We start from the raw sequence: 222,916 nt of genomic DNA, 5'->3' as shown, positions 1-222,916 counted from the left end.
TCGTCCACGCTCATCTTGCGGTCGCGGGCCAGGTTGGCCTCGATCTGGCGCAGTTCCTCGTCGCCCACGGTCATGCCGCTGTTGCGGGCGGAGAAGGTGGCGGCCTTCTGCAGGATCTCGTCATTCAGGGCGCGGCGCAGCAGGGTGGCACGGTCGGGCACCGCCACCTTGTTGGCGCGCAATTGCTGGGCCAGCATGCCGGCGCGGCGGTTGACTTCGTGGTTGGTGACCGGCTCGCTGTTGACGATGGCGACAATGTAGTCGCCGCTGCGGCTGGAGCTGGCCGGCGCATTCTGTGTGGCTGCAGCCTTGGCGGCGCGGGCCTTCTTGCCAGCCGTCTGGGCCTGTGCAGGCAGCGCGGCGGCCGACAGGCCGAGCAGCAGGGCGAGAGCCAGAGAGCCGGAGCGGGATTGCTTCAGGGTGGATTTCATCGTGCCATCACCTTTCAGTTGTATTCGGTAAAGCGGCTGCGCTCCAGCGTGCGGTCGCGCAGCAGCATGTAATTGGGAACATTCTCGCGGAAAGTGCGGATCGGGCTGGAGCCGATGCGCGACAGGCCGACGAATTCGAGCTGGAACATGATCTTGTTGTCCATCTTGACCACCGGCGTTGCCTGTGTCTGCTGGCGGCGCAGGGCGATGCGGCCGATCCAGCAGCAGGCATCGTATTCGAGGCCGAGAATCGAGTCCACCACGCGCCTGTCGGGCAGCGAGTAGTAGACGCGGCCGACCGAGTACCAGCGGCCAGGACCCTGGCCCAGGCCGGGGCCGCGGTCTTCGCCCTTGTCACCCCACAGGTCGTTCAGCGGCCATTGCCAGCCCACATCCACCTGCTCGGATACGCCGCGCTGCAGGCGATAGTTGGCCGAGATGGTGCGGTACGGACCGGGCGAATAGCTGGCACCGACCACGCTGCGGATGCTGCGCCGGCTTTCCGGGTCCCACTGCACGCTGGCGCGCGCATTCCACCTGGGGTTCCACTGGATGTTGCCGTCGAACAGCAGGTTGCTGAAGGAGAATTCGTTCGGCTGGTCCGCCGCGTTGAGCGTGACCTGGCGTGTCTTGAACTGCTTGCGTCCGGCCACCGTGAAGCGGGCCAGTTCGGCGCCGTTGTCGGCGTCGTACAGGCGGCTGGTCAGGCCGGCCGTGACCGCCTGCGCATCGGCGATGCGGTCGTCGCCCGAGAACGGGTTGGCGCTGAAGATGCTGGCGAGGTTGAAATCCTTGAGCGAGCTGTCGTACACCGGCAGGAAACCCTGGTCCTTGTACGGCGTATAGGCATAGAACAGGCGCGGTTCCAGCGTCTGCTGCACCTTGCGGTCGAACAGCGTGGTGTTGCGTTCGAAGGTCAGGCCGCTGTCCACCGTGAAGGTCGGCAGCACGCGGCTCGCACTGGTGGCGCTGTTGGCCATGGGGGCGTCGGTGTTGTACTGTGTGGCGTGCAGCTGCAGCGTGGGTGTCACGTAGCCCCAGGGGCGGATCCAGGGGTAGCTCAGCTGGCCAACGGCATAGCTGCGCGTGCCGTTGGGAAAGCCGGTCAACTCCGGGCGCGACTTGAAGCGCGTCACATCCAGATCCAGCGCCAGATCGAAGCCGTTCAGGTCGCTGCGGGCATAGCGCGCATGCGCCTGCGGCAGCTTGTCGAAGGGCGGCACGATGGTATCGGGCTGCTGCAGCGTCTGCCAGCGCTGGTGCGTGACGTAGGCCGACCAGTTGCCCAGGCCCCAGCTGAGCGTGGCGGTACTGGGCAGCACCCGCTCCGTCAGGTCGGTATAGCTGCTGGTCATGTCGCGGAAATCGCGCCAGTAGTTGTCGTCGCTGACGCGGCGCATGTTCAGGTTCAGGTTGAAATTCCCCCAGTTGGTGGTGGGAATCGCCTGGGTGTGCGCCAGCTGGTAGCGCCAGCGGGCGCTGTCCTCGCGCAGGCGGTCCTTCGGCATGTAGCTGGCATCGATCTGGCCGCTGTAGCTGTTCTCGAGGTAGCGGAACTGGCCGTACAGGTCGATGCCGCGCTTGCTGATGATGGTGGGCGTCAGCGTGGCGTCGCGGTTGGGCGCGATGTCTACGTAATACGGCTGCGCGTACTCCACGCCGCTGGTGCTGCTGAAGGAGAGCGTGGGCGGCAGCAGGCCGGAGCGTCGCTTGTCCGATAGCGGAAAGCCGACGCCGCCCGGTAAGGGCAGGATGGGGACGTTGTAGAACACCAGCGCGCCGTTTTCCACGTAGCCTTCGTCCTGTTCGGCATTGATGATCAGGCGCTTGCCGCGCACGTACCAGGCCGGGTTGGACTTGCCATCCTTGCGCGGCTCGGCGCGGCAGGTGGTGTAGATGCCGTCGTGCGCCACGCTGTGCTTGTCGTCGAGAAACTCGATCTTGCTGGCCGTGCCGGTACCGCCGGTCTGGAGGATGGAGTAACTGACGTTGTCGAAGCTGCCCTGGAACGAGTCCATCTGCAACTGCAGCCGGTCGCCGCGGTAGATGTTGCCTTCTCGGTTGATATAGACCTTGCCGGTGACCGTGACGGTATCGCTGGGCTGGTGGTAGTGCAGCGTGTCGCTGCGGATCACGCTGCCGGGCTGGCGCAGTTCGGCATCTCCGGTAGCGGTGAGTTCGAGATCCACCTGGCCGTCGATGCGGTCGGCATGGATGATGGAGATGTTTTGTCCGGCCGCTGCCGCAGGCACTTTTTCATCGAGCCAGGGGCTGGATTGCAGGGCCAGCGGGGCGCTCTGCGTGCCGGGCAGGGCGGCGTCGGGCTGGGCCTGCACCGGGGCCGCGGCCAGACTGGCACACAGCAGCACGGCGCCGGCAGCCACGGGCGTGAGGGTGCGCCGGCCGCCGGCCGGGCGCGCTGCCAGGCTGCGGCCGCGGGCCGGGAGAACCATGCCGGAAGGCTGGGACGAGTGCTGAAGCAAAACCACGCGTTTCCTGTAGTGACGGGGAAGGCTGCGCGGCCATGCTGGCGCCTCAGCCTGCCAGGGCCGGATTGCTCCGGACTCCTGCAAATCCTGCCATTTTGCCAGTCAAACCCGGAGATTGCAGCGAATGGCCTTGCCGAAATGTTGCAGAGTACTGGCTTGTAACGCCGCACAAGCGCTGCAAAACCCCGCGCAGGCGGCATCGCTGCATACAATGGCAGTTTCAGGCCATGCCCGGCCGGGTTGGCGTGGCCGTTTCCTTTCCTGCCTGTCGCTCCATGTCCCTCGCGTCTTCTCCCTCGCCCGTCACCTGGGCGGATCCCGTCCGTGCTTCCCTTTTCGATGCCTGGCTGGCGCAGGTCGCACCGCGCCACGGCCTGCAGCCGCAGACGCTGCAGATCGCCAGTGCCGATGCCAGCTTCCGCCGCTACCTGCGCATTCTCGGCGCCGCGGGACAGCCGGCGCGCATCATCATGGATGCCCCGCCGGAGAAGGAAAACTGCCATCCTTTCGTGCATGTGGCGCGCCTGATGGAGGCGGCCGGCCTGCACGCCCCGCGCGTGCTGGAGTGGGACGAAGCCAACGGCTTCATGCTGCTGACCGATCTGGGCGATGCCACCATGATGAGCGCGCTGGATCCGGCCCGCCCCGAGGCGGCGCAGCCGCTCTATCTGCGTGCGCTGGACGTGCTGCTGCCCTGGCAGCAGGCCTCGCGCCCCGCGGTGCTGCCGCCCTATGACGAGGCGCTGCTGCGCCGCGAGCTGCAGCTGTTCCCGGACTGGTACATCGCGCAGCACCGCCAGCACCCGCTCACGCCGGAGCAGCAGCAGGTGCTGCAATCCGCCTTCGACCTGATCGTGCAGCGCAACCTGGCTGCGCCGCAGGTCTATGTGCACCGCGACTTCATGCCGCGCAATCTGATGCTGGGGGATGCACCCGGTGCGCCCCTGGGCGTGCTCGACTTCCAGGATGCGGTCTACGGCCCCGTTACCTACGACATCGCCAGCCTGATGCGCGATGCCTTCATCAGCTGGGAAGAAGACCTGGTGCTGGACGTGACCATCCGCTACTGGGAGCGCGCGCGCAAGGCCGGCCTGATGGATTTCGAGGACTGGCATGCCGACTTCGGTGCCTTCTACCGCGCCGTGGAATGGATGGCGCTGCAGCGCCACCTGAAAGTGGCCGGCATCTTCGCGCGTCTGACGCTGCGCGACGGCAAGGACAAATACCTGGCCGACGCGCCGCGCTTTATCCACTACATCCGCAGCACCGCGCGCCGCTACCGCGAGCTGGCGCCGCTGCTCAAGCTGGTGGACGATGTCGAGGGCACGCAGGATGTGACGGGCTATGCCTTTGGCCGCATGTGATGCGCCTGCTCCAGGAAAACTGCTGACCATGCCGCGCTTCCACTGTCCTGTCCCGCTGGCCGAAGGCGATACGCTCAGCCTGCCCGCGGGTGCGGCGCGCCATGTGCAGGTGCTGCGCATGCAGCCGGGTGATGCGCTGACGCTGTTCCATGGGGGCCTGGCGGCCCAGTTGCCGCCGGGGCAAGCGCGTCCGGACTATGCAGATGGCAGCTTCGAGGCCGTCATCACGCGCATGGGGCGCAGCGAAGTGGAAGTCCGCGTCGGTGCCCGGCAGGTGGAGCAGGCAGATGCGGGCCCACGCGTGCACCTGCTCAGCGGCGTGCCGGCCAACGAACGCATGGACTGGCTGGTGGAAAAGGCTGCCGAACTGGGCGTGGCCAGCATCCGTCCGCTGATGACCGAGCGCAGCGTGCTGCGCCTCAAGGGCGAGCGTGCCGAAAAGAAGCAGGCACACTGGCAGGCGGTGGCCGTGGCGGCCTGCGAGCAATCGGGGCGCAATCGTGTGCCCGAGCTGCACCCCGTCAGCACGCTGGCCGAGGCCGTGCAGGGCGCGGACAGCAAGGCAGCACGCTGGATACTGTCCCTGAGCGAAGGCAGCCAGCCGCTGGCGGTGCTGATGCAGGAAGCCCTGCCGGACGACATCTACCTGCTGTCCGGTCCCGAAGGCGGCCTGAGTGCGGGGGAAGAAGCGCTGGCGCTGGCCCGGGGTTTCCGGCCGCTGTCGCTGGGGCGTCATGTGCTGCGTGCCGAAACCGCACCGCTGGCCGCGCTGGCCTGCCTGACGCTGCGCCAGGGCTGAAAACAGCAATGCCCGCACGGGGCGGGCATGGAACGGGGGTAGGTCAGGCTCAGGCCTTGCCGTCTGCCTTGCGCAGGATCTGGTAGAGCTCGTCCTTGATCATCAGCTTCTGCTTCTTCAGAACCTCGATTTCTTCGTGGGTCGCGTGCTCGATGTGCGCTTCCATGTTCTTGATGCGGTGGTCCAGCTCGTTGTGCTTTTCGAACAGACGTTCGAAGTGGGCGTCTTCACTCTTGAGCTGGGAAATCAGGTCGCGGTATTCGGGAAACATGGGATGGTCCTCTTGGAGTGGGTATGGGCACTGATCCGGCCGGACCCTGCTGCCTTCGTGTTACGGCAGGTAACCGGCCTTCATGCCTCCAGTATAAGCGAGCCAGCCCCGTGCGGCGAGCACCCGGGCCGCCAGAACCATCCGTTCAATGCTGCACTCAGTTGCGCAGTTTCGGGGTGTCCTTGGCGTGTGCGGCCTCGTCGCGTGCCACGTTCTTGCGGACGAAGAAGAACAGCCAGGCAGCCATCACCACGATGAAGCCGATGGTGAAAATGGTCAGCAAGCCGATGTCGGTGGCAAACAGTTCGCGCATGAGCACATCCATGGAACTCTCCCATTCAGTTTACAAACATGGGCCATTGGGCCTGATCTGCGGCTTGGAACGTTTGACGTATGTCAATCACCCCCAGGATAGGTCAGCCAACCGTCATTTATGCCACGATTTGATGACTTCGACATGACGCTGCAGCCAGTCGGGCAGGGGGCAACTCGGGAATGGGCGGCATGCAGGGCTTGCTTCAGAGAGTGAAGATGCGCCGGTTTCCTACAAGAAAAGCGCACGCAGGCCATGCACAATTGGTTGCATGATAGCTGCAGCACGCTCCGAAACCCGCCTCGGCAAGGCCTTGCGCCACTTTTCCCGGCCCCATGCCATGTTCTGGGCCATGCTGGTGGTGGCTCTGGTGCTGCTGCTGAACGAGTTCGGCTACATGAACTCGCGTGACCATCTCGACCAGGTGGACCGTCTGGAGCAGCAACGGGTCGCGCTGAACAATCTGCGCACCGCCGTGATCGATGCCGAGACCCTGCAGCGCGGCTACCTGATTTCGGGCGACAAGCGCTATCTCGGCCCCTACCAGTTGGCGGTCTCGCGCATCGATCCGGCGCTGGACAAGGCACGCAGCTTCTACGTCGATTCACAGCAGCAGTTGAACGAGTTTGCCGGCATTTCCAGGCCCATCTCGCGCCGCATCGCCGAGATGGAGGTGACCGTGCGCATGCGCCAGAGTGCCAGCGGCGACGTGGACTGGCTCACCGCCTTCAACACCGATGCCGGACAAACCTACATGGATACCGCCCGTACCGGCATCGAGCGCCTGCGCCAGGCCAATGACCGCGCCCTGGCGGAAAGCAGGCTGGCCCTGCAGCGCAACCTGCTGGCGGCCCGTCTGGTGGTGCTGGCGGTGATCCTGCTGGGTGCGGCCGCGTTCTACCTGCTGGTGCGCCAGTCGCGCCGCATCGACCATATCCAGGAAGAGCGTCGCCAGGCCATCCAGCAGGAGCGCGACCAGCTCGACACCGAAGTGCGCGAGCGCACGCACCAGCTGTCCGAACTGACCACGCATGTGATGAAGGTGCAGGAGGCCGAGCGCGGCCGCATGGCGCAGGAGCTGCACGACGAGATGGGCGCGCTGCTCACGGCGGCCAAGCTCGATACGGCGCGCATCAAGTCGCGTCTGGGGCAGCTTGGCGTGGACGACGAGAAGATCGCCCAGCGCCTGCAGCATCTGGTGGAGTCGCTCAACGCCGGCGTGGCCTTCAAGCGCCAGTTGATCGAGGAGCTGCAGCCGTCCTCGCTGGCGCACCTGGGCCTGCGTGCCACGCTGGAAAACTACGCGCGCGAATTTTCCGATCGCACCGAGATCAGCGTGGAAACCGACATCGAGCCGGTGGAGCTGGCGCCCGAGGCGCAGCTGGTGGTGTTCCGCGTGATGCAGGAGGCGCTCACCAACATCAGCAAGTACGCACGCGCCAGCCATGTGCGCGTGATGCTGCACGACAAGAAGGACTACGCGCTGCTGCAGGTGCTGGATGACGGCATCGGCTTCGACGTGAACGAGAAGGCCAATGCCAGCTACGGCCTGTCCGGCATGCGGCACCGGCTGGAGGCCATGCAGGGCAGCCTGCGCATTGTTTCGGCGGCCGGACGCGGCACGCGCATCGAGGGGTCGCTGCCGCAGCGGCGCCATCAGCCCGCACCGCGCCCCGCCGCCGCGCCATCCCGTCCCGATGCGGGTGCCCCGGCACTGATCGTGGATACGTCCGGAGGCGAAACGCGGGAGGTGGTTTCGCCGGCTACACTCGGATGATTCCCGAGGACCCCCGCATGCAGACCACTCCCACCCAATACGCCGGCGACATCGAACCCGAACAGGCCTACACCTGGCAGCAGCAGGGGCAGGGCGTGCTGGTGGACGTGCGCACCGACGCCGAGCGCGACTGGGTCGGCATGGTGCCAGGAGCGGTGCCCCTGTGCTGGCGCATCTATCCCGGCATGGTGCCCAATCCCGATTTTGATGCCCAGGTACTGGCGATTGCGCAGCAGCATCCCGGACAGCGCCTGCTGTTCATCTGCCGCAGCGGTGTCCGCTCCGTCGGAGCCGCGCAGCGCGCTACCGAGCTGGGGCTGGGGGGCTGCTACAACGTGCTCGAAGGTTTCGAGGGCGATCTGGATGGTGCGCAACAGCGCGGCCATCGGGGTGGCTGGCGTTTTCGTGGTCTGCCCTGGATCCAGAAGTAAAAGCCGGTCTGCTGCGCACAGTGCCCGCGCGCCAGCCTGTGCGGGGTGTCTCCGTTACTCGCGCAGGAACTCGGCCACCGGGTGCAGCGCATCCACGCGGGCCGCAATCACCTTGATCACCACCACCAGCGGAATGGCGATCAGCAGCCCCAGCGCCCCCCACAGCCAGCCAAAGAACAGCAGCGCGATGAACTGCGCGGAGTGGTTGATGTTGGCAATGCGTCCCAGGATCCAGGCATAGGCCACCGATCCGACCAGTGCGGCCACCACCAGCGTGGAGCCCGCCGCCAGCGCGGCCGGCACGATGGCCCCCCATTGCTGCACGCCGGCAATGAACACGCCGATGGCGGTCAGCAGGGGGCCGACGTAGGGAATCACGTGCAGGATGCCGGCCAGCGTGGCCCAGATCTCGGCATTGCGAAAGCCCTGGGCCAGCAGCGTCACGTAGGTCAGCAGGCCCAGCAGCAGGTTGACCATCACCAGCGAGCCGAGGTATTGCTGCACCGAGGAGTGGATGTCATCCAGCAGCTCCACCGTCACCCGCTTGTGCTGCCAGCGCTTGCTGACCACGCGCACGGTCTTGCGCCGGAAGCTGTCGCCGGCAGTGAGCAGGAAATAGGCCAGCAGCAGCACAGAACCCAGCGTACCCATGCCGCCAACCACGCGCAACGCGCGCTGCATCAGCAACGAGGAGACGCGCTCCGGCGCCGGCGCGGCCTGCGCCGCGGCCGACTGCGAGCCGCGCGGGGCAGGCGATGCGCTCTTGAGTGCGTTGTCCACCGCCTGCGCCGCCTGGTTCAGCTTGGAGAGCGAGCTGCTGCGGTCGACTTGCACCTGGCGCACGCTGCGCGTGACCCGGTTGATCGATTCGGGCATGGACTCGGCCAGGTCGATCGCCTGCCACCAAACGGCATAGCCGATTCCGCCGATCACGCCCATGAAGGCCAGAATGGCCACCGCACTGCCCAGCGCACGCGGCAGGCGCAGGCGCAACTGCAGGAAGTCGACGATGGGACCGAGCGTGTACGAGAGGAAGATGCCCGCCACCAGAGGCATGAAGAAGGCATCGGCCCACTTCAGCAGGAAGATCACCAGCGTGACGTTGAGCAGAATCAGCGTCCAGATCAGCAGGCGGCGTCTCGATGCGCCGCCGACCGTGTCCGCATCAAGCGAGTCTGCCGGATCGGGTTTTGCCGGGACGGGAGGCGCCGCCGGTGCTGCGGAGAGGGGAGGAGGCTGGTCGGGCATGATGCGGAAAAAAGTGCTCTCACAGTATGCCGTGAAGCCATGCCCGGCGGTAGCGGGCGAGCCGGCAGCGCGGCATGAAAAAAATGACGCCACCCTGTTGCCAGAGGTGGCGCCGGCCGCCTTGTCAGGACGGGCTGGGGTCGCGCCGGGTGATCAGCGCACGCTGCCGCGACGCACCAGATTCACGATCGCCAGCAGGATGATGGCGCCGATCAGCGACACCACGATGGCGCCGATGCTCAAGGGGCTCTCATTGATGGTGCCCACACCGAGCAGCGGCGAAATCAGCCACCCGCCCAGCAGGGCGCCCACGATGCCGACCACGATGTTCAGGAACAGACCCTGCTGCGCATCGGTACGCATCACCAAGCTGGCCAGCCAGCCCACCACACCACCTACGATGATCCAGATCAGAAATCCCATGATGTTTCTCCTTGAAAAGCTTGCAGTTGATACCGGCCCGCTCTGCCGGCGGCCACTGCGGCTTTCGGCTGGGGTTGACTGCATTGTTTTTCAAACAGGGGCAACCGGCTGTGGGCAGCCGGGCCGAACCCGTGTAGGAGTGCGCCGCCACGCGCTCCGAGCCTGCGGCCATGGCCGCACCCTACTGACGGCATAGGCATTTGCAATCATGCTGTTGTTGAGAATCGTTATCATTGATAAATCGAAAACGACTCGGGAGAAATATCCATGGCACATATCAGGCAGTGGCTGCGCCCGCACCAACGCACGCTTTACAAGACCATGAGCTACTACGTGATCCACGTCCTGGTGGCGGCAGGCGTGGCCTATGCCGTGACCGGCAACCTGATTGCCGCACTCACGCTCAGTCTGCTGGAGCCGACGGTGCAGGCTTTTGCCTTCTTCCTGCACGAAAAGGCCTGGCAGCGACGGGACAAGGCAGCGGCTGCAGCTGCATCCACCCCTTCGGCAACCCTGGCGCCGCTCTGAAGGCCTGCTGTGCTGCGATGCGTGGCAATCTGGATTGCAGCAGCAGGTTTGAACCGGCCGGGCCAGCGCCTGAAAGCCCTGGCTCAGCCGCGCGTCACCTTATACACCGCCGTGCTGGCGCGCAGATTGGGCAGGCTGCGGATGATCTGCCCCTCGTGCAGGCCGAAGCGGTCCTGCACGCGCAGCCCGCAGCGGGCCGCCAGCACACCGAAATCGGCATAGGTGCCGACGCGGATGTTGGGCGTGTTGTACCACTCGTAAGGCAGGCGCTTGTTCACCGGCATGCGGCCGCGCAGGATGGACAGGCGGTTCGGCCAGTGGGCGAAATTGGGGAAGGCGACAATGCCCATGCGGCCCACGCGCACGGTCTCGCGCAGCATGGTTTCGGCGTTGCGCAAGTGCTGCAGCGTGTCGATCTGCAGCACCACGTCGAAGCTGTTGTCGGCAAAGATGCTCAGGCCCTCGTCGAGGTTGAGTTGCAGCACGTCCACGCCGCGGCGGGCGCAGGCCAGCAGGTTGGCATCGTTGATCTCCACCCCGTAACCGGTGCAGCCCCGGTGCTGCTGCAGCCAGGCCAGCAGGGCGCCATCCCCGCAGCCCAGGTCCAGTACATGCGCGCCTTGTGGTACCAGTTGCGCAATGGCTTCAATGGCGACTTGTCCTCCGCTCATGCTGCCACCTTGTTGTCGAAGTAGGCGCGTACCAGGTTCAGGTAGCGCGGGTCATCCAGCAGGAAGGCGTCGTGCCCGTGCGGGGCGTCGATCTCCGCATAGCTCACGTGGCGCCGGTTGTCGAGCAGGGCTTTGACGATCTCGCGGCTGCGTGCCGGCGAGAAGCGCCAGTCGGTGCTGAAGCTCACGACCAGAAAATCGGCCCTGGCCTGCGCCATGGTGCGCGACAGGTCGCCGCCGAACTGCTGCGCCGGATCGAAATAGTCGAGCGCACGCGTGATCAGCAGGTAGGTGTTGGCATCGAAGTAGGTGCTGAACTTGTCGCCCTGGTAGCGCAGGTAGCTCTCGATCTGGAACTCTACATCCTGCGTTGAATACTTGTAGCCGGTGCTGTTGTGGGTGACGGCCTCGCGCAGTTCGCGGCCGAACTTGCTGTTCATCACGTCATCACTCAGGTAGGTGATGTGGCCGATCATGCGCGCGATGCGCAGGCCGCGCGCGGGCACCACGCCGTGCTCGTAGAAATGGCCGTCGTGGAATTCGGGGTCGGTCACGATGGCGCGGCGCGCCACTTCGTTGAAGGCGATGTTCTCGGCGGAGAGATTCGGTGCGCTGGCGATCACCACGGCATGGCGCACACGCTCGGGGTATTGCAGCGTCCAGCTCAGTGTCTGCATGCCGCCCAGGCTGCCGCCCATCACCGCGGCCAGTTGCGTGATGCCGAGCTGGTCGAGCAGGCGCGCCTGCGCGTTGACCCAGTCTTCGACCGTGACGACCGGGAAGTCGGCGCCGTACTGCTTGCGGCGGCTGTCGGCCGGGGCATCGGGATTGGCGTCGCGCGGGCCGGTGCTGCCGAAGCAGGAGCCGATGTTGTTGATGCCGATGACGAAGAAGCGATTCGTGTCCACCGGCTTGCCCGGGCCGATCATGTTGTCCCACCAGCCGACATTGCCCGGCTCGTCGGCGTAATGGCCGGCCACGTGGTGCGAGGCATTGAGCGCGTGGCAGATCAGCACGGCGTTGGACTTGTCGGCATTGAGCGTGCCGTAGGTTTCGTAGGCCAGCGTGTAGCCGCGCAGGCTGGCGCCGCTTTGCAGCGCCAGCGGCTCTGCAAAGTACATGGATTGGGGGGTGGCGATGAACGACATGGAAAAAGCAAACCCGGTACCGCAAAGGACGGAAACCGGGTGTCTGGCTCCGTTTTAGCGGCATTTGTTACGCGCCCGCAAGCTGGAAGCAAATCGGCGCAATAAGGTCAGTATAGCGCGGCCGTGTGAACACTGTCACGCGCAGGGTTGTTTGACTACCAGAGCAGCGCCGCTACCGCCAGACCGACGAAGATCACGGCGCAGATACGGTGCACCCAGTGCAGCGGCACCAGCCGTGTGATGCGCTCGCCCAGGAACACCACCGGCACGTTGGCGATCATCATGCCCAGCGTGGTGCCGGCCACCACAGAGGCCAGCTCCTGGTAGCGCGCCGCCAGCGCCACGGTGGCGATCTGCGTCTTGTCGCCCATCTCGGCCAGGAAGAACAGCACCACGGTGGTGGCAAACACGCCGTATTTCGGGGATTTGGGCTGCTCGTCCTCGTCCAGCTTGTCCGGAATCAGCATCCACACCGCCATGGCCAGGAAGGACGCGGCCAGCACCCAGCGCAGCACCTCGGGCGAGAGCAGGGTGGTGATGAAACTGCCGACGGCACCGGCCATGGCATGGTTGACCAGCGTGGCCACCAGAATGCCCCAGACGATGGGCCAGGGCTTGCGGAAACGGGCGGCGAGCACGAGCGACAGCAGCTGGGTCTTGTCGCCCATTTCGGCCAGGGCGACCAGGCCGGTTGATACGAGGAAGGCTTCCATGGAAATGCGGGAGGGAAGGTGGGGAATGCCGCAGGCCGCAGCGGCCGCGATTATCGCAGGAAGCTGTGCAATGTCTGCGCTGCATCAATCTTGCAGTATTTCAGGGTAAATACCGGGAGTGTCGGTATTTGCTGACACCAAAAATACACATAACTGCCCCATAATGCTCCGGGTATCCCGTTGCGGCGTGTCAGTGCCGCGCAGGGTGCATGTTTGCGGTGATTGCTTTGCGTGAATGAGGTTGATGATTTCCCTTTCGTCTGCCCAAAACGGACATCGCTTGTATTTTTTGTTTTTCTGAAAGAGTCCGTTCATGGGCAATAAACTTTATGTGGGCAACCTGCCCTACGCTGTGCGCGACAACGACCTGCAGCAGCAATTCGGCCAGTACGGCGCCGTGACCAGCGCCAAGGTCATGATGGAGCGCGACACCGGTCGTTCCAAAGGCTTTGGTTTCGTCGAAATGGGCAGCGATGCCGAAGCCCAGGCGGCCATCAACGGCCTGCATGGCAAGGACATGGGCGGCCGCGCCCTGGTGGTGAACGAGGCCCGTCCGATGGAGCCTCGTCCCCCGCGCAGCTTCGGTGGCGGCGGTGGCTACGGTGGTGGCCGTCGTGAAGGCGGTTACGGCGGTGGCCGCGAGGGCGGTTACGGTGGCGGCCGTGAAGGTGGCTACGGTGGTGGTCGCGAAGGCGGCGGCGGTTACGGCGGTGGCCGTGACTTCGGCGGCGGCAACAGCGACGGTTTCCGCAGCCCCTACGGCGGTGGCCGTCGTGACGGCGGTCGTCGCAACAACTACGACGACAACAACAACTATTGATCGCATGCAGGGCTGATCCAGCCCTGTCTGCCTCCCGAACCCTGCTGCGGGCACTGCCCGGGGCAGGGTTTTGTCATTTGGGCGCGGGCCAGCCGAAGACCTCGGGGGCGAACCACTCCGTGACCAGGATGCGTGCACCACCGATGTCGAACACCGAGCTGCGGCGCCAGATGCCCTGCCGGGGCAGCATGGCGGCATGCCCGGGCGCATGCCGCTGCCACAGCTGCAGCACATGGCGTGCGGCCGGGCCGTGGGCAGCATCGTGACGCCAGCGCAGCGGGCTGCGGTGGATATGGGGCGTATCGAACAGGAGCTGGGCCAGCGGTTTGTCGCCCAGGCCGCGCAGGCCGCGCCAGCGCAGGCGCGATTGCGGCGCCAGCACGGCCGATCGCGCCAGCACGGCGGGGCGCTCCGCCCCGGGAGGGCCGCACCACAGCAGCACGGTGCGCACGTGGCTGCTGCCGGCCTGCTGGAAGGGCTGGCGCTGCAAGGCGGCGATTTCTTCCGGCCAGAGCGCGTCACTGCCCTGCTGCAGTACCTGCACCCGTACCCGGCCGCTGGCGCGCGTGAGATGGCGTGTGAGCGAGCCTTCGGCCTGCAGCCAGCGGCGCATGCCGGCGGGCACCGGGCGGCGCCGCTGGCTGCGGAGCTGCAGCGGATTGGGGGTCGGGAGGGCGGAATCGGCGCTCATGCGGAGGGAGGTGGCGTCGGGTCGGACGTTGCGGAGGCGTGCCTGGACGCCGGCGGGCAGGATGATCGGGCGTTTACAGCAGGTGCAGCAGGTGCAGCCGCCGCGGCTGCTGCCAGCCGAGGCTTGCGCGGCCGGCCGGCGAACAGGCGGTCGAAGACGGGATTGGGCAGAAGGCGCAGCAGCCGGGCAGCAACCCCCATCTGCCACGGAATCACGCGGTAGCTGCTTCCGGCGGCAATGGCCCGCTGGGCGCGCCGGGCAAACTCCTCGGCGCCAAGCAGAAAGGGCAGGCTGAAATGGTCGCCGGCCGTCATCGGCGTGGCGATATAGCCCGGCAGCAGGGTCAGTACCTGCACGCCGCTGCCGCGCAGATCGCCACGCAGGCTCTCGCAATAGGTGATGGCGGCCGCCTTGCTGGCGCTGTACGCGCCATGCCCGGGCAGGCCGCGGATGCCGGCCACGCTGGCGATGCCCACCAGACGCCCGCTGCCGCGGGCACGCATCGGGGCAATGAACGGATGGAAGGTGGCCGCCATGCCCTGCACGTTGGTGGCGAAAATCTGCTGCATCACATCCAGGTCGGCGCGCTCGGCGCTGTCCATGCCGTGGCTGATGCCGGCGTTGGCAATCACCACATCCGGCAGGCCCTGCTGCGCCACACAGGCACGTGCGGCACCGATGATGCTGTCGGGCTCGCGCACGTCGGCTCCGTAGACCGCGACGCGCGTGCTGTCCAGCTGCTGTGCGCGCACCCAGTCCGCCAGCGCCTCGCTGCGGCGTGCCACCAGCGCCAGCCGCCAGCCATCGGCGTAATAGCGCTGTGCCAGTGCCTGGCCAATACCGCTGGAGGCGCCGGTGATGAAGACGAGCGAAGCCCCGGAAGCAGTCACGGCGTACCGGCCCCTGCTTACGGCCGTGCCGGCGCGGGCTGGATCTGCGCCCGCACGCGGCCATCGATGCGCAGCACCTTGCTTTCGGCGGTGTATTCCAGGCCGTTGCCGTTGATCACGTCATTGCCCTGCGTGATGCGCACCGGGCGATCGGTGCGGATGGACTCCTGCTGGTTGATCACGTGCAGGTAGTCGCTCTCGAGAATGGTGGGCACCCGGGGTTGCCCGTCCTTGTCGGGACGCGGATCGGTGCGCACGACCTTGACGTTGTCGTAGAGCTGGATGTCCTTGCCCTTGCTGTCGGACACGGAGCGGTCGGCCGTCGCGCGCGTTTCCACGCCGCTGGCGTCCAGGCTGTAGCTGCGCAGCTGCTGGGTGCGGATGGTGTCGTTGCCCGGCAGGTGGTCGCCGAAGGCGCCCTGGATCTCGGTCTGCAGCACGCCTTGCGGATTGAAGTTGCGCAGGCGGAAATCCTTCATGTAGTAGTCGGGCTCGTTCGGCGGCGGGGCCGGCTTGGGCTCTTCGGCTGCAGGCATGCTGCGCACCAGCCAGGCGGTGGCCAGCACCAGCAGCAGCACCAGGATCGCCGGCATGAAGTCGACCGCGCGGCGCCAGATCCGGTCGGGCAGGCGCTCGGGCGTGGAGCTGCCGGCGGCGGGCAGCGGACGCAGGGCACCGGCCAGTTGCAGGCCCGATTCGGTGGAAGAAGGCTGGGGCGTGCTCATGCCGGATCTTTCGCGCCGGGCAGGTAGGGCGCCAGCAGGTCGGCGTAACGGCCCTGTGCCTGCAGCAGCAGGTCGCACAGCTCGCGCACGGCGCCGGCGCCGCCGCTGGCGCGCGTCACATAGCGTGCGCGGGCGCTGACTTCGGGGTGGGCGTTGGCCGGGGCGGCGGCAAAGGCGGCACGGATGAGCATGGGCAGGTCGGGCCAGTCATCGCCGATGGCTGCGGCCTGCGACCAGTCCAGGCCCAGTCCGGCAAGCAGGCGCTCGGCCGCGGGCAGCTTGTCTTCGGTCCCGTACACGGCATGCTGCACGCCGAGGGCCTGCAGGCGGGTGCGCAGAGGGGCGGAGTCGCGCCCGGTGATGATGGCCGGGGTGATGCCGCCTTTCTGCAGCAGCTTCAGGCCGTGGCCATCAAGCGTGTTGAAGCGCTTGATGGTTTCGCCGCTCTCGGTGTAGAGCAGGCCGCCATCGGTCAGCACGCCGTCCACGTCGAAGAACACCACGCGGATGCCTTGCGCGGCCAGCAGCAGTTCGGGATCGAAGGTCAGGGCCGGGGCTTGCATGTCAGATCACCTTGGCCAGCATCAGGTCGTGCGTGTTCAGGGCGCCGACGAGGTGGCCTTCGGCATCGGTGACGGGCAGGCTGTTGATGCGGTACTGCTCCATCAGGTGGGCGGCGTCGGCAGCGAGGGCATCGGGGCGGATGCTGCGCGGCCTGGCGTGCATCAGCTGCTCGGCGCGCAGCTGGCGCAGGTCGGTGCCGCTTTCGAGCAGGCGGCGCAGGTCGCCATCGGTGAAGATGCCGACCACGCGCGCATCGCCATCGACCACCAGCGTGGCGCCCAGGCCCTTGGCGCTCATCTCGCGCATGACGCGGCTGAAATCGGCATCCATAGGCACGGAGGGTGCCGCGTCGCCGGCGCGCATCACGTCGGCCACCGTGGTGAGCAGGCGGCGGCCCAGCGCGCCGCCGGGGTGCGAACGGGCAAAGTCCTCCGCGCGGAAACCACGCGCATCGAGCAGGGCCACGGCCAGCGCATCGCCCAGCGCCATCTGCACAGTGGTGCTGGCGGTAGGGGCGAGGTTGAGCGGGCAAGCCTCCTTTTCGACGCCGCTGTCGAGCACGATGTCGGCATGGCGGGCCAGGCTGGATTGCGGCTTGCCGGTCATGGCGATCAGCGGCACGCCCTGGCGTTTGAGTACGGGCAGGATGCGGGAAAGTTCCTCGCTTTCGCCGCTGTTGCTGATGGCCAGCACCACGTCGACCTCGCGCACCATGCCCAGGTCGCCGTGGCTGGCTTCGCCCGGATGCACGAACAGGGCGGCGGTGCCGGTGGAGGCCAGGGTGGCTGCGATCTTGCGGCCCACATGGCCGCTCTTGCCCATGCCCATCACCACCACGCGGCCGCGGGCCGCCAGGATGGTGGAAACCGCGCGGGCGAAGTCGGCGCCGGTGCCGGGTTGCTGCTGCAGGCGCAGCGCGCATTGCTGCAGTGCCTGCGCCTCGGTGGCGAGGGCCTGCTGGGCCAGTTGCAGCGCGCGGGCGCTGTCGAACGAGGATGCGGAGGTCGGGTCTTGATCCATGATCACGCGATTGTACGGGGGGCGGGTGGACCCTGCACGTGACGGGATGCAGCAAGCCAGGCGAAAAAGCAGGCGGGTGTGGGGTGACAGGCAGAGCGGGCACGGTGCGGATTGCGGAAGCCCGCTGCACCGACGTTTCACCTTGGCCCGGTATGATGGGCGCTCGCCTGTTGTTGTGGAGAGTGAGCCCATGAAGTTGTCCCCTGCCCATCGCCTGCCCCGGCGTTCTTCCGCACATCGCGGCATGGCCGACCTGCTGGGAGCCGGCGCCTGGCTGCTGGCTGCCCTGCCGGTGGCCGCACAGACGCCGCCCCCGGTGCTGAGTACGGCCGAATTCCAGGCCTGCCTGGCCCGTCTGCAGGGCACGTCCGATTTCCGCGGCATCGACCCCGCCATCTATGCACAGCACACACGCGGCCTGGAGCCCGACGCCACGGTGCTGCCCCTGCTCAACCGCCAGCCCGAATTCACCATGCCGGTATGGGACTACATCGCGGTGCTGGTGGATGCCGAGCGCGTGGCCGATGGCCGCGCCGCCTACCGCCAGTGGCTGCCCACGCTGCGCCAGATCGAGCAGCAGTATGGCGTGGAGCCGGCCATGGTGATGGGCGTGTGGGGCGTGGAGAGCAACTTCGGCCAGATCATGGGCGGCCGGCCGCTGGTGCAGTCGCTGTCCACGCTGTCCTGCTTTGGCCGCCGCCAGCCCTATTTCCGCACCGAATTTGCCAATGTGCTGCGCATCCTGCAGGGGGGCCATGTGCCGGCCGAGAAGCTGACGGGCTCCTGGGCCGGCGCCTTTGGCCAGACCCAGTTCATGCCGAGCACCTTTTTGCGCACCGCGGTCGATTTTGACGGCGATGGCCGTCGCGACATCGTCAGCAGCGTGCCCGATGCCCTGGCTTCCACCGCCAACTTTCTGCGCAAGGCCGGCTACCGCACGGGCGAGCCCTGGGGCTACGAGGTGAAGCTGCCTGCGGGATTCGACACCAGCCAGGCGGGGCGCCGCAACAAGCGGGCCCTGGCGCACTGGCAGGCGCAAGGCGTGCGCCTGGCCGACGGTGCGCCCCTGCCGCAAACGCTGCCGCAGGCAGGCCTGCTGCTGCCGGCCGGCGCCAACGGCCCGGCCTTCCTGGTCGGCAGGAATTTCGACACCCTGTACACCTACAACGCCAGCGAGAACTACGCGCTGGCGATTGCCCAGCTCTCCACGCTGGTGACGGGCGAGAAAAGCCGGACCGGCTTCGTCACGCCCTGGCCCACCGACGACCCCGGCCTGAGCCGTGCCGAAAACCGCGAACTGCAGACGCTGCTGCTCGCGCGCGGGCACGACATCGGCACGCCGGACGGCCTGATCGGCGAGAAGACGCGCGCCGCCATCCGCGCCGAGCAGGGGCGCCTGGGCATGCAGGCCAGCGGCCGGGCCGGGCAGAAGCTGCTGGCCGCCCTGCGCGCCGCACGCTGAAGGCGGGGGGCTGTTGTACGGGTAGGTACGGATGTTGCGTTGCCTTTACAGCACCCCCTCGGGCACCAGATAATTATGTATTATTTCACGTAGAAAAAACCATGCCTCTCAGGGAGGCAGGCCGTCGCGTTGTCGGGCGCGGCAGTCAGGCACACCGACGACAGGAACCACCATGAGCACTGAAAGCACGATTTCCACCTCCCAGGCCGCCCTGCGCGAAGCGGCACGCGACTACCACCGCCAGCCGGTGCGCGGCAAGATTTCCGTCACCCCCACCAAGCCGCTGGTGAACCAGCGTGACCTGTCGCTCGCCTACTCTCCCGGCGTGGCCTATCCCTGCCTGGACATCCAGGCCGATCCCTCGCTGGCAGCCGAATACACCGCACGCGGCAACCTGGTCGGCGTGATCACCAACGGCACCGCCGTGCTGGGCCTGGGCGATATCGGCCCGCTGGCCGGCAAGCCGGTGATGGAAGGCAAGGGCTGCCTGTTCAAGAAGTTCGCCGGCATCGACGTGTTCGACATCGAACTGGACGAGCGCGATCCCGACAAGCTGGTCGACATGATCGCGGCGCTCGAGCCCACGCTTGGCGGCGTCAACCTCGAGGACATCAAGGCGCCCGAGTGCTTCTACATCGAGCAGAAGCTGCGCGAGCGCATGAAGATCCCGGTCTTCCACGACGACCAGCACGGCACGGCCATCATTTCCTCTTCCGCCCTGATCAACGGCCTGGAACTGGTGGGCAAGGATATCGGCAGCATCAAGCTGGCGGCTTCCGGCGCCGGTGCGGCGGCCATCGCCTGCCTGGACCTGATGGTGGCGCTGGGCGTGAAGCGCGAGAACGTGTTCGTGTGCGACTCCAAGGGCCTGATCTATGACGGCCGCCCGGGCGGCCTGGATGCTTCCAAGCAGCGCTACGCGCAGAAGGACAACGGCGACCGCACGCTGGCCGACGTGGTGCGCGATGCCGACGTGTTCCTGGGTTGCTCCACCTCCAACGTGCTGACGCCCGAAATGGTCAAGACCATGGGCACGCAGCCCATCATCCTGGCACTGGCCAACCCCGATCCCGAGATCAAGCCCGAACTGGCCAAGGCCGCGCGCCCGGACTGCATCATCGCCACCGGCCGTTCGGACTATCCGAACCAGGTCAACAACGTGCTGTGCTTCCCCTACATCTTCCGCGGTGCGCTCGATTGCGGCGCCACCACCATCACCGAGGAGATGAAGGTTGCCTGCGTGCACGAGATCGCCGCGCTGGCCAAGATGGAGATCAGCGACGAGGTGGCGGCTGCCTACGTGGGCCAGGACCTGAAGTTCGGTCCCGAATACATCATTCCCAAGCCCTTCGATTCCCGCCTGATCCTGCGTATTGCGCCGGCGGTGGCGCGTGCCGCGGCGGCCTCCGGCGTGGCCACGCGACCGATTGAGGACATGACGGCTTACGTGGACAGCCTGGGCACCTTCGTGTCGCATACCGGCCTGTTCATGCGTCCGGTGTTTGCGCTGGCGCGCGAGGTGCCGGCCGGCCGCAAGCGCGTGGTCTACACCGAGGGCGAGGACGAGCGCGTGCTGCGCGCCGCCCAGCAGGCCTACGACGACGGCATTGCCGAGCCGATCCTGGTGGGCCGTCCCGATATCATCGAGGCGCGTATCCAGAAGCTGGGCCTGCACGTGCACGTCGATGGCGGCTTCGAGGTGATCGATCCCGAGAACGATCCGCGTTTCCGCGCCTACTGGGAAACCTACCACCAGTGCATGGCGCGCGACGGTATTTCGCCCGATGCAGCCAAGATCGCCGTGCGCCGCAGCAACACCATCATCGGCGCCCTGGCCGTCAGGCTGGGCGACGCCGATGCCATGATCTGCGGCCTGATCGGCAACTACGACAAGCACCTCGAGGCGGTGCACAACGTCATCGGCACGCAGCCCGGCCAGAAGTTTGCCGCGCTCAACGCGCTCATGCTCGAGAAGCAGACGCTGTTCATCGCCGACACCTATGTCAACGAAGATCCCACGGCCGAGGAGCTGGCGCAGATTGCGCTGCTGGCCGCGCAGGAAGTGAAGCGCTTCGGCATCACGCCGCACGTGGCCTTCCTGTCGCATTCCAACTTCGGCACCAGCAAGCGCGCCAGCGCTGTCAAGATGCGCCACGCCTACGAGCTGTTCCGCGAGCTGGCACCCGAGATCCAGGCCGAGGGCGAGATGCAGGGCGATTGCGCCATGAATCCCGAGCTGCGACGCCACATGCTGCCCGGCAACGCCATGGAGGGCGCGGCCAACCTGCTGATCTGCCCGAACCTGGATGCGGCCAACATCCTGTTCAACGTGCTCAAGATCACCGGCGGCAACGGCCTGACAATCGGCCCGATGCTGCTCGGCGCTGCGGCCAGCGCGCACATCCTGACGCCGTCCTCCACCATGCGCCGCGTGCTGAACCAGACCGCGCTGGCCGTGGTCAACGCCCAGGCCCGCCGCAAGTGACGGGCGGGGCGACGCACCGCCTGCCGCACGCGCTCTGGCATGCAGCCAGCGAGCGCTACCGGCCTGCGGGGCGCTTCGCCTGGCATTTCGCGCGCGGCAAGCTGCGCCATGATCCGGCCTTTGCCACGGTGCTGGCGCGGGGCTGGATCCGGCCCGGTTCGCGCGTGCTCGATCTGGGCTGCGGGCAGGGCCTGCTGGCCAGCCTGCTGCTGGCGGTGGACGGGCTTGCGCACGCACCGCACTGGCCGGCGCACTGGGCGCCGCCCCCGCAGGGTTGCCGGGTGCACGGGCTGGAACTGATGCCGCGCGACGTGGAGCGCGCGCAGGCGGCGCTGGCCGGCCATGAGTTGCGCGCCCGCGTCGACCAGGGCGACATCGCACAGGCCGCCTTCGGTGCGGCCGACGTCGTGGTGCTGCTGGACGTGCTGCACTATCTGCCGCATGCAGGGCAGGAGGCGGTGCTGCGGCGCGTGCATGATTGCCTGGCGCCGGGCGGGCAGCTGGTGCTGCGCATTGGTGATCACGCGGCCGGCCTGCCCTTTCGCCTCAGCCAGCTGGTCGACCGCATCATCTTCCGAGCACGCGGACATGCCGACAGTTCGTTATACTGCCGCACCGCCGACGACTGGGCCGGATTGCTGGGCCGGCACGGGCTGGAGGTGCTGCCGGGGCGCGTGGTGAGCGGATCGCTGTTTGCCAACACGCTGATGCTGGCGCGCAAGCCCGGCGGCGCCTGACGCGTCGGCGCCAGAACCACATTCCACGGCACAAGCAGACACGAGGATTTCGACATGGACATGAAACTGTGGTTCGCCTTCATGGTGGCGTGCTGGCTGATTGCGCTTTCGCCGGGATCGGGTGCCATCCTGTCCATCAGCCATGGCAGCGTCTATGGCGTGCGTCGCACCAGCGCCACCATTGCAGGCCTGCAGACCGGCCTGCTGGTGATCCTGCTGGTGGCGGGGCTGGGTGTGGGCTCGGTGCTGCTGGCCTCCGCCACGGCCTTCACCGTGCTGAAGGTGCTCGGCGCGCTGTACCTGATGTACCTCGGCATCAAGCAGTGGCGCAACACGCACGGCATGCTCGAAGGCGACGTGGTGCAGCAGGCCGTGGCCGAGGGGCAGGGCAATTGGAAGAAGCGCTTCATGACCGGCATGCTCACCAACGCGACCAATCCCAAGGGCATCGTGTTCATGGTGGCGGTGCTGCCGCAGTTTCTGGACGCCCACCGGCCCATCGGGCAGCAGCTGGCCATCATGGCGCTGACCATGTGCAGCATCGACATCGTGGTGATGCACGGCTATGCGCTGAGCGGACGTCTGCTGCGCCGCGTGCTGACCACGCCGCGCGCGGTGCGCTGGCAGAACCATGTGTTCGGCGGTGTGTTCGTGGCGCTGGGCGTGGCCTTGCTGTTCACGCAGCGCACGCGTCCGGCCTGACGCTGTAACCGGTCAAGCCAGCGCCAGCGCCCCCAGGAAGACGACGAATCCGACCCAGTGGTTCTGCCGGAAGGCCAGGAAGCACGGGCCGCGCTCACGCGTGCGGATCAGCAGGTAGTGCCAGCCCACCTGCGCCAGTGCCAGCAGCAGCGTGAGCAGCCAGGCGGCGTGGCGCCAGCCGGGCGTGGCCAGCGTGGCGCCCAGATCGGCGTGCTGCCAGAAGATGGTCCACCAGATCGCCTTGTGCGCCAGGTAGAAGGCCATGATGGCCGCCACGTCGAAGCGGCCGAAGGTAATGGCCGAGGTCTTGATGCCGATTTTCAGGTCATCATCGCGGTCGACCATGGCGTATTCGGTGTCGTAGGCCAGCACCCAGCACAGGTTGGCCAGCAGCATCCACCACACCACCGGCGGAATCTGGTTCTGCACGGCGGCATAGGCCATGGGCAGGCCCATGCTGAAGGCCATACCCAGCACCGCCTGCGGAATGGAGAAGAAGCGCTTGGTATAGGGATACAGGATGGTGACGGCCAGCGCGGGAATGGACCACAGCACGGTCAGCCAATTGGTGGTCAGCACCAGCAGGAAGGACACCAGCGCCAGCACGCCACCCACGCCCAGTGCCTCGCGCACGCTGATGTGGCCGCTGGTGATGGGACGGTTGGCAGTGCGCTTGACGTGACGGTCGAATTCGCGGTCGGCCACGTCGTTGATGCAGCAGCCGGCGCTGCGCATCAGGATGGTGCCCAGGGTGAAGACGATGATCAGGTGCCAGCCCGGAAAGCCGCGGGCCGCCAGCCACAGGGCGGCCAGGGTGGGCCAGAGCAGCAGCAGCCAGCCGGCGGGGCGATCCCAGCGGATCAGGTCGAGATAAAGACGGAGACGTTCTTGCATGACCCCGCGATTGTAAAAGCCGGCTGTGACAGGCTAGCGCGGCACCAGGAACAGCAGAGAAGAGCGCTCGGAAGCTGCCGTACCATCTGCCGGCCGTCGAAGGAGATGCCCGGCGGTCCGTGGCAGATGTCCACAGAACCCTTCAGGACAGCCGCTGCACGCCCGGCAGCGCGCAGGCATAGACCGCGTTGCGCAGGGCGGCAATGGCCTCGTAGCGCGTGAAGCTGCGTCGCCAGGCCAGCACCACGCGGCGTGTCGGCACGTCATCAGGCTCGAACGGGATGTAGCGCACGAAGGGCGCATCGCTGTGCGGGCTGAACAGGGCGTCGGGCCGTGCGTGGCGGGCCGCGGGCGCCATCTTGCCACGGGGTGCGGCAGCGGCCGGCTGCAGCACCTCGGGCGGCACGCTCAGCGCCGGCACCAGCGTCACGCCCATGCCGGCGGCCACCATGTGCTTGATGGTTTCCAGCGAAGAGCCCTCGAAGCTCTTCTGGATGCCATCGGCATGGCTGGAGAAGCGCGCGAACTCGGGGCAGACCTCGAGCACATGGTCGCGGAAGCAATGGCCGGTACCGAGCAGCAGCAGGTTTTCCTTGCGCAGAGCCTCCGCACTGACGCTGGATTGCGCGGCCAGCGGATGGGTGGATGGTACCGCGGCCCAGAAGGGTTCGTCATAGAGCGCGGCCTGCGCCAGGCCGGAATCGGGAAACGGCTCGGCCAGGATGGCGCAGTCGATCTCGCCCGAGCGCAGCATCTCCAGCAGCTTGCTGGTGAAGTTTTCCTGCAGCATCAGCGGCATCTGCGGCGTGAGCTGCATGTTCTGCCGCACCAGGTCGGGCAGCAGGTAGGGGCCGATGGTGTAGATGATGCCCAGGCGCAACGGCCCGGCGAGCGGATCCTTGCCGCGCTTGGCGATGTCGCGGATCAGGTTGGACTGTTCCAGCACCACCTGGGCCTGACGCACCACTTCCTCGCCCAGCGGCGTGAGGGTGACTTCGCTGGCGCTGCGCTCGAACAGCTTCACGTCGAGTTCTTCCTCCAGCTTCTTGACGGCCACCGACAGCGTCGGCTGGGCCACGAAGCAGGCTTCGGCGGCACGGCCGAAATGGCGCTCGCGCGCAACGGCAACGATGTACTTGAGTTCGGTGAGCGTCATGGCAGCAATGGAAGAAAGGGTGCCGGCATGGTATCAAACCCGTGGCGCCGGCCTGCATCCCGCAGATGCGGTATGGGTGCCACAGATCACCCTAGGAAAAACCCCTGATCTGCCATGCTATGACACATGATTGTTTCAGGTAAGCTGATAGTAAGATATAACTCCACACCGAACGATCGTGCTATTCGGTACGGTCAAACAGATAATAGCCACACGCTGCCGCAGTCAGCCAGCGGGGCACGAGGAAGACATTGCATGAGCGAATTTATCGACAGCCGCCCCTGGCTGGCTGAATATCCCCCCGGCGTTGCCGTGGACATCGACATGGGCGGCTACGAGTCGCTGGTGGAGTTGCTGGAGCAGACCTTCACACAGTTCCGCGATCGCACCTCCTTCACCATGATGGGCCGCGACATGAGCTACGGCGAGCTGGATCAGGCCAGCAAGTCGATCGCGGTGTATCTGCAGAAGATCGGGCTGCAGCGCGGCGACCGCGTGGCGGTGATGATGCCCAACATCCTGCAGTACCCGATCGCGGCCATGGCCATTATCCGCGCCGGTATGGTGCTGGTGAACGTCAATCCCCTCTATACGGCGCGCGAGCTGGAGCACCAGCTCAAGGACTCCGGTGCCAAGGCCATCTTCATCGTCGAGAACTTTGCCCATACGCTGGAGGCCTGCGTGGCGCGCACCGACGTCAAGCACGTGGTGGTGGCGGCCATGGGCGACCGCATGGGAATGGTGAAGGGCCTGGTGATGAACTACGTGGTGCGCCACGTGAAGAAGCTGGTGCCGGCCTACAACCTGCCCGGCTCGGTGCGCTTCAACGAGGCTCTGAACAAGTATCCGGCCAAGCAGTACCAGCCGGTACAACTGGGCCTGAATGATATTGCCGTGCTGCAGTACACCGGCGGCACCACGGGCGTGGCCAAGGGCGCGGTGCTGCTGCACCGCAACATCGTGGCCAACGTGCTGCAGTGCGAGGCCTGGTACCAGCCTGGCCTGTCGCAGCGCCCGGCGCACCACCAGCTGGGATTTGTCTGCGCGCTGCCGCTCTACCATATCTTCGCCTTCACGGTGAACATGCTGCTGTGCTCCAAGCTGGGCGGCAAGAACATCCTGCTGCCCAACCCGCGTGACCTGGGCTCGGTGATCAAGGAACTGAAGCAGCACATCTTCCACAGCTTCCCGGGTGTGAATACGCTGTTCAACGGGCTGGCGCACCACCCCGATTTCGACCAGGTGGACTGGAAGCACCTGCGCATCACCGTGGGTGGCGGCATGTCGGTGCAGGGCGCCGTCGCCAAGCTCTGGCTGGAAAAGACCGGCTGCCCGATCTGCGAAGGCTACGGCCTGTCCGAAACCAGCCCCGTGGCCAGCTGCAACCCGGTGACCAACACGGCATTTACCGGCTCCATCGGCGTGCCGGTGCCAAGCACCATGATGAAGCTGGTGGACGACAACGGCAACGAGGTGTTCGACCTGGGCGACCGCGGCGAGATCGCCATCAAGGGGCCGCAGGTGATGGCCGGCTACTGGCGCCGCCCGGACGAAACCGCCAAGTCCCTCACGCCCGACGGCTACTTCAAGACCGGCGACATCGCCGTGATGGACAAGCGAGGCTACTTCACCATCGTCGACCGCAAGAAGGACATGATTCTGGTGAGCGGTTTCAACGTCTACCCGAACGAGGTGGAAGATGTGGTGGCCTCGGTGCCGGGCGTGCTGGAATGCGCGGCCGTGGGTTTGCCGGACGAGAATTCCGGTGAATCGGTCAAGCTGTATGTGGTGCGCAAGCCGGGCAGCAATGTCAGCGAGGAGGACATCCGCGAGCACTGCCGCGAGGACCTCACCGGCTACAAGCGGCCCAAGACCATCGAGTTCCGCGAAACGCTGCCCAAGACGCCGATCGGCAAGATCCTGCGCCGCGAGCTGCGCGACGAGGAAATGAAGAAGATGCAGACCGAGGCCCAGGCGGCCTGACATCGCCGCGCCACGATTCCCTGTTATGCTGATCCCATGGTCAAGATGATTGTGAAATGGCTGCTCTACGCAGCCGCCCTGATGCTGGTGGCCAATCTGGTCGGCGGCATTTCCGTGAGCAGCTTCGGCTCGGCCCTGCTGGCCGCCGTGGTGATCGGCTTGCTCAACCTGCTGGTGCGTCCCGTGCTCGTGGTGCTGACGCTGCCGGTCACGGTGATCACGCTGGGCCTGTTCCTGCTGGTGATCAACGCGCTGCTGTTCTGGTTTGCCGGCAGCGTGCTGGCGGGCTTCAGCGTGGCGGGCTTCTGGGTGGCCGTGCTGGGGGCGATCGTCTATTCACTGATCGGCCTGGTGATTGATGCGGTGGTGGAACGGGTGCTCTGACCCGTTCTGAGTTCAGCCCTTTTTCACCAGCTGGCCGCCGGCATCCACCACCGGCTCGCCGTCTTCCTTGCTGAAGGCGCCGCGCTGGGGCTGGTCCAGAATCTCCAGCACTTTCTCCGAGGGGCGGCACAGGGCGGCACCCTTGGGCGTGACGACGACCGGGCGCTGCAGCAGGATCGGGTGCTGCACGATGAAGTCGATCAGTTCTTCCTCGCTCCACTTCGGGTTGCCCAGATCGAGTTCGGCATAGGGCGTGCCCTTTTCGCGCAGGATGGCGCGCGCGGGCAGTTGCAGTTGCTGCAGCAGGGCGCGCAGGGCGGCATGATCCGGCGGGGTCTTGAGGTATTCGATCACGGTGGGCTCGATGCCGGCATTGCGGATCAGGCCCAGCACGTTGCGCGAAGTGCCGCACTTGGGATTGTGGTAGATGGTGGTGCTCATGCGGGGGCTCCGGAAAATCTCGGTTGGGATGCGCGGGATTGTGGCATGGAGCGGGCCAAGCCGCGTGGGCAGGAGTGCAAGACCGGATGCGGCAGCGGCCCTTGGCTGCAGTGGCCCGCCGACATCCTTATGCGGGCGCCTTATTGCTCCCAGTATCCCGGATCGCCGTACCGGCCTTTGAGATAGTCGATCCACAGGCGCAGGCGCAGCGGCAGGTGCTTGCGCTGCGCGAAGACGGCGTAGATGCCGTTGGGCGGGGCGGCAAACTCGTCCAGCAGCGAAACCAGCCGCCCGCTGGCGATGTCGTTGGCCACTTCCCAGGTGCTGCGCCAGGCAATGCCGTGTCCGCCCAGGCACCAGGCGTGCAGCACCTGGCCGTCACTGCAGTCGAGCGGGCCGCCGGGCTTGATGTGGAGCAGTTCGTCGTTTTCCAGAAAGGCCCAGCCGCGTGTCTGCGAGGCTTCGCTGCTGAGTGTCAGGCACTGGTAGCGTTCGCTGTCCAGCAGCTCGCGCGGGTGGCGCGGTGTGCCGTGGCGGCGCAGATACCCGGGCGTGGCCACGCACAGGCGGCGGTTGTCGGCCAGGCGCGTGCTGACCAGCGAGGAGTCGGGCAGGTCGCCCACGCGCACGCCGCAGTCGAAGCCTTCGGCAGCCAGGTCGACCACGCGGTCGCTCAGGTTGAGCGAGATGCGCACATCGGGGTGCAGCTCGTGAAACAGCGGCACCAGCGGTGCCACGTGGCGGCGGCCGAAGCCGGCGGGCGCGGTGATGCGCAACTGGCCGCTGGCGCGCACGCTGCCGGCGCTGACGGCGGCTTCCATGTTGGCCACGTCGGCCAGAATGCGGATGCTTTCCTCCAGAAAGGCCGTGCCCTCATGCGTAAGGGAGAGGCGGCGCGTGGTGCGCACTAGCAGCTTCACGCGCAGGCGCGCCTCCAGCGCATCCAGGCGGCGGCCGATCATGGCCGGTGCCACGCCCTCGGCCTGGGCCGCTGCCGTCAGGCTGCCGCGCTGGGCCACGGAGACGAAGGTTTCGATCTGCTTGAACTTGTCCACGATGAACGATCATAGCGGGACAGGCCGGCCAAGAGCCGCCTCAGCCCAGATCGAGCGCTTTCTCCATCTGCAGGAATTGCTGCATGCAGGTGTCTGCGGAATGCTCCTGCAACTGCTCGAAGGGATCGTCTTCGCTCACGGTGGCGTAGCCCAGGCGGAAATCGGCGAAGCGGCGCTCCGGCAGCTCGCGCTGCAGCAGCATGATGATGTCGCAGTGACGCTCGTCCTTTTCGATCGAGCGCATGATGGCCAGCACCTGTTCGCGCGGCCCTTCGAGCTGCTGGCAGAAGCGCGCGCCGTTGAAGACCAGCAGGCCGGTCACGTCCTGCTGCTGGTTGCGCTCGCGCGCCACCTTGAGGATGGGGGCCACCACGGATGCCGTGTGTCCCGGCGCCAGGGTGCTGACGTAGAGGATTTCAAACAGGGGCATGGTGCCGGCAGGGTGAAAATTGGGGGAAGCGCCATTATCGGCAAATCCCCGGACAACGCCAATCGGGATCAGCCTGTGTTTGATCTGGCTCAGAGTGGGAAATAACCGACGCCGGCCGGTTTTCCGTGTGGACAGGCTGCTGCGCCGGAGGTTCTGCGCCGGCTCTGCCAGTACACTTTCAAGATGACGTCGCTTGAACTCACTCTTTTCTTCCTGCTGGCGGCGGTCCTCGGTGTGGTGATCTTCCGCAGCTTCAAGCTGCCCCCCATGCTGGGCTACCTGGCGGTGGGTGCGGTGATCGGCCCGCACATGCTGGGCATGGTGCAGCGCAGCGAGCGCATCCAGCATCTGGCCGAGTTCGGCGTGGTGTTCCTGATGTTCGTGATCGGGCTGGAGTTCAGCCTGCCCAAGCTGCGCACCATGAAGCGCCACGTGTTCGGTCTGGGCCTGTTGCAGGTGCTGGCCACCATGCTGCTGAGCACGCTGATCATTCTGGGCATCCGCTGGATCATGCCCGAGCTGTGGCGCCTGTCCTGGCAGGGTGCGGTGGCGCTGTCGGGCGTGCTGGCCATGAGCAGCACCGCCATCGTGGTAAAGCTGATGGCCGAGCGGCTGGAGCTCGACACCGAATACGGCAAGCGCGTGATGGGCGTGCTGCTGTTCCAGGATCTGGCCGTGGTGCCGCTGCTGGTGCTGATTCCGGCGCTGGCCGCCAATGACGACGATCTGGGCATGGAACTGCTGTTTGCGCTGCTGAAGGCGGTGGCGCTGATTACGCTGCTGCTCACCGGCGGCCAGCACGTAATGAAGCCCTGGTTGTTCACCGTGGCGCGGCGCAAGAGCAGCGAGCTGTTCATGCTCAACATCCTGCTGATCACGCTGGGCCTGGCCTGGCTGACCGAGCAGGCCGGTCTCAGCCTGGCGCTGGGTGCCTTCATCGCAGGCATGCTGATTTCCGAAACGCCCTACAAGTACCAGGTGGAGTCGGACATCAAGCCCTTCCACGACCTGCTGCTGGGCCTGTTCTTCATCACCATCGGCATGATGCTGGACTGGCACGAGATCGTGCGCCACTGGGAATGGGTGCTGGTGCTGATCACGGTGCCGGTGCTGTTCAAGCTGCTTGTGGTGTGGGGGCTGGCCTATGTGCTGGGAGCCAGCAATGGCGTGGCCTTGCGCACCGGCCTGTATCTGGCGCAGGCGGGTGAGTTCGGTTTCGTGCTGCTGAACCTGTCGCTGCACAACAAGCTGCTGCCGGCGCCGCTGTTCAATGCCATCCTGGCCAGCATGGTGCTGTCGATGATCGCCACGCCCTTCATCATCATGTACAGCAAGGACATCGTGCTGCGGCTGGCGGCGAGCGAATGGATGAGCGAGTCGCTGCAGATGACCTCGATCGCACGCCAGAGCATGGGCCAGAAGGGCCATGTGATCATCTGCGGCTATGGCCGTACCGGGCAGAGCCTGGCGCGCATGCTGGACAAGGAGGCGATTCCGCATATCGCGCTGGATCTGGACCCGGACCGTGTGCGCAAGGCCAGTGCGGCCGGCGAGGCGGTGGTGTATGGCGATGCCTCGCGCGCGCAGGCGCTGACGGCGGCGGGTCTGTCGCGTGCCAGCGCCGTGGTGCTGACCTTTCTGGATGTGCCGCTGGCGCTGCATGTGCTGGACCAGCTGCGCAAGCTGGCGCCGCAGGTGCCGGTGGTGGTGCGCACGCAGGATGACCGCAATCTGGATGCGCTGCGTGCGGCCGGCGCGACCGAGGTGGTGCCCGAGGCCATCGAGGGCAGCCTGATGCTGGCCGGCCATGCGCTGGCGCTGGTGGGCATCCCGATGCGGCGTGTACTGCGCACGGTGCAGCAGCAGCGCGAGCAGCGCTATCGCCTGCTGCGCGGCTACTTCCGCGGCGCGAACGAGGAGCTGCAGGAAGACGACAGCGAATACGAGAAGCTGGAAACCCTGGTGCTGCCGGAAGGGCTGCAATGCCTGGGCCAGACCGTGGACGACCTGCGCCCCTTGCTGGACAGGTTCAACGTGCATCTGGTGAGCGTGCGCCGCTCCACCGGCACCTCGCTGTCACCGCGCGGCGACCTGATCCTGGAGCCGGGCGACACGCTGGTGCTCAGTGGCAAGCAGGTGGACCTGGCCGAGGTGGAGGATGCACTGAGCCACTGAGCGGGAGCGGCAATGGCTCCGCAGATGCCACATCGTCAGCAAAGCCGGTTCAGGCAGGGTTCAGCGCCAGAGCCGGTAGGGGTTCAGGTAGGCACCGCGCCACCAGTTGCGTTCCGGACCCAGCTTGAAGGCGGCAAAGTGCAGGTGCGGGGCTGCCGGGTTGGCGTTGCCGCTGCTGCCCACGTAGCCGATCACGTCGCCACGCCGCACTTGCTGGCCTTCCTGCAGGCCTTCGGCATAGCCCTGCAGGTGGGCATAGTAGTAGCCGAAGCGGCCGGACGGATCGAACTGGTAGAGGGTGAGTCCGCCGGCCTCGCTCGTGAACAGCTTGACGATGCGGCCGTCCTCCACGGCGCGCACCGGAGTGCCGGCGGGTGCCATGATGTCGATGGCCTCATGCAGGCGGCCGCTGCCACGTGACTGGGTGTAGGTGTCGGTCAGTTGCGACGGCCTGATGCCATCCACCGGCAGCAGCAGCTTGCGTGCAGCCAGCTCGGCGATCTCGGACTCGGTGACCGGGGAGACGGACGGGGCGCCCGCTGCCGAGGCTGGTACGTAGTTGACGCCGTCGACACCGCCGGGTGACTCAGGGGTGCCGGCGGAAGCGGCCGGCATGGCCGCGGCGGGGGAACTGGCAGGTGGTGCTGCGCTGTCCATGCCGGGGGTGGCCGCGCTGGCGTGCGGGACTGCCGCAGTCGCCATCGCATCGGAGGCGGCGCTGGCGGTTGCCGCCGGCAGCGGTGCTGACGAAGCGGCAGAAGCCGGCATCACGACCGCCGAAGCTGCCGACGCCGGCGTTGCGGCCGGATCGGGCTGGCCGCCACGCTTGAGCCACCACATCTGGGCCGCATACAGCAGCACGCCCAGCAGGATCAGCCAGAACAGCGTGCGCCGCAGCGTGACGAGCAGCCAGCTGCGGCGCGGAGGCTGCCGGGACGGGGCGCCGGCAGCATGGTCGGAGTCGGTCGGAGGGGAGGTCGGTCGTTGCTCTGCCATACCCCATTATGTCTCAGGCCCGTACAACGACCTTGAAGCCCGGCTCGGCCAGCTGCGCCACGCGCGCCACGTCCCAGTTGGTCATGCGCACGCAGCCATTGCTTTCCGTATGGCCGATCTTGCCCGGCTCCGGAGTGCCGTGGATGCCCCAGTGCGGCTTGCTCAGGCCCAGCCACAGGTTGCCCACCGGGCTGTTGGGGCCGGGGGCGATGCGCGCCTTTTCGTCGTTCTGGTTGGCCTTCTTGAGCAGCTTGGGGTTGTACATGTAGTCGGGGTTTTTCACCTCGTTGCGGATGTCCATGGTGCCGACCGGCAGCGGATCGCTGGTGCCGCCGATGGTGACCGGGAAGGCGGCCACGATGCTGCTGCCGTCCTCTCCGGTGAGGAACAGGGTGTAGGCCGACTTGTCGATGCGGATCGAGCCGGCCTTGGCGGGTGCGGGCGTGTCCAGCACATTCGGCACCACGATCTCGGTGCCGGCCTTGAACGCCTTGCCGGGATTGAGGGCGGCCAGGAAGCGCGGGTTGGCTTGGAATTTTTCGCCAAGGGCTTCTTCGAGCGACTGGTAATTGAGCGCCTTGAGCCTGGCCTTGTCCGACATCCTGCGTGGAATGCGTGTGAAGGGGCCGGCCGCATCCTGCGCAGTAATGGTGTAGCGCGTGAGCGGGGCCGCGCTGTCCGTGCGCAGCGCCTTCCAGGTCTCGGCATCGATCTGGCCGCTCACCTTCAGGCGGCGTGCCTGCTGGAAAGCGCTCACGATGCGGTGCATGTTGCGCCCGAAATGACCGTCGGTCTCGCCGGTGGAGAACCAGGCGCGATCCAGCAGGATCTGCGCGCGCGCCACGGCCGCCCCCTTGCTGCCCTGTTTGAGCAGCGGAGTATCGGTGGCGGCATTGAAGGCATCGAAGGCCAGCGAATCGGCGCTCTTGCCTGTGGTGGCGGCTGCACTGGCGGCACTGGCGGGTGGCGTGGCCGGTTTGGCTGCAGCGGTGGCGGCCCAGGCGGGAAGCGTGGTGGCGGCCAGCGTAGCGGGCACGGCAGCTCCATGCAGCAGGAAGCGGCGGCGGCTGGAAGCGGGGGTGGCATTCGGCATGAAAACTCCTTCTTGTCGGTTCCCGGAACTGGCACCGCGCGCAGGGCAGCAGCGCCATCGATGCTCCTGATTGTGCAAACCTCCCGGCGGCACATCCTGTAGGAACCGGCCGCACCTCCGGGGCAGCGCATCGCCCCTTGTGCAGGACATCCTGCGTGCTTGCCGACCTCCATCATTCGGTGGACAGGCGTGCAGCAGGCCGGAAAACCGCCCCGCAGCTGTCTCCGGCCGTGCCGAGCCGGTACACTGTGCGCATGCGGCCCGAGCATGCCGAAACAAGGGGAGTGATGACCATGCCAATGAGCAGCTACAACGTGCAGGACTATCTGCGCAGCCATATCCGTACCGTACCCAACTGGCCGGCGCCGGGCGTGCAGTTCCGCGATATCACGCCGTTGCTGCAGAACCCCAAGGTATTCCGTGTGCTGATCGATGCCTTCGTGCACCGCTACATGGATCCGGGTATGCGTCCCGATGTGGTGGCGGGGCTGGATGCGCGTGGCTTCATCCTCGGCTCGGTGGTGGCTTATGAGCTCAACGTCGGCTTTATCCCGGTGCGCAAGAAGGGCAAGCTGCCTTTCACCACGGTGGAGGAAACCTACGAACTGGAATATGGCAGTGCCACGGTCGAACTGCACACCGACGCGGTCAAGCAGGGTGACCGCGTGCTGCTCGTGGACGACCTGATCGCCACCGGCGGCACCATGCTGGCCGGCAAGCGCCTGCTGGAGAAGCTGGGTGCCACGGTGATGGAGGGCGCGGCCATTGTCGACCTGCCCGAACTGGGGGGCAGCCAGCGCCTGCGGGAGTCGGGACTGAAGCTGTTCACGCTGGTGGAGTTCAACGGACACTGAGCGCGGGCGGAACGGACGCCTGATCGCGCTGCCTTTCCATGCAGAATGCCCCGGAGCTGGTAGCCAGCGGCCGGGGCATTTTTTCTTGTGACGTGCGGGGCGTTGATGCGCCCCGCGCCGCATTCAGCAGTGCGATCAGTGCGCCGTACTGCGGATCAGGTGATCGAACGCGCTCAGCGACGCCTTGGCACCCTCGCCCATGGCGATGATGATCTGCTTGTACGGCACCGTGGTGCAGTCACCGGCGGCAAATACGCCCGGCACACTGGTGGCGCCTCGGGCATCCACCACGATCTCGCCCATGCGGTTGAGTTCGATCGTGCCCTTGAGGAAGTCGGTGTTGGGCAGCAGGCCGATCTGCACGAAGATGCCGGCCAGTTCCAGCTCGTGCGCTTCCTCGGTGGCGCGGTCCTTGTAGCGCAGCGCAGTCACTTTCTGGCCATCACCCACCACTTCGGTGGTCTGCACGTTCTTCAGCACCGTCACGTTGGGCAGGCTGTAGAGCTTCTTCTGCAGCACGGCATCGGCCTTGAGTTCGGGCATGAATTCGAACAGCGTCACGTGCTCGACCACGCCCGCCAGGTCGATGGCCGCCTCGACGCCGGAGTTGCCGCCGCCGATCACCGCCACCTTCTTGCCCTTGAACAGCGGGCCGTCGCAGTGCGGGCAGAAGGCCACGCCCTTGGTCTTGTACTCGGTTTCGCCGGGGATGTTCATCTCGCGCCAGCGGGCGCCGGTGGCCAGAATCACCGATTTGGCCTTGAGCACGGCGCCATTCTCCAGCGTGACTTCGGCCAGACTGCCTTCGGTTGCGGGCTTGAGGGCACTGGCGCGCTGCAGCGCCATGATGTCCACGTCATAGTCCTTCACGTGCTCTTCCAGCGCGGCACCGAGTTTGGGGCCGTCGGTGGCTTTCACGGAGATGAAGTTCTCGATCGCCAGTGTATCCATCACCTGGCCGCCGAAGCGCTCGGCCACCACGCCGGTGCGGATGCCCTTGCGCGCCGCATAAATGGCGGCTGCGGCGCCGGCCGGGCCGCCGCCTACTACCAACACGTCGAAGGCCTCTTTCGCATTGAGCTTTTCGGCATCGCGCGCGGCAGCGCCGCTGTCCACCTTGGCCAGCAGCTCCTCCACTGTCATGCGGCCATTGGCCAGCATCTCGCCGTTGAGGTAGACCGTGGGCACGCCCATCACCTGACGCTCTTCCACTTCCTTCTGGTAGAGCGCGCCGTCGATGATGGTGACCTTGATGTTGGGGTTCTGGATGGCCATCAGGCTGAGCGACTGCACCGTCTCCGGGCAGCTGTGGCAGCTCAGGCTCATGTAGCACTCGAAATCGTACTGGCCGGGCAGGGCGCGGATCTGCTGCAGCGTGTCTTCTTCGACCTTGGGCGGATGGCCGCCGGTCCACAGCAGGGCCAGCACCAGCGAGGTGAATTCGTGGCCGAGCGGAATGGCGGCAAAGCGCAGTTGCGTGCTGGTGCCCACACGTTGCAGCGTGAACGAGGGCTTGCGCGCATCGCTGCCGTCGGTGCGCAGCGTGATCTTGTCGCTCATGCCCTGGATCTGCTCCAGCAGGCCGCGCAGTTCGGCGGAGGACTGGCTGTCATCCAGCGAAGCCACCAGCTCGAACGGCTGCGTGACGCGTTCCAGATAGGCTTTCAGTTGGGTGGCGAGTTCCTGGTCGAGCATGATGTTCTCCTCTCCTTGGGCAAAAAACTGGTGTCAAGAATGTCGGGCCTTGTGGTCAGACATTGTTCAAAGCAGTCTTCGTGGGCACGTTTCGGGTAAAAAAAGGCCAGACGGCGCAGCAAGCCGGGCTGCGTCGCCGTCTGGCGGCTGGGGATGGCCCGCAGCGAGCCATCATCCTGGGGCAGATTAGATCTTGCCGACCAGGTCCAGAGAGGGCTTCAGCGTCTCGGCGCCTTCGTTCCACTTGGCGGGGCAGACTTCGCCCGGGTGCTCGGCCACGTACTTGGCAGCCTTGGCCTTGCGCAGCATTTCGCCGGCGTCGCGGCCGATGCCGTTGTCATGGATTTCGCACAGCTTGATCTGGCCTTCGGGGTTGATCAGGAAGGAACCGCGCAGCGCCAGGCCTTCTTCCTCGATCATCACGCCGAAGTTGCGGGTGATGGTGCCGGTCGGGTCGCCGATCATCGGGTACTTGACCTTCTTGATGGCGTCGGAGGTGTCGGCCCAGGCCTTGTGGGAGAAGTGCGTGTCGGTGGACACGGCATAGACTTCCACGCCCAGCTGCTTGAACTCTTCGTACTTGTCGGCCAGGTCTTCCAGCTCGGTCGGGCACACGAAGGTGAAGTCGGCCGGGTAGAACACGACCAGAGACCACTTGCCCTTCAGGTCTTCGTTGGAAACCTGGAAGAAGCCCTTGCCGGCCTGGAAGGCCTGGGCTTTGAACGGCAGCACGGTGGTGTTGATCAGGGACATCGCTTATCTCCTTGGATGGATTGCAGGTGGAAATGGAACGGAAGCGGCAGCAGCCGGCTTCATGGTGCACCGGCCGGGAGGCAGGTGTGTGACAGAGAGGCAGTTGCCGTTTCCGAACACAGGGTTATGGTAACGCAGGGTGGGCGATTTGGGGTTTGGATTGTTCTAACAACTCAATAGCTACAGACTATTATGATGGTGGTGCTTGTTTATTGCGAAGAGCAGCTTCTCCTGGCGGCTCAAGTTCTGGGTGTCGAGTGCATCTGAGTGAGATGGGCGGATTCAAGCCACCAACGCCTCCAGCCGAAACGAGCGCGCCACGGGCCGCACTTCTTTCATGCGCCCATGCCCCGGCAAAGTCTTCGTTTCCACAATCACCAGTCCGGCGCTCTCCAACTGGTCCACATCCCGCTTGACGGCGCTCCGATCACGCTGCAGCCGGGCAGCGATGATGGTGATGGAGGCGGGAGCCTCCTTGACGCTGCGCAGTAGCTCCAGCTTGGCGGGCGTCAGCAGGCTGAGCATGTCGGCAGGGTCTTCAAAGCTCACCACATGCTGTGCAGGCAAGGGCTGACCAGCATCGGCAAGTTTGCTCAGCCGTTTGCCGCGGCGGAAAAATTCGCTTTCGCCTGCTGTCTTGATGGTGACTTCACTCATGCTGTACTCCTCAAGGCCAGCCAGTCGGCCTTGAACCGTTCTTCGGTATCCTCGAAACTGACAAATTCCACCGGCGTGACCTGGCCGAAGTAATGGCGGTGGTGGTAACCGTGCTGGTTGTCATAACCCACAACGCGCCCATTGTCTCCCGCATGCAAGGCCTGATTGATGTAGGCGAGGTTGTAGCGGGTGATTTTGCCTTGCTGGTCTATCCACACCTCGCGGCGTAACTGGCCGTTGCCACGCTTGCGGGAGATGTAATGAACATCGTCAATCACCTTTTGATCAGCCATGATCTATATTATCATGGCTGAATCTGGCGGGCAACACGTTGCCTGAGGTCCACGTAGAACATGACTGTACAAGGAGGTCATCGTGCCAACCAGCCGCACCGAACACGACTCCATGGGTCCCGTTGAAGTCCCTGTCGATCGCTACTGGGGCGCCCAGACCCAGCGCTCGCTGGAGCATTTCCCCATCGGCACCGACCGTTTCCGCTGGACGCGCCCGATGGTGCGCGCTCTGGGCATCCTCAAGCAGGCCGCCGCGCGCGCCAATGCCGAACTGGGCGAACTGCCAGCCGATTTGGCCCAGGCCATTGATGCCGCCGCACAGGAGGTCATGGATGGCACCCTCGACGCCCATTTCCCCTTGGTCGTCTTCCAGACCGGCTCCGGCACACAATCCAACATGAATGCCAACGAGGTGATCGCCAATCGCGCCATCGAGCAGCTGGGAGGCGAGCTGGGCAGCAAAACGCCGGTGCATCCCAACGACCATGTCAACCGCGGACAGTCGTCCAACGACACCTTTCCCACCGCCATGCATATCGCCGTGGTGGAGCAAGTGCAGCAGCGCCTGCTGCCTGTCGTGCGCACGCTTAACGCGACGCTGCAGCAGCGTGCCCAAATGTTTGACGATGTGGTCAAGACCGGCCGCACGCACCTGCAGGACGCCACCCCGATCACGCTGGGACAGGAGATCGGGAGCTGGGTGGCGCAAATCGAACAGGCGCTGGCGGGCGTGGAGCGTTCGCTGGGCGGCTTGCACGCGCTGGCGATCGGCGGCACGGCGGTGGGCACGGGTTTGAACGCGCATCCGCGCTTTGGCGAAACCTGCGCCGCGCATATTGCGAGCATCACCGGCCAGCCCTTCCATGCGGCCGACAACAAGTTTGCCGCGCTGTCCGCGCACGATGCGCTGGTGGACTGCTCCGCCAGCCTGCGCACGCTGGCAGGAGCGTTGTTCAAGATGGCCAACGACGTGCGCTGGCTCGCCAGCGGCCCGCGCTGCGGCATCGGCGAGTTGCGCATTCCCGAGAACGAGCCAGGCTCGTCCATCATGCCGGGCAAGGTCAATCCCACGCAGTGCGAGGCGCTGACCATGGTGTGCGCGCAGGTATTCGGCAACGATGCGGCGGTGGCCTTCGCCGGCACGCAGGGCAATTTCCAGCTCAATGTGTACAAGCCGGTGATGGTGCACAACGTGCTGGAGAGCATTGCGTTGCTGGCTGATGCCAGCTTGGCCTTCGAGCGCTACTGCGCCGCCGGCATCGAGCCGGACCGGGCGCGCATCCGGGAGCATCTGGAGCGCAACCTGATGCTGGTGACTGCTCTGAACCCGCACATCGGCTATGACGCCGCGGCACGCATTGCCAAGCATGCGCTGGCTCGGGGCATGACCCTGCGGGCAGCGGCGCTGGAGCTGGGGCTGGTCACGCCGGAGCAGTTCGATGCGTGGATGGATCCGATGGCGATGGCAAAGCCGCACCAGGATCGGCCGACACTTCGAGGCGTTTCGCCGGGGTAACTGCGGCGACGGTGCTTGCTGCTCTGTTGGTCAACCAAGGGGCGGTGTCCATCACGTTGACCATGGCAGCGACGGACCGCTGCAACTTTGGCAGGCAAGGTCACCGATTCCGCATCCCCCTGCGCACCAGCTTGCGCAACTCCCCATGCCACAGCACCGTACTCGCCATGGCCGCGCACAGCGCCCAATGCTCCGGCGTCAGCGGCGCCGTGCCAAACGCGGTATTCAGCCACGACACATGCACCACCGCCACCTGCAGCAACACCGAGAGCAGCACCGCGCCCCACACCCACGGATTGCTGCCCAGCCCGCGGAAGGCGCTGGTGTCTTCCGAGCGCACGTTGAAGCAATTGAACAGCTGCGCCAGCACCAGCACGGTAAATCCGGCCGTGCGCGCCGTGGTCAGGTCGTGCTCGCCGGGCAGCAGGCCGCCCGGCAGGAACAGGTCGATGGTCAGCAGCGTGGCCAGCGCCATCACCAGCCCGGTCTGGATCACGCCCGACCACATGGCGCCATCGATCACGCGATCGCCCAACTTGCGCGGCGGCCGGTGCATGGTGTTGGCGCTCGGCGGGTCCATGCCCAGCGCCAGCGCCGGCGCCGAATCGGTGATCAGGTTGATCCACAGGATCTGCGTGGCCAGCAGCGGCAGCACCAGCGCGCCCGCCGGGCCATGGCCATCGGCAGCCGTCAGCCCGATCACGCCGGCCCCCACCACGCCCAGAAACACCGTCAGCACCTCGCCCATGTTGGACGACAGCAGGTAGCGCAGAAACTTGCGGATATTGCTGAAAATCCCCCGCCCCTCGCGTACCGCCTGCACGATGGTGGCGAAGTTGTCGTCGGCCAGGATCATGCGCGCCGCTTCCTTGGTCACCTCGGTGCCGGTCACGCCCATGGCCACGCCGATATCGGCCGACTTGAGCGCGGGCGCATCGTTCACGCCGTCCCCCGTCATGGCCACGATATGGCCGTCGGCCTGCAGCGCCTGCACGATGCGCAGCTTGTGTTCCGGCGCCACGCGCGCATAGACGGAGGTGCTGCGCACCGCCTTGGCAATTGCTGCATCGCCGAGCGACAGCAGCTCGTCCAGCGCATCGCCGGTCAGCACCGTCTCGCCTGCCTCGATGATGCCCAGATCGGTGGCAATGCGCTGCGCGGTGCGCGGATGGTCGCCGGTGATCATGATCACGCGCACGCCGGCGGCGCGCGCCTCGGCAATGGCCTGCGCCGCCTCGGGGCGCGGCGGGTCGATGATACCGACCATGCCGGCCAGCACCAGGTCCTGCTCCAGTTCGGGTGAGGGCTGTGCCGCGGCATCGCCCGGCAGCACACGGTAGCCCACCGCCAGCGTGCGCAGCGCATCGCCCGACATCGCTTCTATATCGCGCTGGGCTTGCTCCACGGCGCCGTCGTCCAGCGGCTGCACCTCGTTGCCTACGCGCTGGTGCGTGCAGCGCTGCAACAGCACATCGGGCGCGCCCTTGGTCACCAGCAGGATGTGGTCGTGCTGCTTGTCGCGCACGATCACCGACATCAGCTTGCGTTCGGAGTCGAACGGAATCTCGGCCACGCGCTCGAAGCGCCCGCTGCGCGCACCCTCCACGCCCAGCTTGCGCTCGGCCACCAGCAGCGCCGCTTCGGTCGGATCCCCCTGGATCTCCCAGATGCCCTCGCCGCAGTCACGCAGCGTGGCATTGCTGGCGAGCGACCCGCCGGTCAGCACCGCGCGATGTTCGGAATGCAACGGCCCCTGCTCCAGCACAGCGCCTGCATGCTGTATTTGTCCGTCCGGCGTATAGCCCACGCCCGTCACATGGCTTTCTCCGGATGCGCTGATCACGCGCTCCACCGTCATTTCGGACTTGGTCAGCGTGCCGGTCTTGTCCGTGCAGATCACCGAGGCCGAGCCCAGCGTCTCCACCGAAGACAGCTTCTTCACGATTGCCTTGTGCTCCGCCATGCGCTGCACGCCCAGCGCCAGCACCAGCGAGAGGATGGCGGGCAACCCCTCGGGCACCGCCGCCACCGCCAGCGAAACGCCAAACAGCAGCGCCGTCACCACGCCCTGCAGCGAGTCCACATGGCCCACCCACAACAGCGTGCCGATCACCGCAACGGCAATCACGATCACGGCTATGCCCAGCATGCGGCCGATATAGCGCACCTCTTTCTGCAAGGGGGTGTCGTCTTCCTTCCCGGTGGCGAGCATATGGGCGATGGCACCCATTTCGGTGTCCATGCCGGTGGCGGTGACCACGGCCAGACCGGTACCGCCCGCCACTGCCGTGCCCTTGTAGACCATGTTCAGCCGGTCGCCCAGCGAGGTCGGCGCCTGCAGCACCGCCGCATCCTTCAGCACCGCCTCGCTTTCCCCGGTGAGCGAGGCCTCCTGCACGCGCAGCGCATTGGCCTGCAGCAGGCGCGCGTCGGCGCCCACGGCATCGCCTTCGGCCAGCACCAGGATGTCGCCCTTCACCAGTTGCTGGCTGGGCACGCGCGTTACAGCGCCGTCGCGCAGCACGCCTGCCGTCACCTCGGTCATGCGCGCCAGCGCTGCCGCCGCGTTCTCGGCCTTGGCCTCCTGCACATAGCCGATCAGCGCATTCACCAGCACCACGGCAGCAATCACCACCGCATCCACCGGCCAGCCCTGGTAGCCCTCGATGGCCCAGGCCCCCAGCGTGATCAGGATGGCTGCGAGCAGCAGGTAGATCAGCGGATCATGGAACTGCTGCAGGAACCTGCGCCAGCCCGGAACCGGCGCCACCGTGGCCAGTGCGTTGGGGCCATCCTGCTCCAGCCGGCGCGCCGCTTCGGCGCTGTCAAGACCGCGCTCGCAGTCGGTGCCGGCGTGCTGCAGTACGGCATCGGCAGGCAGCAGGCTCGGGTCGTCCTGCCGCAAGGGCGGATCGGCGGGGGCGGGCGTCTGCGCGTCGGTCGGCATCGGTCAGGGCACTCCTTGGTTTTTGCGGGGGAGCTGCCAGCCGGCTTGCAGGCCATGACGCAAGCCCGGCATGTCAGCCCAGCTCCTCGAGCATGGGATCGGTGGCTTCCAGCTCGTAACTGGCCGCCAGCATCGCCAGCCGCGCCACCACGCCGTACATGTAGAAGCGGTTGGGTGCGCTGGCACCGGGTTTCTTGCCCGGCTCCGGCAGCAGGTTGCTGTCGTCGAACGCCAGCGGCACGTAGCGTGCGCCGGGCGCGTTCAGGTTCTCGTCGATGCCGCGGTGCGCATGCACGCGGTAGAAGCCGCCCACCACGTAGCGGTCCAGCATGTACACCACCGGCTCGGCCACGGCATCGTTGATGCGCTCGTGCGTCAGGATGCCTTCCTGGATGATCACGTTGCTGATCGGCTGGCCGCCCTGGCGCAGCGGCACCGTCTTGCGCACGCGCTCTTCCAGCACATCCAGGTCGTGCATGTCGCGCACCGTGGTGATGCCCAGGCCGGAGGTGCCGTTGTCGGCCTTCACCACCACGAAGGGCTTTTCCTGGATGCCGTATTCCTTGTACTTGCGCCGGATGCGGCCCAGCAGCGCATCGGCATTGTTGCGCAGGCAGTCCAGCCCGGTGCTGCTGGCAAAATCCACCTCGCCGCACTGGTTGTACATGGGATTGATCAGCCAGGGGTCGATGCCCAGCATCTTGCTGAAGCGCTTGGTCACTTCCTCGTAGCTGGCAAAATGCCGGCTCTTCAGGCGCACATGCCAGCCGGCGTGCAGCGGCGGCAGCAGGTACTGCTCGTGCAGGTCTTCGAGGATGCCCGGGGCACCGCTGCTCAGGTCGTTGTTGACCAGAATGGTGCAGGGGTCGAAGCCCTTCAGCCCCAGCCGGCGCTCGCTGCGGATCACCGGCTCGAGCAGCACGCTGCCGCCGTTGGGCAGGGCAATCTCGGTCGGCTCCTTGATGTCCGGGTCGATAGAGCCCACGCGCACGTTCAGCCCAGCCATGCGGAAAATCCGCACCAGCTGCTCGATGTTGCACAGATAGAAGGTGTTGTTCTGGCGGTGGTTCTCCGGAATCAGCAGCAGGTTGCGCGCTTCGGGGCAGATCTTCTCGATCGCCGCCATGGCCGCCTGCACGGCCAGCGGCAGCATCGGCTCGCTCAGGTTGTTCCAGCCGTCGGGGTACAGATTGGTGTCCACCGGCGCCAGCTTGAAGCCGGCATTGCGGATATCCACCGAACAGTAGAACGGCGGGGTATGCTCCATCCACTCCAGGCGGAACCAGCGCTCGGTGGCCGGCATGGAGTCGATGATGCGTTGCTCTAGCTCGTTGATGGGGCCGGTCAGGGCAGTCACGAGGTGGGGAACCATGGGGGATCCTGTTCAGTGGGAAGGGTCATCTTACCGCGAACCGGTGTCATGAAAGCCGGTTGGGTCCGGGCAGATGCCATGTCGCGCGCGAGCCTGCCAGATGGGGGCGGCAGGCCCGGAATCCAAGATACCGCCCATAAGGGGGAGGCTGAAGGAAATTCAGCGCTTCCAGTAGGAGGGCAGCAGCAGCGCGAAGAAGCTCAGCAGCTCCAGCCGCCCCAGGATCATGCCGGCGCTGCAGACCCAGATCTGGAAGTCGGTCAGCGCCGCGTAGTTGGAGGTCGGCCCCACCTTGGCCAGTCCCAGCCCGGTACAGTTGATGCTCGCCAGCGTGGCGGCAAAGGCCGACACCAGATCCAGTTCGCTGGCCAGCATCAGCAGCGTCATGACCAGCACCGTGGCCACGTACAGCACGGTGTAGGCCACCACGGCGCGCACGATATGGTCGGGAATGCGGTTCTGCCCGATGCGCGGCGGCTGCACCAGACGCGGGTGCACCATGCGCTTCAACTCGTGCCGCGCCTGCTGGAACAGCACCAGCACACGCAGCGTCTTGATGCCGCCTCCGGTCGATCCGGCGCTGGTGGCGAAGCTCGACAGCAGCAGCATGAACATCGGCGCAAACGGCGGCCACAGCTCGAAGTTGGTGGTGCCATAGCCGGTGGTGGTGGCGATCGACACGGTGTGGAACATGCCGTAGCGCAGCGCCTTGAGCGGCTCGTAATGCCCCTCCAGCCAGATCACGAAGGACACCAGCAGGCCGCCGCCGACCAGGCAGATCAGCGTGATGCGCAGCTCGGGGTTCTTCCAGATGATGTCGCTGCGCTTCTTGCTGATGGAGGAGAAATACAGCGCAAAGTTGGCGCTGCACACCAGCATGGTGATGATGGCCACGGTCTCGATCGCGGCCGAGTCGAAGTAGGCAAAGCTCGCATCATGCGGCGTCAGCCCGCCCAGACTCACGGTGGTGAACATGTGCAGCACCGCATCCACCGGTGTCATGCCTGCCAGCCAGTAGCCGAAGGCGCACAGCACCGAGATGGTGGCATACACCAGCCACAGGCCCTTGGCCGTTTCGGCGATGCGCGGCGTGAGCTTGGTTTCCTTCATCGGCCCGGGCGACTCGGCGCGGAACAGCTGGCTGCCGCCCATGCCCAGGAAGGGCAGCACCGCCACCACCAGAATCAGGATGCCCATGCCGCCCAGCCACTGCAGGAAGCAACGCCACAGGTTGATGGAAACGGGCAGCTTGTCCACCCCCGACATCACCGTGCCGCCGGTGGTGGTCAGCCCCGACGTGGCTTCGTAGAACGCATGCGTGAACGACATGGGCTGGCCCAGCGCCTGCATGCCGAGCAGCAGCGGCAGCGTGGCGAACAGCGGCAGCATGCTCCAGGTCAGCACCACCAGCAGCACGCCGTGGCGCGGCTGCAGTTCGTCGCTGGCCGAGCGCGTCGCCAGCCAGAGAGCGCCCCCCGACAGCCAGGTCAGACTGACCGCCTGCATGTGCACCCACAGCAATCCGTCGTCGAACAGGGCAGAGGCACCCACGGGCAGCAGCATGGCGCCCGAGAAGAACATGATCAGCATGCCAAGCAGCCGCAGGACAGGAAGTACATCGCGCATGGCAGCCTCAGAAGAAGGTCGGCTTCACCCGGAACAGCTTTTCCACGGCGGGCACCAGACGGCGGTGCGGCACGAACAGCAGCACATGGTCGCCGGGCTGGATCACGGTGTCATCCGTCACGGACAGCACGAAGGGCGCGTATGCGCTGTCCGGGTCGTTCACGGCGGAGGCATCGTCGTCCGGCCGGCCGGTGTGCAGGTCGGGCAGGCCGCGCACGATCAGGCCGATGCGTACATCCTCCGGCATGGGGATCTGGCCCACGGTGCGGCCCACCACGCGCGAGGTGCGACGGTCGCCATGGGCCGCCAGCTCGATCGCCTCGGCATTGCCGCGGCGCGCGCTGTGCACGGCATACACATCGCCCTGGCGGATATGGGTCAGCAGTTCGCCCATCATGGCCTGCGCCGGCGCCAGGGCAATGTCGATCTGCGTGCCGTGTACCAGGTCGGCGTAGCTGCGCCGGTTCACCAGCGAGAGCACGCGCGTGGCGCCCAGCTGCTTGGCCAGCAGGCCGCCCATGATGTTGTTCTCGTCGTCGTTGGTCGAGGCCACGAAGAAATCCACCTCGTGGATGTTCTCGTCGCTCAGCAGGTCCTCGTCGGTGCTGTCGCCGTGCAGGATCAGTACCGATTCGTCCAGCTGCGTGGCCAGGTATTCGCAGCGCGCGCGGTTGCTGTCGATCAGCTTGAGGTGCACGTGCTTCTGCAGCACGCGCGCCAGGTGCAGGCCCACGTTGCCGCCGCCGGCAATCACCACGCGGCGCACCGGCGGGCTGGTGCTGTGGACCGACTTGAGCACGGCGCGGATGTCGTCGCGCGCCACGAAGAAGAACACCTCGTCCCCCGGCAGGATCACGCTGTCGGGCCTGCAGGGCACGAAGCGGTCGGGCTCGTTGGCAAAGCGGCGGTAGATCGCCATCACGTGCATGCTGGCGTCGGGCAGCAGCTCGGAAAAACGGCGGATGGGCTGGCCCACCATGGGCGCCCCTGCGGTGGCGCGCACCGACACCATGGAGGCCATGCCATGCGCAAAATCGCGCACCTGCATCGCCTCGGGATATTCCACCAGCTTCTGGATATAGCGCGTCACCGAGGCTTCGGGGCAGATCACGTTGCTCACGGCAAAGCCGTCTTCGCCCAGCAGTTCCATGTGCTTGGACCACTCGGTCGAGCGCAGCCGCGCGATGCGGTGCGGCGTATGAAAGCGCATGAAGGCGGTCTTGCACACCGTCAGGTTGACGGCATCGTCGGCCGCACAGGCCAGCAGCAGGTCGGCATCGTCGGCGCCGGCATCGGCCAGCACCGAGGGCTGCGAACCGTCGCCCAGAATGCCGCGCAGGTCGAAGCGCTCCTGCAGCTTGCCCAGCAGTTCCGGATCGTTGTCGATCACGGTGATGTCGTTGCGTTCCGAGACCAGGTGTTCGGCCACGCTCTCGCCGACGCGCCCGGCGCCGAGAATGATGATTTTCATGGGAACAAGTCCGGCTGTGAATCAGGCCCCTTCACGGGCGGTGCGGTAGGCGGCTGCCGCTGCTTCGCCGTGGGCGGCTCGGGGCTGGCCGGATGCCGGGGGTCGTCCCCTGCTGCTTCGAGTGTAGTGCGCAACGGGGGATTGGTGGCGGTTTCGGGCGTGGCTGCTTCGGCCTGATGTGCTGCGGCCACACTGGCCGCGCGGTCCGGAGCGGGATCCGTGGTGCCGGTGGCCTTCGGTACAGGGGCCGCTGCGGCCGGCGACTGCAGTGCCCCGTACATGGCACTGGCCAGCGCCGGATACAGCGGCCGGCTGATGCTGCGCGACACGATGCTGGCCACCATGGCTGAGGCCATCAGGCTCAGTACCATGGCGCCGCCGTCCACCATTTCCATCACGATGATGAAGGCGGTGAGCGGCGCCTGCGTCACCGCGGCGAGGAAGGCCGTCATGCCCATGGCCACCAGCGGTGCCATCAGCGGCATGTTGCCGCTGTATTGGGCCACGTCATAGCCGACGCCGGCACCCACGGCCAGGCTGGGCGCAAAGATGCCGCCCGGCACCCCGGACCAGGCCGTGAGCCAGGTGGACAGGAACTTGAACGGCACGAACAGCGGCGACGGCTCCTGCTGCTGCGCCAGCAGTTCGCGCACCGACTCGGCACCGCCGCCGAAGGTCTGCCCGTTGGTGGCCAGACCCAGGATCGCGATGATCAGCCCCAGCACCCCGGCAAAACGCAGCGGATGCCGCTTGCGCCAGCGGTTCAGCGACCAGCCGGTGCCCGTCAGCGCCAGCGTCATCAGGCGCGCAAACAGCCCGCCCAGCAGCCCGCACACCAGCGTCACCATCAGCCCCGGCAGCAGGATGGACAGACCCAGCGGCGGCACCTTGATAGTGCCGAGAAAATGGTTGTTGCCGAAGAAGGTGATGCCGACCAGACCGGCCAGCACGATCACCGCAATGATCAGACCGCTGCTGCGCGCCGGCATCTTTCGGCCCAACTCTTCCAGCGCGAACACCACGCCGGCCAGCGGCGCATTGAAGGTGGCGGCTAGACCCCCGGCGCCGCCGGCCACCAGCAGCGCATGCACGCCCAGATCGGTATCGTTGCGCAGCCAGCGCCGCGCATGCAGCATCACGCCGGCCGCCACCTGCACCGAAGGGCCTTCACGCCCGACGGACAGGCCCGCCATCACCCCGGCCGAGGCCAGCACGATCTTGGCAATGGAGAGCTTGAGCGAAACGAAGATGCTGCGCTGCGTGGCCGGCAGGGCCGGCTCCAGCGCCACCATCACCTGCGGAATGCCCGAGCCTGCCGCCTTGGCAAACCAGCGCTGCGTGACCCAGACAATGCCCATGATGCACAGCGGCGTCCAGATCAGCACTGTCCACCAGGCACCGTGGTACATGCCGAGAAACCAGGCAAAGCCGATATCCGTCAGCCAGGTGAACACCACCACGCTGAGGCCCGCCAGCGCCGCGTACGAGAGCACGATGGCCCGGTCCACCCACAGCCGCCCATGCGACAGCTCGCGGCGCATGTTCTGCCAGATATCGGGTTCGATGGGGTGCTGCGGATCGGACATGGCAAGAAAAAGCGGGCGCCCGTGACACAACGAGACGCCAGCCTCAAGCATAGCGCCGTCGGCGCCGCTGACGCAGGCTTACAGCCCCAGCATCAGCTGCAGATTCTGCACCGCCGCGCCGCTGGCGCCCTTGCCCAGGTTGTCCAGACGTGCCACGGCCACCGCCTGCTGCGCGCCATCGTTGCCATAGACCCGGATTTCCAGGTTGTTGGTGTCTTTCAGGGCCACGGCATCGAGCTTGTTGTCGGACGTTGGATCCGGCGCCGTCACGTACTGGCTGCCGTCATAGTGGCGGCGGTACACGGCGTGCAGATGCTCCACCGTCTGCTCACCCTTGAGCAGATCGAAGTGCAGCGGGAGTTGCACCAGCATGCCCTGGTCGAAATCGCCCACGCTGGGCACGAAGATCGGCTTGCGCGTGAGGCCGCTGTAGGCCATGATTTCCGGAATGTGCTTGTGCGACAGGCCCAGCGCGTACAGCTCGTACGGCGGCGCGCCGCCGGCCTCGTAGGCCTCGATCATCTGGCGGCCGCCACCGCTGTAGCCGCTCACCGAGGGCAGCGCCACCGGATAGTCGGTCGGCAGCACGCCGGCATCCACCAGCGGGCGCAGCAGGGCGATGGCGCCGGTGGCATAGCAGCCCGGGTTGGCCACGCGCTCTGCCTTGCGAATCGCCTCGGCCTGCTCGGCGTTCAGCTCCGGAAAACCGTACACCCAGTTCGGATCCACGCGATGCGCGGTGGACGCATCGATGATGCGCGGCTTGCGGCCGGGCAGGGCGTCGATCAGCGCCACCGACTCCCGTGCCGCATCGTCGTGCAGGCACAGGATCACCACATCCACTTCGCCCATCAGCTTCTGCTTGGCGGTCGGGTCCTTGCGCAGCGCCGGATCGATACTGACGACCTCGATGCCGGGCATGTTCGCCAGGCGTTCGCGAATCTGCAGACCGGTGGTTCCGGCCTCGCCATCGATGAAAATTTTGTGCACGGTCATTAGGGTTTTCCTCTAGAAAGCTGCTAGGCTGAATAAGCTGGCTGTAAGTAGTACATGATACATTTGTCGCCGGATTTTTTCCGTCCCGTACAGTCGCCTACAGGCCGGTTCACGGGCTCATTTTCCACTCACAAGAGAGATACCGCATGAAGATTCATGAGTACCAAGGCAAGGAGATCTTGCGTCAGTTCGGAGTGCCCGTACCGCGCGGCATTCCCGCATTTACCGTTCAGGAAGCCGTTGAAGCGGCCCAGAAGCTGGGTGGCCCGGTGTGGGTGGTGAAGGCTCAGATCCATGCGGGCGGCCGTGGCAAGGGCGGCGGCGTGAAGGTTGCCAAGTCCATCGACGACGTCAAGGCCCTGGCCGGCGACATCCTGGGCATGCAGCTCAAGACGCACCAGACCGGCCCCGAAGGCCAGAAGGTCCGTCGCCTGTACATTGAAGAAGGCGCCGACATCCAGAAGGAATACTACCTGTCCTGCGTGACCGACCGCGGCACCCAGAAGGTGGCCTTCATCGCTTCCAGCGAAGGCGGCATGGACATCGAGGAAGTGGCCCACTCCACCCCCGAGAAGATCATCAAGGTGTTCGTCGATCCCGCTACCGGCCTGACCGCCGAGCAGGGCGAGGAGCTGGCCAAGGGCGTGGGCATGCCCGAAGACTCCAAGGCGCAGTTCATCGACGTCTGCCAGAAGCTGTACAAGTGCTACATGGACACCGACGCGTCCCTGGTCGAGATCAACCCGCTGAACCGTGACAGCAAGGGCAACATCATCGCCCTGGACGCCAAGTTCAACTTCGACAGCAACGCCCTGTTCCGTCATCCCGAGATCGTCGCCTACCGCGATCTGGACGAAGAGGACCCGGCTGAAGTCGAGGCTTCCAAGTTCGACCTGGCCTACATCAGCCTGGACGGCAACATCGGCTGCCTGGTGAACGGCGCCGGCCTGGCCATGTCCACCATGGACACCATCAAGCTGTACGGCGGCGAGCCGGCCAACTTCCTCGACGTGGGCGGCGGTGCCACCACCGAGAAGGTGACCGAAGCCTTCAAGATCATGCTGAAGAACAAGAACGTGAAGGCCATCCTGGTCAACATCTTCGGCGGCATCATGAAGTGCGACACCATTGCCGAAGGCGTGGTGGCTGCTTCCAAGGCGGTCGGCCTGTCCGTGCCGCTGGTGGTCCGCATGAAGGGCACCAACGAAGACGCCGGCAAGAAGATCCTGGCCGAATCCGGTCTGCCGATCATCACCGCCAACACCATGGCCGAAGCCGCCGAGAAGGTCGTGGCCGAAGTCAACAAGGCCTGAGCCTTCCCGAAACCCATTCCGGAGCCCCATTCATGAGCATCCTGATCAACAAAGACACCAAGGTCATTACCCAGGGCATCACTGGCAAGACCGGCCAGTTCCACACCCGCATGTGCCGCGACTACGCAAACGGCAAGAACTGCTTCGTGGCTGGCGTCAACCCCAAGAAGGCCGGCGAAGACTTCGAAGGCATCCCGATCTACGCCAACGTGAGCGAAGCTGCCAAGCAGACCGGCGCTACCGTTTCCGTGATCTACGTGCCGCCGGCAGGCGCTGCCGCCGCCATCTGGGAAGCCGTTGAAGCCGACCTGGACCTGGCCATCTGCATCACCGAAGGCATCCCGATCCGCGACATGCTGGAAGTGCGCAACAAGATGAAGGCCAAGGAAGCCGCCGGCGGCAAGCGCACGCTGCTGCTGGGCCCCAACTGCCCCGGCACCATCACGCCCGATGAAATCAAGATCGGCATCATGCCCGGCCACATCCACAAGAAAGGCCGCGTGGGCGTGGTGAGCCGTTCCGGCACGCTGACCTATGAAGCCGTGGCACAGCTGTCCGAACTGGGCATCGGCCAGTCCAGCGCCGTCGGTATCGGTGGCGACCCGATCAACGGCCTCAAGCACATCGACGTGATGCGCATGTTCAACGAAGACCCCGACACCGATGCCGTGATCATGATCGGCGAAATCGGTGGCCCGGACGAGGCCGAAGCCGCCTACTGGTGCAAGGAAAACATGAAGAAGCCGGTGGTCGGCTTCATCGCGGGCGTGACTGCGCCTCCCGGCAAGCGCATGGGCCATGCCGGTGCGCTGATCTCCGGCGGTGCCGACACGGCCGAAGCCAAGCTCGCCATCATGGAAGAGTGCGGTTTCACCATCACGCGCAACCCGTCCGAGATGGGCAAGCTGCTCAAGGGCCTGCTCTGATCTGACGCAGCCGGCCGGTCTGCGGCGCCTGTACGGGCGCGCGGGCCGGATGCCTGCTGGCGCACCCAACCGCTGCTCCTCACGGCGCAGCGGTTTTTTTGTGCGCGCCGCAACGGTGCGCACGGGAATGGCCGCTGCATTCCGGTACATTCGAAGGGGAAAGAGTCAGCAACAGGGGCAGCGTCGGGTGGTACATCAGGCATCTTCCGGAACCGGACAGTCGCAGGGCAGGCGCTGGGCCATGCGCAGCCTCGAGTTCTGGCGGGCGGGTGCCTGGCGGCGCGTGCTGCTGGGCCTTCTGCCCTTGCTGGTGATGCTGCCGCACGCCATCGGCATCGTGCAGTACGGGATGGTGACGCGGCTGGAGCAGCAGGTGAATGACGTGCTGCTCATGCATGGCCGGGCACCGGCCACGCTGGATGAACGCATCGTCATCGTCGACATCGACGAACGCAGCCTGCTGCAGTATGGGCGCTGGCCCTGGTCGCGCAGCGTGCTGGCCACACTGAGCGAAGAATTGCTGCACCGCCAGCAGGTGGCGGTGGTGGGCTACGACGTGCTGTTTGCCGAGCCCGAGCGTGACGATACCATTGCACGCCTCGGCACCTGGCTGCGGGAGCAGCGCCTGTCAGGCCCCGTGCTCGAGGAGCATGTGAAGGAGCTGGAAGCGCGGCTGGACCGGGACGGCCTTCTGGTGAAAGCGCTGGCCGGCCAGCCCGTGGCGCTGGGATACTACTATTCGGACCGTCCGCCGGTAATGGAAACCGGGAGCCTGCCGCGGCCCCTGGTCGTCGAGCAGTTGCCGGGCGAGCCGGTCGAATTCACACGGGTGCCGCTGATGCAGGGCTATGCGGGCAACCTGCCGGAACTGGTGCGTGCCGTCGGTCACGGCGGCTTCATCAACGCAGAGATCGACAGTGACGGTGTGCTTCGCAGCATTCCGCTGCTGGCCCGCCGTGTGGAAAACAGGGTGACGGCCTACTATCCCGCGCTGGCGCTGGAGATGCTGATGATGGCCATGCAGGTGGACAGTGCCCGCATCGTGCCCCTGCAGCAGGAGGGGAAGGGGTCGCGAGCGCGCATGATCGGCCTGCAGCTGCAGCAGGATGGACGCAGCCTGACGCTGCCGACGGCAGTGGGGGGGCGTTTCCTGGTGCCGTTCCGCAAGGGCAGCGGGGTGCCCGGTGCACGCTACCGTTATGTGTCGGCCGGTGACGTGCTCGAAGGCAGGCTGGCGGAAGGCGAGTTGCGCCACAAGCTGGTTCTTGTGGGAACCACGGCACCCGGCCTGCGCGACCTGCGCGCCACGCCGGTCTCCACCTCGTATCCGGGGGTGGAGGTGCATGCCAGCGTGCTGTCTGCCATGCTCGATGGCGACTTTCTGCAGACGCCCGACTACAGTCGCGGCTATGCGACGGTGGCCATGGTCGTCGCCGTCGGCCTGCTGTTGCTGGTCATGGCGCGTGTCGGCATGGTGGGGGCGCTGCTCTGGAGCCTGGGTGTGGCGGCCGTGTTCGTGGCTTTCCACCTGCAACTCTTCCAGCGACAGGGCTTGATGCTGCCGCTGGCCTCGATTCTGCTGACCATCCTGCTCACCTACGTGCTGCATACCAGCGTGGGGTACTTTGTGGAGCGGCGCACCAAGCGCCAGCTGGTGGAACTGTTCGGGCACTACGTGCCTTCGGAGCTGGTCGCGCGCATGGCCAGCCAGCCCGAGCAGTACACCACGCAGGCCATCTCGCGCGAGCTGACGGTGATGTTCTGTGACCTGGAACAGTTCACGCCGCTGTCCGAATCCATGGACCCGCAGGCACTGCAGGCGCTGCTGAACGACATCTTCAACCGCATGGCAGACGTGATCGGGCCGAATCAGGGCACCATCGACAAGTACATGGGCGATTGCGTGATGGTGTTCTGGGGCGCACCCGTGGCGGATCCCGACCACGCATGGCATGCGGTCAAGACGGGCATCGAACTGGGCGTGATGCTGCAGCGCTTCAACTCCGAACGCGAAGCGGCCGGCCTGGCCCCCCTTGGGGCCAGCATCGGCATCAACACAGGCATGATGAGTGTGGGCGACATGGGTTCGGAAATGCGGCGCAGCTATACGGTGATCGGCGATGCGGTCAACCTTGCCGCACGGCTGGAGCCGCTGGCGGGGATCTATGGCGTGCCGATGGTGGTGGGTGAGCAGACGGTGCAGCAGGTGGCGCAATGCCACTGGCAGTGGCTGGATTGCATCCGGGTCAGCGGCAAGGCGCAGGCGGCGAACATCTATGCGCCTTTTACCGAAGATGCGCAGCTCGATGCCGATCAGCAACGCGAACTGGGTCTGTGGCACCAGTTCCGCGAGGCCTACCGCATGCAGGACTGGCCGCGCTGCAGCACCCTGCTCGCAAAGCTGCAGGGCCTGGCGCCGGGGCGTGTGCTGTACGGTGTGTACCGCGAACGCATCGACGCCTTCCTGAAGCAGCCGCCGGCACCGGACTGGGATGGCGTGACCCTGCAGCAGGACCTCAAGAGGCCGGCAGATGTGCGATATCTCACGGATCGGGCAGGATGACAGGACGGCGGAACAGCCGCACGGGCGTGGCCTCACGGACAATGCAGAAATGACCGTCTGACTCCTGCTGCGCTACCGTCGGCAGCAGGGCGGTGGATTATGCAATGCATGGGGCCATGAAATGCAGATTACGGTGCTGGGATGCGCTGGCGGCATGGATGTCCGGGCGCGGACGACCTGCTTCCTGATTGATGACGACACGCTGATCGATGCCGGCACCGGCCTGTTCGATTTGCCCCTGTCGGTGCAGCAGCGCATCGACCATGTCTTCATCACCCATGCGCACCTGGACCATATCGCCGCGCTGCCGCTGCTCGCCGATACGGCGGTGCGTCAGCGCATGCAGCAGGGACGCGGGCCGATCCGCGTGTACGCGCTGCCCGAAGTATTGAAGGCCATGCACGAACACCTGTTCAACCAGCAGATCTGGCCCGACTTCACCGTGCTGCCGACGCCCGCGCAACCCGCCATCACCCTGGTGCCGGTACGCACGGGCGAGCGGCTGGAGTGGAGCCAGGGGCGGGTGATCGAGGTGCTGCCGGCCTTGCATTCGGTGCCTGCCGTGGGCTATGCGGTCTCGCATGGCGGAGCGCACTGGGCCTTTACCGGGGATACCGGACGCAACCCCGCACTGTGGCAGCGCCTCAACGCCTTGCGTGCGGCAGGCACGCCGGTGCGCTGGCTGGTGACGGAAACCACGTTTTCCAATGCCGACCAGTCCTTTGCCGATCTGAGCGGGCACCTGACGGCGGCAGCGCTGGCCGAGGATCTGGAGGCGCTCGATGCAGGGGCGCTGGAACTGTTCCTGAGCCATATCAAGCCCGGCGACCAGAACGCCATCCTGCGCGAGCTGGAGCCGCTGCGCGAAGTTGCAGGGCGCAAGCAGTGCCGTCTGCACCTGCTGCAGCAAGGACAGACTTTCCGTTTCAACGGAGTGCCTGCATCCGGCATAGATAATGATATAGTACTAAATATCTAGTTTTCCGGAAGAAGCGTGGCAGCAGACGGCGGCCGGCGGGCTTCCGGCAGGAGCCTGTGCATGCACGCAAAGAATCGCCAACGCGGATTTACCTTGATCGAACTGATGGTGGTGGTTGCCATCGTGGGCATTGCCGCCACGCTGGCGCTGTCGTCCTACCAGGACCATGTGAGCCGCACCCGCATCACCGAAGGGCTGGCTCTGGCCGAGGCGGCCAAGCAGCGCATTGCGTCCGAGGGCGCCAGTTCGCAGGACGACCTGACGCGCGTGAGCAACAGCTGGAACCAGCAGGCTGGCGAAACCGGTGCCAATGCCAAGTATGTGGAGCGTGTCTGCATCGGCAATGCCGACTGCGCGCAGCTCGACGGTGCCAGCAGCGGCATCATCACCGTGGTCTACCGCGAGGCCGCAGGGGTTGGCAGCAACAACCGCGTGCAGCTGGTGCCGCTGGTGCGTGCAGGAGCCGAGGCCGGTGCGGCAACGCCCCTGGCCACCGCGCTGGCCGATGGCAGCAGCGGCGCCATCGACTGGGCCTGCGTGGGCCAGACCAACACCGTGGCCAGCGGCATGGCGGCGGCCGACCAGGTGTCCCCGCCGGACAACGCCGTGCGCGCGGAACTGCTGCCGGCGCAGTGCCGCTGAACAGGCCATGGGCAAACCGGAGCGCGCGCGGCATAATGCGGACTGCTCCGAACTAGTCCGTGGCCCGCATGTCTACCGTTTCTGAACGCTCCCTTTCCCGGCCGGTCCCGGAGACCAGCAACGCCGCCTTTCATGCGGCGTTTTTCTTGATCTGTGCCAGCATTCCCTGGCTCAATCCGGTCGCCGGCGGTGCCATGACGCCCGCCATCCCGCTGCTGACCGGATGGATGTGCATCAGCCTGCTGTTCCTCGCCTTCCCCGCATGGCGTGGCAATGCCATGGCGGTGTATGCCAGCGCCTTCGTGCTGGTGGCCGCCCTGGGAGGCCTGCTGTTCGACCGGGCCTGGCAGTTGCTGGCCCTTGGCGTGCTCATGATCGGCGCCGCCGCTGCGGTGGGCGCGCGCATGGCACAGGATGACCACGCCGCAGCTTCAGAAGGCCGTGCCCTGCCGCTGGCCGGTGGCGTGCGCCTGATCGCCTGGGCCTGGCTGCTGGCCGGACTGCTCAATGCCGGCATCGGCCTGCTGCAGTATTTCCAGCACACCGCCTGGCTGGGAGAGCTGGTCAACCACGCGACCGTGGGGCAGGTCTATGGCAACCTGCGCCAGCGCAACCAGTACGCCACCCTGATGAATATCGCGCTCTGGTCGCTCTGGTACCTGTGGCAGTGCGGCGCGCTGCAGCAGCTGGCCGGGCGCTGGCTGGGGCGCCATGCGGGCACGCTGCTGGCCTGGCTGCTGATGCTGCCGCTGGCGATCTGCATGGCGCTGACACTGTCGCGCACCGGGCTGGTGCAACTGGCCGTGCTGCTGGTGCTGCTGGCCTGGTGGGACTTGCGCCGTCCGCCCGCCGCGCGCCATGCCGGGCAGCCTTCGCGCACTGCCGTGCTGCTGTGGCTGGTGGCGCTGGTGCTGTGCTATCTGGCGGCGGGCTACGTAATGCCGCATCTGGCCGGCATGACCGACATCCTGCTGCGGCTGGAGGGCAAGGACAGTCGCGCCTGCATCAGCCGCACCGTGCTCTGGGGCAACGTGCTGCAGCTGATCGCGCAGAAGCCGCTCACCGGCTGGGGCTGGGGCGAGCTGGATTACGCCCATTACCAGGCCAGCTATCCCGGCATGCGCTTTTGCGACATGCTGGACAACGCCCACAACCTGCCGCTGCACCTGGCGGTGGAACTGGGGGTGCCGGTGGCCGTGCTGTTCTGCGCGGTGGTGCTGTTCTGGGCCCTGCGTGCACGTCCCTGGGCCGAAAACTCGCCTGCACGCCAGCTGGCGTGGGGCGTGCTGGCGGCCATCGCCGTGCACAGCCTGCTCGAATACCCGCTCTGGTATGCGCCGTTCCAGCTGGCCTGCGGGCTGGCGCTGGGGGTGTTGTGGGCCGGCGCCGGCACTGGCTCCGCAAGACAGGCGGAGGAGCAGACGCGCTACTGGCTCAGGGGGCAACATCTGGTGGCCGTGCTGATGCTGCTGGGCCTGTTCTATGCCAGCTTCGACTTCGTGCGCGTGACCCAGCTCTACACTGCGCCCGAGGAGCGCGTCTGGCCGTTTGCCAGCAACACGCACGCGCAGGCCAGCCGCACGCCGCTGTACCAGAACGCGGTGCGCTTTGCCGGCATCAGCACCATCCCGCTCACCGAACAGAATGCCGAGGTCCAGCTGGCGGAAGCGCGGCGGCTGATGCACTTCAGCCCGGAGGCGCGCGTGGTCCAGCGCATCATCGAGGCGCTGCGCCTGCTCGGGCGCGATGCCGAGGCCGACGAGGCGCAGGCCCACTTCCGCGAGGTCTATCCGCTCGAATACCGGCAGTGGGAGCATGAGCAGCGCTAGCGGCTTTCCATGCGCGTGTGCGGCGCACCAATTACAATAGTTCGTTGACCCAGGACGCGGTCGGGGCGCAGCCTGTGCCGCCACCGTGCCAATTCACCCCCTAACAGGAGTCCAATCCGTGTTCATTTCCAATGCCTACGCCCAGGCCGCCGGCGGCGCCTCCGGCGATCCGATGTCGTCCATCATGTCCTTCCTGCCGATGATCGCGATGTTCGCCGTGCTGTACTTCGTGATGATCCGTCCGCAGATGAAGAAGCAGAAGGAACATCGCGCCATGGTCGAAGCCCTGGCAGCCGGCGACGAAGTCGTGACGGCCGGCGGCATTCTCGGCAAGGTCACGCGCGTGCGCGAAGGCAATGTCGACGTGCAGGTGGCCAACGGCGTCGAAGTGCAGCTGCAGAAGTCTGCCGTGGTGCAGGTCCTGCCCAAGGGCACCATCAAGTAATTTCCCGCGAATGGCGCCGGGTCGTGTGGCCGGGCGCTCCCGGCAGGTGCGGACCGCGGTGTCCGGCCTGCCGTTTGTTGAAAGACGCAAGCCATGAACCGTTACCCGGTCTGGAAATACGCCATCATGCTGGTGGCCCTGCTGGTGGGGTTGATCTACACCCTGCCCAACTTTTTCGGCGAGGCGCCGGCCGTGCAGGTGTCGCCCGCCAAGTCGGTCGCCAAGGTCGATGCCAATGTGCAGCAGCAGGTAACCGCTGCCCTGGCCGCCGCCCAGCTCACGCCCGACCTGAACGCGCTCGAGCAGAATTCGCTCAAGGTGCGCTTCAACAGCACCGACACGCAGATCAAGGCGCGTGACGTGGTCGAGAAAGCGCTCAATCCCGATCCGGCCAACCCCTCCTACACCGTGGCGCTGAACCTGGTGTCGCGCTCGCCCGAGTGGCTGACAGCGCTGCATGCCGCCCCCATGTACCTGGGTCTGGACCTGCGCGGCGGCGTGCACTTCATGCTGCAGGTCGACATGAAGACGGCCGTGACCAAGCGTCTGGATGCCATCGCCGGCGACGTGCGCACGCTGATGCGCGAGAAGACGCTGCGCTACGAGGACATCGCCCGCGTGGGTGACACGGTCGAAACAACCTTTGCCGATGCGGCCACTGCCGAGAAGGCGCGCTACGCCATCCAGGACACCATGCCCGAGATGGATGTGGTGCAGACCGACACGAAACTGGTCACCAGCTACAAGCCGCCGTCCCTGGTCAAGTTCCAGGAGCAGGCACTCAAGCAGAACATCCTGACGCTGCACAACCGCATCAACGAGCTGGGCGTGGCCGAGCCGGTGATCCAGCAGCAGGGCCTGGACCGCGTGGTGGTGCAGCTGCCCGGCGTGCAGGACACGGCCAAGGCCAAGGAAATCCTGGGCCGCACGGCCACGCTGGAAGTGCGCATGGTCGATGACAGCACCGAGGCGGCCGCTGCCGCTGCGGGCAACGGCCCTGTCCCCTTCGGCGCCGAGAAATTCCCGGATCGCGAAGGCCGCACCGAGATCGTCAAGAAGCAGGTCATCCTGACCGGCGAGAACCTGACCGATGCCCAGCCCGGCTTCGACAGCCAGACGCAGGAGCCCACGGTCAACCTGACGCTGGACGGCAAGGGCTCGACCATCTTCAAGAACATCACGCGCGACAACGTCGGCAAGCGCATGGCCATCCTGCTGTTCGAAAAGGGCAAGGGCGAGGTCGTGACGGCGCCGGTGATCCGCAGCGAGATCGGCGGCGGCCGCGTGCAGATCAGCGGCCGCATGACCACGCAGGAAGCGGCCGATACCGCGCTGCTGCTGCGCGCCGGCTCGCTGGCGGCGCCGATGGAAATCGTGGAAGAGCGCACCATCGGCCCTAGCCTGGGTGCCGAGAACATCGCCAAGGGCTTCAAGAGCGTGACCTGGGGCTTCCTGGGCGTGGTGCTGTTCATGATTCTGTACTACCACCTGTTCGGCGTGTTCTCCGCGCTGGCGCTGGGCCTTAACTTGCTGCTGCTGGTGGCGGTGCTGTCCATGCTGCAGGCCACGCTGACGCTTCCGGGCATGGCGGCCATGGCGCTGGCACTGGGCATGGCGATCGACTCGAACGTGCTGATCAACGAGCGCGTGCGCGAGGAGCTGCGCAACGGGGTGTCGCCGCAGGCGGCCATTCATGCCGGCTACGACCACGCCTGGGCCACGATTCTGGACTCCAACGTCACCTCGCTGATCGCCGGCCTGGCGCTGCTGGCCTGGGGTACCGGCCCGGTGCGCGGTTTTGCCGTGGTGCACTGCCTGGGCATCGTCACCTCGATGTTCTCCTCGGTGTTCTTCTCGCGCGGGCTGGTCAACCTCTGGTATGGCCGCCAGCGCAAGCTCAAGAGCGTGTCGATCGGCACGGTGTGGAAAGCCGGTGCCACCGGCCCGACGGCCTCGCTGGCTTCGGTGATGGACAAGCGCGTGGGCAAGGAGTAAGCGGCCATGGAATTCTTCCGCATCAAAAAAGACATCCCCTTCATGCGCCATGCGCTGGTGTTCAACATCATCTCCGTGGTGACGTTTGCGCTGGCGGTGTTCTTCCTGGTTACGCGCGGCCTGCACCTGTCGGTAGAGTTCACCGGCGGTACCGTGATGGAAGTGGCCTACAGCCAGCCGGCGCAGATCGAGAAAGTGCGTGCCTCGGTGTCCAAGCTCGGCTACCAGGACGTGCTGGTGCAGAACTTCGGCTCCTCGCGCGACGTGATGATCCGCCTGCCGCTCAAGCAGGGCGTGACCTCGGCCGAACAGAGCGAGAAGGTGATGGCCGAACTCAAGGCGGCCAGCCCGGACGTGGCGCTGCGCCGCGTGGAATTCGTCGGCCCGCAGGTGGGGCAGGAGCTGGTGACCAACGGCCTGAAGGCGCTGGCCTTCGTGATCGGCGGCATCATCCTCTACCTGGCGATCCGCTTCGAGTGGAAGTACGCGGTCTCGGCCATCATCGCCAACCTGCACGACGTGATCATCATTCTCGGCTTCTTCGCCTTCTTCCAGTGGGAATTCTCGCTGGCGGTGCTGGCGGCGGTGCTGGCGGTGCTGGGCTATTCGGTGAACGAGTCGGTGATCATTTTCGACCGGATCCGTGAAACCTTCCGCCGCTACCGCAAGCTGAACACGCAGGAGGTGATCAACCACGCCATCACCAGCACCATCAGCCGGACCATCATCACGCACGGCTCGACGCAGCTGATGGTGCTGTCCATGCTGATCTTCGGGGGCGAGACGCTGCACTACTTTGCCGTGGCGCTGACCATCGGCATTTTGTTCGGCATTTACTCCTCGGTGTTCGTGGCAGCAGCCATTGCGATGTGGCTCGGCATCAAGCGCGAGGACCTGATCAAGGGCCCGACGCGCAAGGAAAACGACCCGACCGACGAAAACGCCGGCGCCGTGGTCTGACCATGGCCTGCCTCACAGCCCCGTTCGCGGGGCTGTTTCTGTTTCTGCTGAGTGAAGGCCGCTGATGGATTGGTTCATCGTCATAACCGCCTCGCTGTTTGCCGGCTGCGTGGATGCCATCGTGGGCGGCGGCGGGCTGATCCTGCTGCCGGCCCTGTTTGCCACCTTTCCCAACGCCGTGCCGGCCACGCTGCTGGGCACCAACAAGTCGGCCTCGGTATGGGGCACCAGCTTTGCCACCTGGCGTTTTGCCCGGCGCGTGACCATGCCCTGGCAGGCGATGCTGCCGGCTGCTGCTGCGGGCTTTGCCGGCTCGTGGGTGGGGGCCTGGGCGGTGACCATGGTGTCGCCCGAGCTGCTGCGCAAGGCGCTGCCGCTGGTGCTGGTGGCCATCCTGTTCTACACGCTGGCGCGCAAGGACCTGGGCACCCGGCATCAGCCGCGTTGGGGCGGCAGGCATGAAATCCTGGCTGCCAGCCTGATCGGACTGGGGCTAGGGATCTACGATGGCTTCTTCGGGCCGGGCACGGGCAGCTTCCTGGTGTTCCTGCTGGTGCGCGTGCTGGGCTACGACTTCCTGCATGCCTCGGCCGGGGCCAAGCTGATCAACGTGAGCACGAACATCGCTGCCATTGCGCTGTTTGCCAGCAAGGGCCATGTCTGGTGGCAGCTGGGGCTGGCGATGGCGGTCGCCAATGTGGCAGGGAGTTTTCTAGGTTCGTGGCTGGCGCTGCGCCATGGCGCGGGCTTTGTGCGCAAGGCCTTCATCGTGGTGGTGCTGGCGCTGGTTCTCAAGACGGGGTACGACGCCTTTCTGGTCTGAAAGCAGGTCGGCATCGTGTAATATCCCGGGTTTTGTAAATCAAATTCTGACAAGCGGCAGATTCTCGCAATCTTTCCTGCTTTTCATTCCCCGTGGAAGGGTTTGAAAGGGGAAGCGGATCGCTGCTTGCGCATTGCATTCTCCACGCCCATCCATCTACCCGGGTGGTTGCGTGATCCCGTGATCATGAGCATCTACGCCCTCAAGCCCAAGTTCCAGAACCTGCTGCGCCCCATGGTGCGCGGCCTGCATGCGGCCGGCATCACGGCCAATCAGGTCACGTTGCTGGCCTGCGCGCTGTCCATGCTGCTGGGGCTGGCCCTGTACCTGTTTACGGAACGGGCGGCGCTGTTTTATCTGCTTCCCTTGTGGTTCTTCCTGCGCATGGCGCTCAATGCCATTGACGGCATGCTGGCGCGTGAGTTCGGCCAGCAATCGCGGCTGGGCGGCTATCTGAACGAGGTGACCGACATCGTGGCCGACGCCATGCTGTATCTGCCGTTTGCCCTGCTGGTGCCGCAGGGCGCACTGGCGGTGGGGGTGGTGATCTTTCTGGCCGCGCTGACGGAAACCGTGGGCATCCTGGGTCAGGTGCACGGCAACGGCAGGCGCTATGACGGACCGGTGGGCAAGAGCGATCGCGCGTTCGTGTTTGGCGCGCTGGGGCTGTGGTATGCCGTGACAGGCAGCCTGGGTGCCTGGAGTCTGCCCTTCATGTGGGTGCTGGCGGCGCTGCTGGCCTTCACCTGCTGGCGACGCCTGCAACGCGGACTGGCCTGAGACAGCATCCCGATTTTTCACGGAAAGGCAGTCGCCATGGAGCTCCTGCAAAACCTGCTGGTACGGATCATCGATACCGTTCTGATCTTCTTCGCTTCGCTGGTGACGGGCGTGACGCCCAAGCGCCCGCACGAACTGGCGTTTTCGCCGCGCGGCAAGGTGTACTACGCCAACCACAACAGCCACGGCGATTTCGTGCTGGTGTGGGCGGCCCTGCCCAAGCGCTGGCGCCTGAAGGTGCGCCCGGTGGCAGGGGCCGACTACTGGGGCAAGGGAGCGCTGCGGCGCTTTCTGATGCACAAGGTGTTCAACGGCCTGCTGATCGACCGGCAAGGACACGATCCGCGCGCGGCCATCGACGCCATGGGCGAGGCGCTGATGCGCGGCGAGTCGCTGATCATCTTTCCCGAAGGCACGCGCAAGATGGATGACGACATCGTGATGCAGCCGTTCAAGAGCGGCATTTACCACCTGGCGCTCAACCATCCGGGCACGGAATTCATTCCGGTCTGGCTGGAGAACATCAACCGGGTGCTGCCCAAGGGCAAGCTGATTCCGGTGCCCTTGCTGTGCCATGTGAATATCGGTCAGCCGGTGGCTTTGCAGGAAGGGGAGGGCAAGGCCTCGTTCCTCAAGCGCACCAGCGATGCCTTGCTGGCCCTGGCGGTCCTGCATGCACCTGAACGGCAGGCCGCCCCCACCACATCCAGCGGAGAAAAAGCATGAGCCTGTTCGATACCTCGCGCCAGGTTGCAGACGGTGTGGCGCAGCATGCGCAGCGTTTCCAGGCCGAGGCCGGCCACGTGTTCATGGTGCTGTTCGCCGTGCTGCTGGTGGCCAGCCTCGTGGGCCGCACGCTCAAGTACCGCCTGCACGGCCAGCCCAGCGCCACCATCGACAACCTCAATGCGCGCATCGATGCCTGGTGGATCATGTCGCTGGTGCTGTTGCTGGCCTTCCTGTTCGGGCGCGTGGGCACCATCGTGCTGTTCTTCCTGGTGTCCTTCGTGGCCTTGCGCGAGTTTCTGGCGCTGGTCTACAGCCGGCGCAGCGACTACGGCGTGCTGGTGGCCTGCTTCTACCTGCTGCTGCCGCTGCAGTACTGGTTCGTGCTGACCGACTGGTACGGCATGTTCTCGATCTTCATTCCGGTCTACGGCTTTCTGTTGCTGCCGATCCTGGCCAGCCTGGGAGGCGAGACGGCGCGCTTCCTGGAACGCACCTCCAAGATCCAGTGGGCGGTGATGATCAGCGTGTTCTGCCTGTCGCACGTGCCGGCGCTGATGAACCTGCGCATCGAGGGCTATTCCACCAACATCCTGCTGCTGGTGTTCCTGATCGGCGTGGTGCAGGCCAGCGACGTGCTGCAGTACATCTGGGGCAAGCTGCTGGGCAAGCGCAAGATTCTGCCGGCGCTGTCACCGTCCAAGACGGTGGTGGGCACCGTGGGCGGCATCGCCAGTGCCAGCCTGCTGGCCGTGGCACTCTATCCACTGACGCCGTTCACGCCCTGGCAGGCCGGCCTGATCGGGCTGCTGATCTGCACCATGGGCTTTCTGGGCGGACTGGTGATGTCCGCCATCAAGCGCGACCGCGGCGTGAAGGACTGGGGCAACCTGATCCAGGGCCATGGCGGCATGCTGGACCGGGTGGATTCGATCTGCTTTGCGGCACCGGTGTTTTTCCACGTGGTGCGCTATTTTTGGAAGGCCTGATCGGCTGCAGCCGGGCACATTCAGCGCCGGGAGGCGCTGAGAGCGAGATCCTGTGGGGGCTCAGCGGAGGCAGCGAACTCAGCGCACGCCGTAGCGCTCGCGATAGGCCAGCACTTGCGCATGGTGCTCGGCCATGCTGGTGCCGCCTTGCGGCAGGTGCGCCAGATAGCCCAGCAGGTCGTCCAGCGTGGCAATCGCGCAGACCTGCATGCCGAGCTGCTCGCGCACATATTGCACGGCGCTGTAGGGCACGTCCTGGCCGTTTTCGGTGGCCATTTCCTGGCGATCCAGCGCCACGGCCACGGCAGCCGGGATGGCGCCGGCAGCCTGGATCAGCGCAATCGACTCGCGCACTGCGGTGCCGGCCGACATCACATCGTCCACGATCAGCACGCGGCCCTGCAGCGGCGCGCCCACCAGACTGCCGCCTTCGCCATGGTCCTTGGCTTCCTTGCGGTTGTAGGCAAAGGGCTTGTTGTGGCCCAGGCGAGCCAGTTCGACCGCCACCGCGGCCACCAGCGGGATGCCCTTGTAGGCCGGGCCGAACAGCATGTCGTATTGGATGCCGCTGGACAGGATGCGCTGCGCATAGAATTGGGCCAGCCGGCCCAGCATGGCGCCGTCGTTGAACAGCCCTGCGTTGAAGAAGTAGGGCGACTGGCGGCCGGCCTTGGTGATGAAGCTGCCAAAGCGCAGCACGCCGCTGTCCACCGCAAAGGCAACGAAATCTTCGGCCAGATGGTCGATCGGGGCGGGAGTGGGGGCGGCTTGGCTCATGGTTGGGCAGACAGAAAATCAGTGAATCGAGGGAGTAGCGCGCAGTGTTCCGTTTGACCAGTTTGAATCTCAATGGCATCCGTTCGGCCACCACCAAGGGCCTGGAGCCCTGGCTGGCTGCGCATGCTCCTGATTGTATGTGTGTTCAGGAAGTGAAGGCACAGCAGGCCGATATCGTGGGCCGCTTCGAAGTGCTGGCCGAACTGCAGGGCTATTTCCATTTTGCCGAGAAGAAGGGCTATTCGGGCGTGGGCATCTACACGCGCCACGCGCCCAGCGATGTGCGCGTGGGCTTCGGCTCGGCCGAGTTCGATGCCGAGGGCCGCTACATCGAACTGCGCTTCGATACGCCGGCGCGCAAGCTGTCCATCATCAGCTGCTATTTCCCGAGTGGTTCCTCGGGCGAGGAGCGCCAGGCGGCCAAGTACCGCTTCCTGGACGAGATGTTCCCCTACCTGCTCGAACTCAAGCGCGACCGGGAGTTCATCCTGTGCGGCGACGTGAACATCGCGCACAACGAGATCGACCTGAAGAACTGGAAGGGCAACCGCAAGAACAGCGGTTTCCTGCCCGAGGAACGCGCCTGGATGACGCGCCTGCTGGGCGAGGCGGGCATCGTCGATGTCTATCGCCAGCTCAAGCCCGAGGCCACGGACGAGTGCTACACCTGGTGGAGCAACCGCGGCCAGGCCTATGCCAAGAACGTGGGCTGGCGTCTGGATTACCATCTGGCTACGCCGGCGCTGGCCGCGCATGCACAGGTCGAGTCCATCTACAAGGGCGAGAAGTTCTCCGACCATGCACCGATCACGATCGACTACGATTTCACACTCTGACCATGCTGCACTACCACACCATTCCCGTCACGCCGTTCCAGCAGAACTGCTCCATCCTCTGGTGCGACCAGACCATGGAAGGAGCGGTGGTCGATCCGGGCGGCGACCTGCCGCGCCTGCTGGCCTTTGCCCAAAAGCAGGGCATCACGCTCAGGCAGATCCTGCTGACGCACTGCCATGTGGACCATTGCGCAGGCACGGCCGAACTGTCCGGCAAGCTGGATCTGCCCATCATCGGCCCGCACGAGGGTGACCAGTACTGGATTGATGCGCTGCCGGCCACCGCAGTGAACTATGGCTTTCCTCCGGCCGCCACCTTCACCCCGACGCGCTGGCTGCACGATGGCGATACGGTGCAGGTGGGCAACAGCACGCTGCAGGTGCGCCACTGCCCGGGGCACACGCCGGGGCATGTGGTGTTCTACTCGCCCGAGGCCAATCGCGCCTTTGTGGGCGACGTGCTGTTTGCCGGGTCGATTGGCCGCACGGATTTTCCGGGCGGTGACTACGACACCCTGATCGCCAGTATCACGCAGCGCCTGTGGCCGATGGGGAACGACACGGTGTTCATCCCCGGCCACGGCCCGGAGAGCAGCTTCGGGCGCGAGCGGGTGAGCAATCCGTTTGTCGCCGGAACCTGATCAGGCTTCGCAGCTTCCCATGCCAGCCGCCTGACCACAAGTGGCCAGAGCGGGACAGCAGCCGTGCTTCAGCCCTTGCCGCCCGCCTGACGGTACAGGTTCTCTACCTTGGGGATCGTCGCCTGCAGCTGCCGGATGCGGTCCGGCCCGCTGGGATGCGAGGACAGGAAGGCCATGTTGCCGCGTCCGTTGGCGGCAATCATCTTGTTCCACAGGGACACACCGGCACGCGGATTGAAGGCGCCGCGTGCCGACAGCTCCAGCCCGACCACATCAGCCTCGGTTTCGTCGCTGCGGCTGTAGCGCAGCGCCAGCAGTTCGGTGCCGATATTGGCCGCCGCCTGCCCCAGATCGCCCAGGCCGAACAGCTGCGAGGCAATCGACAGACCCATGTTGGTGGCGCTGGTCTTGGCCAGGCGCTCGCGCGCATGTTCGCGCAGGGCATGCGCCATTTCGTGGCCCATGATCACGGCGGCTTCGTCCGACGAGAGCTTGAGCCGGTCCAGAATGCCGGTGAAGAAGGCGATCTTGCCGCCGGGCATGCAGAAGGCGTTCAGGTCCGGGCTGTCGATCAGGCTGATTTCCCACTTCCAGTCGCGGGCGCGCTCGTTCCAGCGCGGCGCGTGCGGAATGATGCGCTCGGCGATCTTCTGCAGTTGCTGCAGCTGCGGATCGCTGGCCGGACGCAGCACCCGCTTGCTGCGCGCCTGCGAGCGCATCTGGTTGTATTGCGAGGTGGCTGCCTGCTCGATCTGGTCCGCAGGAATCAGCTGGCGCCAGGCCGAGGATTTGCCCACGTCCACCTGCGCCTGTGCCGGCACGGCGGCAGCCAGCCCGGCAGCGGCGGCCGCAGCCGAACCGCCGCGCAGGAACAGGCGGCGTTGCGGGGAAGAGGGGCTGGAGCCCTGGCTCCAGGCGGAATGGCGCGAGATGCAGAACAGGCACATAGTGCGCGGATAATAGCGCGAGCCCGCCGAAATTGCAGGCAGTTTGCAAACCCTTGCAGCTGTGACGACAGCGGTACAGAAAGAACCCGATGGCCGATTCCCCTTCCGTTACGTCTTCTCCCAAGCTCACCTGGGCCCAGTCGCTGCGCGTCTATCTCGAACCGGCCAGCCTGCGCATGCTGGCGTTGGGCTTTTCCGCCGGCCTGCCGCTGCTGCTGGTGCTGGGCACGCTGAGCTTTCGCCTGCGCGAAGCGGGCATCGACCGCGCCACCATCAGCTTCCTCGGCTGGGTGGCGCTGGCCTACGGCTTCAAGTGGGTGTGGGCGCCGCTGGTAGACCGGTTGCCGATTCCGCTGCTGACGCGCTGGCTGGGACGGCGCCGCAGCTGGCTGCTGGTGGCGCAGCTCACCATCATGGGCGGCCTGGTCGGCATGGCACTGTACAACCCGGCCGAGCAGGGCGTGGAAACGCTGGCCAAGCTGGCGCTGCTGGTGGCCTTCGCCTCGGCCACGCAGGACATTGCGCTCGATGCCTTCCGCATCGAATCGGCGACTATTGAAAGGCAGGCCGTGCTGGCCGCCAACTACCAGACCGGCTACCGGCTGGCCATGATCTGTGCCGGAGCCGGTGTGCTGAGCCTGGCCGCCTGGGCCGAGCGCACCTATGCGCCGGCTGGCCCCGGCTACAACAACCAGGGCTGGACGGTGGGCTACCTGTCCATGGCCGCGGCCATGCTGGTGGGGGTGATCACCGTGCTGTTCTCGTCCGAACCGGCGGAGCGCAACCGGGATGCCGACGGCAAGGCCCATGATCCGGTGTACGAGCGTGCCCTGCAGCAGGTGGCCGGGCAGGGTGTGGCGCTGACGGGCATTGCGGCCTTTCTGGGCTGGGTGGCGTTTGTGGTGGTGTCGGTGGCGCAGGCGGCCAAGGCAGAGTGGATCAAGCCCTTGCAGGCGGCCACCGGCGGCCATCTGCTGACGCTGGTGGTGCTTCTGGCAGCGGCGCTCACGGCAGTGACCTTTGCCGGCAAGAGTCCGCGCCTGCGTCCGGCTGCCGGCAGCAGCGCGCAACGCGGGCTGGCGCGCGTGCAGGCCTCGTTCGTCGCGCCCTTCGTGGACTTCTTCCAGCGCTACCGCTGGCATGCGCTGCTGATCCTGGCGCTGATCAGCATCTACCGCATCAGCGACGTGGTGATGGGCATCATGGCCAACCCCTTCTATGTGGACATGCAGTTCAGCAAGGAACAGGTGGCACTGGTCAGCGGCGTGTTCGGCATCTTCTTCACGCTGCTGGGCACCTTCATCGGCGGCGTGCTGGCGCTGCGTATCGGCGTGATGCGCGTGCTGATGCTGGGTGCGGTGCTGTCGGCGCTGAGCAACCTGCTGTTTGCCTGGCTGAGCACCATGCCCGGGGTGGCGCAGGACGTGTGGCAGTTCAGCGTGTTCGGCTACGCGTTTGAGATTCCTCGTGCGCTGACGCTGGTGATTACGGCGGACAATCTGGCGGGCGGCATCGCTTCGGCCGCCTTCATTGCCTACCTGTCAGGCCTGACCAGCATCAGCTACTCGGCAACGCAGTACGCGCTGTTCAGCTCCATCATGCTGTTGCTGCCCAAGTTCATTGCGGGCTTCTCGGGCACCTTCGTCAACCACTATGGGTATGACACTTTCTTCGTGACGACGGCTTTGCTGGGCTTGCCGGTAGTGGTGCTGGTATGGCTGGCCAGCCGGGTGTTGCCGGTGCAGGCGAAAGAGGCCTGAAGGCTGGCAGATCTTGCGGGCGCAGGGGAGGGGCGCGCATTGGGCGCCGTCCGTTCTTCGCGCGCATCAGTGGACCCAAGGGTGCCTCCAAGGGAGATGCAAGCCCGTACAGGCATGGCGGCGTTTCAACGATGCCGTGCGGTGCACGGCAAGCGCTGGCCAGCTTGACGGTCTGTTTGCTGCCTTAGGTGCCCCTGGCGTGCTGTTTGCGTTGCAGTTCCAGCAGCTTGGCCTCACTCAGATAAGCATAGCCTGCCTGCAGGCCGGCATACACCAGCCCGGGCAGCCCTTCCTTCCAGAAGTGCCGCACCAGCATGTAGCGCGTGAAGTATCCCAGCGGGGACAGCAGCATTTTCGCGACCGAGCCGCGCTTGCCGGCATTGAGCTTCTGCTGCGCCTTCAGGCTGGAATAGCTGTTGATCTTGCCCAGCGCCTTGGATACGGTGTCGTTGCCGTAGTGGATCATGTGCGGCCCGATGCGGCCGGTGGGCTGCTGCACCTCCACATGCTCGTGCACCAGCCGCACCAGATCCCATTCGGCCTTGTCCTTGCGGTACAGGCGCATCATCTGGTCGGGCCGGCTGCTGGTCATGGGCCTGCCCATAAAGACTTCGTGGCGCGGGATGGTGAAGCCGTTCATCGGCGTGCTGGCGATGAGGGTACGGATATGGTCGATGGCCCCAGGCTGCAGCACCTCGTCACCATCCATGGACAGCACCCACTCACCCTGGCACAGGCTCATGGCATGGGCCTTCTGTCTGGCGAAGCCGAGCCAGTCCTGGTGCACCACGCGCGCACCGAAGCGGCGCGCAATGTCCTGCGTGCCGTCGGTGGAGCCGGAGTCCACCACCACGATCTCGTCCACGCCCTGCAGGCGTTCCAGCACTTCGGCCAGGTGTTCGGACTCGTTCAGCGTGATCAGGTAGGCGGACAGCAGCATGCAGCAGGGAACAGTATCAGTGGCCGTGCGCCACGACTTCGCCTTCCTTCAGGCGATACACGGTGCCGCAATACGGGCACTTGGCTTCGCCATGCTGCGCGGCCACGTTCAGGTAGACCTTGGGATGGCTGTTCCAGAGTTTCATGTCGGCCAGGGGGTTGGGGCAGAATACGCCGCCCTGCGGGTTGAGGTCGCTGGCCTTGAGTTCGACGATGGCTGTCATGGGAGTGGTTCCTGGGCTTGAAGCATTAAACGAGGGTGAGCCAGTGGGCGTACTTGGGGTTGCGTCCGTTCACGATGTCGAAGAACGCAGTCTGGATCTTTTCGGTGACCGGGCCGCGGCGACCTTCGCCGATCTGCACGCGGTCCAGTTCGCGGATGGGCGTGACTTCGGCGGCAGTGCCGGTGAAGAACATCTCATCGGCAATGTAGCACTCGTCGCGCGTGATGCGCTTTTGCACCAGTTCGACGCCCAGGTCCTTGCAGATGTGGGTGATGGTGTTGCGTGTGATGCCGTTGAGGGCGCCGGCGGACAGGTCGGGGGTGTAGACCACGCCGTCCTTCACCAGGAACACGTTCTCGCCCGAGCCTTCGCTCACGAAACCGGCGCTGTCCAGCAGCAGGGCTTCGTCGTAGCCGTCGTCGGTGGCTTCCATATTGGCCAGGATGGAGTTGGTGTAGTTGCTGACCGTCTTGGCCTGCGTCATGGTGATGTTGACGTGGTGGCGCGTGAAGCTGCTGGTCTTGACGCGGATGCCGATGGCCATGCCGTCTTCGCCCAGGTAGGCGCCCCAGGGCCAGGCGGCGACCATCACGTGGGTTTTGGCGCCCTTGGGCGAAACGCCCAGCTTCTCGGAGCCCAGCCACACCAGCGGGCGCAGGTAGCCGCTGTCCAGATTGTTCTCGCGCACCACGGCACGTTGTGCCTCGTTCACTTCTTCCTGCGAGAAGGGCATGGGGATGCGCAGGATCTTGGCGCTGTTGAACAGGCGCTGGGTGTGCTCCTGCAGGCGGAAGATGGCCGGGCCTTTGTCCGTCTTGTAGGCACGCACGCCTTCGAAGGCGCCGCAGCCGTAGTGCAGGGTGTGCGTCAGCACGTGGACCTTGGCATCGCGCCACTCGACCATCTGGCCGTCCATCCAGATTTTTCCGTCGCGGTCGGACAGTGCGGTGGGTGCGCTCATGCAGATCTCCTCTTCGATTGGCAGCAGAAAGCGGCAGATCCCCCTTGAGCTGCCGCTTGCAATTATTCATACAAACAGGAAGTTTACGCCTATTTTCGGCTGGTTGCAGCCTGTGCGCGGAGCGAGGGCTGCCTCATGGGTGTTTGCCGAGCCTGGCTGCGCTTGCCGCATGGCGCTGCGGAGCAGCGGTCGACGCCTGGCAAAGGCGCCGCCGCGCGGCAGCAATCATCAGCGTTTGCCAGCAGCGCGCGCCTCGGCGATCCAGCCATCGAACAGGCGCTGGTGCGCCTTGATCCAGCCGGCCACATGCTTGTCGATGTCGGCCTGCTTGTTGGCGCCATCGTTCATGGCCTTGTTCTGGGCGTTGATCGCGGCAATCGGCAGCTTCATCACGCTGAACAGCTTGGCCGCCGCGGGGTTCTGCTCGATGAACTGGCGGTTGGCCATGATGCGCTGGTTGTTCACGATGAAGCCGTAGTCCTTGCCGTTGGGCAGGGCGGTGCTGTCGGCGCCGACATCTTGGCTGGTGGGCACCTGCAGCCACACCACGTCCTTGCCCGGCTTGAGCACATTGCTCACCCAGTAGGGCGTCCAGGTGTAATAGAAGATGGGCTTGCCCTGCTGGTAGCGCGTGATGGTGTCGGCGATCAGCGCGGAGTAGTTGCCCTGCACGTGCTGGATGTGGCCGCGCAGCTGGAATTTGTCCAGGTGCTTCTCGATGGCTTTTTCGCAGCCCCAGCCGGGGTTGCAGCCGGTCAGGTTGGCCTTGCCGTCGCCGTCGGTGTCGAACAGCTTGGCAATGGCGGGGTCCTTCATCTGCTCGATGTTGGTGATCTTGTGCTGCTCGGCGGTCTTGCGGTCGACCAGGTAGCCCTGCAGGGCGCCGGCGGAATAGGTGTTGTCGCGCCAGAGCTTGCTGTCGCCACCTGCGTTCTGGTAGAAGTCTTCGTGCAGGCGGTCCCAGTGGTCGGCCATGAAGGTGGCGTCGCCGTTGGCGATGGCCAGGTGGGCGGCGGTGTAGTCCACTTCCTTGATGGGCTGGACCTGGTAGCCGAGCTTCTCCAGCGCCTTCACCACCAGCTGGGTCTGGAAGGTTTCTTCGGCGATCGGGCTTTGCAGCGGCTGGATGCGGATGCCCTTGCCGGGTTGTTCGTCGCTGGCGTGGGCGTTGAAGGCGGCCAGGCCGATCAGGCTGGCGCAGAGCAGGGCGCGGGGAAAACGGAGGGCGGAGGGAAGCAGGGTCATGGGGTTCCTTTCGGAGAATCGACAGGGCCGGGTGACGCGGCGCGTCACCGGGGCGGGAGTGGAGGTCAGACAGCGACGTGAGACAGCGGCTGAACAGCGGCCGGGGCACCCTTGGCCTGGGCGCGCGGCTGCAGCAGGCGGCGCAGCAGCCCGACCGGGCCGCGCTGGTACCAGCGCAGGCTCTTGCGGTCGCTCTGGCCCATGGCCTGCGTGATGCGGTCCAGCAGAATGGCCAGAATCACGATGCCCAAGCCACCCACGGTGGCCAGGCCCATGTCCAGGCGGCCGATGCCGCGCAGCACCATCAGGCCCAGGCCGCCCACGGCGATCATGGAGGCGATCACCACCATCGACAGGCTCAGCATCAGCGACTGGTTGATGCCGGCCATGATGGACGGCATGGCCAGCGGCATCTGCACCTTGGTCAGCATCTGCCAGGGCGAGGCGCCGTAGGCACGGGCCGCCTCGACCAGATCCGGGCGCACCTGGCGGATGCCGAGCGAAGTCAGGCGCACCAGTGGAGCCAGGGCAAAGATGATGGTGACGATCACGCCGGGCACGTTGCCGATGCCGAACAGCATCACCACCGGCACCAGATAGACGAAGGCGGGGGTGGTCTGCATGGCGTCCAGCACCGGGCGCACGAAGCGCTCGGCCCGGTCGCTGTTGGCGAGCCAGATGCCCAGCGGCAGGCCGATCACGATGCAGAAGAACAGCGAGGTCAGCACCAGCGACAGCGTGACCATGGTCTCGGGCCAGATGCCGAGCACGGCAAGCACCAGCAGCGAGACCAGCGTGCCGATGGCGAGGCGCGCGCCGGCCAGCTGCCAGGCGAGCAGCGACAGCAGGGCGATCATCACGGGGGTGGAAGGGTACAGCAGGGCGGCTTCCACGCCGCTCAGGATGCCGTCCACCGGGCCGCGCAGGGCCTGGAAAGCAGGGCGGAAATGCGCCACGAACCAGTCCAGTCCCTGGTTGATCCAGTCCTGCACCGGCAGGCTGCCGTCGAACAGCTGGTTGAAGGACAGGCCTTCGCTGCCGGCAGTGTCGAGCGCGGCGACACCGGTATCGGCGCCGGCGGCAGTGGCATCTCCCAATGCTTCATTGGTGACCACCGCATCGGGGCCGTTCAGCCAGTTGTCGTTGCTGTCGCTGGCGCCGCTCAGGGCGTAGGGGTCGCCGGCATCGGCCGCGTCGGTGACGGGGGCCTGCAAGGCTTCGTTGGCCGTGACGGCATCGGGGCCGTTGAGCCAGTTGTCATTGCTGCTGGCGGCGGTGGTTTCATAGGGATTGTCCGTGCCGGCGCCGGAATCGGCCGGGCGCGAAAGGTCCTGCGTGGACTCTGTGCTCATGGAATTGCTCCTGATCGGTCAGCGGCGGCGCGCAAGGGGCGCTGCCGCAGAAAGCATGCGGGAAAAGGGCAGGGTGCGCGGCGGGGCCTCAGGCTTGATGTTGACGCTGCAGCGCATCCTGAAAAACGAACGGGTTCAGGCCGCGGGGGTGGCTGCGGGGCGAGGGGCCTCGGCAGCCAATGCCAGGGCCGGCAGCTGATCCGGCGCCGCAGCTTCGGCGGTTTCGCCTTGCGGCAGCGGATTGCCCGCGATATCGGTCTCCGGATCGAGAAAACGCAGCAGCGTGTTCTTGCTGATGCTGCCCACGTAGCGGCCACGCTCGTCCACCACCGGCAACGGGCTGGGCGTTTCCAGCATGCGGCCGTACAGCTCGCGCACCGGGAAGCTGCTGTCCACCGGCGTGATGCCCGGTACCAGCGCATGCTGCAAGCCGAGCGGGCCTTCGTGCCCGTGCAGCGCCGCGCGCAGCGAGTCGGCCGATATCATGCCTTGGTACTTATAGGAGGGATCGACCACGCAGGCCCAGTCGCGGTCGTGCTCGGACATGCGCTGCAGCGCCGGCCGGCAGCCGCGCAGGGGGCTCACAGCCACTTCCACCTGCAGCTTGCGTGCGATGTCGCCGGCCTTGAACACCGCCGACGCATCCACGCCGCTGATGAAGCTGCGCACATAGTCGTTGGCCGGATTGCGCAGAATGTCTTCCGGGCTGCCCACCTGCACCACCATGCCGTCCTTCATGATGGCAATGCGGTCGCCGATGCGCATGGCCTCGTCCAGATCGTGCGAGATGAACACGATGGTGCGCTGCTTCTCCTGCTGCAGGCGCAGCAGCTCGCCCTGCATCTCGCTGCGGATGATCGGATCCAGCGCGGAAAAAGCCTCGTCCATCAGCAGAATCGACGGATCGGCCGCCAGCGCCCGGGCCAGACCGACGCGCTGTTGCATGCCGCCGGACAGTTCGTCCGGATAGCTGTTGGCCCACACGTCCAGCCCCACCTGCGCCAGCGCGAGGCGTGCCTGTTCGTTGCGCGCTGCCTTGTCCACCCCGGCCAGCTCCAGACCGAAAGCGGTGTTCTCCAGCACCGTCAGGTGCGGCAGCAGCGCGAAGGACTGGAACACCATGCTGATGTCCTTACGGCGGAAGGCGCGCAACTGCGGTTCGTTGTAGGCACCGATATCCTCGCCATCGACCAGAATACGGCCGGAAGTGGGCTCGATCAGGCGGTTGAGCATGCGCACCAGCGTGGACTTGCCCGAACCGGACAATCCCATGATGACGAAGATTTCACCGGCCTCGATGGTGAAGCTGGCGTCGAACACGCCGATGGAGGCACCGGTCTGCTCGACGATCTGCTGCTTGGTCAGACCCTGGCGCACCAGCTCCAGCGCCTTGGCGGGGTCGTCGCCAAAGACCTTGAACAGATGCTCGATCTCGATTTTTCTTGCCATGCTTTCCTCTCTGCAGAGGCAGGCGGCGGGCACTGTTGTGAATGAAATGAAGACGCCTGGGACGCCGACAACAGGCCGGACAAAGCCGACTGCCTGGTTGTAGGGATGGGGTTGTACGCCACTGCACGAATGGCGAACCCCGGGCGGGCGATGTGGGAGGCGCGATGCTCCCAGCAAGTCCTTGCCGTCACGGCACAGGCGGTGCGGACGGCCAACGAGGGATGTATTTTCGCAAACAGGCACTACCGGCGGCAGCGCCAAAAACGGAAAGGCGGCAGTCTAACGGCATTTCCGGAGAAATGCAAATCTGACGAAATGCTGTCGGATCAATGAAGTTGTCGGTTAATTGACGGACGATGGTGAAAATTCGTCCGGGCGACCGGGTTTGCGCCCCGTCATCTCCCTTGGCAACGCCACTTACTGTAACTGCTGCACCAGCTCCATCGCCTGCTCCACCCGCTCTACGGCGTGGATGGTCAGCCCTTCGAACTCCTTGCCCGGCTTTTTCGGCATGTTGGCCTTGGGCACGATGGCCACCGAGAAGCCCAGCTTGGCTGCTTCCTTCAATCGCTCCTGCCCCCGCGGCGCCGGCCGCACCTCGCCTGCCAGACCCACCTCGCCAAACGCAAAGAACCCCTTCGGCAGCGCCTTGCCGCGCAGGCTGCTGGTAATCGCCAGCAGTACGGCAAGATCGGCGGCCGGCTCGCTGATGCGCACGCCGCCCACGGCGTTCACGAACACGTCCTGATCACCACTGGCCACGCCTCCGTGCCGGTGCAGCACCGCCAGCAGCATGGCCAGACGATCGCGCTCCAGACCCACGCTCAGCCGGCGCGGACTCGGTCCCGCGCCATCCACCAGCGCCTGGATTTCCACCAGCAGCGGCCTGCTGCCTTCCAGCGTCACAAGCACGCAGCTGCCCGGCACCGGCTCGCCATGCGTGCTCAGGAAAATCGCGCTCGGATTGCTCACGCCCTTGAGTCCCTTTTCCGTCATGGCGAATACGCCCATTTCGTTGACGGCGCCAAAACGGTTCTTGAAGGCGCGGATCAGGCGGTAGGCGCTGTGCGTATCGCCCTCGAAGTAGAGCACGGTATCGACGATATGCTCCAGCACACGCGGCCCGGCCAGTTGCCCGTCCTTGGTCACATGGCCCACCAGCACCACCGCCGTGCCGCTGGCCTTGGCAAAGCGCGTCAGGTGCGCCGCACACTCGCGCACCTGCGCCACGCTGCCCGGCGCGCTGCTCAGTGCATCGCTGTACACGGTCTGGATCGAGTCGATCACGGCCACCTGCGGCTGCTCGGCCTGCAGCGTGGCCAGGATTTTCTCCAGCTGGATCTCGGCCAGCACGCGCACCTGCGAGCCTTCCAGCCCGAGCCGGCGCGAACGCAGGGCCACCTGGGCCGCGCTTTCCTCGCCCGTGACATACAGCGTCTGCAGCCCCTGCAACTGCAGCGCATCGAGCGCCTGCAGCAGCAGCGTCGATTTGCCAATGCCCGGATCACCGCCGATCAGCGTTACCCCGCCGTCCACCACACCCCCGCCCAGCACGCGATCCAGCTCGCCGATGCCGGTCGGCGTGCGCGCCACGTCTTCCGCCTTGATGTCGGCCAGTGTGGCCACTTCGCTGGCACCGGCCAGCGCCTGGTGCTGGCCGCTCAGCCGGTTCTTGCCGACGATGCCCTGGGCCGGATTGAGCACGGTCTCTTCCAGGCTGTTCCAGGCGCCACAGGCGGGACATTTGCCCAGCCAGCGCGGACTGGCCGCGCCGCAGGCATTGCAGGTAAATTGGGATTTGGGGGCTGCCATGGCGGCATTGTAGGGGGCAGGATCGGCACCCTCAGCCGGCCGGCCGGGGCCGCGGCGGCAGCCAGGCCAGGGTTGCCGCCAGATCGGTGCTGGCCAGCGGCAGCTCCACCAGCTTGCAGCGGCTGCGCTGCGCCTGCACTTCCACGCTCCATTCGCGCAGCCCCGTACGCACGCACTTCTCGGCCGCCTCGATGCGCGTCCACAGCCGTGCGCAATCCAGCGGATCCGGTGGCGCCGCAATGCCGCCATACAGTTGCAGCACCGCATCCCAGCCCGCCAGGTCCAGCAGGTGCCCCGCGCTCAGGTCGATCCCGACAGGAAACGGCGCAATCGCCAGCAAAGCCAGCGCCTGTGGCGCCGCCGGCTGCAGATAGCTCCATGACAGCCACAGCGCCGGCTCCGACTGCAGGCGCTGCGGCTCCGAAATCGGCGTCGGCACATTCGGCGGCCAGTGCGCATGCTGCCAGGACGCCACCGGATAGTGCCGCATCAGCAGTTCCTGCGCCTCGGCGCGCACATGCTGGCGCTGGCGTGCGCGGCTCAGGTCGGCGGGCAGCAACAGGCGCCAAAGCGCAATCTCGCCGAACGGCGTAGCCACATGGCCGGCGCTACTGCTGTACGGGCTGCTCATGCCTGCTTGCCCGCGATGGCCTCGGCATACAGCGCATTGCGCGCCTCGCCGGTGATCTCCGCCGCCAGGCGCACCGCGCTTCTGGTCGGCAGCTCCGCCAGCAGCAGGGCCAGCACGCGCCGTGCCTCCGGACTGATGGCGTCCTCATCCGCTGCAGCGGCCGGCGCCGCATGCACCACCAGCACAAATTCGCCCTTGCTGCGTTCGGGCGCCTCGTCCAGCCAGCCCGCCAGCGCCTGTGCCGGCAGTGTGGTGATCGATTCATACTGCTTGGTCAACTCGCGCGCCAGCGTCACCGGCCGCTCGCCCAGCAGCGCCAGCGCGCTGGCCAGTGCGCCAATGCGATGCGGGGCTTCCAGCAGCACCACCGGACGCGTCTCCTGCTGCAGCGCCTGCAGCGCCTGCTGGCGCTCCTGCCCCTTGGGTGGCAGAAAACCCGCAAACACCCAGCCTCCCTGCAGCCCGGCCACGCCATTGCTGTGCTGCGCGCCTTCCACGCCCGCCGCACACAATGCCGTGATGATGCTGCTGGCTCCGGGTAGCGGCATCACGCGCAGGCCAGCGGCCTGCACCGCCTGTACCAGCACGGCGCCAGGATCGCTGATCGCCGGCGTCCCCGCATCGCTCACATAGGCCACGCGCTGCCCTTGCTGCAGGCGCTCCACCACCTGCCGCGCCGCTTGCTGCTCATTGTGCTGGTGCAGCGCCAGCAGGCGCGATGCGGGTGCCGCAATCCCGTAGGCACGCAGCAGCAGCGCCGTATGGCGCGTATCCTCGCAGGCGATGGCATCGGCCAGCTGCAGCACATGCAGCGCACGCAGCGTGATGTCGGCCAGATTGCCGATCGGCGTGGCCACCAGATAAAGCGTGCCGGCGGGATATGATTGGCGGCCTGCAGCCGCCGTGGCAGCCTGCAGCGCAGGCCCGAAATCGGCCGCCAGCGATCCCGCTGGCCCGACGGGGGCAGAAGTGGCAGACACTCGCAATTCCTTCCTTATGAGCGCCCCAGCCCTGCCGGACACAGCATCCGGCCCTACACGCAAGCAACTCGGCGATGCCGCCGAAGCCAGCGCCATCGCCTGGCTGCAGCAGCGCGGCCTGGTCCTGCTGGAGCGCAATTACCGCACGCCGGGTCGCGGCGGCGGCGAGATTGACGCCATTATGCGGGACACGGATGGCACCCTGGTGTTCGTCGAGGTGCGCCAGCGTTCCGGTGCGGAGCACGGCGGTGCGGCCGCCAGCATCGGCGCCACCAAGCGCCGCCGCATCATCCGCGCCGCCCAGCACTACCTGCTGCGCTGGCGCTCCTGGCCGCCCTGCCGCTTCGACGTCATGGCCTGCGATGGCGAAATCCACTATGGGCAGGGTGCCTGGATCTGGCTGCCCGGCGCCTTCGACGCCTCCTGATTCCAGTCGTGCGCGTTGCAGAACGCCGGACTGCGCGGCTTCGTCTGCACGCGTCACTGATCCAGCGCATGCGGGCGTTATCATCCCTGACATGCAATCCCCGGACGCCCCCGACCAGCCCGATCCCCATGCCGCCCTGATGCGGCATTTCGCCGAAAACGCCGAAGCCTGCATGCAGACGGCGCAGGAAGGCCTGTTCCAGCTCGACCTGGCGGCCCAGTTGCTGGCCGACACCGTCTCGCGCGGCGGCAAGATCCTGCTCTGCGGCGCCGCCGAAACCGCCTTCCTGCCCCCCTATCTGGCCTCGCGCCTTGGTGGCCTGCTGGAGCGCGAACGCCCGCCGCTGCCGGCGCTGGCGCTGCTGGGTGACATCGGCTGGCCCGTTGCCAACCCCAGCGCCACCGCGCAGGCCCTGCCGCCGGACATGCTGGAGCAGCTGCAACAAGGTGTTGCACAAAGCCTGGTGTCGCAACTGCAGCAATTCGGGCAGATGGAGGATACTCTGTGGCTCTACAGCATGGACGCGCAGCAGCCCTACGCGCTGCAGGCTCTGGCCGCAGCGCATGCGCGCGATCTGCCCGTGCTGTGGATGCATGGCGGCGAGCCGTCCGATGCGCTGGGAGAACTGGACGTGGAAGTCCTGCTGGCCCAGCCGCGCGGCCTGCGCCTGCTCGAACAATGCCTGCTCGCCTCGCACGTGGTGTGCGACGCGCTCGACCGCATTCTGCTTGGTGATGAAGAGGAGAACGATTGATGACACCGACCCCCATGTCCCGCCGCACCGGCCGCCTCGGCCGCACCCTGGTTCTGGCCGGAGTCCTGGCCGCCACGCTGAGCGCCTGTGTGCCGCTGGTGGTGGGCACCGCCGTGGGCGGCGCCTGGCTGGCGCTGGATCGCCGCACCTCCGGCGCCCAGCTGGAGGATGAGGGCATCGAGGCCCGCGGCAGCAACCGCATCCAGGAAGTCATCAAGGACCGTGGCCGCGTCAGCGTCACCAGCTACAACCGCGTCATGCTGCTCACCGGCCAGGTTACCACCGATGCCGACCGCCAGCTGGCCGAGAACATCGCCCGCACCGTGCCCAACGTGCGCCGCGTCGTCAACGACATCCTGATCAACCCGCCGGCTACGCTGAGCCAGCGCTCCACCGATGCGCTCACCAGCACGCGCGTCAAGGCGGCGCTGGTCGGCTCCAACCAGATCAACTCCAATGCCGTCAAGGTCACGACCGAACTCGGCACCGTCTACCTGATGGGCATCGTCACCCAGCGTGAATCGGATGCCGCGGCCGAAGCGGCGCGCAACGTCGGCGGTGTGCTCAAGGTGGTCAAGGTGTTCGAAATCGTTCCGGAAAGTGCCCTGAGCAGTACCACCACGGTGCCGGCGCCGGTGCAGAGCACGGCCCCGGCCGCGGGCAGCGCCACCACCACGCCCTGACCGTTCACAGCCAGCGCCGCACGCGCCGGCTGTACGCCTCATACGCCGCGCCGAAGTGTGCACGCAGCACGCGCTCTTCCGGCCGGATCTGGAAGCGCTGCAGATAGGCCAGCGCCAGCGGAATGCAGGCAAAGGCCAGCGGGTGCGCCAGCCAGCAGGCCCAGCCCAGCAGCACCAGCGCCATGCCCAGGTACATGGGATTGCGCGTGAAGCGGTAGACGCCTTGCTCGACAAGCGCGGACGCGCGCTCCGGGTGCAGCGGGTTGAAGGTGGTGTGCACGCGCTGGAACGCCCACAGGCCGCCCAGCGCGATCAGTCCCCCGGCCAGTGACAGCCCCGCCAGCAGCCCCCAGCGCCAGAGTCCATCCCATTGCCACTGCAGGGTTGGCGTGGCGCGTGCCACCAGCCACATCAGCAGCGCGCACGCCGCATCGACCACCGGTGGCGGTACCCGGTATTCCAGTGGATGCTGGCGCTGCACCTCCATGGCCGGTCAGCCGCCGAACTGCTCGGCCAGTTCGCGCCCGCGTGCCGCGCAGGCATGCATGGCCGCCACGATGGCCTGTTCCACGCCATGCTGCTGCATGGTGGTGATGGCTTCGTGCGTGGTGCCGCCCTTGCTGGTCACGCGCTGGCGCAGCACTTCGGGCGCGTCCGGCGAGGCCTGCACCAGCGCCGCCGCCCCGGCAAAGGTCTGAGCGGCCAGCGTCTTGCTCTGCTCGGCCGTCAACCCCAGCTCCACGCCGCCGCGCACCAGCGCCTCGATGAAATAGAACACATAGGCCGGCCCGGAGCCGGAAATCGCCATCAGGCTGTCGATCAGGGCTTCCTGCTCCAGCCACATGCGCTGGCCGGTCGGTGCCAGCAGCGCGTCGATCACGGCGCGGTCCTGGGCGCTGGCGCCGGCGCCGGCAAACAGCCCGGTCATGCCCTGGCCGACCAGCGCCGGCGTGTTGGGCATGGCGCGCACCAGCCGCTCGGTACCCAGCCAGCGCGTCAGGGCCGAGGCCGGAATGCCGGCGGCCACACTCAGGTGCAGGGCCTGTCGCACATGCCCGGCCACCGGGCGCGTGGCTTCCTCGAACTGCTGCGGCTTCACGGCCCAGACCACCACGTCGGCCTCGGCCAGGCTGGCGTCGGCTGCTTCCAGCACCTGCACGCCGAATTCCTGCTGCAGGCGCGCGCGCGTCTCGGCGAAGGGCTCGACCACGCGGATGCGGTCCGGAGCCATGCCCTGGCGCACCAGTCCGCCGAGAATGGCGCTGGCCATGTTGCCGCCTCCGATGAAGGCAATCTGCAGGTGTTCCGGAATGGGGCTGGTAGTCATGGTGGCAGTCGGGAAAGAGTGGGAAGGAGGGGCTTGTCGGTCAGGGTCCGGACAATTGCCGCGTGAAGGGCATTATCCGATAGCATGGCGCGTCGAAGGTATTTCCCCGGCCCGAAGCCCCTGTCCGAAGCGTCCCTGCGCCGCGGGGGCGCGGCACGGGCACACGCGCCCGGTGCCCGCCGCACCAGCCGCAAGCGCTAACTCCTTGTGCCTGATGCAAAAAAAGCACAGGCAGGTGTTGACGAATGCATCCTGATCAACGACAATACAAGGCTTCGCATCATTTCGGGTGCGATATGTCTGCCCAACTGCAGCGCTGTGAGAGTCCTTTTGCGGCGTGAATGACGGGCCCAAGACTGGCTTTGGAGCGTATTCGCATGCGGGTACGCAACCAGGTACAAGTTGGGAATTACAAATGATCCAAACAGAATCTCGTCTAGAGGTTGCCGACAATACGGGCGCCAAGTCTGTCCTGTGCATCAAGGTGCTGGGCGGTTCCAAGCGTCGCTACGCCAGTGTCGGCGACATTATCAAGGTCAGCGTGAAAGAAGCTGCTCCGCGTGGTCGCGTCAAGAAAGGCGAGATCTACAGCGCGGTGGTGGTCCGTACTGCCAAGGGCATTCGCCGTGGCGACGGTTCCCTGATCAAGTTTGATGGCAACGCAGCCGTGTTGCTGAACAACAAGATGGAGCCCATTGGCACCCGCATCTTCGGCCCCGTGACGCGTGAACTGCGTACCGAGCGCTTCATGAAGATCGTGTCCCTGGCTCCCGAAGTGCTGTAAGAGGAGTGACGGCATGAACAAGATTCGCAAAGGCGATGAGGTGATTGTCATCACCGGCCGTGACAAGGGCAAGCGTGGCACCGTCGCGCTGCGCAAGGACGACTCGTACCTGCTGGTCGATGGCGTCAACATGGTCAAGAAGCACGTCAAGCCCAACCCCATGAAGGGCGAGGCTGGCGGCATCGTGGAAAAGGCCATGCCTATCCACCAGTCCAACGTGGCCATTTTCAATGCGGCTACCGGCAAGGCCGACCGCGTCGGTATCAAGACCCTGGAAGACGGCAGCAAGGTGCGCGTGTTCAAGTCCAGCGGTGCAGAAATCAAGGTGGCATGATCATGGCACGTTTGCAAGACCAATTCCGCGAGAAAGTCGCTCCCGCGCTGACCGAGAAGTTCGGCTACAAGTCCCCGATGCAGGTTCCGCGCATCACCAAGATCACCCTGAACATGGGTGTGGGTGAAGCCGTTGCCGACAAGAAGGTGATGGACAACGCCGTGGCCGACCTGACCAAGATCGCCGGCCAGAAGCCCGTCGTGACCAAGGCCAAGAAGGCCATCGCCGGCTTCAAGATCCGTGAAGGCCAGCCCCTGGGTTGCATGGTGACCCTGCGCGGCGTGCAGATGTACGAATTCCTGGATCGCTTCATCAACATCGCGCTGCCCCGCGTGCGTGACTTCCGTGGTATCTCCGGCCGTTCCTTCGATGGCCGCGGCAACTACAACATCGGTGTGAAAGAGCAGATCATTTTCCCCGAGATCGAATACGACAAGGTGGATGCGCTGCGTGGCCTGAACATCAGCATCACCACCACGGCCAAGACCGACGAAGAGTGCAAGGCACTGCTCGCCGGCTTCCGTTTCCCGTTCAAGAACTGAGGTGAACTGTGGCTAAAGTTGCACTTATCCAACGCGAACTCAAGCGCGCCAAGCTGGTTGCCAAGTTTGCCAAGAAGCATGCCGAGCTGAAGGCTGTTGCCAACGACGTGAGCAAGAGCGACGAAGAGCGCGATGCCGCCCGTCTGGCTCTGCAGAAGCTGCCCCGCAATGCCAACCCGACCCGTCAGCGCAACCGTTGCGAACTGACCGGCCGTCCCCGTGGTACCTTCCGCCAGTTTGGCCTGGGCCGCGCCAAGATCCGTGAAATCGCCTTCGCCGGTGGCATCCCCGGTGTCACCAAGGCCAGCTGGTAATCGGCAGGAGAATCAAGAATGAGCATGAGTGATCCCATCGCCGATCTGCTGACTCGCATCCGCAATGCACAGATGGTCAACAAGGCCGTCGTGAACGTGCCGGCTTCCAAGGTGAAGACCGCCATCGTCAAGGTGCTGCAGGACGAGGGTTATATCGACGGCTTCCAAGTCAAGACCGAAGACGGCAAGTCCGTCCTCGAGATCGCCCTGAAATATTACGCCGGCCGTCCGGTGATCGAGCGCATCGAGCGCGTCAGCCGTCCCGGCCTGCGCGTCTACAAGGGTTCCAAGACCCTGCCGCAGGTCATGAACGGTCTGGGTGTGGCCATCGTCACCACTCCGCAAGGCGTGATGACCGATCGCAAGGCGCGCGCAGCCGGTGTCGGCGGCGAAGTGCTGTGCTACGTGGCGTAATCGAAGCGAGGAGAAATACAAGATGTCCCGTGTAGGTAAAATGCCCGTCGCCATCCCCCAGGGTGTGGATGTTGCGATCAATGCAGAAACCATCGACGTCAAGGGCGCTGGCGGCAAGCTGTCCGCTGCGGCCAGCCGTCTGGTCAAGGTCGAGCTGAACGACGGCAAGCTGTCCTTCGTGCCGGCTGACGAATCCCGTGAAGCCAACGCCATGTCCGGCACCCTGCGCCAGCTGGTGAACAACATGGTGGTCGGCGTGAGCAAGGGCTTCGAGAAGAAGCTGAACCTGATCGGCGTGGGCTACAAGGCCTCCGTCCAGGGCAACAAGCTCAACCTGAACGTCGGCTACTCGCATCCGGTGATCCTGGAAATGCCCGAGGGCATTACCGCGGCCACCCCGACGCCGACCGAAGTCGTCATCAAAGGTGCTGACCGCCAGGTCGTTGGCCAGATTGCCGCCGAAGTGCGCGCAACGCGTCCGCCCGAGCCCTACAAGGGCAAGGGTGTGCGCTACTCCGACGAGCGCGTCATCATCAAAGAGACCAAGAAGAAATAAGGAACGGCATCATGTTGAACAAGAAAGCCCAACGTATTCGCCGTGCACGCCTGACGCGTATCCGCATCGCCGCCCAAGGCGTGCCGCGTCTGACCGTGAACCGTACCAACATGCATATGTATGCATCGCTGATTTCCGGTTGCGGCACCAAGGTGCTGGCTACCGTGTCCACTGCCGAAGCCGATATCCGCAAGGAACTGGGCGCTGCCGGCAAGGGTGGCAACGTGGCGGCTGCCGCCATGATCGGCAAGCGCATCGCCGAGAAGGCGAAGGCTGCTGGCGTCGAGAAGGTTGCCTTTGACCGTGCAGGCTTCGCCTACCACGGCCGCGTCAAGGCTCTGGCCGACGCTGCCCGCGAAGCCGGCCTGCAGTTCTAAGGATTGGAATCGAAAATGGCAAAAATTCAAGCTAAACCGCAAGACGACGCTCGCGACGACGGCCTGCGCGAAAAGATGATCGCGGTCAACCGCGTGACCAAGGTTGTCAAGGGTGGTCGTATCCTGGGCTTCGCAGCCCTGACCGTGGTCGGCGACGGCGACGGTGGTGTCGGCATGGGCAAGGGCAAGTCCAAGGAAGTGCCCGTGGCCGTGCAGAAGGCCATGGAAGAAGCGCGCCGCGGCATGCTGAAGGTGTCCCTGAAGAACGGCACCATCCACCACACCGTGATGGGTCACCACGGCGCTTCCCGCGTCATGATGACGCCGGCTCCCAAGGGTACCGGTATCATCGCCGGCGGCCCGATGCGCGCCGTGTTCGAAGTGATGGGCATCACCGACATCGTGGCCAAGAGCCATGGTTCGTCCAACCCGTACAACCTGGTGCGTGCCACGTTTGATGCACTGCGCAACTCCACGACTCCGGCCGAAGTGGCCGCCAAGCGTGGCAAGAGCGTGGAAGACATCTTCGCCGCCTGATGGAGAGAAACATGTCTGACAAGCAAACCGTCAAAGTGCAGCTGGTGCGCAGCCCGATCGGCACCAAGCAGTCCCATCGCGACACCATTCGCGGTCTGGGCCTGCGCAAGCTCAACAGCGTCAGCGAACTGGAGGATACTCCTGCAGTGCGCGGCATGATCAACAAAGTCGCCTATCTGGTGAAAGTTCTGTAAGGTCTGAAGATGGAACTCAACAACCTCAAGCCTGCCGAAGGCGCCAAGCACGCAGCGCGTCGCGTGGGTCGCGGCATCGGCTCCGGTCTGGGCAAGACTGCAGGCCGTGGCCACAAGGGCCAGAAATCCCGCTCCGGTGGCTACCACAAGGTCGGCTTCGAAGGCGGCCAGATGCCCCTGCAGCGTCGTCTGCCCAAGCGCGGCTTCAAGTCCCACCTGCTGAAGTACAACGCCGAGATCAACCTGTCCGAGCTGGATCAGCTGGGCCTGGATGAAGTCGACATGCTGGCCCTGAAAGAGGCCGGTCTGGTCGGCCAGATGATCAAGGTCGTCAAGGTCATCAAGAGCGGCGAGCTGACCCGTGCGGTCAAGCTGACCGGCATTGGTGCCACGGCTGGTGCCAAGGCCGCCATCGAGGCAGCCGGCGGCAGCCTGGCCTGATTGACCCAAGCACACAAGGGCGTGTAACGTGGCTACTAGTCTGGCAAACAAGGCAAGTGCTCCCAAGTATGGCGACCTGCGTCGCCGTCTGGTGTTCTTGCTGCTGGCCCTGGTGGTGTACCGGATCGGGGCGCATATCCCCGTTCCGGGCATCGACCCTGACCAGTTGCACCAGCTGTTCCAGGGGCAGCAAGGCGGCATCCTGAACCTGTTCAACATGTTCTCGGGTGGCGCCCTGTCGCGCTTTACGGTGTTCGCACTCGGGATCATGCCGTACATCTCTGCATCGATCATCATGCAGCTGATGACCTACGTGGTTCCCACGTTCGAGCAGCTCAAGAAAGAGGGCCAGGCCGGACAGCGCAAGATCACGCAGTACACCCGCTACGGCACGCTGGCCCTGGCGCTGTTCCAGTCCTACGGCATTGCCATGGCGCTGGAATCGCAGCCCGGTCTGGTGATGGACCCCGGCTTCATGTTCCGCATGACCGCCGTCGTCAGCCTGAGCGCCGGTACGCTGTTCCTGATGTGGCTGGGCGAGCAGATCACCGAGCGTGGCCTGGGCAACGGCATCTCGATCCTGATCTTTGCAGGTATCGCTGCCGGTCTGCCGAGCGCGATTGCCGGCCTGATGGAACTGGTCCGCACCAATGCGATGAGCATCATCGTGGCGCTGATCATCCTGGCACTGGTGGTGCTGGTGACCTACTTCGTGGTGTTCGTGGAACGCGGACAGCGCAAGATCCTGGTCAACTACGCGCGTCGCCAGGTGGGCAACAAGGTCTACGGTGGCCAGGCTTCGCACCTGCCGCTGAAGCTGAACATGGCCGGTGTGATTCCGCCGATCTTCGCATCGTCGATCATCCTGCTGCCCGCCACGGTGGTGAACTGGTTCAGCAGTGCCGAGAGCATGCGCTGGCTGCGTGATATCGCATCCTCGCTCACTCCCGGTCAGCCGATCTACATCGCCCTGTATGCTGCTGCGATCATTTTCTTCTGCTTTTTCTACACCGGCCTCGTGTTCAACAGCCGGGAAACTGCCGACAACCTGAAAAAGAGCGGTGCTTTCGTGCCCGGTATCCGTCCCGGTGACAATACCGCACGCTACATCGACAAGATCCTGCTCCGGTTGACGTTCGTCGGCGCAATCTACATCACCCTGGTGTGCTTGCTGCCGGAATTCCTGATTTTGAAATACAACGTGCCGTTCTACTTTGGCGGAACATCCTTGCTGATCATCGTTGTCGTCACCATGGACTTCATGGCCCAGGTGCAGAACTACCTGATGACGCAGCAATACGATGCCCTGTTGAAAAAGGCCAACTTCAAAGCTCGTTAACTCATCATGGCTAAAGATGATGTGATCCAGATGCAGGGTGAGGTTGTCGAAAACCTCCCGAATGCGACATTTCGCGTCAAGCTGGAAAACGGACATGTGGTGTTGGGCCATATCTCCGGCAAGATGCGGATGCACTACATCCGCATCCTGCCAGGCGACAAGGTAACGGTCGAGTTGACCCCGTACGATTTATCCAAAGCGCGCATCGTGTTCCGCGCCAAGTAAAGAACAAAGGAGAGAGAAATGAAAGTCTCAGCTTCGGTAAAGAAAATTTGCCGCAATTGCAAGGTTATCCGCCGCAAAGGCGTGGTGCGCATCATCTGCACCGATCCCCGTCACAAGCAGCGTCAAGGCTGATAGAAACATCTAGAGGAATCACATGGCACGTATTGCTGGTATCAACATTCCGCCGCACCAACACGCTGAAATCGGCCTGACGGCGATCTATGGCATCGGCCGCACCCGCGCCCGCCTGATCTGCGAAGCCTGCGGTATCGAGTACTCCAAGAAGATCAAGGAACTGACTGACGGCGACCTGGAGAAAATCCGTGACGCCCTGGCCCAGTTCACGCTGGAAGGTGACCTGCGCCGCGAAACCACGATGAACATCAAGCGCCTGATGGACATCGGCTGCTACCGTGGTTTCCGTCATCGCCGTGGCCTGCCGATGCGTGGTCAGCGTACCCGCACCAATGCCCGCACCCGCAAGGGCCCGCGCAAGGCAGCCCAGTCCCTGAAGAAATAATTGAGAGCGAAGAGTAACCATGGCTAAACCGTCCAACGCTGCATCCCGCGTCCGCAAGAAGGTCCGCAAGAACATTGCCGATGGCATTGCGCACGTGCACGCCTCGTTCAACAACACCATCATCACCATCACTGACCGCCAGGGCAACGCCCTGTCCTGGGCTTCTTCCGGCGGTCAGGGTTTCAAGGGTTCGCGCAAGTCCACCCCGTTCGCTGCACAGGTCGCTTCCGAAGTGGCCGGCCGCGCTGCCGTGGAACAGGGCATCAAGAACCTGGAAGTCGAAATCAAGGGTCCCGGCCCGGGTCGCGAGTCTTCCGTGCGCGCACTGGCTGCACTTGGTATTAAAATCACGTCCATCTCCGACGTGACGCCGGTGCCGCACAACGGCTGCCGCCCGCAAAAGCGCCGTCGCATCTGATTTTTTTTCAACCCAAGCCCACTGCCGCCAGCTGCATTGCGTTGGCGGCTCCTGCGCTTTTGTGAGCGCAGCAGCAACAATCAAAGGAAAATACTGTGGCACGTTATCTTGGCCCCAAGGCAAAACTCGCCCGCCGTGAAGGCACCGACCTGTTCCTGAAGAGCGCCCGCCGCTCCATCAGCGACAAGTGCAAATTCGAAGCCAAGCCCGGCCAGCATGGCCGCACCTCCGGCCAGCGCACCTCCGACTTCGGTCTGCAGCTGCGCGAGAAGCAGAAGGTCAAGCGCATGTACGGTGTGCTGGAGCGCCAGTTCCGCCGCTACTTTGCCGAAGCCGAGCGTCGCCGTGGCAACACCGGTGCCAACCTGCTGAGCCTGCTGGAAGCCCGTCTGGACAACGTGGTGTTCCGCATGGGTTTCGGTTCCACCCGCGCTGAAGCCCGTCAGCTGGTGTCGCACAAGGCGATCCTGGTGAACGGCCAGCAGGTGAACATCCCCTCCTACATGGTCAAGGCCGGTGACGTGATCTCCGTGCGCGAGAAGTCTGCCAAGCAGGCCCGCGTGATCGAGGCGCTGCAGCTGGCAGGCCAGGTGGGCTACCCGGCATGGGTGGAAGTGAACGCCGACAAGGCCGAAGGCACGTTCAAGAAGTCTCCGGACCGCGACGAGTTCGGCGCCGACATCAACGAATCGCTGATCGTCGAACTTTACTCCCGCTAATCCTCATGGAGATACGGCTTCGGCCGTATTTTCCATGGACGGCGCTGCCGCGCCCGTCACTCTGGTTCCTGGTGCACCTTGCATGAAGCACCAGGGGCTTCGCCAGCCTTACCGGTGTAACGAGCCGGGGGTATTGAGAGGAAGTCAGAATGCAAACCAATCTGTTGAAACCCAAAAACATTCACGTCGAGCAGCTGAGCGCGAACCGTGCCAAGGTGACGCTGGAGCCGTTCGAGCGCGGCTATGGTCACACCCTGGGCAACGCCCTGCGCCGTGTCCTGTTGTCGTCCATGGTCGGCTACGCGCCCACCGAGGTGACGATTGCCGGCGTGCTGCACGAGTACTCGTCCATCGACGGCGTGCAGGAAGACGTGGTCGGCATCCTGCTGAACCTGAAGGGTGTGGTGTTCAAGCTGCACAACCGCGACGAAGTGACCCTGAGCCTGCGCAAGGACACCGAAGGCGTCGTGACCGCCGCCGACATCCAGGTTCCGCATGACGTAGAGATCATCAACCCCGATCACGTGATCTGCACCCTGTCCCAGGGCGGCAAGATCGACATGCAGCTGAAGGTGGAAAAGGGCCGCGGTTATGTGCCCGGCAACCTGCGTCGCCACAACGACGAAGCCTTCAAGTTCATCGGCCGCATCGTGCTGGACGCGTCCTTCTCCCCTGTCAAACGCGTGAGCTACGCCGTGGAAAGCGCCCGTGTCGAGCAGCGTACCGACCTGGACAAGCTGGTGATCGAGATCGAGACCAACGGTGCCATCTCCGCTGAAGACGCCGTGCGTTCTTCCGCCAAGATCCTGGTGGAACAGCTGGCCGTGTTCGCACAGCTGGAAGGCGGCGCGCTGGACGCGTTCGACCAGCCGGCATCGCGCAGCGCTGCCCAGTTCGATCCGGTGCTGCTGCGCCCGGTCGATGAGCTGGAACTGACGGTGCGTTCGGCCAACTGCCTGAAGGCCGAGAACATTTACTACATCGGCGACCTGATCCAGCGTACCGAGAACGAGCTGCTGAAGACCCCGAACCTGGGCCGCAAGTCGCTCAACGAGATCAAGGAAGTGCTGGCCTCCCGTGGCCTGACGCTGGGCATGAAGCTGGAAAGCTGGCCGCCCGCAGGTCTGGAAAAGCGCTGATCATTTTTTCGCCACGTTGCCGGCTGGTCCGGCGCGTGGCCCAACCCGGGGCCTTGCCCCAATGTGTGCCCGGGCAGTACCTGATACGGCTGTCCGCTAATAATCGAAAGGAAGCACCATGCGTCACGGACTGAAACTCCGCAAACTGAACCGTACATCGGCCCATCGCCAGGCGATGCTGCGCAACATGATGAACTCCCTCATCGCGCACGAAGCCATCAAGACCACCCTGCCCAAGGCCAAGGAACTGCGCAAGGTCATCGAGCCGATGATCACGCTGGCCAAGAAGGACACCGTGGCCAACAAGCGCCTGGCGTTCGACCGCCTGCGCGACCGCGACAGCGTCGTCAAGCTGTTCAACGACCTGGGTCCCCGTTTCGCCAACCGTCCGGGTGGCTACACGCGTATCCTGAAAATGGGCTTCCGCGTGGGTGACAACGCCCCCATGGCCTATGTCGAACTGGTGGATCGTCCCGAAGTGGAAGAAAATTCTTCCGAAGAGGCTTCCAAAGCCGAATAATCGGTGATACAATAAATGTCTTGCCGCGCGATGGAGCAGTCTGGTAGCTCGTTGGGCTCATAACCCAAAGGTCGGAGGTTCAAATCCTTCTCGCGCAACCAATACATACGAGGAGCCCGCAAACCGAAAGGTCTGCGGGTTTTTTGTTTGTGCGCGTGGTGATGGAGCGGGTATTGGCGGCAGGAGTCCGCCTGTCGGCGGGCGGGGGAGCGCGGGCTGCGCGCCACGCGCTCCCTGGCCTGCACACCCGTTACGCCAGCATGGAAATCACTTGCCAAACAGTTTCCGCATGAATATAGTGAGTGAACTATTACTTTGTGGGATGGGCTGCCCTTCATTGGCATGGAGCAGACATCCGAAAGGAGCGGGACATGGCACGGCAGACAGAAAGCAGGGGTTGGGGATTGCGCGTTCTGGCCCTGGTGGCTGTGGCGTTCGGCTTGCTGACGCTGAAGGAGGGCGGCGCGGTGCTGTTCGTGGATGGCGCAGGGCGGCAGGCGGCGGGGCAGTACGTGCCCTTTGTGCTCTGGTTCAACTTTCTGGCGGGCTTTGCCTATGTGCTTGCAGGCATCGGACTGTGGCTGCACCGGCCATGGGCGGCACGGCTGGCGGTGGCGATCGCGCTGGCTTCGGTGCTGGTGCTGATTGCTTTCCTGTTCCTGGTAATGGGCGGCGGAGCCCATGAAAAACGCACGCTGGTGGCTATGCCGCTGCGGGCGCTGATCTGGAGCGGCATCGGCTGGTGGTCGTGGCGGCAGCTGGTTTCCTCGCCGAGGGGCTGACGATGACGGAGCAGGATGACAGCTTGTCGGCTATTGCCGGGGCGGATGCGGCTGCTGAAGAGGCCCGCGCGCGCCGCGGTCGTTATCTGCCCAGCGAAGAACGGCGCAATCAGGCGATCGATGCCGTGATTGCGCTGGCGGGACAGGAGAATCCGGCCGAGATCAGTACGGGCGACGTGGCACGCCGCATGCAGCTGACGCAGGGCGCGCTGTTCCGCCACTTTCCCAGCAAGGATGCGCTGTGGGAGGCGGTGATGGAGCGCGTGAGCGGACTGCTGCTGGCGCGGATTGCGCGCTCTGCCATGCAGCAGGAAACGCCGCTGGCCAAGCTGCGCGCGATGTTCATGGCGCATGCCGATTTTGCCGGCGAGTATCCCGGCGTGCCGCGCATGCTGTTCGGCGAAATGCAGCGCGCGCAGGATACACCGGCCAAGCGCATCGCCAAGGCGCTGCTGGTGCGCTATGCGGGCCATCTGCAAGAGTTGCTGGAGCAGGGCAAGCGCGAGGGGGAGTTGCCGGCGACGCTGGATGCCGAGGCGGCGGCGCTGCTGTTCATCGGCACCTTGCAGGGTCTGGTGATGCAGTCGTTTCTGGTGGGGGATGTGCAGCGCATTGCGCGCTATGCCCCGCGCGTGTATGCGATTTATGAGCGGGGGTTGCAATGCAGTTGAAGTTGCCGGTGCGGGGACGCACGCTGGGTTTAGCACTGGTGGTGCTGGTGCTGGTTGCGGTGTTTGCCTGGGTCGGGCTGCGTTCCGGGCCGCTGGCGCCGGTGCCGGCCACGGTGGCCAGGGTGGAGTCGCGGGCGATCACGCCGGGGCTGTACGGCATCGGCACGGTGCAGGCGCGCTATACCTACAAGATCGGGCCGACGTATGCGGGCCGTCTCAAGCGCGTGGAGGTGCATGCGGGCGATGCGGTGCAGGCAGGACAGTTGCTGGGCGAGATGGATCCGGTGGATCTGGACCAGCGCATCCAGGCGCAGGAGGCGGCCTTGCGCCGCGCCGAGGCGGCGCAGCGTGAGGCGCAGGCGCGTCAGAGCTTTGCGCGCGGGCAGGCCAAGCGCTATCGCGATCTGTATATGGCCGAGGCGAGCAGCCGCGAACTGGCGGAGTCCAAGCAGCAGGAGTTGCAGGTGGCCGATGCGGCGGTCAGCAGCAGTGGCAGCGAGATTGCCCGTCTGCGGGCCGAGCGTGCCGCCTTGCAGGCGCAGCGCGGCAATCTGCGGCTGGTGGCGCCGGTGGCCGGGCTGGTGGCGGCGCGCAGTGCCGATCCGGGGACCACGGTGGTGGCCGGGCAGGCGGTGCTGGAGCTGATCGATCCGGCGAGCCTGTGGATCAATACCCGTTTTGACCAGGTGCATGCCGGCGGGCTGGCTGCGCAGTTGCCGGCGCGCATCGTGCTGCGTTCGCGCAGCGGGCAGCCGGTGCAGGGCGCGGTGCAGCTGGTGGAGCCGCTGGCCGACCAGGTGACGGAGGAGACGCTGGCCAAGATCGTGTTCAGCCAGCCGCTTGCGGTGCTGCCGCCGATTGGCGAGCTGGCCGAGGTGACGGTGCTGTTGCCGCAGCAACCGGCGCAGCCGGTGATTCCGAACGCAGCGGTGCGCAAGCTGAATGCGCAGACCGGCGTATGGGTGCCGGATGGCAGTGGCGTGCGCTTTGTGCCGGTGCGGCTGGGCGCTTCCGATCTGGATGGCCGGGTGCAGGTGCTGGAGGGCCTCAAAGCCGGTGACGAAGTGGTGGTGTACAGCGAGCGTGCGCTGAGCGAGCGCAGCCGCATCAAGCGTGTCGAACGCATTCCGGGAGTGAAGGCATGATCAGCCTGGCCGGGCGTGACATTCTGCACGCCTGGGGCAAGTTCCTGTTCACCGGCATCGGGCTGGGGCTGCTGATCGGCGTGACGCTGATCATGGCGGGTGTGTACCGCGGCATGGTGGACGATGGCAAGGTGCTGCTGGACAACAGCGGCGCCGATATCTGGGTGGTGCAGAAGGATACGCTGGGGCCGTATGCGGAGTCGTCCAGCATTCCGGATGATGCGTGGCGTGCGATTGCCACCATGCCCGGGGTGCGCACGGTGGCGAACGTGACCTACCTGACCACGCAGGTGCGGCACGAGGGCGGCGACGTGCGTGCCATGGTGGTGGGGATAGCGCCAGGATCGGTGGGCACGCCGGGCTGGCCGTCGTTCCTGATTGCGGGGCGGCAGATCACGCGCGGGCACTATGAGGCGGTGGCGGACCGGGCCTCGGGCTTCCGGCTCGGGCAGCGCATCCAGATCCGGCGCAACCACTACACGGTGGTGGGGCTGACGCGACGTATGGTGTCGTCCAGCGGCGATCCGATGGTGTTCATTCCGCTCAAGGATGCGCAGGAGGCGCAGTTCCTGAAGGACAACGATGCGATCCTGCAGAGCCGGCGCCGCACCGAGGCGAATCCGGCCTTCAACCGCCCGGGCGTGCCGGGGCTGCTGGAGGCGGTGCAGGGCTCGCAGAGCGCCAACAATTCGGTCAACGCGGTGCTGGTGACGCTGCAGCCGGGCGCGGATGCCGATGCCACGGCGCAGGCGGTGCGGCGCTGGAAGCGGCTCAATGCCTATACGCGGGCCGAGATGGAGGAGATCCTGATCGGCAAGCTGATTGCGACCTCGTCACGCCAGATCGGCATGTTCCTGGTGATCCTGGCGATCGTGAGCGCAGCCATCGTGGCCTTCATCATCTACACGCTGACCATGGACAAGATCCGCGAGATTGCGGTGCTGAAACTGATCGGCACGCGCAACCGCACGATTGCCATGATGATCATGCAGCAGGCGCTGGCGTTGGGGCTGATCGGCTTTGTAGTGGGGCGAATCAGCGCCACGTTTGCGGCACCGGCCTTTCCGAAGTACGTGCTGCTGATGCCGAAGGATACGCTGATCGGCTTCGTGGCGGTGATGGTGATTTGTGCGCTGGCGAGCCTGGTGTCGATCCGGCTGGCGCTGAAGATCGATCCGGCCGAGGCGATTGGAGGCTGACGATGGCAGGTTTCGGTATCCGCATCGAGGGCCTGCGCAAGCGCTACGGGCAGGGCGACACGGCGGTGGATGCGCTCAAGCGTGTGGACATGCAGGTGGCGCCGGGCGAGGTGGTGGGGCTGATCGGGCCTTCGGGCTCGGGCAAGAGCACGCTGCTCAAATGTCTGGGGGCCATCATCGACCCGACCGAGGGGCGCATGACGCTGGGTGACGAGGTGATCTACGACAACGGCTGGAAGGTGAAGGACTTGCGTGCGCTGCGGCGCGACAAGATCGGCTTCGTGTTTCAGGCGCCGTACCTGATTCCGTTTCTGGACGTGACGGACAACGTGGCGCTGCTGCCGATGCTGGCGGGGGTGGCCAATGGCGAGGCGCGCGAGCGGGCGCTGGAACTGCTGACGGCGCTGGATGTGCAGCACCGGGCCAAGGCCATGCCCTCGCAGCTTTCGGGCGGCGAGCAGCAGCGCGTGGCGATTGCGCGCGGGCTGGTGAACCGGCCGCCGGTGATCCTGGCGGACGAGCCGACGGCGCCGCTGGACAGCGAGCGGGCGCTGGCGGTGATCCGCATCCTGAACAGCATGGCCCAACAGTTCCAGACCGCCATCATCGTGGTGACGCATGACGAGAAGATCATCCCGACCTTCAAGCGGATCTACCACATCCGGGACGGGGTGACGCATGAGGAGGCGGGGGAAGGGCGCTCGCTGGAGTAGGCGCGAGCGAGGAGTCCATAATCGGGGCGCTGTTTCGCAGCCTGCTGGAAAATGCTCCGCATGACGACCATCCCTATCGCCGTGAACGCACAGGCCATGTCAGACACGGCGCTGGAACGCCTGCTGGAGGAGGTGCGCGCGTGCCGGGCGTGCGCGGATCATTTGCCGCATGAGCCGCGGCCGGTGCTGCAGGCGGGTGCGGATGCGCGCATCTTGATCGTGGGACAGGCACCGGGAGCCAAGGTACATACCAGCGGTATTCCCTGGAGTGATGCCAGTGGCAGACGCCTGAGGGAATGGATGGGCATCGACGAGGCGGTGTTCTACGATGCCGGGCAAGTGGCCATTATGCCGATGGGGTTCTGCTTTCCGGGCCGGGGAGCGAGTGGTGACCGGCCGCCGCAAAAGGCCTGTGCGCCGCTGTGGCACGAGCGGCTGCTGGCGTTGATGCCGCAGATCCGGCTGACCTTGCTGGTGGGCGGCTACGCGCAGCAGCATTTTCTTGAGCGCCATGGGCACACGTCCGTCACCGATACCCTGCGCAACTGGCAGGGGCTCGGGCCGGATATGCTGCCCTTGCCGCATCCCTCACCGCGCAATGTGGCGTGGTTCAAGGCCAATCCGTGGTTCGAGGGTGAGGTGCTGCCCGCGCTGCGCGAGCGGGTGCGCGCAGCGCTTGCTCAGGGCACCGAAACGGGCGGCAGCAGCCGGTCGTATTCGCGCCGCACTACCGCATAGCATTCGCAGCAACGTGCTTCCAGACCGGGGCGGTCCAGCACGGTGATGTGCCCGCGGCGCCGCCCGATCAGGCCGGCGCGCTGCAACTGGCCGGCGGCCTCGGTCACGCCTTCGCGGCGCACGCCGAGCAGCTGCGCGATGTTTTCGTGGGTGACGGGCAGCTCGTTGCTGTGCATGCGGTCCAGGTTGAGCAGCAGCCAGCGGCACAGGTGCTGCTCGATGCTGTGGTGGCGGTGGCAGACGGCGTTCTGCGCCATCTGCGTGATCAGCGCCTGCATGTAGCGCAGCAGCATGTGCATCACGGCGGGCTGGGTGGTGAACTCCTGCTCCAGAAAGTCGGCAGGCAGCCGCATGGCCTGGCCGGAGTACTGCACCACGGCGCGGCTGGGGGTGTTTTCGCCGCCGCGCAGGCGCGAGACACCCACCATGCCGGGGCGGCCGATGATGGCGATTTCGGTGGCGCGGCCATCCTGCAGCAGGTATTGCAGCGAGACGATGGCGGTGGTGGGAAACACCACGTGCGAGATCGGGTCGCCGCCGTCGTACAGCACGTCGCCGCGGTTCAGATCCACCACTTCCAGAAAGGGCTGCCAGCGTTCCCAGGCATCGGCAGGCAGGCCGGCGAGCAGCAGGTTGCCGCAGGCTTCTTCGCGGGTCGGGGCGCGGTCGCTGGTGGAGTTGCCGGGCAGAGAGGGGGAGCGCATGGAGGCAGCATGCCAGCAATTTCCCTGGCCTTGCCCCAGACGCGCGGGAAACCCGTGCGCGCGTGGTGGTATGGGCCCCGTGTTCTGTGCGCTACCGCACAGACGAAAGCCCTGGCGGCTGTCACGCTTACGGCTTGCAGGGAGAGCAGTTGTTGGCATGGCCGGACCGGGCATGCGGCCCTCCCTGCATCAAGGATGTTGTATGAGTACCGCTTATCTTCTGCTGTCGGCCTTCGTGATTTCGTTCGTGGCGCTGATGCTGTTCATCTGGTCGCAGCGATCGGGCCTGTTCGACCGCACCAGCCAGGGGGCCGAGGTGATTTTCGCGCCCGGCGAGATCGGCCGCGTGGACGATCCTGCAGCCACTCCCACCGAGCGTGCGGAACTGCAAGGCACGGTGAACGCGGCGCGTGATGCCGCTCCCTGCCCGCCGGATGCGCAGGAACTGGCCGATCGGGCCCAGGCCGATGCCTCCACCGCCCGGCTGGTGCTCGTGCTGTTCTGCTGCGCGGTGTTCTGGCTGCTGCTGGCCTCGACGGCGGGGCTGACAGCCTCGATCAAGCTGCATGAACCGGACTGGCTGACGCAGCAGGCCTGGCTGACTTTTGGCCGCATCCGCACCCTGCACCTGAACGGCGTGGCCTACGGATGGGCGCCGATGGCAGGGCTCGGCATTGCCATGTTCATCCTGCCGCGTGTGCTCAAGACGCCGCTGGTGGGGGCCAACTGGGCGCTGGTGGGCGTGGCGCTGTGGAACATCGCCGTGATGGCGGGGCTGACCAGCATTGCCATCGGCATCAACGATGGGCTGGAGTGGCTGGAAATTCCCTGGCAGATCGACATTGTGCTGCTGCTTGGTGGTGCGCTGATGGCCTTGCCGCTGCTGTTCACGCTGGTGCGCCGGCGGGTGAAGCACCTGTATGTGTCGGTCTGGTACATGGGTGCGGCGCTGTTCTGGCTGCCGGTGATGCTGGTGGTGGCGAAGTTTCCGGGCCTGCACAGCGGCGTGCAGCAGGCCACGACGAACTGGTGGTATGCGCACAATGTGCTGGGCTACTTCTTCACGCCGCTGGCGATTGCGGCGGTGTATTACTTCCTACCCAAGGTGATCGGGCGGCCGGTGCAGTCGTACAACCTGTCGCTGCTGGGCTTCTGGGGGCTGGCCTTCTTCTACGGGCAGGTAGGCGGGCACCACCTGATCGGCGGGCCGGTGCCGGCCTGGGTGGTGACGCTGTCCATCGTGCAGAGCATGATGATGATCATCCCTGTGGTGGCCTTTACCGTGAACCAGTGGCAGACCATGCATGGCCGCTGGGCCACCATGCGGCATTCGCCCACGCTGCGCTTCGTGGTGGCGGGAGCGGCCATGTACACGCTGAGCTCGCTGCAGGGTTCGTTCGGCGCGTTGCGTGAACTGAACGTGGTGACGCATTTCACGCACTACACCGTGGGCCATGCGCATCTGGGCATGTATGGCTTCGTGAGCTTTGTGTTCTTCGGCGCCATGTATTTCGTGATGCCGCGCATCATGGGCCGCGAATGGCCGTATGCGGGCTGGATCACGGCGCATTTCTGGCTGGTGTTTGCCGGCTTCATGGTCTATTTCTGGGCGCTGACCATTGGCGGCTGGCTGCAGGGCACGGCGATGCTGGATGCGGCGCGCAGCTTCATGGACTCGGTGGCGGTGACGCTGCCCTATCTGAAGGCGCGCAGCGTGGGTGGCAGCCTGATGCTGGCCGGGCATCTGGTGTTCATCGCCCATTTCGTGATGCTGGTGATGGGCTGGGGGCCGCAACGCGAAACGCCGACGCTGTTCCGTGCGGCCAAGGTGGAAGGGGTGTACGCATGAAAAGCGAAGCCAGGCTGATTTCGGGTGCCATGGTGATGCTGGCGTTCTCGGCGGCGGCGCTGGTGGTGCTGCCGTACCTGCAGGTGCACAAGGCGGTGCCCACGCCGGGGCTCAAGCCCTATGACGATGCGCAGTTGCGCGGGCGCGAGGTGTATATCGCCAACGGCTGCGTCTACTGCCATACGCAGCAGCCGCGGCCCAAGGGCTTTGCGCCTGACTTTGACCGGGGCTGGGGCCGTGCCACCGTGGCGGGCGACTATGCCTACGACAAGCCGCACCTGCTCGGCACCATGCGCACCGGGCCGGACCTGATGAACATCGGTGCGCGCCAGCCGAGCGAGCAGTGGCATCTGGGCCATCTGTACCAGCCGCGGGCCTATGTGCCGGGCAGCATCATGCCGTCCTATCCCTATCTGTTCGAGCTCAAGCCCAAGGCGCAGGAGGGCGATGTGGTGGTGCAGCTGCCGCCCGAGCACGCGCCCAAGGGCCAGGTGGTGGTGGCGTTGCCGGACGCGGTGGAGCTGGTCAGGTACCTGCAATCGCTGGACCGCACCGGTCCGGCCGTGGCGAGCCCGGCGGCTGCGCCGGCATCGCGCCCGTGAAGGAGGTGGAGATGCAGGCAACAGGCAACAATCAGGGCATGCAGTGCAATCTGCAGCAGCAGCGCGAATATGGCGAGCCGCACGAGGGCAATGGCGCAGTGCCGTGGTTCGTGAGTTCCATCGTGGCGGGTTTGCTGGTGTTTGGCGTGGTGTACATCGTGCGCGCTCCCATCAACAGCATGCCGCCGGCGCGGGGCGATGCCCGCGTGCTGGCCGAATTGCAGACGCCGCCCAAGGTGGCCGGTGCGGCGGTGGACGGGGCTGCGGTCTATACGGCGCGCTGTGCTTCCTGCCACCAGGCGACCGGTGCAGGCGTGCCGGGGGTGTTTCCGCCGCTGGCCGGATCGGAATGGGTGCAGGGCAAGGAGGCCACGCTGGCGTCCATCGTGCTGCATGGTGTGAACGGGCCGCTGACGGTGAAGGGTGTGACCTACAACGGTGCCATGCCGGCCTTTGGCGGCCAGCTGCAGGATGCCGAACTGGCGGCGGTGCTGACGCATATCCGCAGCCAGTGGGGCAATGCCGGCCCGCCCGTGAAAGGGGATGTGGTGGCAGAAATCCGCAAATCGAGCGCGGCCCGCAAGGAGCCCTTCAAGGGCGATGCGGAGCTGGCGCCGATGAAGTGACCGGGACGTGGACATGGACGCCCTACCCGCATCCGTGGCACGCAGCGCGCGCGGCCTGAGCGGGGCGCTGAGCGCTCTGCTGGCAGGGGGGCTGCTGGTCTGGCTGACGTGGTACACGCAGGGTTTCGAGGTGTGGACCTTCGAGGCGCGACGTCAGGTGGCAGCGCGCACTGGGGGCATGCAGGCGGCGGTGGTGCCGGTGCGGCTGGCGGCTGGGGCTGACGCTGGAGCTGACCATACCGGGGAGAGAGGGGTGCCCGCCATGGCGAATGGAGTGCTGCCCTGGGCGCACCCGGATGCGGGCGGAAAGGCCTACCTGGTCGATTTCATCTACACCCGCTGCCCGACGGTCTGCCTGGCGCTGGGTTCGGAGTTCCAGCAGGCGCAACGCACAATCGCGCAGGATCCGGCCTATGCCGGCGTGCGGCTGCTATCGGTGTCCTTCGATGTGAAGAACGATAGCCCGGCTGCGCTGGCCAGCTACGCGGGCAGCCTGCGTGCCGATCCGGACTGGTGGACCTTTGCCGTGCCCGGCAGCGTGGCTGGTGCCGAAGCGCTGCTGCGCTCGCTGGGTGTGGTGGTGATTCCGGATGGCATGGGCGGCTTCGTGCATAACGGTTCCATCCATCTGCTTGATGGCCAGGGACGGCTGCGCGGGCTGTATGGCTACGACGGCTGGTCGCAGGCGCTGGCCGATGCCCGCCGGCTGAGCGAGGAGGCAGCGCCATGAGCGCCAAGTACACCCCCTGGATTGACGGCATCGCGGCCCTGGTGGCGCGCACCCGCGCGGCGCCCCGCTTGTCCGTGCTGCTGGCCATGGCGCCGCTGCTGCTGTTCTGGCCGGATCTGCGCCACTTTGTGGAAAGCCGCATGGCGTTGCACATGCTGCTGGAGTTTCCCCTGCTGATGGCCTCGGGCTGGTGCCTGCGGCGCTGGTGGCAGCGCCGGCGCCCCATGCAGGGCGGAGCCGGCCGGTTGGAACAACTGCTGGATTGGCGCGGCTGGACGGGGGCTACCTTCGTCACCGTGGTGACGGTGGTGTGGATGGTGCCATCCATGCTGGATGCGGCCTTGCTGGCGCTGCCGGTGGCGGCGTTCAAGTACGTCAGCTGGTGGCTGGCCGGCTGGCTGCTGGCGTCGAGCTGGTACCGCATGGATGCCGAGGTGCTGCTGTTTTTTGCCGGCAACCTGGCGTGGATGACGGCGACGGCCGGCCTGCTGTATCTGGAGGCGCCGTCGCAGTTGTGTGTGAGCTATCTGCAGGATGACCAGCAGCACGCCGGCCTGGGCCTGGTGGTGCTGGCCGTGGCGGCGGGCGGGCTGGCGCTGCGGCAGATGATGCGCAGCGGGGAGGCGGTGCAGGGCGTGACTGGCCATTGAGCGTGGCCAGACCCCCCGTGCGGTCGCGCGAACACTCGGGCCACAGGAGCTCAGGCGCTCGACATCTTCATCAGCACCAGTCCCCCCACGATCAACGAGGCCGCCACCAGGCGCATGGCGGTAACCGGCTCACCCAGGAACAGGATGCCGACCACGAACGCCCCCACGGCACCGATGCCGGTCCAAACCGTGTAGGCCGTGCCCAGCGGCAAGGTCTTCATCGCCAGGCCCAGCAGCAGCACGCTGCCGACCATGGCGACCAGGGTGAGAACGGACGGCCACAGGCGCGTGAAGCCCTCCGATTGTTTCATGGCAACCGCCCACACGATTTCAAGCAGGCCGGCGAAAGCGAGCCAGATCCAGGCCATGGAATACTCCTTCATTCCGGGCCGTCCCGCATGGTTGCCCACAATGGCGTGGGGGAGGTCGTCCTCCATGAAAAAAATAATGCCACAGGCCCGGATGCCACCGGGCCTGGAGCAGGAAGCCTGTGCTGCAGGCCGTAATCAGACCGGTTCAGCCGCGCGCAGCCTGCAGCAGCGGCTCGATCTCCGCCGGCGTCAGCACCTTGCCGACCGAGACGACCTTGTCGTCGATGGCCAGGCCGGGCGTGGACATGACGCCGTGGGCGGCGATATCGGCATAGTCGGTGACCTTGACGATATCCGCCTGCAGGCCCAGGTTGGCGAGTGCAGCGGCCACATTGTCGCCCAGGGTGATGCAGCGCTTGCAACCGGATCCGAGTACCTTGATGATCATTGGGTGGTTTCCTTGCAACGGTGAGGCTCAGAGGAGCAGGTGGGAAAAGGCGTTGAACACGTAGCCGATCAGCATGATGCCGCCGGTCACGATCACGAAGAACAGGGCCAGCAGCGGCGGCTCGACCACCTTGCGCAGCATGATCAGCGAAGGCAGCGAGAGCGCGGTGACGGCCATCATGAAGGCCAGCACGGTGCCCAGGCCGACGCCCTTGCCGACCAGCGCTTCGGCGATCGGCAGCGTGCCGAAGATGTCGGCATACATGGGCACACCAATCAGCGTGGCGACGATCACCGACCACCACTTGTCCTGCCCCAACAGCGCCGTGACGAAACTTTGCGGAATCCAGTTGTGGATGAAGGCGCCGATGCCGACCCCGATCAGCACATAGAGCCAGACGCGGCCGACGATTTCCTGGACCTGTTCGCGGGCGAAGGCGAGGCGGTCCTTCAGGGTGAGTTGTTCCAGCGCCACCTCGCCCACGCGCTGCTGGAGCACGAATTCGGCCACGTAGCGCTCCATGCCGGCCCGGCCGATCAGCGTGCCTCCGATCACCGCCAGCACCAGCCCGACCACCACGTAGGCGATGGCGATCGGCCAGTTGAAGATGCTGGCCAGCAGGATCACCGAGGCCAGGTCGACCAGCGGCGAGGAAATGAGGAAGGAAAAGGTAACGGCGAGCGGCAGCCCGGCACCGGTGAAGCCGATAAATAGCGGGATCGACGAGCAGGAACAGAACGGCGTCACCGTGCCGAGCAGGGCCGCCATGGTGTTGGCGCGCACCCCCTGCATGTTGCCCAGGATGCTGCGCGTGCGTTCGGGCGGAAAGTAGCTCTGCACCCAGGAGATGCCGAAAATCAGCACCGACAGCAGGATGAAGATCTTGATGACGTCGTAGATGAAGAAATGCAGGCTGCCGCCGATGCGGCTGCCCATGCTCAGGCCGAAGCCGTCTTCCACCAGCAGGCGGACCAGATCATGCAGCCACTGCATGCGCAGCAATTGGTCATTGAGCCACTGGAAGATGTGCATGATCGGCTTCTCTTGTTGTTACGGTGCGCAGCGCACACGCATTTTCATCATAGCGAGTACGGGGTGATTGTGGGAGCCGGAAGCGCGCCCTGCCTCAGGCGCCCCGCTCGTACCACCCCTTGCTCGCATTCACCACCCGCACCACGAGCAGCATCACCGGCACCTCGATCAGCACGCCCACCACGGTGGCCAGCGCTGCGCCCGATTCGAAGCCGAACAGGCTGATGGCGGCCGCCACGGCCAGTTCGAAGAAGTTGGAGGCGCCGATCAGTGCCGACGGGCAGGCCACGTTGTGCTTCTCGCCGACGGCGCGGTTGAGCCAGTAGGCCAGCGCCGAGTTGAACAGCACCTGGATCAGGATCGGCACCGCCAGCAGCGCGATCACCAGCGGCTGCTTCAGGATCGCTTCGCCCTGGAAGGCGAACAGCAGCACCAGCGTGGCCAGCAACGCCGCCATGGACCAGGGCCCGATGCGCGCCATGGCGGCATCGAACGCCGCCTGGCCGCGGCGCAGCAGCGCCTTGCGCCAGAGCTGGGCGATGATCACCGGAATCACGATGTACAGCACCACCGAGGTTAGCAGCGTGTCCCACGGCACGTGGATGGAGGCGATGCCCAGCAGCAGGCCCACCAGTGGCGCAAACGCCAGCACCATGATGGTGTCGTTCAGCGCCACCTGCGACAGCGTGAACAGCGGATGGCCGTTGGTCAGCCGGCTCCAGACGAACACCATGGCGGTGCACGGTGCGGCGGCCAGCAGGATCAGGCCGGCGATGTAGCTGTCGATCTGGTCCGGCGGCAGCATGGGCGCAAACAGGTTGCGGATGAACAGCCAGCCCAGAAAGGCCATGCTGAAGGGCTTGACCAGCCAGTTCACGAACAGCGTCACGCCGATGCCCTTGACGTGCTGGCGCATTTCGCCCAGCGCGCCAAAGTCGACCTTGACCAGCATCGGGATGATCATCACCCAGATCAGCAGCCCGACCGGCAGGTTGACCCGGGCCACTTCCATGCGGCCGATGGCCTGGAACGGGCCGGGAAACAGCTGGCCCAGCGCAATGCCGGCGATGATGCACAGAAACACCCAGAGCGTCAGGTAGCGCTCGAACAGGTTCATGCTCTGCGCCGGAGGCGGCGGGCAGGCGGCAACGGTGGTAGGGGCGTTCATGCGCTGCGCTCCGTGGTGTCGATCGGCTCGCTGCCGATGCGGTCCATCTCGCGCTTGATGGCGAGCGCGTCCAGCGCTTCCAGCGGCAGGCTGGCGAACTGGCGGATGCGGTTGCTCAGGCCGTGCAGCACTTCGTTGTAGGCATAGCGCTGGTGCGCTTCATCCCCGCTGGCGGCGGCAGGATCGGGGAAGCCCCAGTGTGCGCTGACGGGCGTACCCGGCCAGAGCGGGCAGACTTCGCCGTGGGCACGGTCGCAGACCGTGATGATGAAATCCATGTGCGGCGCATCGGGTCGGGCGAATTCATCCCAATTCTTGCTGCGCAGGCCTTCGGTCGGCATGCCGACCGATTCCAGCAATTCCAGCGCCATCGGCTGGACAAAGCCGGTGGGGTGGCTGCCAGCGCTGTAAGCCTGGAACTTGCCCTGGCCGATGCGATTGAAAAGAGCTTCTGCCAGGATGCTGCGGGCGGAGTTGCCGGTGCACAGGACGAGGACGTTGAAGGGGCGGGAAGGGGCGTTCATGGAAAACTCCGGGGCAATGGGAGAGGCGTGTTGTCGACGCGTTTCAGCAGGCCGAGCCGGTGCGCTCCGTAGACAGGGGCGGCAGCAGTTCGGGCGCACAGCTGGATGCCTTGCGCATGCCGGCGCACTCTTCGGGATGGCCAGCACAGCACTCTTCGGTGAGGTAGCCGATCAGATCGAGCATGAGCGGGATGCTGGCGCGGTAGCGCTGGTAGCGGCCCTCCTGCTCCACGCTGAGCAGGCCGGCCTGCGTCAGCGTTTTGGCGTGGAAGGACAGGTTGGTGGGCGGCAGGCCGAGGGCCGCCGCCAGTTCGCCCGCAACCAAGCCCTGCGGGCCGGTGCGGACCAGCAGGCGGAAGATTTCCAGTCGCGGGCCGGAGGCCAGGGCGTCGAGCAGGGTGGCAGCTTGTTCGGTGTGCATGGTTTGACTATACAACAATTATTGAAATATCAAAATGAAGATTTCGTGACAGTCTGCCGAAGGGTTCGGAGAGGGATGGACAGTCGGACGCCATGTTCGCTTTTCCGTCTGGATCGCTGCTGGTTCTGGGCGGACGGGCGCTGACGATGTCGCGGCGGTGGCGGCACGGGCCGCATGTCATCGACTTGTGGCGGGAACGTGCTACATTGGGCCTAGAATGTCTGCATCAGACCGACAACCCGTGAGAGGAGAAAACCATGCTGTACAAGTTCAAATCCCAGGCAGCTGCCGACGTCATCATGATGCAACCCCATGGCGACAAGGTCCTCGCGGCGCTCGGCCGTGAGCCGTCCGAGCGCGGCGTGATCCAGGTCGCCGCCATGCAGGACGCCATCGACGCCCTGCAGCAGGCCATGAAGGCTTCGCACGAGAAGCAGCAGGCCCCCAAGGATGAAGACAGCAACGAGGATGATGACGAAAACTACGACGACATCCCCTTCCACGTGCGCGCGGAACCCTTCCTGAACCTGCTCAAGCTGAGCCTGGCCGAAGGCAAGGACGTGGTCTGGGGCGTGTAAGTTCGCTCATGCAGCGCTGCGGCCCATGATGCAGCGACGCAGCGCTGACTGAACGTGAACAGAGGCTTGCCAGTGATGGCAGGCCTTTGCTGTTTTTGTAGCACCGGCAACACGCCAGCCCGCAAGAACGACCCCGCCTAATCCTTTCGGCGGAGCAATCCCCCGCCATCCGCAGGGACTTCTCCGCCTGTGCGGTGGATGGAAGCAAAGGGCGCGGACGCCTATCGTGGAAGCTGTTCCATCCACGAGGTATCCACCATGGCTTCCCAAACCACCAAGCAGTACGCGGTGCTTACATCCAGCACGGTCGCGTTCACTGTCTGCTTCATGATCTGGATGATGTTCGCCGTGCTCGGCATTCCGATCAAGCAGAAGCTCGGTCTGAACGAGACCGAGTTCGGCATTCTGGCGGCAACGCCGGTGCTTTCGGGCTCGCTGATCCGCGTGCCGCTGGGCATCTGGACCGACCGTTTCGGCGGCCGCATCGTGCTGTTCCTGCTGATGCTGGCCTGCGTGGTGCCGATCTTCGTCATGCAGTACGCCACCGAATACTGGCACTTCCTGGTGATCGGCCTGTTCGTCGGCCTGGCCGGTGGTTCCTTCTCGGTCGGCACGCCTTACGTGGCGCGCTGGTTCCGCAAGGACCAGCAAGGCATGGCCATGGGCGTGTTCGGCGCCGGTAACGCCGGTTCCTCGCTGACCAAGCTGATCGCCCCCTCCATCATCGCCGCCTGGGGCTGGCAGATGGTGCCGACGGTGTATGCCGCCATCATGCTGGTCACGGCCATCCTGTTCTGGTTCTTCTCGTACAGCGATCCCAAGCACCTGGTGTCTTCCAAGGTCACGCTGGGCGAACAGCTGGCGCTGATGAAAGACCCCGCCGTGCTGCGCTACTGCCAGTACTACTCCGTGGTGTTCGGCGGCTATGTGGCGCTGGCGCTGTGGATGACCAAGTACTACGTCGGTGAATACGGCTTTGACCTGAAGCACGCCGCCTTCCTGGCTGCTGCCTTCTCCCTGCCCGGTGGCGTGCTGCGCGCCGTGGGCGGCTGGCTGAGCGACAAGTTCGGTGCCTACAAGGTGACCTGGGCCGTGATGTGGATCTGCTGGGTGGCCTTCTTCATCCTGTCCTATCCGCAGACCGATTTCGTGATCCAGACCACCAAGGGTCCGCAGACCTTCCACATCGGCCTGAGCGCCACCATGTTCACCGTGCTGCTGTTCGGCGTTGGTGTGGCCATGGCCGTGGGCAAGGCCTCCGTCTTCAAGTTCATCGCGGATGAATTCCCCACCAATATCGGCGCCGTCTCCGGCGTGGTGGGTCTGGCCGGTGGCCTGGGCGGTTTCCTGCTGCCCATCATGTTCGGCGCGCTGCTGGACATCACCGGCGTGCGCACCAGCGCCTTCATGCTGCTCTACGGCTGCGTGTGCGTGAGCCTGGTGTGGATGCACTTCTCCTTCAAGCCGCTGGCGCGCCAGCAGCAGGCACTGCCTGCCGCTGCCTGATTCCTTCCATCCCTTTCTTCACCTGATGGGCCGCCGCGTGCGGCCTGGGAGACAACACCATGAGTGCACATGTTCTGACCCGCTGGGAGCCGGAGAATTCCGCCTTCTGGCAACAGGAGGGCCGCGCCGTTGCGCGCCGCAACCTCTGGATCTCGATCCCCGCCTTGCTGCTCGCGTTTGCCATCTGGCAGGTGTGGAGCGTGGCGGTGGTCAATCTGCCGAACATCGGCTTCAAGTACACGCCCAACCAGCTGTTCTGGCTGGCCGCGGTGCCGGCGCTGTCGGGCGCGACGCTGCGCATTTTCTATTCCTTCATGGTGCCGATCTTTGGCGGCCGGCTCTGGACCACTCTGACCACGGCCAGCCTGCTGATTCCGGCCATCGGGCTGGGTCTGGCGGTGCAGAACCCCAACACCAGCTATGTGACCATGATGGTGCTGGCGCTGCTGTGCGGTTTCGGCGGCGGCAATTTCAGCTCCAGCATGGCCAACATCAGCTTCTTCTTCCCCAAGGCGGAGAAAGGCACGGCGCTGGGCCTGAATGCCGGCCTGGGCAATCTGGGGGTGTCGGTGGTGCAGTTCGTGGTGCCGCTGATCATCACCATGGGCGTGTTCGGCGCCATAGGCGGCGAATCGCAGATCTGGGTCAAGGGCGACCAGACCAAGCAGATCTGGCTGCAGAACGCCGGTTTCGTCTGGGTGCCGTTCATTATCGTGTCTTCGCTGGCCGCCTGGTTCGGCATGAATGACATCGCTTCGGCCAAGGCCTCCTTTGCCGACCAGGCCGTGATCTTCTCGCGCAAGCACAACTGGCTGATGTGCTGGCTGTATCTGGGTACCTTCGGCTCCTTCCTGGGCTTTGCCGCCGGCTTCCCGCTGCTGATCAAGAGCCAGTTTGCCGGCGTCAATCCCACACAGTACGCTTTTCTGGGTGCGCTGGTCGGCGGCCTTGCACGCCCCTTCGGCGGCTGGCTGAGCGACAAGATCGGCGGCGCGAAGGTTACGCAGTTCGTGTTTATCGGAATGATCGCCGGCGTGATGGGCGTGCTGGCCTTCCTGCCGCACGGCGGCCAGGGTGGCAACTTCTGGGGCTTCTTTGCCTGCTTCCTGGCGCTGTTCGCGCTGACCGGCATCGGCAACGGCTCCACCTTCATGCAGGTGCCGGCCATCTTCTCCCAACTGCACCAGCGTCTGGCCGCCGGCAAGGGCGCCGAAGCGCAGCAGCAGGCCGTGGCCAGCGCCAACAAGGAAGCTGCTGCCGTGCTGGGCTTCTCGGCCGCACTGGCTGCCTACGGTGGCTTCTTCATTCCCAAGAGCTATGGCACCTCGATCGAGCTGACCGGTGGCGTGGAAGCGGCGCTGTACGCCTTCATCGTGTTTTACGTGAGCTGCGTGCTGATCAACTGGTGGTACTACGCGCGCAAGAACGCCGAGGTGCCGTGCTGATCCCCCTCCCCCGAAAGGCGTAGGCGGCATCCGCCTTACGCCGCCCCCGCCAGCCCCCACTGGCGAATACCTCGAAACCCCCCGGATTTCTAGACTTGTATGCATGGACCAGGCAGGCGGCGCGGTGCCGCACCTGGGCGCAAACGGAGGCACCATGAGCCATTTTCTCGACCGACTGAAATTCATGAGCAAGGTGAAAGCCACCTTCTCCAACGGCCACGGCGCGGTGGTGAAAGAAGACCGCCAGTGGGAAGACGCGTACCGCCAGCGCTGGCAGCATGACAAGGTCGTGCGCAGCACGCATGGCGTGAACTGCACCGGCTCCTGCAGCTGGAAGGTGTACGTGAAAAACGGCCTGATCACCTGGGAAACCCAGCAGACCGACTACCCCCGCACCCGCCCCGACCTGCCCAACCACGAGCCGCGCGGCTGCCCGCGTGGTGCTTCCTACAGCTGGTACGTGTACTCGGCCCAGCGCGTGAAATACCCTATGGTGCGCGGCAAGCTGATGCAGATGTGGCGCGAGGCGCGCAAGAGCCTGGGCGCCATCGACGCCTGGGAAAGCATCAGCCAGAACCCCGAGAAGGCCAGAGAATACAAGTCCCGCCGCGGCCAGGGCGGCTTTGTGCGCGCCAGCTGGGATGAAGTGAACGAGATGGTGGCCGCGGCCAACGCCTACACCATCAAGAACTACGGCCCGGACCGCGTGATCGGCTTCTCGCCGATTCCCGCCATGTCGATGGTGAGCTATGCCGCCGGCAGCCGCTACCTGAGCCTGATCGGCGGTGTGCCGCTGTCGTTTTACGACTGGTACTGCGACCTGCCGCCGGCCAGCCCGCAGATCTGGGGCGAGCAGACCGACGTGGCCGAATCGGCCGACTGGTACAACTCCACCTACCTGATGGTATGGGGCTCCAACGTGCCGATGACGCGCACGCCCGACGCCCACTTCTACACCGAGGTGCGCTACAAGGGCACCAAGACCGTGGCCGTGTCCAGCGACTTTGGCGAGATGGCCAAGTTCGGCGACATCTGGCTGGCGCCCAAGCAGGGCACCGATGCAGCGCTGGCCATGGCCATGGGCCACGTCATCTTCAAGGAATTCCACCTTGAAAAGCCCAGCGAATATTTCACCGACTACATCCGCCGCCTGACCGACATGCCGATGCTGGTGCGTCTGGTCGAAAAGGACGGCCGCTACGTGCCGGAATACTTCCTGCGCGCCAGCCAGCTCGCCAACAACCTGGGCGAGGACAACAACCCCGACTGGAAAACGCTGCAGATCGACGAGCTGACCGGCGACATCGTGGCGCCCAACGGTTCCATCGGCTTCCGCTGGGGCCAGCCCGAGGGCAAGACCGGCAAGTGGAATCTGGAGCACCGCGACGGCGGCAGCGGCCGCGAGGTGAAGGCACAACTCACCCTGCTGGGCAAGCAGGATGAAGTGGTCGGCGTCGGCTTCCCGTATTTCGGCGCCGAGCACGACGAGCTGCTCACGCGCAACGTGCCGGCCAAGCGCATCACGCTGGCCGATGGCAGCAGCGCACTGGTCGCCACCGTGTTCGACCTGATGGCCGCCAACTACGGCATCGACCGCGGCCTGGGCGGCGGCAACGTGGCCACGAGCTACATGGATGACGTGCCCTACACCCCGGCCTGGCAGCAGAAGCACACCGGCGTGAAGCCCGAAATGGTGATCCAGGTGGCGCGCGAGTTTGCGCAGAACGCCGACCAGACCCAGGGCAAGAGCATGGTCATCGTCGGTGCCGGCCTGAACCACTGGTACCACATGGACATGACCTATCGCGGCATCATCAACATGCTGATGCTGTGCGGTGCCATCGGCCAGAGCGGCGGTGGCTGGTGCCACTACGTGGGCCAGGAAAAGCTGCGCCCGCAAAGCGGCTGGGCCCCGTTGGCCTTCGGCGCCGACTGGAACCGCCCGGCACGCCAGATGAACGGCACCAGCTTCTTCTACGCCCACACCAGCCAGTGGCGCCACGAAAAGCTTGGCGTGAACGAGATCCTCTGCCCGACGGCCGACGGCTCCATGGCCAGCCTGTCGCTGATCGACTACAACGCCAAGGCCGAGCGCATGGGCTGGCTGCCGTCGGCGCCGCAACTCACCACCAACCCGCTCGACATCACGCGCCAGGCGGCCGACGCCGGCCAGGACCCGGTGGCCTACACGGTGGAAGGCCTGAAGAACGGCTCCATCGACATGGCCTGCAACGACCCGGACAACCCGAAGAACTTCCCGCGCAACCTGTTCGTGTGGCGTTCCAACATCCTGGGTTCTTCCGGCAAGGGCCACGAGTACTTCCTGAAGTACCTGCTGGGCACGCAGAACGCCGTCATGAGTGACGAGGCGCACTGCATCACCCCGAGCGAAATCACCGTGCGCCCTGCCGCCGAAGGCAAGCTGGACCTGCTGGTGGTGCTGGACTTCCGCATGAGCACCACCTGTCTGTATGGCGACATCGTGCTGCCCACGGCCACCTGGTACGAGAAGGACGACCTGAACACGTCCGACATGCACCCCTTCATCCACCCGCTGAGCGAGGCCGTGCAGCCGCTGTGGCAGAGCAAGACCGACTGGGAGATCTACAAGGGCTTTGCCAAGGCGATCAGCGAAGTCGGCGGCGACTACCTGGGCGTGCAGAAGGACCTGGTGCTCACCCCGCTGATGCACGACTCCCCGCAGGAACTGGGCCAGCCGTTCGACCCGCGCGACTGGAAGAAGGGCGAATGCGAGCCCATCCCCGGCAAGACCATGCCGGCGATGACGGTGGTCGAGCGCGACTACCACCAGATCTACCAGAAGTTCACCTCCATCGGACCGCTGATGGAAAAAGTGGGCAACGGCGGCAAGGGCATGGCCTGGAAGACCGGCCACGAGATCGAGAAGCTGCGCGGCATGAACAAGGTGGTGCAGGACGGCGTGGCCAAGGGCCAGCCGAAGCTCGATACCGCCATCGACGCCGCCGAGATGATTCTGACGCTGGCTCCGGAAACCAACGGCCACGTTGCCGTCAAGGCCTGGGAGGCGCTGAGCAAGATCACCGGGCGCGACCACACGCACTTGGCGATTCCGCGCGAGCATGACCACATCACCTTCCGCGACATCCAGGCGCAGCCGCGCAAGATCATTTCCTCGCCGATCTGGTCCGGCCTGGAAAGCGAAGAGGTAAGCTACAACGCCGGCTACACCAACGTGCACGAGCTGATCCCGTGGCGCACCCTGACCGGTCGCCAGCAGTTCTACCAGGACCACCAGTGGATGCGCGCCTTCGGCGAAAGCCTGTGTCTGTACAAGCCCCCGGTCGACCTGAAGACCACGGCGGCGGTACACAAGCACAAGCCCAACGGCAACACCGAAATCCTGCTGAACTTCCTGACGCCGCACCAGAAGTGGGGCATCCACAGCACCTACAGCGACAACCTGCGCATGCTCACGCTCTCGCGCGGCGGCCCGCACGTGTGGATCAGCGAGAAGGACGCACAGGCGGCCGGCATCGTCGACAACGACTGGATCGAGGTGTTCAACGTGAACGGCACGCTCACGGCCCGCGCCGTGGTCAGCCAGCGCATCCCGCAGGGCATGACGCTGATGTACCACGCGCAGGAAAAGATCGTGAACGTGCCCGGCGCCGAGATGAGCGGCAAGCGCGGCGGCATCCACAACTCGGTGACGCGCGCCGTGACCAAGCCCACCCACATGATCGGCGGCTATGCCCAGTACAGCTACGGCTTCAACTACTACGGCACCGTGGGCGCCAACCGCGACGAATTCGTGGTGGTGCGCAAGATGAAGCACGTGGACTGGATGGACCAGCCCAAGTAAGGCACCCGCGGGCGGCACGATCCGCCCGCTGCCCACAGCAAGAATTCTGGAGAAATCTGCCATGAAAATCAGAGCGCAAATCGGCATGGTGCTCAACCTGGACAAGTGCATCGGTTGCCACACCTGCTCGGTCACCTGCAAGAACGTCTGGACCAGCCGCGACGGCGTGGAATACGCCTGGTTCAACAACGTGGAAACCAAGCCCGGCATCGGCTTTCCGAAGAACTGGGAAGACCAGGAGCAATGGAAAGGCGGCTGGGTGCTGGACGAGGCCGGCAAGCTGCAGCCCAGGCAGGGCGGCAAGGCCAAAATCCTGTCCAACATCTTCGCCAACCCCAATCTGCCGCAGATCGACGAGTACTACGAGCCGTTCACCTACGACTACGAGCACCTGCAGAACGCCCCCGAGATGAAGACGCCGCCCACGGCGCGTCCGGTGTCGGTGCTGACCGGCAAGAAGATGGACAAGATCGAGTGGGGCCCGAACTGGGAAGATGACCTGGGCGGCGAGTTCCACAAGCGCGCCAAGGATGCGCTGTTCGAAGGCATCCAGAAGGACATGTACTCGGCCTTCGAGAACACCTTCATGATGTATCTGCCGCGCCTGTGCGAGCACTGCCTCAACCCCACCTGCGTGGCCTCCTGCCCGAGTGGCTCGATCTACAAGCGCGAGGACGACGGCATCGTGCTGATCGACCAGGACAAGTGCCGCGGTTGGCGCATGTGCATCAGCGGCTGTCCGTACAAGAAGATCTACTACAACTGGACCAGCGGCAAGGCCGAGAAATGCATCTTCTGCTATCCGCGCATCGAGGCTGGCCAGCCCACCGTGTGCTCCGAAACCTGCGTGGGCCGCATCCGCTACCTGGGCGTGCTGCTGTATGACGCCGACAAGATCGAGGCCGCTGCCAGCATGCAAGACGAACAGGACCTGTACCAGGCCCAGCTCGACCTGTTCCTGAACCCGCACGACCCCGCCATCATCGAGGAAGCGCGCAAGCAAGGCATCCCCGAAGCTTGGCTGGACGCCGCGAAGAAATCGCCCGTCTACAAGATGGCGATGGAATGGAAGGTGGCCTTCCCGCTGCACCCGGAATACCGCACGCTGCCGATGGTGTGGTACATCCCGCCGCTGTCTCCGATCCAGAGCGCCATGGAAAACGGCCTGATTGGCGAGAACGGCATCATCCCCGACGTGAAGGACCTGCGCATCCCGATCCAGTACCTGGCCAACCTGCTCACGGCCGGCAAGGAAGAACCGGTGATCCAGGCGCTGGAAACCATGGTCGCCATGCGCCGCTACATGCGCAAGAAGAGCGTGGAGAAGGTCACCGACGAGAGCACGCTGGCCGGCACGCACCTGAGCGGCCCGCAGGTGGAAGAGATGTACCAGATCATGGCCATCGCCAACTACGAGGACCGCTTCGTCATCCCTTCTTCCCACAAGGAAGTGGTGGAAAACACCTTCGACGAGAAGGCCGCCTGCGGCTTCACCTTCGGCAACGGTTGCTCCACCGGCACCAGCCAGGAAAGCCTGTTCGGCCGCAAGAAGGCGTCGCCCATCGTGTTCCACGACATGCGCAAGCAGCTCAAGGCCAACCGTGAGAAATAAGGAGAGGGTGATGACATCGTTGCATTACCAGGCATGCTCGGCACTGCTCTGTTATCCCGAACAGGAACTGATTGATGCATTGCCTGAGATCAAAAATGCGCTGTCTGCCCGGCCGGCGCTGCTGGCTGCGGTCGAGCCGCTGCTGGCGCGGCTGCAGGACACCGAGCTGATCGCGCTGCAGGAGGCCTATGTGGCCACCTTCGACCGTAACCCTTCGCACTCCCTGCACCTGTTCGAGCACATCCATGGCGAGGACCGCGCCCGCGGCCAGGCCATGGTGGACCTGATGGAAGAGTACAAGGCGCACGGCTTCGAGCCGGTGTGCGAAGAGCTGCCGGACTATGTGCCGCTGTTCCTCGAATTCCTCGCCCAGTGCGAGCCGGACGAGGCCACGCGCCTGCTGGGCGATGCAGTGCACGTGCTGCACTACGTGGCCGGCAAGCTGCAGGGCAACGGCTCCGAGTACGCGGGCGTGCTGGAGGCGGTGGTCAGCCTCTCGCCCGTGGCGCCACTGCCGCTCACCGTGCCGCCCGTGCGCGACATGGATGAGGCCATGGAAACCTTTGGCCCCGGCGTGGATGGCGTCGAGCCGCTGCTCAAGCCGGGCCTGCCTGCCGTGGCACCGATCAACTTTTACACGCAGCGGCCCGCCCCGGCGGCCGCCTGCTGAGAGCCGGGAGAATCCTCATGAGCTATCTGCACCAATTCGTTTTCGGAATCTATCCGTACATCGCGCTGACCATCTTCCTGCTGGGCAGCCTGATCCGCTTCGACCGCGAGCAGTATTCGTGGAAGTCGGAATCCAGCCAGGTGCTGTACAGCGGCAACCTGCGCATGGCCAACATCCTGTTCCACGTCGGCATCCTGGGTCTGTTCTTCGGCCATCTGGTCGGCCTGCTGACGCCGGTGATTGTGTGGGACACGCTGGGCATCACCCATGGCCAGAAGCAGGTCTTTGCCATGGCCATGGGCGGCATTTTTGGCGTGATGTGCCTGATCGGGGTGTTGATGCTGCTGGCGCGCCGTTTCGGCAACGAGCGTCTGGCCGCCAACACCACCTGGCGTGACAAGCTGGTCATGATCTGGATTCTGGTCACGCTGCTGCTGGGCCTGTCGACCATTGCCGTGTCTGCCGGGCACCTCGATGGCCACCAGATGGTGTTGCTGATGAGTTGGGCGCAGCATGTCGTTACCTTCCAGGGGGATGCCGCCAGCTTCATCGCCGATGCTTCCTGGGTGTTCAAGCTGCACCTGTTCATGGGCATGACGCTGTTCGTGATCTTCCCGTTCACCCGTCTGGTGCACGTGTGGAGCGGCTTTGCCAGCGTGGGCTATCTGGGCCGTGCCTGGCAGCTGGTGCGCCCGCGCCGCGTGTGATTGCAGTGCATAACTAGACTTCGGTTCACCTCTTGGCCGCCTGTTGGGCGGCCTTTTTTTGTCTGCGCGGTTTGCCATTACCGGCGACGCAGTTTCTGCCGACGCGCTAAGCTCGGTGCATTGCCATGCAGTTCCCCAGCACGACCCAGATCCTTTGTGCGGCGCCTCTGTGTCCCTCTGCGTTCGCGCAGGGCCTGTGCGCCGCCTGCGCCGGCGCTCCCTGAATCTCCCCGTTTTTCAATCCGCCGGGTCCGGATGCCTTTGGCGTGTCTTGTCACGTCCGCCAACCGGCCCCGGCGCCATCCAGCAAGCCAAGGAAGTCCCCCGATGATCCGCAAGAACCCCCGCGGCGATCTGCCGCAGATCCACCCCAGTGCCTTTGTCGATCCCACCGCCATCCTGTGCGGCAAAGTGATCGTGGAAGAGAACGTGTTCATCGGCCCCTACGCCGTGATCCGCGCCGACGAGATGAACGCCAGCGGCGAGATCGAACCGCTGGTGATCGGCGCCCATTCCAACATCCAGGATGGCGTGGTCATCCACTCGAAATCGGGCGCCGCAGTGACCATCGGCCAGCGCACCTCCATCGCCCACCGCGCCATCGTGCACGGCCCCTGCACGGTGGGCAATGGCGTGTTCATCGGTTTCAACAGCGTGCTGTTCAACTGCACCGTCGATGACGGCTGCGTGGTGCGCTACAACGCGGTGGTGGATGGCGTGCACCTGCCGCCGGGCTTCTATGTGCACTCCACCGAGCGCATCGGTCCGGATACCGACCTGGCCTCGCTGCCGCAGGTGCCGGCGGACGCCAGCGAGTTTTCCGAGGACGTGGCGCGTACCAATAATGCGCTGGTGCAGGGCTACAAGGCGATCCAGAACGAATTCTGATCATCCCTAAGCACTTCGACGGATAAGCGCATCGGGGCATGCGTGATATAGTCGCCTACATAACGAAATCCCCTTTCCACACAGAGAGCCTCGCATGACCCCTTTCCGTCCTGTTTTCCGCGCAGTGGCCATCGTGGCCCTGCTGGGCGCCGGTGCCGCCGCACACGCCGCCGACATCACCGTCTCCGCCGCAGCCAGCCTGACCAACGCCTTCAAGGACATCGGCCAGGCCTACGAAAAGCAGTACCCTGATGCCAAGGTGCGCTTCAACTTCGCGGCCTCGGGTCCGCTGCTGCAGCAGATCGCCAAGGGCGCGCCGGTGGACGTGTTCGCCTCGGCCGATCAGGAGACGATGGACAAGGCCCAGCAGCAAAACCTGCTGCAACCCGGCACCCGCCAGGACTTTGCCCGCAACACCCTGGTGCTGATCGTGCCGGCCGACAGCAAGCTGCCGCTGCGCACGCTGGCCGACCTGCGCCGTGCCGAGGTCAAGCGCATCGCAGTGGGTAATCCGGACAGCGTGCCGGTCGGCCGCTACAGCAAGCAGGCACTGGAAACCGCCGGCCAGTGGACGCCGCTGCAGCCCAAGGTGATCAACACGCAAAGCGTGCGCCAGTCGCTCGACTATGTGGCGCGCGGCGAGGTCGAGGCCGGCTTCGTCTACGCCACCGATGCAGCCATCATGCCGCAGAAGGTACGCACCGTATTCACCGTGCCCACCAGCAAGCCGGTGAGCTACCCGATCGCCACCATCGGCAGTAGCCAGCAGCAGGTCGAGGCCAAGCGCTTTGCCCGCTACGTGCTATCGCCGCAGGGACAGGCCATTCTGCAGCGCTACGGCTTCAGCAAGCCCTGAACAGCGTCACAGGCTGCAGCCCCCATGGATCAGGTCGCCTCCGCGCTCACGCTCTCGCTCAAGGTAGCGGGGCTGGCCACGCTGCTTGATCTGGTGCTGGGTGTGGCGGTGGGCTACCTGCTGGCGCGCAAGCGCTTTCCGGGGCGCGAGCTGCTCGATACCGTGCTCACGCTGCCCATGGTGATGCCGCCCACGGTGCTGGGCTACTACCTGCTGGTGCTGCTCGGCCGCAAGGGCTGGCTCGGTGGCTGGCTGCAGGACACTTTCGGCATCCACCTGATCTTTACCTGGCAGGGCGCGGTGATTGCGGCCAGCGTGGTGGCATTCCCGCTGGTATTCAAGCCGGCGCGCGCCGCCTTCGAGGCGGTGGATGGCCGGCTGGAGCAGGCTGCGCGCGTGCTCGGCGTGAGCGAGTGGGGCGTGCTCTGGCGCGTGACGCTGCCGCTGGCCTGGCGCGGCATTCTGGCCGGCGTGCTGCTGGCCTTTGCCCGTGCCATGGGCGAGTTCGGCGCCACGCTGATGGTCGCGGGCAGCATTCCCGGCCAGACGCAGACCCTGTCCATCGCCGTGTACGAAGCGGTGCAGGCCGGGCAGGACGATGTGGCCAACCTGCTGGTGCTGATCATTTCCGTCACCTGCGTGGCCATCCTGTTGGCCGCCGGCAAGTTGGCGCCCGGGCGCATTGCTTCGCGGGAGGGGTGAGCGCATGTTCGATATCGCGATTGACAAGGTGCTGCATTCCGGCGAGCGGCGCTTCCATTTGCAGCTGCAGTGGCGCTCCGAACATCGCCGCGTGGTGCTGCTGGGCAACTCGGGTGCGGGCAAGACGCTCGCGCTCAAGGCCATTGCCGGCCTGCTGCAACCCGATGCCGGCCATGTGCGCGTGGCGGGGCGCACCTTGTTTGATGCGGCGCAGGGCATCAACCTGACGCCGCAGCAGCGCCACGTGGGTTATGTGTTCCAGGACTACGCGCTGTTCCCGCATCTGACGGTGCGCCAGAACATCGGCTTCGGCCTGCAGCGCGGCTGGCGCAATCCGCGCCCGCGTGCGCGCCAGCCCGAGGTGGACCAGTGGCTGGAGGCGCTGCACATCGACCCGCTGGCCGAGCAGATGCCGCACCAGCTTTCCGGTGGCCAGCGCCAGCGCGTGGCCCTGGCGCGCGCACTGGCGGCGCAACCCGGTGCGCTGCTGCTGGACGAGCCGTTTTCCGCGCTCGACCCGGCGCTGCGCCAGACCCTGCGCGACGAACTGAACGGTTTGCAGCAACGCCTGCAACTGCCCATGGTGCTGATCACGCACGACCCAGAGGATGCGCGCCAGCTGGGCGATCACATCATCCATCTGCAGGACGGCCGGGTGTTGCGCGAGGAATTCGCCCACGCGCCGGCAGGAGCGCAACGCACGGAGCACCGGGACCCGGTGCCGGAGGAGGTGGCACATGGCGGCATGCGTCTCGCCCCTGTTGCTGCGGCCTGACGGCCAGCGCTTTACCCTGGCCGACCAGCTGGCGCAGGAGCGCCAGGAGCCGGCGGAGCGCGTGGTGATGCACGTGATGCGCGCCGCACAGCAGGGCGACCTGCCGCTGTATGCGTGGACGCTGGGCCTGCCACAGGCCGAGCTGCTCGCCATGCTGCACACCCTGTTCCCCGAATTGTCCCCACTGCAGGCCTTGCCCGAACCACACTACCGCCTGCTGCAGGCCCAGGTGCCGCCGCGCAAGCACCGGCTGGCCCGGTGCCTGCAGGCCTGTGCCGCGCCGGATGCCGATCCCGTGCACAGCGAAGCGCTGGCCCGCGCATTGGCCATGGTCAGCGCCGGCGAGAGTGAACTCTGGCAAGATGCAGGTATTGCCAGTCCGCAGGCCTTGCTGGCGCTGTTGCAGGCACACTTCCCCGGCCTGCCTCTTGCCGGACAGCTGCCCGACAAGGCCTGGCTATGGCGCTGGCTGGACCAGCCGGCCTGAGCGGAACCCTCTGCGCGGAGCATTCAGCATGTCTCAGACCCCCCCCACCAGTCCCCCGATCGACCTGCAAGGCCAGCTCAGCATGACCGTGCAGGGCGAGTTGCTCGGCGGCACCCGCCAGGTGGCGCTGCTCGAAGCGATCGCCAGCACCGGCTCCATCACCCAGGCCGCCAAGGCCATCGGCGTGAGCTACAAGGGCGCCTGGGACACCATCGATCACATGAACCAGCTCGCCGGCGAGCCCCTGCTCGAACGCAGCAGCGGCGGCAAGGGCGGCGGCGGCACGCGCCTCACGCAGCGTGGCCTCCAGCTGGTGGACAACTTTCGCCAGATCGAGGCAGAACACCAGAAGTTTCTCGCCTTGCTCTCCCGCCAGGCCGCCGGCATGGCGGACGACTATTTGCTCATGAGGAAAATGGCCATGAAAACCAGCGCACGCAACCAGTTCACCGGCACGGTCCACAGCATCCACACCGGTGCCGTCAACGACGAGGTGGTCATCGACATCGGCGGCGGCCACCAGATCGTCGCCGTGGTCACGCACGACAGCGTGGTCAGCCTGGGCCTGCAGACGGGTGGCCCGGCCATTGCACTGGTCAAGTCCTCCTCCGTGCTGCTGGCCACCGAAGTGGAGGATGTGCGCTTTTCCGCGCGCAACCGTCTGACGGGCAGCATCAGCCGCGTGCATCCCGGGGCCGTCAATACCGAGGTGGTGCTGGATCTGGGCGAGGGCCGCTCCATCGCCGCCATCATCACCCAGGGCAGCGCCGATGCACTGGAGCTGGCCGAAGGGCAGCGTGCCACGGCGTTGTTCAAGGCGTCCAGCGTGATTCTGGCAGTGCCGGTGTAAGCGTCCTGCTGCCTTGTTTTGGATCCTGCTGGCTGCACTGGACAGGGGTGCCGGAATGCACGGCGGGCGCAGCGTCAGGCTGGCGTGGGTGCGTTCAACTCGCCTCAGCCACCCCGATCCGTCTTGTCGAAGCCATGCTCGACGGCATACACCGCCGCCTGCACCCGGCTCTGCAGGCCCAGCTTGCGCAAAATGTTCTGCACGTGCACCTTGATGGTGCTTTCGGCCACATCCAGCGTGCGCGCGATCTGCTTGTTGCTGGCGCCTTGTGCCAGCCAGGCCAGCGTCTCGCGCTCGCGCGGGGTGAGAGATTCGTACTCGGACGGCTGCTGCACGGGCGCCGGCGCACGCAGGCGCTGCACCAGCTTGGCCGTCATCTCGGGCGAGAGCACGCTGTCGCCTTCCACCGCACGGCGGATGCTGCCCAGCAGAAAATCGGCATGGATGTTCTTGAGCAGGTAGCCACGCGCGCCCAGACGCATGCATTCGGCCAGATCCTCGCCATCTTCCGAGACGGTCAGCATCAGCACCGCCAGTTCCGGCTGCGAACTGAGAATCTGCGCCAGCGCATCGCGCCCGTGCATGATGGGCATGTCCAGGTCGAGCAGCACGGCATCGGGTTTGAGCTGTTCGGCGAGCTTCACGCCTTCCAACCCGTCGCCAGCCTCGCCCACAACCTCGAAATCGCCCTGGCGCTGCAGCAGGGCCTTGAGTCCGCTGCGGAACAGGGTATGGTCGTCCACCAGCAGAATGCGCAGCGGCGGGGTGTCTGCGGGCATGATCATGTCGCTATCCGTTCTTTCTGGGGCAGCAGCAGCGACACCAGGGTGCCGCCTGCTGCCTGCCGGGTAATGGTAACGCTGGCGTGGATGCGGCGGGCACGCTCCTGCATGATGGACAGGCCCACGTGGCGCTCGCGGCGCGCCTCCATCTCGTCCGCATCGATGCCGCGGCCATTGTCGGCGATGCTCATGACGAAATCGTCGTCGTTACGGATGGTAACGGCCACGCTGTCGGCCTGTGCATGCTTGCGCACGTTCGACAGCGCCTCCTGCAGGATGAAGATCACCTGCAACTGCTGCTGCGGATCCAGCGGCAATCCGTCGCCGCCCATGTCGAGCGAGGTGTGCACCCCGGTCTGCGCCTCGAAGCGCGACAGCAGGGTCTGCACCGCCTCCGGCAATTCCTCCTTGCTGATGCGCACGCGGAAGTTGAGCAGCAGTTCGCGCACGTCGTCGTAGCTTTCCTGCACGCCGGCGCGGATGAAGGCGAGGTTCTCCCGCGCCTGCTCCTGCTCGCCGGCGGCCACCGCCGCTTCCAGCATCTGCACCTGCAGGTTGAGGAAGGAGAGCGACTGCGCAATGCTGTCGTGCAGGCCCTGGGCCATCAGGTTGCGCTCTTCCATCACGGCGAGTTGTCGGTCGCGGGCGGCCAGGCGCGTATTGGCGATGGCTACGCCCAGATGGCTGCCCAATGCTTCCAGCAGCTGCCGGGCTTCCTCGCCCGGCTGCTCGCCATCGCGGAAGAACAGCGTGAAGATGCCCAGATCCTGCTGGCTGGCACGGATCTGGAACACCGAGACCGCGTCAAACCCCGCATTCTGGCAGGGCAGGCTGGGAAGCAGCGGCACCGTGTGCTCCATGCGGTCGATACGGCGCAGCACGGTTTCGCCGGTCTGCACGCTCTGGCCGCAGTAGCAGGCATTCACGCGCGAGCATTCCTGTTGCGTGAGCAGGGTGTCGGGCAGGCCGATCTGCACCACCGCGTCGATCTTGCCGCGTTCGCTGTCGAGCAGGCGCACGGCGCCGGCGCTGGCGCCGGTCAGCTGCATCACCTGCTGCAGAAAGCCCTCGCAGGTCTGCTCCAGATCCTGCGACTGGTGCAGGAATGCCGTCACCTGGTACAGCGCCGTGAGCTGCCGGTTGTTCGATTCCAGTTCCCGTGTCTTGTCGCGTACCTGCTGCTCCATGGTCTGCACCAGCCCCTGCAGGCGGTCCGCCATCTGGTTGAAGCCGTCCGACAGCGCGCCGAATTCGTCCTGCCGGTCCAGATCCACGCGGCTGCCCAGGTCGCCCTGGCTCAGGCGCTGCATGCCCTGGTGCAACTGGTTCACCGGCAGGATCACCAGGATGTAGAGCAGGTACATCATGCTCAGCGCGCCCACCGTGGCCATGCCGATCAGCACCAGCTGGAATACGCGCAGCATGGAGGTGTTGCGCGCATTGTCGATCTCGATCAGCCGCACCAGACGATCGATGCCGTCGACGAAGGCATCGGCCTCGCGGTCCAGCAGCTGGGCGCCGTTGCTTTGCAGCTGTCCGGGCTGCAACAAGGGCACCATGCGCAGTTGCCAGTGCTCGCGGATCCAGGCGGCCTGCGCATGCACCTCGGGCGTGTCGGGCAGGAACAGCGGCCGTGCCGGGTCGCCGGCGATCAGGCGGTCGAGCGTGGTCTGGAACAGGCGACGCTGCTCCTCCACCACCGCGGGAGATTCGTTCTGGCTCAGCAGCATCACGGTGCGGTAGGTGCGCATGCGCAGGCTGCCGGCATCGTTGATGGCGGCGGCGCCCCCTTCCAGCTTCCACGACAGCAGCAGCGTGAAGCCGATGGACACCATGGCGACCACCAGCCACAGCACCGAGAGCACCAGCAGTTTGGTGCTCAGGCTGTGGCGGCTGGGGAGCTGGTCGAGGTTCATGCTGCGATCATAGTGCGCCGCTGTGCTTCACGGGCGCGCTCCAGCGGGCAGACCAGCGGCAGGAACTGGCGCGCATCGGTGTCATAGCCCCAGAGCGAGCCGCTGTGCATGTCGAAATACCAGCCGTGCAGCGTGAGCGTGCACTGCTGCACGCGCTCGGCCACCCAGGGGTAAGAGAGCAGGTTTTCCAGCGATACCAGCACGGCAGCGCGTTCGGCCAGCGCCAGTTGCTTCTCCTGCGAGACGCCCGCGTGGTGCGTGCACACAAAGCGCCGCGCCGGCTCGGCAATGCGCAGCCAGCGCCCGAGCGCGCTGTCCGGCAGGGTGCTGCGCTGCATCAGCGCGCGGATGCCGCCGCAACTCGAATGGCCCAGCACGATCACGTGCTGCACCTCCAGGCTGAGCACGGCAAACTCCAGCGCCGCCGCCACGCTGGCATGCGGGTTGTCCGGCTCGTTGGGCGGCACCAGATTGGCCACATTGCGCACGGTAAACACATCGCCCGGCGCGGAATCCATCAGCATCGGTGGATGCACGCGCGAATCGCAGCAGCCGATTACCAGCGTGCTGGGGTGCTGGCCGTCGCGCAGGGTGTCGAAAATGCCGCCATCGTCGCCGAAATGCTGGTGCTGGAAGCGCTTGAAGCCTTCGAGCAGATGGTCGATCGAGTGTTTCATCTCAGCCTCCGGTCATGGACATGAAGCGCACGATCTTTTCCGGCCGCGCCAGAAAGTCGTGTCGCTCGGGCTTGAGCGTGATGGCCTGGCGGATGGCATGCTCCAGCTCGGCATCGCTGCAGCCGGCGCGCAGCAGCGGGCGCAGTTCGAACTTGTCCTCCTGCCCCAGGCAGAGATACAGCGTGCCGTCTACCGACAGGCGCACGCGGTTGCAGGTTTCGCAGAAGTGCTGCGACAGCGGCGTGATCAGGCCGAGCGTGAAGCCGGTGCCGGGGCTGGTCCAGTAGCGGGCCGGGCCGCCGCCCAGGGGCATGGTGCAGCGTACCAGGCCGAAGCGCTGCTGCAGATCCTCCAGCAGCGGCCCCAGCGGCACGCCTTGCGTCTGCCGCCCCTGTTCACCTACCGGCATCGCCTCGATCAGGCGCAGCACGAAGCCGTGCTCCATGCAGAAGGCCACCATCGGCTCGATATCGTGCTCGTTCACGCCTGCAATCGGCACCATGTTGATCTTGATGCGTTCAAAGCCGGCACGCTGGGCGGCGCGCAGGCCGTCCAGCACATGGTCCAGGCAGTCGTTGCCGGTGATGTGCTGCACGCACTCGTGGCGCAGCGAATCCAGGCTCACGTTCAGGCGCTGCACGCCGGCCGAGCGCAGCAGCAGGGCCTGGCGGCCGAGCTGCGTGCCATTGGTGGTGAGCGACAGGTCCTCGATGCCCGACAGGGCGGCGATGTTGGCCGCCAGCTCCGGCAGCCCCTTGCGCAGCAGCGGCTCGCCGCCGGTCAGGCGCACGCGGCGCGTGCCCATGCGGCTGAAGGCGGCTACCACGCGCGTGATCTCTTCCAGCGTCAGCCAGTGCCCGGGCTGCTCGAAACCGCGAAAGCGCCGCGGCATGCAGTAGGTGCAGCGCAGGTCGCAGCGGTCGGTGACCGACACGCGCAGGTAGTCCACGGTGCGGCCGAAGGGGTCAGACAGGACGGGAGAGGCGGGGGCGGAAACTTCCATGCCCTGTTTATAGAAAAACCGGGCCGGTTTGCCACTTGGCGGGTGGGGGGAGGGGGCTAGTTATTTTGGTGGATCAGCCGCGCTTCTTTGCCTGCTTGCGGGCCTTGTCGAACGCCTCGCGCTGGCTGTCATGCGCCTCCCAGCGCTGCGCCACCTGGTTGCACACCAGATCGCACAGGGCGAAGACGGAAGAATCGGCCACGCTGTAGAACACGCTGTTGCCCCGGCTCTCGCGCGTGACCAGGCCCTGCTGCGCCAGCAGCAGCAGGTGGCGCGAGACATTGGCCGGGCTGGATTCGACTTTTTCGGCAATTTCTCCCACACTGCAGGGGCCACTGCGCAGCACATTGAGAATGCGCAGGCGGGTGGTTTCTGACAGGGTGCGGAAGTAGCTGGCGATGTGTTCCAGCGCTTGCGCGGGCAGATGCTGAAGCAATCCGTCGGAAGTCATGCGGGCAGGAAATGCGGTTGGAGAGTTGGCAGTGTACAACTATTCAATTGATTGCGCAATTAAGAATTTGCGTATTCACACAAATACGTATAATGTAAATTGTCTGCGCGGCCTTGCCGTGCTGCTGCGTGGTGTTCGCCTTCGGGCCGCCATGTCGCCCCACTCGAACAAGATAGGTGTGTTTGCCATGAAGCCTCAATCCATTCTGCGCCGCGTTGGCGGCTGGCTGGCCGTCGCGGCCCTGGGTGCCGGTGTCGGTCCTGTTGCGCTGGCGGCGCCCCTGCCCAGCGTGGCCGTTTCCAGCGCTGCCAACGGCAGCATGAGCAGCTACGAAGGCACGGTCGAGTCGCTGCGCCAGACCACGCTGGCGGCCCAGGTGCCCGGTGCCGTGGTCGAGCTGCCGGTGCGTGCCGGCCAGCGCGTGGCTGCCGGCCAGTTGCTGCTGCGCATCGACGCCCGCGCCGCCAACCAGGCTGCCACCGCGAGCCAGGCGCAGATCGGCGCCGCCCGCGCCCAGCTCGATGTGGCTGCCAAGGATCTGGAACGCAAGCGCCAGCTCGCCGCCAAGAACTACATCAGCAAGGCCGCGCTGGAGCAGGCCGAGGCCGGCTACCGTGCCGCCGCCGCCCAGGTCAACGCGCTGACGGCCGCCGCCGCTGCCGCCACCACGCAATCCGGCTTCTACGTCGTCAAGGCGCCCTATGCCGGCATCATCTCGCAACTCTCCATCGAACTGGGCGACATGGCCATGCCGGGCCGCCCGCTGCTCACCATCTACGATCCGGCCTCCCTGCGCGTGACGGCTTCGGTGCCGTCCTCCGTCATCGGCAAGGTCGATCAGGCCAAGGCCCAGGTCGAATTGCCCGATGCCGGCGGCAGCATGATTGCGCCCACGCGCGTCGAGGTGCTGCCCGCGGTCGATCCGCGCTCGCTCACGCAGGCGCTGCGCGCCAACCTGCCGGCCGGGCTGGACCGCGCCGTGCCGGGCATGTTCGCCCGCGTCTGGCTGCCGGTGCCGGCCGCTGCCGCAGCCGCACAAGGTGGCTCGGCGCCTGCATCCGGCTCCGCTCTGCTGGGCCAGAACATCCGCGTGCCGCTCAAGTCCATCGTGCGCCGCGGCGAAATGACCGGCCTGTACGTGCTCGACGCCAAAAACCGTCCGCTGCTGCGCCAGGTGCGCCTGGGCCGCACCACGGGCGACCAGGTCGAGATCCTGTCCGGCCTGCAGGCCGGCGAGCGTGTGGTGACCGAGCCGCAGGCTGCGGCCCGCGTGCAGTAAGCGTGGCAGAGAGGCAGGCATGAGCGAACAACACACCACGCCCCCGCCCACCACGGCGCGCATGGGCATTTCCGGACGCATCGCCGCGTTCTTCCAGTCGGCGCAGATCACGCCGCTGCTGGCACTGGTGGCCTTCCTGCTCGGCGTGTTTGCCGTGCTGGTCACCCCGCGCGAGGAAGAGCCGCAGATCGACGTCACCATGGCCAACGTGATCGTGCCCTTCCCCGGCGCGGCCGTGAAGGACGTGGAATCGCTGGTGGCCACTCCGGCCGAGCAGGTGCTGTCGCAGATGACCGGCGTGGAGCACGTGATGAGCGTGTCGCGCCCCGGCGTGGCGGTGCTCACGGTGCAGTTCAAGGTGGGCGTCAAGCGCAACGATGCGCTGGTGCGCCTGTATGACACGGTTGGCGCCAATGCCGACTGGCTGCCGCCGGGCCTGGGCGTGCTCTCGCCCATCATCAAGCCCAAGGGCATCGATGACGTGCCCATCGTGGCCCTCACGCTCTACACCAAGCGCACCGACAGCGACACCTTCGATCTGGAGCGCGTGGCGCACAGCATCGAGGCAGACATCAAGCGCGTGCCGGGCACGCGCGAGGTCACGACCATCGGCGGCCCCGGTCATGCCATCATGATCGAAGTCGACCCGGCCCGCCTGTCCGCGGCCGGCCTCACCGTGCACGATCTGCGCAATGCGCTGCAATCCGCCAACTTCGGCCTGCCGCTGGGCGACCTGATCAGCGGCAACCAGGCCGTGGCGATCGAATCCGGCCCCTACCTGCGCAATGCGGACGACGTCTCCGACCTGCTGGTGGGCGCCCCGGGCGGCAAGCCGGTGTTCCTGAAAGACGTGGCCAATATCCGCGACGGCGCACCGCCGCCGGCGCGCTATGTCTGGTATGGCGAGCCGCTGCAGCAGGGGGACAGGGCCGTTGACAGCGCCAAGGCTGCCCCCGCAGCAGCGCAAGCCTCCGGCGCAGCCCCGGCAGCCGCAGCCGGGCAGGGCGCCAGCGCCCGCAGCGGTGCCGAATACCCCGCCGTCACCATCGCCGTCACCAAGAAGCCGGGCGAGAACGCCATCGACGTGGCCAACGCCGTGATGACGCGCGTCGACCAGCTCAAGAACACCGTGATTCCGGCCGATGTCTACGTCGAGGAAACGCGCAATTACGGCGAAACCGCCAACGACAAGGCCACCAAGCTGATCCAGAAGCTGCTGTTCGCCACGCTGTCGGTGGTGGCGCTGGTGTTCATCGCGCTGGGCCGCCGCGAGGCAGCCATCGTCGGCACCGCGGTGGTGCTGACGCTGACCGTGACGCTGTTTGCCTCCTGGGCCTGGGGCTTCACGCTCAACCGGGTGTCGCTGTTCGCGCTGATCTTCTCCATCGGCATTCTGGTGGACGATGCCATCGTGGTGGTGGAAAACATCCACCGCCACCAGCAGCTCTACCCGGGCAAGTCCCTGCGCGAGATCATTCCCGGTGCCGTGGACGAAGTGGGCGGCCCCACCATCCTGGCCACCTTCACCGTGATCGCCGCGCTGCTGCCCATGGCCTTCGTGTCCGGCCTGATGGGTCCCTACATGAGCCCGATCCCGATCAACGCCAGCATGGGCATGCTCCTGTCGTTGGCCATTGCCTTCATGGTCACCCCTTGGCTGGCGCGTCTGTGGATGAAGGCCACGCATGGCGATGACCATGGCAAGGCCGCCGGCCATGGCCTGGCCGGCAAGCTCGATCCGCTGTTCCGCAAGGTGTTCAATCCGCTGCTGCACCCGCAGTCCGGCAAGCGCAACCGCCGCCTGCTGGGGCTGGGCGTGGCCGGCCTGATCGCGCTGTCGGTGCTGCTGCCGGTGTTCGGCCTGGTGGTGCTGAAGATGCTGCCCTTCGACAACAAGAGCGAATTCCAGGTGGTGGTCGACATGCCTGCCGGCACGCCGCTGGAGAAGACCGCTGCCGTCATGCACGAACTGGGCGCGCATCTGGCCACCATCCCCGAGGTGAAGAACTACCAGGCCTATGCCGGCACTGCTTCGCCGATCAACTTCAACGGCCTGGTGCGCCAGTACTATCTGCGCACCGCCAGCGAAATGGGCGATATCCAGGTCAACCTGGTCGACGCCAAGCACCGCAAGGACCAGAGCCACGCCATTGCCACGCGTGTGCGGCCCGGCCTGCAGGAAATCGGCAAGCGCCACGGCGCCAACGTGAAAGTGGTGGAAGTGCCGCCCGGCCCGCCGGTGATGTCGCCCATCGTGGCCGAGGTCTATGGCCCCGAGGCCGAAGGCCGCCAGCAGGTGGCGAACGCGCTGCGCAAGGTGTTCGAGAACACCGCCAACGTGGTTGACGTGGACACTACCAACACGGCAGCCGCTCCCAAGGTCGAGCTGATCGTCGATCGCCGCAAGGCGGCCCAGCTCGGCGTGCCGCAGCAGGCCATCGTGGCCACGCTGCGTACCGGCCTGTCGGGCGACGCCGCCACCTTCCTGCACGACCAGAGCCGCTATGCCGTGCCGACGCAGATCCAGTTGCCGGCCGAGGCCATGGGCAGCCTGGACGCGCTGCTGCAGCTGTCCGTGCGCACCGGCGCCGGCACGCTGGTGCCGATCCGCGAACTGGTGACCGTGAGCGACAGCGTGCGCGAGCAGCCTTCCATCCACAAGGACCTGCTGCCGGTCAGCTTCGTCATGGGTGACATGGCCGGCGAGGTGGACAGCCCGCTCTACGGCATGTTCAAGATGCGCGGCGAGCTCGACAAGATCCAGGCGCCCAACGGTGGCAAGCTGGATGAATACTTCATCAAGCAGCCGCAGGACCCGTACCGCAACTACGCCGTCAAGTGGGACGGCGAGTGGCAGATCACCTACGAAACCTTCCGCGACATGGGCGCCGCCTATGCCGTCGGCCTGATCCTGATCTACCTGCTGGTGGTGGCGCAGTTCGGCTCCTACCTGGTGCCGCTGATCATCATGGCGCCGATCCCGCTGACCATCATCGGCGTGATGCCGGGCCACGCGCTGCTCGGCGCGCAGTACACGGCCACCAGCATGATCGGCATGATCGCGCTGGCCGGCATCATCGTGCGCAACTCCATCCTGCTGGTGGACTTCATCAACCTGCAGCTGAAGGAGGGCGTGCCCTTCGAGGAAGCCATCGTCAAGTCGGCCATCACGCGCGCCCCGCCCATCATGCTGACCGGCCTGGCCGCCATGATCGGCGCCTTCTTCATCCTGGATGACCCGATCTTCAACGGCCTGGCCATCTCCCTGATCTTCGGCATCTTCGTCTCCACCATTCTGACGCTGGTGGTGATTCCGATGCTGTACTACATGGCCTACCGCAAGCAGTACGGACAGCCCGGCAACGGGCTGGACAACGGCGGGCCGGTCCCCGCGAGCAATGGCCCGACAGAGGCTGTGCCGCATTAACTGCAGAGGCTACTGAGGAGACAAACCATGGCCCACATCGTCATCATGGGCGCCGGCATCGGCGGCATGCCCGCCGCCTACGACCTGCGTGCGGCATTGCCGGCGCAACACAAGGTCACCGTCATCAGCGCGGTCGACTACTTCCACTTCGTGCCGTCCAACCCCTGGGTGGCGGTGGGCTGGCGCAAACGCGAGGACATCATTCTGGAGATCGCGCCCCTGCTCAAGCGCAAGGGCATCGATTTCATTGCCAGCCCGGTCACGGCGATCGACGCCCCCGGCAACAAGCTGACGCTGGAAAACGGCCAGACGGTGGATTACGACTACCTGGTCATCACCACCGGCCCGCGCCTGGCCTTCGAGGAAGTGCCCGGCTCCGGCCCCAACGGCGGCTACACGCATTCCATCTGCACGGTGAACCACGCCGAGCAGTTCTGGGCCGATTACGAAAAATTCCTGCAGAACCCGGGCCCGGTCGTGATCGGCGCCATGCCCGGCGCCAGCTGCTTCGGCCCGGCCTACGAGTTTGCCTTCATCGTGGCGGCCGATCTGCGCAAGCGCAAGCTGCGCCACAAGGTGCCGATCACCTATGTCACCAGCGAGCCCTACATCGGCCACCTCGGCCTGGGCGGCGTGGGCGACAGCAAGAGCATGCTCGAGAGCGAACTGCGCAGCCAGGACATCAAGTGGATCACCAACGCCAAGACCACGCGTGTGGAAGAAGGCAAGCTGTTCGTGGACCAGCTCGACGACAACGGTGCGCTGGTGAAGCAGCATGAGGTGCCGTTCAAGCTGTCCATGATGCTGCCGGCCTTCAAGGGCGTGGATGCCGTGGCCGCCGTGCCCGAGCTGTGCAACCCGCGCGGTTTCGTGCTGATCGACGAGCACCAGCGCAGCAAGAAATACCCCAATATCTTCTCGGCTGGCGTCTGCGTGGCGATTCCGCCGGTGGAAGTGACGCCGGTTGCCACCGGCGCACCCAAGACCGGCTACATGATCGAGACCATGATCAGCGCCATCACCGAGAACATCGCCGCCGACCTGAAAGGCGAGAAGGCCGAGGCCACCGCCACCTGGAACGCCATCTGCCTGGCCGACATGGGCGACACCGGCGCCGCCTTCGTGGCGTTGCCGCAGATCCCGCCGCGCAACGTCAACTGGTTCAAGAAAGGCAAGTGGGTGCACCTGGGCAAGATCGCCTTCGAAAAGTACTTCATCAGCAAGATGAAATCGGGCAACACCGAGCCCATCTACGAAAAATACGTGCTGAAGATCCTGGGCATCGTGCGGCTGAACAAGCCCTCCGGTCCGGTCTGAGGCCTTCCGGTTTTCTTACTATCCATCCTCAAGGAGAACTCATCATGACATCCTGGCAACTCGTCCGTATGATCGGCGGTACCTTCATCCTGCTGTCCCTGGCACTGGGCGTGCAGGGCAGCCCGATCTTCCACAGCACCAACTGGCTGTGGTTCACCGCCTTCGTCGGCGCCAACCTGCTGCAGAGCGGCTTCACCAAGTGGTGCATGCTGGAAACCATTCTGCGCAAGCTGGGTGCCCGCCCTGGCAACTGAGAGCGCTTTTTCCGCAAAGGAGTCCATCATGCAAATCGTCTGTGCAGCCTGCGGCGCGAAGAACCGCGTCGCCGAAACCGATCTGGACAAGGAAGTCAACTGCGGCCGCTGCAAGGCGGAGCTGTTGCCGCGCCATCCGGTGGCGCTCACCGACGCCAATTTCCAGGCCTTCGTGTCTGGCACCGAAATGCCGGTGGTGGTGGATTTCTGGGCGCCATGGTGCGGCCCCTGCCGCATGATGGCACCGCAGTTTGAACAGGCCGCGGCACGCATGCCGCGCGTGCGTTTCGCCAAGCTCGATACCGAGGCCAACCAGCACACCGGTGCGGTCCTCGGCATCCGCAGCATTCCCACGCTCGCCCTCTATGTGGGCGGCCGGGAGGTGGAGCGCAAGAGCGGCGCCATGAGCGCGGCCGACCTGCAGCGCTGGATCGAGGGATCGCTGGCGCGGCACAAGGGATAAATTCATGCGTAGACAGACTTTGCTGGCCCTGATGCTGGCAGCCCTGGCCGGTGGCGCCCAGGCCACCACGGTCGACCTGCTCGAAGCCTGGAACGGCGTGCAGGGCCATGACCGCGAACTGGCCAGCGCGCGCCTGAACCATGCCGCCAGCCAGACCAAGCGCGACCAGGCCTCGGCGCTGTGGAAGCCCAACGTCATGCTCAGCGGCACGGCAGGCGCTGCCACCAGCGAAACCGAGATGAATGGTGCGGCGTTTTCCATGCCGGGCCAGCCCCAGATGACGGGGGTGAACTTTGCCACCTCGGTCACCGGCGGCAAGATGACACGCTGGGGCGTGCAGGCGCAGCAGCCGCTGTACAACCGCGGCCGCTCGGCCGGCAGCGCCCAGCTCAAGCTGCAGGCCGATCTGGGTGACAGCGGCTGGCAGGCGGCGCAGATGGACCTGATGCTGCGCACCGCCCAGCGCTACTTCGACGTGGCGCTGGCGCAGGAACGCCAGCGCATCCTGGCGCACCAGCTGCAGGCGGTGCAGCGCTCGGCCGACGAGGCACACGAGCGCTTCCGCCTGGGCGACGTGGCCGTCACCGACAGCCACGAGGCCGATGCCGCGCTGGCCGGCCTGAAGGCACAGAAGGTCGCGGCCGACCTCGATCTGGACAACAAGCGCCGGATCCTGGCCGACAGCACCGGCGTGGCCCATCCTACGGCCATGCTGCCCACGCGCGTGCCCACGCTGGTGAGCGACAAGGCGCTGGAGCAATGGCTGCAGTCGGTGCAGGGCGACAACCCGCAGTTGCGCATGCAGCAGATCGCCGCCGAAATCGCGCGACAGGAAGTACGCAAGCACGATGCGCTGTCTTCCGTGACAGTCGATCTGGTGGCGCAGGCCGGCAAGGACCGTGTCTGGGGCAGTGGCGACTTCGGCCAGGCCAGCAACCGCAACACCAACTATATGGTGGGCGTGCAGGTCAACATCCCGCTCTACACCGGCGGCATGCGCAGTGCCAGGGAACGCGAGGCGATCGCCCTGGCCGACAAGGCCGAGGCGGATCTGCAACAGGCCCAGACCACCGTCGGCCAGCAGGCGCGCCTGCTGTGGAGCGCGCGCGAGGCCGATGCCGCCCGCGTGCGCGCACTGGAAGAGGCGCTCAAGGCGTCGGCTTTGCGCCTGGATGCAACCTATCTGGGCCGTGCCGTGGGCGACCGCACCACGCTCAACGTCCTGAATGCGCAGACCGATCACGCCAACACCGCACAATCGCTGGCCGAGGCCCGCGTTTCGGCCGTGATGAACCAGTTGCGTCTGGCCGCCATGACCAGCCAGCTCGACGAAGGCGAGTTGCGCCGCGTCAATGCCACGCTCAAGCCGGTGACGGCGCCGTAAGGGTCGCCGCATTCGCGCCTGGCGCGACCGGGCAGAGGGGACTCGTGCAGAGTCCCCTTGCATTTCCGGGCCCACTGGCAGGCGCCAGGCGTATCATTCGGGAGATGACTTCCCTGGCAGTGCCGGGCGGCAGCGCATTCCCATTCCAACGGCACCCCGTGTGACTTCCACTCCCATTCCCGAATTCTCCCCTCTGCCGGTCGCCATCATCGGCGCCGGTCCGGCCGGCCTGATGGCGGCCGAGCGCCTGTCCGCGGCCGGCGTGCCGGTGCATGTGTTCGATGCCATGCCCTCGGCCGGACGCAAATTCCTGCTGGCCGGCAAGGGCGGCCTCAACCTGACCCATTCCGAACCCTTTGCCGCCTTTGCCGCGCGTTACGGCCGGCGCCAGCCGCAGGTCGAGCCGCTGCTGCGTGCCTTCGATGCCGAAGCGGTACGCGCCTGGGCCGGGGGGCTGGGCGTGGAGACCTTTGTCGGCACCTCCGGGCGCGTGTTCCCCAAGGAGATGAAGGCCGCGCCGCTGCTGCGTGCCTGGATGCAGCGCCTGCGCCATCCGGCCTCCGGCGTGCCGGTGCAATTTCATATGCGGCACCGCTGGCTGGGCTTTGCCCGGCCGCCGCAGCCCGGCGAGGCGCTGGCGCTGTGCTTCCAGACCGCCGATGGCGAGCGCAGCGTACCGGCCGGGCGTGTGTTGCTGGCGCTGGGTGGGGCCAGCTGGCCGCGTCTCGGTTCGGACGGCCGCTGGGTGAAGCTGCTGCAGGAGCGGGACATCGCCGTGGCGCCGCTGTTGCCCGCCAATTGCGGCTTTGATGTGGCGCCGACCACGGCCCGCCAGGCGGAGCAGGGCACGGCACCCGCCGATGCCGCTCCCGGCGGCTGGTCGCGCCATTTTCGCGAACGCTTTGCCGGCCAGCCTTTCAAGGCGGTCGCCATCGACTGCGACGACGGTCAGGGCGGCCGCTTCCACCGCCGCGGCGAATTCGTCGCCACCGAAACCGGCATCGAGGGCAGCGTGGTCTACGCAGCCAGCCACCTGTTGCGCGATGCCATCCTGCGCAGCAGCCAGCCGGCCGAACTGCGCATCGACCTGCTGCCCGACCACAGCCTGGAGCAGGTACTGGCCGCCGTGCGCCATCCGCGCGGCAGCAAGAGCCTGTCCGGCCATCTCAAGAGCCGGCTGGGCCTGCAGGGCATCAAGGCGGCGCTGCTGTACGAGCTGCTGGACAAGGCCGCCATGCACGATCCCGAGCGGCTGGCGCAGGCCATCAAGGCCCTGCCGCTGCCCTTGGCGGCGGCGCGTCCGGTGGAGGAGGCCATCAGCAGCGCCGGCGGCGTCTGCTTCGAGGCGCTGGACGCGCAACTGCGCGTGCGTGCCCTGCCGCAACTGGCCTGCGCTGGCGAAATGCTCGATTGGGAGGCGCCCACGGGCGGCTATCTGCTCACGGCCTGCCTGGCCAGCGGCGTGGTGGCGGCCCAGGGCCTGCTGGAGCGGGAGGCTGCCTGAAATCAAACAACCCGTGCTCCGGCTCTGGCAAAAGCCGCGGTAGCCGGCAACCGCCACAAAATTCCGCGACAATCACTGACCCGTTTCGCTGCGAGCCGTTCCCGGCCCGGCCAAACCAGGCGCTCCGCAGTGGCGCGGCAGACGGAACAACCCGGTCCGGCAGGAGCGGACACAGGCGGTGCAGGCGCGGCCGCGAAACATAGGAATCTACATGGGTGCACTCGAACAACGGTTGAACACGATCACGGCGGACCGCCTGGCCGGCATGCTGCGCGGCGTGGAAAAGGAAAGCCTGCGCACGCATCCCGACGGCAAGCTGGCGCTCACGCCTCATCCGCAGGAGCTGGGATCGCCGCTCACCCACCCCAATATCACCACCGACTTCAGCGAATCGCAGCTGGAGCTTGTCACCGGCGTGCACGGCAGTGCCGAAGCCTGCCTGGACGAACTCGTGCGCATCCACCAGGAGGTGTACCGCGTGCTGGCGCGCCGCGGCGACGAAATGCTGTGGGTGGCCAGCATGCCCTGCGGCCTGCCCACCGACGAAACCATTCCGCTGGGCCGCTACGGCAATTCCAACGTGGGCCGTGCCAAGAGCGTGTACCGCATGGGCCTGGGCCACCGCTATGGCCGCCGCATGCAGATGATTTCGGGCATCCACTACAACTGGTCGCTGCCCGGCCTGGACAATGCCGGCTACTTCGGCCTGATCCGCAATTTCCGCCGCAACGCCTTCCTGCTGCTGTACCTGTTCGGCGCCTCGCCCTCGGTGTGCTCCAGCTTCGTCGACGGGCGCCAGCATCAGCTGGAAGTGCTGGCCGGCAAGACCATGTACCGCCCCCATGCCACTTCGCTGCGCATGGGCCGTCTGGGCTACCAGAGCGATGCCCAGTCCTCGCTGGCGGTCAGCTACAACGGGCTGGAAGGCTACGCTGCCTCGCTGCACGAGGCGCTCACCAAGCCCTATCCGCCCTACGAGGCGATTGGCCTGCGCAATCTGGGCGGTGACTACAACCAGCTCGACACCAGCCTGCTGCAGATCGAGAACGAGTTCTACGGCACCATCCGTCCCAAGCGCGTGATCGCCGCCGGCGAGCGCCCGCTGCATGCACTGCGCGAGCGTGGCGTGCAGTACGTGGAAGTGCGCCTGATGGACCTGAACCCCTTCCTGGATGTGGGCATCGACGCCGAAACCATGCGTTTCCTCGACCTGTTCCTGCTGCATGCGCTGCTCAGCGACAGTCCGCCCGACACGCCGGAAGAGATCGCCGCGCTCAAGCACAACCAGCACCTGACAGCCGAACGCGGCCGCGAGCCCGGCCTGCGGCTGGAGCGCAACGGCGCCGAGGTGCTGCTGGTGGACTGGGCCGCCGAAGTGATGGCGGAACTGGTGCCGGTGGCACGGCATCTGGATGCCATCAAGGGAGGTACGCGCTATGCCGAGGCGCTGGCCATGGCGCAGGCGCGCATGGACGATCCTTCCAGCCTGCCTTCCGCGCGCGTGCTGCAGGGCATCGCGGCCGGGGAGGGCAAGTCTTTCGTGGGCTTCGTGCGCCAGCGTTCGGCAGCCGCACGCGAGGCGCTGATGGCGCTGCCCTATCCGGTGGCCGAGCAGGCACGATTTGCCGCGCTGGCGGCAGAATCCACCGAGGCACAGAAGGAAATCGAAGCCATGGACGAAATGCCGTTCGAGCAGTACCGCGCCCATTATGTCTCGCCCGACCGGCTCACACCCGGCTCGGCGGCGGGCGCCTGACGAACCGGTCGGCGCAGGTGGCACAGCCCTTGCGGCCCGAATCGTCTCAGGGCGCGTCAGCAGGCGGATTTTTCGGCACCAGCGGCGGCGGCATGGCCGAATCGGCCTGCTGGCGCCGCCGGAACATGGCAGCGCGCGCCAGCAGCACGGTGGTGATGGGCACGGTGATGGACAGCACCACCACGATGATCCAGCTGCGCAGCGACAGGCCTTCCTGCACGATGCTGAAATAGATCGCCGAGGCCAGCGCCGCACTCCAGGAGGCGGCGGTATAGCCCAGCGCCGGCGGGTGCATGCGCTGGAAGAAATCCTTCAGCCGCAGCACGCCCCAGGCAGCCAGTAATGCCGAGATGCCGCTGATGACCAGCAGCACGGCCAGCGTCCACTCGGCCCACAGCGGCAGCGTGACGCTCATTCGATCACCTCGCCGCGCAGCAGGAACTTGGCCATGGCGGCCGAGCTGACGAAGCCCGTGAGCGCAATCAGCAGCGCCGCCTCGAAATACATGGCGCTGGTGTTGCGGATGCCGAGCACCAGCACGGCCAGGATGGCGATGCAGTACAGGTAGTCCAGCGCCAGCACGCGGTCCTGCGCCGAGGGGCCGACGAGCAGGCGCCACAGCGTGAGCACGGCGGCGATGCCGAAACAGGCCAGCGCAAAAATCAGGGCGATGTGCAGCACGGGGCTCATTGGTAGATCTCCAGCAGGGGCGCCTCGTAGGTGCTCTTGTAGTGGGCGATGAAGGCGGCTTCGTCCTGCACGTCCCATACATGCAGGCGCACGGCGCTGGCGTCGCGCGCCAGCTCGCACCAGACGGTGCCGGGCACCACGGTGGTGATCATGGCCAGCGCCGCGAGGGCGGTGGGGTCGCACAGTTCCAGCGGAATGGTGACGAAGGCGCTCTGCGGCTGGCGCCGGCGCAGGCGCAGCACGCCGCAGCCGACCTGCAGGTTGGACAGCAGCACGTCACGCCCCACCACCAGGATCAGCTGCAGCACCCGCAGCGGGCGGCGGATGCGCGGGCGCTGCGGCCGCAGCGAGGCAAACAGCGGCGGCAGCAGCAGGCCGAACAGCAGCGCCAGCACGGTGTGCCCGATGGACAGCGGCTCGTTCAGCAGCAGCCACAGCACGACCAGGGCGGCCGACAGCAGGGGAGCGGGAAACAGGCGGCGCATCATGGCAGGCTCCTCCCGGCCGCAGCCGGGGCCGGCGCGGGAGCATGAGGCCGGGCCGGTGTCTGCAGCGCAGCCGCGGCGGGTGCCGGTACGGCCAAGGAGGACGGCGGCGGCTTGAGCGGCCCGGGCGCCGGACGCACCGTGGCCGCCATCACGGCATCGACATAGCCATCCGGCTGGTGCAGCCCATGCGCGGTGCGGTGGGTATAGCCCAGCACCGGCTCGGCGCGCACCACCAGCAGCAGGCAGAGCAGCAGCAGGAAGGAGATCGGCAGCGACTCGATCACGCGCAGGCGCGGGGCCGGCCGGTCCTGCGGCGCCCAGAAGAAACGGATGCCGGCGCGGCTGAACGCAATCAGCGCCAGCAGGCCGGACAGCACCAGCAGGATCAACAGCGCCCAGCCGGCCGGGCGGATGCTGGCCACGCTTTCAGTCAGGCCATAGGGGTTGAACAGGGCGGTCAGCATGGCGACCTTGCCGATGAAGCCGGACAGCGGCGGCAGCCCGGCGATCAGCAGTGCGCAGGCGATGAAGGCCGCGCCCAGAAAGGCCATCGCGGCCGGAATGGCGCGGCCGATCAGCGCGTCTTCCTGCTCGTCCAGGTTGGTGTCCTGCTCGTGCAGCAGCATGTCGATCGGGAAGGGCAGCGGCTCGTCGTCCAGATCGGCCGGCGGCAGCGGCTCATCCGCCTCGCGCGAGCGCTCGACCAGATCGGTGATCAGGAACAGCGCGCACAGCGCCAGCGTGGAACTCATCAGGTAGTACAGTGCCGCGCCGGTGAGCGTGGAATGGCCGAAGCCGAAGGCCGCCAGCAGCGTGCCCGAGGACACCAGCACCGAAAAACCGGCCAGCCGGCCGATCTGCTGCGAGGCCAGCATGCCGATGGCGCCGAAACCCAGCGTGAGCAGGCCGCCCCACACCAGCACCTCGCTGCCGAACATGGCCGAGCCTTCCGCGGTGGGCGGGAACAGCAGCGTCCACAGCCGCAGCAGCGCGTACAGGCCGACCTTGGTCATCAGCGCAAACAGCGCAGCCACCGGCGGGCTGGCAGCGGCATAGGCCGGGGTGAGCCAGAAGTTGAGCGGCCAGACGGCGGCCTTGGTCAGAAAGGCCACGGCCAGGATGGCGGCGCCGGCATGCAGCAGGCCGCGATCGGCCGGCGGAATCTGTGGGATCTTTGTTGCCATGTCGGCCAGGTTGAGCGTGCCGGTGATGCCGTACAGCAGCGCCGCGCCCAGCAGGAACATCAGCGAGGCCATCAGGTTCAGCGCCACGTAGTGCAGGCCCGAGCGCACGCGCGGCCAGCCGGTGCCATGCAGCAGCAGGCCGTAGGAGGCCGTCAGCATGATCTCGAAGAACACGAACAGGTTGAACAGGTCGGCCGTGAGGAAGGCACCGTTCAGGCCCATCAGCTGCAACTGGAACAGCGGGTGGAAATGCACGCCCGCCTTGTCCCAGCCTGCGGTCGAGAACAGCAGCGAGGCCGAGGCCACGATGGCGGTGATCAGCAGCATCATGGCGGTGAGCCGGTCGGCCGCCAGCACGATGCCGAAGGGCACCGGCCAGTTGCCCGGCAGGTAGACACCGACGGCGCCGGTGCCGCCGCTCTCCTTCACCCAAGCCAGCAGCACGATGGCCACGCCCAGGCCGAGCGCGGTGGAGAGCACGCCCAGCAGGCGCTGGCTCTGCGGCATGCGGCGTGCCAGCATCAGCATCAGCGTGGCCGTGAGCATGGGCAGCAGGATGGGCGCGGCGACCAGATGCGGCATCAGGGTATCGATCCAGCCGTTCATGCCTCGTCCTCCTCGCCGTCGACGTGGTCGGTATCGGACAGGCCGCGCGCAGCCAGCAGCAGCACCAGGAACAGCGCGGTGGTGGCAAAGCCGATCACGATGGCGGTCAGCACCAGCGCCTGCGGCATGGGATCGGTGTAGTTCTCGAGCGTGGGCTGCAGCCAGGACAGCACGATGGGCTCGCGCGCGATCGACAGGCTGCCCGACACGAAGATGAACAGGTTCACCGCATACGACAGCAGCGACAGGCCGATGATGACCTGGAAGGTCCGCGGGCGCAGCACCAGCCAGGTGCCGGAGCCGGCCAGGATGCCGATCACGATGGCCATCAGGATTTCCATCAGCGGCCCTCCTCGCGTGCTGCGGCGCGCACGGCGTCGTCCACTGATTCGGAGGTGGCGCCCGGATCGCGTACCGGCTTGCGCTGGCGACGGATCGACTGGTGGGCCAGTGCCGTCAGGATCAGCAGCGTGGCGCCCAGCACCACCGAGAACACGCCAAGGTCGAAGAACAGCGCGCTCGGCAGGTGCATGGCGCCGAGCAGCGGCAGCTCGAAGTGCGCGGTGTGCGTGGTCAGGAAGGGGTAGCCGAACAGCAGCGAACCCAGTCCGGTGAGCAGCACCAGCGACAGGCCGACGGCGATCCAGCGGCGCAATTGCAGGTTGAAGCGGGCCTCGACCCAATGCGTGCCGGCCATCATGTACTGCGTGATGAAGCCGATCGCCATGACCAGACCGGCGACGAAGCCGCCACCCGGCTCGTTGTGCCCGCGCATGAACAGGTGCACGGCCAGCATGGCCGTGACCGGCAGCAGCAGGCGCGAGAGCACGGCTGGCACCAGCAGGTAACCCACGGCCGTGTCATGCGCTTTGCGCGGGTTGACCAGGTCGGTCTGCAGATCGAGCGGGGTGGCGCGCTGCTGGGCGGGCGCCTGCAGGCTTTCCAGCGGCGGGCGGAAGCGCCGCAGCAAGGCATAGACGGTGAGCGCCACGATGCCCAGCACCACGATCTCGCCCATGGTATCGAAGGCACGGAAATCGACCAGCATCACGTTCACCACGTTGGTGCCGCCGCCTTCGGGCAGTGCGCGTTCCAGGAAGAAAGGCGAAATGCTGTAGGGGGCGGGGCGTGTCATCAGCGCATAGGCCAGGCCGGCAAGTCCCAGTCCGGCCAGTACCGACAGCACCAGGTCGCGGCCACGGCGCAGGCGGGCGCGCAGCGGAGTGCGGTCGCCCAGCGGCTGGCGCTTGGGCATCCAGCGCAGGCCGAGCAGGAACAGGATGGTGGTGACGACCTCGACTGCCAGCTGCGTCAGCGCCAGATCCGGTGCCGAGAACCAGACAAAGGTCAGGCTGGTGGCCAGGCCGGCACCGCCCAGCATCAGCAGCGCGGCCAGCCGGTGGAACTTTGCCTGCGTCGCCGCGCCGATGGCGCAGGCCGCGCCCACCACCCAGATCAGCACAAAATCCCAGCCAAGCGGCACGCGCGGGCGGTTGCCCCAGCTCAGGCCGGAAGACCAGAGCGAGGCCGTGATGGCCGCCATGCCCACCAGCACCAGCAGCAGCATCTGCGGCTGCAGCCGGCGCGTGTACAGGGTGCGCTGCACCTTGCGCGCGCCCAGCGCCAGCAGGGCCAGCACTGCCTCGAAGCTGCGCTGGCCGTCGAAGCGGCCGAACAGCGGAATGCGCTTCCAGCGCTTGTCGCGCAGCGGCTTGCGCAGCAGGAACCAGATCGCCGTGCCGCCGCTCATGGCGATCAGGCTCATCATCAGCGGCGCGTTCAGGCCATGCCACAGCGCCAGGCTGTAGGCAGGCATCGGTCCGCCCACCACCGGCTGCGCCGCCATGTGCAGCAGCGGGCCGATGACGGCGGCCGGGGCCATGCCCACGGCCAGGCACAGCAGCACCAGCAGCTCGATCGGCACGCGCATCCAGCGCACCGGCTCGTGCGGCTCGCGTGGCAATCGCGTGGCCGCCGGGCCGAAGAACACATCGACCACAAAGCGCAGCGAATAGGCGGTGGCAAACATCGAGGCCACCATCGCGGCCAGCGGCAGCGCCAGCTCGACCCAGGGCAGCGATTGGATGTAGACCGTCTCGGCAAAGAACATTTCCTTGGACAGAAAGCCGTTGAGCAGCGGCACCCCGGCCATGGCGGCGCTGGCCACCAGCGCCAGCGTGGCGGTGACCGGCATGGCATGGCGCAGGCCCGACAGGCGCCGGATATCGCGCGTGCCGCTTTCGTGGTCCACGATGCCCGCGGCCATGAACAGCGAGGCCTTGAAGGTGGCGTGGTTGATGATGTGGAACACCGCCGCCACGGCCGCCAGCGCGCTGTTCAGCCCGAGCAGCAGCGTGATCAGGCCCAGGTGGCTGACGGTGGAGTAGGCCAGCAGGCCTTTCAGGTCGTTCTGGAACATGGCCAGATACGCGCCCAGCAGCAGCGTGGCGAGGCCGGCCGACGTAACCAGCCAGAACCAGGGCTCGGTGCCGGCCAGCACCGGCCAGAAGCGCGCCAGCAGGAACACACCGGCCTTCACCATGGTGGCAGAGTGCAGATAGGCCGATACCGGCGTGGGGGCCGCCATGGCGCGCGGCAGCCAGAAGTGGAAGGGGAACTGCGCGCTCTTGCTCAGCGCCCCCAGCAGGATCAGCACCAGCAGCGGCTTGTACAGCGTATGCGACTGCACGCGCGCGCCTGCGGCCAGCACGGCATCCAGATCGTAGCTGCCCACCACATGGCCGAGCAGCAGCACGCCGGCCAGCAGCGCCAGGCCGCCGGTGCCGGTCACCGTCAGCGCCATGCGGGCGCCGCGCCGGGCATCCTTGCGGTGGTGCCAGTAGCCGATCAGCAGGAAGGAGAACAGGCTGGTCAGCTCCCAGAAGAACACCAGCTGCACGATATTGCCCGACAGCACCACGCCCAGCATGGCGCCCATGAAGGCGAGGAAAAAGGAGAAGAAGCGCGGAACCGGATCATCGCGCGACATGTAGTAGCGCGCATACACGGCGACCAGCATGCCGATGCCGGTGACCAGCAGGGCGAACATCCAGGCAAAGCCGTCCACCCGTACCACGAAGTTGACGCCGATCGACGGCAGCCAGCGCAGCTCCTCGCGCAGCACCTCGCCCGCGGCGATGTCCGGGTAGAGCAGACCGACCTGCACGAGGGCAGCCAGCGCCACCAGCGCGGCCCAGCTGGCAGCGGCGGTACGGGCGTGCGTGGGCAGCAGGGCCGCCACGGCGCTGCCGATGAAGGGCAGCGCGAGCAGGAACAGCAAGGTCATGCAGGCTGAAAGGAAATCGCGATGGGGTGGGCAGAAGCGCCCGGGATGGGGCCATCCGCCTTATGAGTTGCGGAAGGTATAGCTTTGATTCTAATGAAAAATCGTCATGAAGCCGGATTTTCCGGCATAAAACCTGCGATTTTCCCGGCCATGAAAAACGGCCTGCAGGATGGGCTCCCGCAGGCCGTCAAAGCCGGCACCGCCGCAGGGCGTGCCGGGCAGGGCTCAGTAGTCCGACAGCGGAATGCAGCTGCAGAACAGGTTGCGGTCGCCGTAGACGTTGTCCACGCGGCCAACCGGCGGCCAGTACTTGTTGCCCAGGGTCACGCCGCTGCCCGGATGGATGGCGGCGCCTTCCTCGCGGCTGTACGGGTGCTTCCACTCGGCATCCATCAGGGTCCTGGCCGTGTGCGGTGCATTCTTCAGCGGGTTGTCGTCCTGCGGCCACTCGCCGCGCTCGATCTGGCGGATTTCCTCGCGGATGGCGATCATGGCATCGATGAAGCGATCCAGCTCCTCGCGCGTTTCGCTTTCGGTCGGCTCCACCATCAGCGTGTTGGGCACCGGGAAGCTCAGCGTGGGGGCGTGGAAGCCGTAGTCCATCAGGCGCTTGGCCACGTCCTCGGCCATCACGCCGCTGGTGTCCTTCAGATCGCGCAGATCCAGAATGCACTCATGCGCCACATGGCCGTTGGCGCTGGCGTACAGCGTGGGGTAGTGGTCCTGCAGGCGCTTGCTGATGTAGTTGGCGCTCAGGATGGCGGCCTCGGTGGCATGCGTCAGGCCGTCCGGGCCCATCATGCGGATGTACATCCAGCTGATTGGCAGCACGGCCGCGTTGCCATAGGGCGCGGCAGAGACGGCACCCACGCCACTGTGCACACCGGCGGTAGCGTGGCCGGGCAGGTAGGGCACCAGGTCTTCCACCACGCACACCGGGCCGACGCCCGGACCGCCGCCGCCGTGCGGGATGCAGAAGGTCTTGTGCAGGTTCAGGTGGCTCACGTCACCGCCGAACTCGCCCGGAGCAGCCACGCCGACCAGCGCGTTCATGTTGGCGCCGTCCACATAGACGCGGCCGCCATGCTGGTGCACCAGCGCGCACAGTTCCTTCACCTGGGTCTCGAACACGCCGTGCGTGCTCGGGTAGGTGATCATCACGCAGGCCAGATTGGCGCTGTGCTGCTCGCACTTGGCGCGCAGATCGTCCAGATCGACGTTGCCGTTGCTGTCGCAGGCCGTCACCACCACCTGCATGCCGGTCATCATGGCGCTGGCAGGGTTGGTGCCGTGGGCAGAGGACGGGATCAGGCAGATGTTGCGGTGGCCCTGACCCTGCGCTTCATGCCAGGCCTTGATGGCCAGCAGGCCGGCGTATTCGCCCTGCGAGCCGGCGTTGGGCTGCAGGCTCACGTCGGCATAGCCGGTGGCCTGCGACAGCCACTGGCGCAGTTGCTGGTCCAGTTCGGCGTAGCCGGCGAGTTGCTCGGCCGGGGCGAACGGGTGCAGATTGGCGAATTCGGGCCAGGTGATCGGGATCATCTCGCTGGTGGCGTTCAGCTTCATGGTGCAGGAACCGAGCGGGATCATGCTGCGGTCCAGCGCCAGGTCCTTGTCGGCCAGTGCGCGCAGGTAGCGCAGCATGCCGGTTTCGGAGTGATAGCGGTTGAACACCGGGTGCTGCAGGTAGGCGCTGTTGCGGCGCAGGGCGGCGGGGATCAGATCGGGCGTGCCGGCTTCCAGGGCCTCCACCGTGGGCAACGCCTGACCGTCTTTGGCGAAGATGGTCCACAGCAGGGTCAGGTCCTCGCGCGTGGTGGTTTCGTCCAGCGAGATGCAGAGGTAGTCGCCCCAGGCGGTGCGCAGGTTGGCGCCATGCTGGCGTGCCTTTTCCGCGATGGCGGCGGTCTGGTCATCGGTCTTCAGGCACAGGGTGTCGAAGGCGCTGTCCTGGTGGAAGGCGCTGTAGCCCAGCTGCTGCAGGCCGGCCTTGAGGATGGCGGTGTAGCGCGCCACGCGCTCGGCAATGCGCTTGAGACCCTGCGGGCCGTGATACACCGCGTACATGCTGGCGATGACGGCCGGCAGCACCTGCGCGGTACATATGTTGGAGGTGGCCTTCTCGCGGCGGATGTGCTGTTCGCGCGTCTGCAGCGCCAGGCGGTAGGCCGGGTTGTCGTGCGCATCCACGCTCACGCCGACCAAGCGGCCGGGCATGGAGCGCTTGTAGGCATCGCGGCAGGCCAGATAGCCGGCGTGCGGGCCGCCTGCGCCCATGGGCATGCCGAAGCGCTGCGTGGTACCGACCACGATGTCGGCATCCATCTCGCCCGGCGACTTGAGCAGGGCCAGCGCCAGCAGGTCGGCGGCCATGATGAAGGCCGCCTGCTTGCCATGCACGGTGGCAACGTCGGCACTCCAGTCATGCACCCAGCCGCTGCTGGCGGGGTATTGCACCAGCGCGGCGAAGTAGTCGTCCTGTGCCAGTGCCTGCACCCATTCCTCGTGCGACTGCACCAGCAGGACCTGCAGGCCCAGCGGCGCGGCGCGCGTCTGCAGCACCTCGATGGTCTGCGGATGGGTGTCGCCCGAGACGATCATGATATTGCCCTTGGCCTTGACCGAGCGCTTGGCCAGCGTCATCGCCTCGGCGGCCGCAGTGGCTTCGTCCAGCATGGAGGCGTTGGCGATCGGCATGCCGGTCAGGTCGGTGATCATGGTCTGGAAGTTGACCAGCGCCTCCATGCGGCCCTGGCTGATCTCGGCCTGGTAGGGGGTGTAGGCGGTGTACCAGGCCGGGTTTTCCAGGATGTTGCGCAGGATCACGCCCGGAATATGGGTGCCGTAATAGCCTTGGCCAATGAAACTCTTGAAGATCTGGTTCTTCTGCGCGATCGCCTTGAGTTCGGCCAGAGCCGCGGCCTCGGTGGTGGCAGGTGGCAACTGCATGGCGCTGGTGCGCGCAATGCTGCGCGGCACGATGGAGTCGATCAGCGCCTGGCGCGAGGCCTCGCCGATGACGGACAGCATGTGCTGCTCGTCTTGCGGTGTGATGCCGATGTGGCGGGCGATGAACTCGCCGGCGTTTTCGAGGGAGGAGAGGGTGGACTGGGACATGCGTGGCTCCAGGAGACTCAATGCACGGCAGCGACCACGCCCGAAGCAAGGGGCGGGTCGCCGGGAAGGGCGCAGGGCCGGATCAGGCGGACTTCAGCAGTTCGTCGTAGGCGGTGCTGTCCAGCAGCGCATCCAGCTGGCTGGCGTCGGACAGCTTGACCTTGAAGAACCAGCCGGCACCCAGCGGATCGCTGTTGATGGCGGACGGATCGTCCTGCAGCGCGGTGTTCACTTCGGTGACTTCGCCGCTGACCGGCATGTAGACATCGGCGGCCGCCTTGACGGATTCGACCACGCCGGCCACGTCCTGCTGGGCGTAGCTCTTGCCCACTTCGGGCAGTTCCACGAACACCACGTCACCCAGGGCGTCCTGGGCGTGCTGGGTGATGCCGACAGTGGCGATGTCGCCGTCGATCTGGATCCATTCGTGGTCGGGGGTGTACTTGATGGACATGCAAAAAGCTCCGGTGAGTGTCAATTTAATAAAGAAAGGGGTTGGCGCTGCCGGACTGCCGGCCGCGCCGCAGGAATCAGCCGCGGTAGTAACGCGTCGGCACGAACGGCATCCGGGTCACGGTCATGGGCACCGGCTTGCCGCGCACCATGGCAAACAGTTCGGTGCCTTCGGCCGCATAGTCGGGCTTGACGTAGCCCATGGCGATGGGCTGGTTGAGCGTGGGGCTGAGCAGGCCGCTGGTGACCTGGCCGACCTTCTGGCCGTCCATGTTCTGCAGCTCGGCCGGCTCACGCACCGGCACGCGCTCCCTGGCGATCAGGCCGACGCGCAGGCGCTCGGTGGGCAGGCGGCCGTCGAGCTGGGCCAGCACGAAATCGGCACCCGGAAAACCGCCCGCGCGCTCGCCGCCGGTGCGGCGCACCTTCTGCATCGCCCAGTTGATGGCAGCCTCGACCGGCGTGGTGGTTTCGTCCAGGTCATTGCCGTACAGGCACAGGCCGGCTTCCAGGCGCAGCGAGTTGCGTGCGCCCAGGCCCGCGGGCTTGACTTCGGGCTCGGCCAGCAGGGCGCGGGCAAAGGCCTCGGCCTGGTCCTTGTGCAGGGAAATCTCGAATCCGTCCTCGCCGGTGTAGCCGCTGCGCGTGACGAACAGCGGCACCTCGCCCCAGGCAAAGTTGCCGCCGGTCATGAACACCAGGCTTTCCACGCCGGGCGCCAGGCGCTTGAGCACGTCCACCGCCTGCGGGCCCTGCAGTGCCAGCAGTGCATGGTCGGGCATGGGGGTGATGGTGCAGCGATCGCCGATCTTCGCCTGCATGTGGGCCAGATCGTTCACCTTGCAGGCACCGTTCACGATCACGAACAGGTCCTCGCCGGTGTTGACGAACATCAGGTCGTCCAGAATGCCGCCGGCCTCGTTGAGCAGCAGACCGTAGCGCTGCTTGTTCACGCCCAGGCCCTGCACGTCCACCGGCATCAGCCTTTCGAACGCGGCTGCGGCGTCGGGGCCGGACAGGCGCAACTGGCCCATGTGCGATACGTCGAACAGGCTGGCGGCAGTGCGGGTGTGCTGGTGTTCGGCCATCAGGCCGGCATATTGCACCGGCATGCTGTAGCCGGCAAAAGGCACCATGCGGGCGCCGAGTTCGAGGTGCAGCGCGTTGAGCGGGGTGAGGTACAGGTCGTCAGAGGACATGGCGTCTCGCTTTCAAGGAAATAGGACAGGCAGCAACGGGCCGACACCCGCTGCGGGGCCGCGCTGTCCACTTTACCTGAGAGATTCGCCACCGCGATCGGCCGCTTGCTCCTTCGGTGGCAGGCATTGCCGTGGCAACGCTCCGCACTCTCCAGCACGACACACTCTCCTTGCGGAAAGTGGCTGTCAGTCCTCGGTACCTGAGCGTTTCTGGCGGATCTTGCGTCCGCGCGCCTTCGGCGGCCTGCCCGCTAGGGGACTGGCGCTCTCCTGACAATGGCGGAATTATAAAAAGTTCAGACCAGTTTGCGGCAGAACGCTCCATGAAAAACAGCGAACAAGGGTTAACCCCAGACTCCATATTTCATTTGTCAATATAATGTAACTTATTGAAATCAAAGCTGTAAACCCTTTACAAAACGGGTTTGCGGCAGGCAGTGCATGAACGGTATGTCCTCTCCCCGCCAGCTCACCAACGAACTGATCCTGCTGAATGAACTGGTGCCGCTGCAGGCGCAGCGCATCATCGAACTGGGTTGCGGCAATGCGCGGCTGTCGCGCGACCTGCTGCGGCAGTATCCGCAATGCCATGTCACCGGGCTGGAGGTGGACCGAATCCAGCATGCGGCCAACATGGCCAATCCGGCCGAGCGGCTGGAGTTTGTCGAGGCCGGCGCGCAGGCGATTCCTGCGCCGGATGCCAGCTTCGATCTGGCCATCATGCTCAAGTCGCTGCACCACGTGCCGCTGGAGCGGATGGACGAGGCGCTGGCGGAGATCGAGCGTGTGCTCAAGCCGGGCGGCTACTGGTATGTCTCCGAGCCGGTCTATGCCGGTGATCTGAATGAACTGGTGCGCGTGTTCAATGACGAGGGCACGGTGCGCGCCGCCGCGCAGGCGCTGGTGGACAAGGCGGCCGCCAACGGCCGCTGGGACCGGGTGAGCGATGTGTATTTCGACGTGCCGGTGGCGTACCGGGATTTTGCCGATTTCGAGCGCCGCATGGTCGACGTGACCTATGCCGACCGGCGCTTCGACGAAGCCACACGCATCAGGGTGCAGGCCCTTTTCGGGCCGCACATGACCGAGGAGGGGGCCCGCTTCGTGCGCCCCATGCACGTGACGCTGCTGCGCCGGCGCTGAAAGGCTCTGGCACCGGCCGCATGAGGTTTTGAGAAGAGGAAAGGGTGAAGACGATGGATAACAAGGTATCCAACCAAAGCCGCCGCAAGCTGCTGCAGGCCCTGGGCGCAGGCTCGGTAGTGGCCGGTGCAGCCAGCATCACGCAGCCGGCACTGGCCGCAAGCAAGATCAAGACCAATGCGCATATCGTCATCCTGGGCAGCGGCCTGGGCGGCATTGCCATGGCCAACCGCCTGAGCAGCATGCTCGACGGCGCGAAGATCACCATCGTGGACGGCAAGGAAGAGCACAACTACCAGCCGGGCTACACGCTGGTGGCTTCGGGCGTCTGGCCGATCGAGAAGGTGCGCGACCGCAATGCCGATTTCCACCCCTCCGGCATCACCTGGGTGAAGGAGATGGTGGCCGAGATCGACGCGCCCGCCAACACCATCACCACCGCTGGCGGCCAGAAGATCAAGTACGACTATCTGGTGGTGGCCACCGGCCTGGTGATGGACTGGAACCTGATCGAGGGCATGGACCTGAACGCCATCGGCAGCAACGGCCTGGCCAGTGTCTACCCGAGCCCGCAGGCCGCCGAAGCGACCTGGAAGGCCATGCAGGAATACGTCTCCAAGGGCGGCCAGGCCGTGATGACGCTGCCGGCCACCGCGCTCAAATGCGCCGGCGCCCCGCTGAAGATGACCTTCATGGTGTGCGACCGTCTCAAGCGCGCCGGCAAGCTGGAGCAGTCGCAGGTGATGTTCAAGTCCGGCGTGAAGAACATCTTCGGTGTCAAGGCCGTCAACGACAACGTGCTGGCGCGCTGGGAAAAACTCGGTGTCAGGACCGATTACGAAAGCAAGCTGGTGGGCGTCGATATCGGCGGCCGCAAGGCGTACTTCGAAACGCCGGCCGGCCGCGTCGAGCAGGCCTATGATTTCCTGCACGCCGTTCCGCCCATGCGTGCGCCGGACTGTGTCAAGAACAGCGACCTGGCCTGGAAGGAAGGCCCGATGGCCGGCGGCGGCTGGCTGGAAGTGGACAAGGCCACGCTGCAGCACAAGCGCTACCCCAATGTGTTCGGCATCGGCGACGTGAACGGCACGCCGCGCGGCAAGACGGCTGCCACCGTCAAGAAAAGCGCACCGCTGGTGGCCAACCACCTGGCGCGCGCCATTGCCGGCCAGGCACCCGACCAGGTGTTCGACGGTTACACCTCCTGCCCGATGCTGGTGCGCGAGGGCTCGGCCATGCTGATCGAGTTCGACTACGACGGCAAGCTGATCCCGTCCCTGCCCATGATCGAGCCGCTGCAGGAAAGCTACATGGCCTGGCTCATGAAATACCGCCTGCTCAAGCCTGCCTATGTGGCGGTGCTCAAGGGCCGCGTCTGATCGGGAGGAGAACACATCATGTATGAAATCTGGCTGACTCTGAATATCCTGTGGGAACTGGGCATGACCATCCTGCCCTGGCTGATTGCCGGCGCGGTGATCTGGGCCGTGCTCATGCTGCCGGCGCTGCGCCGCCCGCGCGCGGCCTGGGGCCGCAACTTCTCGCTGGCCTTCTGGCTGGCGCTGCTGTTCGGCGCCTTCATCTTCGTCGTCACGCCGGCCTGGACCAAGGCGTCGTTTGCCGACATGGGCTACTGGATCGACTGGGGCAACCTGCTGATGATCGGCGTGGCCTGGGCGGCCGGTGCATTTGCCTTCCTGTGGCCGCTGCTCACGCTGCTGCGCGGAGGCGGCAGAAACTCGCTGGCCTGAGGCGCTGGCACAATGGACAGGCAGCCCCCTCGGCTGCCTGTTCTTTTTTTGCCGGACGCATTTTCATGACTGACCCCGTTTCCCGCGAGCTGGATCTGGCACAGGCCACCCGCATGGTGCAGGCCCTGCTGGAACAAATGCGCCGCCGCAGCGCGCATCCCGGGCAGGTGCAGTGCATCGAGACACATATCTCCTGGGTGCTGCTGGCCGACGATCTGGCCTGGAAGATCAAGAAGCCGCTGCGGCTGGACTTTCTGGACTTCGGCACGCGCGCGCTGCGCCAGGGCTGCTGCGAGGAGGAGCTGCGCATCAACCGGCGTACCGCGCCGCAGCTGTATCTGGACGTGGTGCCCATCACCGGCACGCCGCAGGCGCCTGAGCTGGGCGGCACCGGCCCGCTGCTGGACCATGCGGTGCGCATGCGCCGCTTTCCGCAGGAGCAGTTGCTGAGCCGCCTGGTGCAGCGCGACGCGCTGACGCCGCAGCTGGTCGATGCTCTGGCGCGGCAGGTGGCAGCACTGCACGCGCAGGCGGGCCGGGCCACGCCGCAGGACAGCCACGGCCAGCCGCAGGCGATCCTGCGCGCGGTGGCAGAGAACTTTGTCACCTTGCGGCATGTCTTGCCGGCAGGAGCAGGAGCAGGAGCAGGAGCGGTCGAGACGGCGAATGCAGCGTCCTCCTTCGGTGCACAGGGCAAGGCGCCAGTCCATGTGCGCCAGGAGGCCGCCATAGTCACACGCACGGACCTGCGCGCGCTGCTGCGCTGGACGCGCGACGAACAACGGCGCCTGCGCCCCTTGCTGGCGCGCCGGCTGGAGCAGGGCTGGGTGCGCGAATGCCATGGCGACCTGCATCTGGGCAACCTGATGCTGCATGACGGGCAGCCGCTGCTGTTCGACGCCATCGAGTTCGACCCGGCGCTGCGCTGGGTGGATGTGATGGCCGACATCGCCTTTCTGGTGATGGACCTGCTGCACCGCGAACGCGCCGATCTGGCCTGGCGCGTGCTCAACGGCTGGCTGGAGCAGACGGGGGACTATGCGGGGCTGGAGTTGCTGCCGTATTTCATGACCTACCGCGCTCTCGTGCGTGCCAAGGTGGCCTCGCTGCGGCTGGGACAGGCCGATGGCGAAACGCGCGCACAGGCCGAGGCAGAGCTGCATGGCTATCTGTGCCTCGCGCGCCAATGCACGCAGCCGCGCCCGCGCTACCTGTGGATCACCATGGGCCTGTCCGGCTCGGGCAAGAGCACGCAGACGCAGGGACTGATCGCCGAAACCGGGCTGATCCGCCTGCGTGCCGACGTGGAGCGCAAGCGTCTGTTCGGGCTGCGCCCGGAAGCGTCCAGCCGCGAGCTGGCCGAGGACATTTACACGCCCGAGGCCTCGCGCCGCACCTTTGCGCATCTGGCGCAGCAGGGGCTGAGCGTGCTGGCATCCGGTTTCCCGGTACTGGTGGATGCCACCTTCATCCGGCGCGAACTGCGCGACCAGTTCCGTGTGCTGGCGCAGCAGGCGGGCGTGCCCTTCGGCATCCTGGCCTTCGAGGCGCCCGAAGCCGTGCTGCGGCAGCGCATCCGCCAGCGCCAGCAGCAGGGCGATGACGCTTCCGAAGCGGATGTGCAGGTGCTGGAGGGACAGCTGCAGGCGCTCGAACCGCTGGCGCCGGACGAGGAGGACCACGCAGTGCGGGTGGACAGCACGGTGCTGGCGGACTGGCCCCGTTTGCGGGCCGAGGGCGCCCTGCGGGCCATCGGATTCGGGCCGCAGGCAGCTGCTGCCGTGTAAGCAATCGCATCAGTCATCGCGGGATGTATGTCGCTGCCGGCATGCCTGCCGCTGGCAGCTGCGGCGTTTGCCCGCAGCAAGCAGGCGAACGGACAGGTAGCGCCTGCATCCCGTACGCACACTTCTTGTTGCACGGCGGCCCGCACCGCTTCCTATGATGGGGCTGTACCGGTGCGGCTCGCCATCCAGCGTGCCAGGCCGGGCCGTGATACCCAAAGGAGAACCCTCATGCGCAAAACTCTCGCAATCCTGTCCCTGGCTTCGTTGGCTGCCCTGGCCAGCGGCTGTTCCACCTGGGACAACCTGTCCCGTGCAGAAAAAGGGGCTGTGATCGGCGCTGGCGCCGGTGCTGCCGTTGGCTCGCAAGTGGGCGACGGCAGTGCGCTCAATACGCTGGGCGGTGCGGCCGTCGGTGGCGTGATCGGACACGAAGTAGGCCGTCGCACCAAGTAAGTCTGCCGGACGGGCCGGCTTCAGGCTCCCGCCATTTCGCTGCCCCCGCGACCGGAAACGGTCCCGGGGGTTTTGCCTTGTCCTCGCATCGGTGCCTCAGAACATCAGCCGGTGCATCCAGCTTTCCGGCACCGCCCACATCAGCAGCGCCGTCATGGTCAGGTAGCGCAGGAACTTGCCCGCCGCCATCCAGCCCATGCAGGGCCAGAACGGCAGCTTGAGCCAGCCCGCCACGGCGCACAGCGGGTCGCCGATCACCGGCAACCAGGCAAAGAAGCAGGCCTTGGGCCCGAGCCGCTCCAGCCAGCGCAGCGCACGCACATCGGTGCTGGAGTGGCGCGCCTTGTCCACCGCCTTGTGCGCGCCCAGGCCCATCCACCAGCTCACCGCGCCACCCAGCGTGTTGCCGGCGGTGGCCACGAGGATGGCTGGCCAGAACAGGTCGGGATTGAGCTCCACCAGCCCGAACACCGCCGGTTCCGACCCCAGCGGCAGCAGCGTGGCAGAGACAAAAGCCACTACAAACACCGTGCTCAGCCCGTACCGGGGCAGCGCCAGCGCCTGCAGCAGCGAGGCAAAGAAGGCTTCCATGGCGCGCAGTATACGGCGCGATCTTGCATAAAAAATGGGCAGGTGTACAATAGCGGCCTTCCCGTATCCACATTGATTTCCAGCCGTTTCCCGCAAGCGGCTGGCGCAACGCATTTCCGCCGTTTTCGGCACCACTTCCCCTGCCGGCCCCTGTGGCCGCTGCTGACGCTTTCACCATGCAACTGGCCCAGTTCTCCCTGCCGAACCCCGTGTTCGTCGCCCCCATGGCGGGAGTGACGGACCGGCCGTTCCGCCAGCTGTGCCGGCGCTTCGGTGCCGGCCATGCCGTGAGCGAAATGGTCACCTCGAAAAAGGAACTCTGGAACAGCCTGAAAACCTCGCGCCGTGCCTACCACAGCGGCGAGCCGGGGCCGATTGCCGTCCAGATTGCCGGCGTCGAGGCTGCCGAGATGGCCGAGGCGGCGCGTTACAACATCGAGCGGGGCGCACAGATCATCGACATCAACATGGGCTGCCCGGCCAAGAAGGTCTGCAACAAGTGGGCCGGCTCGGCGCTGATGCAGAACGAAACACTGGCCATCGGGATCGTCGAGGCCGTGGTACAAGCCTGCGCGCCGCACCAGGTGCCGGTGACGCTGAAAATGCGCACCGGCTGGGCCCGGGATCACCGCAACGCCGTCAGCATTGCCCGCGCCGCCGAGCAGGCCGGCGTGGCGCTGCTGACCGTGCATGGTCGCACGCGCGAGCAGGGCTACAAGGGCGAGGCCGAGTACGACACCATTGCCGCCGTGAAGGCCGCCGTGCGCATTCCCGTGGTCGCCAATGGCGATATCGACAGTCCGCACAAGGCGGCCCGTGTGCTGGCACAGACCGGCGCCGATGCCGTGATGGTCGGCCGTGCCGCTATGGGCCGTCCGTGGATCTTCCGCGAGATCGCGCACTTCCTGGCCACGGGCGAGGAGCTGCCGCCCCCGCGCGTGGCCGAGGTGCGCGAGGCGCTGCGGGAGCATTTGCACGAGCACTACGGCCTGTATGGCGAATGGTCGGGCGTGCGCAGCGCGCGCAAGCACATCGGCTGGTATGTGGCGGCGCTGCCGGGCGGCGAGGAGCTGCGCCAGGCCATCAACCGCGTCGAGCAGGCCGAACAGCAATGGCAGCAGGTGGATGCGTGGTTCGCCCGGCTGGAACAGCAGCAGGAGTTTTTGACCCCTGTCAATCGGGCTTTCGGCCCGGTGGAAAACTGGCGCCAGGCGGCTTAAACTGCATAAAATTTAGTCAAGAAGAAAGAAATCGCGAATACCATGGCACATGAAAAACTGGAAGAGTGCGTACGCAGCAACCTGCAGCTCTATCTGGATGACCTGCAGGGCATTGAGCCCAGCAATATGTACGACATGCTGCTGCGCGTGGTCGAAAAGCCCATGCTCGAACTGGTGATGGAGCAGACGCGCAACAACCAGAGCCGCGCCGCCCAGTGGCTGGGCCTGAACCGCAACACCCTGCGCAAGAAGCTGGTGGAGCATGGCATGCTCACTACCAGCGTGCGTTCCTGATCGCCCCTGTTTCCCATTTTCAAGAAAAAACCGAGGATCTCCTGATGACCACTCTGACCGCACTGCTGTCCGTGTCCGACAAGACCGGCATCGTCGAACTTGCCAAGGAACTGAACGCCCTGGGCGTGAAGCTGCTCTCTACCGGCGGCACCGCCAAGCTGCTGGCCGAGCAGGGCCTGCCCGTGACCGAAGTGGCCGACCACACCGGCTTTCCCGAGATGCTGGACGGCCGCGTCAAGACGCTGCATCCCAAGATCCACGGCGGCCTGCTGGCGCGCCGCGACCTGCCCGAGCACATGGCCGCGCTGGGCGAGCACGCCATCCCCACCATCGACATCCTGTGCGTGAACCTGTACCCGTTCGAGGCCACCGTGGCCAAGCCCGGCTGCACGCTGGCAGATGCGATCGAGAACATCGACATCGGCGGCCCGGCCATGGTGCGCTCCGCTGCCAAGAACTGGAAGGACGTGGCCGTGCTGACCGACGCCGGCCAGTACGAAAAAGTGATCGCCGAGCTGAAGCAAAACGGCAAGGTCAGCCTGCCCACCAAATTCGCTCTGTCCGTCGCCGCCTTCAACCGCATCGCCCAGTACGATGGCGCCATCAGCGACTACCTGTCGGCCATCAGTTTCGACGAAGCCAAGGTGGACGGCACGCCCGAGCGCGGCCAGTTCCCGGCCCAGGCCAACGGCATGTTCGTCAAGCTGCAGGATCTGCGCTATGGCGAGAACAGCCACCAGCAGGCCGCCTGGTACCGCGACCTGTACCCGGTGCCCGGCTCCATCGTCACCGGCGAGCAGCTGCAGGGCAAGGAACTGAGCTACAACAACATCGCCGATGCCGATGCGGCCTGGGAATGCGTCAAGCAGTTCGACGTGCCGGCCTGCGTGATCGTCAAGCATGCCAACCCCTGCGGCGTGGCCGTGGGCAAGGACGGTGCAGAGGCCTACAGCAAGGCCTTCCAGACCGACCCGACCAGCGCCTTCGGCGGCATCATCGCCCTGAACCGCACGCTGGACAAGGCTGCGGCCGAGTTGATCGTCAAGCAGTTCGTCGAAGTGCTGATGGCCCCTGACTTCACGCCCGAGGCGCTGGAAGTGTTCAAGCCCAAGACCAATGTGCGCCTGATGAAGATCGCGCTGCCCGAAGGCGTGGCGCGCGTGGCCAACAGCATGGACATGAAGCGCGTTGGCGGCGGCCTGCTGCTGCAGACGTCCGACAACCACGAGCTGACAGCGGCCGACCTGAAAGTGGTGACCAAGCTGCAGCCCACGCCGCAGCAGATCGAGGACCTGCTGTTCGCCTGGAAGGTGGCGCAGTACGTCAAGAGCAACGCCATCGTGTTCTGCAAGGACGGCATGACCATGGGCGTGGGCGCTGGCCAGATGAGCCGGCTCGATTCCGCCCGCATTGCCTCCATCAAGGCCGAGCATGCCGGCCTGAGCCTGCAGGGCACGGCCGTGGCCAGCGACGCCTTCTTCCCGTTCCGTGACGGCCTGGACGTGGTGATCGACCACGGCGCCACCTGCGTGATCCAGCCGGGCGGCTCGATGCGCGACCAGGAAGTGATCGACGCCGCCGACGAGCGCGGCGTGGTGATGGTGTTCAGCGGCGTGCGTCATTTCCGCCACTGATTCGCCATGCCGGCTTGAGACGGATCAAGCTCTGATCGCGAGGGGAAGCTTTCGGGCTTCCCTTTTTCATGGGCGTGTCATACGGTGTGACAACTTGTACCGCTTTGTTTCTATAATTGCGATCCAGTGAAACTGTCCCGCCTGCAATCCCTCCGTCGTTCGCGCCCTGCGTGGCTGATGGCCCTGTTCGCAGCCTTGCTGCAACTGGCCATGGGCATGCAGAGCCTGCAGCACCAGGTGGGCATGGCGGGGCAGGCCGATCTGCTGGCGGTCTGTACGCCGACCGGCATCACCTGGGTGGCGGCAGATGCCCAGGGCGGCGACGAGCCGGATCCGGTTCCCGCTGCCCAGTCGCAGTGCGTGGTCTGTGCGGCGGCGGCCTTCCTGCCGCTGCTGCCGGAGATCGCCTCGCCGCTCCCTGCGCTGTCGGCCATCACGTTTGCACCTCTTCCGGCCCCGCAATGGTGGCCAGCCAGCGGGCCGCCGGTGGGCTTGCCCCTGGCGCGGGCTCCACCGCAGCTTTCCTGAAGTCCCCCCTTTTTTTCCGCTCTGACTCCCGGGCCTTGATGGGTCCGGCGCCTGTCTCGGCTTGCATGGCCATGCGTTGCGCAACCGGCATGTCTGGTGCGCGGTGTCGGCCTGGAGTCGACGCCAATGCCACGTCGTGCACGCCGGATGGGCGTGCAGCAGCGGAATCTGTCGCGCCAGGTCCCCGACGGACCTGACCGGCCTGTCCCTCTTCAGGAAGTTGTTTTCATGGATTCCCGTACCTTTCTTTCGTTTGCCCTGACTCCCATTGCCTGCGCCGTGCTGACGCTGCCGGCCCTTGCCGCCGAGCCGGTAGCTCCGGCTTCAAACGCCTCTGTCCCTACAGCCTCTGCACCGGCGCCAGGCGCCGCCGGTAGCGTGCAGCGCGCGCAGGCCGCTGCAGCCGAAGCTGAAGGCGAAGGTGCCGAATACCGTGTCGTCGTGACTGGCGCCGGCACTGGTGCCAGCAAGCCGCTCGCCATCGTCACCGATCCACGCAAGGCGCGCCAGCCGATCCCGGCCCAGGACGGTGCGGACATCCTCAAGACCGTCCCCGGCTTCTCCGTGATCCGCAAGGGCGGCACCGATGGCGACCCGGTGCTGCGCGGCATGGCCGGCTCGCGCCTGAACGTGCTGCTGGACGGCGAGCACATCCTCGGCGGCTGCGGCGGCCGCATGGACCCGCCCACCGCCTACGTCTTCCCCGATTCCTATGACCGCCTGACCGTGCTCAAGGGCCCGCAGACCGTGCTGCACGGCCCCGGCAACTCGGCCGGCACCGTGCTGTTCGAGCGCGACCGTGAAGCACGCCCCGAGCAGCCCGGCCTCAAGGCCAACCTGAGCGGCACCGTCGGCAGCTTCGGCCGCCGCGACGTGATGGGCGATGTGAACTACGCCACGCCCGACCTGTATGTGCGCGGCACCGGCACCCACACCCGTTCGGATGACTACAAGGACGGCAGCGGCAACCCCGTGCATTCCTCCTACGAACGCTGGAGCGGCCGGGTGGCGCTGGGCCTGACGCCCGACGCCAACACGCTGTACGAATTGACCTATGGCCGCAGCGACGGCGAGGCCGCCTACGCCGATCGCATGATGGACGGCACCAAGTTCGACCGCGAGAACATCGGCCTGCGTTTCGAGAAGCGCAACATCTCCCCGCTGGTGCGCAAGATCGAGGCCAACGCCTACCGCAACTACGTGGATCACGTGATGGACAACTTCAGCATGCGCCCGGCTACCCCCGCGGCCATGCGCGCCGTGAGCAATCCGGATCGCGAAACCATCGGTGGCCGCGTGGCCGTGACGCTGCAGCCGGTCGACTCCACCCGCGTGATCACCGGCGTGGATATGCAGGAAAACCAGCACACCCTGCGCATGTCCAAGGGGATGCTGGCCGGCAGCGCTTACGAGTCCATGCCGCGCACGGAGGACGGCAAGTTCCGCCAGATCGGCCTGTTTGGTGAAGTGCACCACAATCTGGACGACAAGCAGCGCCTGATCGGTGGTGCGCGCGTGGACTGGTGGGATGCCACCGACCAGCGCATGACGCCCGGCCTGGCCACGCGCGGCCTCCAGCGCGACGACACCCTGCCCAGCGGCTTTGTGCGCTGGGAGCGTGACTTCGACCAGAGCAATGGCACGGTCTACGCCGGTCTGGGCCATGTGCAGCGCTTCCCGGATTTCTGGGAAACCGTGGGCGGCAACCGCCAGAGCGAAACCAGCAACAGCGCCTTCAACACCCGCCCGGAAAAAACCACCCAGCTGGATGTGGGCGTGAACTGGAAGAATGACCGTCTGAGCACCAGCCTGTCGGCCTTCTACAACCACATCGATGACTACATCCTGATCGATGCCTTCAACACCTCGGCGCGCTTTGGCAAGCCGGCGGGCAACCCCGCCGTGGTGCGCAATATCGACGCTCGCAGCTACGGGCTGGAAGCAGCGCTCAGCTATGCGCTCACGCCCCAGTGGAAGCTGGATGCCAGCGTCGCCCATGTGCGCGGCAAGAACCGCACGGACGGTACGCCGCTGGCACAGATGCCGCCGCTGGAAGGCAAGCTGGGCCTGAACTGGAGCAATGGCACCTGGAGCGCCGGCGCCCTGTGGCGCCTGGTGGCGCGTCAGGACCGCGTCGATCCGGGCAAGGGCAACATCGCCGGCCAGGACGTGGCAACGGCCACGCCGGGCTTCGGCACCCTGTCGCTCAACGGCAGCTACAAGGTCAACAAGCGCGTGCGCGTGATTGCCGGCGTGGACAACGTGTTCGACAAGACCTATGCCGAACACCTGTCGCGTTCCGGCAGCATGATCCCGGGCTACATCCAGACCGGCCGCATCAACGAGCCCGGCCGCAACTTCTGGCTGAAGACCACGGTGGCGCTGGACTGACGGCAATCGCGGTCACCGATCGTCACAGCTGTACGCCGGCCCGCCGCGTACAGTGCGAGGAAGCCTTCGGGCTTCCTTTTTTGCTGGAGCGCCCGTGCTGGGCGCACCAGCAAAAAGCCGCAGCGCCATCGTCGCTGCGGCTGCGCGTCAGTCCTTCGGGATGCTGGGCATGGCCTGAAGGCCGGCCGCCTGCGGGTGCGGCCGGAGCGTCAGAGGAAGATCAGCGTGCCGCGACCTTCTGCGCCTTGGCTTCGTCGGACTTCTTCTTCAGCTCGTCCTTCAGCTCCTTCATCTTCTCCTGCAGCGGCTGGAACGGACCGAAGCGGTGGTCTTCAGCCGTGGCGCCTGTCACATAGGGCGGGAAGGCGGCGTCGACCGGCTTGTTCCAGCGGGCCGGGAAGTCCTTGTCCAGACCGGCCTTGATCGGGCGCGGCTTGCTCAGCACGTAGCCGGCCACGTCAAATGCCTGCTCTTCGGTGAGCTGGGGCTTGTCGTGGGCCGTGCCCTGCGGCATGTTGGCGCGTATGAAGGCGGCGGCCGTCAGCATGCGGTTCATGCCGGCGCCGTTGTTGAAGGTGTCCTTGCCCCACAGCGGCGGGAAGGTGTAGCCGGCCGGCTCGCCCGGCTTGGCCGGTGCAGCACGCACGCCCTGGCCTTCCGGGCCATGGCAGACGGCGCAGGTCTGCTTGTAGATGGCCTCGCCGGCCACCAGGTCGACCTTGCGGTTGGGCGGGGTGTACTTCATCAGGCCCTGACCAACCACCTTGGTGCCCACCGGCACATCCTTGGACAGGAAGTGGATGTAGGTCGCGAAAGCCTTCATCTCCTTGCTGTCGAAGGGCAGGGACTTGCCGTTCATGCTGCGCTCCATGCAGCCGTTCACGCGCTCCTCGATGGTGCTGATGGTGTCTTCACGGCCGCGGTACTGCGGGAAGGTGGAGTGCGAGCCGACCCAGGACATGGCAAACGGCTTGGTGGCCGAAGCCTGGTGGCAGGAGGTGCAGGACAGGTTGTTGCCTGCATAGCGCATCTTCACGTCCTTCACCTCGGGGCCGATGTGGGCGTAGGTGCGCTCGGTGAGCTCCTTGCCGTACTTGACCATCTTGCCGTAGGCGTCGTCAGGCAGGCTGGCGGGATCGTAGGCGGCAGCCGGCTTCATGGCCATTTCGCCGTTGACCACCTGCGGTGCGGCAGCGGGGGCCGATGCAGCGGCAGAAGCTGCAGCCACGCTGGTGGAGGCCGCCGCAGATGCGGTTTGCGCTGCGGCCGACGCCGTCTCGGCAGCCGCACTGGCGGCTTGCGTGGTCGGTGCGGGGGATTCGGATTGGCCACATGCGGCCAGCATGGCAGCCACGGCCATCAGGGTGGGGGCCAGATAGAAACGGGTCGACATCAATACTACTCCTGTGTTCAAGGGAAAAACTACGTGCTCTGTCCCTGCCCGTTAGTGATTTATCTTTTTGTAAATTATCGCATCGAACACCATTTCGATAGTAAGGGCATGCCCGGATTGTGTCCAGCCGGACGTGGTGTGCCGGCGCAGGAAGCGGCGTGCTACGGGCGCTTTCGGGCGTTCCGGGCGCTCAGGCTGCCTTGGGCGGCAGCAGTCGGTAGCCGGCCAGCAGTGCGCCCAGCAGCGCCACGCTGACGGCGGCCACGGCACCGCGCCAGTGGCCCTGCGCATAGGCCAGCCCGCACAGCCAGGCGCCGAGAAAGCCGCCGCTGTAATAGGCCATGTAGTACAGCCCCGAGGCGAGCGAGCGCCCCGTTTCCACCTTGTGTGCGATGAAGCTGATGGTGGCAGATTGGGTGATGAAGATGCCGCTGGACATGATGGCCAGAGCCAGCACGATCAGCGGCACGCCGGGCAGCAGGGTGAGCCACAGCCCGAGCAGCGAGGTGCCCAGTGCCAGCAGGATGGTGCGGCGAAAACCCAGCCGCGGCAGCAGGCGCCCGGCAATCGGCGTCACCACCACCCCCAGCAGGTACACGGCGAAGATATTGCCCAGCGCTGCCGTGTCGAGGTGGTAGGGCGCATCGGCCAGGTACAGGTTGATGTAGGTGAAGCAGCCCACCAGCGCGAACAGCACGCACACGCCGAGCGCGCAGGCGGTGAGCACCGAGCGGTTGCGCAGGTGCCGGCCCAGCATCTGCAGGCCGCTGCGTACCTGCGGGTTGGCGACGAAATGGCGTGATGCGGGCAGGATGCGCCAGACCAGCACGGCACCCAGCAGATTCATCAGCGCCATCAGGACAAAGGCCTGCTGCCAGTGCATCACGGCGCTCAGGTGGCCGAGCAGGAAGCGGCCCAGGAAACCGCCCAGCACCGTGCCCGCCACATACACCGACATGGCGCGTGCCATGGCACGGGCGCGAAATTCCTCGCCGATGTACGCAATGGTGACCACGGTGATGCCAGGCACCGCCAGGCCCTGCAGAAAGCGCAGCACCACCATCCACTGGATGTCCGTCACGAAATACATCAGCGCCGTCGGGAGGGCAAGGAAGAACACCGAACCCACGATGATGGGCTTGCGCCCGAGCGCATCCGACAGCATGCCGGTGAATGGCGCCGTGAGTGCCACGGCCAGCACGGTGGCGCCCACGGTGGTGCCCACCTGCACCGCGCTGGCCTGGAAATCGCGCACCAGCAGCGGCAGGATGGCCTGCACCGAATAGACCTGCACAAAGGCGAAAACGCCGATCAGGCCGAAGGTGAGCAGCAGCATGGGCCCCGGATTCGCATCGGCGGGGGATGCGGAGGAGGATGCCGGGGAACGGGACATGGAACTGCGGAACGCGGACGCTCAGGCCGCTTCGGGGCGGGATGGGGGCGGCAGGTCGGAGTCGGCGGGGGCTTCGGCTGCGGCAGGTGCGCCGCCATGCAGGATCTGCTCGAGCTGCGCGTCCTTGGCCTTCCAGATGCGCTGGATCCAGCGCTGCAGGCCGATGGGGGAGATCGGCTGATCCGGCGCCGGGCGCAGGTTGTGCGGCACCGGCAGCTGCTGCACCTGCACCACCACCTCGCTCAGGCGGCCGGCCAGCACGTCGCCGAAGGTGGGCACGCCGTTGGGATAGGCAATGGTCACGTCCAGCACCTGGGTGAACATGTCGCCCATGGTTTCCAGTGCCATGCCCACGCCGCCGCTCTTGGGCTTGAGCAGGTGCTTGTAGGGCGACTTTTGCGCCGCATGCTTTTCGGGCGTGAAGCGCGTGCCTTCGGCAAAGCTGATCAGCGATGTGGGGATCAGGCGGAACTTTTCGCAGGCCTTGCGGGCGTTTTCCAGATCCTGCTGCACGGTGGCGGCGCCGCCGCGTTTCATGAACGGAAAGTCCAGCGCCCACCACACCAGACCGATCACGGGCACGTAGATCAGTTCATGCTTGATGAAGAACTTCAGGAAGGGCGCGCGGCGGTTCAGGATGGTCTGCAGCACCAGAATGTCGACCCAGCTCTGGTGGTTGCTGATGACCAGATACCAGGATTTGGTGTTCAGCCCGTCCAGGCCGGTGACTTTCCAGCGCGTGCGGTTGATGGCATTGATCCAGGCGCCGTTGACGCTGACCCAGCCGGTAGCGATGCTGTTGAGCGCGTGGTCGCACAGCGCGCGCACGGGCTTGAACGGCAGCAGGAACTTGAGCAGGGCGAACGGCAGCATCAGCAGCGCGCCGGCCAGGGTATTGAGGGCCACCAGCAGGCTGGCCAGCACCGTGTAGATTGCGGACATGGACTACGTCAGTCAGTAAGGAAACAGCAGGCCGGCCACCGGGCCGGCACGGCCATCAGGCCAGGGCGCGGAACACCTCGGCGGCGACGGCGATGGACTGGTCGATATCGGCGTCGGTATGGGCGGCGCTGACAAAGCCGGCTTCGTACAGCGCCGGGGCGATATACACGCCGCCGTCGAGCAGGCCGTGGAACAGCTTGTTGAAACGCGCGCCGTCGGTTTTCATCACCTGCTGGTAGTTCTGCGGCAGCTCGTTCATCAGGAAGAAGCCAAACATGCCGCCCTGGCTGTCGGTGCTGAAGGGGACGCCGGCAGCATCGGCAGCGGCCTGCAGGCCCTGCATCAGGCGCTGCGTCTTGGCCGAAAGGGCTTCGTAGAAGCCGGGTTTCTGGATCTCGCGCAGCGTGGCCAGGCCGCAGGCGGTGGCGACCGGGTTGCCCGACAGGGTGCCGGCCTGGTATACGCCGCCCAGCGGGGAGATGTGTTCCATTACGGCGCGCTTGCCGCCAAAGGCCGCCAGCGGCATGCCGCCGCCGATCACCTTGCCCATTACGGTGATGTCCGGCTCCACGCCGAGCACCGACTGGGCGCCATGCAGCGCCACGCGGAAGCCCGTCATCACCTCGTCGATGATGAGCAGAGCACCGTGCTGCGTGCACAGTTCGCGGATGCGCTGGGCAAAGGCCTGGGTCGGGCGCACGAAGTTCATGTTGCCGGCGATCGGTTCCATGATCACGCACGCCAGCTCGCTGCCGTGCAGGGCAAAGGCCTCTTCCAGCTGCTGCAGGTTGTTGTACTCGAGCACCACGGTGTCCTGCACCACGGCTTCGGGCACGCCGGCACTGGTGGCCGCGCCGAAGGTGGCCAGACCCGAGCCGGCCTTCACCAGCAGGGCATCGGCATGGCCGTGGTAGCAGCCTTCGAACTTGATGATGCGGTTGCGTCCGGTAGCGCCACGGGCCAGACGGATGGCGCTCATGCCGGCTTCGGTGCCGGAAGAGACCAGACGCACCATCTCCACGCTGGGCATGATCTTGATGATTTCCTCGGCCAGCTCGATCTCGCGCTCGGTCGGCGCACCGAAGGAGAAGCCTTCCAGCACGGCCTTCTGCACCGCCTCGAGCACGGCGGGGTGGCCGTGGCCCAGGATCATCGGGCCCCAGGAGCCGATGTAGTCGATATAGCGCTGGTCGTTGGCATCCCAGAAATAGGCGCCCTGGGCGCGCTGCACGAAGCGCGGCGTGCCGCCGACGGCGCGGAAGGCGCGTACGGGCGAGTTCACGCCACCGGGAATCACGCGCTGGGCGCGCTCGAACAGGATCTGGTTCTGGTCAGGAGTGGAGGTTTGCATCGTTTTCCGGGGCCGGGGCGCCGCGCATGGGGCCGCCGATGGCAATGAAAGGGCAAGGGCAGCCAGGGGGCTGCAAAGCAGCGAGTTTACCGCGCTGGCAGGTATTCGGGTAGCCTGACCGGCTTCTTAAGAGGGGCATGCGCCATCTCCCTTCGCATGGAGAGACTGGATAGAATCGGTTTTTATTTGCCTGATTGCGGAGACGAGTTGTGCCCGAAATGAAGACCTGGATGTGCCTGATCTGCGGCTGGATCTACGACGAAGAGGCCGGCGACCCCGAACATGGCATTGCCCCCGGCACCCGCTGGGAAGACGTGCCCGTCGACTGGACCTGTCCGGAATGCGGCGCCGGCAAGGCCGATTTCCAGATGGCGCAGTTCTGACACTGTGCCATTGCAGGCAGGGCGCGGGAGCCCGGCCTGTCCGCGCCGGCTGCGGCCGGCAATCCGATCCGACCGCGTGAGCGAAAGCACCTTCCATGACGCAGAACGACCCGGCTTCCCCCCAAGCGCCAGCCAGCTGGCAGACTCCCCAACGCGGCGTGCTGGCACGCCTGTTTGATGGTGTGCAATCGGCATTGCCGTCCTGGCTGGGGGAAGGGGCCGAGCAGGTCGATGCCTGGGAGCGGGCGGCGGAGCGGCTGGGCCAGGCGGTGCAGGCCATGGAACAGGCTGGACGTCCGGCGCCGGCCCGGCTGGTACATGCCATGGAGCGCGCCGTGGCGCGCGTGGCCGCGCAGCCCGAGTTGCGCACCATGGACAACGCCAGCCTCATCCAGCAGGCCAGCGTGGCGCTGCGCAGCTATGTGGACCACACCCGCAACGCCTGCCCCGAGGATGCGCGCGCGCTGTTCCCGGTGTACCAGCCGGTGGCGGCGCTGGCACGGCTGGACCGCTGCGAACCGGCGGATCTGTGGCGCTGGCATCCGTTTCCGTGGAAGCCGGTATCTGCGACCTTGCTGCCGGCGGTGGAGGCGGGCGATCTCTACGAGTGTGCCCTGCGCGTGTTCCGCGAACAGGAGCCGCAGGCGCTGCTGGCGCTGGCGAATGTGGCCGGAGCGCAGGCGGCAGTGGCTGGTGGGGCTTCTCTGACGACCTGCTGGCAGTTGCTGGCTGCCGTGCTGCAGTTGCGCGCGGCAGGGGCGCTGGAATGGGATCGCTTGCTGCAGCGTGCCGTTTCCGGGATGGTGGCGCAGCATGCGCGGGCGCGTCGCGGCCAGCCCGCAGATGCGGCGCAGCTGGAGGCGCTGGCGCAGGACATGCTGTTTCTGCTGGCCCAAGGCGTGCCGTTGCTGCCGGAGGGCGAACAGCCGCTGGCGCGGGCGCTGGCGGATGCCTATGGCGTGCTGCCGCAGCCGCCGGTGGTGGTGCGGGTGGATACCGCGCAGGCGCGTGCGCTGCTGGCGGAATCTGCGCAGGGTCTGCCGGAGGACGCCGTCAAGACGCTGGGCGAGTTGCGCATGCCGCAGGACATGTACAACGCCTATCTGCAGTCGGCCGATGCCTGGTCGCGCGAGTTGGTGCAGCAACTCAACCGCTGGGCGCGCCAGCCGGCGCATCCGGTGCCCGCCTCGGCGCTGGGTTTATCGGCGCAGCTGGCGCGTGCTTCCGCCCAGATCGGGCTGGATGAACTGGCCACGCTGGGCCATGCCATCGAGCGGGCGCTGGTGGCGCTGCAGGTGCGCATGGCGCGCGGGGAAGAGGCCGAGCTGCTGCATCAGGCCGCCACGGTGCTGGGGCATGAGCTGCATCAGGTGGCGGTGGATTTCGTGCGGCCGGTGCCGGGGGCGCTGCTGGAGCAGTTGGCCGCGCTGGCGCAGGCGCCCGACCGCGAACGGGTGGTGCTGCCCTTGCCGGAACCGGCGCTGGGAGTAACCGCCGTGGATGTGCAGGCCTTGCCCGAGCAGAAACAGGGCGAGGAATGGCGTGCCTTTCTTGCCAGCGGGCTGGCGCAGGTGCAGCAGGTGCAGGCCGTGCTCAAGCAGTGGGAGGCGCGGCCGGACAATGCGGGGGCCAGCAGTGAATGTCTGCGCTTGTTGCAGGGCTTGCAGCAATCCGCTCGCGAGGCCGGGGCTGCCTCGCTGCTGCCGCTGGTGCAGGTTGCGCTGTCGGAACGTGCGCTGTTGCGGGTGCGGGATGTCGAGGCGCCGGATCGGCTGCAGCCCTTGCAACAGGCGGTGCAGGGGCTGGAGAACGGTTTCCGGAACAGTCTGGCCGAGTCAGCCTGAAACCGGGTCTGACGGAGCCCGCGCTGCCCGGCGCGCAGCATTGTCTGAATGACGCCTGCCTAGTCCGGAAATCTCGTGAGGGCCACTGCCTCGGCCCACGGTGTCTGCTGGTCCATGTTCAGCGTCGTCGCTCCTGCCGCAAGGCCGCATGCCGCTGCAACGCCGCCCGCCGCGCTTCCCCCAGATCCACAATAGGCGCGGGATAGTCCACCCCCAGCGTAATCCCCGCCGCCTCCAGCTCGATCGGCGACGCGCGCTCCGGCGCGTGGATTTCCTCATCCGGCAATCGCGCCAGTTCCGGCAGGTAACGCCGCAGGAACTTGCCTTGCGCGTCGTACTGCAGGCTTTGCGCCGTCGGGTTGAAGATGCGGAACCACGATTGCGCGTCGCAGCCGGTGCCTGCCGCCCATTGCCAGTTGCCGTTGTTGCTGGCCAGTTCGTAGTCGTTGAGATGCTCGGCAAAGTGGCGCTCGCCCCAGCGCCAGTCCACACCGAGCTGGCGCGTGAGAAAGCTGGCTGCCACCATGCGCAGCCGGTTGTGCATGTAGCCGGTAGCGTGCAACTGGCGCATGCCGGCATCCACCAGCGGAAAACCGGTCTGGCCGGCGCACCAGGCGGCAAACAGCTTGCGGCCATGCGCGCCATGGTCCCAGGGCAGGCGGTCCATGTCCTTCTGGAAGGCATGCTCCACCACATGCGGAAAATGCGCCAGCAGCTGGATGTAGAACTCGCGCCAGACCAGTTCCACCAGCCATTTGGTGGCGCCGGGGTCGCCCTGGCGGTAGCGCTCCCAGGCCAGCCGCGCCACTTCGCGGATGCCGAGCGTGCCGAAGCGCAGGTGCACGCCCAGATAGCTCGGCCCGCGCACAGCCGGGTAGTCGCGGGTGAGGTGATAGTGGTCCATGCGGGCGGCAAATTCCTGCCACTGCGCCTGCGCGCCGGCGCTGCCGGGATAGAGCGCAAGCTGCCTCAGGTTGGTGGCATGAAAGCCCAGGTCCTGCAGGCTGGGCAGGGGCTGGCGCCAGGCGGCCGGGCGGGGCGCCAGATGCGCGGCATGGGCCTCGACTTCGTAGGCACGAAGGTGGAAGGGCGTGAGCTGTGCCAGCCATTGCGCGCAATAGCTGGAGAACTGCGCGTGCGGCGTGCCGCTGGGGCTCAGCACCTCGTCCCGTTCGAACACCACATGGTCCTTGGTGGTGCGCAGCGAAATGCCGGCGTTGGCCAGGCCGCCGCGCACCTGGTTGTCGCGCGCAATCGCGGCGGGTTCGTAGTCGTGGTTGGTGAACACGGCCTGCACGTGCAGCGCCTGCGCCAGTTCGGGCAGCAGGGTGCGCGCGGGGCCGTGCAGCACGATCAGGCCGTGTGCCGGCTGTCCGGGGGCGCTCGAATCAGTCGGATCGGGGACGGTTCCGGCACTGCCCGTGCCGTTTGCGCCTGCAGCACCCGCGGCCATCCCCGGGCCAGCGCCGGTGCCCGACCCCAAGCTGGCAGCAGCCAGCTCCCGCAACTCCGCATCCAGCGCTCGCACACTGTGGTGGATAAACTCCACCCGCCGATCCGCCCGCGGCAGTGGGTCGAGCAATTCGCTGTCGAACACGAACACGCAATACACCCGCCGGCAGCTGCGCAGGGCGTGAAACAGCGCCGCGTTGTCCTGGCAGCGCAGGTCGCGGCGGAACCACATCAGGCCGGCATCGAACTGTTCGGGAGCGTGCATCGGAAATCCGCAGGAGAAGGGGGCCGGAAGCCGGCGCCGGGCACGCACGGCCGACGCGAAGCCTCTAGAATGACGGCATGTCTTCCGATTCTGCCTCAACGCTGGATTTGGCGCAGCATTTCCTGATCGCCATGCCGGGCATGGAGGATGACCTGTTCGCGCAAAGCGTGGTCTACATCTGCGAGCACGGCGCCCATGGCGCGCTCGGTCTGGTCATCAACAAGCCGGCCGATCTGCTGCTCGACGACCTGTTCGAGCAGGTGGCCATGCCGCTGGGGCGCCAGGATCTGCAGGGAAGTTCCATCCTCTGGGGCGGGCCGGTGCAGACCGAGCGTGGCTTCGTGCTGCACCCGCGCGTGGAAGACCCAGAATCCAAACTCTCCGCCTACGACTCGTCCATGACCATGGCCGACGGCCTGCAGCTCACCACCTCGCGCGACATCCTGCAGGAACTCTCCGAAGGCCGCGGCCCCGAGCGCCTGCTGGTCACGCTGGGCTATTCCGCCTGGGATGGCGGCCAGCTGGAAGATGAGCTCAAGCGCAACAGCTGGCTCACCGTGCCCGCGTCGCACGCCGTGATGTTCGACACCCCGGTGTCGCAGCGCTATGAGAAGGCGATGGAACTGCTCGGCATCCATCCCGGCATGCTGTCTTCTGCTGCGGGGAGGGCCTGATGGCGCAGCCCCTGATCCATGGCGTGACGGTGGACGACCTGTTCCAGGTGCCGGGCCAGCCGCCGCTGGTCGATCCGCAGCCGTTCCAGAGCTTTCTGGCACTGGACTACGGCAAGAAGCGCACCGGCGTGGCCACCGGCAACCGCATGCTGGGCCGCGCCACTCCAGGCAAGAGCATCGCCGCCACCGGCGACGCCCGCTTTGCTGCCGTGGCCGCCCTGATCGCCGAGTGGCAGCCGCAGGCACTGGTGATCGGCATTCCCTACCATCCCGACGGCGCCGCGCACGAGAACACGCGCCGCGCCACCAACTTCGGCCGCCAGCTGTCGCAACGCTTCAAGTTGCCGGTCTACACGGTGGACGAGCGCTACAGCACCACCGAGGCGCTTGCCAGCGGCGCGGCCGATGCTGACGCGACGGCCGCCTGTATCATCCTCGAACAGTTTTTCAACACCCTGCCATGACCGATTCCACCCCCGCCACCGGCGCCCTGATGCTCGACGCCGAAGCCCTGTACCAGACCCTGGCACGCCAGATCGAGCGCATCCGCACGCCCGAAACGCAGTTTGCCGGCATCACCTCCGGCGGCGCCTGGCTGGCGCAGCGCCTGCAGCAGGACTGGGGCCTGGGCCCGGTCGGCACCATCTCCACCGCCATGCACCGCGATGACTTTGCCAAGCGCGGCCTGGCGGTGACGGCGCAGACGCAGATGCCGTTCGAGGTGGACGGCGCCCACATCATCGTGCTGGACGACGTGCTCTACACCGGCCGCACGGTGCGCGCGGCGCTCAACGAAATTTTCGACTACGGCCGCCCCGCCAGCGTGAAGCTGGCCGTGCTGGTCGACCGTGGTGGTCGCCAGCTGCCCGTCGAGGCCGATATTGCCGCCGCCCGCCTGCAGCTCGCGCCCGGCCAGTCGCTGGCGCTGGCACGTGCCGACGATGGCAGCTTCAGCTTCCGTCTCAAGCCCAGCAAATAAAGCATTCCGCAAAGTCTCCAGGAGCCTCTTCCGATGCGCCCGTCCCGCAACCCGCAGCTCAACAAGAACGGCGAGCTGATCCATCTGCTGTCGCCCGAAGGCCTTTCGCGCGACATCCTCACCCACATTCTCGACACCGCCGCGCAGTTTGTCAGCGTGAGCGACCGCGAGGTCAAGAAGGTGCCGCTGCTGCGCGGCAAGAGCGTGTTCAACCTGTTCTTCGAGAACAGCACGCGCACGCGCACCACTTTCGAGATCGCGGCCAAGCGCCTGAGCGCGGACGTATTCAACCTCGACATCGCGCGCTCCTCCACCGCCAAGGGCGAGAGCCTGCTGGACACCATTGCCAACCTGAGCGCGATGGCGGCCGACATCTTCGTGGTGCGCCACAGCGAAAGCGGCGCGCCCTACCTGATCGCGCAGAACGTGGCACCGCACGTGCACGTGATCAACGCCGGCGACGGCCGCCATGCGCACCCGACGCAGGGCCTGCTCGACATGTTCACCATCCGCCACTACAAGGGCGATTTCACCAAGCTGCGCGTGGCCATCGTGGGCGACGTGCTGCACTCGCGCGTGGCGCGCAGCGACATCCATGCGCTGACCACGCTGGGCTGCCCCGAGGTACGCGTGGTCGGGCCGCGCACGCTGGTGCCGGACAACTTCGGCCCGATGGGCGTGCGCGTGTTCCACAATCTGGAGGAGGGCATCCAGGACTGCGACGTGGTGATCATGCTGCGCCTGCAGAACGAGCGCATGAGTGGCGCACTGCTGCCGAGCAGCCAGGAATACTTCAAGAGCTTCGGCCTCACGCCCGAGAAGCTGGAGCGCCATGCCAGGCCCGATGCCATCGTGATGCACCCGGGCCCGATCAACCGCGGCGTGGAGATCGACTCCGCCGTGGCCGACGGCAAGCACAGTGTGATCCTGCCGCAGGTGACCTTCGGCATCGCGGTGCGCATGGCCGTGATGAGCATTGTTGCCAGCCACGACGCCTGAGGGAGTACTGACATGAAGACACTGATCCAGGGCGCACGCCTGCTCAACCCGGCCGATGGTTCTGACCAGCAGGCCGATATCGCCATTGCGGCCGGCCGCATCATCGCCGTCGGCACGGTGCCGGCCGATTTCGTGCCGCAACGCACGCTCGACGCCAGCGGCTGCTACGTGCTGCCGGGGCTGGTCGATCTGGCCGTGCGTCTGCGCGAGCCGGGACAGGAACACGCGCGCATGCTCGAGAGCGAGATGCATGCGGCCGTAGCCGGGGGCGTCACCAGCCTGGTGTGCCCGCCCGATACCGAACCGGTGCTGGATGAATCCGGCCTGGTGGAAATGCTGCGTTTCCGTGCAGCACGGCTGCGCCAGGCGCGGGTGTTCCCGCTCGGGGCCTTGACGCGCCAGCTCAAGGGTGAAGTCCTGACCGAGATGGTCGAGCTGACCGAGTCGGGCTGCGTCGGCTTCTCGCAGGCCGATGTCACCATCCGCAACACCCAGGTGCTGCAGCGTGCGCTGCAGTACGCGAGCACGTTCGGCTTTACCGTTTGGCTGCGCCCCGAGGACGCCTGGCTGGGCGGCGGCGTGGCCGCCAGCGGCGCGCTGGCGCAGCGCATGGGCCTGTCCGGCGTGCCGGTTCTGGCCGAAACCATCGCCATCATGACCATCGTCGAAATGATGAAGGTGACCGGCGCGCGCGTGCACCTGTGCCGTCTGTCCAGCGCCGCGGCGGTGGAACTGGTGCGCCAGGCCAAGGCCGCCGGCCTGCCGCTGAGCTGCGACGTGAGCATCAACTCGCTGCACCTGACCGATGTGGACATGGGCTACTTCGACAGCCGCGCGCGCCTGAACCCGCCGCTGCGCCAGCAGGGCGACCGTGCCGCGCTGCGTGCCGCGCTGGCCGATGGCACCATCGACGCGCTGGTGAGCGACCACAACCCCATCGACGAGGACCACAAGGTGCTGCCGTTTGCCGAGGCCGAGCCCGGTGCCACCGGCGTGGAGCTGCTGCTGGCGCTGGCGCTGAAATGGGCGCAGGAAGACGGCGTACCGCTGCTGCAGGCCATTGCCACGGTCACCAGCCGCGCCGCAGGCGTGCTGGGTGATTCCCTGGGCACCCTGGCGGCCAGTGCCGGCCAGATCGTGGCTGGTGGCGTGGCCGACCTGTGCATCTGGGATCCGGCTGCCGAATGGGAGGTAACGCCGGACGAGCTGCTCAGCCAGGGCAAGTACACGCCGTTCGAGGGCATGCGTCTGCAGGGCCGTGTGCGCGCCACCGTAGTGGACGGGCAGATCGCCTTCGAGGCCAGCCAGCGGGCGGCACAGCCGGCCTGATCCAGTCTTCTCGACCTGTCTATGCAAACCAGTACCTGGCGTGGCCTGGGGCGTCTCGTGCGCCTGGTGGCCCATATCCTGGCAGGCTTCTGGATCGTCTACGCGCGCTTCCCGCGCCTGGGCGAGGCCGAGCGCCGCGCCACCGTACAGCGCTGGGCGGCCGAGGCGGTGCGCCGCTGCGGCATCACGCTGCAGGTGCGCGGCACGCCGGCCGAGGCAGGGCCGGACGGCCTGATGCTGGTGGCCAACCACATCTCCTGGGTCGACATCCCGACCATCCACGCGATCCGCTTCTGCCGCTTCATCTCCAAGTCGGAAGTGAAGCGCTGGCCGGTGATCGGCCGGCTGGCCGATTCGGCCGATACGCTGTATCTGGAGCGCACCTCGCGCCGGGATGCACACCGGGTGCTGCACACCATGGCGGAGCGCCTGCAGCAGGGCGATGTGCTGGCCTTCTTCCCCGAGGGCACGACCAGCGAAGGCGTCGATCTGCTGCCATTCCATGCCAACCTCCTGCAGGCGGCCATCAGCGTGGATGCGCCGGTGCAGCCGGTGGCGCTGCAGTTTCTGGATGCGCAGGGCCGGCTGAACCAGGCGCCTTGCTATATCGGGGACGACACGCTGCTCGAGTCGCTCTGGCGCACGGTACGTGCCGAAGGCGTGGTGGCGCGGGTGACCTTTGGCGAACCCGAGCGCGCAAAGGGGCGCAGTCGGCAGCAGTGGGCGCAGGACTTGCGGCAAACCGTGGCGGAACTGCGGCGCTGAGCCAGCGGCGCTCGGGGGCCGGGCCATGCTGTTTCTGCAAAAAAGCCCCGTGCGCCATGCCATCAGGCACCGCAACGGGGCACAAGCCCTGGCCTCTCAGGCCAGGGTAACAGGAGCCGGTACTCGGCTCAGCGCGGACCGAAGGCCGCCGCAAAGATGCCGACGATTTCGGCGTGGCTGGCCTGCACCGGGTTGGTCAGGCCGCACACATCCTTGAGCGCGTTCTCGGCCAGCACGTCGAAGTCCTCGCGCTTCACACCCAGCTCCTCCAGCGACTTCGGAATGCCGACGATATCGGCCAGCTTCTTGATGGCAGCCACGGGGTCCAGGCCGGCCAGCTGCGGGTTGTTGGCCTGCAGGATGGCACCCACTTCATTGAGCTTGCCGGAGGCTGCGCCCATGTTGAAGGCCTCGACATGCGGCAGCAGCAGTGCGTTGCAGACGCCGTGCGGCAGATCGTAGAAACCGCCGAGCTGGTGCGCCATGGCGTGCACGTAGCCGAGCGAGGCATTGTTGAAGGCCATGCCTGCCAGGAACTGCGCATAGGCCATCTTCTCGCGCGCCTCCTGGTTATTGGGCTCGCTCACGGCGGTGGGGAGGTAACGCGCGATCAGCTCGATCGCCTTGACGGCGCAGGCGTCGGTGAGCGGCGTGGCTGCGGTCGAGACATAGGATTCGACGGCGTGCGTCAGCGCGTCCATGCCGGTGGCAGCCGTCAGCGCGGCCGGCATGCCTTCCATCATGCCGGAGTCGTTCACCGACAGGAAGGGCGTAACGTGCTTGTCGACGATGGCCATTTTCACGTGGCGTGTCTCGTCGGTGATGATGGTGAAGCGCGTCATCTCCGAGGCGGTGCCGGCCGTGGTGTTGACCGCCAGCAGCGGCAGTTGCGGCTTGGCGGACTTGTCCACGCCTTCGTAGTCCTCGATTTTGCCGCCGTTGGCGGCAACCAGCGCGATGCCCTTGGCGCAGTCATGCGAGGAACCGCCGCCAAGCGACACGACCAGATCGGCCTGTGCTGTCTTGAGCGCTTCCAGCCCGGCATTCACGTTGCTCACGGTCGGGTTGGGCTGGGCGCCATCGAACACGGTGGCAGGAATGCCTTGCGCCGCCAGCTTGTCGGACACGGTGTTGGCCACACCGATCTTGCTCAGACCCGGGTCGGTGACGATCAGGGCCTTGCGAAAGCCCATTTTGCCGACGATCTGCAGCGCTTCGTCGAGCGCGCCGGGGCCAATGATGTTCTGCACGGGCATGAAGAAATGGGATACGGACATGGGAGTCTCCTTGTAGGTAGTAAATAGGCCAGAGGGAAGGTACTGCAGGGGATCAGAAAAAGCCCAGCTTGTTTTCGCTGTAGCTCACCAGCAGGTTCTTGGTCTGCTGGTAGTGGTCGAGCATCATCTTGTGGTTCTCACGGCCGATCCCCGATTCCTTGTAGCCGCCAAAGGCAGCGTGCGCCGGATAGGCGTGGTAGCAATTGGTCCAGACGCGGCCGGCCTTGATGCCGCGGCCCATGCGGTAGGCCACGTTGCCGTTGCGGCTCCACACGCCGGCGCCCAGTCCGTACAGCGAGTCGTTGGCGATTTCCAGCGCCTCGGCCTCGTCCTTGAAAGTGGTCACGGCCAGCACGGGGCCGAAGATTTCTTCCTGGAAGATGCGCATCTTGTTGTGGCCCTTGAACAGCGTGGGCTGCACGTAGTAGCCGCCGGCCAGGTCGCCTTCGAGCTTGGCCGGAGCGCCGCCGATCAGCACCTGCGCGCCTTCCTGCTTGCCCAGTTCCAGGTAGGAGCTGATCTTCTCGAGCTGGACCTGGCTGGCCTGTGCGCCCAGCATGGTTTCGGTATCCAGCGGGTTGCCCTGCTTGATCGCTGCCACACGCTGCAGGCAGCGCTCGATGAAGCGGTCGTAGATGGACTCCTGGATCACGGCGCGTGACGGGCAGGTGCAGACTTCGCCCTGGTTGAAGGCGAACAGCACCAGGCCTTCGATCGCCTTGTCGAGAAAGGCATCGTCCTTGTCCATGATGTCGGCAAAGAAGATGTTGGGCGATTTGCCCCCCAGTTCCAGTGTGGCCGGAATCAGGTTGTTGGCAGCGGCCTGGGCAATCACGCGGCCGGTGGCGGTGGAGCCGGTGAAGGCGATCTTGGCGATGCGGTTGCTGGTCGCCAGCGGCATGCCGGCTTCGCGGCCGAGACCGTTCACCACGTTGAGCACGCCCGGCGGCAGCAGGTCGGCAATCAGCTCGGTCAGCACCAGAATGCTGGTCGGCGTGGATTCTGCGGGCTTGAGCACCACGCAGTTGCCAGCGCCGAGGGCTGGCGCGAGTTTCCAGGCGGCCATCAGGATCGGGAAGTTCCACGGAATGATCTGGCCGACCACGCCCAGGGGTTCCTGGTAGTGGTAGGCGACGGTGGTGGCATCGATTTCCGACATGTGGCCTTCCTGCGCACGCAGGGCACCGGCGAAATAGCGGAAGTGATCCGCCGCGAGAGGAATGTCGGCGTTCAGCGTCTCGCGGATCGGCTTGCCGTTGTCCACGGTTTCGGCGTAGGCCAGCTTTTCCAGGTTGGCCTCGATGCGGTCGGCGATCTTCAGCAGGATGTTGCTGCGCTCGGTGGCGGAAGTCTTGCCCCAGGCGTCGGCTGCGGCATGGGCGGCGTCGAGGGCGCGCTCGATGTCTTCGGCGGTGGAGCGGGCCGCCTGGCAGTAGGCCTGGCCGTTGATCGGGGTGATGTTGTCGAAATATTCGCCTTTCACCGGCGGCGTCCACTGGCCGTTGATGAAGTTGTCGTACTTGGCCTTGAATTGCAGCGGGGCGCCTGCCTGGCCGGGTGCGGGATAGATCATGGGGTGTCTCCTTGGATGTCGGTTGTGGTTTGCAACGGCGGCAGTTGCGCCGTCGACCTGCTTCTTGCAAGCGATGTGCCAACTTCGCGGACCTGCGGGTTTGTCCGGAGATCTGGCGGCCTGGATGGCTGTTTGTGGTGCTCCGGAGTACCCGGTGGTTGCGCCAGGGTGTGCCATCTGTACCAGCCCGGACGTGTCCCCGGTGTACCAGGTGTTCCGTTTTGGCACAGTGCAAACGCCAACACGGCGCCGAGGCCTTGCGTGCTAGCATCGACTGCTCAATGACAGAAAAAGCAGGATCCGTACCGTCCTGCACAAGGAGACAGCCATGACCGCACTTGGCACTGTCGAATCAGACGCCCTGTTGCGCCGGGCCCGCCACGCGCTGTACGAGCGCGATGCGCAGCCCGAGGATCTGCTGCCCGCATCGCTGGCGCACGTGTCGCGTTCGTGGCGGCGCAGCCTCGCTGCCGGCGTGGATGCCTTCGGCATGCGCCCGCACGTGCCGCATCTCTCGCGCTTCGAGGTGGAGCGTGCTACCGAACGCCAGCATGAGCTGCTGGCCCACGCGCGCCCGGTGATGGAATACCTGCACGGACAGACGCGCGGCAGCGGCAGCGTGCTGCTGCTGGCCGATGCCGATGGCCTGCTGCTGCATGCGCTGGGCGATCCCGGTTTCATGACGCGGGCAGAGCGCGTGGCGCTGATGCCCGGAGCCAGCTGGCATGAGCAGCATCGCGGCACCAACGCTGTGGGGACTGCGCTGGCCGAGGGAGTTCCGGTGGTGGTACACGGGGCCGAGCACTTCCTGGAGTGCAACAGCTTTCTGACCTGCGCAGCCGCGCCGGTGGTTGCACCCGATGGCCGTGTGCTGGGCGTGCTCAACATGTCCGGCGAGCGCAGCAGCCGGCATCCGCATACTTTCAGCATGGTGCGTGCGGCCACCCAGATGATCGAGAACCGCCTGTTCGACGCCTGCCACGGGCGGCACATGCGGCTGCACGTGCATCCGCTGGCCGAAGGCATCGGCACGCTGGCCGAGGGTGTGCTGGCACTGTCGGAAGAAGGCGTGCTGGTGGGTGCCAACCAGGCGGCGCTGGCATTGCTCAACCTGCGTGCCAGTCAGCTGGGTCGGGTGCGGCTGGAGCAGGTGGTGGACGCGGACCGCGAACACTTGCTGCGCGCCAGCCATCGCAGCCCGGCGCCCTTGCGGCTGCGCTGCCTGAGCGCGCCTGCGGTGCCGGTGCTGCATGTGCGGGTGGAACAGGGCTGGTCGCGTGCGGCCACGCTGGATATGCCGAGCCGCAGCATCAGCCGCGAGCCGGATGCGTTGCAGGCGCTGGATACCGGCGATGCAGCCTGGCACGGCGTGCTGGAGAAGGCGCGCAAGGTGCTGGACAAGCCGATTGCCGTGCTGCTGCATGGCGAATCCGGTTCGGGCAAGGAGGTGCTGGCCAAGGCCATCCACGCCAGCAGCCAGCGGCGTGAGCAGGCCTTTGTGGCGGTGAATTGCGCGGCCTTGCCGGAAAATCTGATCGAGGCCGAGCTGTTCGGCTATGCTCCTGGCGCCTACACCGGTGCGCGGCGCGAGGGCGCGCCGGGAAGCATTCGCCAGGCGCACCGAGGCACGCTGTTTCTGGACGAGATCGGCGATATGCCGCTGGCCATGCAGACGCGGCTGCTGCGCGTGTTGCAGGAGCGTCAGGTAGTGCCGCTGGGGGGTGGCCAGCCGGTGGCGGTGGATTTTGCGCTGGTGTGTGCCACGCACCGCGACCTGAAGGAAGAGGTGGCTGCAGGGCGTTTCCGTGCCGACCTGTACTGGCGCCTGAATGGATTGACCCTGCATCTGCCGGCGCTGCGCCAGCGCAGCGACTGGGATGTGCTGGTGCAGCGCATGCTGCAACGGCATGCGCCGCATCGTGCGATCGAACTGGATCCGGAGCTGGCGCGCGTGCTGCGCCAGCATCCCTGGCCAGGCAATCTGCGCCAGCTCGACAACACGCTGCGCACCACGGTGGCGCTGCTCGATGATGCCTGCGTGATCGGCATGGAGCACCTGCCGGACGATCTGGTGCAGGAGCTGCAGGAGGCGCGGCAGGCCCCGGGCGCTGGCGCGCCACAGGATATGCCATACGGACATCGCCGGAGCGCCGACCCGGGTTTTGCCACAACACGAACGCCAGTCATCGAGGAGGGCGAATTATCTCGCCTGCGCGCGGGTTGCGTGCCGCTGGCGCAGTACACGCGTGACGTGATGGAGCAGGCTTTGCGCGAGGCAGAGGGCAATCTCTCGCTCGCAGCGCGCCGGCTCGGCATCAGCCGCAATACCTTTTACCGAAGGATTATGCGAAAGCGCCCGGACGGGGCGTGAGCGAAGGGGCGCTGGCAGGCGCGTGTGGACTGCGTTACAGCAAGCGCACGAACATTCCGCCCGCAATCCCTGGCTGACACACGTGCGAGACGCTTGGACGAACGGCGCCCAGATCAGGCGGCCCTCTCGCGCCGCTCCAGCGCCCGCACCAGTCCCATGCTGCCTGCCAGCCACAGGCTCCCGGAAAGCCAGCCGCCCAGCACATCGGTCAGATAGTGCACCTGCAGCCCGATGCGGCTGTAGCCCACGGCGGCCACTGCCAGCGCAGCAGCGGTGAGCACGGCAACGCGTAGCCGGCAGGGCCAGCCGGGGTGCAGGTGCAGCAGCATCCACGCCAGCATGCCGTAGGCCACCAGCGAACCCGAACTGTGGCCGCTCGGAAAGCTCAGGCCGCCCGCCATGGTGTAGCCCTCCACATGCGAGGGCCGCACGCGGCCCACCCATTGCTTGAGCATCACGTTGAGCAGGGCATTGCCTGCGATGGCCCAGACCCAGCCCGCCGCCATCTTCCGCTCGCCGCGCCAGGCGAGGAGTACGGCACCGACAATGCAGGCGGCCGTCAGCACCGGGGTATCCGCCAGATGGCTCACCGTACCGAACAACGTCAACAGCGCCGGATGCACGTGCAGGCTGAGCGTATGGGCAAGAGCGGTGTCCAGCCGCGTGACCGGCCCGTCGTGCGTCACCTGCCAGGCCAGGGCGCTCCAGAGTGTGGCGGCCAGCACCATCCAGACGATGGCGGCACTGCCCAGCGGTGCATGCAGCGGCCTGCGGATGGCGCTGTCGCGTTGCATGAATGCGCAGAGGGGCAAGGCGGTGGCGGCCACCAGCAGCAGCCAGAGAATGAATACCATGCCCGGCGCCTGTCCCCATTGCAGGGCCACCGAGGTCCAGAACGCGCTCTGCGTGGCCAGGGCATCGGGGCTGTTGGGCAGCAGGGCGCTGTTCATCGCAGCCAGGTGGTGGCAACGCAGGTAAAGGCCTGCAGGCTGGCGTCGAAGTCCCAGCGCTCGACCTGCCATTGCGGCTCCAGCAGTTGCAGGGGATTGTGCAGATGGCCTTGCGGGGCGGCGGTGGCAGGGCGGAGCAGATTCACGGAATTCGGGTAGTTGTCGCGGATGCGGTCGGAAACAGCCGTGCCGGATTGTAGGGCCCAGAGCGCGCCGGGCGCATCGTCCGGCCCGGGCGGGATCAGCTCCACATACGGTTCATGGATGTGGCCGCCGAGCACACCCAGTGCCCCGGCGGCGCGCCAGGTCGCATTGGCGTGCGCGGCGCCACGCAACAGGTTTTTGCGCTCCTCTTCTTCGATCACCAGCGCCGGCTGGTGGACGGCCACCAGCTTGAGCGCCGTGTCGGGCAGTGCGCGCAGACGCCGGCTGACGTTGGCGATCTGTGCCTGCGAAGCCTCACCCTGGATATGCCGGTAACGCCGCGTGGTGCGCACGCCGATCAGCTGGATGGGGCCCAGATCCCAGTGGATCACGCCGTCGGCATCAAAGGCGGTGGGGAAATACTTCTGGAAGAGGCGATAGGGCCACAGAAAGCGGCGCCAGGGCAACCACAGCGAGATGTCATGGTTGCCGGGCAGGGCCATGCGCGTCTGCACCGGCAGGCTGTCCATGAAGGCGCGGGCGGCCGCGAACTGGCCGCGCCGGGCGCGCATGGTGATGTCGCCGGCGAGCAGCACATGCTGCACCTGCTCGGCTTCGGCCAATGCGCGCAGGGCCTGCAGCACGGCGGGCTGTTCGGTGCCGAAGTGGGTGTCGGAGATCTGCAGCAGGCTGCTCATGCGCCGCCTCCGGCAGAGGGTTGGGGTGGCGTGCTGGCCAGACTCAAGCCGCTAGCGGCCTGTACTGCTGCCGCTGCCGGCTGCAACAGGCCTTGGGGAATCAGGTCGGCCAGCAGGGAGGTCGGCTCCTCGTCCACCGGCGCGCGCAGCGGCGTCGGCACGATCAGTTGCAGTGCGTCACGCTCCACCTCGAAGCGCAGCGGCGCGCGCATCCAGTGCACCTCGCCATCGGTCGCCACCTTGATGCGGCGTCCGCCCAGATAGCCGCGCGCCTGTACGTCGAGTTGCTGGAACGGAAAGTGCAGCACCGCATCGTCGGCTTCGCCCAGCGTTCCGAAGGCGCCGCGCAGGGCCAGTCCGAACAGGCGCGGCGTGCTGACCGGCGCCAGCAGCACGGCGCGCAGGCGGCCGTCGAGTTCGGCCGGCAGCTCGGGCTCGCCCCCATCTTCGCTGTCCAGCAGGCCGGTTTGCTGCAGCTGCAGCGCATTGTTGGCGACGAACAGGGTGGGCGTCCTGCGCACGGTGTCATGGCCTTCGCCGCTCAGGCGCAGCGTCAGTTGCACCGGGCGGCGCAGCAGGGTGTAGAGCGCCGCCAGCGCGGCAACGAAACGGCTGCGGCCCAGCGTGGCCTTGAAGCGCTCGCGGTCTTCCAGCACCAGCGGATACAGCCCCACGCTCGCATTCACCAGAAACAGCCGGCCATTCACCCGCCCAGCCTGTACGGCGTGCACGATGCCGTCCAGCATTTGCTGCACGGCTTCTGCGGGATCTGAAGAAATGCCATACGCGCGGCAGAAATAGTTGAAGGTGCCCTGCGGAATCACGCCCAGCAGGCAGCCGCTGCCGGCCACCTCATGCGCCACCGTGCTGATGGTGCCATCGCCGCCGGCGGCCACCACGATGGCGCCCTGCTCGCAGGCCTGCTGCACGGCGGCACGGATCTGCTGCGGCAGCGTGCTGCCCGGCTCCAGCGCGATCAGGCGAAATGCGCGCCCGGACGCCTCCAGTGCGGCACGAATGGGCCGCGCGGCATCGTCCTCTGCATGGCGCCCTGCGCCTGCATTGAACAGAACCAGCAAGGGAGCGTCGGGAACAGGTGTCATGGGCAGACCCGGGCGATACACTTTATCTTGTTCTTGTGGCAAAACATCCCAGAAACGGAGTGACAGGCATGGCGCGATTGGCAAGGCTGAGTGTGGCGGGCTATCCGCATCACGTCATCCAGCGGGGTAACAACCGCCAGGCCATTTTTCTGGATGAGCCTGATTATGAGCGCATGCTGCAATTGCTGCGCGAGGCGAGTGCGCGACACCGTGTAGGACTGCATGCCTGGGTGCTGCTGCCCGGCCAGTTGCAACTGCTGGCCACGCCGCCGGATGCCGAGAGCCTGCCGCGCATGATGCAGGACGTGGGCCGCGCCTACGTACGCGCCTTCAACAACCGCCACCTGCGCAGCGGCACGCTCTGGGAAGGGCGCTATCGCAATACCGTGGTCGATCCGGACCTGCTGCTGCACGCCATGGCCTGCCTGGACAGCCTGCCGGTACGCGAGCATCTCGCGCGCAGCCCCGAGGCCTATCCCTGGAGCAGCAGCGCTCACTACACCGGTGAGCGCAGCGAACGCATGGTCACGCCCCCAGCACAGATCTGGCAGCTGGGCAATACGCCGTTTGCGCGCGAAAGCGCCTACCGCAACCTGCTCCACAGCCATGAGGCGGGACAGGATTGCGCGCGCTTCGAGGAGGCCGCCCTGGGCGGCTGGGCCTGGGGTTCGGACGATTTCGTCATGAAGCTGCAACAATTGACTGGCAGAAGATTGCAAAAGTCACACGCAGGAAGACCGCGCACCAAGCCTGTGAGCGCCACCTGAAGGGGCCGGAATCGTTGCTTCTATCCACAATCGTCCTTGAAAAACAGCAATTTGAATATGTCCCCAATTAATTGGCGACAATTTCATGGATGGAAATGAATAGGAATCTGACCCCAATTATTCCTGATGCACGGTAGAGGGTTTTGCCGTATTCTTCGATCTGTAAATGGATCCCCGATCCACCCACTTTCTGAACGGGACTTTCCTATGACCTCTACAGCAGAAAAAAACCATCTGGAACAGAACGGCCTGTACTGCGCATCCAACGAGCATGATGCGTGCGGCGTCGGCTTCGTGGCCCACATCCGCGGCGAGAAGAGCCATGCCATCGTCACCCAGGCGCTCAAGATCCTGGAAAACCTCGACCATCGTGGCGCCGTCGGTGCCGACAAGCTGATGGGCGACGGCGCCGGCATCCTGATCCAGATTCCCGATGCGCTGTACCGTGAAGAGATGGCCAAGCAGGGCGTGGAGCTGCCCCCGGTCGGCGAATACGGCGTCGGCATGATCTTCCTGCCCAAGGAGCACGCCAGCCGCCTGGCCTGCGAGCAGGAGATGGAGCGCGCCATCAAGGCCGAAGGCCAGGTGCTGCTGGGCTGGCGCGACGTGCCGACCAACCGCGACATGCCCATGTCGCCCGCCGTGCGCGAGAAGGAGCCGGTGATCCGCCAGGTCTTCGTCGGCCGCGGCCCCGATACCATCGTGCAGGACGCGCTCGAGCGCAAGCTGTACGTGATCCGCAAGACCGCCAGCGCCAACATCCAGGGCCTCAAGCTCAAGCACAGCAAGGAATACTATGTGCCCAGCATGAGCAGCCGCACCGTGGTGTACAAGGGCCTGCTGCTGGCCGACCAGGTGGGCCAGTACTACGACGACCTGAACGACGAGCGCTGCGTCTCCGCCCTGGGCCTGGTGCACCAGCGCTTCTCCACCAACACCTTCCCCGAGTGGCCGCTGTCGCACCCCTACCGCTACGTGGCGCACAACGGCGAGATCAACACCGTCAAGGGCAACTACAACTGGATGCTGGCGCGCGAAGGCGTGATGTCCTCGCCGGTGCTGGGCGAAGACCTGCACAAGCTGTACCCGATCAGCTTCGCCGGCCAGTCCGACACCGCCACTTTCGACAACTGCCTGGAACTGCTGACCATGGCCGGCTATCCGATCAGCCAGGCCGTGATGATGATGATTCCCGAGCCGTGGGAACAGCACACCACCATGGATCCGCGCCGCCGTGCCTTCTACGAATACCACGCCGCCATGCTCGAGCCCTGGGACGGCCCGGCCTCGCTGGTGTTCACCGACGGCCGCCAGATCGGCGCCACGCTGGACCGCAACGGCCTGCGTCCCGCGCGCTACTGCGTGACCGATGACGGCTTCGTCATCATGGGCTCCGAATCCGGCGTGCTGCCCGTGCCCGACCACAAGATCGTCAAGAAATGGCGCCTGCAGCCCGGCAAGATGTTCCTGATCGACCTGGACCAGGGCCGCATGATCGACGACGAGGAACTGAAGGCGCAACTGGCCAACAGCAAGCCCTACAAGCAGTGGATCGAGAACCTGCGCATCCGCCTGGCCGATGTGCCGGTGCAGAACGTGGTGCGCGGCCAGACCAATGTCGGCGTGTCGCTGCTCGATGCGCAGCAGGCCTTCGGCTACAGCCAGGAAGACATCAAGTTCCTGATGGCGCCCATGGCCGCCAACGGCGAGGAAGGCATCGGCTCCATGGGCAACGACAGCCCGCTGGCCGTGCTGTCCGACCGCAGCAAGCCGCTGTACAACTACTTCAAACAGCTGTTCGCGCAAGTGACCAACCCGCCGATCGACCCGATCCGCGAGGCGATTGTGATGTCGCTGGTCAGCTTCATCGGTCCCAAGCCCAACCTGCTGGACATCAACCAGGTGAACCCGCCGCTGCGCCTGGAGGTGAGCCAGCCGATCCTGGATTTTGACGACATGGCCCGCCTGCGCGCCATTGCCGACGAGACCCAGGGCAAGTTCCGCAGCTACACGCTGGACATCACCTACCCGGTGGCCTGGGGCCCCGCGGGCGTCGAAGCCAAGCTGGCCTCGCTGTGCGCCGAAGCGGTCGATGCCATCAAGGCCGGCAACAACACGGTGCAGGGCCAGCACAACATCCTAATCATCAGCGACCGCGCCATCGGCGCCGATCGCGTGGCCGTGCCGGCGCTGCTGGCGCTGTCCGCCATTCACCAGCATCTGGTGCGTGAAGGTCTGCGTACCACCACCGGCCTGGTGGTGGAAACCGGCTCCGCCCGCGAAGTGCACCACTTCGCCGTGCTGGCCGGCTATGGCGCCGAAGCCGTGCACCCCTACCTGGCGATGGAAACCCTGCAGAGCATCCACAAGGAGCTGCCGGGCGAGCTGAGCGCCGAGAAGGCCATCACCAACTACATCAAGGCGATTGGCAAGGGCCTGTCCAAGATCATGTCCAAGATGGGCGTGAGCACCTATATGAGCTACTGCGGCGCCCAGCTGTTCGAGGCCATCGGCCTGAACACCGAGACGGTGCAGAAGTACTTCACCGGCACCGCCAGCCGCGTGGAAGGCATCAGCGTGTTCGAGATCGCCGAGGAAGCCCTGCGCATGCACAAGGCTGCCTTCGGCAAGGATCCGGTGCTGGCCAGCCAGCTGCAGGCTGGCGGCGAATACGCCTGGCGTGTCCGGGGCGAAGAGCACATGTGGACGCCGGACGCCATCGCCAAGCTGCAGCACAGCACGCGCGCCAACAACTTCAACACCTACAAGGAATACGCGCAGATCATCAACGACCAGAACAAGCGCCACATGACGCTGCGCGGCCTGTTCGAGTTCAAGTTTGATCCGTCCAAGGCGATTGCCGTGGAAGAAGTGGAACCCGCGGCCGAGATCGTCAAGCGCTTTGCCACTGGCGCCATGTCGCTGGGTTCCATCTCCACCGAGGCGCATGCCACGCTGGCGCTGGCCATGAACCGCATTGGCGGCAAGAGCAACACCGGCGAGGGCGGCGAGGACCCGGCGCGCTACCGCAACGAGCTCAAGGGCATTCCGATCAAGCAGGCCACCACGCTCGGCGCCATCATCGGTGAAGACAAGGTCGAGGCCGACATCGCGGTGCAGGCCGGCGACAGCCTGCGCAGCAAGATCAAGCAGGTGGCGTCGGGCCGTTTCGGCGTCACGGCCGAATACCTGAGCAGCGCCGACCAGATCCAGATCAAGATGGCCCAGGGCGCCAAGCCGGGCGAGGGTGGCCAGCTGCCGGGCGGCAAGGTGAGCGACTACATCGGCTTCCTGCGCCACAGCGTGCCGGGCGTCGGCCTGATTTCGCCGCCGCCGCACCACGACATCTACTCGATCGAGGATCTGGCCCAGCTGATTCACGACCTGAAGAACGTGGCGCCGCATGCCGACATCAGCGTGAAGCTGGTGAGCGAAGTGGGCGTGGGCACGATTGCTGCCGGCGTGACCAAGTGCAAGGCCGACCATCTGGTGATCGCCGGCCATGACGGCGGCACTGGCGCTTCGCCCTGGAGCTCCATCAAGCACGCTGGCGGCCCCTGGGAAATCGGCCTGGCCGAAACCCAGCAGACGCTGGTGCTGAACCGCCTGCGCGGCCGTGTGCGCGTGCAGGCCGACGGCCAGATGAAGACCGGCCGCGACGTGGCGATTGCCGCGTTGCTGGGCGCCGACGAAGTGGGCTTTGCCACCGCGCCGCTGGTGGTGGAAGGCTGCATCATGATGCGCAAATGCCACCTCAACACCTGCCCGGTGGGCGTGGCCACGCAGGATCCGGTGCTGCGCGCCAAGTTCAGCGGCAAGCCCGAGCATGTGGTCAACTACTTCTTCTTTGTGGCCGAGGAAGTGCGCCAGATCATGGCCCAGCTCGGCATCCGCAAGTTCGAAGACCTGGTGGGCCGCAGCGACCTGCTCGACATGCAGCAGGGCCTGACACACTGGAAGGCCAGCGGCCTGGATTTCAGCCGCCTGTTCGCCCAGCCGCAGGTGCCGGCCGAAGTGGCCCGCCTGCACGCCGAAACGCAGGAACACGGCCTGGAGAAGGCGCTCGACCAGACGCTGATCCGCAAGTGCAAGCCCGCCATCGAGAAGGGCGAGAAGGTCAAGTTCATCGAGCATGCGCGCAACGTGAACCGTACCGTCGGCGCCATGCTGTCCGGCGCGGTGACCAAGGTGCACCCCGAGGGTCTGCCGGATGACACCATCCACATCCAGCTCGAGGGCACGGGTGGCCAGAGCTTTGGCGCCTTCCTGTGCAAGGGCATCACGCTGAGCCTGATCGGCGAAGCCAACGACTACACCGGCAAGGGTCTCTCCGGCGGCCGCGTGGTGGTGCGTCCTAGCCTGGAATTCCCGGGCGTGGCGGCCGAGAACATCATCGTGGGCAACACCGTGCTGTACGGTGCCACCACGGGTGAAGCCTACTTTGCCGGCGTGGCGGGCGAGCGCTTTGCCGTGCGCCTGTCCGGTGCCACGGCGGTGGTGGAAGGCACGGGCGACCATGGCTGCGAATACATGACCGGCGGCACGGTTGCCGTGCTGGGCAAGACCGGCCGCAACTTCGCGGCCGGCATGAGCGGCGGCGTGGCCTACGTCTATGACGAGGACGGCCAGTTCGCCAGCCGCTGCAACACTGCCATGGTGACGCTGGAGCCGGTGCTGAGCGCCGCACAGCAGAAGGCCACGGTCGATGTCGGCGTATGGCATCGCGGCCAGAGCGACGAGGAACAGCTGAAGAAACTACTGCTCGACCACAGCCGCTGGACCGGCAGCCGCCGCGCCCGCGACCTGCTCGAGAACTGGGAAGCCAGCCTGCCGAAATTCGTGAAGGTGTTCCCGACCGAATACAAGCGCGCTCTGGCCGAAATCCACGCCAAGGGCAAGACCGACGCCGGCAAGGGCGGCATTCCGGACGATTCGCTGGTGTCGGCTTCTGCTGCCATCAACACCGAAGTGGAGCCGCCGAAAGCGACCCGCAAGACTGCCGTGCGCCGTGCGCCGGGCCAGACGGCTACGGCCAAGGCCGATGCCGCCAAGCCGGTGGCCGCGAAGGCAGCCGCTGCAGCGCCCAAGCGCACGGCGAAAGCCGCAGCCAAGCCTGCTGCCGTCAATAAGCCCGTCGCCAAAAAGGCGAACTGAATCCTGAACCGACCCTGAACAGTCACTAGCTATAACGGAACACGATCATGGGAAAAATCACCGGCTTCATGGAGTATGAGCGTCTGGAAGAGGGCTACAAGCCCGTGGCCGAACGCCTCAAGCACTACAAGGAATTCGTCATCGGTCTGGACGACAAGCAGGCCAAGGTCCAGGCAGCGCGCTGCATGGACTGCGGCACGCCGTTCTGCAACAACGGCTGCCCGGTCAACAACATCATTCCGGATTTCAACAATCTGGTCTATGAAGGCGACTGGCAGGCGGCCATCGAGGTGCTGCACAGCACCAACAACTTCCCGGACTTCACCGGCCGCATCTGCCCGGCGCCGTGCGAAGCAGCCTGCACGCTGAACATCGATGCAGCGCCGGTCGGCATCAAGTCGATCGAGCACGCCATCATCGACAAGGCCTGGGAAAAAGGCTGGGTCAAGCCGCAACCGGCTGCGCACAAGACGGGCAAGAAAGTCGCCATCGTCGGCTCCGGCCCGGCTGGTCTGGCCGCGGCCCAGCAACTGGCGCGCGCCGGCCACAAGGTGACGGTGTTCGAGAAGAACGACCGCGTCGGTGGCCTGCTGCGCTACGGCATCCCCGACTTCAAGATGGAAAAATCCCACATCGACCGCCGCATCGAGCAGATGCAGGCCGAGGGCGTGGAATTCCGCCGCGGCGTGGTGGTGGGCGACTGGCCCAAGGACAGCAAGGTCACCAACTGGGCCAAGGAAACCGTCAGCGCCAGGCAACTGCAGAAGGACTATGACGCGGTGCTGATCGCCGCCGGTTCCGAGCAGAGCCGCGACCTGCCCGTGCCGGGCCGCGAGCTGGACGGCGTGCATTTCGCCATGGAATTCCTGCCGCAGCAGAACAAGGTCAACGCCGGCGACAAACTGGCCAAGCAACTGCGCGCCGATGGCAAACATGTGATCGTGATCGGCGGCGGCGACACCGGCAGCGACTGCGTGGGCACCAGCAACCGCCACGGCGCCGCCAGCGTCACCCAGTTCGAACTGCTGGCCCAGCCGCCGGTGGAAGAAAACCGCCCGCTGACCTGGCCCTACTGGCCGATCAAGCTGCGCACCAGCTCCAGCCACGACGAAGGTTGCACGCGCGAATTTGCCATCGCCACCAAGGAATTCATCGCCGGCACCGGCAAGGACAAGGGCCGCGTGGTGGCAGTCAAGACCGTGCGCCTGGACTGGACCGACGGCAAGATGACCGAAGTGCCCGGCAGCGAGCAGGTGCTCAAGGCCGATCTGGTGCTGTTGGCCATGGGCTTCGTGAATCCGGTGGCGTCGCTGCTGCAATCCTTTGGCGTGGCGCTCGATGCGCGCGGCAATGCCAAGGCCACGACCGAGGAAGAGGGCGGCTACGCCACCAACGTCAAGGGCGTGTTTGCTGCGGGTGATGCGCGCCGTGGCCAGTCGCTGGTGGTGTGGGCGATCCGCGAAGGCCGCCAGGCTGCGCGAGCCATCGACCAGTACCTGATGGGTTCGAGCGACCTGCCGCGCTGATTATTGATTTGGTTTCTTCATTGCATCCCTCCTTCGGGCCGCGTTGGTACGCGGCCCTTTTTTTGTTGAGTGGCGTGCTGATGGAAGGGGTAGAGAAAATAAAAGTAATATATTGGTTCTAGAATTTCGGTCGAAAAAGGCCCCAATCGTGTGCCGCTGGGAGTAGTGCACGACGAATCGATCCCGGCCCGAGTCATCTTTACCTGGAATTCAGCCAATGGATAAATATACCCGTATCGGGTACACTTCTGGCAGGCAGATTGCTGTCCTCAAAAGAAAAGACTTTGCACGATGGCAATCGAGCGAGAGGCTCCCGGATACGGCGCTGTGCAGGGCCGTGGAGGAGATGGAGCTTGGTTTGGTGGATGCGGATCTTGGGGGCTTTCTTTTCAAGAAGCGCATTGCCCGTCCTGGTTCTGGCAAGAGTGGGGGCTACCGGACGTTATTGTCAGTCCGCCTCGGTAGTCGCTATGTGTTCCTGCACGGCTTTGCCAAGAGCGACAAGGCAAACGTGACGCAGGAGGAGCGCAAGGCGCTGCAGTTTGCCGGCAAGGTGTTTCTGGAGCTCTCTGCGGAAGCGTTGACGAAAGCGCTCAAGGCAGGCGTGTTGTTGGAGGTGCATTGTGAGCAAGATCATTGAATCGCTGCGTGGCGACCTGGCCGCGTTGCAGCAAGCGGGAGCGATCGACAAGGTAACCATGCGAGAGTTCGACGCGATTTGTCCGGCTCCTGTTCGGCAGTTTGGCGCGGCCGACATCAAGCGCTTGCGCGAAACATTGAAATTCAGCCAGCCCGTATTTGCGCTCCATCTGCATACCTCTGCATCGACGGTGCGCAAGTGGGAGCAAGGCGAAACCCATCCCTCCGGCCCGGCCCTCAAGCTGCTGAACATCATTGCCGACAAGGGCTTGCAGGCCATCCTCTGACGACGGCAGCCTGCCGCTCAGGAGTTGATCGGCAGGGTGATGCGCACGGCCAGCCCGGGGTTTGCATTGCGTATCGCAAACTGTCCGCCGTGTGCCTCCGCCACCAGCCGACAGAGATAGAGCCCAAGTCCGACGCCACCGCTGCTGCGCTGTCGTGCGCTATCGGGGCGGTAGAAGGCCTGTGCCAGATGCGGCAATTGCGTCTCGGGCACGCCATTGCCGTAGTCGCGCACTTCCAGCACGACTTTGTGGCCCTCGTCGCGCGAAATCGATACAGTCGGCGCCGTGCCAGGCGGACTGTGCCGCAGCGCATTGTCCAGCAGGTTGCGCAGCAGCAGCTGCATGCGGGTGCGATCCAGATCGAGTAGCGGCAGCTGTGAGTCGGCGTTGACTGCAATTGCCGCCGCGGCCGGCTGTGCACGTGCCATTTCGGCCACTGCACTGCGGGCCAGTAGCGCCAGATCGGTGGGTTCGCGCTGCAGCAGCGCATGGGGATTGGACAGGCGCTCGCTCTCCAGAAGATCCTGGATCAGGTCGCGCATCAGGGCGAGATCGCGCAACAGCGCGCTGTGTGCGGCGCGCGCTTCGGCATCATCCGGCTCGGGCAGCAATTCCATATTGAGCCGCGCGCGGGTCAGCGGGCTGCGCAGTTCATGACTCACCGCGAGCAACAGGTCGCGTCGCGCGTCCAGCATGTGGCGCAGGTTGTCAGCCATGCCGTTCACATCTTGCGCCAGGGTTGTCAGTTCGTCAGCGCCGCGATCGTTTCCGGTGGCAATCGGTGTAGCGAAATCGCCCGTACCGAAGCGCCTTGCTCCCGCGCTGATGCCCTGCAGCGGCAGCAGCATGCGATGCACGCGCCAGTAGGCCAGCGCCGTCAGCAGCAGCAGCGCCGCGAGGGTGTACCAGAGGATCGGCGGCGGCCCATCTGCCCGTGCTCCGGGGAAACTCAGTCGGAACACGATGCGATGCCCGTCCGCCGTCTGCCGCGTGAACAGCGAGGCATCGCGCTCGTTGCGCGGCCCGAAACGGCGTTCGCGCTGGGGCTGGGAATCCCAATTGGTGACCGGCCCGCTGATATGGATGGCGATCGGCAACTTCTGCGCCAGCGCCTGCGCACGCACCACGTCGGGCGGGCTGCCGATCTCTGCCGCAAGGCGATCCACATAGTCCATCGCCAGCGGGCGCACGGCGTTCTCCCAGCCCTGGTTGAAGCCCTTGCGGATACCGCTGACAAACACGGCGGCAATGGCCAGACCGAGCAGCAGGAACAGCAATACCAGCCGCAGCCGCAGCGAGTGGCGCCAGCGCAGCCAGGGGCGACCGGACACGTTTGAGGGGCCTGAAGAAGGAGGAGTTGCGGATGTCGCGCCGGGAGCAGGCGAGGCAGATTTCATGGCGACACCTGCGGCAAGGGTGGCAGCGCCAGCGAATAGCCTGCATGACGCACAGTACGAATGCAGTCGAGCGGTTCCAGCTTCTTGCGCAGGCGGCTCACCACGATGTCCACCGCGCGGGTGTACAGGTCGGCATCGTGTCCGCGCAGCGCGGCCAGGATATCGTCCCGGCTGTGCACTTTCGCCGGCGCGCGGGCCAGCAGCAAAAGCAGGTCGAACTCGGTACTGGTCAGTTCCAGCGGCTCGCCCTGACGTTTTGCCGTGCGTGTGACGGGATCGACTTCCAGCCCCTCGAAACGCAACGGACCCTCCAAAGCAGCCGAAGCGGGCGCGGGTACACGCAGGCGCCGCAGCACGGTCTGCAAGCGCGCCACCAGTTCGCGCGGCTCGAACGGCTTGGGCAGATAGTCATCCGCCCCCAGCTCCAGCCCGACCACCCTGTCCATCACATCACCGCGTGCCGTCAGCATCACGATCGGCAGATCGCTCTCGCGCCGGATGGTGCGGCACAGTTCGAAACCGTCCATTTCCGGCAGCATCACGTCGAGAATGGCAGCATCGAAGCCGCCGGAACGCAGCAAGCCAAGCCCTTCGGAGGGCGCAAATGCCTGCACCAGCTCCAGGCCGAAGCGACGGAAATAGGCCGCCAGCGGCGGCCCCAGATCCGTATCGTCATCGATCAGCAGGATGCGTGCCATGGCGCTCATTGTGACACCGCACACACGCTCAGGGACGTCCCAGCCCCATGCGAGCCAGCAGGCGGTCGCGATTGACGAACTGGTGCTTGAGCGCCGCCAGCACATGCAGCGTCACCAGCAGCACCAGCACGCCGATCAGCGTCTTGTGCACACCCAGCATGGTCACCCTTTGCAGGCTGGCCGGCAGCAGCGCGGCATTGCCGGCAGACAGGGCCTGGCCGATGGCGCTGCTGCGCACCGTGGCCATGCCGCTCAGCGGCACCAGGATCAGCACTGCGTACAGGCCACGATGCACCCAGCGCGTCAGCGCCTGGTACAGACGCGGCTGCAGCGCCGGAGCCGGCACGCCGTCGCGCCGGCGAAAGAACAGGCGCAGCGCAGTGGCGGCCAGCACCAGCAGGCCCGCCACCAGATGCCACTGGTAATCGGTCAAGGTGACACTGCCGCTTTCGCGAGCCTGCGTGACGGCCTTGCCGAGGACGAAGGCACCGCCGAGCAGCGCCAGCGTGAGCCAGTGCAGGGCGATGATGCGGGAACTATGGCGTTGCATGCTTGCGTTTTCCATGATGCCCTGCCTTACATGCGGCGAAAGCGCTTCTGCTTCTGCATGAAATCGCGCACCTTCTGCTGCTGCTCGGGGCGCAGGCTGTCATAGAAGTCGCCCATGGCGGCAATCACCTGCGGGCTGCCGGCGCGGATGGCGTCGGTCTTTTGCTGCACCAGATTCTGGGCCGCGGTGCGGTCGAACTTCGGGCCGGCAATCAGCGCCTGGAATTCGGCACGCGGGTTGTCCGCATTGCCGCGCAGGGCCTTGCGCTGCAGCGCCATCATTTCGCCCAGGGCGGCGAGCTTGGCTTTCTGCGCGGCATCCAGATCCAGGCGATCGGCCACACGTTCGATCTGCTTGGCTCGCCAGGCGGTGGCGTCGGCCTCGCTCATGCTGCCCGTGCCGTGATAGCGGGAAACGCCGCAGGCCGTCAGGCCGCCAACGACGAGGGTGATGCCGGCAAAGCCCAGCACGATGCGTTTGATCCAGGGTTTCATGGAAGCTCCTTCAGGAGAGGGTGGAACATGCTTCCATGGTGCCGGGGCATCCCGCCGCGGTCATCTCGGCGGGGTTTCGCTGTGTTTCGTTATATTTCAGCGCAATCCGTCAGCGGAAATTCACCGTCACCGGACGGGCGCCGGGCAACCCGTCCTAGCGCACCGTGACCAGCTGGCCGGCCTTGGGCGGGCTCAGCGGCGAGAAGGGGCCCAGATGGAATCCAGAGAGCGGTTACTCCGGAAAACGTCAGAAGACCTTGATCTTTATGTCTATCTATATGACGAAAAACGCCCGTTCAATTTACACAGTAGTGCCAATATAATTCAAACAATTTATTTCCAAGGAGATGCTCATGCGCAAAAATCAATGGGCGAGCGGGTTGTTGTTGACGGTATGGGGGCTGGGACTGGGCGCTTCCGCGGCCATGGCGGCTCCCGCTCTGCCAGCCCCTGTCAAGGCCCACATTGCCGACATGCGAGCCCAGTGCAAGGACGTGGGAGGGCGTCCGGAGCGCTCACCGCGCCTGCTGCAGACTGCCGACATCACCGGCGATGGCCGGGCGGACTACGTGATCAATGAAGGCGAGTTCGACTGCGATGGTGCGGCTTCGCACTTCTCCGGGGGATCCGGCGGAGCTTCCGTCAGCGTCTATGTCAGCGATGCGGCCGGCTCTGCCAAGCAGGCCTTCACCCACGGCGTGTCGGGCGTTTACCTGGAGCGAAGCGGGCAAACCGCGCGCGTCTGGCTGGGCGTAGGCGGGCCGCTGTGCGGTCAGACGCAGTTCCGTTCGCGTGCCGAGGCAGAGGTTTGCTGGCGCCCCTTGCAATGGAAAGGCGGCAAGCTGGACTTTGCCCCGGTCAGCCAGAAGCGCCCATATTCCGCCTTTGCGAAGCCTTGAGCGGGCTTGGGAAGGGTCTTCAACAGCACGGTCGCTGAAAGGCGACCGTGTCGGACCGCACTGACGCGCGATGCAGTAACCGGCCGATAGGGCACCCTGGCAGGGCTGATCACAATGCAGGACATGCAAGCACTTCAAGGAGAAACAACATGTCCTTCCTGCTCTACATGATCGGCTTCCTGATTGTCATCGGCGGCCTCGCCTGGGGCGCAACGGTGGCTGGCGTACCGCAGCTCTACATCATCATCGGCGCCGTGGTCCTGCTGGGCATCGGCATCCTGACGGCGGTGTCCAACACGCGCCACCGCGATCCGCCGAATTAAGGCAGCTTGACTGATGGCGTGGTTCTTGCCGCGCCAGCATGCAGAAAAACAAATGCCGGCTACTTGCCGGCATTTTCTATTCCGCCTCTAACGTACCAAGAGGCTTCAGCGAGGCAAGCCTCCTCCAGGAGGGAAGCCGCCCCCAGGAAAGCCACCGCCTCCCAGGCCTCCAAGCCCACCCAGCCCCTTCATGCCCCCCATGCGGCGCATCATCTTCATCAGCCCGCCGCCTTTCATCTTTTTCATCATCTCCTGCATCTGCTCGAATTCCTTGAGCAGCCGGTTCACTTCCTGCACCTGCACACCGGCGCCGGCCGCAATGCGGCGCTTGCGCGTGGCCTTGATCAGCTCGGGCTTCTTGCGCTCCTGAGGCGTCATGCTGCAGATGATGCCTTCCTTGCGCTTGATGTCCTTCTCGGCACGGTCCAGATCGCCGGGCTTGGCATTGGCGGTGATCTGCGTGGGCAGCTTGTCCATCAGGCTGGACAGGCCGCCCATCTGCTTCATCTGCTGCAGCTGGCCGAGGAAGTCGTTCAGGTCGAAGCCGTCGCCCTTTTTGACCTTGGCCGCCAGCTTCTGAGCAGCCTCCATATCCACGCCGGAAGTGACCTGTTCCACCAGCGCCACGATATCGCCCATGCCCAGGATGCGGCCGGCATGGCGTTCGGCGTCGAACTGCTCCAGACCGTCCATCTTCTCGCTGATACCGGCGAACTTGATCGGCGCATCGGCAATCTTGCGCACCGACAGCGCTGCACCACCGCGCGAGTCACCATCCAGCTTGGTCAGCACCACGCCGGTGAGCGGCAGCGCTTCCTTGAAGGCCTTGGCGGTATTGGCCGCATCCTGGCCCTGCATGGCATCCACCACCAGCAGCGTTTCCACTGGATGGACGGCGCCGTGCAGCGCCTTGATCTCGGCCATCAGCGCTTCGTCGATGGCCAGACGACCGGCCGTATCCACCAGCAGCACGTCGATGTAATGCTTCTTCGCATAGTCCAGCGCCGCGCGGGCAATGTCCACCGGTTTCTGGTCGGGCGAGCTGGGGAACCACTCGGCCCCCACCTGTTGCGTCACGGTCTTGAGCTGCTCGATGGCGGCCGGGCGGTACACGTCGCCGGACACCGTCAGCACCTTCTTCTTGCGCTTCTCGATCAGGTATTTGGCCAGCTTGCCGGTCGTCGTGGTTTTACCGGCACCCTGCAGACCCGCCATCAGGATCACCGCCGGCGGCTGCACCGACAGGTTCAGGTCGCTGATGCCCTCGCCCATGGTGGCGGCCAGCTCGCGGTTGACGATGCCGACCAGCGCCTGGCCCGGCTTGAGCGAGCCCAGCACCTCCTGGCCCATGGCCTTGTCCTTGACGCGGGCAATGAAGTCCTTCACCACCGGCAGCGCCACGTCGGCCTCGAGCAGGGCCATGCGCACCTCGCGCAGCATGTCCTGCACGTTGCTTTCGGTGATGCGCGCCTGGCCGCTCAGGTTCTTGACGAGGCGCGAGAGTTTGTCGGTGAGTGCGGAAGCCATGGGGCAGGGCGCTTTCGGAAGGGGGTGTACGGCCAGGCGAGGCGGCGGGCAGTCGGCGGGGATTTGACACGGAGCAAACCCATCCGCTACAAGCCATGGCCGGAGAAGATAAACTGTAGTCCATGATTGTAGCCAGTGCCCAGTCTTACGTCCCCATATTGACCTTTGCCAGCGCGGCCGCCTATCTGGCTGCAGCGGGTGTGTGTCATGGGCGGGCGAAGCTGAGCCGCACCGGCGCCGTCCTGCTCGGCGTGGCGGCCCTGCTGCATGCCGTAGTGATCGGCCTCGGGCTGACCAGTCCGCCGCGCTTCGGTTTCGGCCCGGCCCTGTCGATGACGGCCTGGCTGGCCTTGCTGGCCTATGCGGTCGAAAGCATCAACTACCCGCTGATGCAGTTGCGCTGGCGACTGGCCGTCACCGGCGCGGTTACCGTGCTGCTGGCTTGGCTGTTTCCCGGATCGCCGCTCAAGTCCGCCACTTCCGAATTGCTGCCGCTGCACCTCGCGCTGGGGCTGGCTTCCTACGGCCTGTTTGCCGTCGCGGTCTGGCACGCCTGGCTGATGACGCGCGCCGAAGCCCGCATGCGCGAAGGCCCGGCCCTGCTGCGAGACGAAAGCGCTGACGAGGGGCCGAAGATGCTGCCCCTGCTCACGCTCGAACGGCTCACCTTCCGCTTCGTCACGCTGGGCTTCGTGCTGCTTACCATCACTATCCTGCAGGGCTGGTTCTACAGCGAGCACCTGTATGGCGCAGTCACCAGCAGCCACTGGCGCTGGAGCCACAAGACCATTTTCTCCCTGCTGTCCTGGGTGGTGTTCGCGGCCCTGCTCTGGGGCCGCCACAGCCTGGGCTGGCGCGGTCAGCGTGCGGTGCGCATGGTGTATGCCGGTGCCGGCCTGTTGCTGCTGAGCTATGTAGGCTACCACTTCATGCTGGAGGTGGTGCTGCACCGTGGCTGATCATCTGTCGCATGCGCCGCACTGGCGCCAAGTCCTGCCTGCCGACGCACCATTTCCCGTAGCGGGTGTGCGCGGCATTGCACCGTCATTCCCTTACCCCGCTGTGAGCCCGTGCATTGCCGCACGCAGTCAGCAGCCAACCCGAACACAGCGATGAAATACCTGGTGGTGCTGGCGGTCGTCGCGATCGCCTTCTGGATCTGGAACAGCAACCGCAAGGATGCCTTGCGCGAGCGCCGTGCCGCGCAGGCGCCGCGCGTGCCGCAGGCCACGGTGCGCTGTGCCCACTGCGGTGTGCACGTGGTGCGGCAGGACGGGGTGCAGCATGACGGCCAATGGTTCTGCAGCAAGGAGCATGCGCGCCTCGGCGCACGCAGCCCGGCGGAACACAACGGGGTATCGTCATGAAGAGGCCGCCAGGGAGCGCGGCTGCTCGTCGGGCTCCATCGGCTCGGCATACACTGGCAGCTCCCCAGACCCCTGCGGAGCGCCTGACTCCGGCAGCAGGCATCCCCAAGGCGGCCGCATGAGACAGCCTCTGTGGAACCGCGGCTGGTATCGCCACGCCGCCCATCAGCCCTCGCCCAACTTCGGCCCGCGCCCGCAAGGCGCGTGCATCGACCTGCTGGTCGTGCATTCCATCAGCCTGCCACCGGGGCAGTACGGTGGCCCCGAAGTGCTGCAGCTGTTCGCCAACACGCTCGACTGGGACGCCCATCCCTACTTCCAGCAGATCCGCGGGCTGGAAGTGTCCAGCCATTTCCTGATCCGGCGCGACGGCAGCCTGTGGCAGTTCGTCAGCTGCGATGACCGCGCCTGGCACGCAGGTCCCTCCTGCTGGCGCGAACGCAGCAACTGCAATGACGATTCCATCGGCGTGGAGCTGGAAGGTCTGGAAGGCGATACCTTCGAGCCGGCCCAGTACCAGGCGCTGGCCGAACTTGGCGAAGCCATCCGCCTGCAGTACCCGCTGGCCCATGTGGCCGGCCACGAACACATCGCACCCGGCCGCAAGCAGGACCCCGGTCCCGGCTTCGACTGGCCGCGGCTGCAGCAGCTCACGCACTGGCCGCGGGAATGGTTTCCTGAGCAAGTTGCACCCTGAAATTTCAGAGTAATCAAGCCCTGATCTGCGCAGAAAAAGCCGCACTGCACGGGCCTGCTGACGCCTGTGCGCCCCCTTGTACACAGCCTGTTTCAGCGCCTCCCCCTATTTTGAGGCAAGCGCTTTCCACGTGGGAGAGAGGGCGGCCCTGTTTTGTCCAAAAAACAGTCAAAAACACCACCAATAGCGTTTCTATCTATGATCGACACTAGATATGTGGTTATGATTCCCCTCACGCGCTTTCCACTCAACCAGCCGCGCACCTCCGCCAGACAGGGCGACAGGCGGCGAGGGCAGGGCGCGGCACCCTTGCAGCGCAGTGCAATCCGGGTGCCGTCCCGGTAGGGCAAGCAGCCCCCATTCTCCGCAGCCGTTGCGCCGGCCGCTCCCAGCAGGAAGTCCCGATGTCCGCCACCCTCGCTCCCAGCACGTTCGCCGCAGCCACGCCGTTCCAGCCGGTGCATGGCGCCCCCAAAGCCAGCAGCGACTCCCCTTACGCCCACTACCAGATCATTCGCCGCAACGGCGCCGTGGTGCCGTTCGAGCCGCAGAAGATCGCCGTTGCCATGACCAAGGCCTTCCTGGCCGTGCATGGTTCGCAGGGCGCTGCCTCCAGCACTGTGCGCGAGGTGGTCGAGCAGCTCACGCAGGGCGTGGTCAAGGCGCTGCTGCGCTCGCGCCCCAACGGCGGCACCTTCCACATCGAGGACGTGCAGGACCAGGTAGAGCTGCAGCTGATGCGCAGCGACTACCACGAGGTGGCCCGCGCCTATGTGCTGTACCGCGAAAAGCGTGCGCAGGAGCGCGCCCAGCAGCAGGCGCAACAACAGGCCGTGGCCCCTGCGCCCGTGCTGCACGTGCTGGACAACGGCATCCGCACCCCGCTGGACGAAGCCGCGCTGCGCACCCTGATCAGCACCGCCTGCACCGGCCTCGGCGCCGACGTGCAGCCCGACGTCATCATCAGCGAAACCCTGCGCAACCTCTACGATGGTGTGCCGCTGGCCGAAGTGCACAAGGCCGCCATCCTGGCCGCACGCACCAGGATCGAGCTCGACCCCGACTACACCTACGTCACCGCCCGCCTGTTGCTGCATACCATGGCACGCGAAGTGCTGGGCGAGGAAGTTACGCGCGAGCAGCTGGCCATGCGTTATGCGGACTACTTCCCGCAATTCATCAAAGAGGGCGTAGAGGCCGAACTGCTCGACGAAAAGATGCTGCAGTTCGACCTGAAGCAGCTCGGCGCCGCCCTCAAGCCCGAGCGCGACGACCAGTTCGACTACCTCGGCCTGCAGACCCTGTACGACCGCTACTTCCTGCACGTGAAAAAGCGCCGTATCGAACTGCCGCAGGCCTTCTTCATGCGCGTGGCCATGGGCCTGGCGCTGAACGAAATCGAGCGCGAGGCACGCGCCATCGAGTTCTACGAGGTGCTGTCCTCGTTCGACTTCATGAGCAGCACGCCCACGCTGTTCAACAGCGGCACGCGCCGCTCGCAGCTTTCGAGCTGTTACCTCACGACGGTGCCGGACGACCTGGACGGCATCTACGAAGCCATCAAGGAAAACGCGCTGCTCTCCAAGTTCGCCGGCGGCCTGGGCAACGACTGGACGCGTGTGCGCGCCCTCGGCAGCCACATCAAGGGCACCAACGGCGAATCGCAGGGCGTGGTGCCTTTCCTCAAGGTGGTAAACGACACGGCCGTGGCCGTCAACCAGGGCGGCAAGCGCAAGGGCGCAGTCTGCACCTACCTGGAAAGCTGGCATCTGGACATCGAGGAGTTTCTGGAGCTGCGCAAGAACACCGGCGACGACCGCCGCCGCACGCATGACATGAACACCGCCAACTGGATTCCCGACCTGTTCATGCGCCGCGTGATGGAAAAAGGCCAATGGACGCTATTCTCGCCTTCCAGCGTGCCCGACCTGCACGACAAGTTCGGCGCCGACTTTGAACAGGCCTACGTCGCCTACGAAGAGAAAGCGGCACGCGGCGAAATCAGCCCGAGCAAGACCCTGCCCGCGGTGGACCTGTGGCGCAAGATGCTGTCCATGCTGTTCGAAACCGGCCATCCCTGGATCACCTTCAAGGATGCCTGCAACGTGCGCAGCCCGCAGCAGCACGTGGGCGTGGTGCACTCCAGCAACCTGTGCACCGAGATCACGCTCAACACCAACGACAACGAGATCGCCGTCTGCAACCTGGGCTCGGTCAACCTGCTGCAGCACCTCGCGGACGGCGCCAAGGGCAAGGAACTAGACCACGCCAAGCTGCGCAAGACCATCGCCACTGCGATGCGCATGCTCGACAACGTGATCGACATCAACTACTACGCCGTGAAGAAGGCGCGCGATTCCAACCTGCGCCACCGCCCGGTCGGTCTGGGCCTGATGGGCTTCCAGGATGCGCTGTACGCGCTGCGCGTGCCCTACGCCAGCGATGCAGCGGTGCAATTTGCCGACCAGTCCATGGAAGCCATCTGCTACTACGCCTACGAGGCTTCCAGCGCGCTGGCCGAGGAGCGTGGCCGCTACAGCAGCTACCGCGGCTCGCTCTGGGACCAGGGCATCCTGCCGCTGGACAGCCTGACCCTGCTGGAGCAGGCCCGCGGCGGCTACGTCGAAGTGGACCGCAGCAGCACGCTGGACTGGGAGGCCCTGCGCGAGCGCATCCGCCAGCACGGCATGCGCAACTCCAACTGCGTGGCGATTGCGCCCACGGCCACCATCAGCAACATCATCGGCGTCGATGCCTCGATCGAGCCCTGCTTCGGCAACCTGTCGGTCAAGAGCAACCTGAGCGGCGAGTTCACCATCATCAATGCCGCGCTGGTGCGCGACCTCAAGCGCCTGGGCCTGTGGGACGAAGTGATGGTGATGGACCTGAAACACTTCGACGGCTCGCTGCGCCAGATCGACCGCGTGCCGGAAGACCTCAAGGCCCTGTACGCCACCGCGTTCGAGGTGGAGCCGCAATGGCTGGTCGAAGCCGCCTCGCGCCGCCAGAAGTGGATCGACCAGGCACAAAGCCTGAACATCTACATCGCCGGCGCCAGCGGCAAGAAGCTGCACGACACCTACACCCTGGCCTGGCTGCGCGGCCTCAAGACCACCTACTACCTGCGCACCATGGCCGCCACCCATGCCGAAAAGTCGACCATCAAGGCCGGCAAGCTGAACGCGGTGTCCTCCGATGTGGGCAGTAATGGCATCGCGATGAGCGGCGCCATGCAGACGGGCGCACGGCAGCTCCAGCCGCAGGCACCGGGGTCTGCCAGTGCGGACAACCAGGCGGAACTGCCGCCAGCCGCCACAGACGTGCGCTTCTGCGCCATCGACGATCCGGGCTGCGAAGCCTGCCAGTGAGTTTTCGCGTTGCCGCACCGGCGGGTGCGGCCTTTTCCAGGGAGTCAGCCATGAGCATTGCCTTCATCGAAACCGCGCGTTTCCCGAGCCAGTTTGCAGCCGTCGAATGGTCGGCGGCCGCCAGCAGCCCGGAACTTGCCGTCTACCGCCTGCTGTCCGGCAACTGGCCGCTGGCGCAGGAAGGCGGCGACTACATCGCCATCGAGCCTGCCTCGCAGGCGGTGTACCGCTATTCACCTCAGGGCGGCGTGCAAGGGGAACCGCTCGACCAGCTGCTGTCCATTGGCCCGCATGCCTGGAACTGACGCTGCTGCCAGCCGCCACTCCGACGCCAGCACGCAACACATGCGGATTTTCCCTGTAGGGACGCCAACTTGGCTTTGCCGTAAAGCGCACTTACTTTCATAATCAGAAAACAGGACATTTACCATGCTCACCTGGGACGACGATACTGCCCTCGCAGACGCCTCACCTGCCATTTCTCCTGCTGCCGCGCAACCCCGGTCTGCGGCTGCGGCTGCGGCACTGTCCTCTCCGCAACGGGAGGCGCACGCGCTGGCCCAGCGCGTCAACGCCGCCGACAAGCGCATCATCAACGGCCACACCGACGTCAACCAGCTGGTGCCCTTCAAGTACAAATGGGCCTGGGACAAATACCTCGCCACCTGCGCCAACCACTGGATGCCGCAGGAAGTGAACATGACGCGCGACATTGCGCTCTGGAAGGATCCCAACGGCCTGACCGAAGACGAGCGCCGCATCGTCAAGCGCAACCTGGGCTTTTTCGTCACGGCCGACTCGCTCGCCGCCAACAACATCGTGCTCGGCACCTACCGCCACATCACGGCGCCCGAGTGCCGCCAGTTCCTGCTGCGCCAGGCCTTCGAGGAAGCGATCCACACCCATGCCTACCAGTACATCGTCGAATCGCTGGGGCTGGACGAGGGCGAAATCTTCAACGCCTACAACGAGATCGCCTCCATCCGCAACAAGGACCAGTTCCTGATCCCCTTCATCAACGCGCTGACCGACCCTGACTTCAGCACCGGCACGCCCGAGGCCGACCAGCTGCTGCTCAAGTCGCTGATCGTGTTCGCCTGCCTGATGGAAGGCCTGTTCTTCTACGTCGGCTTCACGCAGATCCTGGCACTGGGCCGCCAGAACAAGATGACCGGCGCCGCCGAGCAGTACCAGTACATCCTGCGCGACGAATCCATGCACTGCAACTTCGGCATCGACCTGATCAACACCATCAAGCTCGAGAACCCGCACTTGTGGACGCCTGCCTTCAAGGACGAGATCCGCGCGCTGTTCCGCGAGGCCGTCGAGCTCGAGTACCAGTACGCCGAAGACACCATGCCGCGTGGCGTGCTCGGCATGAATGCTTCGATGTTCAAGGGCTACCTGCGCTACATCGCCAACCGCCGCGCGACGCAGATCGGCCTGGAAGAACTGTTCCCGAACGAAACCAATCCATTCCCGTGGATGAGCGAGATGATCGACCTGAAGAAGGAGCGCAACTTCTTCGAAACCCGCGTGATCGAGTACCAGACCGGCGGGGCGCTCTCATGGGAATGATGTCGGTCACAATATGAGGTCTTCCTGACCAGCGCGTGGGCCCCAGGGCCGCGCAGAGGCAGGCAGTCCGTTTGAATTCAAGGCGCGCATCCCCGTCGGGGGTGGGCGCCCTGGGTCGTTTCCGGTGTTCCGTGCCGCCGGAAGCGCTGCTTGCCGCACGCTTGAGATCACAAGGAGACCCTGATGGCCACTGCCAAGAAACCGGCTACCCCCAAGAGCACCGCCAGCAAGGCGGACGAGGCTGCCACCCCGACCACCACCGCCGCCAAACCCGCTGCACGCAAGGCTCCGGCCAAGGCGGCAGCGACTGCGGTGAAGGCGACTACTGCGAAGACGGCGGCTGCCGCCAAGCCTGCAACGACAGCCAAGGCGGCTGCGGCGAAGCCCGCTGCGAGTGCGACCAAGGTGGCTGCGGCTGAGGCGGTTGCAACCAAGGCGGCTGCCCCTGTCAAGGCAGCGACCAAACCGGCCGCAGCCAAGCCCGCCGCAAGCAAGACGACCGCTGCCAAACCTGCCGCAGCAGCCAAGTCGGCCGCCAGCAAACCCGCAGTCGCTGAGGCCGCCGCCAAGCCCGCAACGGCCACGACGACTGCTGCCAAGGCAGCCACCGTGAAGAAGGCATCCCCTGCAGCCGCGGCAAAACCGGCTGAGCCCAAGGCAGCTGCGGCGAAGTCTGCCACCAGCAAGACAGGCACCAGCACCAAGTCCGCCGACGCGGCGGCAGCCACCGCCGCGGCCCCGGTAACGAAGAAAACAGCTGCTGCCAAGTCCGCGAGCACGGCCGCCAAGCCTGCTGCCAAGGCCGTGGCGTCCAGGGCGGCTGCACCCAAAGCCGCAGCACCCAAGGCGGCCACCAAGGCAGCGGCACCCAAGGCAGCGGCACCCAAGGCCACAGCACCCAAGGCCGCAGCCATCACGACCGCCACCAAGGTGAGCGCACCCCGCAAAACGGCTGCCGCCAAGGCAAGCCCGGTGAAGGCAGCGCCTGCTGCCAAGACCCAGCTGAATCCGCAAGCCGCCTGGCCTTTCCCGTCTGGCCGCAAGCCCTGAGCGCACGCGCTTCAGGGTCCTGACGAACTGAAGGATCCGGGCTCCGCAGGCAAGCGCGGCGTCCGGCTTTGCCGCCTTCTTCCGCGAGGAGGAGGGCGGCCTTGTTGCGCCCGAAGCTAGGTCAGGCGAATGTGCTCTTCATGGCAGGGCCACAATGGCTCCGTGCCCGTGCCCGTGCCCGTGCCCGTGCCCGTGCCCGTGCCCGTGCCCGTGCTTACGCGCGACGCTCAGTAGCCGGCCACCACCGCCGGATCCACCTGGTAGTTCTGCGGTCCGCGATGGGCTACCTTGAGCGCGCCCATGTAGTTGCCCAGGCGTGCGCAGCGCGCCAGATCCCAGCCCTGCTCCAGCCCGTGCAGCAGCGCGCCGCGCCAGGCATCGCCACAGCCGGTGGGATCGACCACGGCGGCCGGCGCCACTGCCGGCACCAGTTCGCAGCTGCCCTCGCGCCAGACCTCGCAGCCGGATTCGGCTAGCGTCACCACCAGGCCACGCAACTGGCGCGACAGCGCCGCGCGGTCATAGCCCAGCTTCTCGCACAGCAGCAGGGCTTCATATTCGTTCAGCGTGGTCCAGGTCGCCAGATCGATCAGGCGCTGCAGTTCCTCGGCATTGAACATCGGCATGCCCTGACCCGGATCGAACACGAAGGGAATGCCCGCCGCATGCAGCTGCTCGGCATGCTGCTGCATGGCCTCCTTGCCGTTGGGCGAGACGATGGCGACGCCGATCGGCTTGTCCTGCGGCACCGGATTGAGGTGCGCCTGCGCCATGGCGCCCGGGTGGAAGGCGGTGATCTGGTTCTGCCGGTTGTCCGTCACGATGGTGCACTGGGCCGTGTAGCAGTCATTCGCCACCGCGATATGCTCGGTCGAAATGCCCAGCTGGCGCAGGCGCTCCAGATAGTGCCCGCCGTCCTGCCCCACGGTGGCCAGCGGCAGCGCGGTGCCGCCCAGCTGGCGCACGGCATAGGCGATATTGCCGGCGCAGCCGCCGTAGTCGCTGCGCATCTGCGGCGTCAGGAAGGAAACGCTCAGCTTGTCGAGCTGGCCGGGCAGGATGTGCTCGGCAAAATGGCCGCCGAACTCGAGGATGTGGTCAAAGGCGACGGAACCGGAAATCAGGATGGACATGGGTCAGAACGGAAAAAGCCGGACGGTGCCGGGTCATACAAGGAACAGGAAGCGAGGGTGAGCAAGGGAGGCGAGCGACACCCATCTGGCGGGGCCTGCAACAGGAACCATCAGGACGCCCGCATAGTGGGCCAGGTTCGGCGCGCCGCCAGCCTCCGCCGCCAAATTGAGATTCAGGCCGGCTTGCGCCCGGTCATCAGGATCCAGCCATCCTCGCTGTCGGAGACTTCCAGCGCGATGTAAGGTGCGTAAGCTTCCTTCAGCTCATCGGCCTGCCGCTCCAGAATGCCGGCCAGCACCAGATGGCCGCCAGCTGCCACATGCGCCACCAGCAGCGGCGCCAGCACCTTCAGCGGCGTGGCCAGGATGTTCGCCAGCACGGTCTGGTAACGGCCTTCGGCCGGGTCCACCAGATCCGGCAGGCCGGCGTTCAGCGTCACGTGGTTGCTGTCGGCATTGATGCGCGTGGACTCGACCGCAGCCGGGTCGATATCCACCGCATCGATCTGCGTGGCGCCGAATTTGGCAGCGCCGATCGCCAGAATGCCGGAGCCACAGCCATAGTCCAGCACCGTACCCAGCTTGCCGGCATCACCCGGCTGGCCGTGGCGCGCAATCCAGCGCAGGCACATGCGCGTGGTCGGATGCGTGCCGGTGCCGAACGCCAGACCCGGATCGAGCCGGATCACCTGCTGCGCCTCGGCGGGCGGCTCGTGCCAGCTCGGCACGATCCAGAAAGAAGGCGTAATGTCCACCGGCGCAAACTGCGACTGCGTCAGCCGCACCCAGTCCTGCTCGGGCACGTTCTGCACGCCCACGACGCTGGAGCCGGCAAAGAAATCCTGCAGCTGCACCAGGCGGGCCGCTTCGCGCGCCGGCTCCTCCTGCGCAAACAGGGCCACCAGCAGTGAACGCTGCCAGCCCTCGCGCGGCGCCGGCATGCCCGGCTCGCCGAACAGCGGCTGCTCGGCTTCGGTATGGGCGTCGGCGTCCTCCACCGACACGCTCAGCGCATCGAGCGCATCCAGCGCTTCGCAGATCACGTCGACATCGGCTTCGGGACAGAGCAGGCGCAGTTCGTACATGACAACCTCGGACAATCAATCAGGAAAAAGACCCGCACGGGGCGGGTCGTCGAAGGGGCCGAAAATCAGCGCTCGCGCTGGTGCAGCCACTCTTCCAGGTAGTGGATGTTGGTGCCGCCTTCGATGAAGCGGGCATCCACCATCAGCTCGCGGTGCAGCGGGATGTTGGTGTTGATGCCTTCCACCACGATCTCGCCCAGGGCGGTGCGCATGCGCGCCATGGCCTGCTCGCGCGTGTCGCCATGCACGATCAGCTTGCCGATCATGGAGTCATAGGTTGGCGGCACGAAGTAGTTGGTGTAGACATGGCTGTCCACGCGCACGCCGGGGCCGCCGGGCGGATGCCAGGCGGTGATGCGGCCGGGCGACGGAATGAACTTGTAGGCGTCTTCCGCGTTGATGCGGCACTCGATCGCATGGCCGCGCGACTGCGTCAGGATCTGGCGCTGCGTGAACGGCAGCTTCTCGCCGGCAGCGATCTGGATCTGCGCGCGCACGATGTCAATACCCGTCACCATCTCGGTCACCGGATGCTCCACCTGCACGCGTGTGTTCATCTCGATGAAGTAGAACTCGCCGTTCTCGTACAGGAACTCGAAGGTGCCGGCGCCACGGTAGCCGATCTTGCGGCAGGCAGCGGCACAGCGGTCGCCGATGCGCTCCAGCGCGCGGCGGTTGATGCCGGGGGCAGGGGCTTCCTCGATCACCTTCTGGTGGCGGCGCTGCATGGAACAGTCGCGCTCGCCCAGATAGACCGCATTGCGGTGCGTGTCGGCCAGCACCTGAATCTCGATATGACGCGGGTTCTGCAGGAATTTTTCCATGTAGACCGCGGGGTTGCCGAAGGCAGTGCCGGCTTCGGCCTTGGTCATGGCCACGGCGTTGATCAGCGCGGCCTCGGTATGTACCACGCGCATGCCGCGGCCACCGCCGCCGCCGGCGGCCTTGATGATCACCGGATAGCCGATCTGCTTGGCAATGCGCTTGATCTCGGCCGGATCATCCGGCAGTTCGCCATCGGAGCCGGGCACGCAGGGCACACCCGCCTTGATCATGGCATGCTTGGCCGACACCTTGTCACCCATGATGCGGATCGACTCGGCGGTAGGGCCGATGAAGGCAAAGCCGCTTTTCTCCACGCGCTCGGCAAAGTCAGCGTTCTCGCTCAGAAATCCGTAGCCGGGGTGAATGGCCTCGGCATCGGTCACTTCGGCCGCCGAAATGATGGCCGGCATGTGCAGATAGCTCTGCGCGGAGGGCGCCGGACCGATGCAGATGGCCTCGTCGGCCAGCTTCACGTACTTGGCTTCGCGGTCGGCCTCGGAATACACCATGACCGCCTTGATGCCCATTTCCTTGCAGGCGCGCTGGATGCGCAGGGCGATCTCTCCACGGTTGGCGATCAGAATTTTCTTGAACATGTGTTTTCTCCTGCCGCTCCCGACCTCCTGGCGCTGCGTCTGCGGCGCGGGGATGGCCTGCCCGGCCAGTTTCAGGGGTCTCTGCGGCAAAGCGCCGGGCTCTCAGGCGGGCCGCGTGCGCATCCAGGGCAGGAAGTGCCGCCGGCCGGGCCCGAGGGGGCCGGCAGCGGAAAGACTTACTCGATGATGAACAGCGGCTGGCCGAATTCGACGGCATCGCCGTTTTCGCACAGGATCTGCTTGACGGTGCCGGCCTTGTCGGCCTCGATCTCGTTCAGGATCTTCATGGCTTCGACGATGCACAGCGTGTCGCCTTCCTTGACCGTGCTGCCAACCTCGACGAACGGGGTGGCGCCGGGGCTGCTGGCACGGTAGAAGGTGCCCACCATGGGCGATTTGACGCTGTGGCCGGCCGGCACTGCCGCCGCTGCGGGCTCGGCTGCTGCAGCCGGGGCGGCAGCCGGTGCCGGAGCAGCGGCCATCGGCATGGCCTGCTGCATGGGCATCATGGGCGCGTAGCCCTGCACCATGGCGCCGCCGCCCTTGACGATGCGAACCTTGCCCTCGGCTTCGGTGATTTCGAGTTCGGAAACGTTCGATTCAGACACCAGATCGATCAGGGTCTTGAGTTTGCGTAGGTCCATGTGGGTCTTTCAGACGTTGGGCTGCGATATCGTCGAAATGTAGCGTAAAACCGCACATCTTCGGTGATTTTTCGTCAATCCTGCATCAGCTTGTGCCTGATGCCATCGCAGCAGAAAAATTCGGGTGGGCTGGAGCAACGCATGTTCCATGCCGGGTTGGGACTTATTTTACCCGCAGATGGCTTCCGTAATCATGATTTTGCGAGTTGAACCATGCCGGCCCAGCGCGCCAGGGTGTTCTGGTCGATCTCACCCAGCCGGTGTTCCAGCGCTTCGCCATCGGCATTGAACAGCACGCTGAAGGGCAGGGCATTGCGATTGTTGCCCAGCGGCAGGGCCAGGCCCATGCCGGCGTCGCCGGCCAGCAGCACCGGAAAATCCAGCGGCCGCTGGCGCAGGAAGCGCGTCACGGCTTCCGGCTGATCCACGGCAATTCCCAGCATTTGCAGGCCGTTCTGGCGATGTTGCTGGTAGAAGGCGTCCAGCAAAGGCAGTTCGCGGATGCAGGGCGGGCACCAGGTGGCCCAGAAATTCAGTACCAGCGGCTTGCCGCGGAAGGTGGAAAGCGCCACCGTGCCATCGCCCTGCGGCGGCGCCAGGCGCTGGCTCCACCAGTCGGCCGGTGGTTGCGGTACGGAAGGGCCGGCGCCGAAACGCCAGGCGGCCAGGCCGGCGGCGCCCAGTCCGGCGGCAGCGGCGGCCCATCCCAGCCAGCCACGACGGGTCGGGGCGGCTGCGGGGTTTTTCCTGGGTGATGTCATGGCAGATCAGGGAGATGGGAGGTCAACAGGGGTCAGGCGGCAGGCTCCTGCTGCATGCGCTGCCGCAACTGGGCAGCGGTGCCACGAGGGCGCCGGCCCTGGCCGTCGGGTTGCAGGGCACCGCGTTGGGCCAGGGTGTCGTTCACCAGCAGGTGAACGCCAACATCCTCCTCCAGCCCTTCGCACCAGGCGTGGATGCTGAGCGCATCCACCGCACCTTGCAGCCCGCCTACACGGGTTGCCTCATAGTCTACACCTTGATTAAGTAATACGATTTCTACGGCTTTTGGGTCATCGCTGAACAGCTGCAGGTAGATATCGCTCAGGCGCGTGGCCGTGCCATGCCAGATGGCGCCGCCGATCAGGGGCTGGAATTCCGCCAGACGCTCCATCCACAGCAGCGCCAGTTCGCGCAGCGCAGCCAGTTCGCCGGGCTGGGTGTCGGCACAGAACAGCGCGATGTACTCGCGCACGGCCGCCTCCAGCGCCTCGTTGTCGGGCAGGGCGGTGCGTGCCGGCAGCTTGAGCTGCTTCACGGCGCGCTGCTTGGCCGGCCCGTAGTCCATGCCTTCCTCCACCACCAGACGGGCCGCCGTCTGCAGCAGTTCCGTCTCATGCAGGCCGTTCATGGCTCAGCCCTTTGCGGCCAGTTGCTCCAGCAGCTTGCCGTGGATGCCGCCAAACCCGCCATTGCTCATGCACAGAACATGATCGCCGGGCTGCACGGCCGCCAGCACCTGGGCGATGGCGGATGGTACATCGGCGGCCACCTGGGCGCGCGCGCCCATTTCTGCCAGCGCTTCGGCGGCATCCCAGTCCAGCCCGCCGCTGTGGCAGATTGCGAGATTGGCCTGCTCCAGGCTCCAGGGCAGCTGCGACTTCATCGTGCCCAGCTTCATGGTGTTGCTGCGCGGCTCGAACACGGCCAGAATGCGGTCGTTGCTGCGGCCCTCGGCATTGAGCTTGCGGCGCAGTCCGTCCACCGTGGTGCGGATCGCCGTGGGGTGGTGCGCAAAATCGTCATACACGGTAACGACGCCGCCCTCACGCTCGACCGTGCCACGCACCTCCATGCGGCGGCGCGCATTGGCAAAGCGTCCCAGTGCCTCGGCCGCCACGGCCGGGTCCACGCCCACGTGCGCGGCGGCGGCGATCGCTGCCAGCGCGTTGAGCTGGTTGTGCACGCCGCTCCAGGCCCACTGCACGCGGCCCACCGTGCGGCCCTGGTACAGCACGGCAAAGTCATGCGGCTCGCCCTCGGCGCTGTAGTCGCTCACGGTGCTGCCGAAGGTGCGCACGGGGCTCCAGCAACCCTGGTGCAACACGCGCGTCAGCGATTCTTCCAGCCCGTTGGCCACCACGCAGCCGGTGGACGGCACGGTCCGCACCAGATGGTGGAACTGGCGCTCGATGGCCGCGAGATTGTCGAAGATGTCGGCGTGGTCGAATTCGAGGTTGTTCAGGATCGCCGTGCGCGGACGATAGTGCACGAACTTGCTGCGCTTGTCGAAGAAGGCGGTGTCGTACTCGTCGGCCTCGATCACGAAATAGTTGCGCGCATGGCCGGGCGCCACTTCGCCCAGGCGGGCCGAGACGCCGAAGTTGAGCGGCACGCCCCCCACCAGAAAGCCCGGCTGCAGGCCGGCGGCTTCCAGAATCCAGGCCAGCATGGCGCTGGTGGTGGTCTTGCCGTGCGTGCCCGCCACGGCCAGCACATGGCGGCCCTGCAGCACATGCTCGGACAGCCACTGTGGCCCGCTGGTATAGGGCAGGCCCTGGTCCAGAATGGCTTCCATCAGCGGAAACTTCGGCGTGCCGTCATCGAGCCGCGCCCGGCTCACCACGTTGCCGATCACGTACATGTCCGGCTGCAGCGCCGTCTGCTCCGCGCCAAAGCCCTCGCTCAGGTCGATGCCGAGCGCGCGCAACTGGTCGCTCATGGGGGGATAGACGCCGGCGTCGCAGCCGGTGACCTTGTGGCCCGCCTCGCGGGCCAGCGCCGCGACACCACCCATGAAGGTGCCGCAAATGCCGAGAATGTGGATATGCATGGCTGGCATTGTAGGCCCAGCCAGCGCTGCCCGAACGCCTCAGGACAGGTCCGGCGCCATGTCCTGCGGGGGGTGCTGTTCCAGCCAGGCCTGCTCCTCGGGCGTGAACACGCGCGAGCGGGTATGGAAGGCCTTGCCGGTCGGCTCCTCCAGCGAAAACGTGCCGCCGCGGCCGTCGATCACGTCCAGGATCAGCTGGGTGTGCTTCCAGGTTTCGAACTGGGTCTTGCTGATGTAGAACGGCACGCCGCCCACTTCACCCAGCTTCAGATCGCGGATGCCGATGGTCAGGTCGGTGGGCAGGTAGCAGTTGGCCGCGCTGTTGTCGCAGCAGCCGCCGGACTGGTGGAACATCAGCTCGCCGTGTTCCTGCTGCAGTTGCCGGATCAGTTCCAAGGCCTCCGGAGTGGCCACGACACGATCAACCATGTCTGTCTCCTGAAGAAATAGGCAGCCTGCATCGCCGGGTACGATGCAGGCATGCCGGCCTATGTCAGGGCTGCTCAGAAAAAGCCCAGCTTGTTCTCGCTGTAGCTCACCAGCAGGTTCTTGGTCTGCTGGTAGTGCGCCAGCATCATCTTGTGGTTCTCGCGGCCGATGCCGGATTCCTTGTAGCCACCGAAGGCGGCATGCGCCGGATAGTGGTGGTAGCAGTTGGTCCAGACGCGGCCGGCCTTGATGCCGCGGCCCATGCGGTAGGCGATGTTGCCATTGCGGCTCCACACGCCGGCACCCAGGCCGTAGATGGTGTCGTTGGCAATCGCCAGCGCTTCGGCCTCGTCCTTGAAGGTGGTCACGGCCAGCACCGGGCCGAAGATCTCCTCCTGGAATACGCGCATCTTGTTGTGGCCCTTGAACAGCGTCGGCTGGATGTAGTAGCCACCGGCCAGATCGCCCGGCATCTGCGCGCGCTCGCCGCCGCACAGCACCTCGGCACCTTCCTGCTTGCCCAGTTCCAGGTAGGAGCCGATCTTGGTCACCTGCTCTTCGGACGCCTGTGCGCCCAGCATGGTTTCGGTATCCAGCGGGTTGCCGTGCTTGATGGCGGCGATGCGCTTGAGGCAGCGCTCCATGAAGCGCTCGTAGATCGATTCCTGGATCAGCGCGCGCGACGGGCAGGTGCAGACTTCGCCCTTGTTGAAGGCAAACAGCACCAGGCCTTCCACCGCCTTGTCCAGATAGGCATCATCCTTGTCCATCACATCCTCGAAGAAGATGTTGGGCGACTTGCCGCCCAGCTCCAGCGTGGCCGGAATCAGGCTGTTGGCGGCGGCCTGGGCGATGACGCGGCCGGTGGAGGTGGAGCCGGTGAAGGCGATCTTGGCGATGCGCGGGCTGGAGGCCAGCGTCATGCCGGCGGCGCGGCCGGAGCCGTTGACGATGTTGAGCACGCCGGGCGGCAGCAGGTCGGCGATCAGCTCCATCAGCACCAGAATGCTGGTGGGCGTGGCCGAAGCGGGCTTGAGCACGATGCAGTTGCCGGCTGCCAGCGCGGGCGCCAGCTTCCACGCGGCCATCAGGATCGGGAAGTTCCAGGGAATGATCTGGCCGACCACGCCGAGCGGTTCATGGAAATGGTAGGCAATGGTGGTGGCGTCGATCTCGGAGATGCCGCCTTCCTGCGCGCGGATGCAGCCGGCGAAATAGCGGAAATGGTCGGCAGACAGCGGAATGTCGGCCGCCATGGTCTCGCGGATCGGCTTGCCGTTGTCCACGGTTTCGGCATAGGCGAGCTTTTCCAGGTTGGCCTCGATGCGTTCGGCGATTTTGATCAGGATGTTGCTGCGCTCGGTGGTGGAGGTCTGGCCCCACTTGTCCTTGGCGGCATGGGCTGCGTCCAGCGCCAGCTCGATATCCTCTGCCGTGCCGTCCGGCACCTGGCAGTAGGGCTTGCCGGTAATCGGGGTGACGTTGTCCGCATACTTGCCCTTCACCGGGGGCGTCCACTGCCCGTTGATGAAGTTCTCGTAGCGGGCCTTGAATTGCACCGGGGCGCCGGCCTGGCCGGGGGCGGGATAGATCATGGCTGGTCTCCTGTCTGAAGCGGAAAGGAAGCCCTGCGCGAACAGAACGCCCGTGCAGGGTCAGGATCCAGCATAGCGGCGGATGTCCGCCGCATCGACACGTTTCAGGGAAATTACCGACGAAAAAAGCCGGCGCTTGTGCTTCCTCAAGCCCGGCGTGCGTGCGGTCTCAGAAGGAGATTGCGGTGTTTTCCGTATCGATCACGATCACATCCTTGGCCAGGGCGGCACGCGCGGCGCTGGCGAAGGCCTGGGCCCATTCGGCGTCGGCGAAACCGCTGACACCGGCAGCCTGGGCCACGCGCACCACCTTGTCGGCGTTCAGGACCTTGCCGGAGCCGCGAATCGGTTCGCACTCCATGCGCGTGAACTCGCCGTCCAGCCACTGGCGTGCGGCGTGGGAATCCATCTGCGGCACGTGTTCCAGCGGCAGCACGAATTCGTCGCGCGCATTGAATTTGACCTTGAGTTCGCTTTGCATGGTTGTCTCCGGAAATTGTTGGAATGGTAATGCGCCATATGGCCGCAAGGCCGGCAATGTAAAAGAGCATACCATCTGACGACAATTCGCACAGCGTCGGCAGGGGGTTTGCAGGATAGGACAAACCCTGAAAGTAGCGCTTTTGCAGACGAAAAAAAGCGCCAGCCCGACAATTGGCTGGCGCTTTGCGGTCTTTGGGCTTACTTGTGCTTGCGGCGGGCCAGCACGCCGTCGGACAGCAGCTGCAGCGCCTGGATGGAATCGTCCCAGCCCAGGCAGGCATCGGTGATGCTCTTGCCGTATTCCAGATCCTTCACCTGGTCCTTGCCGGGCGTGAACTTCTGCGCGCCGCCGTGGATGTGGCTCTCGATCATCACGCCGAACACCTTATTCGAGCCGCCGGCGATCTGGCCGGCGATATCGCGCGCCACTTCCACCTGGCGCTCGTGCTTCTTGCTGCTGTTGGCATGGCTGCAGTCCACCATCACGCTGCCGTGCAGCTTGGCGCCTTCCAGCTCGTTGCAGGCGTGCTTGACGCTGTCGGTGTCGTAGTTGGTGTTCTTGCTACCGCCGCGCAGGATCACGTGGCAGTCCGGGTTGCCATCGGTCTGCACGATGGCCACATGGCCGCTCTTGTGTACCGACAGGAAGTGGTGGCCGCGCGAGGCAGCCTGGATGGCGTCGGTGGCGATCTTGATGTTGCCGTCGGTGCCGTTCTTGAAGCCGATCGGGGCCGACAGGCCGCTGGCCAGCTCGCGGTGTACCTGGCTTTCGGTGGTGCGCGCACCGATGGCGCCCCAGCTGATCAGGTCACCGATGTACTGCGGAGAGATCACGTCCAGGAACTCGCTGCCGGCGGGCAGGCCCAGGCGGTTGATGTCGATCAGCAGCTGGCGCGCGATGCGCAGGCCTTCGTCGATGCGGCAGCTCTCGTCCAGGTAGGGGTCGTTGATCAGGCCTTTCCAGCCCACGGTGGTGCGCGGCTTCTCGAAGTACACGCGCATCACGATTTCCAGCGTGTCCTTGTAGGTATCGCGCAGCTTGACCAGGCGCTTGGCGTAGTCGATGGCGGCGGCCGGGTCGTGGATGGAGCAGGGGCCGATCACGACCAGCAGGCGGTCATCCTTGCCGCGGATGATGTCGTGGATGGTCTTGCGCGTACGACTGATCAGGGATTCGACCGGCGATCCCTTGATCGGGAAGAAGCGGATCAGGTGTTCCGGGGGAGGCAGCATGGTGAGATTCTTGATGCGGGCGTTGTCGGTCTGGCTGGTCTTGTCGGCCGGCTGCGCATACAAGGCATTGTCTTGGGACTTGGGAGACATCTGCAAAACTCCTTTGGAGGAAATTGATCGAGGAAAACGTTGCTGAAACTCGGGCGAAAAAAAACCGCCAGGGGGAGCCCAGGCGGTTCATGAGGGTTGCGCTTAACAGCTGTGCTTAAGCCTCTCGTCCGCCAAAGACTGAGAACCAAAAGCCAAAATAGAAAGCGCGTGAAACTTGCATGGAACCTAATATACCACGAAGCCTGACGCTTTTGTCAAACTGCCGTAGCGAATTTTTACACTTTTACAAATCAGGCCGTTCCACCCACCGTCAGGCCGTTGATGCGCATGGTCGGCTGGCCCACGCCCACCGGCACGCTCTGGCCTTCCTTGCCGCAGGTGCCGACGCCGCTGTCCAGCCGCATGTCATTGCCGATCATGGCCACGCGGGTGAGGGCATCGGGGCCGTTGCCGATCAGCGTGGCGCCCTTGACGGGGTATTGCAGCTTGCCGTCTTCCACCCACCAGGCCTGGCTGGCCGAGAACACGAACTTGCCACTGGTGATGTCGACCTGGCCGCCGCCGAAGTTGCTGGCGTACAGGCCTTTCTTCAGGCTGCCGATAATGGCCTGCGGATCCTCGCTGCCACCCAGCATGTAGGTATTGGTCATGCGCGGCATGGGGGTGTGGGCATAGCTTTCGCGGCGGCCGTTGCCGGTGGTCTTGCCGCGCATCAGGCGCGCGTTCATGCGGTCCTGCAGGTAGCCGGTGAGGATGCCGTCCTCGATCAGCACGGTGCGCTGCGTCGGATTGCCTTCGTCGTCCACGTTCAGGCTGCCGCGGCGGTCGGGCAGGGTGCCGTCGTCGAGCACGGTCACGCCCTTGGCGGCCACGCGCTGGCCGATGCGGTCGGTGAAGGCGCTGCTGCCCTTGCGGTTGAAGTCGCCTTCCAGGCCGTGGCCGATGGCCTCGTGCAGCAGCACGCCGGGCCAGCCGGCGCCCAGCACCACGTCCATCTCGCCGGCGGGGGCGGGGCGGGCCTCCAGGTTGGTCAGGGCGGCGCTGACGGCTTCGTCCACATACTGGGCGAGCAGGGCATCGTCGAAATAGTCCAGGCCCAGGCGGCCACCGCCGCCGGCCGAGCCGACCTCGCGGCGCGTCTGTCCGTCCTGCTGCTGTTCGGCGATCACCGTCAGACTCATGCGCACCAAGGGACGCACGTCGGCCGCCAGCGTGCCGTCGGCGCGGGCCACCAGCACCACGTCGTGCTCGGCAGCCAGCCCCGCCATCACCTGCTTGATGCGCGGATCCCTGGCGCGGGCCATTTTCTCGATGCGCTCGAGCAGGGCCACCTTGGCGGTGCTGTCCAGCGTGGAAATGGGGTTGAAGGCCGCATACAGCTGGCGGCTGCGCGCCACTTTTTCAGCCTTGGCCTTGACGCTGGTCTTGACGCGGCCCTGCTTGCCGGTGGCGCCGATGGCGCGCACGGTACGCACGGCGTCCATCAGCGAGGCGAACGAGATGTCGTCCGAGTAGGCAAACGCGGTTTTCTCGCCCGAAACGGCGCGCACGCCCACGCCCTGGTCGATGCTGAAGCTGCCGGTCTTGACGATGCCTTCCTCCAGGCTCCAGCCTTCGCTGCAGGTGGTCTGGAAATACAGGTCGGCGTCATCGACCTTGCGCGTGTGCATGGCGGCCAGCGCCTTGTGCAGGTGGTGGCGCGTCAGGCCGAAGGGTTCGAGCAGCAGCGATTCGGCAATGGCCAGGCGCTCGCGCGTGCCTTTGACCGAGGGAGAGGCCACTGCAGGAGCGGCAAAAGGGGCACTCATGTTCATGCACGGATTGTAGGGGCAGGAAGCAAAACAGCCATTGCCCGCGTGCGTTGCGGGGCAATGGCTGCCGGCGGGATCAGCGCGGGAATCAGGCGCTGGTCAGGTCGTTCACCGTCGCGCCGGGCGCGTTGGTCTTGACCGACTCGATGCCGGCATCGCGCGTGGCTTCGCTGGCGTACATCTGGCTCTGGCCGATCACCTGGCCGTTGGTGGCCTTGAGGGTGAAGTAGGGCGAGCCGTCCTTGGCAGTCAGGCGGTCGTAGCGCGCGTCTTCCGGAGCATTCTTCTTGACGGATTCGATGCCGTTGCTGGCGCTGGCCTTGGCTTCGTACATTTCGCTGCTCAGGATCACCTGGCCATTGCCGGCCTTGAGCGAGAAGAAGAACTTGCCGTTGCTGGATTTTTTCAGGTCGAACTGGGCGGCCATGGAGGGACTCCTTGCGTGCGGGTAGGGAAGGGTCGGGCCGAGGAAGGCCCGGCGGGAGACTGCCAGCGCCCATGGTAGCGTGTAGGGAGCGCCCGGAAGAAGCGCTGGAATGATGGTTCTCCCGTATTTCGCGGCATATGTCACGCATCGCTTCCCGCGCTGGGTGCCTGCGCTCAGGTATGAAAGCTGCGCTTGTCGCGCGCAATGGCAAACAGCATGCCCAGCGCCAGCCCCAGCGTGATCATGGCGGTGCCGCCGTAGCTGATGAAGGGAAGCGGTACGCCCACCACCGGCAGAATGCCGCTCACCATGCCCATATTCACAAAGGCGTAGGAGAAGAAGATGACGCCGATGGCGCCAGCCAGCAGACGCCCGAACTGGGTAGGCGCCCTGGCGGCAATATGGAAGATGCGAAAGATCAGGAACAGATAGGCAGCCAGCAGCGCCAGGTTGCCCACCATGCCGAATTCTTCCGAATAGGCAGCGAAGATGAAATCGGTGGTGCGCTCGGGAATGAACTCGAGGTGGGTCTGCGTCCCCTGCATGAAGCCCTTGCCCCACACGCCGCCGGAGCCGATGGCAATCATGCCCTGCAGGATGTGGAAGCCCTTGCCGAGCGGATCGCGCGTGGGATCGAGCAGGGTGCAGACGCGCTGGCGCTGGTATTCATGCAGCACGTGCCAGTCCACCCCGGGCTTGCACAGGCTGGGCTCGAAGGCGATCAGCAGGCCGATGCCGATGGCGCCCAGCAGCACTGGCGGCAATACCAGCTTCCAGCTCAGGCCGGCAAAGAAGATGACGGCGCCGCCGGCAAGAAGCACCAGCAGCGAGGTGCCGAGGTCGGGCTGCTTCATGATCAGGCCTACGGGCAGCATCAGCAGCAGGCCGGCGATGATGAAGTCGATGGCGTAGAGCGAGCCTTCGCGCCGCTGGAACCACCAGGCCAGCATCAGCGGCATGGCGATCTTGAGCAGTTCGCTCGGCTGGATCACCACGCCCACGTTGATCCAGCGCGTGGCGCCCTTCTTGGTGATGCCGAACAGCAGCACGGCCACCAGCATGATCACGCCAAGCGTATAGAGCGGCACCGCCAGCTGTGCCAGGCGCTGCAGCGGAATCTGTGCCACGACGAAGATGATGCCCAAAGCCAGCAGCATGTTGCGGCCATGGTCGACAAAGCGCGTGCCATGGTCGAAGCCGGATGAATACATGGCCGTCAGGCCGATGCCCATCAGCAGCAGGATGGCCAGGGTCAGCAGGGGATCGAAACCCCGGAACAGCGCTAATGCGGACCGCCACAGCGGCGGCCGGTCGAGAACAGCAGACATGGGGCTGCATTATCCCAGTTCCCTTTTGTGCGCGGGTGACTGTTGCACGTCGGGTGCAGGCATCGGAGCGGCGGCGCAACAGGGTATAGTGACGGGGTACATTTTTCCACTCACAAGAATCCTGCGAGGAGCCTGACCATGACCTATGAATGCATTACCACGCGCGTCGAAGCCGAGAAGGTTGGCGTTATCACGCTGAACCGTCCCAAGGCACTCAACGCCCTGAACGACACGCTGATGAACGAGCTGGGCCAGGCCCTGCAGGCCTTCGATGCGGACGACGCCATCGGCTGCATGGTCATCACTGGCAGCGAGAAGGCCTTTGCCGCTGGCGCCGACATCACGCTGATGGCCAAGTACGGCTTTGCCGATGCCTACGGCGGTGACTTCATCACCCGCAACTGGGAAACCATCCGCACCATCCGCAAGCCGGTGATCGCTGCCGTGAGCGGCTTTGCCCTGGGTGGCGGCTGCGAGCTGGCCATGATGTGCGACTTCATCATCGCTGCCGACAACGCCAAGTTCGGCCAGCCCGAAATCAAGCTGGGCGTGATTCCCGGTGCCGGCGGCACGCAGCGCCTGCCGCGCGCCGTGGGCAAGAGCAAGGCCATGGACATGTGCCTGACCGCCCGCATGATGAACGCCGAGGAAGCCGAGCGCGCCAGCCTGGTGAGCCGCGTGGTGCCGCTGGACAAGCTGATGGAAGAGACCCTGGCTGCCGCCATCACCATCGCCAGCATGCCGCGCCTGACGGCCATCGCCTGCAAGGAATCCGTGAACCGCGCCTTCGAAGGCTCGCTGAACGATGGCGTGTGGTTCGAGCGTCGCCTGTTCCACAGCCTGTTCGCCACCAACGACCAGAAGGAAGGCATGGCCGCCTTCGTCGAGAAGCGCCCGGCCAACTTCACCAACAGCTGATCGGCGGTGATTGCCTGCGAAAATTTTGCAACACAGCATGCAAACATGACGCAGGCATGAAAAAACGCTGCTACAATGGCGTTCTTCGGCGCTTTAGCTCAGTCGGTTAGAGCGATGGAATCATAATCCACAGGTCCGCGGTTCGAGTCCGTGAAGCGCCACCAGATACAAGCACCCAGACGAGTCATCGTCTGGGTGCTTTTTCTTTTGCGCACAGAGTCAGGCCTGTGATTTCTTGATCTCGGCCATGTTGTGGTTTGCCGCATGCGGTGCCGGGCACAACCCGTGCCAAAATCGGCCGAAATCGCATATCAGTACAGGTGAGCCACAAGCTCGCCACCATTGATGAGAGGACTCCCCACCCATGGAAATCGCACTCAACGGCTACTACACCATGATCCTGGCCACGCTGGTTCTGCTGCTTGGCCGCTTCCTGATCGTCAAGATCAAATTCCTGTCGGATTTCAACATTCCCGAGCCGGTGGCGGGCGGCCTGGTGGCGGGGCTGATCGTGGTGCTGCTCAATGCGGCTTTCGGCCTGACCTTCAAGTTCGAAACGCAGCTGCAGACCGCCTTCATGCTGATGTTCTTCTCGTCGATCGGTCTGAGTGCGGATTTCAGCCGGCTCAGGGCGGGCGGCAAGCCGCTGGCCGTTTTCCTGATGGTGGTGGCGGCGTTCATCCTGTTGCAGAACGTGGTGGGCGTCAGCATGGCGGCTGCGCTGGGGCTGGAGCCGCTGATCGGCCTGGTGACCGGCTCCATCACGCTGACGGGCGGCCATGGCACGGCCGGTGCCTGGGGGCCGGTGCTGGAAAGCCGCTACGGCATCTCCGGAGCCACCACGTTGGGCATCGCAACGGCGACCTTCGGGCTGGTGGCCGGCGGCCTGATTGGCGGACCGGTGGCGCGCTACCTGATCCGCAAGATCGGCCACCAGAAGCTGCCCAAGCCCGAACAGCAGACCGCAGTGGAAGCCGTGGCCGCGTCGCAGTCGCTCTACAGCACCCGCCACACCGAAGGGGGCGACCAGCCCGATGAGGCCATGTTCGACAAGCCCGACGAAATCCGCCTGATCACGGCCTCGTCCACCATCGAGACGCTGGCCCTGTTTGCCGGCTGCATGGCGTTTGCCGGTGTCATGACCACGGTGGCCAAGGGCACGGCGTTCGAACTGCCGACCTTCGTCTGGGCGCTGGGCGGTGGCGTGATCATCCGCAACGTGCTGACCAACTTCTTCAAGTTCGACATGTTCGACCGCGCCATCGACGTGTTCGGCAACGCATCGCTGTCGTTGTTCCTGGCCATGGCGTTGCTGTCGCTGCGCCTGTGGGAGCTGACCGGGCTGGCGCTGCCGGTGATGGTGATCCTGGTGGTGCAAACGCTGGTGATGATGCTCTATGCCAGCTTCGTCACCTTCCGGGTGATGGGGCGCGACTACGATGCCGCCGTGCTGGCGGCGGGCCATTGCGGCTTCGGCATGGGGGCCACGCCCACCGCCATTGCGAACATGCAGGCCATTACCGACCGCTACGGGGTGTCGTACAAGGCCTTCCTGATCGTGCCGATGGTCGGGGCCTTCTTCGTAGATCTGGTGAACGCTGCCATCCTGCAGGTGTTCACGCAGCTGCCATTCCTGCGCTGAGGTCGGGCGAGCGGGTGGGGCGCGGCCAGCGTCCCTACAGGGTGCGTACAGCAATCAGGCTGGCCTTGAGGGTCCGTACTGCAGGCACCAGTCGCGCTGCATCCTGGGCTTTACAGCACCCACGATCCAATCAGGAATCCCAGTCCCACGCTCAGCGAGATTGCGACCACGCCGGGAATCATGAACGGGTGGTTGAACACCCAGCGCCCGATGCGGGTGGAGCCGGTGTCGTCCATTTCCACGGCAGCCAGCAGCGTGGGGTAGGTGGGCAACACGAACAGGGCGCTGACGGCGGCGAAGGAGGCAATCGCCGTGAGCGGCGAGACGCCCAGCAGCAGCGCCGACGGCACCAGCGCCTTGGCCGTGGCGGCCTGCGAGTACAGCAGCATGCTGGCAAAGAAGAATACCACCGCCAGCAGCCAGGGCGATTGCTTCAGGATGTCGCCGGAAACGGCCTTGATGTCCTCGATATGCGCGCTGATGAAGGTGTCGCCCAGCCAGGCCACGCCCAGGATGCAGATGCAGGCGCTCATGCCGGACTTGAAGGTGGCGGTGGAGGTAATGCGGCTGGTGTCGATGCGGCACAGCAGGCAGATGAAGGTGGCGGCCGAGAGCATGAACACCATGATGGCCTCGTTGCGCGGCAGCACCGGTTTGGCGATCAGGCCGACCTTGTCGCTGATCAGCGTGGCGTACAGCACCACGGCGACGATCGCGCTCAGGAAGATCAGCACCGACTTCTTGGCGCCGGGCAGGATTTGCAGCTGCGCGGCGCCACGCACGGTGACCTGGCCCTTGGCCAGGCGCTCCTGGTAGATGGGGTCATCGGCCAGCTCGGCGCCGAGGTAATTGGTGAGCAGGGCGGTGAGCATGCAGGCCACGAAGGTGGACGGAATGCAGATGGCCAGCAGCGTGAGATAGCCGACCCCGAGCGGCTCCAGCGCGCCGCTCATGAACACCACGGCGGCCGAAATGGGCGAGGCGGTGATGGCGATCTGCGAGGCCACCACCGCAATGCTCAGCGGCCGCGAGGGGCGGATGCCCTGTTCCTTGGCCACTTCGGCAATCACCGGCAGGGTGGAGAACGCGGTGTGGCCGGTGCCGGCCAGAAAAGTCATGATGTAGGTCACCACCGGGGCCAGCAACACCACCTGCCGCGGATTGCGGCGCAGGATGCGCTCGGCGATATGCACCATGTAGTCCAGCCCGCCGGCCATCTGCATGGCGGCAATGGCGGCGATCACGGCCATGATGATCAGGATTACGTCCATCGGGATGTGGCCCGGGGCCAGGCCCAGGCCCAGCGTCAGCACCAGCACTCCCAGGCCACCCGTATAGCCGATGGCGACTCCCCCCAGTCGCGTTCCCAACACGATGGCGGCAAGCACCACCGCCAGTTCCAGCATCCACATGAATATTCTCCGGTTACTGCATACAGCTACGGAAACTCTACGTCCGGGGGTTCGCTTTTGGCACGGCGCCTGGCGTTGAAATTTTTGCCTGAGTCGGCAAGGGAGTTGAAATAAGGGAAAACCCTTGGTTCTGGCTTGACTCTGCGGGGAAGGTGTGCACTGAAATGCCGAGTGCGTTTGCGAGCATGGCCGGGTTTTCCGCTGTGCCTGGGGCCTTCAATAGGCAGGATGTAGGACGGAAGCGGCTATTGCTGCCGGTGCCCGATTTGCCGGCGCAGTCTTACAAGGATGGCCCCGTGCTCCTGCCTAGACTGCCCTGACGCCCCGTTGCCCGGCAGGAACTGCGGCACACGGGTTACTCCATTGGCACCAGTGAAAGAGGTCATTTCATGAGCACTTCCAGCAAGAACGGCATCCCCGGCCATCCCGCCCCGAACGCAAACGGCGCACCGCCGGAAGTGCGCGGCAAGGGCGACGAGCTGCAGCAGCAGGCCGGTGGCACGCACCCGGTATTGACCACGCAGCAGGGCATTCCGGTACCCGACAACCAGAATTCACTGCGTGCCACGCCCAAGGGCCCGACGCTGCTGGAAGACTTCATCCTGCGCGAGAAAATCACGCATTTCGACCATGAGCGCATTCCCGAGCGCATCGTGCATGCGCGCGGCAGCGCGGCGCACGGCTTTTTCGAGCTGACCGAATCGCTGGAGCAGTACACCACTGCCAGGGTGCTGACGGAAACCGGCAAGCGTACGCCGGTGTTCACGCGCTTCTCGACCGTGGCGGGCGGTGCCGGCTCGGTCGACACGCCGCGCGACGTGCGTGGCTTTGCCGTCAAGCTGTACACCGACGAGGGTAACTG

217 protein-coding genes, 2 tRNA genes and 2 riboswitches (2 of these 221 only partly in view) are annotated in these 222,916 nt (G+C 65.8%); of the genes, 122 read left to right on the top strand and 97 right to left on the bottom strand.

Annotation, left to right across the window (positions count from 1 at the left end; all coding sequences use genetic code 11):
* Positions 1-431: the beginning of a peptidylprolyl isomerase gene (locus ACX36O_RS12330; RefSeq protein WP_488359841.1), read on the bottom strand. Its footprint begins 634 nt before the window's first position; only the first 431 of its 1,065 coding nucleotides appear in the window; its start codon is at positions 429-431; the stop codon falls past the left edge of the window.
* 14 nt (positions 432-445) lie between these two features.
* Positions 446-2,884 carry an LPS-assembly protein LptD gene (locus ACX36O_RS12325; RefSeq protein ID WP_488359840.1) on the bottom strand — a complete coding sequence of 813 codons (2,439 nt, stop codon included), beginning with the start codon at positions 2,882-2,884 and terminating at the stop codon, positions 446-448.
* Between the two features lie 311 nt (positions 2,885-3,195).
* Here ACX36O_RS12325 and ACX36O_RS12320 point away from each other — a divergent pair, with 311 nt between their 5' ends.
* Together ACX36O_RS12320 and ACX36O_RS12315 are read left to right on the top strand one after the other, a co-directional pair.
* Positions 3,196-4,284: an aminoglycoside phosphotransferase family protein gene (locus tag ACX36O_RS12320; RefSeq protein WP_371687020.1), complete on the top strand. Its 1,089-nt coding sequence runs from the start codon at positions 3,196-3,198 to the stop codon at positions 4,282-4,284.
* Between the two features lie 28 nt (positions 4,285-4,312).
* Positions 4,313-5,083: a 16S rRNA (uracil(1498)-N(3))-methyltransferase gene (locus tag ACX36O_RS12315; protein ID WP_371687022.1), complete on the top strand. Its 771-nt coding sequence runs from the start codon at positions 4,313-4,315 to the stop codon at positions 5,081-5,083.
* 49 nt (positions 5,084-5,132) lie between these two features.
* On the opposite strand, the gene ACX36O_RS12310 is transcribed toward ACX36O_RS12315, so the two are convergent.
* The gene (locus tag ACX36O_RS12310) at positions 5,133-5,354 is read right to left on the bottom strand and encodes an HP1242/YdcH family protein (protein ID WP_213361976.1); all 222 of its coding nucleotides are present in this window, start codon (positions 5,352-5,354) and stop codon (positions 5,133-5,135) included.
* Positions 5,355-5,511: 157 nt separating this feature from the next.
* Positions 5,512-5,679 (bottom strand): DUF3149 domain-containing protein, encoded by a 168-nt coding sequence (locus ACX36O_RS12305; RefSeq protein ID WP_213361975.1) that lies wholly within the window; start codon positions 5,677-5,679, stop codon positions 5,512-5,514.
* A gap of 259 nt (positions 5,680-5,938) precedes the next feature.
* Between ACX36O_RS12305 and ACX36O_RS12300 the strand changes: the two genes are divergently transcribed.
* Positions 5,939-7,444 (top strand): CHASE3 domain-containing protein, encoded by a 1,506-nt coding sequence (locus ACX36O_RS12300; protein ID WP_213361973.1) that lies wholly within the window; start codon positions 5,939-5,941, stop codon positions 7,442-7,444.
* Between the two features lie 17 nt (positions 7,445-7,461).
* The gene (locus ACX36O_RS12295) at positions 7,462-7,875 is read left to right on the top strand and encodes a rhodanese-like domain-containing protein (protein WP_349772154.1); all 414 of its coding nucleotides are present in this window, start codon (positions 7,462-7,464) and stop codon (positions 7,873-7,875) included.
* 54 nt (positions 7,876-7,929) lie between these two features.
* Here ACX36O_RS12295 and ACX36O_RS12290 read toward each other — a convergent pair whose 3' ends face one another.
* Both ACX36O_RS12290 and ACX36O_RS12285 read right to left on the bottom strand, forming a co-directional pair.
* Entirely contained in the window at positions 7,930-9,123 is a 1,194-nt protein-coding gene (locus tag ACX36O_RS12290) for an AI-2E family transporter (RefSeq protein ID WP_213361971.1), read from the bottom strand.
* A gap of 153 nt (positions 9,124-9,276) precedes the next feature.
* Positions 9,277-9,546, bottom strand: a complete 270-nt coding sequence (locus ACX36O_RS12285; protein WP_213361969.1) for a GlsB/YeaQ/YmgE family stress response membrane protein — start codon at positions 9,544-9,546, stop codon at positions 9,277-9,279.
* Positions 9,547-9,813: 267 nt separating this feature from the next.
* Between ACX36O_RS12285 and ACX36O_RS12280 the strand changes: the two genes are divergently transcribed.
* The gene (locus tag ACX36O_RS12280; RefSeq protein ID WP_213361968.1) at positions 9,814-10,074 is read left to right on the top strand and encodes a DUF2061 domain-containing protein; all 261 of its coding nucleotides are present in this window, start codon (positions 9,814-9,816) and stop codon (positions 10,072-10,074) included.
* A gap of 83 nt (positions 10,075-10,157) precedes the next feature.
* Here the strand turns inward: ACX36O_RS12280 and metW are convergent, their stop codons facing one another.
* From metW to ACX36O_RS12260, 4 genes are all read right to left on the bottom strand, one after another.
* Entirely contained in the window at positions 10,158-10,745 is a 588-nt protein-coding gene (gene metW, locus ACX36O_RS12275) for a methionine biosynthesis protein MetW (protein ID WP_213361967.1), read from the bottom strand.
* On the bottom strand, positions 10,742-11,893 hold the full coding sequence (gene metX, locus ACX36O_RS12270) for a homoserine O-succinyltransferase MetX (protein ID WP_213361965.1): 1,152 nt from the start codon (positions 11,891-11,893) through the stop codon (positions 10,742-10,744). Before metX ends, metW begins: the two co-directional genes overlap by 4 nt.
* Positions 11,894-12,048: 155 nt before the next feature.
* Entirely contained in the window at positions 12,049-12,606 is a 558-nt protein-coding gene (locus tag ACX36O_RS12265) for a TMEM165/GDT1 family protein (RefSeq protein WP_213361958.1), read from the bottom strand.
* Positions 12,607-12,690: 84 nt separating this feature from the next.
* Positions 12,691-12,921 (bottom strand): hypothetical protein, encoded by a 231-nt coding sequence (locus ACX36O_RS12260; RefSeq protein ID WP_213361956.1) that lies wholly within the window; start codon positions 12,919-12,921, stop codon positions 12,691-12,693.
* Between ACX36O_RS12260 and rbp the strand changes: the two genes are divergently transcribed.
* On the top strand, positions 12,920-13,426 hold the full coding sequence (gene rbp, locus ACX36O_RS12255; protein ID WP_213361954.1) for an RNA-binding regulator: 507 nt from the start codon (positions 12,920-12,922) through the stop codon (positions 13,424-13,426). The two genes, ACX36O_RS12260 and rbp, sit on opposite strands and share 2 nt — an antisense overlap.
* 73 nt (positions 13,427-13,499) lie before the next feature.
* Here the strand turns inward: rbp and ACX36O_RS12250 are convergent, their stop codons facing one another.
* The 5 genes from ACX36O_RS12250 to ACX36O_RS12230 are packed head-to-tail and all read right to left on the bottom strand — an operon-like array spanning position 13,500 to position 17,316.
* Complete coding sequence (locus tag ACX36O_RS12250) at positions 13,500-14,117, bottom strand: chorismate--pyruvate lyase family protein (RefSeq protein WP_213361950.1); 618 nt, start codon at positions 14,115-14,117, stop codon at positions 13,500-13,502.
* Positions 14,114-15,007: an SDR family oxidoreductase gene (locus ACX36O_RS12245; RefSeq protein ID WP_488359839.1), complete on the bottom strand. Its 894-nt coding sequence runs from the start codon at positions 15,005-15,007 to the stop codon at positions 14,114-14,116. Before ACX36O_RS12245 ends, ACX36O_RS12250 begins: the two co-directional genes overlap by 4 nt.
* A 17-nt stretch (positions 15,008-15,024) precedes the next feature.
* On the bottom strand, positions 15,025-15,732 hold the full coding sequence (lptC, locus tag ACX36O_RS12240) for an LPS export ABC transporter periplasmic protein LptC (RefSeq protein WP_488359838.1): 708 nt from the start codon (positions 15,730-15,732) through the stop codon (positions 15,025-15,027).
* Positions 15,729-16,295 carry a KdsC family phosphatase gene (locus ACX36O_RS12235; protein WP_213361947.1) on the bottom strand — a complete coding sequence of 189 codons (567 nt, stop codon included), beginning with the start codon at positions 16,293-16,295 and terminating at the stop codon, positions 15,729-15,731. The genes lptC and ACX36O_RS12235 overlap by 4 nt, the downstream gene beginning before the upstream one ends.
* A 1-nt stretch (position 16,296) precedes the next feature.
* Complete coding sequence (locus ACX36O_RS12230) at positions 16,297-17,316, bottom strand: KpsF/GutQ family sugar-phosphate isomerase (RefSeq protein ID WP_213361945.1); 1,020 nt, start codon at positions 17,314-17,316, stop codon at positions 16,297-16,299.
* Between the two features lie 244 nt (positions 17,317-17,560).
* Here ACX36O_RS12230 and ACX36O_RS12225 point away from each other — a divergent pair, with 244 nt between their 5' ends.
* From ACX36O_RS12225 to ACX36O_RS12210, 4 genes are all read left to right on the top strand, one after another.
* Positions 17,561-18,778 carry a lytic murein transglycosylase gene (locus ACX36O_RS12225; RefSeq protein ID WP_488360240.1) on the top strand — a complete coding sequence of 406 codons (1,218 nt, stop codon included), beginning with the start codon at positions 17,561-17,563 and terminating at the stop codon, positions 18,776-18,778.
* Positions 18,779-18,950: 172 nt separating this feature from the next.
* On the top strand, positions 18,951-21,263 hold the full coding sequence (locus tag ACX36O_RS12220) for an NADP-dependent malic enzyme (RefSeq protein WP_213361941.1): 2,313 nt from the start codon (positions 18,951-18,953) through the stop codon (positions 21,261-21,263).
* The gene (locus tag ACX36O_RS12215) at positions 21,260-22,000 is read left to right on the top strand and encodes a class I SAM-dependent methyltransferase (protein WP_213361936.1); all 741 of its coding nucleotides are present in this window, start codon (positions 21,260-21,262) and stop codon (positions 21,998-22,000) included. Before ACX36O_RS12220 ends, ACX36O_RS12215 begins: the two co-directional genes overlap by 4 nt.
* Before the next feature lie 54 nt (positions 22,001-22,054).
* A complete protein-coding gene (locus tag ACX36O_RS12210; RefSeq protein WP_213361934.1) occupies positions 22,055-22,702 on the top strand; it encodes a LysE family translocator in 648 nt (215 codons plus the stop codon).
* Between the two features lie 12 nt (positions 22,703-22,714).
* Here ACX36O_RS12210 and ubiA read toward each other — a convergent pair whose 3' ends face one another.
* Both ubiA and ACX36O_RS12200 read right to left on the bottom strand, forming a co-directional pair.
* The gene (gene ubiA, locus ACX36O_RS12205) at positions 22,715-23,596 is read right to left on the bottom strand and encodes a 4-hydroxybenzoate octaprenyltransferase (RefSeq protein ID WP_213361932.1); all 882 of its coding nucleotides are present in this window, start codon (positions 23,594-23,596) and stop codon (positions 22,715-22,717) included.
* Positions 23,597-23,738: 142 nt separating this feature from the next.
* Positions 23,739-24,752, bottom strand: coding sequence for a hydrogen peroxide-inducible genes activator (locus ACX36O_RS12200; protein WP_213361927.1), 1,014 nt, complete (start codon positions 24,750-24,752; stop codon positions 23,739-23,741).
* 267 nt (positions 24,753-25,019) lie between these two features.
* Here ACX36O_RS12200 and ACX36O_RS12195 point away from each other — a divergent pair, with 267 nt between their 5' ends.
* The gene (locus tag ACX36O_RS12195) at positions 25,020-26,735 is read left to right on the top strand and encodes a long-chain-fatty-acid--CoA ligase (protein ID WP_284069735.1); all 1,716 of its coding nucleotides are present in this window, start codon (positions 25,020-25,022) and stop codon (positions 26,733-26,735) included.
* 36 nt (positions 26,736-26,771) lie between these two features.
* Positions 26,772-27,119: a phage holin family protein gene (locus ACX36O_RS12190; RefSeq protein WP_213361925.1), complete on the top strand. Its 348-nt coding sequence runs from the start codon at positions 26,772-26,774 to the stop codon at positions 27,117-27,119.
* 12 nt (positions 27,120-27,131) lie between these two features.
* On the opposite strand, the gene arsC is transcribed toward ACX36O_RS12190, so the two are convergent.
* The 3 genes from arsC to ACX36O_RS12175 form a co-directional block, all read right to left on the bottom strand.
* Positions 27,132-27,560, bottom strand: coding sequence for an arsenate reductase (glutaredoxin) (gene arsC / locus ACX36O_RS12185; protein WP_213361924.1), 429 nt, complete (start codon positions 27,558-27,560; stop codon positions 27,132-27,134).
* A gap of 140 nt (positions 27,561-27,700) precedes the next feature.
* Positions 27,701-28,615, bottom strand: coding sequence for a LysR family transcriptional regulator (locus tag ACX36O_RS12180; protein WP_213361922.1), 915 nt, complete (start codon positions 28,613-28,615; stop codon positions 27,701-27,703).
* Between the two features lie 40 nt (positions 28,616-28,655).
* Positions 28,656-29,045, bottom strand: a complete 390-nt coding sequence (locus tag ACX36O_RS12175; protein WP_213361921.1) for a BLUF domain-containing protein — start codon at positions 29,043-29,045, stop codon at positions 28,656-28,658.
* A 183-nt stretch (positions 29,046-29,228) separates the two neighbouring features.
* On the opposite strand from ACX36O_RS12175, the gene ACX36O_RS12170 reads away from it, so the two are divergent.
* Positions 29,229-31,220, top strand: coding sequence for a monovalent cation:proton antiporter family protein (locus tag ACX36O_RS12170; RefSeq protein WP_213361920.1), 1,992 nt, complete (start codon positions 29,229-29,231; stop codon positions 31,218-31,220).
* A gap of 60 nt (positions 31,221-31,280) precedes the next feature.
* On the opposite strand, the gene ACX36O_RS12165 is transcribed toward ACX36O_RS12170, so the two are convergent.
* Both ACX36O_RS12165 and ACX36O_RS12160 read right to left on the bottom strand, forming a co-directional pair.
* Positions 31,281-32,216: a M23 family metallopeptidase gene (locus ACX36O_RS12165; protein WP_250131060.1), complete on the bottom strand. Its 936-nt coding sequence runs from the start codon at positions 32,214-32,216 to the stop codon at positions 31,281-31,283.
* 13 nt (positions 32,217-32,229) lie between these two features.
* Complete coding sequence (locus ACX36O_RS12160; protein WP_371686297.1) at positions 32,230-33,309, bottom strand: L,D-transpeptidase family protein; 1,080 nt, start codon at positions 33,307-33,309, stop codon at positions 32,230-32,232.
* Positions 33,310-33,608: 299 nt separating this feature from the next.
* Between ACX36O_RS12160 and ACX36O_RS12155 the strand changes: the two genes are divergently transcribed.
* Positions 33,609-34,163 carry an adenine phosphoribosyltransferase gene (locus tag ACX36O_RS12155; RefSeq protein ID WP_213362761.1) on the top strand — a complete coding sequence of 185 codons (555 nt, stop codon included), beginning with the start codon at positions 33,609-33,611 and terminating at the stop codon, positions 34,161-34,163.
* 135 nt (positions 34,164-34,298) lie between these two features.
* Here ACX36O_RS12155 and ahpF read toward each other — a convergent pair whose 3' ends face one another.
* The 4 genes from ahpF to ACX36O_RS12135 all read right to left on the bottom strand — a co-directional run bounded on the left by ahpF (position 34,299) and on the right by ACX36O_RS12135 (position 37,561).
* A complete protein-coding gene (ahpF, locus tag ACX36O_RS12150; protein ID WP_213361916.1) occupies positions 34,299-35,858 on the bottom strand; it encodes an alkyl hydroperoxide reductase subunit F in 1,560 nt (519 codons plus the stop codon).
* Between the two features lie 186 nt (positions 35,859-36,044).
* Positions 36,045-36,611 (bottom strand): alkyl hydroperoxide reductase subunit C, encoded by a 567-nt coding sequence (gene ahpC, locus ACX36O_RS12145; protein ID WP_213361915.1) that lies wholly within the window; start codon positions 36,609-36,611, stop codon positions 36,045-36,047.
* Between the two features lie 282 nt (positions 36,612-36,893).
* The gene (locus ACX36O_RS12140) at positions 36,894-37,268 is read right to left on the bottom strand and encodes an HVO_A0114 family putative DNA-binding protein (protein WP_213361911.1); all 375 of its coding nucleotides are present in this window, start codon (positions 37,266-37,268) and stop codon (positions 36,894-36,896) included.
* Positions 37,265-37,561 carry a toxin-antitoxin system TumE family protein gene (locus ACX36O_RS12135; protein WP_213361909.1) on the bottom strand — a complete coding sequence of 99 codons (297 nt, stop codon included), beginning with the start codon at positions 37,559-37,561 and terminating at the stop codon, positions 37,265-37,267. The genes ACX36O_RS12140 and ACX36O_RS12135 overlap by 4 nt, the downstream gene beginning before the upstream one ends.
* An 82-nt stretch (positions 37,562-37,643) precedes the next feature.
* Between ACX36O_RS12135 and fumC the strand changes: the two genes are divergently transcribed.
* Positions 37,644-39,077: a class II fumarate hydratase gene (gene fumC / locus ACX36O_RS12130; RefSeq protein ID WP_213361906.1), complete on the top strand. Its 1,434-nt coding sequence runs from the start codon at positions 37,644-37,646 to the stop codon at positions 39,075-39,077.
* Between the two features lie 100 nt (positions 39,078-39,177).
* Here fumC and ACX36O_RS12125 read toward each other — a convergent pair whose 3' ends face one another.
* From ACX36O_RS12125 to argC, 6 genes are all read right to left on the bottom strand, one after another.
* Positions 39,178-42,024, bottom strand: a complete 2,847-nt coding sequence (locus ACX36O_RS12125) for a cation-translocating P-type ATPase (protein WP_213361904.1) — start codon at positions 42,022-42,024, stop codon at positions 39,178-39,180.
* Between the two features lie 73 nt (positions 42,025-42,097).
* On the bottom strand, positions 42,098-43,396 hold the full coding sequence (gene gshA / locus ACX36O_RS12120; protein WP_213361902.1) for a glutamate--cysteine ligase: 1,299 nt from the start codon (positions 43,394-43,396) through the stop codon (positions 42,098-42,100).
* A gap of 159 nt (positions 43,397-43,555) precedes the next feature.
* A complete protein-coding gene (locus ACX36O_RS12115) occupies positions 43,556-45,022 on the bottom strand; it encodes a TrkH family potassium uptake protein (RefSeq protein ID WP_213361901.1) in 1,467 nt (488 codons plus the stop codon).
* Positions 45,023-45,029: 7 nt separating this feature from the next.
* The gene (gene trkA, locus ACX36O_RS12110; RefSeq protein WP_213361900.1) at positions 45,030-46,493 is read right to left on the bottom strand and encodes a Trk system potassium transporter TrkA; all 1,464 of its coding nucleotides are present in this window, start codon (positions 46,491-46,493) and stop codon (positions 45,030-45,032) included.
* Positions 46,490-48,079, bottom strand: a complete 1,590-nt coding sequence (locus tag ACX36O_RS12105; protein WP_488359837.1) for a chloride channel protein — start codon at positions 48,077-48,079, stop codon at positions 46,490-46,492. The genes trkA and ACX36O_RS12105 overlap by 4 nt, the downstream gene beginning before the upstream one ends.
* A 78-nt stretch (positions 48,080-48,157) precedes the next feature.
* Complete coding sequence (gene argC, locus ACX36O_RS12100) at positions 48,158-49,069, bottom strand: N-acetyl-gamma-glutamyl-phosphate reductase (RefSeq protein ID WP_488360239.1); 912 nt, start codon at positions 49,067-49,069, stop codon at positions 48,158-48,160.
* Between the two features lie 152 nt (positions 49,070-49,221).
* On the opposite strand from argC, the gene sucC reads away from it, so the two are divergent.
* The 13 genes from sucC (at position 49,222) to ACX36O_RS12035 (ending at position 64,045) form a co-directional block, all read left to right on the top strand.
* The gene (gene sucC / locus ACX36O_RS12095; protein WP_213361897.1) at positions 49,222-50,388 is read left to right on the top strand and encodes an ADP-forming succinate--CoA ligase subunit beta; all 1,167 of its coding nucleotides are present in this window, start codon (positions 49,222-49,224) and stop codon (positions 50,386-50,388) included.
* 32 nt (positions 50,389-50,420) lie between these two features.
* Positions 50,421-51,314: a succinate--CoA ligase subunit alpha gene (gene sucD / locus ACX36O_RS12090; RefSeq protein WP_213361896.1), complete on the top strand. Its 894-nt coding sequence runs from the start codon at positions 50,421-50,423 to the stop codon at positions 51,312-51,314.
* Between the two features lie 241 nt (positions 51,315-51,555).
* Positions 51,556-53,877 carry a CHASE2 domain-containing protein gene (locus ACX36O_RS12085; RefSeq protein ID WP_213361891.1) on the top strand — a complete coding sequence of 774 codons (2,322 nt, stop codon included), beginning with the start codon at positions 51,556-51,558 and terminating at the stop codon, positions 53,875-53,877.
* A gap of 121 nt (positions 53,878-53,998) precedes the next feature.
* Positions 53,999-54,856, top strand: a complete 858-nt coding sequence (locus tag ACX36O_RS12080; protein ID WP_465247270.1) for an MBL fold metallo-hydrolase — start codon at positions 53,999-54,001, stop codon at positions 54,854-54,856.
* Between the two features lie 60 nt (positions 54,857-54,916).
* A complete protein-coding gene (locus tag ACX36O_RS12075) occupies positions 54,917-55,498 on the top strand; it encodes a pilin (protein ID WP_213361887.1) in 582 nt (193 codons plus the stop codon).
* A 68-nt stretch (positions 55,499-55,566) separates the two neighbouring features.
* Complete coding sequence (locus tag ACX36O_RS12070) at positions 55,567-57,327, top strand: PglL family O-oligosaccharyltransferase (protein ID WP_371686299.1); 1,761 nt, start codon at positions 55,567-55,569, stop codon at positions 57,325-57,327.
* Between the two features lie 118 nt (positions 57,328-57,445).
* Entirely contained in the window at positions 57,446-57,772 is a 327-nt protein-coding gene (gene yajC / locus ACX36O_RS12065) for a preprotein translocase subunit YajC (protein ID WP_213361883.1), read from the top strand.
* A 93-nt stretch (positions 57,773-57,865) separates the two neighbouring features.
* Positions 57,866-59,767 (top strand): protein translocase subunit SecD, encoded by a 1,902-nt coding sequence (secD, locus tag ACX36O_RS12060; protein WP_371686300.1) that lies wholly within the window; start codon positions 57,866-57,868, stop codon positions 59,765-59,767.
* Positions 59,768-59,773: 6 nt separating this feature from the next.
* Positions 59,774-60,727 carry a protein translocase subunit SecF gene (secF, locus tag ACX36O_RS12055; protein WP_213361879.1) on the top strand — a complete coding sequence of 318 codons (954 nt, stop codon included), beginning with the start codon at positions 59,774-59,776 and terminating at the stop codon, positions 60,725-60,727.
* A gap of 64 nt (positions 60,728-60,791) precedes the next feature.
* Positions 60,792-61,550: a sulfite exporter TauE/SafE family protein gene (locus tag ACX36O_RS12050; RefSeq protein ID WP_213361877.1), complete on the top strand. Its 759-nt coding sequence runs from the start codon at positions 60,792-60,794 to the stop codon at positions 61,548-61,550.
* A 186-nt stretch (positions 61,551-61,736) separates the two neighbouring features.
* Positions 61,737-62,330, top strand: coding sequence for a CDP-alcohol phosphatidyltransferase family protein (locus ACX36O_RS12045; protein ID WP_213361873.1), 594 nt, complete (start codon positions 61,737-61,739; stop codon positions 62,328-62,330).
* A gap of 36 nt (positions 62,331-62,366) precedes the next feature.
* Positions 62,367-63,056: a lysophospholipid acyltransferase family protein gene (locus tag ACX36O_RS12040; protein ID WP_213361870.1), complete on the top strand. Its 690-nt coding sequence runs from the start codon at positions 62,367-62,369 to the stop codon at positions 63,054-63,056.
* Between the two features lie 83 nt (positions 63,057-63,139).
* Positions 63,140-64,045: a phosphatidate cytidylyltransferase gene (locus tag ACX36O_RS12035; RefSeq protein ID WP_250131129.1), complete on the top strand. Its 906-nt coding sequence runs from the start codon at positions 63,140-63,142 to the stop codon at positions 64,043-64,045.
* 78 nt (positions 64,046-64,123) lie between these two features.
* On the opposite strand, the gene pyrE is transcribed toward ACX36O_RS12035, so the two are convergent.
* The gene (pyrE, locus tag ACX36O_RS12030) at positions 64,124-64,822 is read right to left on the bottom strand and encodes an orotate phosphoribosyltransferase (RefSeq protein ID WP_213361865.1); all 699 of its coding nucleotides are present in this window, start codon (positions 64,820-64,822) and stop codon (positions 64,124-64,126) included.
* Positions 64,823-64,866: 44 nt separating this feature from the next.
* Here pyrE and ACX36O_RS12025 point away from each other — a divergent pair, with 44 nt between their 5' ends.
* Together ACX36O_RS12025 and ACX36O_RS12020 are read left to right on the top strand one after the other, a co-directional pair.
* Positions 64,867-65,658, top strand: coding sequence for an exodeoxyribonuclease III (locus tag ACX36O_RS12025; protein WP_213361863.1), 792 nt, complete (start codon positions 64,867-64,869; stop codon positions 65,656-65,658).
* Between the two features lie 2 nt (positions 65,659-65,660).
* Positions 65,661-66,299 (top strand): MBL fold metallo-hydrolase, encoded by a 639-nt coding sequence (locus ACX36O_RS12020; RefSeq protein ID WP_213361860.1) that lies wholly within the window; start codon positions 65,661-65,663, stop codon positions 66,297-66,299.
* Between the two features lie 68 nt (positions 66,300-66,367).
* On the opposite strand, the gene ACX36O_RS12015 is transcribed toward ACX36O_RS12020, so the two are convergent.
* Positions 66,368-67,246, bottom strand: a complete 879-nt coding sequence (locus ACX36O_RS12015) for a M48 family metallopeptidase (protein WP_213361858.1) — start codon at positions 67,244-67,246, stop codon at positions 66,368-66,370.
* Between the two features lie 89 nt (positions 67,247-67,335).
* On the opposite strand from ACX36O_RS12015, the gene ACX36O_RS12010 reads away from it, so the two are divergent.
* Positions 67,336-69,006: an AmpG family muropeptide MFS transporter gene (locus ACX36O_RS12010; protein ID WP_213361856.1), complete on the top strand. Its 1,671-nt coding sequence runs from the start codon at positions 67,336-67,338 to the stop codon at positions 69,004-69,006.
* A gap of 184 nt (positions 69,007-69,190) precedes the next feature.
* Here the strand turns inward: ACX36O_RS12010 and ACX36O_RS12005 are convergent, their stop codons facing one another.
* The 9 genes from ACX36O_RS12005 to rsmI all read right to left on the bottom strand — a co-directional run bounded on the left by ACX36O_RS12005 (position 69,191) and on the right by rsmI (position 78,560).
* Positions 69,191-69,946 (bottom strand): glycosyltransferase family 2 protein, encoded by a 756-nt coding sequence (locus ACX36O_RS12005; RefSeq protein ID WP_213361855.1) that lies wholly within the window; start codon positions 69,944-69,946, stop codon positions 69,191-69,193.
* Between the two features lie 16 nt (positions 69,947-69,962).
* On the bottom strand, positions 69,963-70,169 hold the full coding sequence (locus tag ACX36O_RS12000) for a zinc-finger domain-containing protein (RefSeq protein ID WP_213361854.1): 207 nt from the start codon (positions 70,167-70,169) through the stop codon (positions 69,963-69,965).
* A gap of 25 nt (positions 70,170-70,194) precedes the next feature.
* On the bottom strand, positions 70,195-71,130 hold the full coding sequence (locus ACX36O_RS11995; protein WP_213361852.1) for a branched-chain amino acid transaminase: 936 nt from the start codon (positions 71,128-71,130) through the stop codon (positions 70,195-70,197).
* Positions 71,131-71,358: 228 nt separating this feature from the next.
* A complete protein-coding gene (proX, locus tag ACX36O_RS11990; RefSeq protein WP_213361850.1) occupies positions 71,359-72,375 on the bottom strand; it encodes a glycine betaine/L-proline ABC transporter substrate-binding protein ProX in 1,017 nt (338 codons plus the stop codon).
* A gap of 65 nt (positions 72,376-72,440) precedes the next feature.
* Positions 72,441-73,727, bottom strand: coding sequence for a glycine betaine/L-proline ABC transporter permease ProW (gene proW, locus ACX36O_RS11985; RefSeq protein ID WP_213361848.1), 1,287 nt, complete (start codon positions 73,725-73,727; stop codon positions 72,441-72,443).
* A gap of 135 nt (positions 73,728-73,862) precedes the next feature.
* Complete coding sequence (proV, locus tag ACX36O_RS11980; protein ID WP_488359836.1) at positions 73,863-75,176, bottom strand: glycine betaine/L-proline ABC transporter ATP-binding protein ProV; 1,314 nt, start codon at positions 75,174-75,176, stop codon at positions 73,863-73,865.
* Between the two features lie 417 nt (positions 75,177-75,593).
* Positions 75,594-76,988, bottom strand: a complete 1,395-nt coding sequence (radA, locus tag ACX36O_RS11975) for a DNA repair protein RadA (protein ID WP_371699056.1) — start codon at positions 76,986-76,988, stop codon at positions 75,594-75,596.
* Between the two features lie 31 nt (positions 76,989-77,019).
* Positions 77,020-77,619: a hypothetical protein gene (locus tag ACX36O_RS11970; protein ID WP_371698556.1), complete on the bottom strand. Its 600-nt coding sequence runs from the start codon at positions 77,617-77,619 to the stop codon at positions 77,020-77,022.
* On the bottom strand, positions 77,616-78,560 hold the full coding sequence (gene rsmI, locus ACX36O_RS11965; protein WP_213362759.1) for a 16S rRNA (cytidine(1402)-2'-O)-methyltransferase: 945 nt from the start codon (positions 78,558-78,560) through the stop codon (positions 77,616-77,618). The genes ACX36O_RS11970 and rsmI overlap by 4 nt, the downstream gene beginning before the upstream one ends.
* Before the next feature lie 55 nt (positions 78,561-78,615).
* On the opposite strand from rsmI, the gene ACX36O_RS11960 reads away from it, so the two are divergent.
* The 3 genes from ACX36O_RS11960 to ACX36O_RS11950 all read left to right on the top strand — a co-directional run bounded on the left by ACX36O_RS11960 (position 78,616) and on the right by ACX36O_RS11950 (position 80,463).
* Entirely contained in the window at positions 78,616-79,026 is a 411-nt protein-coding gene (locus ACX36O_RS11960) for a YraN family protein (RefSeq protein WP_213361840.1), read from the top strand.
* A gap of 91 nt (positions 79,027-79,117) precedes the next feature.
* Positions 79,118-79,780: an SIS domain-containing protein gene (locus tag ACX36O_RS11955; protein ID WP_213361838.1), complete on the top strand. Its 663-nt coding sequence runs from the start codon at positions 79,118-79,120 to the stop codon at positions 79,778-79,780.
* On the top strand, positions 79,780-80,463 hold the full coding sequence (locus ACX36O_RS11950) for a BON domain-containing protein (protein ID WP_488359835.1): 684 nt from the start codon (positions 79,780-79,782) through the stop codon (positions 80,461-80,463). The genes ACX36O_RS11955 and ACX36O_RS11950 overlap by 1 nt, the downstream gene beginning before the upstream one ends.
* A 4-nt stretch (positions 80,464-80,467) precedes the next feature.
* On the opposite strand, the gene ACX36O_RS11945 is transcribed toward ACX36O_RS11950, so the two are convergent.
* Together ACX36O_RS11945 and proC are read right to left on the bottom strand one after the other, a co-directional pair.
* On the bottom strand, positions 80,468-80,950 hold the full coding sequence (locus tag ACX36O_RS11945) for a methyltransferase family protein (RefSeq protein WP_213361835.1): 483 nt from the start codon (positions 80,948-80,950) through the stop codon (positions 80,468-80,470).
* Positions 80,951-80,956: 6 nt separating this feature from the next.
* On the bottom strand, positions 80,957-81,790 hold the full coding sequence (gene proC / locus ACX36O_RS11940; protein ID WP_213361833.1) for a pyrroline-5-carboxylate reductase: 834 nt from the start codon (positions 81,788-81,790) through the stop codon (positions 80,957-80,959).
* A 415-nt stretch (positions 81,791-82,205) separates the two neighbouring features.
* On the opposite strand from proC, the gene rplN reads away from it, so the two are divergent.
* From rplN to ACX36O_RS11815, 25 genes are all read left to right on the top strand, one after another.
* On the top strand, positions 82,206-82,574 hold the full coding sequence (gene rplN / locus ACX36O_RS11935) for a 50S ribosomal protein L14 (RefSeq protein ID WP_213361830.1): 369 nt from the start codon (positions 82,206-82,208) through the stop codon (positions 82,572-82,574).
* A 13-nt stretch (positions 82,575-82,587) separates the two neighbouring features.
* Entirely contained in the window at positions 82,588-82,908 is a 321-nt protein-coding gene (gene rplX / locus ACX36O_RS11930; RefSeq protein ID WP_213361829.1) for a 50S ribosomal protein L24, read from the top strand.
* Positions 82,909-82,910: 2 nt separating this feature from the next.
* A complete protein-coding gene (rplE, locus tag ACX36O_RS11925) occupies positions 82,911-83,450 on the top strand; it encodes a 50S ribosomal protein L5 (protein WP_213361828.1) in 540 nt (179 codons plus the stop codon).
* An 8-nt stretch (positions 83,451-83,458) separates the two neighbouring features.
* Positions 83,459-83,764, top strand: coding sequence for a 30S ribosomal protein S14 (gene rpsN / locus ACX36O_RS11920; RefSeq protein ID WP_213361826.1), 306 nt, complete (start codon positions 83,459-83,461; stop codon positions 83,762-83,764).
* 18 nt (positions 83,765-83,782) lie between these two features.
* Positions 83,783-84,178 (top strand): 30S ribosomal protein S8, encoded by a 396-nt coding sequence (gene rpsH / locus ACX36O_RS11915; protein WP_091812810.1) that lies wholly within the window; start codon positions 83,783-83,785, stop codon positions 84,176-84,178.
* A 22-nt stretch (positions 84,179-84,200) separates the two neighbouring features.
* Entirely contained in the window at positions 84,201-84,734 is a 534-nt protein-coding gene (gene rplF / locus ACX36O_RS11910; RefSeq protein WP_213361823.1) for a 50S ribosomal protein L6, read from the top strand.
* 11 nt (positions 84,735-84,745) lie between these two features.
* Positions 84,746-85,111 carry a 50S ribosomal protein L18 gene (gene rplR / locus ACX36O_RS11905; RefSeq protein WP_488359834.1) on the top strand — a complete coding sequence of 122 codons (366 nt, stop codon included), beginning with the start codon at positions 84,746-84,748 and terminating at the stop codon, positions 85,109-85,111.
* 15 nt (positions 85,112-85,126) lie between these two features.
* Positions 85,127-85,648: a 30S ribosomal protein S5 gene (rpsE, locus tag ACX36O_RS11900; RefSeq protein ID WP_091812816.1), complete on the top strand. Its 522-nt coding sequence runs from the start codon at positions 85,127-85,129 to the stop codon at positions 85,646-85,648.
* Between the two features lie 11 nt (positions 85,649-85,659).
* Positions 85,660-85,842, top strand: a complete 183-nt coding sequence (gene rpmD, locus ACX36O_RS11895; protein WP_091812817.1) for a 50S ribosomal protein L30 — start codon at positions 85,660-85,662, stop codon at positions 85,840-85,842.
* 9 nt (positions 85,843-85,851) lie between these two features.
* Complete coding sequence (gene rplO / locus ACX36O_RS11890; protein WP_213361822.1) at positions 85,852-86,283, top strand: 50S ribosomal protein L15; 432 nt, start codon at positions 85,852-85,854, stop codon at positions 86,281-86,283.
* Positions 86,284-86,311: 28 nt separating this feature from the next.
* On the top strand, positions 86,312-87,622 hold the full coding sequence (gene secY, locus ACX36O_RS11885; RefSeq protein ID WP_213361817.1) for a preprotein translocase subunit SecY: 1,311 nt from the start codon (positions 86,312-86,314) through the stop codon (positions 87,620-87,622).
* Positions 87,623-87,628: 6 nt separating this feature from the next.
* On the top strand, positions 87,629-87,847 hold the full coding sequence (infA, locus tag ACX36O_RS11880) for a translation initiation factor IF-1 (RefSeq protein WP_091812823.1): 219 nt from the start codon (positions 87,629-87,631) through the stop codon (positions 87,845-87,847).
* A gap of 18 nt (positions 87,848-87,865) precedes the next feature.
* Complete coding sequence (rpmJ, locus tag ACX36O_RS11875; RefSeq protein ID WP_076342701.1) at positions 87,866-87,979, top strand: 50S ribosomal protein L36; 114 nt, start codon at positions 87,866-87,868, stop codon at positions 87,977-87,979.
* 22 nt (positions 87,980-88,001) lie between these two features.
* Entirely contained in the window at positions 88,002-88,367 is a 366-nt protein-coding gene (rpsM, locus tag ACX36O_RS11870) for a 30S ribosomal protein S13 (protein ID WP_091812825.1), read from the top strand.
* Between the two features lie 19 nt (positions 88,368-88,386).
* Positions 88,387-88,785, top strand: coding sequence for a 30S ribosomal protein S11 (gene rpsK / locus ACX36O_RS11865; protein WP_091812826.1), 399 nt, complete (start codon positions 88,387-88,389; stop codon positions 88,783-88,785).
* A gap of 95 nt (positions 88,786-88,880) precedes the next feature.
* Entirely contained in the window at positions 88,881-89,504 is a 624-nt protein-coding gene (rpsD, locus tag ACX36O_RS11860; protein WP_213361815.1) for a 30S ribosomal protein S4, read from the top strand.
* A gap of 149 nt (positions 89,505-89,653) precedes the next feature.
* Positions 89,654-90,643 carry a DNA-directed RNA polymerase subunit alpha gene (locus tag ACX36O_RS11855; protein WP_213361813.1) on the top strand — a complete coding sequence of 330 codons (990 nt, stop codon included), beginning with the start codon at positions 89,654-89,656 and terminating at the stop codon, positions 90,641-90,643.
* Positions 90,644-90,761: 118 nt separating this feature from the next.
* Positions 90,762-91,163, top strand: coding sequence for a 50S ribosomal protein L17 (gene rplQ / locus ACX36O_RS11850; RefSeq protein WP_213361811.1), 402 nt, complete (start codon positions 90,762-90,764; stop codon positions 91,161-91,163).
* A gap of 24 nt (positions 91,164-91,187) precedes the next feature.
* Positions 91,188-91,264, top strand: a tRNA-Met gene (locus ACX36O_RS11845).
* Between the two features lie 201 nt (positions 91,265-91,465).
* Positions 91,466-91,945, top strand: a complete 480-nt coding sequence (locus ACX36O_RS11840) for a hypothetical protein (RefSeq protein ID WP_250131058.1) — start codon at positions 91,466-91,468, stop codon at positions 91,943-91,945.
* A 23-nt stretch (positions 91,946-91,968) separates the two neighbouring features.
* Positions 91,969-92,616, top strand: a complete 648-nt coding sequence (locus ACX36O_RS11835; RefSeq protein WP_488359833.1) for a TetR/AcrR family transcriptional regulator — start codon at positions 91,969-91,971, stop codon at positions 92,614-92,616.
* Entirely contained in the window at positions 92,607-93,761 is a 1,155-nt protein-coding gene (locus ACX36O_RS11830; protein ID WP_213361808.1) for an efflux RND transporter periplasmic adaptor subunit, read from the top strand. Before ACX36O_RS11835 ends, ACX36O_RS11830 begins: the two co-directional genes overlap by 10 nt.
* Positions 93,758-94,960, top strand: coding sequence for an ABC transporter permease (locus ACX36O_RS11825; RefSeq protein WP_213361807.1), 1,203 nt, complete (start codon positions 93,758-93,760; stop codon positions 94,958-94,960). Before ACX36O_RS11830 ends, ACX36O_RS11825 begins: the two co-directional genes overlap by 4 nt.
* A gap of 2 nt (positions 94,961-94,962) precedes the next feature.
* Complete coding sequence (locus ACX36O_RS11820; RefSeq protein WP_213361805.1) at positions 94,963-95,673, top strand: ABC transporter ATP-binding protein; 711 nt, start codon at positions 94,963-94,965, stop codon at positions 95,671-95,673.
* 60 nt (positions 95,674-95,733) lie between these two features.
* Positions 95,734-96,411 (top strand): uracil-DNA glycosylase family protein, encoded by a 678-nt coding sequence (locus ACX36O_RS11815; protein ID WP_250131057.1) that lies wholly within the window; start codon positions 95,734-95,736, stop codon positions 96,409-96,411.
* Here the strand turns inward: ACX36O_RS11815 and ACX36O_RS11810 are convergent.
* Entirely contained in the window at positions 96,354-97,115 is a 762-nt protein-coding gene (locus ACX36O_RS11810) for a Crp/Fnr family transcriptional regulator (protein ID WP_213361804.1), read from the bottom strand. The genes ACX36O_RS11815 and ACX36O_RS11810 overlap by 58 nt on opposite strands.
* 202 nt (positions 97,116-97,317) lie before the next feature.
* On the opposite strand from ACX36O_RS11810, the gene ACX36O_RS11805 reads away from it, so the two are divergent.
* The 5 genes from ACX36O_RS11805 to ACX36O_RS11785 are packed head-to-tail and all read left to right on the top strand — an operon-like array spanning position 97,318 to position 101,572.
* The gene (locus ACX36O_RS11805; protein WP_213361803.1) at positions 97,318-98,964 is read left to right on the top strand and encodes a cbb3-type cytochrome c oxidase subunit I; all 1,647 of its coding nucleotides are present in this window, start codon (positions 97,318-97,320) and stop codon (positions 98,962-98,964) included.
* Entirely contained in the window at positions 98,961-99,566 is a 606-nt protein-coding gene (locus ACX36O_RS11800; protein WP_488359832.1) for a cbb3-type cytochrome c oxidase subunit II, read from the top strand. Before ACX36O_RS11805 ends, ACX36O_RS11800 begins: the two co-directional genes overlap by 4 nt.
* A gap of 11 nt (positions 99,567-99,577) precedes the next feature.
* A complete protein-coding gene (locus ACX36O_RS11795; protein WP_250131056.1) occupies positions 99,578-100,192 on the top strand; it encodes a c-type cytochrome in 615 nt (204 codons plus the stop codon).
* 13 nt (positions 100,193-100,205) lie between these two features.
* On the top strand, positions 100,206-100,922 hold the full coding sequence (locus tag ACX36O_RS11790) for an SCO family protein (RefSeq protein WP_213361798.1): 717 nt from the start codon (positions 100,206-100,208) through the stop codon (positions 100,920-100,922).
* Positions 100,919-101,572 carry a hypothetical protein gene (locus ACX36O_RS11785; protein ID WP_488359831.1) on the top strand — a complete coding sequence of 218 codons (654 nt, stop codon included), beginning with the start codon at positions 100,919-100,921 and terminating at the stop codon, positions 101,570-101,572. Before ACX36O_RS11790 ends, ACX36O_RS11785 begins: the two co-directional genes overlap by 4 nt.
* A gap of 50 nt (positions 101,573-101,622) precedes the next feature.
* On the opposite strand, the gene ACX36O_RS11780 is transcribed toward ACX36O_RS11785, so the two are convergent.
* From ACX36O_RS11780 to ACX36O_RS11755, 6 genes are all read right to left on the bottom strand, one after another.
* Complete coding sequence (locus ACX36O_RS11780; RefSeq protein WP_213361794.1) at positions 101,623-101,940, bottom strand: DMT family transporter; 318 nt, start codon at positions 101,938-101,940, stop codon at positions 101,623-101,625.
* A 148-nt stretch (positions 101,941-102,088) separates the two neighbouring features.
* Positions 102,089-102,331, bottom strand: a complete 243-nt coding sequence (locus tag ACX36O_RS11775) for a thioredoxin family protein (RefSeq protein ID WP_213361792.1) — start codon at positions 102,329-102,331, stop codon at positions 102,089-102,091.
* Positions 102,332-102,358: 27 nt separating this feature from the next.
* Positions 102,359-103,363, bottom strand: coding sequence for a permease (locus ACX36O_RS11770; RefSeq protein WP_488359830.1), 1,005 nt, complete (start codon positions 103,361-103,363; stop codon positions 102,359-102,361).
* Positions 103,364-103,457: 94 nt separating this feature from the next.
* Entirely contained in the window at positions 103,458-104,531 is a 1,074-nt protein-coding gene (gene arsB / locus ACX36O_RS11765) for an ACR3 family arsenite efflux transporter (protein WP_371686759.1), read from the bottom strand.
* Positions 104,528-105,055, bottom strand: a complete 528-nt coding sequence (locus tag ACX36O_RS11760) for an arsenate reductase ArsC (protein ID WP_488359829.1) — start codon at positions 105,053-105,055, stop codon at positions 104,528-104,530. The genes arsB and ACX36O_RS11760 overlap by 4 nt, the downstream gene beginning before the upstream one ends.
* A 43-nt stretch (positions 105,056-105,098) precedes the next feature.
* Positions 105,099-105,476, bottom strand: a complete 378-nt coding sequence (locus ACX36O_RS11755; protein ID WP_213361786.1) for an ArsR/SmtB family transcription factor — start codon at positions 105,474-105,476, stop codon at positions 105,099-105,101.
* Positions 105,477-105,733: 257 nt separating this feature from the next.
* Here ACX36O_RS11755 and ACX36O_RS11750 point away from each other — a divergent pair, with 257 nt between their 5' ends.
* From ACX36O_RS11750 to ACX36O_RS11690, 13 genes are all read left to right on the top strand, one after another.
* Entirely contained in the window at positions 105,734-106,054 is a 321-nt protein-coding gene (locus ACX36O_RS11750) for a DUF1840 domain-containing protein (protein WP_213361784.1), read from the top strand.
* 258 nt (positions 106,055-106,312) lie between these two features.
* On the top strand, positions 106,313-107,560 hold the full coding sequence (locus tag ACX36O_RS11745; protein WP_213361782.1) for an MFS transporter: 1,248 nt from the start codon (positions 106,313-106,315) through the stop codon (positions 107,558-107,560).
* A 59-nt stretch (positions 107,561-107,619) separates the two neighbouring features.
* Positions 107,620-109,005, top strand: a complete 1,386-nt coding sequence (locus ACX36O_RS11740) for a NarK family nitrate/nitrite MFS transporter (RefSeq protein ID WP_488359828.1) — start codon at positions 107,620-107,622, stop codon at positions 109,003-109,005.
* A 154-nt stretch (positions 109,006-109,159) separates the two neighbouring features.
* A complete protein-coding gene (locus ACX36O_RS11735) occupies positions 109,160-112,849 on the top strand; it encodes a nitrate reductase subunit alpha (RefSeq protein WP_488359827.1) in 3,690 nt (1,229 codons plus the stop codon).
* Between the two features lie 61 nt (positions 112,850-112,910).
* Positions 112,911-114,461, top strand: coding sequence for a nitrate reductase subunit beta (narH, locus tag ACX36O_RS11730; RefSeq protein ID WP_488359826.1), 1,551 nt, complete (start codon positions 112,911-112,913; stop codon positions 114,459-114,461).
* A gap of 10 nt (positions 114,462-114,471) precedes the next feature.
* On the top strand, positions 114,472-115,131 hold the full coding sequence (narJ, locus tag ACX36O_RS11725) for a nitrate reductase molybdenum cofactor assembly chaperone (RefSeq protein ID WP_488359825.1): 660 nt from the start codon (positions 114,472-114,474) through the stop codon (positions 115,129-115,131).
* Between the two features lie 17 nt (positions 115,132-115,148).
* Positions 115,149-115,838, top strand: a complete 690-nt coding sequence (narI, locus tag ACX36O_RS11720; RefSeq protein ID WP_488359824.1) for a respiratory nitrate reductase subunit gamma — start codon at positions 115,149-115,151, stop codon at positions 115,836-115,838.
* A 327-nt stretch (positions 115,839-116,165) separates the two neighbouring features.
* A complete protein-coding gene (locus ACX36O_RS11715) occupies positions 116,166-116,726 on the top strand; it encodes a gamma carbonic anhydrase family protein (protein WP_488359823.1) in 561 nt (186 codons plus the stop codon).
* Between the two features lie 94 nt (positions 116,727-116,820).
* Positions 116,821-117,582 (top strand): molybdate ABC transporter substrate-binding protein, encoded by a 762-nt coding sequence (gene modA / locus ACX36O_RS11710; protein ID WP_213361767.1) that lies wholly within the window; start codon positions 116,821-116,823, stop codon positions 117,580-117,582.
* A 24-nt stretch (positions 117,583-117,606) separates the two neighbouring features.
* The gene (gene modB, locus ACX36O_RS11705; protein ID WP_213361766.1) at positions 117,607-118,284 is read left to right on the top strand and encodes a molybdate ABC transporter permease subunit; all 678 of its coding nucleotides are present in this window, start codon (positions 117,607-117,609) and stop codon (positions 118,282-118,284) included.
* A gap of 4 nt (positions 118,285-118,288) precedes the next feature.
* Positions 118,289-119,059 carry an ATP-binding cassette domain-containing protein gene (locus ACX36O_RS11700; RefSeq protein WP_213361765.1) on the top strand — a complete coding sequence of 257 codons (771 nt, stop codon included), beginning with the start codon at positions 118,289-118,291 and terminating at the stop codon, positions 119,057-119,059.
* Positions 119,022-119,546 carry a nitrogen fixation protein NifQ gene (locus tag ACX36O_RS11695; protein ID WP_213361763.1) on the top strand — a complete coding sequence of 175 codons (525 nt, stop codon included), beginning with the start codon at positions 119,022-119,024 and terminating at the stop codon, positions 119,544-119,546. Before ACX36O_RS11700 ends, ACX36O_RS11695 begins: the two co-directional genes overlap by 38 nt.
* Before the next feature lie 28 nt (positions 119,547-119,574).
* Complete coding sequence (locus ACX36O_RS11690; protein ID WP_213361760.1) at positions 119,575-120,396, top strand: TOBE domain-containing protein; 822 nt, start codon at positions 119,575-119,577, stop codon at positions 120,394-120,396.
* Between the two features lie 104 nt (positions 120,397-120,500).
* On the opposite strand, the gene ACX36O_RS11685 is transcribed toward ACX36O_RS11690, so the two are convergent.
* The 5 genes from ACX36O_RS11685 to ACX36O_RS11665 all read right to left on the bottom strand — a co-directional run bounded on the left by ACX36O_RS11685 (position 120,501) and on the right by ACX36O_RS11665 (position 125,225).
* On the bottom strand, positions 120,501-121,175 hold the full coding sequence (locus ACX36O_RS11685) for a response regulator (protein ID WP_213362754.1): 675 nt from the start codon (positions 121,173-121,175) through the stop codon (positions 120,501-120,503).
* 2 nt (positions 121,176-121,177) lie between these two features.
* Positions 121,178-123,094 carry a type IV pili methyl-accepting chemotaxis transducer N-terminal domain-containing protein gene (locus ACX36O_RS11680; protein ID WP_213361758.1) on the bottom strand — a complete coding sequence of 639 codons (1,917 nt, stop codon included), beginning with the start codon at positions 123,092-123,094 and terminating at the stop codon, positions 121,178-121,180.
* A complete protein-coding gene (locus tag ACX36O_RS11675; protein WP_213361756.1) occupies positions 123,091-123,771 on the bottom strand; it encodes a carbonic anhydrase in 681 nt (226 codons plus the stop codon). The genes ACX36O_RS11680 and ACX36O_RS11675 overlap by 4 nt, the downstream gene beginning before the upstream one ends.
* A gap of 1 nt (position 123,772) precedes the next feature.
* Positions 123,773-124,774, bottom strand: coding sequence for a GTP 3',8-cyclase MoaA (gene moaA, locus ACX36O_RS11670; RefSeq protein ID WP_213361755.1), 1,002 nt, complete (start codon positions 124,772-124,774; stop codon positions 123,773-123,775).
* Positions 124,775-124,847: 73 nt separating this feature from the next.
* Entirely contained in the window at positions 124,848-125,225 is a 378-nt protein-coding gene (locus tag ACX36O_RS11665; protein ID WP_213361753.1) for an ArsR/SmtB family transcription factor, read from the bottom strand.
* Positions 125,226-125,412: 187 nt separating this feature from the next.
* On the opposite strand from ACX36O_RS11665, the gene ACX36O_RS11660 reads away from it, so the two are divergent.
* The 8 genes from ACX36O_RS11660 (at position 125,413) to gshA (ACX36O_RS11625) (ending at position 136,609) form a co-directional block, all read left to right on the top strand.
* Entirely contained in the window at positions 125,413-126,504 is a 1,092-nt protein-coding gene (locus ACX36O_RS11660) for an efflux RND transporter periplasmic adaptor subunit (RefSeq protein WP_213361751.1), read from the top strand.
* A 19-nt stretch (positions 126,505-126,523) separates the two neighbouring features.
* A complete protein-coding gene (locus ACX36O_RS11655; RefSeq protein WP_488359822.1) occupies positions 126,524-129,931 on the top strand; it encodes an efflux RND transporter permease subunit in 3,408 nt (1,135 codons plus the stop codon).
* 27 nt (positions 129,932-129,958) lie between these two features.
* Positions 129,959-131,248 (top strand): NAD(P)/FAD-dependent oxidoreductase, encoded by a 1,290-nt coding sequence (locus ACX36O_RS11650; RefSeq protein WP_213361747.1) that lies wholly within the window; start codon positions 129,959-129,961, stop codon positions 131,246-131,248.
* A gap of 44 nt (positions 131,249-131,292) precedes the next feature.
* Entirely contained in the window at positions 131,293-131,502 is a 210-nt protein-coding gene (locus ACX36O_RS11645; protein ID WP_213361746.1) for a YgaP family membrane protein, read from the top strand.
* A 28-nt stretch (positions 131,503-131,530) separates the two neighbouring features.
* Positions 131,531-131,965 (top strand): thioredoxin TrxC, encoded by a 435-nt coding sequence (trxC, locus tag ACX36O_RS11640; RefSeq protein WP_213361745.1) that lies wholly within the window; start codon positions 131,531-131,533, stop codon positions 131,963-131,965.
* A gap of 4 nt (positions 131,966-131,969) precedes the next feature.
* On the top strand, positions 131,970-133,349 hold the full coding sequence (locus ACX36O_RS11635) for a TolC family protein (RefSeq protein ID WP_371686745.1): 1,380 nt from the start codon (positions 131,970-131,972) through the stop codon (positions 133,347-133,349).
* Between the two features lie 160 nt (positions 133,350-133,509).
* Positions 133,510-134,853, top strand: coding sequence for a BaiN/RdsA family NAD(P)/FAD-dependent oxidoreductase (locus tag ACX36O_RS11630; protein ID WP_371686744.1), 1,344 nt, complete (start codon positions 133,510-133,512; stop codon positions 134,851-134,853).
* Between the two features lie 211 nt (positions 134,854-135,064).
* Positions 135,065-136,609 carry a glutamate--cysteine ligase gene (gene gshA, locus ACX36O_RS11625; protein WP_488359821.1) on the top strand — a complete coding sequence of 515 codons (1,545 nt, stop codon included), beginning with the start codon at positions 135,065-135,067 and terminating at the stop codon, positions 136,607-136,609.
* A gap of 46 nt (positions 136,610-136,655) precedes the next feature.
* Here gshA (ACX36O_RS11625) and ACX36O_RS11620 read toward each other — a convergent pair whose 3' ends face one another.
* The 9 genes from ACX36O_RS11620 to gcvT all read right to left on the bottom strand — a co-directional run bounded on the left by ACX36O_RS11620 (position 136,656) and on the right by gcvT (position 147,632).
* Positions 136,656-137,024: a Na+/H+ antiporter subunit G gene (locus tag ACX36O_RS11620; protein ID WP_488359820.1), complete on the bottom strand. Its 369-nt coding sequence runs from the start codon at positions 137,022-137,024 to the stop codon at positions 136,656-136,658.
* The gene (locus ACX36O_RS11615) at positions 137,021-137,299 is read right to left on the bottom strand and encodes a K+/H+ antiporter subunit F (protein ID WP_213361740.1); all 279 of its coding nucleotides are present in this window, start codon (positions 137,297-137,299) and stop codon (positions 137,021-137,023) included. The genes ACX36O_RS11620 and ACX36O_RS11615 overlap by 4 nt, the downstream gene beginning before the upstream one ends.
* The gene (locus tag ACX36O_RS11610) at positions 137,296-137,787 is read right to left on the bottom strand and encodes a Na+/H+ antiporter subunit E (RefSeq protein WP_488359819.1); all 492 of its coding nucleotides are present in this window, start codon (positions 137,785-137,787) and stop codon (positions 137,296-137,298) included. Before ACX36O_RS11610 ends, ACX36O_RS11615 begins: the two co-directional genes overlap by 4 nt.
* Complete coding sequence (locus ACX36O_RS11605) at positions 137,784-139,577, bottom strand: monovalent cation/H+ antiporter subunit D (RefSeq protein WP_488359818.1); 1,794 nt, start codon at positions 139,575-139,577, stop codon at positions 137,784-137,786. Before ACX36O_RS11605 ends, ACX36O_RS11610 begins: the two co-directional genes overlap by 4 nt.
* Positions 139,574-139,918, bottom strand: coding sequence for a Na+/H+ antiporter subunit C (locus ACX36O_RS11600; protein WP_213361736.1), 345 nt, complete (start codon positions 139,916-139,918; stop codon positions 139,574-139,576). The genes ACX36O_RS11605 and ACX36O_RS11600 overlap by 4 nt, the downstream gene beginning before the upstream one ends.
* On the bottom strand, positions 139,918-142,863 hold the full coding sequence (locus ACX36O_RS11595) for a monovalent cation/H+ antiporter subunit A (protein ID WP_213361734.1): 2,946 nt from the start codon (positions 142,861-142,863) through the stop codon (positions 139,918-139,920). The genes ACX36O_RS11600 and ACX36O_RS11595 overlap by 1 nt, the downstream gene beginning before the upstream one ends.
* 225 nt (positions 142,864-143,088) lie before the next feature.
* On the bottom strand, positions 143,089-145,980 hold the full coding sequence (gene gcvP, locus ACX36O_RS11590) for an aminomethyl-transferring glycine dehydrogenase (RefSeq protein ID WP_488359817.1): 2,892 nt from the start codon (positions 145,978-145,980) through the stop codon (positions 143,089-143,091).
* Between the two features lie 82 nt (positions 145,981-146,062).
* Complete coding sequence (gene gcvH / locus ACX36O_RS11585; RefSeq protein ID WP_213361728.1) at positions 146,063-146,434, bottom strand: glycine cleavage system protein GcvH; 372 nt, start codon at positions 146,432-146,434, stop codon at positions 146,063-146,065.
* A 76-nt stretch (positions 146,435-146,510) separates the two neighbouring features.
* Complete coding sequence (gene gcvT / locus ACX36O_RS11580; protein ID WP_488359816.1) at positions 146,511-147,632, bottom strand: glycine cleavage system aminomethyltransferase GcvT; 1,122 nt, start codon at positions 147,630-147,632, stop codon at positions 146,511-146,513.
* 53 nt (positions 147,633-147,685) lie between these two features.
* A riboswitch (glycine riboswitch) is annotated at positions 147,686-147,797 on the bottom strand.
* A gap of 12 nt (positions 147,798-147,809) precedes the next feature.
* Positions 147,810-147,915: riboswitch (glycine riboswitch) on the bottom strand.
* Between the two features lie 158 nt (positions 147,916-148,073).
* Between gcvT and ACX36O_RS11575 the strand changes: the two genes are divergently transcribed.
* The 5 genes from ACX36O_RS11575 to ACX36O_RS11555 all read left to right on the top strand — a co-directional run bounded on the left by ACX36O_RS11575 (position 148,074) and on the right by ACX36O_RS11555 (position 152,766).
* Positions 148,074-148,775, top strand: coding sequence for a class I SAM-dependent methyltransferase (locus ACX36O_RS11575; protein ID WP_371686739.1), 702 nt, complete (start codon positions 148,074-148,076; stop codon positions 148,773-148,775).
* Positions 148,776-148,828: 53 nt separating this feature from the next.
* Positions 148,829-150,154, top strand: a complete 1,326-nt coding sequence (locus tag ACX36O_RS11570; protein WP_213361722.1) for an NAD(P)/FAD-dependent oxidoreductase — start codon at positions 148,829-148,831, stop codon at positions 150,152-150,154.
* 18 nt (positions 150,155-150,172) lie between these two features.
* The gene (locus tag ACX36O_RS11565; RefSeq protein WP_371686738.1) at positions 150,173-150,526 is read left to right on the top strand and encodes a hypothetical protein; all 354 of its coding nucleotides are present in this window, start codon (positions 150,173-150,175) and stop codon (positions 150,524-150,526) included.
* A 65-nt stretch (positions 150,527-150,591) separates the two neighbouring features.
* Entirely contained in the window at positions 150,592-152,313 is a 1,722-nt protein-coding gene (locus ACX36O_RS11560; RefSeq protein ID WP_488359815.1) for a bifunctional aminoglycoside phosphotransferase/ATP-binding protein, read from the top strand.
* Between the two features lie 228 nt (positions 152,314-152,541).
* Complete coding sequence (locus ACX36O_RS11555; protein WP_213361718.1) at positions 152,542-152,766, top strand: YMGG-like glycine zipper-containing protein; 225 nt, start codon at positions 152,542-152,544, stop codon at positions 152,764-152,766.
* Positions 152,767-152,862: 96 nt separating this feature from the next.
* Here ACX36O_RS11555 and ACX36O_RS11550 read toward each other — a convergent pair whose 3' ends face one another.
* The gene (locus ACX36O_RS11550) at positions 152,863-153,357 is read right to left on the bottom strand and encodes a YqaA family protein (protein ID WP_213361717.1); all 495 of its coding nucleotides are present in this window, start codon (positions 153,355-153,357) and stop codon (positions 152,863-152,865) included.
* 176 nt (positions 153,358-153,533) lie between these two features.
* On the opposite strand from ACX36O_RS11550, the gene dusB reads away from it, so the two are divergent.
* From dusB to ACX36O_RS11525, 5 genes are all read left to right on the top strand, one after another.
* Positions 153,534-154,577 carry a tRNA dihydrouridine synthase DusB gene (gene dusB, locus ACX36O_RS11545; RefSeq protein WP_488359814.1) on the top strand — a complete coding sequence of 348 codons (1,044 nt, stop codon included), beginning with the start codon at positions 153,534-153,536 and terminating at the stop codon, positions 154,575-154,577.
* 42 nt (positions 154,578-154,619) lie between these two features.
* A complete protein-coding gene (locus ACX36O_RS11540) occupies positions 154,620-154,871 on the top strand; it encodes a helix-turn-helix domain-containing protein (RefSeq protein WP_213361714.1) in 252 nt (83 codons plus the stop codon).
* A 44-nt stretch (positions 154,872-154,915) separates the two neighbouring features.
* Entirely contained in the window at positions 154,916-156,505 is a 1,590-nt protein-coding gene (gene purH / locus ACX36O_RS11535) for a bifunctional phosphoribosylaminoimidazolecarboxamide formyltransferase/IMP cyclohydrolase (RefSeq protein ID WP_371686734.1), read from the top strand.
* 126 nt (positions 156,506-156,631) lie between these two features.
* Positions 156,632-157,033, top strand: a complete 402-nt coding sequence (locus tag ACX36O_RS11530) for a DUF2946 family protein (protein ID WP_371686733.1) — start codon at positions 156,632-156,634, stop codon at positions 157,031-157,033.
* 228 nt (positions 157,034-157,261) lie between these two features.
* Positions 157,262-159,424: a TonB-dependent copper receptor gene (locus tag ACX36O_RS11525; protein ID WP_488359813.1), complete on the top strand. Its 2,163-nt coding sequence runs from the start codon at positions 157,262-157,264 to the stop codon at positions 159,422-159,424.
* Positions 159,425-159,644: 220 nt separating this feature from the next.
* Here ACX36O_RS11525 and ACX36O_RS11520 read toward each other — a convergent pair whose 3' ends face one another.
* From ACX36O_RS11520 to hemL, 4 genes are all read right to left on the bottom strand, one after another.
* Entirely contained in the window at positions 159,645-160,817 is a 1,173-nt protein-coding gene (locus ACX36O_RS11520; protein ID WP_250131054.1) for a c-type cytochrome, read from the bottom strand.
* Positions 160,818-161,007: 190 nt separating this feature from the next.
* Positions 161,008-162,210 carry an MFS transporter gene (locus ACX36O_RS11515; protein ID WP_250131053.1) on the bottom strand — a complete coding sequence of 401 codons (1,203 nt, stop codon included), beginning with the start codon at positions 162,208-162,210 and terminating at the stop codon, positions 161,008-161,010.
* Between the two features lie 21 nt (positions 162,211-162,231).
* The gene (yihG, locus tag ACX36O_RS11510; RefSeq protein WP_488359812.1) at positions 162,232-163,152 is read right to left on the bottom strand and encodes a 1-acylglycerol-3-phosphate O-acyltransferase, YihG family; all 921 of its coding nucleotides are present in this window, start codon (positions 163,150-163,152) and stop codon (positions 162,232-162,234) included.
* Positions 163,153-163,207: 55 nt separating this feature from the next.
* The gene (gene hemL, locus ACX36O_RS11505) at positions 163,208-164,503 is read right to left on the bottom strand and encodes a glutamate-1-semialdehyde 2,1-aminomutase (protein ID WP_488359811.1); all 1,296 of its coding nucleotides are present in this window, start codon (positions 164,501-164,503) and stop codon (positions 163,208-163,210) included.
* A gap of 218 nt (positions 164,504-164,721) precedes the next feature.
* Between hemL and ACX36O_RS11500 the strand changes: the two genes are divergently transcribed.
* Together ACX36O_RS11500 and ACX36O_RS11495 are read left to right on the top strand one after the other, a co-directional pair.
* Complete coding sequence (locus ACX36O_RS11500) at positions 164,722-164,886, top strand: rubredoxin (protein ID WP_213362749.1); 165 nt, start codon at positions 164,722-164,724, stop codon at positions 164,884-164,886.
* Positions 164,887-164,981: 95 nt separating this feature from the next.
* Complete coding sequence (locus ACX36O_RS11495) at positions 164,982-166,730, top strand: FimL-related protein (RefSeq protein WP_371686729.1); 1,749 nt, start codon at positions 164,982-164,984, stop codon at positions 166,728-166,730.
* Positions 166,731-166,848: 118 nt separating this feature from the next.
* Here ACX36O_RS11495 and ACX36O_RS11490 read toward each other — a convergent pair whose 3' ends face one another.
* On the bottom strand, positions 166,849-168,447 hold the full coding sequence (locus ACX36O_RS11490; RefSeq protein WP_250131052.1) for a cryptochrome/photolyase family protein: 1,599 nt from the start codon (positions 168,445-168,447) through the stop codon (positions 166,849-166,851).
* A 77-nt stretch (positions 168,448-168,524) separates the two neighbouring features.
* On the opposite strand from ACX36O_RS11490, the gene ACX36O_RS11485 reads away from it, so the two are divergent.
* The 6 genes from ACX36O_RS11485 to ACX36O_RS11460 are packed head-to-tail and all read left to right on the top strand — an operon-like array spanning position 168,525 to position 173,193.
* On the top strand, positions 168,525-169,121 hold the full coding sequence (locus ACX36O_RS11485) for a YqgE/AlgH family protein (RefSeq protein ID WP_213361705.1): 597 nt from the start codon (positions 168,525-168,527) through the stop codon (positions 169,119-169,121).
* Positions 169,121-169,585 (top strand): Holliday junction resolvase RuvX, encoded by a 465-nt coding sequence (gene ruvX / locus ACX36O_RS11480; protein WP_213361704.1) that lies wholly within the window; start codon positions 169,121-169,123, stop codon positions 169,583-169,585. Before ACX36O_RS11485 ends, ruvX begins: the two co-directional genes overlap by 1 nt.
* Positions 169,582-170,100, top strand: a complete 519-nt coding sequence (gene pyrR, locus ACX36O_RS11475) for a bifunctional pyr operon transcriptional regulator/uracil phosphoribosyltransferase PyrR (RefSeq protein ID WP_213361701.1) — start codon at positions 169,582-169,584, stop codon at positions 170,098-170,100. The genes ruvX and pyrR overlap by 4 nt, the downstream gene beginning before the upstream one ends.
* 33 nt (positions 170,101-170,133) lie before the next feature.
* Positions 170,134-171,099, top strand: coding sequence for an aspartate carbamoyltransferase catalytic subunit (locus ACX36O_RS11470; protein WP_488359810.1), 966 nt, complete (start codon positions 170,134-170,136; stop codon positions 171,097-171,099).
* Between the two features lie 12 nt (positions 171,100-171,111).
* The gene (locus ACX36O_RS11465) at positions 171,112-172,428 is read left to right on the top strand and encodes a dihydroorotase (protein WP_213361698.1); all 1,317 of its coding nucleotides are present in this window, start codon (positions 171,112-171,114) and stop codon (positions 172,426-172,428) included.
* Between the two features lie 21 nt (positions 172,429-172,449).
* Positions 172,450-173,193 carry a lysophospholipid acyltransferase family protein gene (locus ACX36O_RS11460; protein ID WP_371699301.1) on the top strand — a complete coding sequence of 248 codons (744 nt, stop codon included), beginning with the start codon at positions 172,450-172,452 and terminating at the stop codon, positions 173,191-173,193.
* Positions 173,194-173,321: 128 nt separating this feature from the next.
* Here the strand turns inward: ACX36O_RS11460 and ACX36O_RS11455 are convergent, their stop codons facing one another.
* Positions 173,322-174,470, bottom strand: coding sequence for an iron-containing alcohol dehydrogenase (locus tag ACX36O_RS11455; protein ID WP_213361696.1), 1,149 nt, complete (start codon positions 174,468-174,470; stop codon positions 173,322-173,324).
* A 52-nt stretch (positions 174,471-174,522) separates the two neighbouring features.
* A complete protein-coding gene (gene exaC / locus ACX36O_RS11450) occupies positions 174,523-176,043 on the bottom strand; it encodes an acetaldehyde dehydrogenase ExaC (RefSeq protein ID WP_213361694.1) in 1,521 nt (506 codons plus the stop codon).
* Between the two features lie 328 nt (positions 176,044-176,371).
* On the opposite strand from exaC (ACX36O_RS11450), the gene ACX36O_RS11445 reads away from it, so the two are divergent.
* Complete coding sequence (locus tag ACX36O_RS11445; RefSeq protein WP_371699303.1) at positions 176,372-178,414, top strand: sigma-54-dependent Fis family transcriptional regulator; 2,043 nt, start codon at positions 176,372-176,374, stop codon at positions 178,412-178,414.
* Positions 178,415-178,527: 113 nt separating this feature from the next.
* Here the strand turns inward: ACX36O_RS11445 and ACX36O_RS11440 are convergent, their stop codons facing one another.
* Genes ACX36O_RS11440 through ACX36O_RS11430 form a run of 3 tightly spaced genes read right to left on the bottom strand, consistent with a single transcriptional unit; the run spans position 178,528 to position 181,309 of the window.
* The gene (locus ACX36O_RS11440) at positions 178,528-179,364 is read right to left on the bottom strand and encodes a phosphatase PAP2 family protein (protein WP_329769399.1); all 837 of its coding nucleotides are present in this window, start codon (positions 179,362-179,364) and stop codon (positions 178,528-178,530) included.
* Complete coding sequence (locus tag ACX36O_RS11435) at positions 179,361-180,206, bottom strand: metallophosphoesterase family protein (protein ID WP_213361690.1); 846 nt, start codon at positions 180,204-180,206, stop codon at positions 179,361-179,363. Before ACX36O_RS11435 ends, ACX36O_RS11440 begins: the two co-directional genes overlap by 4 nt.
* Positions 180,203-181,309 (bottom strand): diacylglycerol/lipid kinase family protein, encoded by a 1,107-nt coding sequence (locus tag ACX36O_RS11430; RefSeq protein ID WP_488359809.1) that lies wholly within the window; start codon positions 181,307-181,309, stop codon positions 180,203-180,205. The genes ACX36O_RS11435 and ACX36O_RS11430 overlap by 4 nt, the downstream gene beginning before the upstream one ends.
* Positions 181,310-181,377: 68 nt before the next feature.
* Here ACX36O_RS11430 and ACX36O_RS11425 point away from each other — a divergent pair, with 68 nt between their 5' ends.
* The 5 genes from ACX36O_RS11425 (at position 181,378) to ACX36O_RS11405 (ending at position 189,682) form a co-directional block, all read left to right on the top strand.
* Positions 181,378-182,076, top strand: coding sequence for a transposase (locus tag ACX36O_RS11425; protein ID WP_213361688.1), 699 nt, complete (start codon positions 181,378-181,380; stop codon positions 182,074-182,076).
* 207 nt (positions 182,077-182,283) lie between these two features.
* Entirely contained in the window at positions 182,284-187,230 is a 4,947-nt protein-coding gene (locus ACX36O_RS11420) for a glutamate synthase-related protein (protein ID WP_488359808.1), read from the top strand.
* A gap of 47 nt (positions 187,231-187,277) precedes the next feature.
* Complete coding sequence (locus ACX36O_RS11415) at positions 187,278-188,756, top strand: glutamate synthase subunit beta (RefSeq protein WP_213361686.1); 1,479 nt, start codon at positions 187,278-187,280, stop codon at positions 188,754-188,756.
* Between the two features lie 217 nt (positions 188,757-188,973).
* Positions 188,974-189,396, top strand: coding sequence for a type II toxin-antitoxin system RelE/ParE family toxin (locus ACX36O_RS11410; RefSeq protein WP_371699306.1), 423 nt, complete (start codon positions 188,974-188,976; stop codon positions 189,394-189,396).
* Positions 189,380-189,682, top strand: a complete 303-nt coding sequence (locus tag ACX36O_RS11405; RefSeq protein ID WP_213361681.1) for a helix-turn-helix domain-containing protein — start codon at positions 189,380-189,382, stop codon at positions 189,680-189,682. The genes ACX36O_RS11410 and ACX36O_RS11405 overlap by 17 nt, the downstream gene beginning before the upstream one ends.
* Positions 189,683-189,699: 17 nt before the next feature.
* On the opposite strand, the gene ACX36O_RS11400 is transcribed toward ACX36O_RS11405, so the two are convergent.
* From ACX36O_RS11400 to ACX36O_RS11385, 4 genes are all read right to left on the bottom strand, one after another.
* Positions 189,700-191,013, bottom strand: coding sequence for a HAMP domain-containing sensor histidine kinase (locus ACX36O_RS11400; RefSeq protein WP_488359807.1), 1,314 nt, complete (start codon positions 191,011-191,013; stop codon positions 189,700-189,702).
* A gap of 62 nt (positions 191,014-191,075) precedes the next feature.
* A complete protein-coding gene (locus ACX36O_RS11395) occupies positions 191,076-191,777 on the bottom strand; it encodes a response regulator transcription factor (protein WP_213361674.1) in 702 nt (233 codons plus the stop codon).
* A 28-nt stretch (positions 191,778-191,805) separates the two neighbouring features.
* Positions 191,806-192,327: a cytochrome b gene (locus ACX36O_RS11390; protein WP_213361672.1), complete on the bottom strand. Its 522-nt coding sequence runs from the start codon at positions 192,325-192,327 to the stop codon at positions 191,806-191,808.
* 26 nt (positions 192,328-192,353) lie between these two features.
* Positions 192,354-192,821: a Spy/CpxP family protein refolding chaperone gene (locus ACX36O_RS11385; RefSeq protein WP_213361671.1), complete on the bottom strand. Its 468-nt coding sequence runs from the start codon at positions 192,819-192,821 to the stop codon at positions 192,354-192,356.
* A gap of 353 nt (positions 192,822-193,174) precedes the next feature.
* Here ACX36O_RS11385 and ACX36O_RS11380 point away from each other — a divergent pair, with 353 nt between their 5' ends.
* Positions 193,175-193,720, top strand: a complete 546-nt coding sequence (locus ACX36O_RS11380; protein ID WP_213361669.1) for a hypothetical protein — start codon at positions 193,175-193,177, stop codon at positions 193,718-193,720.
* Positions 193,721-193,869: 149 nt separating this feature from the next.
* Positions 193,870-194,043, top strand: a complete 174-nt coding sequence (locus ACX36O_RS11375; protein ID WP_143280527.1) for a SoxR reducing system RseC family protein — start codon at positions 193,870-193,872, stop codon at positions 194,041-194,043.
* Positions 194,044-194,148: 105 nt separating this feature from the next.
* Here ACX36O_RS11375 and ffh read toward each other — a convergent pair whose 3' ends face one another.
* Positions 194,149-195,570 carry a signal recognition particle protein gene (gene ffh, locus ACX36O_RS11370; protein WP_213361667.1) on the bottom strand — a complete coding sequence of 474 codons (1,422 nt, stop codon included), beginning with the start codon at positions 195,568-195,570 and terminating at the stop codon, positions 194,149-194,151.
* A 122-nt stretch (positions 195,571-195,692) separates the two neighbouring features.
* Between ffh and ACX36O_RS11365 the strand changes: the two genes are divergently transcribed.
* The 7 genes from ACX36O_RS11365 (at position 195,693) to ACX36O_RS11335 (ending at position 203,630) form a co-directional block, all read left to right on the top strand.
* Positions 195,693-196,529, top strand: a complete 837-nt coding sequence (locus tag ACX36O_RS11365; protein ID WP_213361666.1) for a cytochrome C assembly family protein — start codon at positions 195,693-195,695, stop codon at positions 196,527-196,529.
* Positions 196,530-196,682: 153 nt separating this feature from the next.
* A complete protein-coding gene (locus ACX36O_RS11360) occupies positions 196,683-196,937 on the top strand; it encodes a PP0621 family protein (protein ID WP_213361664.1) in 255 nt (84 codons plus the stop codon).
* Between the two features lie 118 nt (positions 196,938-197,055).
* A complete protein-coding gene (gene ampD, locus ACX36O_RS11355; protein WP_213361662.1) occupies positions 197,056-197,634 on the top strand; it encodes a 1,6-anhydro-N-acetylmuramyl-L-alanine amidase AmpD in 579 nt (192 codons plus the stop codon).
* Between the two features lie 404 nt (positions 197,635-198,038).
* Entirely contained in the window at positions 198,039-201,002 is a 2,964-nt protein-coding gene (locus ACX36O_RS11350) for a ribonucleoside-diphosphate reductase subunit alpha (protein ID WP_488359806.1), read from the top strand.
* A 50-nt stretch (positions 201,003-201,052) separates the two neighbouring features.
* Positions 201,053-201,307: a hypothetical protein gene (locus ACX36O_RS11345; RefSeq protein ID WP_213361656.1), complete on the top strand. Its 255-nt coding sequence runs from the start codon at positions 201,053-201,055 to the stop codon at positions 201,305-201,307.
* Between the two features lie 124 nt (positions 201,308-201,431).
* Positions 201,432-202,580: a ribonucleotide-diphosphate reductase subunit beta gene (locus tag ACX36O_RS11340; RefSeq protein WP_213361654.1), complete on the top strand. Its 1,149-nt coding sequence runs from the start codon at positions 201,432-201,434 to the stop codon at positions 202,578-202,580.
* A 183-nt stretch (positions 202,581-202,763) separates the two neighbouring features.
* Positions 202,764-203,630 carry a histone gene (locus tag ACX36O_RS11335; RefSeq protein ID WP_250131049.1) on the top strand — a complete coding sequence of 289 codons (867 nt, stop codon included), beginning with the start codon at positions 202,764-202,766 and terminating at the stop codon, positions 203,628-203,630.
* A gap of 227 nt (positions 203,631-203,857) precedes the next feature.
* Here the strand turns inward: ACX36O_RS11335 and ACX36O_RS11330 are convergent, their stop codons facing one another.
* From ACX36O_RS11330 to rodA, 14 genes are all read right to left on the bottom strand, one after another.
* On the bottom strand, positions 203,858-204,763 hold the full coding sequence (locus tag ACX36O_RS11330) for a carbohydrate kinase family protein (protein WP_213361653.1): 906 nt from the start codon (positions 204,761-204,763) through the stop codon (positions 203,858-203,860).
* A 173-nt stretch (positions 204,764-204,936) separates the two neighbouring features.
* On the bottom strand, positions 204,937-205,848 hold the full coding sequence (gene prmA, locus ACX36O_RS11325; protein WP_213361651.1) for a 50S ribosomal protein L11 methyltransferase: 912 nt from the start codon (positions 205,846-205,848) through the stop codon (positions 204,937-204,939).
* A 65-nt stretch (positions 205,849-205,913) separates the two neighbouring features.
* On the bottom strand, positions 205,914-207,269 hold the full coding sequence (accC, locus tag ACX36O_RS11320) for an acetyl-CoA carboxylase biotin carboxylase subunit (protein ID WP_213361649.1): 1,356 nt from the start codon (positions 207,267-207,269) through the stop codon (positions 205,914-205,916).
* A 176-nt stretch (positions 207,270-207,445) separates the two neighbouring features.
* Complete coding sequence (gene accB / locus ACX36O_RS11315; protein ID WP_213361648.1) at positions 207,446-207,913, bottom strand: acetyl-CoA carboxylase biotin carboxyl carrier protein; 468 nt, start codon at positions 207,911-207,913, stop codon at positions 207,446-207,448.
* 191 nt (positions 207,914-208,104) lie between these two features.
* On the bottom strand, positions 208,105-208,674 hold the full coding sequence (locus ACX36O_RS11310) for a TlpA disulfide reductase family protein (protein ID WP_371687004.1): 570 nt from the start codon (positions 208,672-208,674) through the stop codon (positions 208,105-208,107).
* 32 nt (positions 208,675-208,706) lie between these two features.
* Positions 208,707-209,303: a hypothetical protein gene (locus ACX36O_RS11305; RefSeq protein WP_213361647.1), complete on the bottom strand. Its 597-nt coding sequence runs from the start codon at positions 209,301-209,303 to the stop codon at positions 208,707-208,709.
* Between the two features lie 3 nt (positions 209,304-209,306).
* The gene (gene mpl, locus ACX36O_RS11300; protein ID WP_488359805.1) at positions 209,307-210,725 is read right to left on the bottom strand and encodes a UDP-N-acetylmuramate:L-alanyl-gamma-D-glutamyl-meso-diaminopimelate ligase; all 1,419 of its coding nucleotides are present in this window, start codon (positions 210,723-210,725) and stop codon (positions 209,307-209,309) included.
* Positions 210,726-210,764: 39 nt separating this feature from the next.
* Positions 210,765-211,154 (bottom strand): DUF779 domain-containing protein, encoded by a 390-nt coding sequence (locus ACX36O_RS11295; RefSeq protein WP_213361643.1) that lies wholly within the window; start codon positions 211,152-211,154, stop codon positions 210,765-210,767.
* 74 nt (positions 211,155-211,228) lie between these two features.
* A complete protein-coding gene (gene exaC, locus ACX36O_RS11290) occupies positions 211,229-212,749 on the bottom strand; it encodes an acetaldehyde dehydrogenase ExaC (protein ID WP_213361642.1) in 1,521 nt (506 codons plus the stop codon).
* A 169-nt stretch (positions 212,750-212,918) separates the two neighbouring features.
* Complete coding sequence (locus tag ACX36O_RS11285) at positions 212,919-213,230, bottom strand: hypothetical protein (protein ID WP_488359804.1); 312 nt, start codon at positions 213,228-213,230, stop codon at positions 212,919-212,921.
* Between the two features lie 200 nt (positions 213,231-213,430).
* A complete protein-coding gene (locus ACX36O_RS11280; protein WP_488359803.1) occupies positions 213,431-214,555 on the bottom strand; it encodes a 3-deoxy-7-phosphoheptulonate synthase in 1,125 nt (374 codons plus the stop codon).
* Between the two features lie 251 nt (positions 214,556-214,806).
* Positions 214,807-216,324: a metalloprotease TldD gene (tldD, locus tag ACX36O_RS11275; RefSeq protein WP_371698592.1), complete on the bottom strand. Its 1,518-nt coding sequence runs from the start codon at positions 216,322-216,324 to the stop codon at positions 214,807-214,809.
* A gap of 91 nt (positions 216,325-216,415) precedes the next feature.
* The gene (locus ACX36O_RS11270; protein ID WP_371698590.1) at positions 216,416-216,754 is read right to left on the bottom strand and encodes a YegP family protein; all 339 of its coding nucleotides are present in this window, start codon (positions 216,752-216,754) and stop codon (positions 216,416-216,418) included.
* Positions 216,755-216,927: 173 nt separating this feature from the next.
* Positions 216,928-218,082 (bottom strand): rod shape-determining protein RodA, encoded by a 1,155-nt coding sequence (gene rodA / locus ACX36O_RS11265; RefSeq protein WP_213361634.1) that lies wholly within the window; start codon positions 218,080-218,082, stop codon positions 216,928-216,930.
* A gap of 138 nt (positions 218,083-218,220) precedes the next feature.
* Between rodA and ACX36O_RS11260 the strand changes: the two genes are divergently transcribed.
* The 3 genes from ACX36O_RS11260 to gltS all read left to right on the top strand — a co-directional run bounded on the left by ACX36O_RS11260 (position 218,221) and on the right by gltS (position 220,642).
* The gene (locus ACX36O_RS11260) at positions 218,221-219,000 is read left to right on the top strand and encodes an enoyl-CoA hydratase (protein WP_213361632.1); all 780 of its coding nucleotides are present in this window, start codon (positions 218,221-218,223) and stop codon (positions 218,998-219,000) included.
* An 87-nt stretch (positions 219,001-219,087) separates the two neighbouring features.
* Positions 219,088-219,164: transfer RNA gene (locus ACX36O_RS11255), tRNA-Met, on the top strand.
* 200 nt (positions 219,165-219,364) lie between these two features.
* The gene (gene gltS / locus ACX36O_RS11250) at positions 219,365-220,642 is read left to right on the top strand and encodes a sodium/glutamate symporter (RefSeq protein ID WP_213361630.1); all 1,278 of its coding nucleotides are present in this window, start codon (positions 219,365-219,367) and stop codon (positions 220,640-220,642) included.
* 110 nt (positions 220,643-220,752) lie between these two features.
* On the opposite strand, the gene ACX36O_RS11245 is transcribed toward gltS, so the two are convergent.
* A complete protein-coding gene (locus ACX36O_RS11245; RefSeq protein ID WP_488359802.1) occupies positions 220,753-222,054 on the bottom strand; it encodes an anaerobic C4-dicarboxylate transporter in 1,302 nt (433 codons plus the stop codon).
* 389 nt (positions 222,055-222,443) lie between these two features.
* Between ACX36O_RS11245 and ACX36O_RS11240 the strand changes: the two genes are divergently transcribed.
* Positions 222,444-222,916, top strand: the beginning of a protein-coding gene (locus ACX36O_RS11240) for a catalase (protein WP_488359801.1). 1,633 nt of this gene lie beyond the right edge of the window; only the first 473 of its 2,106 coding nucleotides appear in the window; the start codon lies at positions 222,444-222,446; the stop codon falls past the right edge of the window.

Source organism: Brachymonas sp. KE5 (assembly GCF_057773645.1).
Note: the sequence above shows the minus strand (reverse complement) of the source record. Positions and strands in the feature narration are given on the sequence as shown.

Coding starts and splice junctions, on each gene's coding strand:
- ACX36O_RS12325 (WP_488359840.1), bottom strand. CDS start 2,884: ATGGTTCTCCCGGCCCGCGGCCGCAGCCTGGCAGCGCGCCCGGCCGGC.
- ACX36O_RS12320 (WP_371687020.1), top strand. CDS start 3,196: ATGTCCCTCGCGTCTTCTCCCTCGCCCGTCACCTGGGCGGATCCCGTC.
- ACX36O_RS12315 (WP_371687022.1), top strand. CDS start 4,313: ATGCCGCGCTTCCACTGTCCTGTCCCGCTGGCCGAAGGCGATACGCTC.
- ACX36O_RS12310 (WP_213361976.1), bottom strand. CDS start 5,354: ATGTTTCCCGAATACCGCGACCTGATTTCCCAGCTCAAGAGTGAAGAC.
- ACX36O_RS12305 (WP_213361975.1), bottom strand. CDS start 5,679: ATGGATGTGCTCATGCGCGAACTGTTTGCCACCGACATCGGCTTGCTG.
- ACX36O_RS12300 (WP_213361973.1), top strand. CDS start 5,939: ATGATAGCTGCAGCACGCTCCGAAACCCGCCTCGGCAAGGCCTTGCGC.
- ACX36O_RS12295 (WP_349772154.1), top strand. CDS start 7,462: ATGCAGACCACTCCCACCCAATACGCCGGCGACATCGAACCCGAACAG.
- ACX36O_RS12290 (WP_213361971.1), bottom strand. CDS start 9,123: ATGCCCGACCAGCCTCCTCCCCTCTCCGCAGCACCGGCGGCGCCTCCC.
- ACX36O_RS12285 (WP_213361969.1), bottom strand. CDS start 9,546: ATGGGATTTCTGATCTGGATCATCGTAGGTGGTGTGGTGGGCTGGCTG.
- ACX36O_RS12280 (WP_213361968.1), top strand. CDS start 9,814: ATGGCACATATCAGGCAGTGGCTGCGCCCGCACCAACGCACGCTTTAC.
- metW (WP_213361967.1), bottom strand. CDS start 10,745: ATGAGCGGAGGACAAGTCGCCATTGAAGCCATTGCGCAACTGGTACCA.
- metX (WP_213361965.1), bottom strand. CDS start 11,893: ATGTCGTTCATCGCCACCCCCCAATCCATGTACTTTGCAGAGCCGCTG.
- ACX36O_RS12265 (WP_213361958.1), bottom strand. CDS start 12,606: ATGGAAGCCTTCCTCGTATCAACCGGCCTGGTCGCCCTGGCCGAAATG.
- rbp (WP_213361954.1), top strand. CDS start 12,920: ATGGGCAATAAACTTTATGTGGGCAACCTGCCCTACGCTGTGCGCGAC.
- ACX36O_RS12260 (WP_213361956.1), bottom strand. CDS start 12,921: ATGAACGGACTCTTTCAGAAAAACAAAAAATACAAGCGATGTCCGTTT.
- ACX36O_RS12250 (WP_213361950.1), bottom strand. CDS start 14,117: ATGAGCGCCGATTCCGCCCTCCCGACCCCCAATCCGCTGCAGCTCCGC.
- lptC (WP_488359838.1), bottom strand. CDS start 15,732: ATGAGCACGCCCCAGCCTTCTTCCACCGAATCGGGCCTGCAACTGGCC.
- ACX36O_RS12235 (WP_213361947.1), bottom strand. CDS start 16,295: ATGCAAGCCCCGGCCCTGACCTTCGATCCCGAACTGCTGCTGGCCGCG.
- ACX36O_RS12230 (WP_213361945.1), bottom strand. CDS start 17,316: ATGGATCAAGACCCGACCTCCGCATCCTCGTTCGACAGCGCCCGCGCG.
- ACX36O_RS12225 (WP_488360240.1), top strand. CDS start 17,561: ATGGCCGACCTGCTGGGAGCCGGCGCCTGGCTGCTGGCTGCCCTGCCG.
- ACX36O_RS12220 (WP_213361941.1), top strand. CDS start 18,951: ATGAGCACTGAAAGCACGATTTCCACCTCCCAGGCCGCCCTGCGCGAA.
- ACX36O_RS12210 (WP_213361934.1), top strand. CDS start 22,055: ATGGACATGAAACTGTGGTTCGCCTTCATGGTGGCGTGCTGGCTGATT.
- ubiA (WP_213361932.1), bottom strand. CDS start 23,596: ATGCAAGAACGTCTCCGTCTTTATCTCGACCTGATCCGCTGGGATCGC.
- ACX36O_RS12200 (WP_213361927.1), bottom strand. CDS start 24,752: ATGACGCTCACCGAACTCAAGTACATCGTTGCCGTTGCGCGCGAGCGC.
- ACX36O_RS12190 (WP_213361925.1), top strand. CDS start 26,772: ATGGTCAAGATGATTGTGAAATGGCTGCTCTACGCAGCCGCCCTGATG.
- arsC (WP_213361924.1), bottom strand. CDS start 27,560: ATGAGCACCACCATCTACCACAATCCCAAGTGCGGCACTTCGCGCAAC.
- ACX36O_RS12175 (WP_213361921.1), bottom strand. CDS start 29,045: ATGCCCCTGTTTGAAATCCTCTACGTCAGCACCCTGGCGCCGGGACAC.
- ACX36O_RS12170 (WP_213361920.1), top strand. CDS start 29,229: ATGACGTCGCTTGAACTCACTCTTTTCTTCCTGCTGGCGGCGGTCCTC.
- ACX36O_RS12165 (WP_250131060.1), bottom strand. CDS start 32,216: ATGGCAGAGCAACGACCGACCTCCCCTCCGACCGACTCCGACCATGCT.
- ACX36O_RS12160 (WP_371686297.1), bottom strand. CDS start 33,309: ATGCCGAATGCCACCCCCGCTTCCAGCCGCCGCCGCTTCCTGCTGCAT.
- ACX36O_RS12155 (WP_213362761.1), top strand. CDS start 33,609: ATGAGCAGCTACAACGTGCAGGACTATCTGCGCAGCCATATCCGTACC.
- ahpF (WP_213361916.1), bottom strand. CDS start 35,858: ATGCTCGACCAGGAACTCGCCACCCAACTGAAAGCCTATCTGGAACGC.
- ahpC (WP_213361915.1), bottom strand. CDS start 36,611: ATGTCCCTGATCAACACCACCGTGCTGCCGTTCAAAGCCCAGGCCTTC.
- ACX36O_RS12140 (WP_213361911.1), bottom strand. CDS start 37,268: ATGAGTGAAGTCACCATCAAGACAGCAGGCGAAAGCGAATTTTTCCGC.
- ACX36O_RS12135 (WP_213361909.1), bottom strand. CDS start 37,561: ATGGCTGATCAAAAGGTGATTGACGATGTTCATTACATCTCCCGCAAG.
- ACX36O_RS12125 (WP_213361904.1), bottom strand. CDS start 42,024: ATGCCGACCGACGCGCAGACGCCCGCCCCCGCCGATCCGCCCTTGCGG.
- gshA (WP_213361902.1), bottom strand. CDS start 43,396: ATGGTTCCCCACCTCGTGACTGCCCTGACCGGCCCCATCAACGAGCTA.
- ACX36O_RS12115 (WP_213361901.1), bottom strand. CDS start 45,022: ATGCGCGATGTACTTCCTGTCCTGCGGCTGCTTGGCATGCTGATCATG.
- trkA (WP_213361900.1), bottom strand. CDS start 46,493: ATGAAAATCATCATTCTCGGCGCCGGGCGCGTCGGCGAGAGCGTGGCC.
- ACX36O_RS12105 (WP_488359837.1), bottom strand. CDS start 48,079: ATGTCCGATCCGCAGCACCCCATCGAACCCGATATCTGGCAGAACATG.
- sucC (WP_213361897.1), top strand. CDS start 49,222: ATGAAGATTCATGAGTACCAAGGCAAGGAGATCTTGCGTCAGTTCGGA.
- sucD (WP_213361896.1), top strand. CDS start 50,421: ATGAGCATCCTGATCAACAAAGACACCAAGGTCATTACCCAGGGCATC.
- ACX36O_RS12085 (WP_213361891.1), top strand. CDS start 51,556: ATGCGCAGCCTCGAGTTCTGGCGGGCGGGTGCCTGGCGGCGCGTGCTG.
- ACX36O_RS12080 (WP_465247270.1), top strand. CDS start 53,999: ATGCAGATTACGGTGCTGGGATGCGCTGGCGGCATGGATGTCCGGGCG.
- ACX36O_RS12075 (WP_213361887.1), top strand. CDS start 54,917: ATGCACGCAAAGAATCGCCAACGCGGATTTACCTTGATCGAACTGATG.
- ACX36O_RS12070 (WP_371686299.1), top strand. CDS start 55,567: ATGTCTACCGTTTCTGAACGCTCCCTTTCCCGGCCGGTCCCGGAGACC.
- secD (WP_371686300.1), top strand. CDS start 57,866: ATGAACCGTTACCCGGTCTGGAAATACGCCATCATGCTGGTGGCCCTG.
- secF (WP_213361879.1), top strand. CDS start 59,774: ATGGAATTCTTCCGCATCAAAAAAGACATCCCCTTCATGCGCCATGCG.
- ACX36O_RS12050 (WP_213361877.1), top strand. CDS start 60,792: ATGGATTGGTTCATCGTCATAACCGCCTCGCTGTTTGCCGGCTGCGTG.
- ACX36O_RS12045 (WP_213361873.1), top strand. CDS start 61,737: ATGAGCATCTACGCCCTCAAGCCCAAGTTCCAGAACCTGCTGCGCCCC.
- ACX36O_RS12040 (WP_213361870.1), top strand. CDS start 62,367: ATGGAGCTCCTGCAAAACCTGCTGGTACGGATCATCGATACCGTTCTG.
- ACX36O_RS12035 (WP_250131129.1), top strand. CDS start 63,140: ATGGTGCTGTTCGCCGTGCTGCTGGTGGCCAGCCTCGTGGGCCGCACG.
- pyrE (WP_213361865.1), bottom strand. CDS start 64,822: ATGAGCCAAGCCGCCCCCACTCCCGCCCCGATCGACCATCTGGCCGAA.
- ACX36O_RS12020 (WP_213361860.1), top strand. CDS start 65,661: ATGCTGCACTACCACACCATTCCCGTCACGCCGTTCCAGCAGAACTGC.
- ACX36O_RS12015 (WP_213361858.1), bottom strand. CDS start 67,246: ATGTGCCTGTTCTGCATCTCGCGCCATTCCGCCTGGAGCCAGGGCTCC.
- ACX36O_RS12010 (WP_213361856.1), top strand. CDS start 67,336: ATGGCCGATTCCCCTTCCGTTACGTCTTCTCCCAAGCTCACCTGGGCC.
- ACX36O_RS12005 (WP_213361855.1), bottom strand. CDS start 69,946: ATGCTGCTGTCCGCCTACCTGATCACGCTGAACGAGTCCGAACACCTG.
- ACX36O_RS12000 (WP_213361854.1), bottom strand. CDS start 70,169: ATGACAGCCATCGTCGAACTCAAGGCCAGCGACCTCAACCCGCAGGGC.
- ACX36O_RS11995 (WP_213361852.1), bottom strand. CDS start 71,130: ATGAGCGCACCCACCGCACTGTCCGACCGCGACGGAAAAATCTGGATG.
- proX (WP_213361850.1), bottom strand. CDS start 72,375: ATGACCCTGCTTCCCTCCGCCCTCCGTTTTCCCCGCGCCCTGCTCTGC.
- proW (WP_213361848.1), bottom strand. CDS start 73,727: ATGAGCACAGAGTCCACGCAGGACCTTTCGCGCCCGGCCGATTCCGGC.
- proV (WP_488359836.1), bottom strand. CDS start 75,176: ATGGCAAGAAAAATCGAGATCGAGCATCTGTTCAAGGTCTTTGGCGAC.
- radA (WP_371699056.1), bottom strand. CDS start 76,988: ATGGCAGCCCCCAAATCCCAATTTACCTGCAATGCCTGCGGCGCGGCC.
- ACX36O_RS11970 (WP_371698556.1), bottom strand. CDS start 77,619: ATGAGCAGCCCGTACAGCAGTAGCGCCGGCCATGTGGCTACGCCGTTC.
- ACX36O_RS11960 (WP_213361840.1), top strand. CDS start 78,616: ATGAGCGCCCCAGCCCTGCCGGACACAGCATCCGGCCCTACACGCAAG.
- ACX36O_RS11955 (WP_213361838.1), top strand. CDS start 79,118: ATGCAATCCCCGGACGCCCCCGACCAGCCCGATCCCCATGCCGCCCTG.
- ACX36O_RS11950 (WP_488359835.1), top strand. CDS start 79,780: ATGACACCGACCCCCATGTCCCGCCGCACCGGCCGCCTCGGCCGCACC.
- ACX36O_RS11945 (WP_213361835.1), bottom strand. CDS start 80,950: ATGGAGGTGCAGCGCCAGCATCCACTGGAATACCGGGTACCGCCACCG.
- proC (WP_213361833.1), bottom strand. CDS start 81,790: ATGACTACCAGCCCCATTCCGGAACACCTGCAGATTGCCTTCATCGGA.
- rplN (WP_213361830.1), top strand. CDS start 82,206: ATGATCCAAACAGAATCTCGTCTAGAGGTTGCCGACAATACGGGCGCC.
- rplX (WP_213361829.1), top strand. CDS start 82,588: ATGAACAAGATTCGCAAAGGCGATGAGGTGATTGTCATCACCGGCCGT.
- rplE (WP_213361828.1), top strand. CDS start 82,911: ATGGCACGTTTGCAAGACCAATTCCGCGAGAAAGTCGCTCCCGCGCTG.
- rpsH (WP_091812810.1), top strand. CDS start 83,783: ATGAGCATGAGTGATCCCATCGCCGATCTGCTGACTCGCATCCGCAAT.
- rplF (WP_213361823.1), top strand. CDS start 84,201: ATGTCCCGTGTAGGTAAAATGCCCGTCGCCATCCCCCAGGGTGTGGAT.
- rplR (WP_488359834.1), top strand. CDS start 84,746: ATGTTGAACAAGAAAGCCCAACGTATTCGCCGTGCACGCCTGACGCGT.
- rpsE (WP_091812816.1), top strand. CDS start 85,127: ATGGCAAAAATTCAAGCTAAACCGCAAGACGACGCTCGCGACGACGGC.
- rpmD (WP_091812817.1), top strand. CDS start 85,660: ATGTCTGACAAGCAAACCGTCAAAGTGCAGCTGGTGCGCAGCCCGATC.
- rplO (WP_213361822.1), top strand. CDS start 85,852: ATGGAACTCAACAACCTCAAGCCTGCCGAAGGCGCCAAGCACGCAGCG.
- infA (WP_091812823.1), top strand. CDS start 87,629: ATGGCTAAAGATGATGTGATCCAGATGCAGGGTGAGGTTGTCGAAAAC.
- rpmJ (WP_076342701.1), top strand. CDS start 87,866: ATGAAAGTCTCAGCTTCGGTAAAGAAAATTTGCCGCAATTGCAAGGTT.
- rpsM (WP_091812825.1), top strand. CDS start 88,002: ATGGCACGTATTGCTGGTATCAACATTCCGCCGCACCAACACGCTGAA.
- rpsK (WP_091812826.1), top strand. CDS start 88,387: ATGGCTAAACCGTCCAACGCTGCATCCCGCGTCCGCAAGAAGGTCCGC.
- ACX36O_RS11855 (WP_213361813.1), top strand. CDS start 89,654: ATGCAAACCAATCTGTTGAAACCCAAAAACATTCACGTCGAGCAGCTG.
- rplQ (WP_213361811.1), top strand. CDS start 90,762: ATGCGTCACGGACTGAAACTCCGCAAACTGAACCGTACATCGGCCCAT.
- ACX36O_RS11830 (WP_213361808.1), top strand. CDS start 92,607: ATGCAGTTGAAGTTGCCGGTGCGGGGACGCACGCTGGGTTTAGCACTG.
- ACX36O_RS11825 (WP_213361807.1), top strand. CDS start 93,758: ATGATCAGCCTGGCCGGGCGTGACATTCTGCACGCCTGGGGCAAGTTC.
- ACX36O_RS11820 (WP_213361805.1), top strand. CDS start 94,963: ATGGCAGGTTTCGGTATCCGCATCGAGGGCCTGCGCAAGCGCTACGGG.
- ACX36O_RS11815 (WP_250131057.1), top strand. CDS start 95,734: ATGACGACCATCCCTATCGCCGTGAACGCACAGGCCATGTCAGACACG.
- ACX36O_RS11810 (WP_213361804.1), bottom strand. CDS start 97,115: ATGCGCTCCCCCTCTCTGCCCGGCAACTCCACCAGCGACCGCGCCCCG.
- ACX36O_RS11805 (WP_213361803.1), top strand. CDS start 97,318: ATGAGTACCGCTTATCTTCTGCTGTCGGCCTTCGTGATTTCGTTCGTG.
- ACX36O_RS11800 (WP_488359832.1), top strand. CDS start 98,961: ATGAAAAGCGAAGCCAGGCTGATTTCGGGTGCCATGGTGATGCTGGCG.
- ACX36O_RS11795 (WP_250131056.1), top strand. CDS start 99,578: ATGCAGGCAACAGGCAACAATCAGGGCATGCAGTGCAATCTGCAGCAG.
- ACX36O_RS11790 (WP_213361798.1), top strand. CDS start 100,206: ATGGACGCCCTACCCGCATCCGTGGCACGCAGCGCGCGCGGCCTGAGC.
- ACX36O_RS11785 (WP_488359831.1), top strand. CDS start 100,919: ATGAGCGCCAAGTACACCCCCTGGATTGACGGCATCGCGGCCCTGGTG.
- ACX36O_RS11780 (WP_213361794.1), bottom strand. CDS start 101,940: ATGGCCTGGATCTGGCTCGCTTTCGCCGGCCTGCTTGAAATCGTGTGG.
- ACX36O_RS11775 (WP_213361792.1), bottom strand. CDS start 102,331: ATGATCATCAAGGTACTCGGATCCGGTTGCAAGCGCTGCATCACCCTG.
- ACX36O_RS11770 (WP_488359830.1), bottom strand. CDS start 103,363: ATGCACATCTTCCAGTGGCTCAATGACCAATTGCTGCGCATGCAGTGG.
- arsB (WP_371686759.1), bottom strand. CDS start 104,531: ATGAACGCCCCTACCACCGTTGCCGCCTGCCCGCCGCCTCCGGCGCAG.
- ACX36O_RS11760 (WP_488359829.1), bottom strand. CDS start 105,055: ATGAACGCCCCTTCCCGCCCCTTCAACGTCCTCGTCCTGTGCACCGGC.
- ACX36O_RS11755 (WP_213361786.1), bottom strand. CDS start 105,476: ATGCACACCGAACAAGCTGCCACCCTGCTCGACGCCCTGGCCTCCGGC.
- ACX36O_RS11750 (WP_213361784.1), top strand. CDS start 105,734: ATGCTGTACAAGTTCAAATCCCAGGCAGCTGCCGACGTCATCATGATG.
- ACX36O_RS11745 (WP_213361782.1), top strand. CDS start 106,313: ATGGCTTCCCAAACCACCAAGCAGTACGCGGTGCTTACATCCAGCACG.
- ACX36O_RS11740 (WP_488359828.1), top strand. CDS start 107,620: ATGAGTGCACATGTTCTGACCCGCTGGGAGCCGGAGAATTCCGCCTTC.
- ACX36O_RS11735 (WP_488359827.1), top strand. CDS start 109,160: ATGAGCCATTTTCTCGACCGACTGAAATTCATGAGCAAGGTGAAAGCC.
- narH (WP_488359826.1), top strand. CDS start 112,911: ATGAAAATCAGAGCGCAAATCGGCATGGTGCTCAACCTGGACAAGTGC.
- narJ (WP_488359825.1), top strand. CDS start 114,472: ATGACATCGTTGCATTACCAGGCATGCTCGGCACTGCTCTGTTATCCC.
- narI (WP_488359824.1), top strand. CDS start 115,149: ATGAGCTATCTGCACCAATTCGTTTTCGGAATCTATCCGTACATCGCG.
- ACX36O_RS11715 (WP_488359823.1), top strand. CDS start 116,166: ATGATCCGCAAGAACCCCCGCGGCGATCTGCCGCAGATCCACCCCAGT.
- modA (WP_213361767.1), top strand. CDS start 116,821: ATGACCCCTTTCCGTCCTGTTTTCCGCGCAGTGGCCATCGTGGCCCTG.
- modB (WP_213361766.1), top strand. CDS start 117,607: ATGGATCAGGTCGCCTCCGCGCTCACGCTCTCGCTCAAGGTAGCGGGG.
- ACX36O_RS11700 (WP_213361765.1), top strand. CDS start 118,289: ATGTTCGATATCGCGATTGACAAGGTGCTGCATTCCGGCGAGCGGCGC.
- ACX36O_RS11695 (WP_213361763.1), top strand. CDS start 119,022: ATGGCGGCATGCGTCTCGCCCCTGTTGCTGCGGCCTGACGGCCAGCGC.
- ACX36O_RS11690 (WP_213361760.1), top strand. CDS start 119,575: ATGTCTCAGACCCCCCCCACCAGTCCCCCGATCGACCTGCAAGGCCAG.
- ACX36O_RS11685 (WP_213362754.1), bottom strand. CDS start 121,175: ATGCCCGCAGACACCCCGCCGCTGCGCATTCTGCTGGTGGACGACCAT.
- ACX36O_RS11680 (WP_213361758.1), bottom strand. CDS start 123,094: ATGAACCTCGACCAGCTCCCCAGCCGCCACAGCCTGAGCACCAAACTG.
- ACX36O_RS11675 (WP_213361756.1), bottom strand. CDS start 123,771: ATGAAACACTCGATCGACCATCTGCTCGAAGGCTTCAAGCGCTTCCAG.
- moaA (WP_213361755.1), bottom strand. CDS start 124,774: ATGGAAGTTTCCGCCCCCGCCTCTCCCGTCCTGTCTGACCCCTTCGGC.
- ACX36O_RS11665 (WP_213361753.1), bottom strand. CDS start 125,225: ATGACTTCCGACGGATTGCTTCAGCATCTGCCCGCGCAAGCGCTGGAA.
- ACX36O_RS11660 (WP_213361751.1), top strand. CDS start 125,413: ATGAAGCCTCAATCCATTCTGCGCCGCGTTGGCGGCTGGCTGGCCGTC.
- ACX36O_RS11655 (WP_488359822.1), top strand. CDS start 126,524: ATGAGCGAACAACACACCACGCCCCCGCCCACCACGGCGCGCATGGGC.
- ACX36O_RS11650 (WP_213361747.1), top strand. CDS start 129,959: ATGGCCCACATCGTCATCATGGGCGCCGGCATCGGCGGCATGCCCGCC.
- ACX36O_RS11645 (WP_213361746.1), top strand. CDS start 131,293: ATGACATCCTGGCAACTCGTCCGTATGATCGGCGGTACCTTCATCCTG.
- trxC (WP_213361745.1), top strand. CDS start 131,531: ATGCAAATCGTCTGTGCAGCCTGCGGCGCGAAGAACCGCGTCGCCGAA.
- ACX36O_RS11635 (WP_371686745.1), top strand. CDS start 131,970: ATGCGTAGACAGACTTTGCTGGCCCTGATGCTGGCAGCCCTGGCCGGT.
- gshA (WP_488359821.1), top strand. CDS start 135,065: ATGGGTGCACTCGAACAACGGTTGAACACGATCACGGCGGACCGCCTG.
- ACX36O_RS11620 (WP_488359820.1), bottom strand. CDS start 137,024: ATGAGCGTCACGCTGCCGCTGTGGGCCGAGTGGACGCTGGCCGTGCTG.
- ACX36O_RS11615 (WP_213361740.1), bottom strand. CDS start 137,299: ATGAGCCCCGTGCTGCACATCGCCCTGATTTTTGCGCTGGCCTGTTTC.
- ACX36O_RS11610 (WP_488359819.1), bottom strand. CDS start 137,787: ATGATGCGCCGCCTGTTTCCCGCTCCCCTGCTGTCGGCCGCCCTGGTC.
- ACX36O_RS11605 (WP_488359818.1), bottom strand. CDS start 139,577: ATGAACGGCTGGATCGATACCCTGATGCCGCATCTGGTCGCCGCGCCC.
- ACX36O_RS11600 (WP_213361736.1), bottom strand. CDS start 139,918: ATGGAAATCCTGATGGCCATCGTGATCGGCATCCTGGCCGGCTCCGGC.
- ACX36O_RS11595 (WP_213361734.1), bottom strand. CDS start 142,863: ATGACCTTGCTGTTCCTGCTCGCGCTGCCCTTCATCGGCAGCGCCGTG.
- gcvP (WP_488359817.1), bottom strand. CDS start 145,980: ATGTCCCAGTCCACCCTCTCCTCCCTCGAAAACGCCGGCGAGTTCATC.
- gcvH (WP_213361728.1), bottom strand. CDS start 146,434: ATGTCCATCAAGTACACCCCCGACCACGAATGGATCCAGATCGACGGC.
- gcvT (WP_488359816.1), bottom strand. CDS start 147,632: ATGTCCTCTGACGACCTGTACCTCACCCCGCTCAACGCGCTGCACCTC.
- ACX36O_RS11575 (WP_371686739.1), top strand. CDS start 148,074: ATGAACGGTATGTCCTCTCCCCGCCAGCTCACCAACGAACTGATCCTG.
- ACX36O_RS11570 (WP_213361722.1), top strand. CDS start 148,829: ATGGATAACAAGGTATCCAACCAAAGCCGCCGCAAGCTGCTGCAGGCC.
- ACX36O_RS11565 (WP_371686738.1), top strand. CDS start 150,173: ATGTATGAAATCTGGCTGACTCTGAATATCCTGTGGGAACTGGGCATG.
- ACX36O_RS11560 (WP_488359815.1), top strand. CDS start 150,592: ATGACTGACCCCGTTTCCCGCGAGCTGGATCTGGCACAGGCCACCCGC.
- ACX36O_RS11555 (WP_213361718.1), top strand. CDS start 152,542: ATGCGCAAAACTCTCGCAATCCTGTCCCTGGCTTCGTTGGCTGCCCTG.
- ACX36O_RS11550 (WP_213361717.1), bottom strand. CDS start 153,357: ATGGAAGCCTTCTTTGCCTCGCTGCTGCAGGCGCTGGCGCTGCCCCGG.
- dusB (WP_488359814.1), top strand. CDS start 153,534: ATGCAACTGGCCCAGTTCTCCCTGCCGAACCCCGTGTTCGTCGCCCCC.
- ACX36O_RS11540 (WP_213361714.1), top strand. CDS start 154,620: ATGGCACATGAAAAACTGGAAGAGTGCGTACGCAGCAACCTGCAGCTC.
- purH (WP_371686734.1), top strand. CDS start 154,916: ATGACCACTCTGACCGCACTGCTGTCCGTGTCCGACAAGACCGGCATC.
- ACX36O_RS11525 (WP_488359813.1), top strand. CDS start 157,262: ATGGATTCCCGTACCTTTCTTTCGTTTGCCCTGACTCCCATTGCCTGC.
- ACX36O_RS11520 (WP_250131054.1), bottom strand. CDS start 160,817: ATGTCGACCCGTTTCTATCTGGCCCCCACCCTGATGGCCGTGGCTGCC.
- ACX36O_RS11515 (WP_250131053.1), bottom strand. CDS start 162,210: ATGTCCCGTTCCCCGGCATCCTCCTCCGCATCCCCCGCCGATGCGAAT.
- yihG (WP_488359812.1), bottom strand. CDS start 163,152: ATGTCCGCAATCTACACGGTGCTGGCCAGCCTGCTGGTGGCCCTCAAT.
- hemL (WP_488359811.1), bottom strand. CDS start 164,503: ATGCAAACCTCCACTCCTGACCAGAACCAGATCCTGTTCGAGCGCGCC.
- ACX36O_RS11500 (WP_213362749.1), top strand. CDS start 164,722: ATGAAGACCTGGATGTGCCTGATCTGCGGCTGGATCTACGACGAAGAG.
- ACX36O_RS11495 (WP_371686729.1), top strand. CDS start 164,982: ATGACGCAGAACGACCCGGCTTCCCCCCAAGCGCCAGCCAGCTGGCAG.
- ACX36O_RS11490 (WP_250131052.1), bottom strand. CDS start 168,447: ATGCACGCTCCCGAACAGTTCGATGCCGGCCTGATGTGGTTCCGCCGC.
- ACX36O_RS11485 (WP_213361705.1), top strand. CDS start 168,525: ATGTCTTCCGATTCTGCCTCAACGCTGGATTTGGCGCAGCATTTCCTG.
- ruvX (WP_213361704.1), top strand. CDS start 169,121: ATGGCGCAGCCCCTGATCCATGGCGTGACGGTGGACGACCTGTTCCAG.
- pyrR (WP_213361701.1), top strand. CDS start 169,582: ATGACCGATTCCACCCCCGCCACCGGCGCCCTGATGCTCGACGCCGAA.
- ACX36O_RS11470 (WP_488359810.1), top strand. CDS start 170,134: ATGCGCCCGTCCCGCAACCCGCAGCTCAACAAGAACGGCGAGCTGATC.
- ACX36O_RS11465 (WP_213361698.1), top strand. CDS start 171,112: ATGAAGACACTGATCCAGGGCGCACGCCTGCTCAACCCGGCCGATGGT.
- ACX36O_RS11460 (WP_371699301.1), top strand. CDS start 172,450: ATGCAAACCAGTACCTGGCGTGGCCTGGGGCGTCTCGTGCGCCTGGTG.
- ACX36O_RS11455 (WP_213361696.1), bottom strand. CDS start 174,470: ATGTCCGTATCCCATTTCTTCATGCCCGTGCAGAACATCATTGGCCCC.
- exaC (WP_213361694.1), bottom strand. CDS start 176,043: ATGATCTATCCCGCACCCGGCCAGGCAGGCGCCCCGCTGCAATTCAAG.
- ACX36O_RS11445 (WP_371699303.1), top strand. CDS start 176,372: ATGACCGCACTTGGCACTGTCGAATCAGACGCCCTGTTGCGCCGGGCC.
- ACX36O_RS11440 (WP_329769399.1), bottom strand. CDS start 179,364: ATGAACAGCGCCCTGCTGCCCAACAGCCCCGATGCCCTGGCCACGCAG.
- ACX36O_RS11435 (WP_213361690.1), bottom strand. CDS start 180,206: ATGAGCAGCCTGCTGCAGATCTCCGACACCCACTTCGGCACCGAACAG.
- ACX36O_RS11430 (WP_488359809.1), bottom strand. CDS start 181,309: ATGACACCTGTTCCCGACGCTCCCTTGCTGGTTCTGTTCAATGCAGGC.
- ACX36O_RS11425 (WP_213361688.1), top strand. CDS start 181,378: ATGGCGCGATTGGCAAGGCTGAGTGTGGCGGGCTATCCGCATCACGTC.
- ACX36O_RS11420 (WP_488359808.1), top strand. CDS start 182,284: ATGACCTCTACAGCAGAAAAAAACCATCTGGAACAGAACGGCCTGTAC.
- ACX36O_RS11415 (WP_213361686.1), top strand. CDS start 187,278: ATGGGAAAAATCACCGGCTTCATGGAGTATGAGCGTCTGGAAGAGGGC.
- ACX36O_RS11410 (WP_371699306.1), top strand. CDS start 188,974: ATGGATAAATATACCCGTATCGGGTACACTTCTGGCAGGCAGATTGCT.
- ACX36O_RS11395 (WP_213361674.1), bottom strand. CDS start 191,777: ATGGCACGCATCCTGCTGATCGATGACGATACGGATCTGGGGCCGCCG.
- ACX36O_RS11390 (WP_213361672.1), bottom strand. CDS start 192,327: ATGCAACGCCATAGTTCCCGCATCATCGCCCTGCACTGGCTCACGCTG.
- ACX36O_RS11385 (WP_213361671.1), bottom strand. CDS start 192,821: ATGAAACCCTGGATCAAACGCATCGTGCTGGGCTTTGCCGGCATCACC.
- ACX36O_RS11380 (WP_213361669.1), top strand. CDS start 193,175: ATGCGCAAAAATCAATGGGCGAGCGGGTTGTTGTTGACGGTATGGGGG.
- ACX36O_RS11375 (WP_143280527.1), top strand. CDS start 193,870: ATGTCCTTCCTGCTCTACATGATCGGCTTCCTGATTGTCATCGGCGGC.
- ffh (WP_213361667.1), bottom strand. CDS start 195,570: ATGGCTTCCGCACTCACCGACAAACTCTCGCGCCTCGTCAAGAACCTG.
- ACX36O_RS11365 (WP_213361666.1), top strand. CDS start 195,693: ATGATTGTAGCCAGTGCCCAGTCTTACGTCCCCATATTGACCTTTGCC.
- ACX36O_RS11360 (WP_213361664.1), top strand. CDS start 196,683: ATGAAATACCTGGTGGTGCTGGCGGTCGTCGCGATCGCCTTCTGGATC.
- ampD (WP_213361662.1), top strand. CDS start 197,056: ATGAGACAGCCTCTGTGGAACCGCGGCTGGTATCGCCACGCCGCCCAT.
- ACX36O_RS11350 (WP_488359806.1), top strand. CDS start 198,039: ATGTCCGCCACCCTCGCTCCCAGCACGTTCGCCGCAGCCACGCCGTTC.
- ACX36O_RS11345 (WP_213361656.1), top strand. CDS start 201,053: ATGAGCATTGCCTTCATCGAAACCGCGCGTTTCCCGAGCCAGTTTGCA.
- ACX36O_RS11340 (WP_213361654.1), top strand. CDS start 201,432: ATGCTCACCTGGGACGACGATACTGCCCTCGCAGACGCCTCACCTGCC.
- ACX36O_RS11335 (WP_250131049.1), top strand. CDS start 202,764: ATGGCCACTGCCAAGAAACCGGCTACCCCCAAGAGCACCGCCAGCAAG.
- ACX36O_RS11330 (WP_213361653.1), bottom strand. CDS start 204,763: ATGTCCATCCTGATTTCCGGTTCCGTCGCCTTTGACCACATCCTCGAG.
- prmA (WP_213361651.1), bottom strand. CDS start 205,848: ATGTACGAACTGCGCCTGCTCTGTCCCGAAGCCGATGTCGACGTGATC.
- accC (WP_213361649.1), bottom strand. CDS start 207,269: ATGTTCAAGAAAATTCTGATCGCCAACCGTGGAGAGATCGCCCTGCGC.
- accB (WP_213361648.1), bottom strand. CDS start 207,913: ATGGACCTACGCAAACTCAAGACCCTGATCGATCTGGTGTCTGAATCG.
- ACX36O_RS11310 (WP_371687004.1), bottom strand. CDS start 208,674: ATGACATCACCCAGGAAAAACCCCGCAGCCGCCCCGACCCGTCGTGGC.
- ACX36O_RS11305 (WP_213361647.1), bottom strand. CDS start 209,303: ATGAACGGCCTGCATGAGACGGAACTGCTGCAGACGGCGGCCCGTCTG.
- mpl (WP_488359805.1), bottom strand. CDS start 210,725: ATGCATATCCACATTCTCGGCATTTGCGGCACCTTCATGGGTGGTGTC.
- ACX36O_RS11295 (WP_213361643.1), bottom strand. CDS start 211,154: ATGGTTGATCGTGTCGTGGCCACTCCGGAGGCCTTGGAACTGATCCGG.
- exaC (WP_213361642.1), bottom strand. CDS start 212,749: ATGATCTATCCCGCCCCCGGCCAGGCCGGCGCCCCGGTGCAATTCAAG.
- ACX36O_RS11285 (WP_488359804.1), bottom strand. CDS start 213,230: ATGCAAAGCGAACTCAAGGTCAAATTCAATGCGCGCGACGAATTCGTG.
- ACX36O_RS11280 (WP_488359803.1), bottom strand. CDS start 214,555: ATGTCTCCCAAGTCCCAAGACAATGCCTTGTATGCGCAGCCGGCCGAC.
- tldD (WP_371698592.1), bottom strand. CDS start 216,324: ATGAGTGCCCCTTTTGCCGCTCCTGCAGTGGCCTCTCCCTCGGTCAAA.
- ACX36O_RS11270 (WP_371698590.1), bottom strand. CDS start 216,754: ATGGCCGCCCAGTTCGACCTGAAAAAATCCAGCAACGGCAAGTTCTTC.
- rodA (WP_213361634.1), bottom strand. CDS start 218,082: ATGTCTGCTGTTCTCGACCGGCCGCCGCTGTGGCGGTCCGCATTAGCG.
- ACX36O_RS11260 (WP_213361632.1), top strand. CDS start 218,221: ATGACCTATGAATGCATTACCACGCGCGTCGAAGCCGAGAAGGTTGGC.
- gltS (WP_213361630.1), top strand. CDS start 219,365: ATGGAAATCGCACTCAACGGCTACTACACCATGATCCTGGCCACGCTG.
- ACX36O_RS11245 (WP_488359802.1), bottom strand. CDS start 222,054: ATGTGGATGCTGGAACTGGCGGTGGTGCTTGCCGCCATCGTGTTGGGA.